216 protein-coding genes and 2 pseudogenes (1 of these 218 running past the window's edge) are annotated in these 230,686 nt (G+C 44.4%); 126 read left to right on the top strand and 92 right to left on the bottom strand.

From position 1 onward, the window contains the following. Positions 1–35 carry the 5' portion of an AMP-binding protein gene (locus tag AB4503_RS03235; protein WP_017068215.1) on the bottom strand. It extends 1,654 nt beyond the left edge of the window, so the window shows 35 of its 1,689 coding nt (coding positions 1–35); its start codon is at positions 33–35; its stop codon lies off the left edge, out of view. Positions 36–128: 93 nt separating this feature from the next. Further along, the gene (locus tag AB4503_RS03230; protein ID WP_372113601.1) at positions 129–872 is read right to left on the bottom strand and encodes a helix-turn-helix domain-containing protein; all 744 of its coding nucleotides are present in this window, start codon (positions 870–872) and stop codon (positions 129–131) included. 193 nt (positions 873–1,065) lie between these two features. Between AB4503_RS03230 and AB4503_RS03225 the strand changes: the two genes are divergently transcribed. The 14 genes and pseudogenes from AB4503_RS03225 (at position 1,066) to AB4503_RS03160 (ending at position 13,674) form a co-directional block, all read left to right on the top strand. Further along, complete coding sequence (locus tag AB4503_RS03225; protein ID WP_017063299.1) at positions 1,066–1,254, top strand: Flp family type IVb pilin; 189 nt, start codon at positions 1,066–1,068, stop codon at positions 1,252–1,254. Between the two features lie 162 nt (positions 1,255–1,416). Then, positions 1,417–1,947 (top strand): prepilin peptidase, encoded by a 531-nt coding sequence (locus AB4503_RS03220; protein ID WP_017063301.1) that lies wholly within the window; start codon positions 1,417–1,419, stop codon positions 1,945–1,947. 34 nt (positions 1,948–1,981) lie between these two features. After that, complete coding sequence (locus AB4503_RS03215; protein WP_136979391.1) at positions 1,982–3,331, top strand: AAA family ATPase; 1,350 nt, start codon at positions 1,982–1,984, stop codon at positions 3,329–3,331. Then, complete coding sequence (gene cpaB / locus AB4503_RS03210; RefSeq protein WP_017063303.1) at positions 3,324–4,073, top strand: Flp pilus assembly protein CpaB; 750 nt, start codon at positions 3,324–3,326, stop codon at positions 4,071–4,073. Before AB4503_RS03215 ends, cpaB begins: the two co-directional genes overlap by 8 nt. An 8-nt stretch (positions 4,074–4,081) precedes the next feature. Then, entirely contained in the window at positions 4,082–5,539 is a 1,458-nt protein-coding gene (locus AB4503_RS03205; RefSeq protein WP_372113599.1) for a type II and III secretion system protein family protein, read from the top strand. Further along, positions 5,529–5,798 (top strand): hypothetical protein, encoded by a 270-nt coding sequence (locus tag AB4503_RS03200; RefSeq protein ID WP_017063305.1) that lies wholly within the window; start codon positions 5,529–5,531, stop codon positions 5,796–5,798. Before AB4503_RS03205 ends, AB4503_RS03200 begins: the two co-directional genes overlap by 11 nt. Positions 5,799–5,812: 14 nt before the next feature. Then, positions 5,813–7,078, top strand: a complete 1,266-nt coding sequence (locus tag AB4503_RS03195; RefSeq protein ID WP_017070364.1) for a Tad domain-containing protein — start codon at positions 5,813–5,815, stop codon at positions 7,076–7,078. A gap of 2 nt (positions 7,079–7,080) precedes the next feature. Next, on the top strand, positions 7,081–7,509 hold the full coding sequence (locus AB4503_RS03190) for a TadE/TadG family type IV pilus assembly protein (RefSeq protein WP_017063307.1): 429 nt from the start codon (positions 7,081–7,083) through the stop codon (positions 7,507–7,509). After that, complete coding sequence (locus AB4503_RS03185) at positions 7,509–8,009, top strand: TadE/TadG family type IV pilus assembly protein (protein ID WP_136979395.1); 501 nt, start codon at positions 7,509–7,511, stop codon at positions 8,007–8,009. The genes AB4503_RS03190 and AB4503_RS03185 overlap by 1 nt, the downstream gene beginning before the upstream one ends. 1 nt (position 8,010) lies before the next feature. Then, the gene (locus AB4503_RS03180; protein WP_136979397.1) at positions 8,011–9,225 is read left to right on the top strand and encodes an AAA family ATPase; all 1,215 of its coding nucleotides are present in this window, start codon (positions 8,011–8,013) and stop codon (positions 9,223–9,225) included. Positions 9,226–9,399: 174 nt separating this feature from the next. Continuing rightward, positions 9,400–10,710, top strand: a pseudogene (locus AB4503_RS03175) (CpaF family protein); the annotation flags it as partial. Positions 10,711–10,720: 10 nt separating this feature from the next. Continuing rightward, a complete protein-coding gene (locus tag AB4503_RS03170; RefSeq protein WP_372113597.1) occupies positions 10,721–11,686 on the top strand; it encodes a type II secretion system F family protein in 966 nt (321 codons plus the stop codon). Between the two features lie 3 nt (positions 11,687–11,689). Next, a complete protein-coding gene (locus AB4503_RS03165) occupies positions 11,690–12,661 on the top strand; it encodes a type II secretion system F family protein (RefSeq protein ID WP_017063312.1) in 972 nt (323 codons plus the stop codon). Beyond that, positions 12,658–13,674: a lipopolysaccharide assembly protein LapB gene (locus AB4503_RS03160; protein ID WP_017063313.1), complete on the top strand. Its 1,017-nt coding sequence runs from the start codon at positions 12,658–12,660 to the stop codon at positions 13,672–13,674. Before AB4503_RS03165 ends, AB4503_RS03160 begins: the two co-directional genes overlap by 4 nt. A gap of 113 nt (positions 13,675–13,787) precedes the next feature. On the opposite strand, the gene chrA is transcribed toward AB4503_RS03160, so the two are convergent. Beyond that, positions 13,788–14,933, bottom strand: coding sequence for a chromate efflux transporter (gene chrA / locus AB4503_RS03155; RefSeq protein WP_371720865.1), 1,146 nt, complete (start codon positions 14,931–14,933; stop codon positions 13,788–13,790). A gap of 101 nt (positions 14,934–15,034) precedes the next feature. On the opposite strand from chrA, the gene AB4503_RS03150 reads away from it, so the two are divergent. Next, positions 15,035–15,967, top strand: a complete 933-nt coding sequence (locus tag AB4503_RS03150) for a LysR family transcriptional regulator (protein ID WP_136978113.1) — start codon at positions 15,035–15,037, stop codon at positions 15,965–15,967. Positions 15,968–16,006: 39 nt separating this feature from the next. On the opposite strand, the gene AB4503_RS03145 is transcribed toward AB4503_RS03150, so the two are convergent. From AB4503_RS03145 to ebgR, 9 genes are all read right to left on the bottom strand, one after another. Then, positions 16,007–17,116: a phosphatase PAP2 family protein gene (locus tag AB4503_RS03145; RefSeq protein WP_017063316.1), complete on the bottom strand. Its 1,110-nt coding sequence runs from the start codon at positions 17,114–17,116 to the stop codon at positions 16,007–16,009. Between the two features lie 322 nt (positions 17,117–17,438). Beyond that, complete coding sequence (locus tag AB4503_RS03140) at positions 17,439–18,779, bottom strand: MATE family efflux transporter (RefSeq protein ID WP_017060807.1); 1,341 nt, start codon at positions 18,777–18,779, stop codon at positions 17,439–17,441. A 392-nt stretch (positions 18,780–19,171) separates the two neighbouring features. Beyond that, the gene (gene ygjK, locus AB4503_RS03135) at positions 19,172–21,547 is read right to left on the bottom strand and encodes an alpha-glucosidase (protein WP_372113594.1); all 2,376 of its coding nucleotides are present in this window, start codon (positions 21,545–21,547) and stop codon (positions 19,172–19,174) included. A 15-nt stretch (positions 21,548–21,562) separates the two neighbouring features. Continuing rightward, the gene (gene ygjJ, locus AB4503_RS03130; protein ID WP_372113592.1) at positions 21,563–22,627 is read right to left on the bottom strand and encodes a protein YgjJ; all 1,065 of its coding nucleotides are present in this window, start codon (positions 22,625–22,627) and stop codon (positions 21,563–21,565) included. A gap of 406 nt (positions 22,628–23,033) precedes the next feature. Further along, positions 23,034–24,467: an amino acid permease gene (locus AB4503_RS03125; RefSeq protein ID WP_017069519.1), complete on the bottom strand. Its 1,434-nt coding sequence runs from the start codon at positions 24,465–24,467 to the stop codon at positions 23,034–23,036. A 558-nt stretch (positions 24,468–25,025) separates the two neighbouring features. Then, positions 25,026–26,450 carry an amino acid permease gene (locus tag AB4503_RS03120; protein WP_372113591.1) on the bottom strand — a complete coding sequence of 475 codons (1,425 nt, stop codon included), beginning with the start codon at positions 26,448–26,450 and terminating at the stop codon, positions 25,026–25,028. Between the two features lie 143 nt (positions 26,451–26,593). Continuing rightward, positions 26,594–27,046, bottom strand: coding sequence for a beta-galactosidase subunit beta (locus AB4503_RS03115; protein ID WP_017066026.1), 453 nt, complete (start codon positions 27,044–27,046; stop codon positions 26,594–26,596). A 3-nt stretch (positions 27,047–27,049) separates the two neighbouring features. Beyond that, entirely contained in the window at positions 27,050–30,181 is a 3,132-nt protein-coding gene (gene ebgA / locus AB4503_RS03110) for a beta-galactosidase subunit alpha (protein ID WP_372113590.1), read from the bottom strand. 324 nt (positions 30,182–30,505) lie between these two features. Continuing rightward, entirely contained in the window at positions 30,506–31,489 is a 984-nt protein-coding gene (gene ebgR, locus AB4503_RS03105; protein WP_017069515.1) for a transcriptional regulator EbgR, read from the bottom strand. Between the two features lie 393 nt (positions 31,490–31,882). On the opposite strand from ebgR, the gene galE reads away from it, so the two are divergent. From galE to galM, 4 genes are all read left to right on the top strand, one after another. Continuing rightward, on the top strand, positions 31,883–32,893 hold the full coding sequence (gene galE, locus AB4503_RS03100) for a UDP-glucose 4-epimerase GalE (RefSeq protein ID WP_372113588.1): 1,011 nt from the start codon (positions 31,883–31,885) through the stop codon (positions 32,891–32,893). Positions 32,894–33,121: 228 nt separating this feature from the next. Continuing rightward, entirely contained in the window at positions 33,122–34,174 is a 1,053-nt protein-coding gene (locus AB4503_RS03095; protein ID WP_052878877.1) for a UDP-glucose--hexose-1-phosphate uridylyltransferase, read from the top strand. A 194-nt stretch (positions 34,175–34,368) separates the two neighbouring features. Further along, the gene (gene galK / locus AB4503_RS03090; protein WP_017060799.1) at positions 34,369–35,529 is read left to right on the top strand and encodes a galactokinase; all 1,161 of its coding nucleotides are present in this window, start codon (positions 34,369–34,371) and stop codon (positions 35,527–35,529) included. A gap of 111 nt (positions 35,530–35,640) precedes the next feature. After that, complete coding sequence (gene galM / locus AB4503_RS03085) at positions 35,641–36,720, top strand: galactose-1-epimerase (protein WP_372113587.1); 1,080 nt, start codon at positions 35,641–35,643, stop codon at positions 36,718–36,720. Between the two features lie 219 nt (positions 36,721–36,939). Here the strand turns inward: galM and AB4503_RS03080 are convergent, their stop codons facing one another. Then, complete coding sequence (locus AB4503_RS03080; RefSeq protein WP_372099648.1) at positions 36,940–37,938, bottom strand: substrate-binding domain-containing protein; 999 nt, start codon at positions 37,936–37,938, stop codon at positions 36,940–36,942. A 197-nt stretch (positions 37,939–38,135) separates the two neighbouring features. Here AB4503_RS03080 and AB4503_RS03075 point away from each other — a divergent pair, with 197 nt between their 5' ends. Beyond that, on the top strand, positions 38,136–38,468 hold the full coding sequence (locus AB4503_RS03075; protein WP_017060796.1) for a tRNA-binding protein: 333 nt from the start codon (positions 38,136–38,138) through the stop codon (positions 38,466–38,468). Positions 38,469–38,514: 46 nt separating this feature from the next. Here the strand turns inward: AB4503_RS03075 and AB4503_RS03070 are convergent, their stop codons facing one another. After that, a complete protein-coding gene (locus AB4503_RS03070) occupies positions 38,515–39,069 on the bottom strand; it encodes a gamma-glutamylcyclotransferase family protein (protein WP_004734419.1) in 555 nt (184 codons plus the stop codon). A gap of 308 nt (positions 39,070–39,377) precedes the next feature. On the opposite strand from AB4503_RS03070, the gene AB4503_RS03065 reads away from it, so the two are divergent. After that, on the top strand, positions 39,378–40,562 hold the full coding sequence (locus AB4503_RS03065; protein ID WP_372113584.1) for an NnrS family protein: 1,185 nt from the start codon (positions 39,378–39,380) through the stop codon (positions 40,560–40,562). A gap of 67 nt (positions 40,563–40,629) precedes the next feature. On the opposite strand, the gene AB4503_RS03060 is transcribed toward AB4503_RS03065, so the two are convergent. Then, the gene (locus AB4503_RS03060; protein ID WP_372113583.1) at positions 40,630–41,637 is read right to left on the bottom strand and encodes an adenosine deaminase; all 1,008 of its coding nucleotides are present in this window, start codon (positions 41,635–41,637) and stop codon (positions 40,630–40,632) included. Between the two features lie 354 nt (positions 41,638–41,991). Between AB4503_RS03060 and AB4503_RS03055 the strand changes: the two genes are divergently transcribed. Continuing rightward, positions 41,992–42,309 (top strand): DUF3622 domain-containing protein, encoded by a 318-nt coding sequence (locus tag AB4503_RS03055; RefSeq protein ID WP_017069509.1) that lies wholly within the window; start codon positions 41,992–41,994, stop codon positions 42,307–42,309. 202 nt (positions 42,310–42,511) lie between these two features. Here the strand turns inward: AB4503_RS03055 and AB4503_RS03050 are convergent, their stop codons facing one another. After that, positions 42,512–43,558, bottom strand: coding sequence for a succinylglutamate desuccinylase/aspartoacylase family protein (locus AB4503_RS03050; RefSeq protein WP_017060792.1), 1,047 nt, complete (start codon positions 43,556–43,558; stop codon positions 42,512–42,514). 271 nt (positions 43,559–43,829) lie between these two features. Between AB4503_RS03050 and AB4503_RS03045 the strand changes: the two genes are divergently transcribed. Continuing rightward, on the top strand, positions 43,830–44,369 hold the full coding sequence (locus AB4503_RS03045) for a DUF3332 family protein (protein ID WP_048605541.1): 540 nt from the start codon (positions 43,830–43,832) through the stop codon (positions 44,367–44,369). Positions 44,370–44,507: 138 nt separating this feature from the next. Here the strand turns inward: AB4503_RS03045 and AB4503_RS03040 are convergent, their stop codons facing one another. After that, on the bottom strand, positions 44,508–45,980 hold the full coding sequence (locus AB4503_RS03040; protein ID WP_372113581.1) for an aminoacyl-histidine dipeptidase: 1,473 nt from the start codon (positions 45,978–45,980) through the stop codon (positions 44,508–44,510). Positions 45,981–47,043: 1,063 nt separating this feature from the next. Between AB4503_RS03040 and AB4503_RS03035 the strand changes: the two genes are divergently transcribed. The 14 genes from AB4503_RS03035 to pgpA all read left to right on the top strand — a co-directional run bounded on the left by AB4503_RS03035 (position 47,044) and on the right by pgpA (position 59,835). Then, positions 47,044–48,333: an NCS2 family permease gene (locus tag AB4503_RS03035; protein ID WP_017060789.1), complete on the top strand. Its 1,290-nt coding sequence runs from the start codon at positions 47,044–47,046 to the stop codon at positions 48,331–48,333. Between the two features lie 84 nt (positions 48,334–48,417). Next, complete coding sequence (tet(34), locus tag AB4503_RS03030) at positions 48,418–48,882, top strand: oxytetracycline resistance phosphoribosyltransferase domain-containing protein Tet(34) (protein ID WP_009847475.1); 465 nt, start codon at positions 48,418–48,420, stop codon at positions 48,880–48,882. 89 nt (positions 48,883–48,971) lie between these two features. After that, positions 48,972–50,225: an esterase FrsA gene (gene frsA, locus AB4503_RS03025; protein WP_017060788.1), complete on the top strand. Its 1,254-nt coding sequence runs from the start codon at positions 48,972–48,974 to the stop codon at positions 50,223–50,225. 144 nt (positions 50,226–50,369) lie between these two features. Next, positions 50,370–50,759 (top strand): sigma factor-binding protein Crl, encoded by a 390-nt coding sequence (crl, locus tag AB4503_RS03020; RefSeq protein ID WP_017060787.1) that lies wholly within the window; start codon positions 50,370–50,372, stop codon positions 50,757–50,759. 76 nt (positions 50,760–50,835) lie between these two features. Continuing rightward, positions 50,836–52,020 carry a glutamate 5-kinase gene (gene proB / locus AB4503_RS03015; RefSeq protein WP_012604650.1) on the top strand — a complete coding sequence of 395 codons (1,185 nt, stop codon included), beginning with the start codon at positions 50,836–50,838 and terminating at the stop codon, positions 52,018–52,020. 66 nt (positions 52,021–52,086) lie between these two features. Further along, the gene (locus tag AB4503_RS03010) at positions 52,087–53,337 is read left to right on the top strand and encodes a glutamate-5-semialdehyde dehydrogenase (RefSeq protein WP_372113579.1); all 1,251 of its coding nucleotides are present in this window, start codon (positions 52,087–52,089) and stop codon (positions 53,335–53,337) included. Positions 53,338–53,493: 156 nt separating this feature from the next. Beyond that, entirely contained in the window at positions 53,494–53,943 is a 450-nt protein-coding gene (nrdR, locus tag AB4503_RS03005; RefSeq protein WP_004734394.1) for a transcriptional regulator NrdR, read from the top strand. Positions 53,944–53,983: 40 nt separating this feature from the next. Continuing rightward, entirely contained in the window at positions 53,984–55,063 is a 1,080-nt protein-coding gene (gene ribD, locus AB4503_RS03000) for a bifunctional diaminohydroxyphosphoribosylaminopyrimidine deaminase/5-amino-6-(5-phosphoribosylamino)uracil reductase RibD (RefSeq protein ID WP_017060785.1), read from the top strand. A gap of 69 nt (positions 55,064–55,132) precedes the next feature. Next, a complete protein-coding gene (locus AB4503_RS02995) occupies positions 55,133–55,789 on the top strand; it encodes a riboflavin synthase (RefSeq protein WP_010436361.1) in 657 nt (218 codons plus the stop codon). A 108-nt stretch (positions 55,790–55,897) separates the two neighbouring features. Then, positions 55,898–57,007: a bifunctional 3,4-dihydroxy-2-butanone-4-phosphate synthase/GTP cyclohydrolase II gene (ribBA, locus tag AB4503_RS02990; RefSeq protein ID WP_372113577.1), complete on the top strand. Its 1,110-nt coding sequence runs from the start codon at positions 55,898–55,900 to the stop codon at positions 57,005–57,007. 295 nt (positions 57,008–57,302) lie between these two features. Continuing rightward, positions 57,303–57,773 (top strand): 6,7-dimethyl-8-ribityllumazine synthase, encoded by a 471-nt coding sequence (gene ribE / locus AB4503_RS02985; protein WP_004741508.1) that lies wholly within the window; start codon positions 57,303–57,305, stop codon positions 57,771–57,773. Continuing rightward, positions 57,773–58,240: a transcription antitermination factor NusB gene (gene nusB, locus AB4503_RS02980; protein ID WP_004734399.1), complete on the top strand. Its 468-nt coding sequence runs from the start codon at positions 57,773–57,775 to the stop codon at positions 58,238–58,240. Before ribE ends, nusB begins: the two co-directional genes overlap by 1 nt. A gap of 114 nt (positions 58,241–58,354) precedes the next feature. Next, a complete protein-coding gene (thiL, locus tag AB4503_RS02975) occupies positions 58,355–59,329 on the top strand; it encodes a thiamine-phosphate kinase (protein ID WP_372113614.1) in 975 nt (324 codons plus the stop codon). After that, positions 59,329–59,835: a phosphatidylglycerophosphatase A gene (gene pgpA, locus AB4503_RS02970; protein ID WP_017060782.1), complete on the top strand. Its 507-nt coding sequence runs from the start codon at positions 59,329–59,331 to the stop codon at positions 59,833–59,835. The genes thiL and pgpA overlap by 1 nt, the downstream gene beginning before the upstream one ends. Before the next feature lie 119 nt (positions 59,836–59,954). Here the strand turns inward: pgpA and dxs are convergent, their stop codons facing one another. Genes dxs through xseB form a run of 3 tightly spaced genes read right to left on the bottom strand, consistent with a single transcriptional unit; the run spans position 59,955 to position 63,007 of the window. After that, complete coding sequence (gene dxs, locus AB4503_RS02965) at positions 59,955–61,838, bottom strand: 1-deoxy-D-xylulose-5-phosphate synthase (protein ID WP_372113575.1); 1,884 nt, start codon at positions 61,836–61,838, stop codon at positions 59,955–59,957. A gap of 21 nt (positions 61,839–61,859) precedes the next feature. Then, positions 61,860–62,744, bottom strand: a complete 885-nt coding sequence (ispA, locus tag AB4503_RS02960; protein WP_048612246.1) for a (2E,6E)-farnesyl diphosphate synthase — start codon at positions 62,742–62,744, stop codon at positions 61,860–61,862. 20 nt (positions 62,745–62,764) lie between these two features. Further along, positions 62,765–63,007, bottom strand: coding sequence for an exodeoxyribonuclease VII small subunit (xseB, locus tag AB4503_RS02955; protein WP_372113573.1), 243 nt, complete (start codon positions 63,005–63,007; stop codon positions 62,765–62,767). 298 nt (positions 63,008–63,305) lie between these two features. On the opposite strand from xseB, the gene pomA reads away from it, so the two are divergent. From pomA to rlmM, 7 genes are all read left to right on the top strand, one after another. After that, complete coding sequence (pomA, locus tag AB4503_RS02950; RefSeq protein WP_017060778.1) at positions 63,306–64,070, top strand: flagellar motor protein PomA; 765 nt, start codon at positions 63,306–63,308, stop codon at positions 64,068–64,070. Between the two features lie 12 nt (positions 64,071–64,082). Beyond that, positions 64,083–65,030: a flagellar motor protein MotB gene (locus AB4503_RS02945; RefSeq protein WP_017060777.1), complete on the top strand. Its 948-nt coding sequence runs from the start codon at positions 64,083–64,085 to the stop codon at positions 65,028–65,030. A 318-nt stretch (positions 65,031–65,348) separates the two neighbouring features. Next, positions 65,349–66,797, top strand: coding sequence for a tRNA uracil 4-sulfurtransferase ThiI (gene thiI, locus AB4503_RS02940; RefSeq protein WP_372113571.1), 1,449 nt, complete (start codon positions 65,349–65,351; stop codon positions 66,795–66,797). A gap of 671 nt (positions 66,798–67,468) precedes the next feature. Beyond that, positions 67,469–68,377, top strand: coding sequence for a transcriptional regulator GcvA (locus AB4503_RS02935; protein WP_012604639.1), 909 nt, complete (start codon positions 67,469–67,471; stop codon positions 68,375–68,377). Then, a complete protein-coding gene (locus AB4503_RS02930; RefSeq protein ID WP_372113569.1) occupies positions 68,370–68,993 on the top strand; it encodes an alpha/beta fold hydrolase in 624 nt (207 codons plus the stop codon). Before AB4503_RS02935 ends, AB4503_RS02930 begins: the two co-directional genes overlap by 8 nt. Then, complete coding sequence (locus AB4503_RS02925) at positions 68,983–69,381, top strand: DUF423 domain-containing protein (protein ID WP_372113567.1); 399 nt, start codon at positions 68,983–68,985, stop codon at positions 69,379–69,381. Before AB4503_RS02930 ends, AB4503_RS02925 begins: the two co-directional genes overlap by 11 nt. Continuing rightward, positions 69,378–70,469: a 23S rRNA (cytidine(2498)-2'-O)-methyltransferase RlmM gene (rlmM, locus tag AB4503_RS02920; protein ID WP_017070491.1), complete on the top strand. Its 1,092-nt coding sequence runs from the start codon at positions 69,378–69,380 to the stop codon at positions 70,467–70,469. The genes AB4503_RS02925 and rlmM overlap by 4 nt, the downstream gene beginning before the upstream one ends. Before the next feature lie 80 nt (positions 70,470–70,549). Here the strand turns inward: rlmM and xni are convergent, their stop codons facing one another. The 5 genes from xni to queF form a co-directional block, all read right to left on the bottom strand. Further along, entirely contained in the window at positions 70,550–71,323 is a 774-nt protein-coding gene (xni, locus tag AB4503_RS02915) for a flap endonuclease Xni (protein ID WP_102331961.1), read from the bottom strand. Positions 71,324–71,468: 145 nt separating this feature from the next. Further along, positions 71,469–72,833 carry a nucleotide 5'-monophosphate nucleosidase PpnN gene (gene ppnN, locus AB4503_RS02910; RefSeq protein ID WP_010436397.1) on the bottom strand — a complete coding sequence of 455 codons (1,365 nt, stop codon included), beginning with the start codon at positions 72,831–72,833 and terminating at the stop codon, positions 71,469–71,471. Positions 72,834–73,145: 312 nt separating this feature from the next. Beyond that, positions 73,146–74,711 (bottom strand): GGDEF domain-containing protein, encoded by a 1,566-nt coding sequence (locus tag AB4503_RS02905; protein ID WP_016767599.1) that lies wholly within the window; start codon positions 74,709–74,711, stop codon positions 73,146–73,148. 118 nt (positions 74,712–74,829) lie between these two features. Beyond that, on the bottom strand, positions 74,830–77,088 hold the full coding sequence (locus tag AB4503_RS02900) for a lipopolysaccharide assembly protein LapB (RefSeq protein ID WP_010436402.1): 2,259 nt from the start codon (positions 77,086–77,088) through the stop codon (positions 74,830–74,832). A 58-nt stretch (positions 77,089–77,146) separates the two neighbouring features. Beyond that, positions 77,147–77,992 (bottom strand): NADPH-dependent 7-cyano-7-deazaguanine reductase QueF, encoded by an 846-nt coding sequence (gene queF / locus AB4503_RS02895; RefSeq protein WP_017060768.1) that lies wholly within the window; start codon positions 77,990–77,992, stop codon positions 77,147–77,149. Positions 77,993–78,123: 131 nt separating this feature from the next. Here queF and syd point away from each other — a divergent pair, with 131 nt between their 5' ends. Together syd and AB4503_RS02885 are read left to right on the top strand one after the other, a co-directional pair. After that, positions 78,124–78,669 carry a SecY-interacting protein gene (syd, locus tag AB4503_RS02890; RefSeq protein ID WP_017063346.1) on the top strand — a complete coding sequence of 182 codons (546 nt, stop codon included), beginning with the start codon at positions 78,124–78,126 and terminating at the stop codon, positions 78,667–78,669. A 4-nt stretch (positions 78,670–78,673) separates the two neighbouring features. Further along, the gene (locus tag AB4503_RS02885; RefSeq protein WP_017060766.1) at positions 78,674–79,450 is read left to right on the top strand and encodes a Zn-ribbon-containing protein; all 777 of its coding nucleotides are present in this window, start codon (positions 78,674–78,676) and stop codon (positions 79,448–79,450) included. Positions 79,451–79,570: 120 nt separating this feature from the next. Here the strand turns inward: AB4503_RS02885 and AB4503_RS02880 are convergent, their stop codons facing one another. From AB4503_RS02880 to metN, 3 genes are all read right to left on the bottom strand, one after another. Beyond that, positions 79,571–80,380, bottom strand: coding sequence for a MetQ/NlpA family lipoprotein (locus AB4503_RS02880; RefSeq protein WP_017060765.1), 810 nt, complete (start codon positions 80,378–80,380; stop codon positions 79,571–79,573). Between the two features lie 66 nt (positions 80,381–80,446). Beyond that, on the bottom strand, positions 80,447–81,130 hold the full coding sequence (locus tag AB4503_RS02875) for a methionine ABC transporter permease (protein ID WP_017060764.1): 684 nt from the start codon (positions 81,128–81,130) through the stop codon (positions 80,447–80,449). Next, a complete protein-coding gene (gene metN, locus AB4503_RS02870; protein ID WP_017060763.1) occupies positions 81,120–82,154 on the bottom strand; it encodes a methionine ABC transporter ATP-binding protein MetN in 1,035 nt (344 codons plus the stop codon). The genes AB4503_RS02875 and metN overlap by 11 nt, the downstream gene beginning before the upstream one ends. Positions 82,155–82,361: 207 nt before the next feature. Here metN and gmhB point away from each other — a divergent pair, with 207 nt between their 5' ends. The 5 genes from gmhB (at position 82,362) to treC (ending at position 87,893) form a co-directional block, all read left to right on the top strand. Beyond that, on the top strand, positions 82,362–82,946 hold the full coding sequence (gmhB, locus tag AB4503_RS02865) for a D-glycero-beta-D-manno-heptose 1,7-bisphosphate 7-phosphatase (RefSeq protein ID WP_017060762.1): 585 nt from the start codon (positions 82,362–82,364) through the stop codon (positions 82,944–82,946). 112 nt (positions 82,947–83,058) lie between these two features. Beyond that, positions 83,059–83,400 (top strand): MliC family protein, encoded by a 342-nt coding sequence (locus AB4503_RS02860; RefSeq protein ID WP_017060761.1) that lies wholly within the window; start codon positions 83,059–83,061, stop codon positions 83,398–83,400. A 91-nt stretch (positions 83,401–83,491) separates the two neighbouring features. Then, positions 83,492–84,436, top strand: coding sequence for a trehalose operon repressor TreR (gene treR, locus AB4503_RS02855; protein WP_372113566.1), 945 nt, complete (start codon positions 83,492–83,494; stop codon positions 84,434–84,436). A gap of 205 nt (positions 84,437–84,641) precedes the next feature. After that, entirely contained in the window at positions 84,642–86,066 is a 1,425-nt protein-coding gene (gene treB / locus AB4503_RS02850) for a PTS trehalose transporter subunit IIBC (RefSeq protein WP_102319954.1), read from the top strand. Between the two features lie 141 nt (positions 86,067–86,207). After that, positions 86,208–87,893, top strand: coding sequence for an alpha,alpha-phosphotrehalase (gene treC, locus AB4503_RS02845; RefSeq protein WP_372113565.1), 1,686 nt, complete (start codon positions 86,208–86,210; stop codon positions 87,891–87,893). A 101-nt stretch (positions 87,894–87,994) separates the two neighbouring features. Here the strand turns inward: treC and AB4503_RS02840 are convergent, their stop codons facing one another. Together AB4503_RS02840 and AB4503_RS02835 are read right to left on the bottom strand one after the other, a co-directional pair. After that, on the bottom strand, positions 87,995–88,180 hold the full coding sequence (locus tag AB4503_RS02840; RefSeq protein WP_372057892.1) for a hypothetical protein: 186 nt from the start codon (positions 88,178–88,180) through the stop codon (positions 87,995–87,997). Further along, positions 88,165–89,076: a hypothetical protein gene (locus tag AB4503_RS02835; protein WP_372057891.1), complete on the bottom strand. Its 912-nt coding sequence runs from the start codon at positions 89,074–89,076 to the stop codon at positions 88,165–88,167. The genes AB4503_RS02840 and AB4503_RS02835 overlap by 16 nt, the downstream gene beginning before the upstream one ends. Positions 89,077–89,398: 322 nt before the next feature. Between AB4503_RS02835 and AB4503_RS02830 the strand changes: the two genes are divergently transcribed. Then, positions 89,399–89,938: a prepilin-type N-terminal cleavage/methylation domain-containing protein gene (locus AB4503_RS02830; RefSeq protein ID WP_372106407.1), complete on the top strand. Its 540-nt coding sequence runs from the start codon at positions 89,399–89,401 to the stop codon at positions 89,936–89,938. Between the two features lie 49 nt (positions 89,939–89,987). Here the strand turns inward: AB4503_RS02830 and AB4503_RS02825 are convergent, their stop codons facing one another. Then, the gene (locus AB4503_RS02825; RefSeq protein ID WP_102507655.1) at positions 89,988–91,517 is read right to left on the bottom strand and encodes a winged helix-turn-helix domain-containing protein; all 1,530 of its coding nucleotides are present in this window, start codon (positions 91,515–91,517) and stop codon (positions 89,988–89,990) included. A 69-nt stretch (positions 91,518–91,586) separates the two neighbouring features. Then, positions 91,587–92,186: a YitT family protein gene (locus AB4503_RS02820; RefSeq protein ID WP_146441296.1), complete on the bottom strand. Its 600-nt coding sequence runs from the start codon at positions 92,184–92,186 to the stop codon at positions 91,587–91,589. A gap of 347 nt (positions 92,187–92,533) precedes the next feature. On the opposite strand from AB4503_RS02820, the gene glyA reads away from it, so the two are divergent. Beyond that, positions 92,534–93,784 (top strand): serine hydroxymethyltransferase, encoded by a 1,251-nt coding sequence (gene glyA / locus AB4503_RS02815; RefSeq protein ID WP_372113562.1) that lies wholly within the window; start codon positions 92,534–92,536, stop codon positions 93,782–93,784. 334 nt (positions 93,785–94,118) lie between these two features. Here the strand turns inward: glyA and AB4503_RS02810 are convergent, their stop codons facing one another. The 6 genes and pseudogenes from AB4503_RS02810 to tsaA form a co-directional block, all read right to left on the bottom strand. Further along, the gene (locus tag AB4503_RS02810; RefSeq protein ID WP_017063350.1) at positions 94,119–94,445 is read right to left on the bottom strand and encodes a hypothetical protein; all 327 of its coding nucleotides are present in this window, start codon (positions 94,443–94,445) and stop codon (positions 94,119–94,121) included. 232 nt (positions 94,446–94,677) lie between these two features. After that, positions 94,678–94,869, bottom strand: a complete 192-nt coding sequence (locus tag AB4503_RS02805; protein ID WP_029235125.1) for a DUF4250 domain-containing protein — start codon at positions 94,867–94,869, stop codon at positions 94,678–94,680. Position 94,870: 1 nt separating this feature from the next. Further along, entirely contained in the window at positions 94,871–95,074 is a 204-nt protein-coding gene (locus AB4503_RS02800) for a YaeP family protein (protein WP_008222923.1), read from the bottom strand. Positions 95,075–95,241: 167 nt separating this feature from the next. Beyond that, positions 95,242–95,920 (bottom strand): annotated as a pseudogene (locus tag AB4503_RS02795) (tellurite resistance TerB family protein). Between the two features lie 190 nt (positions 95,921–96,110). Further along, the gene (locus tag AB4503_RS02790) at positions 96,111–97,826 is read right to left on the bottom strand and encodes a proline--tRNA ligase (protein WP_102428248.1); all 1,716 of its coding nucleotides are present in this window, start codon (positions 97,824–97,826) and stop codon (positions 96,111–96,113) included. A gap of 101 nt (positions 97,827–97,927) precedes the next feature. Continuing rightward, a complete protein-coding gene (tsaA, locus tag AB4503_RS02785; RefSeq protein WP_372113559.1) occupies positions 97,928–98,623 on the bottom strand; it encodes a tRNA (N6-threonylcarbamoyladenosine(37)-N6)-methyltransferase TrmO in 696 nt (231 codons plus the stop codon). Positions 98,624–98,747: 124 nt separating this feature from the next. On the opposite strand from tsaA, the gene AB4503_RS02780 reads away from it, so the two are divergent. The 3 genes from AB4503_RS02780 (at position 98,748) to AB4503_RS02770 (ending at position 101,109) form a co-directional block, all read left to right on the top strand. After that, positions 98,748–99,008: a type B 50S ribosomal protein L31 gene (locus tag AB4503_RS02780; protein WP_136982694.1), complete on the top strand. Its 261-nt coding sequence runs from the start codon at positions 98,748–98,750 to the stop codon at positions 99,006–99,008. 1 nt (position 99,009) lies between these two features. Beyond that, positions 99,010–99,135, top strand: a complete 126-nt coding sequence (ykgO, locus tag AB4503_RS02775; RefSeq protein WP_083190210.1) for a type B 50S ribosomal protein L36 — start codon at positions 99,010–99,012, stop codon at positions 99,133–99,135. A 387-nt stretch (positions 99,136–99,522) separates the two neighbouring features. Beyond that, a complete protein-coding gene (locus tag AB4503_RS02770; protein ID WP_017069391.1) occupies positions 99,523–101,109 on the top strand; it encodes an AbgT family transporter in 1,587 nt (528 codons plus the stop codon). 112 nt (positions 101,110–101,221) lie between these two features. Here AB4503_RS02770 and AB4503_RS02765 read toward each other — a convergent pair whose 3' ends face one another. Both AB4503_RS02765 and AB4503_RS02760 read right to left on the bottom strand, forming a co-directional pair. Beyond that, entirely contained in the window at positions 101,222–101,665 is a 444-nt protein-coding gene (locus AB4503_RS02765) for a YaiI/YqxD family protein (protein WP_017063355.1), read from the bottom strand. A 54-nt stretch (positions 101,666–101,719) separates the two neighbouring features. Then, positions 101,720–102,007: a hypothetical protein gene (locus tag AB4503_RS02760; RefSeq protein WP_017069390.1), complete on the bottom strand. Its 288-nt coding sequence runs from the start codon at positions 102,005–102,007 to the stop codon at positions 101,720–101,722. Between the two features lie 768 nt (positions 102,008–102,775). On the opposite strand from AB4503_RS02760, the gene AB4503_RS02755 reads away from it, so the two are divergent. After that, positions 102,776–103,294 carry a GNAT family N-acetyltransferase gene (locus AB4503_RS02755; protein WP_017060749.1) on the top strand — a complete coding sequence of 173 codons (519 nt, stop codon included), beginning with the start codon at positions 102,776–102,778 and terminating at the stop codon, positions 103,292–103,294. On the opposite strand, the gene AB4503_RS02750 is transcribed toward AB4503_RS02755, so the two are convergent. Next, positions 103,260–103,568, bottom strand: coding sequence for a DUF3301 domain-containing protein (locus tag AB4503_RS02750; RefSeq protein WP_017060748.1), 309 nt, complete (start codon positions 103,566–103,568; stop codon positions 103,260–103,262). The genes AB4503_RS02755 and AB4503_RS02750 overlap by 35 nt on opposite strands. An 84-nt stretch (positions 103,569–103,652) precedes the next feature. Continuing rightward, a complete protein-coding gene (locus tag AB4503_RS02745) occupies positions 103,653–104,693 on the bottom strand; it encodes a DUF3549 family protein (RefSeq protein ID WP_372113556.1) in 1,041 nt (346 codons plus the stop codon). A gap of 87 nt (positions 104,694–104,780) precedes the next feature. On the opposite strand from AB4503_RS02745, the gene AB4503_RS02740 reads away from it, so the two are divergent. Beyond that, the gene (locus tag AB4503_RS02740) at positions 104,781–105,095 is read left to right on the top strand and encodes a YqcC family protein (RefSeq protein ID WP_017063358.1); all 315 of its coding nucleotides are present in this window, start codon (positions 104,781–104,783) and stop codon (positions 105,093–105,095) included. After that, positions 105,086–105,844 carry a tRNA pseudouridine(65) synthase TruC gene (gene truC, locus AB4503_RS02735; RefSeq protein ID WP_372113554.1) on the top strand — a complete coding sequence of 253 codons (759 nt, stop codon included), beginning with the start codon at positions 105,086–105,088 and terminating at the stop codon, positions 105,842–105,844. Before AB4503_RS02740 ends, truC begins: the two co-directional genes overlap by 10 nt. A 104-nt stretch (positions 105,845–105,948) precedes the next feature. Here truC and AB4503_RS02730 read toward each other — a convergent pair whose 3' ends face one another. The 3 genes from AB4503_RS02730 to map all read right to left on the bottom strand — a co-directional run bounded on the left by AB4503_RS02730 (position 105,949) and on the right by map (position 110,152). Beyond that, positions 105,949–106,332: a DUF3461 family protein gene (locus AB4503_RS02730; protein ID WP_004738577.1), complete on the bottom strand. Its 384-nt coding sequence runs from the start codon at positions 106,330–106,332 to the stop codon at positions 105,949–105,951. 181 nt (positions 106,333–106,513) lie between these two features. After that, complete coding sequence (glnD, locus tag AB4503_RS02725) at positions 106,514–109,135, bottom strand: bifunctional uridylyltransferase/uridylyl-removing protein GlnD (RefSeq protein ID WP_017060744.1); 2,622 nt, start codon at positions 109,133–109,135, stop codon at positions 106,514–106,516. Positions 109,136–109,273: 138 nt separating this feature from the next. After that, complete coding sequence (gene map, locus AB4503_RS02720; RefSeq protein WP_017060743.1) at positions 109,274–110,152, bottom strand: type I methionyl aminopeptidase; 879 nt, start codon at positions 110,150–110,152, stop codon at positions 109,274–109,276. Between the two features lie 457 nt (positions 110,153–110,609). Between map and rpsB the strand changes: the two genes are divergently transcribed. From rpsB to AB4503_RS02615, 21 genes are all read left to right on the top strand, one after another. Further along, positions 110,610–111,341, top strand: a complete 732-nt coding sequence (gene rpsB, locus AB4503_RS02715; RefSeq protein ID WP_032546326.1) for a 30S ribosomal protein S2 — start codon at positions 110,610–110,612, stop codon at positions 111,339–111,341. A gap of 141 nt (positions 111,342–111,482) precedes the next feature. Beyond that, the gene (gene tsf / locus AB4503_RS02710) at positions 111,483–112,328 is read left to right on the top strand and encodes a translation elongation factor Ts (RefSeq protein WP_017063361.1); all 846 of its coding nucleotides are present in this window, start codon (positions 111,483–111,485) and stop codon (positions 112,326–112,328) included. 161 nt (positions 112,329–112,489) lie between these two features. Then, positions 112,490–113,221: a UMP kinase gene (pyrH, locus tag AB4503_RS02705; RefSeq protein WP_017060742.1), complete on the top strand. Its 732-nt coding sequence runs from the start codon at positions 112,490–112,492 to the stop codon at positions 113,219–113,221. 98 nt (positions 113,222–113,319) lie between these two features. After that, the gene (gene frr / locus AB4503_RS02700; RefSeq protein WP_017060741.1) at positions 113,320–113,877 is read left to right on the top strand and encodes a ribosome recycling factor; all 558 of its coding nucleotides are present in this window, start codon (positions 113,320–113,322) and stop codon (positions 113,875–113,877) included. Positions 113,878–113,975: 98 nt separating this feature from the next. After that, a complete protein-coding gene (locus AB4503_RS02695) occupies positions 113,976–114,728 on the top strand; it encodes an isoprenyl transferase (protein WP_017066400.1) in 753 nt (250 codons plus the stop codon). 15 nt (positions 114,729–114,743) lie between these two features. Then, a complete protein-coding gene (locus AB4503_RS02690) occupies positions 114,744–115,586 on the top strand; it encodes a phosphatidate cytidylyltransferase (protein ID WP_372113552.1) in 843 nt (280 codons plus the stop codon). 51 nt (positions 115,587–115,637) lie between these two features. Further along, positions 115,638–116,846: a 1-deoxy-D-xylulose-5-phosphate reductoisomerase gene (gene ispC / locus AB4503_RS02685; protein ID WP_372058920.1), complete on the top strand. Its 1,209-nt coding sequence runs from the start codon at positions 115,638–115,640 to the stop codon at positions 116,844–116,846. Further along, positions 116,843–118,201: a sigma E protease regulator RseP gene (gene rseP / locus AB4503_RS02680; RefSeq protein ID WP_017060736.1), complete on the top strand. Its 1,359-nt coding sequence runs from the start codon at positions 116,843–116,845 to the stop codon at positions 118,199–118,201. Before ispC ends, rseP begins: the two co-directional genes overlap by 4 nt. Before the next feature lie 48 nt (positions 118,202–118,249). Beyond that, positions 118,250–120,655 (top strand): outer membrane protein assembly factor BamA, encoded by a 2,406-nt coding sequence (gene bamA, locus AB4503_RS02675; protein ID WP_017069384.1) that lies wholly within the window; start codon positions 118,250–118,252, stop codon positions 120,653–120,655. Between the two features lie 27 nt (positions 120,656–120,682). Next, positions 120,683–121,183 carry an OmpH family outer membrane protein gene (locus AB4503_RS02670; RefSeq protein WP_017056311.1) on the top strand — a complete coding sequence of 167 codons (501 nt, stop codon included), beginning with the start codon at positions 120,683–120,685 and terminating at the stop codon, positions 121,181–121,183. Between the two features lie 5 nt (positions 121,184–121,188). After that, complete coding sequence (gene lpxD / locus AB4503_RS02665; protein ID WP_017063368.1) at positions 121,189–122,220, top strand: UDP-3-O-(3-hydroxymyristoyl)glucosamine N-acyltransferase; 1,032 nt, start codon at positions 121,189–121,191, stop codon at positions 122,218–122,220. A 93-nt stretch (positions 122,221–122,313) separates the two neighbouring features. Continuing rightward, positions 122,314–122,766: a 3-hydroxyacyl-ACP dehydratase FabZ gene (gene fabZ, locus AB4503_RS02660; RefSeq protein ID WP_009847408.1), complete on the top strand. Its 453-nt coding sequence runs from the start codon at positions 122,314–122,316 to the stop codon at positions 122,764–122,766. A gap of 1 nt (position 122,767) precedes the next feature. Next, positions 122,768–123,556 (top strand): acyl-ACP--UDP-N-acetylglucosamine O-acyltransferase, encoded by a 789-nt coding sequence (gene lpxA / locus AB4503_RS02655; RefSeq protein WP_050644950.1) that lies wholly within the window; start codon positions 122,768–122,770, stop codon positions 123,554–123,556. Between the two features lie 129 nt (positions 123,557–123,685). Then, the gene (gene lpxB, locus AB4503_RS02650; RefSeq protein WP_372113549.1) at positions 123,686–124,882 is read left to right on the top strand and encodes a lipid-A-disaccharide synthase; all 1,197 of its coding nucleotides are present in this window, start codon (positions 123,686–123,688) and stop codon (positions 124,880–124,882) included. 33 nt (positions 124,883–124,915) lie between these two features. Continuing rightward, a complete protein-coding gene (rnhB, locus tag AB4503_RS02645) occupies positions 124,916–125,536 on the top strand; it encodes a ribonuclease HII (protein ID WP_017063371.1) in 621 nt (206 codons plus the stop codon). Positions 125,537–125,649: 113 nt separating this feature from the next. Further along, entirely contained in the window at positions 125,650–129,129 is a 3,480-nt protein-coding gene (gene dnaE / locus AB4503_RS02640) for a DNA polymerase III subunit alpha (protein WP_017063372.1), read from the top strand. A 45-nt stretch (positions 129,130–129,174) separates the two neighbouring features. Then, positions 129,175–130,134 (top strand): acetyl-CoA carboxylase carboxyl transferase subunit alpha, encoded by a 960-nt coding sequence (gene accA, locus AB4503_RS02635; RefSeq protein ID WP_017060731.1) that lies wholly within the window; start codon positions 129,175–129,177, stop codon positions 130,132–130,134. 124 nt (positions 130,135–130,258) lie between these two features. Continuing rightward, a complete protein-coding gene (tilS, locus tag AB4503_RS02630) occupies positions 130,259–131,593 on the top strand; it encodes a tRNA lysidine(34) synthetase TilS (protein WP_372113547.1) in 1,335 nt (444 codons plus the stop codon). Positions 131,594–131,639: 46 nt separating this feature from the next. Beyond that, the gene (locus AB4503_RS02625) at positions 131,640–131,963 is read left to right on the top strand and encodes a cytochrome c (protein ID WP_170791809.1); all 324 of its coding nucleotides are present in this window, start codon (positions 131,640–131,642) and stop codon (positions 131,961–131,963) included. Between the two features lie 130 nt (positions 131,964–132,093). Continuing rightward, on the top strand, positions 132,094–132,432 hold the full coding sequence (glnB, locus tag AB4503_RS02620) for a nitrogen regulatory protein P-II (protein ID WP_017063373.1): 339 nt from the start codon (positions 132,094–132,096) through the stop codon (positions 132,430–132,432). Positions 132,433–132,493: 61 nt separating this feature from the next. Then, positions 132,494–133,336, top strand: a complete 843-nt coding sequence (locus AB4503_RS02615) for an endonuclease/exonuclease/phosphatase family protein (protein WP_017060728.1) — start codon at positions 132,494–132,496, stop codon at positions 133,334–133,336. A gap of 106 nt (positions 133,337–133,442) precedes the next feature. Here AB4503_RS02615 and AB4503_RS02610 read toward each other — a convergent pair whose 3' ends face one another. The 3 genes from AB4503_RS02610 to gloB all read right to left on the bottom strand — a co-directional run bounded on the left by AB4503_RS02610 (position 133,443) and on the right by gloB (position 136,529). Continuing rightward, positions 133,443–134,129, bottom strand: a complete 687-nt coding sequence (locus AB4503_RS02610) for a YIP1 family protein (protein WP_017060727.1) — start codon at positions 134,127–134,129, stop codon at positions 133,443–133,445. Then, positions 134,126–135,700, bottom strand: coding sequence for a LysM peptidoglycan-binding domain-containing protein (locus AB4503_RS02605; RefSeq protein WP_017063374.1), 1,575 nt, complete (start codon positions 135,698–135,700; stop codon positions 134,126–134,128). The genes AB4503_RS02610 and AB4503_RS02605 overlap by 4 nt, the downstream gene beginning before the upstream one ends. A gap of 70 nt (positions 135,701–135,770) precedes the next feature. Beyond that, a complete protein-coding gene (gene gloB / locus AB4503_RS02600; RefSeq protein ID WP_372113545.1) occupies positions 135,771–136,529 on the bottom strand; it encodes a hydroxyacylglutathione hydrolase in 759 nt (252 codons plus the stop codon). A 53-nt stretch (positions 136,530–136,582) separates the two neighbouring features. On the opposite strand from gloB, the gene AB4503_RS02595 reads away from it, so the two are divergent. Then, positions 136,583–137,365 carry a class I SAM-dependent methyltransferase gene (locus tag AB4503_RS02595; RefSeq protein ID WP_017060724.1) on the top strand — a complete coding sequence of 261 codons (783 nt, stop codon included), beginning with the start codon at positions 136,583–136,585 and terminating at the stop codon, positions 137,363–137,365. A 98-nt stretch (positions 137,366–137,463) separates the two neighbouring features. Here AB4503_RS02595 and rnhA read toward each other — a convergent pair whose 3' ends face one another. Beyond that, a complete protein-coding gene (gene rnhA / locus AB4503_RS02590) occupies positions 137,464–137,928 on the bottom strand; it encodes a ribonuclease HI (RefSeq protein WP_372113544.1) in 465 nt (154 codons plus the stop codon). A gap of 56 nt (positions 137,929–137,984) precedes the next feature. On the opposite strand from rnhA, the gene dnaQ reads away from it, so the two are divergent. Together dnaQ and AB4503_RS02580 are read left to right on the top strand one after the other, a co-directional pair. After that, positions 137,985–138,752, top strand: coding sequence for a DNA polymerase III subunit epsilon (gene dnaQ / locus AB4503_RS02585; protein ID WP_372113543.1), 768 nt, complete (start codon positions 137,985–137,987; stop codon positions 138,750–138,752). A gap of 9 nt (positions 138,753–138,761) precedes the next feature. Further along, the gene (locus AB4503_RS02580; RefSeq protein ID WP_372113541.1) at positions 138,762–140,009 is read left to right on the top strand and encodes a TIGR03503 family protein; all 1,248 of its coding nucleotides are present in this window, start codon (positions 138,762–138,764) and stop codon (positions 140,007–140,009) included. A 128-nt stretch (positions 140,010–140,137) separates the two neighbouring features. On the opposite strand, the gene fadE is transcribed toward AB4503_RS02580, so the two are convergent. Beyond that, on the bottom strand, positions 140,138–142,603 hold the full coding sequence (gene fadE / locus AB4503_RS02575) for an acyl-CoA dehydrogenase FadE (protein WP_029235127.1): 2,466 nt from the start codon (positions 142,601–142,603) through the stop codon (positions 140,138–140,140). Between the two features lie 329 nt (positions 142,604–142,932). Here fadE and lpcA point away from each other — a divergent pair, with 329 nt between their 5' ends. Both lpcA and AB4503_RS02565 read left to right on the top strand, forming a co-directional pair. Next, complete coding sequence (gene lpcA, locus AB4503_RS02570; RefSeq protein WP_017063379.1) at positions 142,933–143,508, top strand: D-sedoheptulose 7-phosphate isomerase; 576 nt, start codon at positions 142,933–142,935, stop codon at positions 143,506–143,508. Positions 143,509–143,575: 67 nt separating this feature from the next. Then, complete coding sequence (locus AB4503_RS02565; protein WP_372112394.1) at positions 143,576–144,421, top strand: class II glutamine amidotransferase; 846 nt, start codon at positions 143,576–143,578, stop codon at positions 144,419–144,421. A gap of 107 nt (positions 144,422–144,528) precedes the next feature. Here the strand turns inward: AB4503_RS02565 and purN are convergent, their stop codons facing one another. Both purN and purM read right to left on the bottom strand, forming a co-directional pair. Then, positions 144,529–145,203, bottom strand: coding sequence for a phosphoribosylglycinamide formyltransferase (purN, locus tag AB4503_RS02560; protein WP_372113540.1), 675 nt, complete (start codon positions 145,201–145,203; stop codon positions 144,529–144,531). Positions 145,204–145,335: 132 nt separating this feature from the next. Further along, entirely contained in the window at positions 145,336–146,376 is a 1,041-nt protein-coding gene (purM, locus tag AB4503_RS02555; protein ID WP_008222945.1) for a phosphoribosylformylglycinamidine cyclo-ligase, read from the bottom strand. Between the two features lie 169 nt (positions 146,377–146,545). On the opposite strand from purM, the gene upp reads away from it, so the two are divergent. Then, positions 146,546–147,172, top strand: coding sequence for a uracil phosphoribosyltransferase (upp, locus tag AB4503_RS02550; RefSeq protein WP_017060716.1), 627 nt, complete (start codon positions 146,546–146,548; stop codon positions 147,170–147,172). A 141-nt stretch (positions 147,173–147,313) separates the two neighbouring features. Here the strand turns inward: upp and AB4503_RS02545 are convergent, their stop codons facing one another. After that, complete coding sequence (locus AB4503_RS02545; protein ID WP_065583985.1) at positions 147,314–148,552, bottom strand: uracil-xanthine permease family protein; 1,239 nt, start codon at positions 148,550–148,552, stop codon at positions 147,314–147,316. A gap of 277 nt (positions 148,553–148,829) precedes the next feature. Between AB4503_RS02545 and AB4503_RS02540 the strand changes: the two genes are divergently transcribed. Then, positions 148,830–150,089, top strand: coding sequence for a DUF2066 domain-containing protein (locus AB4503_RS02540; protein ID WP_017060714.1), 1,260 nt, complete (start codon positions 148,830–148,832; stop codon positions 150,087–150,089). A 110-nt stretch (positions 150,090–150,199) separates the two neighbouring features. Here the strand turns inward: AB4503_RS02540 and AB4503_RS02535 are convergent, their stop codons facing one another. The 4 genes from AB4503_RS02535 to AB4503_RS02520 all read right to left on the bottom strand — a co-directional run bounded on the left by AB4503_RS02535 (position 150,200) and on the right by AB4503_RS02520 (position 153,161). Beyond that, complete coding sequence (locus AB4503_RS02535; RefSeq protein WP_017060713.1) at positions 150,200–150,637, bottom strand: DUF2069 domain-containing protein; 438 nt, start codon at positions 150,635–150,637, stop codon at positions 150,200–150,202. Then, positions 150,634–151,227 carry an NAD(P)H:quinone oxidoreductase gene (gene wrbA / locus AB4503_RS02530; protein ID WP_017060712.1) on the bottom strand — a complete coding sequence of 198 codons (594 nt, stop codon included), beginning with the start codon at positions 151,225–151,227 and terminating at the stop codon, positions 150,634–150,636. The genes AB4503_RS02535 and wrbA overlap by 4 nt, the downstream gene beginning before the upstream one ends. A 6-nt stretch (positions 151,228–151,233) precedes the next feature. Continuing rightward, complete coding sequence (gene arsC / locus AB4503_RS02525) at positions 151,234–151,584, bottom strand: arsenate reductase (glutaredoxin) (protein WP_017060711.1); 351 nt, start codon at positions 151,582–151,584, stop codon at positions 151,234–151,236. 122 nt (positions 151,585–151,706) lie between these two features. Further along, on the bottom strand, positions 151,707–153,161 hold the full coding sequence (locus AB4503_RS02520) for a M48 family metallopeptidase (protein ID WP_017060710.1): 1,455 nt from the start codon (positions 153,159–153,161) through the stop codon (positions 151,707–151,709). A 178-nt stretch (positions 153,162–153,339) separates the two neighbouring features. Here AB4503_RS02520 and AB4503_RS02515 point away from each other — a divergent pair, with 178 nt between their 5' ends. Beyond that, positions 153,340–153,579: a sulfurtransferase TusA family protein gene (locus AB4503_RS02515; RefSeq protein WP_029235389.1), complete on the top strand. Its 240-nt coding sequence runs from the start codon at positions 153,340–153,342 to the stop codon at positions 153,577–153,579. After that, positions 153,572–154,648 carry an AI-2E family transporter gene (locus tag AB4503_RS02510; protein WP_017063383.1) on the top strand — a complete coding sequence of 359 codons (1,077 nt, stop codon included), beginning with the start codon at positions 153,572–153,574 and terminating at the stop codon, positions 154,646–154,648. The genes AB4503_RS02515 and AB4503_RS02510 overlap by 8 nt, the downstream gene beginning before the upstream one ends. Before the next feature lie 148 nt (positions 154,649–154,796). Here AB4503_RS02510 and bcp read toward each other — a convergent pair whose 3' ends face one another. Together bcp and AB4503_RS02500 are read right to left on the bottom strand one after the other, a co-directional pair. Next, a complete protein-coding gene (gene bcp, locus AB4503_RS02505) occupies positions 154,797–155,267 on the bottom strand; it encodes a thioredoxin-dependent thiol peroxidase (protein ID WP_017060706.1) in 471 nt (156 codons plus the stop codon). A gap of 12 nt (positions 155,268–155,279) precedes the next feature. Further along, positions 155,280–155,822 (bottom strand): glycine cleavage system protein R, encoded by a 543-nt coding sequence (locus AB4503_RS02500; protein ID WP_017060705.1) that lies wholly within the window; start codon positions 155,820–155,822, stop codon positions 155,280–155,282. 374 nt (positions 155,823–156,196) lie between these two features. On the opposite strand from AB4503_RS02500, the gene dapA reads away from it, so the two are divergent. Continuing rightward, positions 156,197–157,075: a 4-hydroxy-tetrahydrodipicolinate synthase gene (dapA, locus tag AB4503_RS02495; protein WP_017060704.1), complete on the top strand. Its 879-nt coding sequence runs from the start codon at positions 156,197–156,199 to the stop codon at positions 157,073–157,075. A 48-nt stretch (positions 157,076–157,123) separates the two neighbouring features. Continuing rightward, on the top strand, positions 157,124–158,170 hold the full coding sequence (gene bamC, locus AB4503_RS02490) for an outer membrane protein assembly factor BamC (protein WP_372113538.1): 1,047 nt from the start codon (positions 157,124–157,126) through the stop codon (positions 158,168–158,170). Between the two features lie 161 nt (positions 158,171–158,331). Here the strand turns inward: bamC and AB4503_RS02485 are convergent, their stop codons facing one another. The 4 genes from AB4503_RS02485 to AB4503_RS02470 form a co-directional block, all read right to left on the bottom strand. Next, positions 158,332–158,541: a DUF2897 family protein gene (locus AB4503_RS02485; RefSeq protein ID WP_372113536.1), complete on the bottom strand. Its 210-nt coding sequence runs from the start codon at positions 158,539–158,541 to the stop codon at positions 158,332–158,334. An 8-nt stretch (positions 158,542–158,549) separates the two neighbouring features. After that, the gene (locus tag AB4503_RS02480) at positions 158,550–159,224 is read right to left on the bottom strand and encodes a M15 family metallopeptidase (protein WP_017063385.1); all 675 of its coding nucleotides are present in this window, start codon (positions 159,222–159,224) and stop codon (positions 158,550–158,552) included. 45 nt (positions 159,225–159,269) lie between these two features. Next, the gene (gene dapE, locus AB4503_RS02475; protein WP_017060700.1) at positions 159,270–160,406 is read right to left on the bottom strand and encodes a succinyl-diaminopimelate desuccinylase; all 1,137 of its coding nucleotides are present in this window, start codon (positions 160,404–160,406) and stop codon (positions 159,270–159,272) included. 98 nt (positions 160,407–160,504) lie between these two features. Beyond that, a complete protein-coding gene (locus AB4503_RS02470) occupies positions 160,505–160,852 on the bottom strand; it encodes an ArsC family reductase (protein ID WP_017060699.1) in 348 nt (115 codons plus the stop codon). A 205-nt stretch (positions 160,853–161,057) separates the two neighbouring features. Here AB4503_RS02470 and AB4503_RS02465 point away from each other — a divergent pair, with 205 nt between their 5' ends. Continuing rightward, positions 161,058–161,345 (top strand): helix-turn-helix domain-containing protein, encoded by a 288-nt coding sequence (locus AB4503_RS02465; RefSeq protein ID WP_004734273.1) that lies wholly within the window; start codon positions 161,058–161,060, stop codon positions 161,343–161,345. A 91-nt stretch (positions 161,346–161,436) separates the two neighbouring features. Here AB4503_RS02465 and AB4503_RS02460 read toward each other — a convergent pair whose 3' ends face one another. Together AB4503_RS02460 and AB4503_RS02455 are read right to left on the bottom strand one after the other, a co-directional pair. Further along, positions 161,437–161,769, bottom strand: coding sequence for a DUF4156 domain-containing protein (locus tag AB4503_RS02460; RefSeq protein ID WP_065585044.1), 333 nt, complete (start codon positions 161,767–161,769; stop codon positions 161,437–161,439). Between the two features lie 12 nt (positions 161,770–161,781). Beyond that, positions 161,782–162,126 (bottom strand): DUF2956 domain-containing protein, encoded by a 345-nt coding sequence (locus AB4503_RS02455; protein ID WP_372113534.1) that lies wholly within the window; start codon positions 162,124–162,126, stop codon positions 161,782–161,784. A gap of 109 nt (positions 162,127–162,235) precedes the next feature. Here AB4503_RS02455 and AB4503_RS02450 point away from each other — a divergent pair, with 109 nt between their 5' ends. From AB4503_RS02450 to AB4503_RS02435, 4 genes are all read left to right on the top strand, one after another. Continuing rightward, on the top strand, positions 162,236–162,697 hold the full coding sequence (locus tag AB4503_RS02450) for a DUF2919 domain-containing protein (protein WP_017060696.1): 462 nt from the start codon (positions 162,236–162,238) through the stop codon (positions 162,695–162,697). 65 nt (positions 162,698–162,762) lie between these two features. Further along, complete coding sequence (locus AB4503_RS02445) at positions 162,763–163,686, top strand: Dyp-type peroxidase (protein ID WP_137001211.1); 924 nt, start codon at positions 162,763–162,765, stop codon at positions 163,684–163,686. Positions 163,687–163,807: 121 nt separating this feature from the next. Next, positions 163,808–164,941 (top strand): flagellin, encoded by a 1,134-nt coding sequence (locus AB4503_RS02440; protein WP_372113532.1) that lies wholly within the window; start codon positions 163,808–163,810, stop codon positions 164,939–164,941. A 297-nt stretch (positions 164,942–165,238) separates the two neighbouring features. Then, entirely contained in the window at positions 165,239–166,372 is a 1,134-nt protein-coding gene (locus AB4503_RS02435) for a flagellin (RefSeq protein WP_372056246.1), read from the top strand. 485 nt (positions 166,373–166,857) lie between these two features. Here AB4503_RS02435 and crr read toward each other — a convergent pair whose 3' ends face one another. The 5 genes from crr to cysZ form a co-directional block, all read right to left on the bottom strand. After that, the gene (gene crr, locus AB4503_RS02430; RefSeq protein ID WP_004737851.1) at positions 166,858–167,367 is read right to left on the bottom strand and encodes a PTS glucose transporter subunit IIA; all 510 of its coding nucleotides are present in this window, start codon (positions 167,365–167,367) and stop codon (positions 166,858–166,860) included. Positions 167,368–167,473: 106 nt separating this feature from the next. After that, positions 167,474–169,198 carry a phosphoenolpyruvate-protein phosphotransferase PtsI gene (gene ptsI, locus AB4503_RS02425; protein WP_048660880.1) on the bottom strand — a complete coding sequence of 575 codons (1,725 nt, stop codon included), beginning with the start codon at positions 169,196–169,198 and terminating at the stop codon, positions 167,474–167,476. Between the two features lie 136 nt (positions 169,199–169,334). After that, positions 169,335–169,592 (bottom strand): HPr family phosphocarrier protein, encoded by a 258-nt coding sequence (locus AB4503_RS02420; RefSeq protein ID WP_004734263.1) that lies wholly within the window; start codon positions 169,590–169,592, stop codon positions 169,335–169,337. 302 nt (positions 169,593–169,894) lie between these two features. Beyond that, a complete protein-coding gene (gene cysK, locus AB4503_RS02415) occupies positions 169,895–170,863 on the bottom strand; it encodes a cysteine synthase A (RefSeq protein WP_017061934.1) in 969 nt (322 codons plus the stop codon). 237 nt (positions 170,864–171,100) lie between these two features. Further along, positions 171,101–171,859 carry a sulfate transporter CysZ gene (gene cysZ / locus AB4503_RS02410; RefSeq protein ID WP_029235129.1) on the bottom strand — a complete coding sequence of 253 codons (759 nt, stop codon included), beginning with the start codon at positions 171,857–171,859 and terminating at the stop codon, positions 171,101–171,103. 229 nt (positions 171,860–172,088) lie between these two features. Between cysZ and zipA the strand changes: the two genes are divergently transcribed. From zipA to cueR, 5 genes are all read left to right on the top strand, one after another. Beyond that, entirely contained in the window at positions 172,089–173,132 is a 1,044-nt protein-coding gene (zipA, locus tag AB4503_RS02405; protein ID WP_017061932.1) for a cell division protein ZipA, read from the top strand. 92 nt (positions 173,133–173,224) lie between these two features. Continuing rightward, positions 173,225–175,237: an NAD-dependent DNA ligase LigA gene (ligA, locus tag AB4503_RS02400; protein WP_371724307.1), complete on the top strand. Its 2,013-nt coding sequence runs from the start codon at positions 173,225–173,227 to the stop codon at positions 175,235–175,237. Between the two features lie 525 nt (positions 175,238–175,762). Beyond that, the gene (locus tag AB4503_RS02395; RefSeq protein WP_372113529.1) at positions 175,763–176,905 is read left to right on the top strand and encodes a porin; all 1,143 of its coding nucleotides are present in this window, start codon (positions 175,763–175,765) and stop codon (positions 176,903–176,905) included. A gap of 98 nt (positions 176,906–177,003) precedes the next feature. Beyond that, complete coding sequence (locus tag AB4503_RS02390; RefSeq protein WP_372113527.1) at positions 177,004–177,807, top strand: DUF2057 domain-containing protein; 804 nt, start codon at positions 177,004–177,006, stop codon at positions 177,805–177,807. 93 nt (positions 177,808–177,900) lie between these two features. Then, the gene (cueR, locus tag AB4503_RS02385) at positions 177,901–178,293 is read left to right on the top strand and encodes a Cu(I)-responsive transcriptional regulator (protein WP_017061928.1); all 393 of its coding nucleotides are present in this window, start codon (positions 177,901–177,903) and stop codon (positions 178,291–178,293) included. Positions 178,294–178,357: 64 nt separating this feature from the next. Here the strand turns inward: cueR and AB4503_RS02380 are convergent, their stop codons facing one another. From AB4503_RS02380 to AB4503_RS02355, 6 genes are all read right to left on the bottom strand, one after another. Then, positions 178,358–178,537, bottom strand: a complete 180-nt coding sequence (locus AB4503_RS02380) for a hypothetical protein (RefSeq protein ID WP_017061927.1) — start codon at positions 178,535–178,537, stop codon at positions 178,358–178,360. A 319-nt stretch (positions 178,538–178,856) separates the two neighbouring features. Next, positions 178,857–179,306, bottom strand: coding sequence for an NfeD family protein (locus tag AB4503_RS02375; RefSeq protein WP_372113525.1), 450 nt, complete (start codon positions 179,304–179,306; stop codon positions 178,857–178,859). A gap of 3 nt (positions 179,307–179,309) precedes the next feature. Continuing rightward, complete coding sequence (locus AB4503_RS02370; RefSeq protein ID WP_017063395.1) at positions 179,310–180,239, bottom strand: SPFH domain-containing protein; 930 nt, start codon at positions 180,237–180,239, stop codon at positions 179,310–179,312. Between the two features lie 197 nt (positions 180,240–180,436). Further along, a complete protein-coding gene (locus AB4503_RS02365) occupies positions 180,437–181,291 on the bottom strand; it encodes a co-chaperone YbbN (RefSeq protein WP_372113523.1) in 855 nt (284 codons plus the stop codon). Between the two features lie 396 nt (positions 181,292–181,687). After that, complete coding sequence (locus tag AB4503_RS02360; RefSeq protein WP_017061923.1) at positions 181,688–182,515, bottom strand: SDR family oxidoreductase; 828 nt, start codon at positions 182,513–182,515, stop codon at positions 181,688–181,690. A gap of 43 nt (positions 182,516–182,558) precedes the next feature. Beyond that, the gene (locus AB4503_RS02355; RefSeq protein WP_017061922.1) at positions 182,559–183,473 is read right to left on the bottom strand and encodes a TIGR01777 family oxidoreductase; all 915 of its coding nucleotides are present in this window, start codon (positions 183,471–183,473) and stop codon (positions 182,559–182,561) included. 289 nt (positions 183,474–183,762) lie between these two features. Between AB4503_RS02355 and AB4503_RS02350 the strand changes: the two genes are divergently transcribed. The 5 genes from AB4503_RS02350 to yfcE are packed head-to-tail and all read left to right on the top strand — an operon-like array spanning position 183,763 to position 186,625. Next, positions 183,763–184,497, top strand: a complete 735-nt coding sequence (locus AB4503_RS02350; protein ID WP_017072437.1) for a DUF1538 domain-containing protein — start codon at positions 183,763–183,765, stop codon at positions 184,495–184,497. Further along, on the top strand, positions 184,494–185,288 hold the full coding sequence (locus tag AB4503_RS02345) for a DUF1538 domain-containing protein (protein WP_017062208.1): 795 nt from the start codon (positions 184,494–184,496) through the stop codon (positions 185,286–185,288). The genes AB4503_RS02350 and AB4503_RS02345 overlap by 4 nt, the downstream gene beginning before the upstream one ends. Continuing rightward, the gene (locus AB4503_RS02340; protein WP_017062207.1) at positions 185,278–185,628 is read left to right on the top strand and encodes a P-II family nitrogen regulator; all 351 of its coding nucleotides are present in this window, start codon (positions 185,278–185,280) and stop codon (positions 185,626–185,628) included. Before AB4503_RS02345 ends, AB4503_RS02340 begins: the two co-directional genes overlap by 11 nt. Then, positions 185,625–186,032, top strand: a complete 408-nt coding sequence (locus AB4503_RS02335) for a CBS domain-containing protein (protein ID WP_065583824.1) — start codon at positions 185,625–185,627, stop codon at positions 186,030–186,032. The genes AB4503_RS02340 and AB4503_RS02335 overlap by 4 nt, the downstream gene beginning before the upstream one ends. A gap of 47 nt (positions 186,033–186,079) precedes the next feature. Further along, complete coding sequence (gene yfcE / locus AB4503_RS02330) at positions 186,080–186,625, top strand: phosphodiesterase (RefSeq protein WP_372113520.1); 546 nt, start codon at positions 186,080–186,082, stop codon at positions 186,623–186,625. A gap of 24 nt (positions 186,626–186,649) precedes the next feature. On the opposite strand, the gene AB4503_RS02325 is transcribed toward yfcE, so the two are convergent. From AB4503_RS02325 to AB4503_RS02315, 3 genes are all read right to left on the bottom strand, one after another. Then, entirely contained in the window at positions 186,650–186,970 is a 321-nt protein-coding gene (locus AB4503_RS02325; RefSeq protein ID WP_017062204.1) for a SelT/SelW/SelH family protein, read from the bottom strand. Between the two features lie 135 nt (positions 186,971–187,105). Then, on the bottom strand, positions 187,106–187,621 hold the full coding sequence (locus tag AB4503_RS02320; RefSeq protein ID WP_372113518.1) for a regulatory protein ToxS: 516 nt from the start codon (positions 187,619–187,621) through the stop codon (positions 187,106–187,108). 1 nt (position 187,622) lies between these two features. Beyond that, positions 187,623–188,531, bottom strand: coding sequence for a transcriptional regulator (locus AB4503_RS02315; RefSeq protein WP_010436705.1), 909 nt, complete (start codon positions 188,529–188,531; stop codon positions 187,623–187,625). A 271-nt stretch (positions 188,532–188,802) separates the two neighbouring features. Between AB4503_RS02315 and htpG the strand changes: the two genes are divergently transcribed. The 3 genes from htpG to hemH all read left to right on the top strand — a co-directional run bounded on the left by htpG (position 188,803) and on the right by hemH (position 192,979). Further along, the gene (htpG, locus tag AB4503_RS02310) at positions 188,803–190,707 is read left to right on the top strand and encodes a molecular chaperone HtpG (protein WP_372113516.1); all 1,905 of its coding nucleotides are present in this window, start codon (positions 188,803–188,805) and stop codon (positions 190,705–190,707) included. 387 nt (positions 190,708–191,094) lie between these two features. Then, positions 191,095–191,739, top strand: a complete 645-nt coding sequence (adk, locus tag AB4503_RS02305; protein ID WP_017062200.1) for an adenylate kinase — start codon at positions 191,095–191,097, stop codon at positions 191,737–191,739. Positions 191,740–192,016: 277 nt separating this feature from the next. Next, positions 192,017–192,979 carry a ferrochelatase gene (gene hemH, locus AB4503_RS02300; protein ID WP_017063404.1) on the top strand — a complete coding sequence of 321 codons (963 nt, stop codon included), beginning with the start codon at positions 192,017–192,019 and terminating at the stop codon, positions 192,977–192,979. A gap of 123 nt (positions 192,980–193,102) precedes the next feature. On the opposite strand, the gene AB4503_RS02295 is transcribed toward hemH, so the two are convergent. Further along, positions 193,103–194,500 carry a peptide MFS transporter gene (locus tag AB4503_RS02295; RefSeq protein ID WP_017062198.1) on the bottom strand — a complete coding sequence of 466 codons (1,398 nt, stop codon included), beginning with the start codon at positions 194,498–194,500 and terminating at the stop codon, positions 193,103–193,105. 501 nt (positions 194,501–195,001) lie between these two features. Here AB4503_RS02295 and rfaH point away from each other — a divergent pair. After that, positions 195,002–195,508: a transcription/translation regulatory transformer protein RfaH gene (gene rfaH, locus AB4503_RS02290; RefSeq protein WP_017062197.1), complete on the top strand. Its 507-nt coding sequence runs from the start codon at positions 195,002–195,004 to the stop codon at positions 195,506–195,508. Positions 195,509–195,586: 78 nt separating this feature from the next. Here the strand turns inward: rfaH and asnB are convergent, their stop codons facing one another. From asnB to nagA, 4 genes are all read right to left on the bottom strand, one after another. Then, positions 195,587–197,257, bottom strand: a complete 1,671-nt coding sequence (gene asnB / locus AB4503_RS02285) for an asparagine synthase B (protein WP_017066007.1) — start codon at positions 197,255–197,257, stop codon at positions 195,587–195,589. A 235-nt stretch (positions 197,258–197,492) separates the two neighbouring features. Then, a complete protein-coding gene (locus AB4503_RS02280; RefSeq protein WP_017062195.1) occupies positions 197,493–199,079 on the bottom strand; it encodes a cation:proton antiporter family protein in 1,587 nt (528 codons plus the stop codon). 83 nt (positions 199,080–199,162) lie between these two features. Beyond that, positions 199,163–200,377 carry an ROK family protein gene (locus AB4503_RS02275; protein WP_017062194.1) on the bottom strand — a complete coding sequence of 405 codons (1,215 nt, stop codon included), beginning with the start codon at positions 200,375–200,377 and terminating at the stop codon, positions 199,163–199,165. A 2-nt stretch (positions 200,378–200,379) separates the two neighbouring features. Next, positions 200,380–201,516, bottom strand: a complete 1,137-nt coding sequence (gene nagA / locus AB4503_RS02270) for an N-acetylglucosamine-6-phosphate deacetylase (RefSeq protein ID WP_017062193.1) — start codon at positions 201,514–201,516, stop codon at positions 200,380–200,382. Between the two features lie 475 nt (positions 201,517–201,991). Here nagA and nagE point away from each other — a divergent pair, with 475 nt between their 5' ends. Both nagE and glnS read left to right on the top strand, forming a co-directional pair. Beyond that, positions 201,992–203,542, top strand: a complete 1,551-nt coding sequence (gene nagE / locus AB4503_RS02265; RefSeq protein ID WP_032545860.1) for an N-acetylglucosamine-specific PTS transporter subunit IIBC — start codon at positions 201,992–201,994, stop codon at positions 203,540–203,542. Positions 203,543–203,841: 299 nt separating this feature from the next. After that, positions 203,842–205,509: a glutamine--tRNA ligase gene (gene glnS / locus AB4503_RS02260; protein ID WP_065583828.1), complete on the top strand. Its 1,668-nt coding sequence runs from the start codon at positions 203,842–203,844 to the stop codon at positions 205,507–205,509. 162 nt (positions 205,510–205,671) lie between these two features. On the opposite strand, the gene fcrX is transcribed toward glnS, so the two are convergent. Further along, entirely contained in the window at positions 205,672–206,118 is a 447-nt protein-coding gene (fcrX, locus tag AB4503_RS02255) for a ferric iron uptake transcriptional regulator FcrX (protein ID WP_017061956.1), read from the bottom strand. A gap of 207 nt (positions 206,119–206,325) precedes the next feature. On the opposite strand from fcrX, the gene AB4503_RS02250 reads away from it, so the two are divergent. Beyond that, positions 206,326–206,832, top strand: a complete 507-nt coding sequence (locus AB4503_RS02250) for a DUF4442 domain-containing protein (RefSeq protein WP_017061955.1) — start codon at positions 206,326–206,328, stop codon at positions 206,830–206,832. Positions 206,833–206,928: 96 nt separating this feature from the next. Here the strand turns inward: AB4503_RS02250 and fldA are convergent, their stop codons facing one another. The 3 genes from fldA to AB4503_RS02235 form a co-directional block, all read right to left on the bottom strand. Beyond that, entirely contained in the window at positions 206,929–207,462 is a 534-nt protein-coding gene (fldA, locus tag AB4503_RS02245; RefSeq protein ID WP_010436745.1) for a flavodoxin FldA, read from the bottom strand. A gap of 58 nt (positions 207,463–207,520) precedes the next feature. Then, positions 207,521–207,739: a DUF2788 domain-containing protein gene (locus tag AB4503_RS02240; protein ID WP_004737900.1), complete on the bottom strand. Its 219-nt coding sequence runs from the start codon at positions 207,737–207,739 to the stop codon at positions 207,521–207,523. Between the two features lie 108 nt (positions 207,740–207,847). Then, complete coding sequence (locus AB4503_RS02235) at positions 207,848–208,609, bottom strand: alpha/beta fold hydrolase (protein ID WP_017061954.1); 762 nt, start codon at positions 208,607–208,609, stop codon at positions 207,848–207,850. A gap of 93 nt (positions 208,610–208,702) precedes the next feature. Here AB4503_RS02235 and seqA point away from each other — a divergent pair, with 93 nt between their 5' ends. Both seqA and pgm read left to right on the top strand, forming a co-directional pair. Continuing rightward, the gene (gene seqA / locus AB4503_RS02230) at positions 208,703–209,242 is read left to right on the top strand and encodes a replication initiation negative regulator SeqA (protein WP_017061953.1); all 540 of its coding nucleotides are present in this window, start codon (positions 208,703–208,705) and stop codon (positions 209,240–209,242) included. A gap of 92 nt (positions 209,243–209,334) precedes the next feature. Beyond that, on the top strand, positions 209,335–210,981 hold the full coding sequence (gene pgm / locus AB4503_RS02225; protein WP_372113513.1) for a phosphoglucomutase (alpha-D-glucose-1,6-bisphosphate-dependent): 1,647 nt from the start codon (positions 209,335–209,337) through the stop codon (positions 210,979–210,981). Positions 210,982–211,100: 119 nt separating this feature from the next. Here the strand turns inward: pgm and AB4503_RS02220 are convergent, their stop codons facing one another. Continuing rightward, on the bottom strand, positions 211,101–211,859 hold the full coding sequence (locus tag AB4503_RS02220; RefSeq protein ID WP_372113612.1) for a DUF1853 family protein: 759 nt from the start codon (positions 211,857–211,859) through the stop codon (positions 211,101–211,103). 115 nt (positions 211,860–211,974) lie between these two features. On the opposite strand from AB4503_RS02220, the gene AB4503_RS02215 reads away from it, so the two are divergent. After that, the gene (locus AB4503_RS02215) at positions 211,975–212,733 is read left to right on the top strand and encodes a Nif3-like dinuclear metal center hexameric protein (RefSeq protein WP_372113511.1); all 759 of its coding nucleotides are present in this window, start codon (positions 211,975–211,977) and stop codon (positions 212,731–212,733) included. Positions 212,734–212,981: 248 nt separating this feature from the next. On the opposite strand, the gene AB4503_RS02210 is transcribed toward AB4503_RS02215, so the two are convergent. Beyond that, the gene (locus tag AB4503_RS02210) at positions 212,982–214,271 is read right to left on the bottom strand and encodes a citrate synthase (protein ID WP_017061949.1); all 1,290 of its coding nucleotides are present in this window, start codon (positions 214,269–214,271) and stop codon (positions 212,982–212,984) included. 416 nt (positions 214,272–214,687) lie between these two features. Between AB4503_RS02210 and sdhC the strand changes: the two genes are divergently transcribed. The 8 genes from sdhC (at position 214,688) to sucD (ending at position 224,303) form a co-directional block, all read left to right on the top strand. Beyond that, positions 214,688–215,080 carry a succinate dehydrogenase cytochrome b556 subunit gene (sdhC, locus tag AB4503_RS02205; protein WP_017061948.1) on the top strand — a complete coding sequence of 131 codons (393 nt, stop codon included), beginning with the start codon at positions 214,688–214,690 and terminating at the stop codon, positions 215,078–215,080. Beyond that, positions 215,074–215,421 (top strand): succinate dehydrogenase, hydrophobic membrane anchor protein, encoded by a 348-nt coding sequence (gene sdhD / locus AB4503_RS02200; protein ID WP_010436768.1) that lies wholly within the window; start codon positions 215,074–215,076, stop codon positions 215,419–215,421. The genes sdhC and sdhD overlap by 7 nt, the downstream gene beginning before the upstream one ends. Then, positions 215,422–217,188: a succinate dehydrogenase flavoprotein subunit gene (gene sdhA / locus AB4503_RS02195; RefSeq protein ID WP_017061947.1), complete on the top strand. Its 1,767-nt coding sequence runs from the start codon at positions 215,422–215,424 to the stop codon at positions 217,186–217,188. Positions 217,189–217,200: 12 nt separating this feature from the next. Continuing rightward, the gene (locus AB4503_RS02190) at positions 217,201–217,914 is read left to right on the top strand and encodes a succinate dehydrogenase iron-sulfur subunit (RefSeq protein ID WP_010436773.1); all 714 of its coding nucleotides are present in this window, start codon (positions 217,201–217,203) and stop codon (positions 217,912–217,914) included. A gap of 97 nt (positions 217,915–218,011) precedes the next feature. After that, on the top strand, positions 218,012–220,828 hold the full coding sequence (gene sucA, locus AB4503_RS02185; RefSeq protein WP_017061946.1) for a 2-oxoglutarate dehydrogenase E1 component: 2,817 nt from the start codon (positions 218,012–218,014) through the stop codon (positions 220,826–220,828). Positions 220,829–220,849: 21 nt separating this feature from the next. Continuing rightward, positions 220,850–222,058: a 2-oxoglutarate dehydrogenase complex dihydrolipoyllysine-residue succinyltransferase gene (gene odhB / locus AB4503_RS02180; protein WP_017056410.1), complete on the top strand. Its 1,209-nt coding sequence runs from the start codon at positions 220,850–220,852 to the stop codon at positions 222,056–222,058. A 206-nt stretch (positions 222,059–222,264) separates the two neighbouring features. Further along, a complete protein-coding gene (sucC, locus tag AB4503_RS02175) occupies positions 222,265–223,431 on the top strand; it encodes an ADP-forming succinate--CoA ligase subunit beta (protein ID WP_010436793.1) in 1,167 nt (388 codons plus the stop codon). Continuing rightward, positions 223,431–224,303 carry a succinate--CoA ligase subunit alpha gene (gene sucD, locus AB4503_RS02170; RefSeq protein WP_017061945.1) on the top strand — a complete coding sequence of 291 codons (873 nt, stop codon included), beginning with the start codon at positions 223,431–223,433 and terminating at the stop codon, positions 224,301–224,303. Before sucC ends, sucD begins: the two co-directional genes overlap by 1 nt. Before the next feature lie 114 nt (positions 224,304–224,417). On the opposite strand, the gene znuB is transcribed toward sucD, so the two are convergent. Both znuB and znuC read right to left on the bottom strand, forming a co-directional pair. Further along, complete coding sequence (gene znuB, locus AB4503_RS02165) at positions 224,418–225,203, bottom strand: zinc ABC transporter permease subunit ZnuB (RefSeq protein ID WP_017061944.1); 786 nt, start codon at positions 225,201–225,203, stop codon at positions 224,418–224,420. Beyond that, positions 225,203–225,982 carry a zinc ABC transporter ATP-binding protein ZnuC gene (gene znuC, locus AB4503_RS02160; RefSeq protein ID WP_372113509.1) on the bottom strand — a complete coding sequence of 260 codons (780 nt, stop codon included), beginning with the start codon at positions 225,980–225,982 and terminating at the stop codon, positions 225,203–225,205. Before znuC ends, znuB begins: the two co-directional genes overlap by 1 nt. An 83-nt stretch (positions 225,983–226,065) precedes the next feature. Between znuC and znuA the strand changes: the two genes are divergently transcribed. Together znuA and AB4503_RS02150 are read left to right on the top strand one after the other, a co-directional pair. Further along, positions 226,066–226,956 (top strand): zinc ABC transporter substrate-binding protein ZnuA, encoded by an 891-nt coding sequence (gene znuA, locus AB4503_RS02155; protein ID WP_017067380.1) that lies wholly within the window; start codon positions 226,066–226,068, stop codon positions 226,954–226,956. Positions 226,957–227,225: 269 nt separating this feature from the next. After that, positions 227,226–230,588 (top strand): helix-turn-helix domain-containing protein, encoded by a 3,363-nt coding sequence (locus AB4503_RS02150; RefSeq protein WP_372113610.1) that lies wholly within the window; start codon positions 227,226–227,228, stop codon positions 230,586–230,588. Positions 230,589–230,686: the final 98 nt, after the last annotated feature.

Raw genomic sequence — 230,686 nt, 5'->3', positions numbered from 1 at the left:
GCTTGTTCTTGGCTAAACTCGTTAGGCTGAATCATTGTCTAACTCCATGTTTTTCGCTAAGTTATTTTTGGTTATTTTTGTTAAAATCATGTTAAATGTACCATGATTTTTTCTTTTAGGGAGTAAAATTAGCGTTTTCTGTTATCTGTGCAGGCACGTCTATAGCTTGCAGGGGTTACGCCCGTCCTTTTCTTAAAAATTCTTGAAAAATACGACACATCCTTGTAGCCACATTGATAAGAAATTACAGCTATTTTTGATTCGGTATCGGCTTCGATTAACTTCTTGGCTAACAGGATTCGTTTATCGCACACAAAGTCTCTAAAGCTTACTCCAAAGTGTAGATGAAACTTCTTAGAAAAGTAGGTTGCTGAGCAGTGACATTTTTCAGCTATGTCTGTTTCTCTTATTTCCTTGTTAATGTTATCCATAACAAAGTTAACAACTTCAGAAGTAAACTGTTTTGTCGGTTCTTGGTTATTGTTATTCATGTCTCGATCGAGGTCGAAATGTGCTTCAAAGATGTGTTGGGTTTTATGCTTTAGTTCTTCGAATGAACTGGTCAGATGATGACTGATTGTTTCAATTACGAAGAATACATTCTTATGATTTCGAACGTTATTAGGTATCTGATCTGTACAAATAATAACAATTCGCTTGTTCAAGTTTTCACAAATAGATAGTGCCATTTTAAGTAGTTGAAGTTCATCCGTTTTATTCAATATAAAAAATACTAACCTTACATCTAAGTGGCTGATTATAGATATGTCCTGTTTATGGTTTTTTATGAGAAAGTAACGACTTATTTTATTGATGATGATTGAATTAAAGTCGCTATCTATATCTGACAGTAAAGGTGTAATTATATTCATAGTTATTAAACCGGTATCATACTTAAATAAGCAGTAAGAGAAGTATTGATGAATGTGTTTATTTAAATAGATTAGAAGTGCGACAAAAAAGTGCAAGTAAATGGCAAGAAAATCCTAACCGAATATATGGTTCGGCTCTAGATTTAGTTTACAGGTAAATAAAACCTGATACGTAAATCAAGGAGAGATTCTTATGAGTAACTTATTGAAAAACATTAAAGAATTCATGAATGATGAAGAAGGTCTGACGGTCATAGAATATGTGATCGGTGCTGCTATGCTCGTTTTAGGATTGACAACTATATTTAGTGGAATAGGTAGTGCGTTATCAACGAAACTAAGCGCGATTGTTGGTGCGATTAGTACGACGACAGCACCATAGAAACTATGAATATTAAGAGAATAAAAAAGCAGAAAGGACTAACCATTGTCGAATACATTATCGGTGCGGCTTTGCTTGTTTTTCTCGCTTGGGCAATATTCTCTGGTATAGCTGTATCCTTGTTCAGTAAATTTCAATTAATTGTGTCAGGTATATGAATGAATGATAAGTGAATCTCTAGTTTTTTGGGTGCTATTGGTTGTGGTATCAGTATTTGATGTGAAAGAAAATCGAATACCGAATAAGGTTCTGATTTTATTTGTATTGTTGTACTTTATTATTGCGATTAATAGTGGATTAACTTGGGGTTCACTTGGCACTTCTTTGGTTGGGGCGGCTGTTTTTTTCTCTTCGGGACTTATTTTATATTTCTTGAGAGCAATGTCTGCTGGCGATGTGAAATTTTTGGGGGTGATAGGGCTATATGTTGGATGGGGTAACCTACTCGATATTACTTATTATATTATCATTTCCGCGGGAATAATTGCTGTGTTTTACTTACTTTATAACCGTGCGAACAGCGAGTCTCTAACGGTAAAAGGTTATTTTGAAGAGAAACTAATGTTAGTTAGTGGAATGTCAACCAGCACAAAAACTGTGTCAACGGTTCATTCTAGGTATTCAAATAAGGTGACGATGCCTTTCGCACCTTCAGTTGTTATAGGCTTAGCGATGTATAGCTATTTTACGTAATTTAAATTGAAATTCGATGTGTTGGAGAGAACATATGGATATTAGAGGGATACCGTCCCCGAGTAATTTAAAGCCTCAAATATCAGCTCCTTTGGTTCCGACTTCCATTGAATCGCTTGGTATACCTGAAGTTGTGATTGAAAACTTATTACTTAAACACTTATCCGCTTACCCTAAGTCTGATGTGTTGGAGCTTTCTAACCATTTGTGTGTGGTTACCCATATTGTTGAGAATGGACTTGCGGTACTTAGAAAGAAATCATTCATTGAAGTCTTTCAACCAACTTCAGCTTTATCTTTAGACTCCTCTTCACACAGTCATGTTCGCTACTCCTTATCAGAAAAGGGCATAGAAGAAGCAGATCTCGCTTTTACTCGAGATGCTTATTTAGGCCCGGTTCCCGTTTCACTTGCTCAATACAGTGACATTGTAAAACAACAAGACTTGCGAGCGGAATTGGTGACCAGACCACATGTTGAAGCGGCTCTTAGTGATGTTTACGGCGTAGACAAAATGATCTCCGTGCTAGGCCCGGCAATTAACTCGGGACGAGCTCTGCTTTTGTATGGGCATGCCGGTACAGGTAAAACATTTGTTGCGACACGCATAGTTAATGCATTACACACTTCAGTTTTTATCCCTTATGCAGTCTATGCCTTCGGTAACATTATTAAGGTTTTCTCTACGCAACACCATAAACCGCTTGATCGCAACGGCAGTGAAACATTGGTTTCTCTTAAGGATCAGTACGACAAGCGTTGGCTCAATTGTGAGAGACCGAATATTCAGGTGGGCGGAGAGCTAACCATGGATATGCTTGAAGTTAATCATTCAGAGAACAGCCGAGTGTGGTTGGCACCGTTACAAATGATGGCGAATAACGGAATTCTGGTGATTGATGACCTCGGGCGTCAGCCAATGCCAGTCGATAACCTGCTCAATCGATGGATTGTTCCAATGGAATATTACTTCGATCATCTTTCGTTGCCGAATGGTCAGCAAGTGACAATGCCATTTGTGTTGACCCTCGCTTTCTCTACTAACTTAAATCCGGAGAAGATCAGTGATCCGGCATTTTTGCGTCGCTTGGGTTATAAAATCGAATTCAAGCCTCTTAATCTGCGTGACTATGAATCCTTGTGGATGAATGTTGTGGCAGAGAAAGAGCTAGAACTTCAAAGCGGTTTCTTTGAGCGCTTATCTCAAATGCACACGCTTTACAAAGTGCCTCTTTTCCCTTGCTTACCTAAAGATCTCGCTGGTATTAGCAAAGATATCCTTTCATTTGAGCAGCTCCCGCCCGTTATTACTTTCGATATTCTTTCCATGGCATGGGAAGTCTACTTTACCTCTGATGGACACGAGGAAGAAAATAATGAATAAGAGTCAGGTATTCCTATTGTTTTTACTGTCCGTAGTATTCGGCTTAGCGGCTGTATTTTTTGCTAAGCAATGGATGGACAACCAAGTTCAACCGACGATAGAAGTCGAAGAAGTTGAACGTCACCCGGTTGTAGTGGCCTCTCAAGAAATTGAAGCTGGAACCATAATTGAAGAGCAGTATTTAACGACGAAGTTGATGGAAGTTGATTGGATCAATGAAAACAACTATTCGGATAAATCTGAGCTGATTGGTCAGGTTGTCGCTAATACCATTTATGCCGGAGAGGTGCTTCACAAGCTGCGTTTCACCGTTCCTGGTGAAGGCTCCACACTTGCGGCTTTGATTCCTGAAAATAAACGAGCGGTAACAATTCGAGTCGATGACGTTATCGGTGTAGCTGGGTTTCTATTACCCGGGAACAAGGTCGATATTCTCAATACCGTTTCCTACGGTAAAAACTCTGCGGCCACTCGAACTGTGTTGAAAGACATTAAAGTGCTCGCGGTAGACCAGACCGCCAGAACCAAAGAAAACAGCCCCATTATTGTTCGTGCGGTAACACTTGAGGTGACCCCCAAAGATGCAGAAAAGCTTCTGACGGCTAAGAGCAAAGGCAGTATTCAGCTTACCTTAAGAAATCCTCATGAAGTTGAGAAGAAAGTCGTTCGTCGATACGTGCCTAGACCAAGCGTGACCATTATCAAGGGTACGGAAACATCCAGTGTGCGCGTCAAGGATTGAGGTGAGATATGAGAATAATATTAGCGTGTGTTTTGAGCCTGCTTTGTTTTTCGAACGTAAGTTTTGCTGCATTGCAAACCGGAAAAACAGTCACGGTTCCGCATCATAAATCGACGCATGTCGTGTTATCAGGTAAAGCGAGCAAGGTTTCACTTGGCGACCCTGATGTTTTGGACATCGTGATTTTGAAATCTAACGAAGTGTTTTTGATTGGTAACAAGTTAGGTGCAACCAACTTGATGGCTTGGGATTCTCGAGGCCAGTTGATTGAGTCTATTAATATCGAGGTGACTCATGATCTTAATAGCCTGAAATCCAAGCTGTATGAGTTTCTTCCTGACGAGACTATCGAGGTACATAGCGCTCAGAATCGCTTGCTGTTGAGTGGGCAAATCAGTAATCAACAGAAGATGAATGTCGCTATGAGAATTGCTGAAACCTACGCCGCAGGGCAGGCTGCAGATGATTCTAAAGAGAGTGGTAGTGAGCAAGCTGCTGCAACTGGTGTTATCAACTTAATGTCTATCGGTGGCGCCCAACAGGTGATGTTAGAGGTAACTGTCGCCGAGGTTCAGCGGAGTTTAGTGAGAAAGTTCGATGCTAATTTCCACTTCTTCCAAACCAGTGGTTCCAACTTTTCGTGGGGAGCTTCATCTGTTCCTGCTGGTGTACTGGGTGCAACACCAATCTTCGATATTCCTACCTCAACTGATTACGGGATTCTAGGGTCTTTCATCGATAGTAATACCTTATTTACCTTTGCATTGGATGTCGCCAAGCAAAATGGTGTCGCGAAGGTATTAGCAGAGCCGAATTTAACTGCATTGAGTGGCTCTAAGGCCGAGTTTCTAGCGGGTGGTGAATTTCCAATTCCAGTTCCGGATGATGATGGGATTACCATTGAATACAAAGAATACGGGGTAGGGCTGAAATTTATACCGACCGTACTCAGTGATAAAAAGATCAACCTGAACTTAGCGGTTGATGTAAGTGAAATTGCGAACAGCAGTTCATTGACTATCGACCCCGGCTCGACCAACGCGACTTACTTTATTCCACCAATTACACGTCGAAGCGCCTCTTCTACGCTTGAGCTTGCAGATGGACAAACCATCGGTATTGCAGGGCTACTGAGCGAGAACGTGCGTGATATCAGCAACAAAATGCCGGGTATTGGTGATGTGCCGATCCTAGGCCAGCTTTTCAATAGTCAAGAATACGTATCGGGAGAAACAGAGCTTGTCATTCTTGTTACTCCTCGACTCGCTAAACCAGTGGACAGAAGTCAAGTCACACTACCAACTGATGCCTTTGTTGCCCCTAATGACCTGGAATATTACTTGTTAGGTAAAAGCGCTTACATTGCTGAGCCTTCTGACTCTGAAGACAAGAATAATTCAAGTTCCGCTAAAGACATCGCGCCAACTGATGGTGGTAGCGAAGGTTCATTTGGTCATGATTTATAAGGAGATAGATATGATTAGAACAATGATGGTCTTTCTCGCACTGGTATTAGTCGGTTGTGCGAATGACGCGCCTTTGGGGCAGTCGGTTGCTAAGCTGAAAATGGAGCAAACGTACAACCCGAATGCAACTCAAGAGAACTTGCAGGTTTTACCTGATGGTACCGGGGAGCGCATGCAGGCTGGTTACGACAGTTACGTGGGTAAAGGCGATGAAGATCTTTCAGAGAGCAATAGTCAGGTCTTACAGAGCTTTAATTAGTTTGGAGGTACTTTATGTTGTATCAAGTATCAAGAAAACCTAAAAAACAGGGCGGATTGGTTGTCATATTTGTGACTATAGCGTTGCTTGTCTTCCTTGCTGTGTCAGCGTTAGCCGTGGATATCAACCATATGCTAGTGAATAAAACGCGCTTACAGAATGCGGTTGACTCAGCGGCGTTAGCGGCAGCGACTATTTTGGATAACAGTAAAGATCAAACCGCGGTATCTGCAGAAGTTACATCAACATTGAATGCTATGGCGGGGGCTTCTGGTAATCATGAATTTGATTTCTCAACTGCAGTGGTTAGCGTTGAATACTCTAACGACCCTCAAAGCTTTGCGGGGACCCCTACGTTTGGTGCTGATGATGATGTATATGTTCGAGTTAATGTCAGCTCATTAGATATGGATGAATTCTTTATTCAGATGTTTGGTTTAGCAAAAAGCGTATCGGCAACAGCGGTCGCAGGACCAAGCTCAGGACTGCAAGTTGTGAATAATATTGTACCCATTGGAGTGTGTACTGGTGACGGGACTTCAGATAACGATATTAACGAAGATGGTTATGATGATGCTACCGGTGAGGCAATTACCAATGTCTTTGGTTATGAGGTAGGTACAGTTCATGCTCTAAAAGTGGGCGATAAAAAACTGTCTCAAATGGGAAATGGTAATTATCACCTACTGGACTTTGGATCTGGAGGTAGCACGGTAAAAGAAGCCTTGGCTGGTTACTATGATTACTCTGTCGCTATTGGCGATAGTGTTACTACCAAGCCTGGGGGAACGGTTGGGCCTACAGCTGATGGTTTAAATACTCGTTTTGGTGATTATGGTGGCGGCTTATCAAGTTCAGATTACCCATCTGATTATGTAACGACTGAGCCCAGTTCTGAAATTAAGATAGACAGTAAAACGGGTGATATTGATTTTGATGGCTCTTATACCTATTCCCAATATGAGGCTGACACCAACGCATGTATAGCAAGTATGGGCTCTGGTTGTGTGTCTGGTGGTACAGCATGGCGACGTATTCTTCCTATTCCTATGGTCGATTGCTCAGGTAAAAGTGGTGGAGTAACCAGTTTTACCGTTCAGAAAATAGGGTGCTTCTTCTTATTACAAAAGGCGCCAACTAACAATTCCGGTACTCCTGCAGTATTTGGTGAATTCATACATTCTTGTAGTGTTGCTGGCGGTTCTGGTGGGGCTGAGTCATCAACTGAAGGTCCTTACAAAATTGTTTTGTATAAAGACCCAGATGGAGGAGGCTCTTAGTTATGGATAACAACTTTAAAAAACAACAGGGCCTCGCTGCAATTGAAATGTTGATTGCGACACCAGTATTACTGTTTTTCTTGGTGTTGGTTCTTGAACTGGGAAACATCCTAATTCACTACAATGTCATCTCAAAATCGGTTCAAAACGGAGCTCGTTATGCTGTAAGTGAGGTGTATGGAACAAAGGGTGGGACATTAGCTCCTACTGCGGAAATTCAAAATATTGTGGTTTACGGTAAGAACACTGTAGGTACGGCGATACTTTCTAGCCTTGCAACTTCTGATGTAGTTGTCACTCCTCCTTCAGCAGACAGTTATGTGAGAGTAACGGTTAATTACGACTATGTTCCTCACTTTTTATCGATTCCATTTTCATCTGAAAGCTTATCTGTTCCCTTAAGTGTGTCGTCTGTTATGAGGGTTTTCTGATGAAACCAATCAACAAGCACAACGGCTTAGCCATTATCGAGTTTACGATAGTTTCTTGGTTGGTTTTCTTGCTGATTTTTCTGATTTTGGCTTTGGGGGCTTATGTATTCTCACTCCAGATTGTTAACGAGGCGACGAGAAAAGCGGCAAGGCTAGCGACCGTTTGTTACGTCTTAGACCGCGATAACATTGCGGGGATTGTTGTAGAAGACATTCCACTACTGGGGTTTAGCGATAGCAACTTGGAGGTGGCGTATTTGGATGCTGCTGGCTCTGAAATTGCCTCTGATTTCGAAACCAATTTTAGTGCGATTAAGTTTGTACGAGCAAGAGCGACAGGCTATGGCATTCAGCTGATCAGCAACCTCAGCTTTTTAGGGACAAATGGGTTTCTTGCGGCACCTGCGTTTGAGACGATTTTGCCCGCTGAGAATTTAGGTGTAATCAAAGCCAATACAAATACTAGGACAAGATGTCCGGAACAAATACAGGGTGGGTAATATGGGCGAAGCAATTGATATTTTACCGAATGAAGACGATGCGATTCGCCTTAAAACCAACTTGAATGTATGGCTTATCTATAGCAATGAAAACTTTCATGCTCATATGAGGCAGCAATTGAAACGTTGTCGAAATATTCATATCGACTCTTTTTCATTATTAGGCATGACCGAAGAATATGTGAGAAGCATAGATACTCCCGACCTTATCTTTGTCGAAGCGAGTGGTGGTTGGGCTCAGAAAATGGTCGATCTGCAAAGCTATAATCTGCAGTTGGAAGAGCATGATTTATCTTTGGTTGTATTCGGTGATGAGAATGACAATGGATCATTAAAAATAGCGCTAAGACTGGGTGCTTCTGATTTCCTATCTCATGACATTTCTATTTCTGGTCTCTTACCGTTACTCAAGAAAACCGCAGCGGAAAAAATTGAAAACTCTAGCTACGGGGAGGTGTTCCTGTTTATTAACACCAAAGGTGGAATGGGGGCGACAACCTTAGCGCTAAACACGGCCGTTGAAATAGCAAGTTACCATCCGAATGAGGTGCTTTTACTTGATATAGACCTTCAATTTGGAGTTATTCCTGAATATTTGAATATCACCCCCGCCTACAGTATTTCTGATGCTATCGACAGCTCAAATGACCTGGACGAGATGTCTTTGGGAAGCTTAGTGAACAAGCATGCTTCAGGATTACACGTTCTAAGCTTCAAACATGAAAATAATGCGGATGATTATGAACATGCTCAAAAGATTGGGAGATTGTTGCCCGTATTACGTCGCTTCTATCGCTACATTGTTATCGATTTCTCTCGAGGGTTAGATCATATCTTCGCATCGGCTATCTCCCCTGCGACTAAGGTGTTACTCGTTACTCAACAAACCTTAGTGTCGGTCAAAAACAGTAACCGTTTAGTCAGAACTCTGAAATTTGAGTACGGGTTACAACAAGACGCAATCGAGATCATCGTGAATCGTTATGAGAAACGACAAACCATTAAGTTATCAGACATAGAACAAACCGTTGGGAAGCATGATATCCATTTAATGCCTAACGATTTTAAGGTCGCATTGGAGAGTGCCAATTTAGGTCAGCCATTGGTTGAGTCAAAAAAGAAGAGTTCGATTACACGCTCGATCATCGATTTGTCTCATATCCTTTCTCCTCCAGAGCAAGAAGAGAAAAGTTGGCTCAAAAAGATATTTTCATAGGTTGTTTGTTCTAAGCATAGATGAGGGATCGTTATGTTCTTTAAACGAAAAAATATAAATCCGGAGTTTGAAAAAAAAGTAGAACAGTTTTCGCAACAAGAGAGCGAGAATATTGCTGCCTTTCCTCAAGGAGCCGTTAGTGATTCTGTTGTTCTTAAAGGGCTAGATGCCAGCGAAGAACAAGAAAAATCGGTTAATGAAGCAAAAAAAGTCTTAGAACAAGAGTTATCAATTAAGCATTATTTTCATAAACAGCTCTTAGAGACACTTGACCTTGGTCTGCTTTCAAGCCTTGATAAAGAGCGCGCTAAAGTTGACCTTCATGAAGCGATTGTTCAGCTAATGGCAGACGATCAAAGCCATGCTCTGAGTGCGGAAGGCCGGAAAAGAGTGATCAAACAAATCGAAGATGAAGTGTTTGGTTTGGGGCCTTTAGAGCCATTGCTAGCCGATAAAACCGTATCTGATATTTTGGTTAATGGGCCTAAAAATGTGTTCGTTGAGCGAGGTGGTAAGTTAGAAAAGACCCCTTATACGTTTTTGGATGACCGACATCTTAGAAACATCATTGACCGTATTGTTAGCCAAGTGGGACGTCGAATTGATGAAGCCTCTCCTATGGTGGATGCACGATTGGCCGATGGCTCTCGGGTAAATGCAATTATCCCACCTCTTGCCTTAGATGGCCCATCGGTATCCATACGACGCTTTGCGGTAGACAGCCTAACTATGGACAACTTGCTGGAATATAAGTCAGCCTCTCCGCAAATGGCGAAATTTGTCGAAGCGGCCGTTAAAGGTGAGCTCAATATATTAATTTCAGGCGGTACGGGGTCAGGGAAAACCACGACGCTTAATATCTTTTCTGGTTTCATCCCACGAGATCAACGAATCATCACAATAGAAGATTCCGCAGAGCTTCAACTCCAGCAACCCCACGTTATTCGTCTTGAAACTCGTCCGGCAAACCTTGAAGGAAAAGGTGAGATAAGTCAGCGAGAGCTAGTGAAAAACACGTTACGTATGCGACCTGACCGTATCGTTGTCGGGGAGGTGCGTGGTAGTGAAGCGGTCGATATGTTGGCTGCGATGAATACCGGGCATGACGGTTCCCTTGCAACCATTCACGCCAACACCCCTCGTGATGCACTAAGCCGTGTAGAGAACATGTTTTCGATGGCGGGCTGGAACATTTCTACCAAAAATCTCAGAGCGCAGATTGCTTCTGCTATCCATCTAGTAGTTCAGATGGAAAGGCAAGAAGATGGTAAGCGCCGTATGGTTAGTATCCAAGAGATCAATGGTATGGAAGGAGAGGTCATCACTATGTCTGAGATCTTCCACTTTCAGCGTCAAGGCATCGATGAGCATGGCAATATTTTAGGTTATTACACCGCAACCGGTGTAGTGCCTCAGTCTCATGACCAATTGGTTAAGCGTGGTCTTGATCTACCTTTTGAGCTCTTTACTGAATCACATAGCTGAGGAACGGATTATGGATAACGTAACTGTCTCGCTGGTCCTATTGTTTGTTGCGGTGTTGTTTATTTCGCAAGCCTTGTTATTGCCAGCAGCCGGGAAAAAAGCCAAACACAAAGAGTTATCTCGCCGTCTAAAAGAGACACAAAGAAATATTGATGAAGAGAGCTTGTCGCTCTTAAAAGAGCACTACAACAAAGAGCTATCACCGCTCGACCGAAAATTAATTGTGATTCCTTTCTTTGCCGACCTAAAACGTATGCTGGAATTAGCGGGTCTCCACCTTACGTTAAGTCGCTTTTTGTTCATCGTATTTTTGTGCGGAACCTTATTGGCTTTAATGGCTTTAGTGTTTAATCAAGTGTGGTTCATTTGTGTAGCCGCTTTCGTCTTCGCTTGGGTTGTCGCTTATCTGTTTGTCCAAAATAGAGTGACATACAGGATGGCTCGATTCGAAGAGCAGCTGCCAGAGGCTCTGGATATTATTCGAAGAGCCTTACAAGCGGGGCAGCCATTGGTTCAGTCTTTCAATGAGGTGGGTGAAGAGATGCCTGAGCCGATCGGTGTTGAGTTTAAGAACACCTATAACCTGCTTAATTATGGCTACGACTTGAGGCTCGCGATCATGCAAATGACAGAGCGAGCACCGACCGTTTCGATGTTGGCTTTCTCAAGTGCCGTCATGTTGCAGAAAGAGACAGGGGGGAGCCTCTCTGAGAATCTGCAAAAAGTATCTGAGGTATTAAGAGCCCGCTTTAAACTCGAAAGAAAGATCAAAACCCTCTCAGCTGAGAGTCGCCTTTCTGCTTGGATACTGACCCTTTCTCCGTTTGCCCTGTTTTTCGGTCTTAAATTCGTAAACCCTGAATACATTGAGCCTTTGTACAGTGACCCTAGAGGAATATCGATGGTCAGTATTGGAGTGATCTTGTTGGCGATTGGGGCATTGTGGATAAGAAAAATAATAAATATCGAGATATAAATTATGGAATTCTTTGATTTAGAAGTATGGAAACAAGCACTCTCTGAGTTCGGGATCAGCAGTCAAACCTTACTCTACGGGATGATTTTGCTGACCACGATGTTACTTACCCTCACTCTTGGTTTTCTTTTTGTTGGCGCTCGTTCACCGTTGGATAAAAAGTTAAAACAGATTTCTGGAGGTAGCCAAACGGGCAGCCGGAAGTCTTATGATTTTACGAATACCTTGGAGTCGTTAACGCCATTTATTGGGCGAGGGAACAAAAAGGACAACGAAAGCTATTCAGAAAAGCTCATGCACGCTGGATACCATGAAAAAAGTGCGCTTTCAGTCTTTTATTCCATCAAAGTGCTTTCCGCTCTTATCGGGTTTGTCTGTGCGTTCGTGGTGTTTTATCTGGCGATTGGTGACAGTTATAACAACTTATTGATTGTGACTTGTATCTTTGTCGGCACGTTTTTACCCAACTTTGTATTGAGTAAAATGCAAAAAGAGAGACAGAGAAAAATTAGAAATGGGGTACCTGACGCGCTCGACCTTTTGGTGGTTTGTACTGAATCAGGCCTTGGCTTTAATGCGGCGCTGGGACGAGTTGCTAATGAGTTATACATCTCACAGCCCGAACTTGCCGATGAGCTGGATACGGTTTTTGCCAAAATTCAGGCGGGTGTCACGATGCCAGATGCTTTGAGTCAACTTGTCGAACGGACTGGCCTTCATGAATTAGACGGGCTCGTCTCTTTGCTCTCACATGCCTCCAGAATGGGGGGGAGCTTAGCGCAAACGTTACGAGACTATACCGAAGATTTTCGAGATAAGCGCCAACAAGCTGCGGAAGAGATTGCAGCAAAAATACCAACTAAAATGTTGTTTCCTATGTTGTTATTTATTTGGCCGTGTTTTTTTATTGTTGCCCTAGGACCTGGGATGATGATTGTTATGGACGCATTAAGTGCGCCAGGAGTTGGTTTATGATGCTAATGAACAGAATGGTTTTACTTTTGCTGCCGCTATTAGTTTTAGGGTGTGCTTCTTCTGATGAGCCAACCAATCAGTTTGATGCTGAGTTGTATTCGGGGAAGCCCATTGACACCTTAACCAGTGACGATCCTCCGGTTAGTGAAAAAGAAGCGATCATGCGTGGTGATGTGGCGCTGAGAGATAACAATATCGATCTAGCGCTTTATGAGTACATCCGATCTCTGTCTTTCCCTGAGCAAGAGTTTCACGATAAAACGCTGTTTACGATTGGCCGAATTCACTCATCGAGAGGCAACTACGCGCTCGCTGAAAAAGCCTATCTGGCGGCACTAGATTTTAATCCGGCGCATACTGAAGTGTTGGAGCAACTTGGGGTTCTATATACCAAGCAGCGCCGCACCGATGAAGGACGAAGTTATTTTTTTAAAGCGATTAATGCCGATCAAGTTCGCTTGAAAAGCAGTGAAACGACTAAAAATTACCAAGCGTTAAGCCAAAGTGAAGTTGCTGGCTTGAAGGTGGATAGCATGTCGCCAGCACTCGCTTATATGGGAATTGGGGTATTGGAGGATGTTGAAGGTAAGCATCAAATAGCTCAAGAGTATTTTAAAAAGTCGCTCACTATCGATAAAACCTCAGTAAAAGCCTTGTTGAACATGGGCTACTCCCATTACATGTATGGCAACTACAAAGAAGCGTATCAATACACTCGTTCGGCGTTAGAGATTGAGCCTAACAATGAGAAAGCTCAGAATAACCTTGCCCTTATTTACTTAGCTTCCGGCGATGTGAAAAAGGCGATCAACGTTTTTATGCGTCATATGGATGCTCCCGAAGCGTTGAATAATGTCGGGTATTTTTTAATTCTCCAAGGTCGACCTGATGAAGCGATTCCTTATCTTCAACAAGCGATCGATAAAAAGCCGTCTTACTACAAAATTGCTAATGAGAACCTAAATAGAGCGTTGGCAGAGGTAAGGGAAATGAAAGCCAGCACCCCGATATAACGCCCTATCAAGTTAAGTCATTCTAAATAAGATAGCCCCTGATGAGTTTCCTGATCAGGGGCTATTATTTGTAACTCAGTTTAGTATCTAAAGTTGGGTATCTAAGTGCTTAATTATAAATAGTTAAGCATCGCACCAGCGGCGATAAAGGTACCCACTAAACCTACAATCGGCATCTTAATTGTTTTCAATAACCACACACCAACAATGATCAGAGCGAAGTCTATGCCGCTGCTTACTGCGCTTGTGAAGATCGGTTGATATAGCGCTGCCAACAATAAACCGACAACCGCCGCATTCACACCAGTAAGAGCGCCTGCCACCAAAGGTTTGCTTGCAATCGCCTGCCAGTTTTTCAATATACCGAGTAGCAATAAGAAGCCCGGTAAGAACACAGCAATCGTTGCGAGTAGTGCGCCTGTGATCGGTGCCGATGGCATCAATACATAACCTAAGTAAGTCGCAAGTGTAAACATAGGCCCTGGTACTGCCTGTGCTGCTGCATAACCTGTTAGGAAGGCATCTTGAGACAGTTGGTCACCAATACCATTTTGTAGCAACGGAAGTACCACGTGGCCGCCACCGAATACTAAGCTACCTGCTTGGTAGAACAGGCCAAACACTTCAATACCTTGAGAGTAAGCACTGAATAGAGGCAGACCAACCAGCAAAGCAACAAAAATCACCAGAGGCGTTACCGATATTTTTTGCGTTGAAGGTATCGTTTTGAGCTCTTGAGACGTCAAGAACTTACTGCCAACCATTGCTGCAAATAGAAGCACTAAAACTTGAGGCCAGATGCCTGGAATCAGTAGTAGTACAATCGCGGTAATCACACATAAGGCGGTCGCTATCTTCGATTGGCAAAAGTTCTTGTACATACCAAAGGTTGCATCAGCTACAACCACTACCGCTAATAACTTAAGCCCGTGAATGATTGAATTGAAAAGTGGATCTTCCAATAGCTGGTTGCTGACTAGCGCCAATATCAGCATCAGAATCACAGATGGGGAAGTGAAGCCGACAAATGCAGCAATAGCACCTGTTAATCCACCTTTCTTGTAGCCGACCGCAAAGCCAACCTGACTTGAACCTGGGCCCGGTAGAAATTGACTAAGAGCGACAATCTGCCCGTACTCTTCGTCGGACAACCAGTTCAGTTTCTCAACAAAGGTTTTACGGAAGTAGCCAATGTGTGCTGCTGGTCCACCAAAGCTAATCCAGCCAAGCCAGAAAAAGGTTTTAAAAATTGAAAGCATGATCGATTCCAGATAAATGTTTAGCGTAATTTAGGTGGAGTTGAACTATGATTCAAATTAATTGTTTTAATTATAACTATGAATAAAATGGGTTAGTTGACATGGCTGATTTTAATTGGAAAGGGATCGACCTTAACTTGTTGATTGCACTGCAGGCTTTGTATAAAACGAATAGCGTGAGTAAGGCTGCTGAGCGTTGTTATGTAAGCCAATCTGCGATGAGCCATAGCTTACAAAGGCTACGAAAGTTGTTTGATGACCCTTTGTTTGAGCGTGTAGGTAGCAAGATGGAGGCGACCGACCGAGCCATTGAACTATCGAGCACAGTGGACGCGCTACTGAATACCATCCAGTCTGAAGTTCTGTTATCTAAACGTTTTGAGACCGAGAGTTTCAAAGGGAGCTGGAAAATAGGGTTGACGGATTACGCAGAGCAGATGTTTGGCCCAATGATATTCGATTTGATCAAAGAAGCTTCACCAAACTCTCAAGTCGCATTTTTTAATGTTAATCGAGGCAACTATCAGCAAGTATTTGAAGAGGCAAAGCTGGATATCTCGATAGGTAGTTTTGGAGAGGTGCCTAAGCTGTTTGGTATTGATCAACTCTACACCGAGCAGCATGTTTGCTTACTTGATAGCTCAGTGCTTGGTGTTGAACTGCCGATGTCGCTAGAGACATTTGTGTCTGTCGAGCATGCATTAGTTTCCCCCAATGGTTCTCTAAAAACGGGTGTAGATATTAAATTAGCGGAACTCGGTTATACGAGAAAAGTGGCGATTGCATCGAGTAATTTTTTGACGGTAAAACGACTGATAAGTGGCAGGAAGTTGCTGTGTATCGTGCCTAAGTTGGTCGCCCGAACTGACCCTAATGTGGAGAGCTCGCTGATAGCCGTTGCCCCGCCGATAGAGGTTCCTGATTTTGACATTCAACTTGTTTACCGCAAGGGAAAGCAACTCGATGATAAAAGTATCCACCTGAGAAAAACCATTAGTCAGGCTGTTGAAGAAGTAACGGGTCGAAGAGATTAACTCGTTATCCGATGTGATAAAGGGTGGGACATATCTAGTTTATGGAGCTTTGATTGGTGGTGTCCGTCTTCGCAACCAGTAACCAATAGCGTGCCAAAGAGCGACGACTAATATCGCCCCTAAGTATCCGTCGATTGCATAGTGCCAAGCCAAGTGAACGGAGCCGATCTGGACAATAAAAGCATAACCCCACGCCAAATATCCCAGCTTTTTGTTCAACCTAAATGCTGTCATTGCCATTAACACTGCGATAGTGACATGCAAACTAGGCATCGCAGATATTCCCGTTCCTCGGCCTCTTATGCCAGTAACATAGCTATCCCAAAGCATATCCTGCGCGGATAGCATCCAAAGTGGGAATAGATTCGCTTGCTTTAACTGGAGGTCTTGCGCTTGTAGACGTTCCATTAACCTAAGATAGAGATCTTGTTCATAGAAGTGGTGAAAGTAGGCGGGTCCCGCAGACGACAACAGCGTCGCTATGACGTTACCTAGGAGAAACCAAGATATCAAAAAGGTCAGGATAAACTGATTACGAAGTTGGTCATCTTTTCGATAGATGATGAAAAAAAGTAACATTCCCCACATCAGAAAAAACCATAAGTTGTATAAGAAGTTCATCACCAAAGTTGAAGCTGCATTTGGCAGGAAGAAGTGTGTGAGTTCCCATGGAGATACGCCAAAGTGCAACCACTTATCTAAGTGGTAAAAAGCGAGGTCTAAAGTGTAAGGATTGAAGTGCGGGATGAGTGATTTGATAAACGTGTAACTCGAAAATGAGATGTTCAAAGCGAGCATTAACAAGACAAAGTAAATGGGTTTCGAGATAGGAAATAGCAGTGATTTCACTTTTTTGATGAATCGTATAGTCGGTTTTTTTTCTCTCTTAAACAGTAAATAACAGTAATAATACGTTGCCCAGATAATAAAAGTGACATAGCAAATGGTAATTAAGACATCGATATAACTATAGATGTCATACTTCATATTATTTGGGACAAATAGGTTGATGGTTAAGGTGAGCGGAGCAATGAATGCCACGTACCATAAAATCAGTTTGTTTCTTCTAAATTCATGGAGTAGGGAAGCTAGCAAGGTTGATTGTTCTTTTCGAGGCGCGGGCTTGGCGGTGGTCGTTTCTGAATCCATATAGCCCCTCCTCAAGATTTCCAATCATGATTAAAGGTTAGTTCATCTGAGCTGTTTTTCTACTCTGGGCTTGGTCTCTGCGACAAAAATAAATGAAATAATTCCTTCCATTTTTCACAACCCGACTATACTTAATTTACGACTCAAGGCAGTCGTAAAGAATAGGCTTTTTGATTTACCTAAGTAAAAAAATTGGTTATATCCTCATGATATAGCTTAAAAATCTACCAGGCTAAACGGACTTAGTTGGTCTTAAAAGCGCTAGCTCCCCCTAGCGCTTTTTTCTTTTGGTCGAGATAAATTTCGACGTATCAACAACAACCTAAAAAGAGAATCGAGTCCATTTCTTAGCTCGCCAGCGATAGGCCATGATGATTCCACGGAACCACTCGTCCATCGCGATTGCCATCCAAGCACCCAATACGCCATAACCCCAATGCACGCCAAGCAAATAGCTCATGGCAACCCCAATGCCCCACATGCTGAGAATGCCCATTTTGATCGGGAATTTAATGTCGCCAGCAGCCTTTAGACAAGAGATAAAGATAAGGTTAAATACTCGTCCAGCTTCAAGAATGATGGAACCTGCAATCAGTGCCGCCGTTAGCGCAATGATCTCTGGATCTTGCGTGAACAGATCGAGAATTTCGAAACGGAACACATACACCATGCAGGTGATCGCGGTCGACGCGATAAAGCCAACCACAAAGTAACGTTGCACGCGCTTGGTAATCTCGTCGATCCAACCCTTACCAATGTAATAGCCTGTTTGGATTTGGCTGCCTTGACCAATTGCCAGTGCAAACGCAAAAGAGAGGCGAGCGATGTTTTGTGCGTAAGTAAACGCAGCCAGTGAAGACGTACCCATCTGCACTACAAAGAAGGTAATGCTGATCTGAGCCATGTTATAAGAGAGCACTTCTCCAGCGTTCATCGAGCCGATCTTCATGATTTTTTGATAGATGGCTTTCGGCACAGATTTAAACTGCTTCACTGGTAGATAAATCCCTTTGCTTCTGACCACACCAATCAAGATCAACATTCCGATTACTTGGCTAATGACGGTCGCGGTCGCAACCCCTTGCACGCCGTATACAGGCAAACCAAAAGGTTGATATAAGGCACAGTAGTTACCGAATACGTTGATGACACCTGCAATCATATTGATCACCATCGGTGACTTTGAATAGCCATGACTGCGCAAAATAGTGGTGAGAACCACACCTATGGTTACATTGAAGGTGAGAGCACCACTGATGAACAGGTATTCTTGCGCGTACTGTTCGACTTGAGGTTCGAGTTGATAAAGCGGGATAAAATATTCAGCAACAAGAACGGCAATCACACTCAGTAGCACACCGGCAATAATGGCCAGAATGATACTTGCTACACCCACGTGAGCGCTCTCTTGAGTGCGGGAAGCACCATTGTATTGCGCGATTAGAATACCCGTACCACTGCTGACCATGGTCGAGACAATGATCAGGAAAAAGGATATCTGAGAAATAACACCAACGGCAGACACGGCTTTGTCCGAGTATCCCGATAACATGAATACATCACTGGTGTTGAGTGCGGTTCTTAAAAGAACTTCGATAAAAATTGGCCAGGTGAGCGCAACGATTCCCATACGTTTGTTTAGGGTGGAATCAGCATTAGGCATTTAGGTTTTCTCAAAAAAGGGGTAGGCGACACTATAGTTTAGCTACTATTTAGTAAACGACTATCAAATTAATGTCCGGAAGACTAATAAGGATAAATAAAATTCGAATAAGTCTTCAGAATTCAATATTTCAGTGAGGGTGATGAAATTTTTGAATGGGATTTCATAGCAAGAGCACTCTTTGCTTTTTGTGAGTAAAAGCTTGCCTGTGTTAGCTGAGTACAACGAACAGAGTAAAAGGATCATAGTAGGCCAAATAGTCTAAATACTTTTTTTTTAGATTATTTGCTTCAGGTATAAAAAAGGCACTCAGCGAGAAACTGAGTGCCAAAGTCTGAAATTTATGAGGTTAGATTTTCATTGAATTTCAGAAGACAGGTATAGGTTTTGATTTACTCTGCGTCAGTAAAGAAATCGTTGTAAAGCATGTACAGGTGAGCCGCACTCCAAGAGAAGTTTGGTGCGCCTTGTTGTTCACCATTTAGTGGGTTGTAGTTCTCACGGATAGGACCGTCTTGAACTAACCCATCTGCATGGTCAAAGAACGCGCCTGCCATTTCAATCGCATCATCACGGTAGCCGTAGCTGTCCATGCCTTTAAGGCCGAAGTAGAACTGGTCTACCCATACACGTCCACGCCAGTAAATATCTGGGCCAAATGCTGGGCTAGAAAGCGCTGCCGTACCCAGCGGAACGTAGGTGTTGAACTCTGAGGTATCTTTCATCACAGAAACAACCGCATCAGCGTGATCTTGCGTTGCTGCGCCATTGAACAGTGGTGACCACCCTTCAGGGCCTTTACCACGTTCTACAATCGGTTTACCTGCACAGCCATTGGCTAGTGGTTTGTCTTCAATGCGAATGTCGTAGAAGAAGTTAGTGCCTTCGTCGAACATACAAGTGTTGATGTAGTTCGATAGGTGTTCTGCTTTTTCACGGAACTCTTTTGCTTCTGCGTCTTTACCTAGAATGTCAGCCATTTCTGCTAGGTACTTGTTATCGCTGTACATGTAGCTTGCTTGGTCGACAGATTCTTGCAGTAGCGAGTAGCCTAGCAGTGTGCCGTCTTCAGCGCGGTTTTGAGCGAACTCAACATCCCAATCGCTGCGCTTACCACCGTTTGCAACGTATGCGTCTAGCTGGTCTTTATCAATGAAGCCAAATGCGGCTGCATCGTCACGGCCTGATTCCCAAGATGCAGCCGTTTGTGCGGGGCTCTCGATGTAATCGTAGTTGCCTTCTGCTACCACTTTATCCAGTGCTGCTTGTCCTACGACTGTTTCGTGCTTATCGCCACGAACCACGGTGAAGTACATTTCACCTTCAGGTGTGTTGTGTGCTTTGTCGCGAGCAGCGCCATACTCTGGAACGCCATTGCCGTTGTTGTCACGGTTGCGTAGCCACCAGTCGTGGTATGCCACTAACTTTGGATACATCTCTTCTAGCCAAGCTTCATCGCTGGTGGTCTTATAAACTTCCATTACCGCCCATGCTGCTAGGCTCGGTTTGGTGTTACGCTCATTCCAGTTACCGCCGTCGCCGCCACGTTCTGGGCTTAGGTTGTAAGCGAGTAGATCTGGCACGTAGCCCTCATCCCAAGGGCGAACGGCATCGTCGGCTTGGATTTGGTAAGCGAACATTGCACGGATGTTATCTTTCGCTACGTCTGGGTTGAAGTGAGCCATTGCGTAGGCTTGTTTCCATGTGTCCCACGGCCAAGTTTGGTTGCCCGAGAACCAACGCGCCGTTACTGATGGTGTTACAGAGTCAAACTCCATCGCACCTGCAGCGCCGCGCCAGTTACCGTTTAGGGTTTCCATCGCCTTAACCGCAACACGCTCTTGTTCTGGTGTTGCGTTCGGGTTGGTTAAACCCATCTCAAGATAGCCTTCCCAACGCTCTGCTGATGCAGCTAAGAAATCGGTAGGGTTTGCCATGATCTTTTTGATTTCGGGCTGTTCTGCTTGCGCTTCTTCTGCCGTGAGAACATGCGAGTAAGTCGTGTAGATGGTGGTCGATGCTTCAATGTTTGCGGTTGAAGTAAACGCTAAACCATCCACTGTGGTTTGTGTTGGAATCGACTTGTGAACTTGGTATTCAGATTCACCAGAAGTCAGTAGATCCCACGTTGAACGCACCTTACCGAAAGTCACCTTCAAGCCATCGTCAGTTGCGACGATTTGACGGTCATACTCAGGGTAAGTCTCAGCGATTGTTTTGTCGGTTTGTGCCACGCCTTCTTTGGCGTGCGTCTTTTCTAGTAGTTCACCATCCCACACCAATTCAACCGGTGAGTCGGTAGTGATTTTGGTTTCTAGCAGAGAGGTGCGGTTTGAAGCAAAACGCAGCGTCATTTCTACTGTCACATCGTCAGATTTTAGCGTCTGAACCAATGCGCCCGGTAGGCTGTATGCTTCCATCGTGAACGCGACTTTTTTGCCGTCTTTGAACACGCTTAGGCGATCAAAGTTATCAGCCATGAAGTTGATGTACTCTTCGGTAAGCAGCGCTGTACCCGGGAAGCCGCCCATGCCTTCAGCCGTGTCTGGCAACAAGTGACCGTGCCATGCACCTAGGTCGAAGAAGGGGTTAAAACGTTGGTGGTCATCGAAGTCGTAGTCACGCATGTATTCTGGTGAACCAGTGCGGTCGATAACGTTCTTAAATTGGTTCGCTTGAAGCTCTTCAGAGCCTGTATTTGTAGCGCAACCAGTAACAACAAGTGCTGCACCGATAGCGAGAGCTGCGAATGATTTATTCAGTTTCATGATCAATTCCTGTTATTACCAGTAGAAGTATTGCATTGCGAACACCTGAGCGTCGCCGATTTCAGTGTCGCTGCCTACGCCAAAGCGGCTATCGAAAGCAGTCGCAAACGCGCCGTTGCCGTATTCATACCAAACGCCAGCATTGATGTAAGAGGTGATTTCTTTGTCGCCATTGTCACCGTCAAAGTTTGCGTAGTTGTAGGCTGCAGATAGGTAAACGCCTTGTGCCGCTTCGTACCATGCACTGGTTTGAATACCAGACTCGCTACCGAAAGACTCTTGGTTGCCTTTATCTGTATCGTGCCAAACACGAGTGGCGAAGTTTTTGTACTCAGCACCCAATAGCAATAGTTCACCACCATCGTTGTTACGAACTTCACCACCACCCATTAGGGTTAAGTCGTCGGTCAGATCGTATTGAAGGTAACCATTGACCATGGCGTTCTTATCTTTCCATTGGTCTGCGAAGCTGTCGTATTTACCGAAGTGAACAAGAGCATCGTCTTCCGAGAAGTCAGACTCTGGCGCGAAAGAAACGCTGTAGCGAAGCTTGCCTTCTAGGTTTTGAATCTTCACACCAAGGTGCACGTCTCGCGTGTTTGAGATCGCGTAGCCGTATTCAACCGTAGGGTCACCCCACCATTGAACGTCATCTAATGAAGAGTCCATACGACCAATCATGAATTCTGTTTTGTGATCTGTGCGGTAGCCAGCGTAAAAGCGGTTGAAACCACCTTCAAAACCGCCCCAGCCGTGGCCCGTTGCCCAAGCATTGCCTTCGTCATCGGCTTGTACTGTCCAGCCCTCCATATAAGCAAGACCAAACCAATTACCGTGCTCGATAGCCAAGCCAGCTTCAATGTAAGTACCGTCTGCGTAGCGGCCTTTATCATCACCTTCGAGTGCCACGTGACCACCAAGGCCAAGCTCACCATAAAAGTTAAATAGGGTTTCAGTTTCTGTCTGAGGAGGCTGAGTATCACTGTGGTTTGCTGCGGACTCTTCCGCGTGGGCAGTGGTACTTAAGGCAGCAAGAATACAGCTTGTAATAAGAGTGTTTTTAGTAAAACTACTTTTCATTTTAATCACTTCTGTGTCGGGGTTATAAATGAAGGTTCGCAAGTAGTTCTGACTTCTAATGTGGGGTGCTCTTCAAGGCGTATTGGTCAGGTTACTTACGATCGCAAAACCAATATTAATGATAATTTTGATGTTTAAAATTAATTAAGTTTAAAAGTGTGATCTATTTTTAGTAAATATTTACTTTGTTTTTATTTTGACTTTCAGTTGAATTTGCAGAGGTATGGCTAGGGTTGTAAGTATTCGGGAAGTGAATTGTTTGATGGGTGGTTAGATTGTTGGTTCGAATGTTTTGATTCTTGAATGGCTTTGATTTAATCGAGATGGTTAGTGGAAATGTACCGACAAATAAAAAGGCACTCACCAAATGTGAGTGCCTGAAGTTTAAGTCAGAGTGCAGGGTAAACTAAGCGTTCGCCGGTTCAGGTTTTGCTTCTAGTTTTTTCTCTTCTGGAGATAAGCTTTTTTCATATTTTCCGTACTTCCACCACGCGTAGCCAAGGAAGATAACAATCCCGCCCACGTTGTAGAAGATGATGGTCATGATGTCAGCACCTGTTGGGAAGGTTGACGCAAAGAAGCCAACAGTGAAAATGCCGATCAGAATCGAGACCACGGTAATGCCTGTCATACGTGAGCCCATTCTGAAATCACGAGGTAAGTGATCCAACTTCAAACGTAAATTAAGGTACGCGATCATGATGAATAGCGGTGGCAACATCGATGCTGCAGCTGTCATGTTGATAATGGTACTCATCAGATCTTGAACCGTATCGGACGCCAGTGTCGGAATGAACATCAGTGGAATCACAATCAAGAACTGAATCCAAGCCGCACGCTCTGGAACGCCTTGTTTGTTTAGAGCGACCGTTTTCTCACCGAAGATACCTTTAGGGATTTCAGAGAAGAAAATCTTAACCGGTGTTGCTGTCCACATCAGTAGAGAGCCCAGCATCGCCGTGAATGAAACCACGCCCACAAAGCGATTCATCAAAATTTCAGACAGGCCAAAGTGTCTTGCTAGCCCTTCAAATACCTGAACTGAGCCGCCTGTGAATTTAAGCTCTTCACGCGAAACAAACACGTTTGCTAACACAGATCCTACCGAGTAAAGCGCACCGATGAAGATACCGGCAATGATGATGACTTTAACGAAAGACTTGTGACCGCCTTTGATGTCGTTAACGTAAACCGCGACCGATTCTGCACCGCCTGCCGCCATGAAGATCCAAGTGATTACGCCAAGGAATGCCCAGTTGAAGCTTGGTGTCATGGCTTCAATGGTGATTGGGTCAGCTGGCTCGATACCGCCTACCAAAGCACCGCCAGATAGCAAGATGTAAGACATCGTTAGCAGCAGCATCAGTGATGATGTTAGTGAGGTGATAGGGCCCAGTAATTTCGCACCGTTATTCGAGATATGAGTCGCGACCGCAAACAAAATAGTACTTAGAATTGCGGTGGTCATTGGCGTGAATATGTACTCAAAACCTAAGAACGCATACGACGCGTAAGCGATGATTCTAGGGAGCAGAGAGGTGAAGAAGAACAGGTTAACAAACCAGTAGGTGTAAGCTGAAATAAACGCCCAGCGGCCGCCTAGAGAGCTTTTAACCCAAGAGTAAACACCCGCTTCAGAGTCTTTATTCAGTGACACAAACTCTGCAACGATCAAACAAAATGGCACAAAGTAAAAGATGGTTGCTAGAAAGAACATCGGAGCCGAGGAAAGGCCGATCTCGATGTTGTTATTAATGATGTTATTGAAGCTGTATACCGCCGCGAAGGTCATAGACAGTAGGGCAAATTTGCCTATCGTACTGCGTTTATTTTCGGACATGATGTTCTCCGGTGAATCACGTTGATGATCGTTATAACTTGGTCCTAGAGAGGGAGGCTCTAGGCCGCACTTTTATTGTTATGTTGGTTTGGCAAACACCCGCTTTGTTTTGTCAGGGTTGGCTCATTGTTGTTTTTATAGATTTACGATCGGACTTCTTTGGGATTTTTTCTTTGGTATTTTAGTAAACTTATTACCAAAACAAAGAGTTAAAGATTAAGAAGTTCATTGAAGAGATTGCTTGTTTCATGAGCGACGATTTATAAGGCGTGTAGGGGCTTTTTTGTCGCTTTCTTTATATGAATCAGTTTGTCTCTTCAGCAAGAAGATTAAAGATTAAGCGGCGGGAAGTTAATCGAAATTGATCAAATATGTGACCTTGAGTAAATAAATTTAGTTAATGTTTTACCTTGGTTTTTATTTGAGTTTTATTACCTATTAATTGGTGTTTTTCGTGAACTGAAACCTTGACGGAACGCCGTTTTTATTTTAATTATCTGATTTAAAACAAAAAAAGCGCCAATTAAGGCGCTTTTAACTAGATGTATAGATTCTGGATTACGACTGCTTAGCCGTTTCTAGCTTTGCTTCTTTACCTGCTTGCTTCTTTTCAAAGCGAGAGATCCACCACCATGCGATACCAGAGAATACAGCGGTCATAAATACGTTGACGAAGAACGCTTGCATTAGGTCTACACCCGTCGGGAATGCTGATGCCGTCATACTTACAACAAAGATACCGATAAGTACTGACACAACAGACATACCTTGAACTCGAGTACCCATGCGGAAGTCACGTGGTGTATCGTCATGCTTCAAGCGGAATACAAAGTAGGCCACCATGATGAAGATTGGCGGTAGCATTGCGGTACCTGCTGTTAGATTGATTGCTGTATTCATCATGTCTTGTACAGATTCAGAGCCGAAGCCGTTCACCACAAGCATCACGAATACAAACGCGAACTGCCACCAAGCTGCACGTACTGGCACGCCGTGTTCGTTAAGCTCTGTTGTCTTCTCGCCGTAAACACCTTTAGGGATTTCAGAGAAGTGAATTTTTACTGGAGCTGCTGTCCACATCATCATCGAACCGAACATAGCAACGAATAGGATAATACCGACGAAGCGACCCGTTAGAGATTGTGAAATGTCGAAGTAGTTCGCCATACCTGTGAAGATTTCAACCATGCCGCCAGCGTAGGTCAGTTCATCACGAGCAACGAATACGTTTACTAGAAGAGAGCCCACTGCGTACATTGCGCCGATTGCGATACCTGCACCAATGATAACCTTGATGAAAGACTTGTGACCGCCCTTAACATCGTTTAGGTAAGCGGCTGCGGTTTCTGCACCACCGGCTGCTTGGAAGATCCAACACATGATACCTAGCGTTGCCCAGTTGATGGTCGGTGTCATTGCTTCAAGCGTGATTGGTTCTACTGGCTCATGGTTGCCGCCCAGTGCCATTAGTGCACCGATAACGTAGATTGCAAACAGAGCGAATACACCGTAGGCCACGATCTCGGCAATCTTACCTAGCCAGCTCGCGCCTTTGGTTGAGATGTGAGTTGCTGCAGCAAACAGAGCAATCGAGATAGCCGATGTGACGACTGGCGAGAAGGCGTATTCATAGCCCAACATCGCGTAAGACGCATAGGCGATTACGTTTGGTAGCAGGGATACAAACCAGAAAAGGTTTACGAACCAGTATAGGAAGGAACCTAGGTAGGCTGCTTTTGAGCCTAGTGGTTTTTTTAGCCAGTCATACATGCCTGACTCAGAATTTTTATTTGCTGATACGAATTCAGCAATGATGAACACGAACGGAATGAAGTAAATAAGGGTCGCGAGCAAAAAGATAGGGGCTGAACTCAATCCCAATTCGATGTTGTTGTTTACAATGTTGCGAACGTTAAATACCGCTGCAAATGTCATGGAGAGTAGGGCAAATTTGCCTAACTTACCGCGTACAGATTCAGACATAGTGTCCTCCGAGGAATCACGTAATTATAGTCGTTATTTCTCAATGCTTCCTTGTAGGGAGGAAGCATTGAGGCTTTGTTTAGTATGTATCGAGCCTTGAACGGCAAGGCTCGATACATACTGTGAATAGATAGCATTATTGTTTATTTATTGAGGAAGTAACCGTCTTCAATGGTCACTTTCAGTACCACTTTTCGAACTCGGTTATCACCGTGGAAACGGTAAGCCTGATTGTTGTCAAAGATCGCCACTTGGCCTTCAGCTAGCTCACGAGTTTCACCGTTCCCCATTAGGTGTTCGCGGTCGGTTTCATCGCTATAAGCTTGGATCTGCTCTAGCTCTGATTTCGCTGCGAATTCAACCGTTTCACGGCCTTCTAGGTAGTAGTGCACGTCGAAGTAACGACGATTACCGGTGAAGTTTTCTGTGTTACGAGCCACACCGTCTTCAATCATGTAAGCCAGTGAATCACCAATTGAATACATCACGCCATCTTTGATGTTTCCGATGTTTTCAATCGCTTCTACACACCGTTGCCATTTACGACCATCGCGGTAGACGACTTTAAATTGTTCTAAGTTCTCTAAAACGATCATCGCTTATGCCTCGTTCAGTTGTGGTTGAGCTTTTGGTGCATTCACCGTAAAAAACTCATCGCCAAAGTTGTGATTGATTAGGTGCTGCGCATCGCAATCGCCTGCTTGGAATGGAATCAGAGTTAAACCGTAGCGGAACTCGTCCATGTAAACGCGGTAAGAATCGAGCACTTCGCTGCCCCAAGAGTTAGAGCCTAAGCCCATCACTTGGTGATCTAGGTTTAACGTGATGTAACCGCTTTTCTCTAGCTCAATGGTGTGTTGTGCTTGGTGCAGGTTTTGGTTGGTGTAGAACCATGCGCTGAAGTTGATTTCTTGCTGTGGTTTTACTGCAATACCATTACCCGCGCGGCTTGAAAGCGCAGCCCAACGAACGTGTTGGCGGTTGCCGTTGTTCTGTGGGAACGGGTAGTTCTCGAACATGTCTGCAACGGTTGATTGGTACACATCAATCATGTTGGCTTGCTTGCTGTCTTGGTAGTTCTCTTCAGGGCCGCGTCCGTAATATTGGACTTGGTCGAAGTCGCTGTTGATGCCCATATCAAAACCAATCACAGGAATTACATGAGGGTACTCACCGTAACGTTCGCCGCTTAGCTCAACGTTCAATTGGCCTTCAGCATTAACTTGGTAGCGATATTCACAACGCATGCCGAAATCGAATACTGGTGGAGCAATGATGCTGGTGGTGGTGATCTCTACCTTGCCATTTACCTGTTCAACGTTAACGCATTCAAGGTCAATGCTACGGAAGTGCTCCTGCATAATTTGCAAGTGTGCAGGCTCCCAGTAACCATCGTGCTCTTGTTTATGGTTATCGATCATTGGCTTGAAGAAGTTCAGCTTAGGCTCCGACTTAATCAGTTCTTCGCCATTCACTAACCATGACGTCAGCTTGCCATTCACTTTCGAGAAATTCAGAGCGAAGTTGTGGCCTTTGATTACATAAGCGAGGCGAGACTCTTCAACATTCAGTGCCGTTGCATTGTTGTTGGTGAAGGCGTCAAGCTGTGCAGTGTTCTCTTTCACTTGGAACTGGTAAACCGCGATATCGTGGTTCGCTTCGCTGTATGAAGTACGAGAATCTTTGCGAACAGTAAAGTTCACAAACACTTCACGCTCATCAAGCTCTGGCAAGTTAAGTGTCAGTTCGCGGCTAGAGTTTTCAGCCAGCTCTTCAACCTTAATATGTTGTACAGCAATGGTTTCACCTTCAGCGCGGATTTCCGCAGTGATGGTGTAGTCATCGATGTTTGAGAACCAAAGTTTGTTATCGACAGTGAAGGTGCCCGTTTGTGCATCGAAATCGCGAAGCTTCACTGGGGCAATCACTTGTTTGTACTCTTTCAAGCCTGGGCCTGGTGTTTGGTCTGGGTAGATCAAACCGTCCATGCAGAAGTTGTAGTTGTTCGGGTAGTCACCGTAGTCACCACCGTACTTGTAGAACTCTGTACCTGCTTCATCACGCGCTAGAATGCCGTGATCACACCATTCCCAAACGTAGTGACCTTGAATGGCATCGTGCTTGTAGAATACGTTTTGGTATTCGGTTAAACCGCCCGGGCCGTTACCCATCGCGTGTGCGTATTCGCAGATGATGCGTGGTTTTTCGTGTGGGAATTCACCGAAGGCATTCATCAGTTGAGCACGTGAGTACATGGTTGAAATGATGTCTACTACTTCAGCATCACGGTCTTCTTCGTAGTGGACCAGACGCGTGTCATCAATTGCTTTTGCTGCATCGTACATAGAACGGATGTTGCAGCCGTAGCCAGATTCGTTACCTAGCGACCACATGATGATAGAAGGGTGGTTCTTTTGAGCGTGGATATGACGTTCGATACGCTCAACAAACACCGCTTCCCATGCAGCATCGTTAGTGATGCGGCTTAGGTCGCCAACGTTAGCAAAACCGTGTGTTTCAACATCGGTTTCGCCCATCACGAATAGACCGTAGATGTCACACAGTTCGTAGAAGCGTGGGTCGTTCGGATAGTGCGCTGTACGTACTGAGTTGATGTTGTGTTGCTTCATCAGTACCAAGTCTTTCTCTACGCGATCCATGCCAACAGCGCGACCTTTCAGGTGGTCGTTGTCGTGGCGGTTTACACCGTGCAGCATCACGTACTTGTTGTTGATGTAGAACAGACCATCACGCACTTTAATATCGCGGAAACCAACGCGTTGTGGAATCACTTCCAGCACCTTGCCGTCAGCGTCTTTCAGCGTCAGTAGCAGTTGGTACAGGTAAGGGTTTTCAGCGTTCCATTGAACTGGGTTAACCACATCAATAGAGAATTGAGTATCTACATTGCCACCAGTCTTATGATTAGGGACGGCTAAGCTATCTACTGAGCCTTGTGAGATAACTTGGCCGCCATCAAGCAATGCGTACTCAAGGGTTGCGTTTGTTGCTGCTGCTAGGTTTTCTAGCTCCACTTTGCACGACAGGGTAGCGCTTTGGTAAGCGTCGTCGAAGTCAGTGCGAACGGTAACGTCTTGAACGTGCAGTTGTTCTTTACCTACTAGGTAAACATCACGGAAGATACCGCCCGTCCACCACATGTCTTGGTCTTCAATGTAGGTTGAGTCGGCCCATTGCATCACGCGAATAGAAAGTAGGTTGTTGCCTGCTTTTACCTGGCTAGAGATATCGAACTCAGCGGTTAGGCGGCTGCCTTTGCTGAAGCCCACGTACTCGCCGTTTACGTAAACTTCGAAGTAAGTTTCAACGCCATCAAATTTGATGATGGTTTGTTTCTCGTCCCAGCTTTCGCCTAGGAAGAAAGAGCGTTGGTATGCGCCGGTTGGGTTGTCTGATGGTACGAAAGGCACATCAATTGGGAATGGGAAACCTTCATCTGTGTATTGAAGATCGCCGTGGCCTTCCATTTGCCACATGTTTGGAACCGTAATGTGGCCCCAGTCTTTCATTTCTTGAGAGTAGAACTCTTCAGGAACTAATAGTGGATTGGTGAAATAGCTGAAATTCCATTGGCCACTTAGTAGTTGGAAGTGGCTGCTTAGTTCACGTTGAAATGTTTTAGCGGTTTTTTCTGATGCGTATGAGAAGAAGTAAGCACGTGGTGCCATACGGTTCTCATGTAAGTTCAGGAAGTTTTCCCAGTTGTTCACGTTGCCTCTCTCTCGGTCTGAATGCAGTTTGCTGACCGACGTTCTTATGCGTAATTGGGTCGTAGTGAATACGAGTATTTTTGGATTGAGGTAATTATTAGTAAAAGTTTTACTAAATGAAAATGGTGAAAACGTTTTACTTTAACTTCATCACGTTTTTTATGGTCTTTTTACGGTGCTGTGTGATCCACTTAAAAGAATGCTATTGGCTGATTTATGTAGCAGATTAAAGAGGGGGATACGTGGAGATTGATGTATGTGACGGGCACAAAAAAGGCCACCTTCAACAAAGGTAGCCTTTATTTATCTACTTGATATATTTAATTATTTTGTTGTATCGCGCAGCTTGAGTTTGCTTGGTACATAGACACGTAGTGGGATGGTTCGGCCGTCGCGTACTTTCTCAATCAGCAGATTAACGCCTTGAATTCCCATCAATTCAGAGTGAATACGAACAGTTGATAAAGATGGGAAGGTAAATTTAGCTGTTGGGATGTCGTTTACACTGATCAGCGCAATATCTTCAGGAATGTTTAATCCGTGCTCATGAACTGCTCGTAAAACGCCAATTGCGATGGAATCTGACGCAATAAACATGGCTTTAGGGTAGTCGCCCGTCGCGAGCATCTGTTTTGCAAGCTTGTAACCTGATGAGCTAGAGAAGTCACCACGGTAGATGTCTTGCTCACTGACAACATTTTTGAGGCCACCATATTCAGCAAAGGCGACTTCACGAATATCAGGGGTGTTGACGTCGTCTTGGCCACCAATAAAGCCGATGCGCTCATAGCCTTGGTTGATAAAGAAGTTGGTGATCTCTTTGCTGATCAAAGCCAGGTCGATATCGACAGAGTCATAAGGTTCTGAGTGATCGGTAAAATCGACATAACAGATATTATCGCTCAGCTTCTTAGCTTGCTCGATAACCTCTGGTGTCATTCTTCCCACCAGCAAAACACCTGTGATTGGCGCTGAATTAATTTGTATTTTACTTTCATAACAGTTGGTTAGCTTAACTTCCATCTTTTCACATTGGGTTTCAATCCCGTGGCGAATCGATAGGTAGTAAGGGTCGTTAACCTCTGCTTCTTGCTTGTAGTTATACAGTGCTAGAAAGTGATGGTTTTGTTTTTTACTGCTAACGGTTTTTCGTGAGCTGCTGGTTTTGTATTCCAACTTCTCTGCAATTTCAAAGATACGCCTTTTGGTCTCTTCCTTGACGCTTAATGTTGGATCTTCATTGAGAACCCTTGAAACTGTAGCCAATGATACATTCGCTTCAGTCGCGATATCTTTTAACGTTGCCATACTCACTTCCTGTTATTGGAACATTGCGCTGCTTTGAAATTGGTATTTAGTAAAAAAGCAATGCACCTCTTTATTCTACAGACCTATTGTAATCAAACTGGACGTCATTGCATTAACTTTTAGTAAAATAAATGCTCAACTCATCTGTGATGTCTCAAATCTAACTATTTATAATTATCTTATTAAAATTCAATGAATTAGAGGTTAACAGCTATGCGTTCTCTCTATGTCATGATCAGTTCCAATGATGAAACTTAGTGTAAACGTTTACACTTCGTGGTTTTGATCACAGAATTATAGTCAAAATGGCTGCTACTATTTCTGACATACGGTGTTACTGAGCTGAATATCAGTTCGAGTTAGCCCACGAATGACGACAAAGAGAGGTTGATTGTGAAAGTACTGGTTACGGGCGGCATGGGTTACATCGGAAGTCATACATGCATTCAAATGATACAGGCAGGTATGGAGCCGATCATTGTTGATAACCTTTGCAACAGCAAAGAGCTAGTGCTGAAACGAATCGAATCGTTAACTGGCAAGCGACCAACGTTTTATCTTGGCGACATTCGTGACCAATCTTTTCTAGATGGCGTGTTTTCAGAAAACGATATCCAAGCGGTGATTCACTTTGCTGGCCTGAAAGCGGTAGGGGAGTCGGTGGCTAAGCCTTTGGAGTACTACGATAACAACGTTAATGGTTCACTAGTGTTAGCTCGAAGCATGAAGAAAGCGGGCGTGAAAAGCATCGTATTTAGTTCTTCGGCTACCGTTTACGGCGATCCAGAAGTAGTGCCGATTACTGAAACTTCACCAACTGGCGCGACAACTAACCCTTATGGTCGCAGCAAATATATGGTGGAAGAGTGCTTGAGCGATCTGTTCAACGCTGAAAACGACTGGAGCGTGACTTTACTGCGCTACTTTAACCCTGTTGGTGCACACCCATCAGGCACCATGGGAGAAGACCCACAAGGCATTCCAAACAACCTAATGCCGTTCATCGCACAGGTTGCTGTAGGCCGTAGAGAGAAGCTTTCTATCTTTGGAAACGATTACCCAACACCGGATGGAACTGGTGTTAGAGACTACATCCACGTAATGGATTTGGCTGATGGCCACGTAGCAGCATTAAAAGCCGTGGGCGAGAAAGCGGGCTTACACATTTACAACCTAGGTACGGGCAAAGGCTCAAGTGTACTCGAGATGGTTGAAGCCTTCGCACAAGTATCGGGCAAACCGGTTCCTTATGAACTTTGCCCACGCCGCGCAGGTGACATTGCCGAATGTTGGGCAAGTACTGAAAAAGCAGAGCGCGAGCTTGGCTGGAAGGCGACGCGTAGCGTGATGGAGATGACTGCGGATACATGGAATTGGCAGTCGAATAACCCACAAGGTTACTAAAGAACTTTTAAGCTATTGAAAAAATAGAGATTCCAGATATCTCGTGCCTTTATTCTGGAATGACGGATGAGCATAAGGCTATGAAGTGGTGGCCTTTGCACAAATAGCACAACGAGATTACACGTCATTCCCTACAGCGAGGCACGAGCGTGATAGGGAATCTCCTTGTAGAAGAATTATTCATCTTGGTGAATTGACCAAGACACAAAATTTGAGAGCAATCTAAACATGTCAAAAGTTGAATTTAACCCAGTAGACCACCCGCATCGTCGTTATAACCCATTAACGGGTCAGTGGATCTTAGTATCACCGCACCGAGCAAAACGTCCTTGGAGTGGCCAAGATGAAAAACCATCGACTGCGCAGCTTCCTGCGTATGAGAAAGAGTGTTTCTTGTGCCCAACCAATACGCGTATCTCGGGCGACGAAAACCCAGATTACGACGGCACTTATGTATTCAGTAATGACTTCGCGGCCTTGATGCCCGATTCGCCTGACGCTCCAGAGTCTGATAACCCTCTATTCAAGACTCAAGGTGTTCGCGGGTTGAGCCGCGTGATCTGTTTTTCTCCGGACCACAGCAAAACGCTGCCAGAGTTACCAGTAAACAAGATTCGCGGTGTTATCGACACATGGAATGAACAGATTGAAGAGCTAGGTAAAGACTACCTATGGGTTCAAGCGTTTGAAAACAAAGGCGAGACCATGGGCTGTTCTCAGCCTCATCCGCACGGTCAGATATGGGCAAACAGCTTTTTGCCCAACGAGATTGAACGCAAAGAGAAATTGTTAAAAGAGTACTTCGAACAACAAGGTTCGAATCTTTTAGTGGATTACGTTGAAGCTGAAATGAAAGACGGCTCTCGCACTGTGGTTGAAACTGAACATTGGATTGCGGTGGTGCCTTACTGGGCGGCGTGGCCATTTGAAACCATGTTGCTACCAAAAACGCACATTCGCCGTATGAGCGAACTGACTGACGAGCAGCGTGATGATTTAGCGCTTGCGATTAAGAAGCTGACCAGTCGTTACGACAACTTATTCCAATGCTCATTCCCTTACTCAATGGGCTGGCACTATGCGCCGTTCTTCGAAGAAGGTACTGACATCGACCATTGGCAGCTACATGCGTTGTTCTACCCGCCACTGTTGCGCAGTGCTTCGGTTCGTAAATTCATGGTCGGCTACGAAATGTTGGCTGAGTCTCAGCGTGATTTAACCGCAGAACAAGCGGCGCAGCGTCTTCGTGATTTGAGTGACGTTCACTATAAAGAGCAGTAATACGTTGCTTCGTAGATAACAAGCGAGATTCCTGATATCTCGTCCCTCGATTCTGGAATGACGGCAGGTGAAAGGCTGATGTTGTCATTCCCTACCGTGAGAGACGAATGAGATAGGGAATCTAAAAGAATTAAAGTGGTGCCGTGAAGGGGCCATAACCAATTGAACAAAGAGTTTAACCAGAGAGTTTACTTATGTCTGACCTAATCCAAAACGTGAAAGCATCTTTTGAGCAAGTCCTTGGTTACCAAGCGACTCATATTATCCAAGCACCAGGTCGTGTGAACCTGATCGGCGAGCACACTGACTACAACGATGGTTTTGTTCTACCGTGTGCCATTAACTACCAAACGGTAGTCGCCGCGGCTAAGCGTGACGACAACATTGTTCGCGTAGTATCAGTGGACTACGGTAATGCAGTCGATGAGTTCGATTTAACTCAAGAGATCACATTCCAACAAGACAAGATGTGGGCGAACTACATTCGTGGTGTGGTGAAGTGCTTAAAAGGTCGCGGCTTTGAATTTACAGGTGCAGACATCTCTGTAACGGGCAACGTGCCTCAAGGTGCAGGTTTAAGTTCTTCTGCGGCACTGGAAGTGGTGATTGGTCAAACATTCAAGGTGCTTTATAACCTAGAGATCAGCCAAGCCGAAGTGGCGCTAAATGGTCAGCAGGCCGAAAACGAATTTGTGGGCTGTAACTGCGGCATCATGGACCAAATGATCTCTGCAGAAGGTCGTGCAAACCACGCGATGCTATTGGATTGTCGTAGCCTAGAGACTCAAGCAGTTTCTATGCCAGAAGATATGGCTGTGGTTATCATCAACTCAAACAAGAAACGCGGCTTAGTCGACAGCGAATACAACACACGTCGTGAACAGTGTGAAGAAGCGGCGCGCATCTTTGGTGTTCCGGCACTTCGTGATGTGACCATTGAGCAGTTCAAAGCGAAAGAGTCTGAGTTAGATGAAATGGTCGCGAAACGTGCTCGTCACGTGATTACTGAAAATGACCGTACTGTTGAAGCGGCTCAAGCTCTGCGCACTCATGATATGAAACGCATGGGTGAGTTGATGGCTGAATCGCATGCATCAATGCGTGATGATTTTGAAATCACGGTGAAAGAGATTGATGCGCTGGTTGATATGGTCAAAGAAGTGATCGGTGAACAAGGTGGCGTGCGTATGACTGGCGGTGGTTTCGGTGGTTGTATTGTGGCATTGGTTCCACCTGCATTGGTTGATGAAATCAAAACAACCGTTGAACAGAAATATCAAGCGGCGACGGGGCTAAAAGAATCTATTTATGTGTGCCAAGCGAAAGACGGAGCAGGCTTAGTTGAAGTAATCTAACGGCTTCGAGATTTAATATAGAGCTTACCAAGTAAAAAGATCATGGTAGGCCAAATGCTAAAGCCTTTACTTCAGGTAGAGGCTTTTTACTGGCACTAGAAGGAATTTAGAATGACACAAGAGCAAAACCTGCATCAATCCATGGCGCAGACTCCAGCCTATGATGGCCAACCCGCTCAGTTAGTGACGCTATCAAATACGCATGGCATTCAAGTGACATTCATGGATATTGGTGCAACATGGTTGAGCTGTATCCTGCCAGTAAAGGGAAACAAAAGAGAAGTGTTGTTGGGTGTTAACTCAATGGAGAACTTCGATAAACAAGCCAGCTATATGGGCACAACCGTTGGCCGTTATGCTAACCGCATTGCTAATGGTCGTTTCAAAATTGATGGTCAGAATTACAAGCTGGAAACCAACCAAGCGGGCAATACCTTACATGGTGGCCCGAACGGATTTGATAAACGCCGTTGGAATATTGCCGAGCAAACCGAAACGTCAGTGGTGTTTACTCTTGAGTCTGCTGATGGCGACCAAGGATTTCCGGGGAATTTGAATGTGTCGGTGCGTTATGACATCACCGAAGACAATCGAGTTTCCATTAATTACTCTGCAACCACAGACAAGCCGACTGTAGTCAACCTAACGAATCATGCGTACTTCAATCTACTTGGCGCTGAAGCTGGACACGACTGTTTGTCACACATTGTCAGTATCAATGCTAATCAGTTCTTACCGACCAATTCGGTGGGTATTCCGTTAGGTAACCTTAAATCAGTGAAATCGACCAGCTTTGACTTCAATCAGCCTATGATGATCTCAGAGCGTTTGTTGGGCGATGAACAGCAGAAAGCAGCAAAGGGTTACGACCACTCTTTCTTATTGGCTGATGGCTGCAAACGCACTCAATGCGCCGCGACCGTAACCTCACCGGATGCGCTCGTCACACTAAAAGTATTTTCAACCAAACCTGCGATGCAGCTATACACCGGAAACTGGCTTGGTGGCACACCAAACCGAAGTGGTGGCAGCTATGAAGACTACGCTGGTTTGGCGCTAGAAACCCAGTTCTTACCTGACTCTCCTAACCACCCAGAGTGGAAGCAGGACAGTTGTATTCTCAAGCCTGAACAAGAATATAACTACAGTACCTGTTACCAGTTTGAATTTTCGGGGGATTCTTCAAACTAGTACGCTCTAGCTCAAAGCGGTTACGTCAATATCTTTTGTTTGTGAATAGGACGATGTGAATTATCGCGTTGTTCTTGGGGGATGAGCAAAAGTGGCGCTCAACAAGAGTGCGGTTTATTAAGCGCGATTGTTGAGTATCTGAGTAAGGTAGGAAAGCCCTAACAGAAGCGATTCTGTTAGGGCTTTTTTTTGTTTATTGCTTGATGAGTCGACCAGAACCTAGACTTTCTCTACCGAATTACGGCGTACCAGAGTTGGAGAGAACATCATTGGTTCAGTTGAGGTGTTTTCACCTTTGGCTAAGTGCAACGCGAGTCGTGTCGCTTTCTCTGCCATCATCTGAATCGGGTAGCGAATAGTGGTGAGCTTTGGATGAACATAGCGGGCAATCAAACCATCATCGAAACCGATGATCGACATTTTGTCTGGCGCTTGAATACCGTTTTCATCAAGGACAGACAAAGCACCAGCTGCCATGTAATCGTTGTACGCCACAATGCCTGTGATCGGCAGAGACTTGGTTAATAGGTTAGTCATGGCGTATTCACCCCCTTCACTGGTCGGCGCTGAGTACTCAATATAGCTGTCAGATAACGCTATTTTGTAATCCGAGAGTGCTGACAAGTAACCTTGTACACGCTCATCGGCATCTTCAATGCTATGCGATGAGGCGATACAGGCAATGTTCTTATGGCCATGGCGGATCAGATATTCCGTCGCAAGATACGCACCTTTTTTGTTGTCTAAGAAAATACAGTGGTTGGCAATCTCAGCAATATAACGGTTGATCAGTACTAAGCCTTTGACCTCTTTTGCATAGGCAATCAGTTCTTCGTCGGTGAGGCCTTTAGAGTGGATCACCAGGGCGTCACAACGGCTGTTAATCAGCAATTCAATCGCTTGTCTCTCTTCTTCACGATCGTGCGAGCCATTACCGACAAGGATATGTTTTCCGTTCTCACGAGCGACATTGTCGACAGCCTTAACCAGCGTGCCAAAAAAGGGATCGGAGATGTCACCGACCAATACACCAACAGTGTTCGTGCTTTGGCTTACCAGCGCTCGAGCATTGGCATTCGGTCGATAGCCAAGTTTAGACATCGCTTTAGTTACAGACTCTACCGAGCTTGCACTCGCCTTGGGAGACTTGTTGATCACTCGAGATACGGTTGCAACAGAAACACCAGCTTCCTTTGCTACATCTTTAATTGTTGCCATTTTTAACCTCTATACATTGCTTCATCTATTTAACACCGACAATGATAGTAAGGCAACGAAACTCTCATTTTACTTCCAGTAATGAGATCTTTACCGCTTGTAATTATTAGGCTTAATGCTAGTGTAAACATTTACATTTTACTTGATTTTAGTAAATGATTTAATGGGTGAAAATAAACCAATATAGGAAGTGAGAAATGGATACTGTCTCTTATGGTGACTTTGCTAAGTTAGAAATGCGTGTGGGTAAGATCATTGAGGTTGTGCGTCATGAAAACGCCGACAAGCTTTACATAGTGCAAGTGGATGTTGGTGACAAGACACTGCAAACGGTGACCAGCCTAGTCCCTTACTACACAGAAGAAGAGTTGATGGGTAAGCAGGTTGTTGTTTTGTGCAATCTAGCGAAGGCGAAGATGAGAGGCCACACTTCTGAGTGCATGTTGCTTTGTGCAGAAACGGAAGATGAATCTGAAAGTGTATTGCTAACACCTGAACGTGCGATGCCAGCAGGTATTCGTGTCGTTTAAGCTCACTTTAGGTTGGTGAGTCAATGTGTTCACCAACCTAAATTAACTAGCTGCGTACAGTTAGTATCAAGCCATCAATCACACTGTGATGGTGATCGGAAACCCCAGCAAGGTTGCCGTATTTAGGCTGGTGGCGATCATTTTCTAATGGGTGATGCCAACCTTGTGTGTGTTGAACAAAGTGCGCCGCAAAGCTTTCAGACACTTCTAAACATCCTGCTAATACCGTATCGACATAGGTTTGAACGATAGGGCTGTTTTCGCAAGGTGCTTGAATCTCGTCTTTGATGTAAACCCAGATCGATTGATCCTGTTTAAACTCATTTTGGCTTTCTATCTGAGAGGCCTTTAATTCGATTCGGTGATAACCACGCTCACGGCGATCAAACTCAGTCAGCGCAATATCATCCACTTCAAGTAAAACTCCATTCACTTGTCCCTCACCGAGATTTACGATCAAAGGTGACAACACATAGCTGTCATCGATCTTACTCCAGTGACGAACTAGGCCATGCACTATCGCAGGAATCGCTTGTCCTGTTTGACCTGTGAGTTGACGAGAAGAGGAGTTGATCAAGCTACCATAACCAAAAATATACATCGCGTTCCCTGTCTGTTCTTTTGTATTTGAGACTAGTCTTACTATATGTTTGGCTTCATCAAATGTCAGTAGTTTTTTATTTTACACACTCATGAGTCTAAATGACTTTTGTGGGGTGTGTTTTATTGACACTTTTTTGAAGCCTAAAGACTCCTTGTTGCTTGTTTTTATTGGCTTTATATCTTTGGCGCGTTTCATGCATTACGTTAGGAAATATTGCAGTGATGATTACTGCATCATGAATTTGACTATGAAATAGCAATTCCCAGAAGCCACTCTTGGCTTGTTATCTGAAATGAGGAACGAGTTTGTTAAATATCACAGATAAAAGTGTAGAAGATGCGATTCCTGCATATCTTCGATTAGGTTTTAGACCTTTCTTCTTTTTAGGCAGTCTCCATGCTGTGATCGCGATTGTAGCTTGGGTCATCATGTTCCAAAACGGCCAGCCAGAAATGCTAAAAGTACCGGCGCTTTGGTGGCACGTACATGAAATGCTGTTTGGCTTTGCCATGGCGATTGTGGTCGGTTTTGTGTTAACTGCGGTGCAAACGTGGACGGGCGTCAATGGAACCAAACACTATCGATTAGCTGGACTGGTTGGTTTGTGGTTGGCACCTCGTATTCTGTTTTGGACCCCCGCACCGTTATGGCTGATCTCATCTGTTGAGGCGTTGTTCTTAATCTTCGCCGCTTACGAAATTGGTTTCCGAGTTGTTAAATCGAAAGGCTGGAAGAATCTATTCTTTGTGCCGCTGTTTATATTGGCTATCGTGGCGAACTTTGCGAGCTACGCGACCATTAAGGGAATGCCTCCGTTTCCATCGTCAGCGGTATGGCAAGCGATGTTGTGGTGGTTTACGTTGTTGCTGTCTGTAATGGGCGGACGAGTGATTCCATTCTTTACTGCTCGTCGTTTCGACTTTGAGAAAGCGCAGCCATTGGTGTGGTTGGAATGGCTTGCGAATCTGCCTTTGATAGGACTGTTTGTTCTAAGCTTCTTCCCACTCACCTTTGCTCAAGTAGGTAATGAGCTAATGGTGTTTGCTGGCGTGACACAGTTGGTGCGCTTTATCCGCTGGAAGCCTTGGACAACACTATCAGAACCCTTGGTGTGGTCGCTGCATGCGGCTTACCTATGTATCCCTCTCAGCTTGCTGTTACGCGGTTTGCTAGATAACCCGTTCGCGAGCCATAACATGCTGCACCTGTTTGCGATTGGCGGTTTGAGTGGGTTAATTCTGGCGATGATCACGCGCGTGACAATGGGACATACTGGCCGTGCTATCTATAAAGGGCCAAGTATGGCTTTGGCGTTCTCGGCTATATTTATCGCGGCACTCGTTCGTAGTTTAGGTGTGACATTCTTCCCGGCGTATTTATTTGAGATGGTCAATATCAGCGCGGGTTTATGGACGTTAGCGTTCAGTCTATTTATCTGGAAATTTGGGATGATGCTGTTAACGCCAAGAGTGGATGGTCACCCGGGCTAAGCCAATTAGTTATCTATTGATATAGATAGGGAAGCTCAGAGCTTCCCTTTTTGATCTTGATAACTCATTAAGTATTCGCAGCAAGATATTGACGTACCTGTGTGATGAGATCTTCCTTGGCGTGAGGCGAGATGAAACTGGCTTCGATGGCATTAATACTGAATTGTGCTAATTCGTTTTTGGTCACTGGGTGAGCATTGGCGACGGCGAGGAAGTTATCATTCATATAGCCGCCGAAGTAAGCCGGATCATCGGAATTGATGGTGACGCACAGCCCTTTTCTCAGCAACTCGACGATGTTGTGCTCTTGCATGGTCTCAAACACCTTGAGCTTGGTATTCGACAGCGGGCAGACGGTCAGTGGTGTACGTTTTGCTATTAGCTGTTCCATCAACTCTTCATCTTCTACACAGCGAACGCCATGATCAATTCGGGTAATGCCTAGCAAGCTCAGTGCGTCGCTAATATTTTGTGCTGGGCCTTCTTCTCCGGCGTGCGCGACAGTCAGAAAGCCTTGGTTGATCGCTTCTTGGAATACATGTTTAAACTTCTCTGGTGGATTGCCCTGTTCTGATGAATCTAACCCAACGGCAATGATCTTATCTTTATAAGGAAGGGCTTGTTTGAGTGTTTCAAAAGCGCTGTCTTCATCGAGATGACGCAGAAAGCACATGATCAGTTGGCTGCTGATACCAAGCTCTTGCTCCACTTGATTCAAAGCTCGAGTAATCCCGCCAACGATGACTTCAAAGTCAATGCCGCGTTCAGTGTGAGTCTGAGGGTCGAAGAAGATCTCAGTATGAACCACATTATCTTGCTGACACTTCAACAGATAAGCCCACGTCAGGTCGTAGAAATCTTGTTCATGAATCAGTACGTTTGCACCTTGGTAATAGATATCGAGAAAGGATTGAAGATTGTGGAACTGGTACGCGTCTCGAACTTGGTCTGGGGTCTCAAAGGGAATCGACAGGTTATTACGCTTGGCGAGTTGGAACATCAGCTCTGGCTCTAATGTGCCTTCTATATGTAAGTGCAGCTCAACTTTGGGTAAATTTTTGATGAAGCTATCCATAGCAACTCCTTAGCTATTTTAATTATGAGCGGAGTAGGTGAGACAGTAGAGTCTATAAACCTGAGCAAGCAGGTATCTCTTTCATTTATCTCTGTTTGAGCATAGTTCATTTCATTGTTATCGATAAAATAGGATAGAAGTTGATGGTGAACCGAGAGTTATGAACCGATTGAAATTAGGCGCAAACGATTTGCAGCATTGGAGTGTGATCCGCTGCAAATATTTGCAGCAATATTCATTGATTTGTGCTCTAATACCGCGCTTACCAAGGGATGGTGTTAAAAGATGCTCACTTAGATGGAGTTATCAAAGTTGACCGATCCCTTAATGATCTCCCTTAGGAAAAAATAGAACATGTCTAAGAACAAAAAATTTGATATCCGCCTTACAGAAAAACGCAACGGTTGGTGTGCAGAGATTACTCGTCAAGTAACGTCTCGCAGCACTACAGTATCTAAGCGTGAGTCTGGTTTCGAAACTGAAGCTCTAGCACAAGAGTGGGCAGAGAAAGAGCTAGCATCTTTCATCGCTAACCAAGCTGAACGTAACGAGCGTAAATCAGAGCAACGTAAAGAGCGTGACGAACTACGTCACACTAAAGAGCTTAAAGCTGAGCAAGCACGTGAAGCGCGCGCTAAAGCTCGTGCAGAAGAGCAACAAGACGCTGAATAATTCAGTGCATGACTAATTTATAGATCCCTTAATTTTAAGATAAGGGATTTGTGAAAAAAAAGCCCCGATACAACTTTTTTCTTTCGAGTTAAAAGTGTTTTGGGGCTTTTTAGTTTGTGGAGTTCTGTTTTATTGTGTTTAAGAGCTCGGTTTGGCTTCTCGCTTTTAACGTCGAGCTCTTAAACTGTTAAGCATTGTCTGATCAGTTATTCAGTGCAGTTAGCCAATCGTCTTCTGCCACTTCTTCAATGTAGCTTTCTACTGATTGTCCTACTTCTTCATCGTCTTGCTTGAAGTAAGCGATGTGGAACACAGCATCACCTTCGTTGACCAAAGGCAGAGTTTGCTGACCAATCACGATACCGCCTTTGGTTGTGATCACTTGGCCTTCTTGGTGACCCAATGGAGAGCTGATGTAAGCAAGGGTTTGTCCTGCTTCAACCTGTTCGCCAAGTCTTACCATGTTACGCAAAATACCGTCTGATTCAGCGCGGATCCAGCTGGTGGATTTACTCAATACTGGCTCTGGTAACTTCTTACGGTTAGGGCGCAGCATGCCGATTTCTTTCATCACTTGATGCACGCCAAGGTAACCCGCACGAATCGCGAGGTGATCAAAGCGCAGCGCTTCACCACCTTCGTAAGTTAATACAGGAATACCCAGTTTTTCCGCTTCGCTACGCAGTGAACCGTCGCGCAGTGGAGAATCAATAATCACGGGTGTTGCGAACGCTTTTGCGATGCGCAGTGTCTCAGGGTTCGATAGGTTTGCACGAATCTGTGGCAGATTGGTACGGTGAATCGCGCCCGTGTGTAGATCCAGAATGTAATCACAGTGCTTTGCCACGTTCTCGAAGAAAGTGTAAGCGATACGTGATGTTAACGATCCTTTCTCACTGCCAGGGAAGCAACGGTTTAGGTCACGACGGTCTGGTAGGTAACGAGATTTATGGATAAAGCCAAATACGTTAACGATAGGCACAACAATTAATGTCCCTTTCAGTTTCTTTGGATCAATCGCATTGGTCAGTTGTCGTGCAATCTCAACACCGTTTAGCTCATCGCCGTGGATAGCCGCATTTACCATCAGTGTTGGGCCTGCTTGGCGACCGTGAATAATTTCAATCGGGATCGAAAGTGGAGAATGCGTGTAAAGCTGAGCCGCTTGCAGTTCAATCTCCATTCGCTGTCCTGGCTGAACAGTATAACCAAGTAATTCGAATGGTTGATTAGGTTTTAGTCTTGCCATTTAGGTTGTTCTCAACATGGTGATAATTCGTTAACACGGAATGTATCAATCGTTGATTTTTAGTACGAATCAATCGCCTTACGGTGACGACAAAACTTTTTTATGGAGGGGTTTCTTAATTGGTTTCTGTTTTTGATTTAGCTAGTTAGAAGGGGGATAGAATTGTGAATTTCCTGACAATACATTGATTTAACGCTGATATTTATTGTTCGGTTGGTTGGTATTATCCACCGCCATTTTTTGGCGGCCAAATTCAAATATCGAGATCAAAATGAAAAAAACAATTTCAAAAGTTGTAGCACTAGCGGTGGTATCTGTTGCTTTATCTGGCTGTGTTGGTAGCAACGCAGTAACGGGTTACCTAATGAAGTTCAACATCAAGGCTGTTGATAACCGTTACGCTCGTGGTGGTTTGAACATGCTACTTGCACCTGCATACGGTCTAACAGTTGCTGCCGATTACCTAGTATTCAACTCACTAGAGTTCTGGACTGGTAGCAACCCACTAACAGGTGCTCCGCACATCTTTGATACTAAGACTGATACTTACCTAGACATCAACCACCAACTTGATCCGTCTCTAACGGAAGCGCCAGTGGGTCCTATCACGAGTGCAGATGTGATCGAAAAAGGTCAAATGCAGCAGATTGATGAAAACACGATCCAAATGGACATTACTTACCAGTCTGGTGAGCGTGCGACGTTAATCGGTGTTCGTGATGGCGAGATGGTGACGTACTTCATCGATGGCGAAGTTGTGGCACAAACTTCAATTGATGAGCTAGAAAGCTACGCGGCTTCACGCGCTTAATTGTTTATTTAGTCACAAGTAGTAGCTACAAAGATTAGATACAAAAACAGGTACTCATTGAGTACCTGTTTTATTTTGTCTCAGATAAACGGTGTTTACTGTAAAACACCATTTACTGAACAAACATAGCTTATCGAATTAAGCTTTTTTTGGGATCGCTTCAAGCAATGCAACCATTTGGTTCCAGAATAGCTCAACGGTGTCGATCTTCACTTTCTCATCAGGAGAGTGCGGAAACTTGATGGTTGGGCCGAAAGAAACCATATCCATGTTCGGGTAAGGTTCTTTGAATAGACCACACTCAAGACCAGCATGGATAACCATGATGTTTGGCTTGTGACCGTAGATACCTTCGTACATGTCACGGAAGATATGCATGATTTCTGAATCTGCGTCTGGTTTCCAACCTGGGTAAGCACCAGAGAACGCGATGTTAGCGCCTGCTAGTTCAGCAACAGAGTGAAGCATGCTTTCTACTTGGCTACGACCTGAATCGATAAGAGAGCGGATCAGGCAAAGTACTGTGATTGAGTTCTCTTCTGTTGTGATAACACCTACGTTTAGAGACGTTTCCACAACACCTTCAATCTCGTCACTCATACGAATCACGCCGTTTGGACATGCGTTAAGTGCCGCGATAAAGCGAGCTTGGTCTGCTGACGCAAGTGCGCCCATTTCTACAGAAGCTTCTTCATTGAAAGTCACGATGCTGTCTTCTACTTTACCTAGCTCTGTTGAAAGCAGCTCAGTGTAGTAGTTGTATAGTGAAGCCAGTTTTTCTTGGTTTGCCGCAGGAACAGCAACCGTTACGAAACCTTCACGAGGGATCGCGTTACGAAGGCTACCACCTTTGAATTCGACGATGCGAAGGTCTAGCTCTTTTGCGTGACCCGCTAGGAAGCGAGCAAGCAGTTTGTTTGCGTTTGCACGACCTGTGTGGATGTCACAACCAGAGTGACCGCCTTTTAGGCCTTTTAGCGTTAGCTTACGTGTTACGAAGTCAGCTGGAATCGCATTACGAGCAATTTCAAATGTCATTGCGCCGTCGATACCGCCAGCACAACCCATGTACACTTCGCCTTCTTGCTCTGAATCGGTGTTAAGAAGGATATCGCCTTCTAACCAACCCGCTTCAAGACCGAAAGCACCAGTCATGCCTGCTTCTTCATCTACTGTTAGTAGAACTTCGATAGGGCCGTGCTGGATTTCGTTTGAAGCAAGAACCGCTAGGCAAGAAGCCATGCCCATGCCGTTATCAGCGCCAAGCGTTGTGCCTTTAGCTGTAACCCACTCACCATCAATGTATGGTTGAATTGGATCTTTAGCAAAGTCATGAACTGTGTCTTCGTTCTTTTGTGGAACCATATCGATGTGAGCTTGTAGCACTACACCTTTTTTGTTTTCCATACCCGCCGTTGCTGGCTTTTTGATGAATACGTTACCCGTTGGGTCACGACGTACATCTAGGCCTTGCTCTGTTGCCCAAGCAATAATGTATTGAGCAAGCTCTTCTTCATGCTTAGAAGGGTGTGGGATTGAGCAAATCTTATCGAAGAACTGCCAGATAGGGGCAGGGGATAATTTACTGATCTCAGAATGGAATTCAGACACGGATGACTCCTTTTTTATTTAATAACCATATATTTAGGTTTTGCATGGGGAAAAACCTAGAACAAAAATCTAAAATATGGGTCTGTTTTGATGGCAACAGCATACCACTTGAGCGTTTTGACGAGTAGCGGTTCTAAACCTCAAATAGCTCAAATTTTGAAAGCGATCTTGTCCATCTGATCACAGCTAAGCGCCTTGATGCTTATAAATGGAGCAGGCAAACGTTTGTTTAATTCTATTTTGTAATTTTATTACAAGATAAGTTTGCAAAATAACCGTAAATGGCCAAAAATGTGACGTATAGCAAAAAATACTTGTAATCTTTTTTCTTTAGGGTATATTAATAACCAACTTCTGAGATGAAGAGTAAATGCTCAAAGGATGAGTCCGTTTTATCGCCTCCAAGGAACCGAGAAATCAAATTCGTTTTTTATTGATTTATTAAGGTGATAGTTATGAAAGGTTTACCATCTGCAATGTTCTGGATTAACAGCTCTGTTTACACTAGCAACTTTGCATACCCTACAAGCTTTGGTTACTAATACCGTAAGCATGTAACTCGAACAGTTTTGTTCACCCCTATATATTGGAATTCTTTTACAGCCCTTTTGGTTGACAGATTCTACCGCCACTCAGTTTTGAGTGGCGTTTTTTTTGCCTGCTACTTTTCCAAACCGCTTTCGCTTGTCACTTTCCTTGCTGTTCTGCGTGGTTGTTTTTTAAACGCCGAAATATCAATTTGCGCCTTATTACTGATCCTGTTGAAAAATACATAACTATTGTGAGTTTGAATTCAGAATTTACTGGCTAGATTATCAATGAAAATAACCGATGGTAGAAAAAACAACCAACTAGTTTTAGTGAGTCTATTGTTGTTAATTGTTTGTTTTTAATGGTTATTTATCGATGATATCTTCATTTTTAATCGCTTTGTTTCATACGGCATTCTGATAAATATCGATTAGAGCCTTAATTCTATCTGGAATTTGTTATTTGATAACTTTATAATCCACAGCCAATCGATTACGCAACCGTTTACTTTTTACCCTTATAGGATTCGATAATGTTCGAAAAGCTATTCAAACTCAGTGAAAATGGCACCAATGTGCGCACTGAAATCATCGCAGGTCTAACAACCTTCCTAACAATGGCTTACATCATTTTTGTAAACCCAATGATTCTAGCTGATGCTGGTATGGACCATGGCGCTGTATTTGTAGCAACCTGTTTAGCGGCTGCTATTGGCTGTTTCATCATGGGCTTTGTTGCTAACTACCCAATTGCTCAAGCTCCAGGCATGGGTTTGAACGCATTCTTTACCTACGCTGTTGTAATGGGTATGGGTTATACGTGGCAAGTTGCTCTGGCAGCGGTTTTCGTATCAGGCGTAATCTTCATCTTCTTAAGCATCTTTAAGATCCGTGAATGGATTATCAACTCGATCCCTATGTCTCTGCGTGTTGGTATCTCTGCAGGTATCGGTCTTTTCCTAGCGTTTATTGCGCTTAGCAATGCAGGCATCGTTGTTTCTAACCCAGCAACTAAAGTCTCACTGGGCGACATTACCGCGATTGCTCCTATCCTAGGCTCACTTGGTTTCTTCCTAACGATTGCTCTTGTTCACCGTGGCGTGAAAGGGGCAGTAATGATTGCGATTCTAGCTATCACAGCTCTTGGCATTGTTATTGGTGACGTTCAATACGGCGGCATCATGTCTACACCACCAAGCCTTGCTCCTACATTCATGCAGCTTGATTTCTCTGCTGTATTTGAAATCGGTATGATTTCAGTGGTATTCGCGTTCTTGTTCGTCGATTTGTTCGATACAGCGGGTACTCTGGTTGGTGTTGCAACGAAAGCAAACCTAATCAAAGAAGACGGCAAACTACCTCGCTTGAACAAAGCACTGCTTGCTGACTCTACAGCAACATCTATTGGTGCACTGCTAGGTACATCAAATACTACTTCTTATGTTGAGAGTGTTGCGGGTGTTGCTGAAGGCGGCCGTACCGGTCTAACGGCTGTTGTTGTTGGTATCTTATTCCTACTGGCTCTTTTCTTCTCGCCACTTGCAGGTATGATTCCGGCTTACGCAACATCAGGTGCACTTTTCTATGTAGCAATTCTGATGATGTCTGGCCTAGTTGGCATTGATTGGCGTGATCTTACGGAAGCAGCACCAGTCGTGGTAACATGTCTGCTTATGCCGCTGACGTACTCTATCGCTGAGGGTATCTCACTAGGTTTCATCGCTTACGCTGCAATTAAGCTGCTAAGTGGTAAAGGTCGCGACGTTTCACCTGCTGTGTGGGTAATGTCGGCTATCTTTATTCTTAAATACATTTTCGCTTAATCGTCTAGATTTCTGCTTAATCGCTGAAGAGGCTATGTTTGAAATAGCCTCTAATAACATGACAAAATTATTAGGTTTTATACTATGAGCAACAAATTCGTTATCACTTGGGACAACATGCAGACTTACTGCCGTCAACTTGCTGAAAAGCAAATGCCAGCAGAGCAGTGGAAAGGCATCTGGGCAGTAAGCCGTGGTGGTTTGGTTCCTGGTGCAATCTTGGCTCGTGAGCTAGGTATTCGTCACGTAGATACGATTTGTATTTCTAGCTACGACCACGATCACCAACGTGATATGACAGTAGTTAAAGCACCTGAAGGTGACGGCGAAGGCTTCCTAATCGTTGAAGACTTGGTTGATAGTGGTGACACTGCACGTAAGCTTCGCGAAATGTACCCTAAAGCGAAACTGATCGCTGTATGTGCAAAACCATCTGGCGCTGATTTGCTAGACGAGTACATTGTTGATATCGCTCAAGACACATGGATTGAGCAACCTTGGGATACTAGCCTAAGCTACGTAGAACCAGTAAATCGCAAGTCAAAATAAGCGTAAACTTAGTTTTTTGAGAAATGACCCTTTATAGGGTCATTTTTTTTTATATTATTAGTGACAACCATTTCTTATTAAGTATCCCAATGTCTGAACCAGAAGAAACGAGCTCGAACCTTTCGGAAACTTTGTTTGTAAAGCACAAGCAAGCGAAAGAGACCTCAATGTTGACACAATACATGCCAAGCTCTGAAGCGCTATTGGATGAGAAACGTGAACAGCAAAACTCATCATGGTATCGAAACCTAAGACGTCTTCAGTGGGTATGGCAAGGCGTTAATCCAATAGAGCAGGAAGCGGTATTGGCTCGCATCGCGTCATCAGATAACTCTCGTACAACCGATGAGTGGCTTGATACGGTCATGGGTTACCGAAGTGGTAACTGGGCATACGAATGGACCAAGCTGGGTATGCAGCATCAAAATCGTTCTAATGAGAAGAATGGTGAAGAGATGGCTGAAGAGCTATTTTCCGCATCGTTGTGCTTCAGTATTGCGGGTTACCCACACCTCAAGAACGACAACTTGGCAGCTCAGGCTCAAGTGTTGGCCAACGCAGCGTATTCTGAAGCGATCAAGCACACTAAGTTGATCGTCAAGCAGATTGATATTCCATACCAAAACAAGAAGATCAAAGCGAACTTGCATCTAACCAAGACAGATAAACCACAACCGGTTGTGATTGTCAGCGCGGGTCTAGATAGCTTGCAAACCGATATGTGGCGCCTGTTTAGGGATTATTTAGCACCTAAGAACATTGCTATGTTAACGGTAGACATGCCATCAATAGGGCACAGTGCACATTGGCCGTTAACAGAAGACTCATCTTGTCTTCACCAAGCAGTGCTGAATGAATTGCCTAACATCCCATGGGTCGATCACCACAAAGTCGGCTTGTTTGGTTTCCGCTTCGGTGGCAATGCGATGGTGAGATTATCTTTCCTCGAGCAACATAAGATTAAAGCGTGTATTTCTTTAGGCGCGCCAATTCACGATATCTTTGTTCATGCAGACAAACTTAAGCAGATGCCTAAAATGCATCTAGATGTGTTGGCTTCGCGCCTTGGTAAAGGGGCGGTCGATATCAATAGCCTTTCTGGGCAGTTGATGGCGTGGTCACTCAAGGTACAAGGTTTGCTGTCAAACAGTAAAACCAGTGTTCCTATCTTGGCATTGGCTCTGGAAGGCGACCCGGTTTCACCGCCAATGGATAATCAACTGGTTGCTATTTACAGTGATTACGGAAAAGCGAAGAAAATCAAAGCTAAGTCAATTACACAAGGTTATGAGCAATCCCTCGAATTGGCGATAAAGTGGCTTGAGGATGAATTATTTAGATGACATTTCTCCTAAATTAGTTAAGCATGAAAAATGTACAAACTAAGTACCTGATACTCAGAGGTCATTTATAAAATCCAAATGCGTAGTTTCTACGTATAACAGTCTGAGTAACGTCATTCTTAACATTGAAAATGGAGATTCAATATGTCAGAAGTGACACAACAACCTACGCATTACCGCTTGTTGAATGTTTTAAAGGCGATCGGGCCTTACTTAAGGGAACCGCAATCAGAAGAAGGCCACTATATCTTTGATTGCTTGTCTGTATGTGTGAACGATAAAAAATCACCAGAAGAACGCGAGTTCTGGGGCTGGTGGCTGGAATTGGATAAGTCGGAAGAGGGATATTCGGCGAAGTACAATATCGGCAAGTACAACATCGATGGTAACTGGGATTCTTTGCCGTTACCTAAAAAGGCGGTCGCTGAGGTCTCTCGAACTCAAGAAGCCTTCCACAAAAAACTGGTTGATGAACTTCAAAGTAAGTTTGAAATCAGTATCCAATTAGACGAAGAGTCTGTCGAATTCGTCTAATTTTAAAGGTTACTCTTCTCTATAAAGTAAAAAGGTGCGATTTCGCACCTTTTCTGCTTGTGAATTCCCCTTTTGATTGCTAAAACATCACCTCTTATTTGTTTTATCCATAAAAGACTTCATGACAACAAATCATCAAAGCGGGACAACAACACAGCGTAAAACTGTCGTTGTTAAACTGGGTACCAGTGTCTTAACTGGTGGAACATTGGCATTAGACCGCGCTCATATGGTTGAGCTGGTTCGTCAATGTGCTGAATTAAAAAAACAAGGCCACTCTGTGGTTATGGTTTCGTCTGGTGCAATTGCAGCAGGACGTGAGCACCTTGGTTACCCCGCACTTCCCAACTCAATGGCGAGCAAACAGTTGCTTGCGGCAGTTGGGCAAAGTCAGTTGATTCAAGTTTGGGAGTCTTTGTTTGCTATCTATGGCCTTAAGATTGGCCAGATGCTACTGACTCGTGCTGATCTCGATGATCGCGAGCGTTTTCTTAATGCACGTGACACGATCAACGCACTGGTTGAGCACGATATTATTCCGGTAGTAAACGAAAACGACGCAGTAGCAACCAACGAAATTAAAGTGGGCGACAATGATAACTTGTCGGCCTTAGTGGGTATTTTGTGCGGTGCTGATAAGCTTTTGCTACTAACAGACCAAAAAGGCCTGTTTACGGCTGACCCTCGTAAAGATCCAAATGCTGAGCTCATCAAAGAAGTGAAAACCATTGATGACACGCTGCGTAAGATCGCAGGTGGCAGCGGTACTACGTTGGGTACTGGCGGCATGGCGACAAAACTGCAGGCGGCTGACATTGCTCGTCGCGCAGGCATCGAAGTGATTATTGCTGCGGGCAGTGCTGAAAATGTGGTGTTTGATTCACTGAGTGATAACCCACAAGGCACACGTTTCTTGCCTTTAGCGGAAGCGCTTGAAAACCGTAAACGCTGGATTTTAGCGGGCCCTGCTTCAGCAGGTGACATCGTGGTTGACGACGGCGCAGTAAACGCAGTCAACACCAAAGGCAGCAGCTTGTTGGCGAAAGGGGTTGTTCGAGTTAAAGGCGAATTCTCTCGTGGTGAAGTTACCCAAGTCACAGACAGCAAAGGCAAAGTAATTGCGCGTGGTATCGCCAGTTATTCAAGCCAAGACCTAGCAAAAATTGCAGGCAAGCACAGTAAAGATATTGGCGACATCCTTGGATACGATTATGGGTCAGAAGTCATTCACCGTGACGACCTAGTTGTAATCCAAGAGTAGCTCGTGATGATAAGGTGAATCACCTTTTTGCATCCAAAGACAGACAGAATTTAGGGAGAGTTAAACGTGGATTTAACTAACATGGGTATCGCAGCAAAAGACGCTGCTTTCCACCTAGCGACCGCATCTACGGCGCAAAAGAATAAAGCATTGGCGATTATCGCTGATGAGCTAGAAGCAAACGCAACAACGATTTTAGAAGCGAACGCGAAAGACATCGAACTGGGTCGTGAAGCGGGTTTAACTGACGCACTGCTCGATCGTCTACTTCTTAACGAAGAGCGCTTAACCGGTATCGCTAACGATGTTCGTAACGTGATTAGCCTGAATGACCCAGTTGGCAGCGAAATTGACAGCAAAGTACTAGAAAACGGTATGTCACTGTCTCGTCGTCGTGTACCGCTTGGTGTAGTTGGCGTTATTTATGAAGCTCGTCCGAACGTAACCATCGATATTGCGGCACTGTGTCTTAAAACAGGTAACGCAAGCATTCTACGTGGTGGTAAAGAGACGTTTTTCTCGAACATGGAACTGGTTAAGGTTATCCAGTCTGCATTAGAGAAAGCGGAGCTTCCAGCCGCTTCTGTTCAGTACATCGAGAAGCCTGATCGTGAACTCGTTTCTCAACTGCTTAAACTGGATGACTACGTGGATATGATCATTCCTCGTGGCGGAGCTGGCTTACACAAGATGTGTAAAGAGAACAGCACCATTCCAGTTATCATCGGCGGCTTTGGTATCAGCCATATCTTCGTTGATGAAAGCGCTGATCTTGATAAATCTGTCGATGTGGTCGAAAACTCTAAAGTTCAGCGCCCATCAGCGTGTAACTCATTAGATACATTGCTAGTGCATGAAGCGGTTGCTGAAGCTTTCCTAATTAAGCTGAAACAGCGTTTAGCCGGCAAGGTAACCTTAGTTGCTGATACCAGTGCAAAATCGCTGCTAGCGGGTTTTGAAGACCAACGTGATGCGGTTGAAGGCGACTTTGACACTGAATGGCTAAGCTACACGTTGGGCGTGAAAGTCGTTGCGGATCTGGCAGAAGCGATTGACCACATGCGTGTACACAACGCGAGTCACTCAGATGCGATCATGACCAATAGCCTAGAGAGCTCAGAGCGTTTCATTAACTCTGTTGGTTCTGCAGCGGTTTATGTGAATGCATCAACACGTTTCACTGATGGCGCACAGTTTGGTTTAGGCGCTGAAGTAGCCGTGTCTACTCAGAAATTGCATGCTCGCGGCCCAATGGGCTTAGAAGAGTTAACAAGCTACAAATGGGTAGGTAAAGCGAACTATTTAGTCCGCGGTTAACGCTGGTCGTTAATTTTACTCCTCAGCTCATTTTTGAAATGGCGATCGAGTAGCAATAATCAATGAATCACCACACAAAAGGGCCTTAATTGGCCCTTTTTCTTTCCTAACGTTTGGCAATTCCGTTACACTGATATTCAATTATTTGGAGGTGATATGCATTGTCCTTTTTGTTCAGAGAACGACACTAAAGTAATCGATTCAAGACTGGTAGCCGATGGCCATCAGGTTCGTCGTCGCCGTCAATGCCTTGCATGTAGTGAACGTTTTACTACGTTCGAATCGGCAGAACTTGTGATGCCTAAGGTCATAAAGTCGAATGGAAACCGCGAACCATTTAATGAAGACAAAATGGTGGGTGGTGTACAGCGCGCCCTAGAAAAACGCCCAGTGAGTGCTGATGCGATTGAACTTGCGATCAGTACGATTAAGTCACAACTCCGTGCAACTGGTGAGCGTGAAGTACCAAGCGAGATGATTGGTAATCTTGTGATGGGCCAATTGAAAGAATTGGATAAAGTGGCGTACATTCGTTTTGCCTCTGTTTACCGCAGCTTTGAAGACATCCGAGAGTTTGGCGAAGAAATCGCTAAATTAGAGGATTAACTCCTCAATCATGTCAAACTTTACTCCCCTAGATTTTCAAATGATGTCGCGTGCTATTCAGTTAGCAAAACGCGGCATTTACACTACTGCGCCAAACCCTAATGTGGGTTGTGTCATTGTACAAACCGACGGTCAGATCGTTGGTGAAGGTTTTCATGCCAAAGCTGGCGAACCTCATGCTGAAGTACATGCCATGCGAATGGCAGGCGACAAAGCAAAAGGTGCGACGGCTTATGTCACGCTAGAGCCTTGTTCTCATTACGGTCGAACGCCGCCTTGTGCTGAAGGTTTGATTAAGGCTCAAGTAGCCAAAGTGATTTGTGCCATGCAGGACCCAAACCCAAAAGTCGCAGGTCGTGGTATCAAAATGCTACGCGATGCGGGTATTGAGGTTGAAATCGGTTTGCTAGAGCAAGACGCTCTCGACTTGAACCCTGCATTTATCAAGCGTATGCAAACTGGCATGCCATTCGTTCAGTTAAAGATGGCCGCTAGCCTTGATGGGCAAACGGCATTGGAAAATGGCCAAAGCCAGTGGATCACATCGCCAGAAGCACGTCGTGATGTTCAGAACTACCGAGCAAAATCAGGCGCTGTGTTGTCAACTAGCCAGACGGTGATTGAAGACAACGCGTCGTTGAATGTTCGTTGGGCAGAGTTGCCAAGCAGTATCAAAGGTCATTACGCTGAAGACGAGCTGCGTCAGCCGATTCGCGTGATTCTTGATCGTCAAAACCAACTGCGTCCTGAACTCAAGTTATTCCAGACTCCAACATCGGTGTTGAGAGTTGCCGAAGCATCTGCTGATATTGAAGTCGCAACCACAGATGCAGGTCAGCTCGATTTGCACGATCTGATGCGTCAATTACCTGCCAATCATATCGACCATATTTGGGTCGAAGCGGGCGCAACATTGGCAAAAAGCTTGATTGAAGAGCAGCTGGTGGATGAGCTAATCCTTTATTTAGCACCTAAACTTATGGGCAGTGACGGACGAGGTTTGATGGGTGCATTAGGGCTCACTTCAATGTCTGACGTTATTGACCTAGAAATTAAAGATGTTCGACAGGTTGGTGTGGATATTCGCATCGTTGCGAAACCCGTATTTCGAAACAGATAGTAACGAAACCACAGTGGAAATAGTTACTCCAACTACATACGTGTCGTTGACAACAAAAAGAGTTTTAAAATGTTTACAGGAATTGTAGAAGCCGTAGGTACATTGAGTGCAATCACTCCCCGCGGAGAAGACATCACCGTAACGGTTAATGTTGGTAAGCTTGATATGGCTGACGTTAAGTTAGGCGACAGTATCGCTACCAATGGTGTGTGTTTGACAGTTGTTGAATATAACGACCACAGCTACAGTGCAGATCTTTCGCTTGAGACCCTGAAAAAAACGGGTTTTGTCGATTACCAAGCGGGCGATAAAGTTAACCTTGAGAAAGCAATGTTACCAACCACGCGTTTCGGTGGACATATAGTGTCTGGTCACGTTGATGGCGTGGGTGAGATTGTTGAACGTAACCAAGTTGGCCGTGCGATTGAATTCTGGGTAGAAATGCCAGCAGAAATCTCAAAATACGTGGCTCAAAAAGGCTCAGTAACAGTTGATGGCATTAGCCTGACTGTGAACGATTTACGTAAGAACGCATTCAAGCTGACTATCGTTCCTCATACTTCTTCAGAAACCACCATCGACCAATTCAATGTCGGTCGTAAAGTGAATCTAGAAGTTGATGTATTAGCACGTTACATGGAGCGTTTACTGCAAGGTCAGCAACAAGAATCTGAGCCTGAATCTCGATTAACGATGGAATTCTTACAGCAGAATGGTTTTGCCTAACCGTTGATACAAAGTGCGTTAAGCGAGACTTTGTAAAGCGAAGCAATATCATCAGGTTTAAATAGTGTCGGTTCTAGGAAGCAGAACCATTTCAAAGGATATAGAACAATGCCAATTAGTACTCCTCAAGAAATTATTGAAGACATTCGCCTAGGAAAAATGGTTATCCTGATGGATGATGAAGATCGCGAAAATGAAGGCGATCTGATCATGGCAGCAGAACATGTGACGCCAGAAGCGATTAACTTCATGGCGATGTACGGCCGTGGCTTAATTTGTCTAACGTTGACCAAAGAGCGTTCAAACCGTATGGGTCTAGCGCCTATGGTTCAAGATAATAATGCTCAATACACAACCAACTTTACGGTTTCGATTGAAGCTGCTGAGGGTGTAACTACGGGGATTTCTGCATCAGATCGCGCCGTTACCGTTAAAGCGGCTGTGGCAAAAGATGCGAAAGCCGCTGACCTTGTTCAACCCGGGCATATCTTCCCACTGACAGCTCAAGAAGGTGGTGTATTAACTCGCGCTGGCCATACTGAAGCAGGTTGTGATTTAGCACGTCTTGCAGGCTGCGAGCCAGCATCGGTTATCGTTGAGATCCTTAACGACGACGGTACTATGGCTCGTCGCCCTGACCTTGAAGTGTTTGCTGAAAAACACGACATCAAGCTAGGTACGATTGCTGACTTGATTGAATACCGCAACAACACAGAAACAACGATTGAGCGTGTAGCACAATGCCATTTACCAACAGAGTTTGGTGATTTCGAGCTGGTGACTTACCGCGATACAATTGATAACCAGATCCACTACGCGATGCAAAAAGGCGACCTATCTGAAGGTGCTCCTTTGGTACGTGTTCACCTGCATGACACGTTCACCGATCTGCTTCATTCAGACCGTGGTACTGAACGCAGCTGGTCGCTAGATAAAGCGATGAAGCGTATTGGCGACGAAGGCGGTGTGTTGGTTATTCTTGGCAACGAAGAGTCGTCTGATTCTTTGATTCACAAAGTGAAGACATTCGAAGCGCAAGACAAGAACGAGCAGCCAACTATGGCGAAGAAGCAGGGTACCTCGCGTCGTGTTGGTGTCGGTTCTCAGATTCTTCAAGACCTAGGCGTGCACGATATGCGTCTGCTTTCTTCAAGCACTAAGCGTTACCACGCATTGGGTGGTTTTGGCCTTAACGTTGTTGAGTACGTTTGCGAATAAACCATGCGTTAGCAAGCAGACGTTTCTCCGTTTGTAGCAACATAATTTACCGATGATTTCAGTGGCTCTTTTGGTGATAAATCTTGCCAAAAGAGCAAAGTAGCCAAGTCCGACTCAAAACGTGTTCAACACACAAACTTGGTTACTCGCTGTTCCTATATGCTTGGGATCAGCGCTGCATTATCATCTTTACATTGCCGGTGTCTGTTCTTCTAAATTACCATTAGATATTGCTCACAGTTTTGTGCTAGAATCCGGCGATTCTCACTTGATGAAAATAGTTAAAGGAAGGCTTATGAAAGTGATCGAGGGTGGCTTCCCAGCGCCAAATGCAAAAATTGCTATCGTTATTGCTCGTTTCAACAGTTTTATTAACGAAAGTTTACTTTCTGGTGCAATCGATACTTTAAAGCGTCATGGACAAGTAAGCGAAGACAACATCACTGTTGTTCGTTGCCCTGGTGCAGTAGAACTTCCACTTGTAGCGCAGCGCGTTGCAAAAACAGGTAAGTTCGATGCGATTGTATCTCTTGGTACAGTAATTCGTGGCGGTACACCTCACTTTGACTATGTTTGTAGTGAATGTAATAAAGGTTTGGCACAAGTGTCTCTGGAATATTCTCTTCCAGTAGCGTTTGGTGTTCTTACTGTTGATACGATCGATCAAGCTATTGAACGCGCAGGAACCAAGGCTGGTAATAAGGGTGCAGAAGCAGCACTTAGCGCACTTGAGATGATCAATGTTCTTTCTGAAATCGATTCCTAATGGGGGCCAGTGTGAAACCAGCCGCACGTCGTAACGCACGTCAATTTGCTCTACAAGCAATTTATTCTTGGCAAATTACTAAAGAAAATATTGCTACCGTTGAAGAACAGTTCTTATCTGGTGGTAAGTACGATGAAGAAGAGCATCATGCTGCAGAGCCTGCTCTTGCTATGCCAGAAACAGACGTTGCATACTTCCGCGACCTACTAACTGGTGTTGCTCTTAGCCACATGGAACTTGATAGCAAGCTTCGTCCATTCGTATCTCGCCCTATGCAAGATCTGGATCTGATGGAACTAGCGCTTCTACGTTTAGCTATGTACGAGATGACTCGTCGCGAAGATGTACCATACAAAGTGGTTATCAACGAAGCTATCGAGCTTGCAAAAGTATTTGCAGCAGAAGACAGCCATAAGTTTGTTAACGGTGTGCTTGATAAAGCTGCACCGCACGTTCGTAAGAAATAAGACGTTCGTATATTGAATCTAAAGGTCAGCTTTTATGCTGGCCTTTTTTGTAACTAAATTTCTGTAATATCCATGATTACGGCGATTTTTATGAGACTAAAGATAGGGCATGTGATGTCTGGCGAATTTAACCTGATTGAAAAATATTTTGTAAATCGACAACCACAACGTAAAGACGTTCTTCTAGCTGCTGGCGATGATTGTGCTTTGGTCAAAGCGCCGGGCAATGTTGAGATAGCGATCAGCACGGACACCTTAGTGGTTGGTACCCATTTCTTAGCTGAGGCGAATCCGGCTTGGGTGGCACACAAAGCGTTGGCTTCCAATATCAGTGACCTTGCTGCAATGGGCGCGACGCCTGCTTGGGTGTCTTTTGCTTTAACCATGCCTGAAATCGATGAAGCATGGCTTGCTCCCTTCTGTGACTCCTTTTTTAAACTCGCAGACTACTTTGGTATTCAGTTAATTGGTGGCGACACAACCAAAGGTCCACTAAGCCTGACACTGACGGTACAGGGCTTTGTTCCTGAAGGACGAGCGCTGCGCAGAGATGGCGCGAAAGTGGGCGACTGGATTTACGTAACAGGTAATCTAGGTGACAGCAAAGCTGGCTTAGAAGTGTTACTTAACCCTGAGCAGAACAGAGCGAAGCCCTATGCTGCTGAGCTTGAAGAGAGACATTATGTGAGCGCCCCACGAGTGTTAGCGGGTCAGGCTCTAGTGAACCTTGCTTCATCTGCGATTGATATCTCTGATGGCGTTATTGCTGATTTAAAACATATCCTTAAGCGTTCTCAAGTTGGCGCGAGTATTGATGTAAGCACGCTGCCTATCTCTCCAGAGTTACGTCAGTTCGCTCCTGATATCACTTCAGCTCAGCAGTATGCGCTAACGAGTGGTGAAGAGTACGAACTGTGCTTTACTGTACCAGAAGAGAATAAAGGGTCGCTGGAAAGTGCTTTGTCACACACTGGTACAAAAGTCACCTGCATTGGCCAGATAAGACCTGTAGAATATTTTGAATTACACAATAATGGTGAACCACTAAGCTGGAACTTAACTGGTTACGATCACTTTAAGGTTAATTGATGACAAACCCACTTTCTCTTATTTCTCTTAAAAATCCTTGGCATTTCTTAGCAACGGGTTTTGGCAGTGGCTTATCGCCTATTATTCCCGGCACAATGGGCACGCTTGCGTCAATTCCGTTGTACCTATTGTTGGTTCAGCTACCGTTTCCTGCTTACGTTGCCGTGGTGGTGGTAAGCTGCATTATTGGTATTAAGATCTGCCAAGTAACGTCTGATGATATGGGCGTGCATGACCACGGTTCTATCGTTTGGGATGAGTTTGCGGGCTTTTGGATCACCATGAGCTTAGTGCCTATGCTGAATATCCCTGCCGATGACTGGAAATGGCTTCTGACTGGTTTTGTGCTTTTCCGCTTCTTTGACATGGTAAAACCTTGGCCGATTGGTTGGCTAGATGCGCGAATTCACGGCGGCTTGGGTATCATGATTGACGATATTGTAGCGGGTATTATGGCGGCTATTTCGTTGTATGCCGTGGCACATTTCGCAGGTTGGTTAGTGTGAGTTAACTGAAGGGCTAAGGTTTAGTTGGCGATACACCAAACTAATTAGCAGATACTAAAAAGGTTGACCCTAGGGCCAACCTTTTTTGTTTGCGGAGCTTACGAGCTTACGTATTAAGGCTACTTAGCAAGATAGTCAGAGATAGACTTCTCAATGCCTTGCGCGTCCAAACCAAGCTCTTCGTGCAGTTCACCTTGCGTACCTTGAGCAATGAACTTGTCTGGCAGGCCAAGGTTCAATACTGGCATCAGCAGTTTCTCTTGCATCAAGAATTCAATCACACCTGCGCCCGCACCACCTGCAATCGCATTCTCTTCGATAGTTACCAGTACATCGTGGTCAGCAGCAAGTTGTTTGATCAGAGCTTCATCGAGTGGTTTCACAAAGCGCATATCTGCAACTGTCGCATCGATGACGTCAGCGGCTTGAAGTGCACTCTCAAGGAAAGTACCGAAGCTTAGGATAGCGACCTTCGAGCCATCTTTTGCTTTTTCGCTTTCGCGAACGATACGACCTTTACCAATCTCAAGATCGGTAAACTCACTTTGAATCTCAGTACCCATGCCATTACCGCGAGGGTAACGAACGGCACTTGGACCCGTGTGCTGGTGACCGGTGTAAAGCATTTGGCGACATTCGTTCTCGTCGCTTGGTGCCATGATCACCATGTTTGGAATACAACGCATAAAGCTTAAGTCGAACGCACCTTGGTGTGTTTGACCATCGGCACCGACGAGACCTGCACGGTCAATAGCGAACATAACCGGTAGATCCATGATTGCCACATCGTGGATCAGTTGATCGTAGCCACGTTGTAGGAAAGTCGAGTAGATAGCCACAATTGGCTTATCACCGGCAATCGCCATACCGGTTGCTAGCGTCACAGCGTGTTGCTCAGCAATTGCTACATCAAAGTACTGTTCTGGATACTCTTTCGAGAAACGCACCATACCAGAACCTTCACGCATTGCAGGCGTGATCGCCATTAGCTTAGGATCTTGAGCGGCCATATCACACAGGAAGTCGCCAAAAATCTTAGAGAAAGTTGGTTTAGAGCTGGTGCTCTTAGGCAGACTTGAGTGTGCTGGATCGAATTTCGGTACGCCATGGTAGCCAATTGGATCTTTCTCAGCTGGCTCGTAGCCTTTACCTTTCTTCGTCATGATATGCAGGAACTGAGGACCTTTTAGATCTCTCATGTTCTTCAGCGTTTTAATCAGCTCATTGACATCGTGACCATCAATTGGACCAATGTAGTTAAAGCCTAACTCTTCAAACATGGTGCCAGGGACAACCATGCCTTTTAAATGTTCTTCTGTACGACGAACGAGCTCTTTAATTGGCGGAACGCCTGATAGCACTTTCTTGCCACCCTCACGAATTGACGTGTAAAGACTGCCAGAAAGAACTTGAGCGAGGTGGTTGTTTAGAGCACCGACGTTTTCAGAGATCGACATCTCGTTATCGTTAAGGATAACCAGCATGTCATTGTGAATATCGCCCGCGTGGTTCATGGCTTCAAATGCCATACCTGCGGTAATCGCGCCATCACCAATCACACTCACGACTTTACGGTTCTTGCCTTCTTTCTTCGAACTGATAGCCATACCAAGTGCAGCACTGATCGATGTTGAAGAGTGACCAACAGAAAGGGTGTCGTATTCGCTCTCTTGACGCCATGGGAATGGGTGCAGTCCATCTTTTTGACGGATAGTCGACAAGCGGTCGCGACGACCTGTAAGAATTTTGTGCGGGTATGCTTGGTGACCAACATCCCAAACCAACTGGTCAAAAGGCGTGTTGTACACATAGTGCAGAGCAACTGTCAGCTCTACTGTACCTAAGCCTGACGCTAAGTGACCACTTGACTGGCTCACTGAGTTAAGAAGATAGGTACGTAATTCATCACAAAGCTGTGTCAGCGTCTCTTTTGGAAGTAGACGCAAATCCTCTGGCTTATCAGCCAAAGCAAGAGTTGGGTACTTTGATATATCAAGAGTCATAGGTAATGCGCGCTTATTGTCTTAGTTCTTGCGCTCGATGACGTATCGGGCGAACTCTTCGAGTAACTGGGTATTGTATGGGATTGCAGCCAAAGCTTGAAGCGCTTCCTGTAGCAGAGTTTGCGCTTTTTCTTGAGCGCCCTCTAAACCTAGCAAAGAAGGGTAGGTGCTTTTGTTCAATTCTTGGTCAGAACCCTGTGGCTTACCCAAAGTTTCAGTATCGCCAGTGATATCTAAAATATCATCTTGAACCTGGAATGCTAATCCTATGGCATCGGCGTACTTGTCTAATTGAGGCATCACTTCAAACGCTTTTTCACCAGCAGCGAGAGCACCTAAACGAATCGCACATTTCATTAGCGCGCCCGTTTTATTGCGGTGAACTTCTTCTAACTCTTCTAGCGTAACAGAGCGGTTTTCAGCTTCAATATCAAGTGCTTGTCCAATACACATACCTTGTGCACCAGAGGCTTCAGCTAGGCGTTGAATCATTCGAACGCGATTGCTTTCACCGTCAGCACTTAATGTACCTTCCGCAAGTATAGTAAACGCGAGAGTTTGTAGTGCATCGCCCGTTAAAATTGCCGTTGCTTCATCGTATTTGATGTGACAAGTCTGATGGCCACGACGCAGTTCATCGTCGTCCATTGCTGGAAGGTCGTCATGAATCAGAGAATAGGCATGAATACATTCGATTGCAGATGCTGGAGTGTCGAGTTCTTCAGCGGTGCAGCCGAGCATTTCCCCTGTAATGTAGACAAGAAATGGACGTGCGCGTTTACCGCCTAAAAGTAACCCATAACGCATCGCGTTGATCAGGTTCTGATTTTGGTGTGGCAGGCGATCAAGCCAAAGGTTCAGTTGCTCGTTATTACGTGCTTGATAAGACAATAAAGTCTCGATCATAGGGGATCTCATACAATTCGTTATTCTGGTTGTGGGTTAAAGTCACTAAGTTCTGCGTTTTCATCATTTTGCAGTAGGATGCTAACACGCTGTTCAGCATCGTTTAGTTTGCTTTGACCGGCACGAGCGAGGGAGACGCCTCGTTCGAACTTTTTCAGCGCATCATCTAAAGCTAGATCACCATTTTCTAGTTGATCAACCAAGCCATCAAGCTCTTCGATTGCTGCTTCAAAGCTCATATTTTCAGGTTTCTTAGTAGCCATAATAAATCTGCGTTTGGAAAGATGAACGAACGTTACCCTAGGCCGCTGAGATGGTCAAATGTAACCAAGAAATTTTGCTAGAAAGTTCGTTTTTAAGGGGCTTGAACGCACTTTGCTTGAATAACCTTAGCTTTATCGAGTTTATGCGCTACGTATAAGAGCAAAGTAAGCCAATAGTTGGGATTCAAAAACGAAAAGTGTGATACTTAGGCCAAGAATTTACTAAAAGATCTTATAGTCTTGCCGATACAAAGATTATCGTCGACATAGAGCTACAAAAAAGCATGAGGAGTGCTCAGTGGATTTAGCAACCCTAATAGGTTTGATTGGTGGATTTGCCTTTGTAATTATGGCAATGATCCTAGGTGGAAGCCTCGGGATGTTCTATGACACGACATCCATTTTGATCGTAGTTGGGGGCTCAACCTTTGTTGTTCTAATGAAGTTCACCATGGGACAGTTCTTTGGTGCGACTAAAATCGCAGGCAAAGCTTTTATGTTTAAAGCGGATGAGCCTGAAGATCTTATTGCGAAAGTTGTAGAGATGGCTGATGCGGCTCGTAAAGGTGGTTTTTTAGCACTGGAAGAGATGGAAATTAACAACAGTTTCATGCAAAAGGGCATCGATCTTTTGGTGGATGGCCATGATGGAGATGTAGTTCGTGCTGCACTGCAAAAAGACATCGCATTAACCACAGAGCGTCATGAGCAGGGCGCGAAGGTGTTCTCTGCATTTGGTGATGTAGCACCCGCGATGGGTATGATTGGTACCTTGGTTGGCTTGGTTGCCATGCTTTCTAACATGGATGATCCAAAAGCGATCGGCCCTGCGATGGCGGTGGCACTTTTAACCACCCTATATGGTGCGATTCTTTCGAATATGGTGTTCTTCCCAATTGCCGACAAGCTTGCGCTGCGTCGTGACCAAGAGACACTTAACCGCCGTCTGGTTATGGATGGTGTGCTGGCGATTCAAGATGGTCAGAACCCACGAGTTATTGATGGTTACCTGAAGAGCTACCTAAACGAAGGTAAGCGTACGATTGATGGTGAACCTGCGTAAGAGGAGTTGAAGATGGATGAAGAAAATCCATGTAAATGTCCTCCTCCGGGATTGCCTCAATGGATGGGGACATTTGCTGACTTGATGTCACTGCTGATGTGTTTCTTCGTACTGCTGCTCTCATTCTCTGAGATGGACGTACTGAAGTTCAAACAGATCGCTGGCTCGATGAAATTTGCGTTTGGTGTACAAAACCGCTTGGAAGTGAAAGACATTCCTAAAGGCACCAGCATCATTGCACAAGAGTTTCGACCTGGTCGTCCAGAGCCGACACCGATTGATGTGATCATGCAGCAGACGATTGATATTACGCAGCAAACGCTTGAGTTTCATGAAGGTGAATCTGAGCGTGCTGGCGGTACCATGCGTGATCAAGGCAAGATGACCGGAGGCAAGTCGCCAGAGGTTTCGACTCACGACAATCAAAACTCTGAGTCAGACCAACAGCAACAACAAGCTGAAGCTCAATCGCAAGAGATGGAAACCTTGATGGAAAGCATCAAGAAGGCGTTGGAGCGAGAGATAGACCAAGGCGCGATTGAAGTTGAAAACCTTGGCCAGCAGATTGTGATTCGAATTCGTGAGAAGGGTGCATTCCCATCGGGTTCTGCTTTCCTACAGCCTAAGTTCCGACCTTTGGTGAGACAGGTTGCTGAGTTGGTGAAAGATGTTCCGGGTATCGTTCGAATCTCAGGGCACACCGATAATCAACGTCTTGATTCCGAGCTTTATCGATCTAATTGGGACTTGTCATCACAGCGAGCAGTGTCTGTTGCTCAAGAGATGGAAAAGGTGCGTGGTTTCTCTCATCAACGCTTGAGAGTACGCGGCATGGCGGATACCGAGCCAGTCGAGCCGAACGATACTGAATGGCAACGTAGCCTCAACCGCCGCGTTGAAATCAGCATCATGCAGGGCGAGCCGCTTTACAGTGACGAAGTGCCTGTTATTAATGAATAGCCGATACGTGTACACACGGTAACATGCAGATAGCATCGAAAGCCCAACCTTATAATGAGGTTGGGCTTTTTGTTTGCTGGTCTTCAATGGTTCTCTCTGCGGCATTTATGTCGTTTCGAAACCTGCTACTGTTAATAACAAGCGGTTTAATGATGGTGTTACAGCAAGCACTCTTTTCCTTGCTTCACTTTCTCATGTATAATTCGCGCCCTTAGATTTAGATATGATCTATTCTTGCTTCAAGTGCTGTGTAAATTCTCTAATTTACTTGGCGATGAGCGTTTTCAAAATTTTGAACATTAATGTTGTGAAAGTACTATGAAATTTATTGTTAAGCCCCATCCGGAAATTTTTGTAAAAAGTGAATCGGTGCGTAAGCGCTTCACAAGGATTCTAGAGTGCAACATTCGTAACGTTATTCAACGTCGCTGTGAAAGTGTTGCGGTATTCAACCGTCGCGATCATATTGAAGTGACGTCTGAGAGTGACCAGTACTACGCAGAAGTGTTAGAGGCTCTGACTCACACTCCAGGTATTCACCACTCTCTTGAAGTTCAACAGTCTGAATTCAAAGACTTGCACGATATTTACGAGCAAGTACTAGAACGCAGCCGTGCTGACATTGAAGGCAAGACTTTCTCTGTACGTGCTAAGCGTCGTGGTAAGCATGACTTTACCTCTATTGAACTTGAGCGCTACGTAGGCGGCGGTCTAAACCAAGCAGTTGAGTCAGCGAAAGTTCGACTTAAGAACCCTGATGTAACCGTTAAGGTTGAAGTGGCTAACGACAAGCTAAACCAAGTTCTAGCTCGTCACAAAGGCCTCGGTGGCTTCCCTCTTGGTACTCAAGAAGATCTACTGAGCTTGATCTCTGGCGGCTTTGATTCTGGTGTTTCAAGCTACCTGCACATCAAACGCGGCTCTAAGGTTCACTACTGTTTCTTCAACCTTGGTGGCCCAGCGCACGAGATTGGTGTTAAACAAGTGGCTCACTACCTATGGAATAAATACGGCTCATCTGCAAAGGTGAAGTTCATTTCTGTAGACTTTGAACCTGTGGTTGCTGAAATCCTTGAGAACGTAGAAGACGGCCAAATGGGCGTTGTTCTTAAGCGTATGTTCATGCGTGCTGCTGGTATGGTTGCAGACAAGTTCAAGATCGAAGCGTTGGTTACTGGTGAAGCACTAGGTCAGGTATCAAGCCAAACGCTAACTAACCTGCGTCACATCGACAACGTGACAGATACTTTGATTCTTCGTCCGCTTATCAACTGGGATAAAGAAGACATCATCGACCTTTCTCGTATCATCGGTACTGAAGACTTCGCTAAGGTAATGCCTGAGTACTGTGGTGTTATTTCTAAGAAGCCAACAGTGAAAGCGAAGAAAGGCAAACTGGAAGCAGAAGAAGCTAAGTTTAACTTTGAAGTGCTGGATCAAGTGATCGAGAACGCTCGTGTTATGGATATCCGTGACATCGAGAAAGAGAGCCAAGAGCAAGCGCCTGAAGTTGAACAAGTTCAAGCTGTTGCTGAGCACGCTATCGTTCTTGATATCCGTAGCCCAGAAGAAGAAGACGAAAGCCCATTAGAGATCGAGGGTGTTGAAATTAAACACATCCCATTCTTCAAGCTTTCGACTCAGTTTGGCGACCTAGACCAAGCGAAAGAGTACTTGCTGTACTGTGACCGTGGTGTAATGAGCCGTCTACAGGCACTTTACCTACAAGAGCAGGGCTTCCATAACGTTAAGGTTTACCGCCCATAGTGGTGTGTTGACCAAGCGTTAATCATTTTGCAAAGCCGTTTACTGAAAAGTAAGCGGCTTTTTTATTTTCTATTGTGAATGATTTACAGTAGTCAGACAGAGGCGTGAGTTTGGGCGTGCTATCGTCATGCTCAGCTTTGAAATTTTTGGTTGATAGAAAGAGTGTGTTCTAAACGGGTTTATAAGTACCGAAGAAGTGTGAGTATCTTGAAGTATTCTGTTACTTTTTAGTGCAACTCAATGGTGCTATTTGTATGTGTTCAGTTGATTATTTGAGTGGGTGTCTGATTCTGTGATTGGCGATGAAAAATAATAAAGATTAATTAGCACAGCTATTGATAAACTTGTTGTTACATTTCTTTGCACATAAAAAAACACCGCCCATAAGGCGGTGTAAACAAATTTGACAGACAGGTCAAAATAAATACAGGAAGTACATGCCTCGTTTCAGTATAAACTGCAACAAAACATTTGGTAGAACTCTACCCAACTCGAAAAGAACGAGTTTGCAAACACAACATCGCAGGAGCTAAGCCAATTGATTCTAGAGAGAATCAAGCCGTTCAGGCTAGCTGCTGCGGGATGAAATATAGAATTTCTCTGGCTGCTAGGCAATGGACAAATTATAATGTTTCAGATAAAAAAAACTAATGCTTATTTAGAGAGTAACTATGTCTCGTCGATTACCCCCATTAAACTCGCTAAGAGTGTTTGAAGCTGCAGCTCGACACTTGAGTTTTACGCGTGCTGCAGAAGAGTTGTTTGTTACTCAAGCGGCAGTCAGTCATCAGATCAAAGCGCTTGAAGAATTCTTATCTTTGAAGCTGTTTCGCCGAAGAAACCGCTCTTTGCTGCTAACTGAAGAAGGTCAAAGCTACTTCTTAGATATCAAAGATATTTTCACATCACTAGCAGAAGCGACAGACAAAGTGCTGGAGCGAAGTGAGAAGGGCGCATTGACCATCAGTTTACCGCCGAGTTTTGCTATTCAATGGTTGGTACCAAGGCTCGCTGACTTTAATCAGCAAGAGCCTGATATTGATGTAAGAATCAAAGCCGTTGATATGGATGAAGGCTCGCTGACCGATGACGTAGACGTAGCTATTTATTATGGTCGAGGCAATTGGTCGGGGCTTAGAGCCGATAAGCTTTACCAAGAATACTTGATCCCTCTTTGCTCACCTTCCGTGCTGCTAGGAGTAAAACCATTAGAATCTCTCAGTGATTTAGCATGTCATACGCTATTGCATGATACTTCTCGAAAGGATTGGAAACAGTTCGCTAAGCAAAATGGCATCGATGGGGTAAACGTTAATCACGGCCCTATCTTCAGTCACTCAACCATGGTGCTGCAGGCAGCGGCTCACGGCCAGGGCATTGCTCTGGGTAACAACGTTTTGGCGCAGCCTGAAATCGAAGCGGGTCGTTTGATTGCGCCTTTTGATGAAGTGTTGGTGAGTAAGAACGCCTTCTATGTGGTTTGTCATGAGAAACAAGCCGACATGGGTCGTATTGCTACCTTCCGCGACTGGATGCTAGCGAAAGCGCAAAGTGAACAAGAGGACTTACTCGATGAATAACGTCATCATTGATGGTGAAGACAATCCCATCACCTTTATCTTTGCCCATGGTGCTGGCGCAGGCATGGAGCATGAGTTCATGCAGTCGGTAGCCAAAGGGTTAGCCTTTAAAGGGATACGAGTGATTCGTTTCAACTTCCCTTACATGATTAAACGTGCTGAAGATGGTAAGCGTCGTCCACCTGACAGAGCGCCTAAGCTACTTGAAGCCTATCAAGAGATTATTGAGCAGGTTGATGCCGATAAGCTTGTGATTGGTGGTAAGTCGATGGGAGGGCGTATGGCGAGCCATTTGTCTGAACTTGATAAGGTGGCCGCAATGGCGTGTTTAGGCTTTCCTTTCCACCCTCCGGGTAAACCAGAGAATTACAAAGGTGAGCATCTTGCCTCTTTGCAAAAGCCGTGTCTGATTCTTCAAGGCGAGCGCGATACCTTTGGTAAGCGTGAAGAGTTTGTCGATTTCGACCTATCGGATTCTATTCAAGTCGAGTTTATTCCCGATGGCGATCACAGCTTAAAGCCGCGCAAGAGCTCTGGCTACACAGAACAGCAGAACATCGCATTAACGGTTGAGAAGCTTTCTGCATTTATTAAAGAGGTGCTCAATGAGAAGTAAGTATTTACTCATGTTTGCTGGCATCTCTGGCGCGATTGCGGTAATGCTTGGTGCGTTCGCTGCACATGGGTTAAAGGCGATTCTACCTGAGTATCTTCTGGGCGTATTCGAGACAGGGGTTCAGTATCAGTTTATCCATACGTTAGCGATATTAGCGTGCGGCGCTCTGCTACAGATGAAACTTGGCGCTAAATCACAAAAATATTTTTTCATTGCGGCAATTTGCTTTATCATCGGCATCCTTTGTTTTAGTGGTAGCCTGTATGCGCTAGCACTGACAGGAATAAAATGGTTTGGCCCAATAACTCCGTTTGGTGGTCTACTATTTATCATTGGTTGGGGAGTCTTCTCCTTCGCTGCTTTGAATATAAAAGAGGTAACTCAGTGAAACACGTACTACTTTATTGTCGCTCTGGTTTTGAAAAAGAATGTGCTGGCGAAATTCAAGACAAGGCAACACAACTGGAAGTGTTTGGTTTTCCTCGCCTAAAGAACAATACAGGTTTTGTATTGTTTGAATGTTACCAAGCAGGTGAAGCGGACAAGTTGATCAAAGAGATCGATTTCCAATCACTGATCTTTGCTCGTCAAATGTTGGCAGTGGCTGTTGAAATTAAAGACCTGCCAACCGATGACCGTATTTCTCCAATTCTTGAGGCGCTTTCTGAGAAAGAAGGTTTCCCTCGTTGTGGTGATATCCGTATTGAAACGCCAGATACTAACGAAGCAAAAGAGCTTTTGAAGTTCTGCCGTAAATTTACCGTGCCGATGCGTCAAGCGATGCGTGGTAAAGGCCTGATGACAGCGAAAGATAACGCTAAGAAGCCTGTGCTTCATTTATGCTTCATCGCTCCGGGCCACTGTTTTGTTGGTTACTCTTACCCAACGAACAACTCCCAGTTCTTTATGGGTATCCCTCGTCTGAAGTTCCCATCAGATGCGCCAAGCCGTTCTACATTGAAGCTAGAAGAAGCATTCCACGTATTCATCCCTCGTGATGAGTGGGACGAGCGTTTGGCTCCAGGTATGTGGGGTGTTGATTTAGGTGCATGTCCAGGTGGTTGGACTTACCAATTGGTTAAGCGCTCGATGTTCGTTCACTGTGTTGATAACGGCATGATGGCAGACAGCCTAATGGAAACAGGTCAAATTAAGCACCACATGGTGGATGGCTTTAAGTTTGAACCAGACCGTAAGAACGTAACTTGGATTATCTGTGACATGGTTGAGAAGCCAGCTCGTGTTGCTCACCTTATGGGTGAGTGGATCATCAAAGGCTGGGCGAAAGAAGCACTGTTCAACCTTAAACTGCCTATGAAAGGCCGTTACGATGAAGTACTGCAAGATATCGAGAACCTAAAAGTGTTCCTGATTGAGAACAAAGTGAAGTTCAAGATGCAGGCTAAGCACCTTTACCACGATCGCGAAGAGATCACGGTCCACATTCAGGCGCTTTCAAACATCTCACCGCACTAATATTTACGTTAGTGTGTCAGTGATAAAAAATGCTCCTTTAAGGGGCATTTTTTGTATCAATATTATCGAGTCACAGCGACTTAAGCGTTTGCTTCGTAACGAATATCTTGCAGGTTGAACCCTAAATCAATATCGGTTTTGAGTGCCGATACTTGCTTACATACACGAGCGGATTCGATGTGTTCGTCGAACTTCTTACGATATTTTTTCGGCAGATCTTCTGCTTGATAGGCCGCTTCGATATCTGGGAAAGTGGTTAAGATTTCTTTTGCAGCTTTTGGTCCTATACCTGGAATCCCCGGTACTTGGCTAGAGCTCACACCGGTTAAGCCCCAGTAATCTGCAAGTTGCTCTGGTTTTACGCCGAACTCAGCTTCGATAAAGGGCTTATCTAACCAGCGATGTTGGAAGTAATCGCGGATCTGTAGTGTAGGTGATAACAGTTGGCAGTAACCTTTATCGGTAGAGATTATCGTAACTTTTTCACCATGGTCAGCCACTTTTTTTGCGAGTGTTGCTACTAAGTCATCAGCTTCATCGCCATCAGATAAAAGCGAATCAATACCTAATTCCCACCAAGCTTGTTGGATAGCATCGAGGCCTTTCAGTAATGGCTCAGGCATTGGCTTTCGGTTTTGTTTATAGGCAGGAAGGACTTCTGCACGCCAGCCCCGATCTTGTAAGTGGTGATCGAATACCGCGATGATGTGAGTTGGTTTAGACTCCGCAAGAATCTTATTAAGAGTACGAGTCGTGGTAGTGATGGTTCTTGCTATATCGGTTGGATCCGGCTGAACTGAGTGAACGCGTCGGATTAGGTTCAAGGCATCGATAATAACAAGATGGATAGACATAAGTTTCCACTAAATAGGCAATAAATAAGGGGCTGCTAGCCCCTTATAGTAACGTATCACTTGGTGAGTTGAAACGCTGGTGACGTAAACGTCATGACTTGTTTAGCTTTATGCTTACGGCTTTGTTATCAGTCAGATATTATCATCAGCTGCTTGGCGCAATTTTATAACAAGGAACGTAGTCGGTACCACCCGGCAGTTTCATTCGATCTTGTTCAACAAAATCATTTAGCAGTTGATCCATCTTAGTCATCAACTCTTTGTCGCCATCAATGAGGAATGGCCCATGCTTCTCAATCTCCAGAATACCTTCGGCTTTGACGTTACCTGCCACAATACCTGAGAACGCTTTACGTAAATTCGCAGCAAGGCTCTCTGTTTTCTGATCCATGTGCAGATCGAGTGCCGCCATAGATTCGTGAGTAGGGTCGAAGGGGAGTTGGAACTCAGGCTCAATATGCAGTGACCAGTTGTAGCTGTAAGCATCGCCTGTTTCTTTACGGTGAGAGCGTACATCTGGCATTGCTTGCTTCATAATTTTCGCAGCACGTGCTGGGTCATCAATCACGATTTCATAGTGCTTTTGCGCTTCTTCACCCAATGTTTCACCAATGAACTTATCAATTGAACGGAAGTAAGCCTCGCTCTCTTTAGAGCCAGTTAGAACGATAGGCATCGGTTGGTCTGCGTTGTTTGGGTGCATCATGATACCTAGGATGTACAGCAGTTCTTCGGCGGTTCCTGGGCCTCCAGGGAAGATTATGATGCCATGTGCCATACGAACAAACGCTTCAAGACGTTTCTCGATATCGGGCATGATCACCAGTTCGTTCACTATCGGGTTTGGCGGCTCAGCCGCAATGATTGATGGTTCAGTTAACCCTAAATAACGATGTTCAGTATAGCGCTGCTTAGCGTGACCAATAGCCGCACCTTTCATTGGCCCTTCCATCGCACCTGGTCCACAACCCGTACAGATGTTGAGTTCACGTAGGCCAAGTTCATTACCGACTTCGCGAGTATATTGGTATTCAGTGGCATTAATTGAGTGACCACCCCAGCACACGATCAGGTTCGGCTCAATGCCGGGTGTGAGTGCTCCTGCGTTTCTCAAAATACCAAACACAAGATTGGTGATGTGAGTTGCGTTGGTGAGGTTAAGCCTTTGGTTATCGGCCAAGTGCATGTTGACGTAGACAATGTCACGCAGCACTGAGAATAGATGTTCTTGAATACCCTTGATGATTTCACCGTCGACAAAGGCATGCTCTGGTGGGTTGCTTAGTTCGAGCTTGATACCACGCTCACGACGCACCACTTCAACATCAAATGACTGATACTTGTCGAGCAATTCTTTGGAGTTGTCGGTATGGCTACCCGAGTTCAGTACCGCTAACGTACAGTTACGATACAGTTGGTACAGATCACTAGATGCGGTTTTTTTAAGACGCTCAACTTCAAGTTGAGAGAGTAAATCCATGCTACCGGCAGGGCTGATATGAGTGATCATAGTGCCTCCTTGTTGAGAAGAGCAGAGGCGACTTTTGAAGTGACCCTCTGGCTCGAGAGTGAGAAGCAAACGTTGAAAGTGTTTGGTTAAAGGTGAGAAGAGTTAACCAGACGAAACGGTTACGACAGCGTTGCTTTATGGATTGTATGGAATTGCTTAAGGGCTAATATCGAGTTGCTTAAGATCTTATAAACAGCATGACTTGTCAAGAATGCTTGTTAAGCGAATGTTAATCATAAGCTTAGCAAACATTGAGGGAATTGGTATGTGATAAGTATTTGAAAAAAAGAAATAAATTAAATCAGGCCTAGTTTAATTCCAAACCAATTGGTTAGTACCACGTTGTTTGGCTTTGTTTAGCGTTTTATTGAGTCGCTCTAGTACTTCTTCAGGTGTATCTGACTCTTTGAATTGAGTACTTGCTGCACACAAAGTAATCGTGATTTGTTGATCACGGAACTTAAAGGGTAAACGGCTGACTTGAGTCTGGATGTTTTGAATTACCTGGTGGCAATATTCATCCGTTTGCTCTGGTAATAACAAGATAAATTCCTCACCAGAAAAACGAGCCACACTATCGGTAGCGCCGGTCTCTTTGGTGATGGTTCTTGCGATAATTTTGAGTGCTTTGTCACCCGCTGTATAACCAAAACTATCATTGATGGCTTTGAAATTGTCGATGTCGAGCAGTACAACACGCAGTGAGTGTTGCGCGCGAATCCAACGGCGGTATTCAAGTTCTAAGCGATCGGTAAAGGCGGTACGATTGTAGACCTTGGTGAGCGGGTCAAGCAACATACGCTGAGCCTGATCTTCTAAACGCTTTCGATAGTCTTGAGTCACTTCATAGAGCGAGTCTAACTGAGTTTTCCCGTAATTCATTCTCTCTATCAGAGCTTGTTCTTTTTGCTCTGCATGATTCAATCTTTCAGAAAGAGAGGCGATTTCACTAAGCAAAGGATTAATCGTCTGCTTTAAGTTATCAATGTCCGTTGCTTTATCTACAGAACTCTGGCTCTTGATGACAAGCTCATTTAGCTCAGAGTTCAGGCCTTGGCGATGCTTAAAGTAGCTTTGGCTTTGGTCTGCATTTTGATCTGCGGTTTTGATGCTAGACGCGAGTGAAGAATTAAGCTGGTCAATAAACTGTTCAGACTTTTTACGCTCTAGATTGGTGCCCTCTATGACTAGTTTGAGAATTTGAAGCGTCAGCTCAAGGAGGTTTTGTGTAGAAACACCAAGCAGCAGTTTGGCTCGAATATCGGTAAGTAGCTCACCCGATTCACCCTCAAAATCGAGTTCGGTGATCAGATGTTGTAATTCGTTTGATAAGTCGGCAAGGAGTTCTTGTTCAGGCGATTGCGCAGCGTCGGCAAAATGAGTACGAGAGTTGTTCGCCATGATCTTTATGGCACGCTCGTAAATACCGAGGAGTTTCATGGCGTGGTCGACTTTCTGACTGCCATTGCATTCGGAGAAGCTAAGTAAGTTTCGTAGATCACGTTTCAACGGTGCTGGTAGGCCAGTTATGCGTTGTAGCGTTTCTCCACTGTGCTTAATGCTATCATCCAGATATCCGTTCTGTTTATCCATAGCCAACGTCTTCTGCTTGAGCATTCTTTCTATGACTGCCAATTTAGGGATCATCGAGCTGATGTCTTTTTGCTTTTCTAGCTCTTCCCTAAGGGCAATGAGGTTTTCATCTAAATAACTGTTACTACCAACGCACGCATCACTTAAAGATGTGACGATGCGCTTAAGAACTTTTTGCTCTCTAATAAATTTGAACGAGGTGTCTCTTTGCGTCAAGCGAACTTGCTCCAACTGAAATTTCAGTTGGTGGAGTTGCGCCTGAATGTCTTTTTCAAGAATGCCCATAGATGTATTAATTAGCGCCGCGTAGATCGATCACGATCATTTAGATGAAATTCCGTTGCATCGATAATAACAAAACTAAAAATAAGGTCACGACTTGCAAGTCTTAACCGCTCGCAATTCAGTCATCTTTTAGCATTTTTTTGATGTTGTCCTCATTCTGGTACGACGATTGTATTTTTATTAACCCTTGATTAATGGCATGTTTACAAGCTTCTCGTATGTTACCAGTTGCAAGGCTTGCCGCTGGTGCGTTATCGATAGCTTTGAGGTATACCCATTGGCTAGTGCGTTCTTTCAAGCTGATTTCACGCGCTAGGTTGGTCGACATCAACAATACATCTAATAGCTCTTGGTCATTAATCGCGGTGTAAGCTCGTGGTAAAAACGGGTAGTCAGCGATGCCCATTCGAATCGTTCGGTTGATATTACGTTCTGGCTCGAAGTCATTTACCCACGATTGAATCTTTAGGAACATCGCTTCTGGTGATGAATCACGATCTGAATTTGGCTCTATATAAAGCAAGTTCGCATCTGAGAAATGATAGACGCGAGCTGGGCCTTCCAGTTTTGATTTTAAGAAATCACCGAAAGCATCTTCGAGCTCTAAGCCCGCTTTATAACCATTTTGCGTATACATGTTGCGCAGGAAAGGTAAGTCAATCATAACGAAGCGTAAGCGGTCGTTTAATGGTTCATAAATCAACTCCCCAAGCTGCCATTGCTCGAAGGTTTGGCTGGTTTGCTCTAACGAATTTGAGAGCTTAGCATTGAGCATTCTTAGGTTCGGAAGCTTTGAACGTGAGTGTGTAAAAAGATCAGTACGCAGCGAATCCACTTCTTTAGCTAAGGTTTGGATGAGGTAGCCTCTGCGTAGTACAAAGAAGAATAGGACGATGCTGAACAGAAATAGGGCGAAGGATATCTTTTGGAATTTACGATGCTCTAACTTATACCTTTCTAATTCTTGCGCTTGACCAGCGTAGTGCAAAGTTTGTTCAGCAAACTCTTTCTGCTGACGGAATGCATCCTCACCTACACGATTGAGTTTTTGCTGCTCTAAAGAAACTAAACTGTTGTACTGCTTGAGATTCGCTAATGCTTGTTGAGGACGACCTGCTTGTTCATAGCCTAAGGACAGTAAGTAATACGAACGCTGTGACAGGTGCATATTTTCTATCTGACGTGAAATCTCAAGTGCACGTGTCGCATGCTTGATTACGTCATCGCTCTCTTGTAGATGATAAGCTAACCCTGCCGACAGCAGCGCAGCGCGGCCTTCCAGTTTTGGAATATCTGTGTACTCCAACAGCTCAAGAGCGCGTGTTAGGTATTGTTCTGCAAGAGGGTAGTTATAAAGGCGTAAGTAGGTAGCTGATAAACTCAGACGAATATCAATGACTTGTTGGATATCTCGGTCGGTGCTTTCATGGTCCAAAACGTTGAAGAAATGCACTAACGCAAGGTTATATTTTCCTTGAAAGAAGTATACATCACCCATTTTTTTAAGCACTTGTGCCAAAACAGGTGAGTTTTCAAAGTTATCATAGAAATCAGCAGCTTGAGATAAGTGCTCGAGAGCTTTATCTAACACTTGGCGTTCAAAGAAAAGCTGAGCAAGCAGGCGGTTTACTTTTGCTAAGCGTGAGCTCAGATTACCTTCTACGGATTTCCAGTAGCCATACAACAACTCAGATAGTGCGTGGTTGTACTCTTTATGGGTTAGATAAAATTCACCGACCGCGATGTGGTAGTCGATAGTCACTTTTTCTGAGTAACGCTGATCGAGGTAGGTTTTCGCTTCTTGGTAGAACTTCTCGGCTTCATCGACCTTATTGTCATAAGAGGCAATATCAGCTTTCAGCATGATCAAACGATAGGTAATACCTTCTGTTAAACGCAAGGTTTTATTCACCGATTCTAGGTTTGCTTCGATACTCGCCAGCTCTGTTTTTGCTTTGGCTGATTTCCTGTCACTCAGCCAAAGTAAGCGTACTTTTAGGATCTCAAGATCCAGTTTTAGGTACTCAAGCTTATAGGTTTTCGCAAGCTCAAATGCTTTGTCGATATGTTGAATCGCAATATGAATATTACCAAGGTTGTATTCTGCTTTCGCTAATATCTTGTAGGCATCAATACTGCTGTTTGGGGTTCTGATCGAAGAGTCTGTCTCTTCGCGAGAAATAGCCGATGGGCTTTTCTCGCTTTGGTCTGAAAGGATACGTAGCGTTAGGTAGCTGTTCGCCATTTGTTTTGCTTGGCTCGGCTCTATCTCAACCAAGTTATTGGCTTCATTAAGCAGCGCCGAAGAATAAACCGACGCATTAACCGATGTGCTTAAGCTTAAAATAAATAGGCTAAAAACGTATAACCAACGCATTTCAATATCCCTTTAAAGATTGGGTAGGTTCAAATAAGTGTGGGTGGTTCCAGCCTAATTACTGGCGGGCCATACGCTTATTGTGGCTTGGTCTATCTTGCTCTGTTGAACGGTATGGATTGATATCCAAGCCACCACGACGCGTGTAACGTGCAAATACGGTGAGTTTCGATGGTGCGCAGTATTTCATGATATCCGTAAAGATACGTTCAACACATTGTTCGTGGAACTCGTTGTGTTCACGGAAAGAAACTAAATAGCGCAGCAGTGCTTCACGGTCAATTTGCTTACCTGAATATGCGATCTCAACGCTGCCCCAATCGGGTTGATTGGTGATCAAACAGTTCGACTTCAATAGGTGGCTGTGCAGTGTTTCTTCAACGTCTTGTTCGCCAGCAGCGCCTTCAAGCAGCGACGCTTCAAAGTCGTAGCTAGTGATTTGGATGTCTTGGTTGTCGATACAGTCACCTTCCATCGTCACGATAGGTTGGTTAGTGTAGTCGGTTACTGAGTTTACATTCACAATCACCGTTTCGCCTGCACATGCCGACAAATCTTGGGTCAGGCGCTCGGTTACTTGATCCCAGTTTTCAAATTGAGTCTGGTTGTAGCTGTTCAGGTACAGCTTGAAAGATTTTGATTCAATTAAATTTGGGCTGGTTGCTGGGATGAAAACTTCACCGACAGCCACTTGTGGTAGACCATTGGTGTTTAGCCACGAAAGCTCGTACATCGTCCAAATATCATGACCAACAAAAGGCAGCTCGCCGTTTAGCGCAAGATCATCGCGATTAAGGCTACGAGGCACTGGTTGCAATAAACTTGCATCGTATTGGTTAGAGTACTCAGTTTTTTGGCCAAGGGTTAAACCCGCTAGCTCTTTTGCGTCAGAATATTTGCTCATACTTTCGTTTCAAATTCGATTAGAATGGGGTCGATTTTACTGAATCCCCCTTACCCTGTCATTAAGTCATCGCTTAATCGGCGCGGAAAGGGCTCGGATTCTATTTATTATTTTGTGTTTAGGAGATTTTCATGACTCAACGTGCTCAAGACGCACTACTTTCTTTTAGTCAGCGATACGTTGACGCGTGGAAGCAGAAACACCAAAGCTTACCTCGTAATGAGGAGTTGGTGGACATCGTATCGCCATGCGTAGAAGAAAAGAGTGGCGATGCCGTGTTGTGGAAGCACTATCCACGTGAGCAATTCGCGGATTTCACCAACGTTGAAACCGGTATTGAGTTGACTCTGCATGAAGACATCAAAACTTTTTACGGCGCACAATTCAGCGCAGATATGAACGCAACTTTCGATGGTAACGAATTGACTCTGTTACAGATTTGGAGTGATGAAGACTTCGAATGCCTACAAGAAAACATTTTGGGTCACCTAGTAACTCAGCGTCGCTTGAAGCTAAAACCAACGGTTTTCATTGCCGCGACCGATGCTGAGCTGGATGTTATCTCTATCTGTAACCTAACGGGTAACGTGATTTTGGAGCGCTTAGGTACCAAAAATCGTGATGTGCTCGCCGAGACATTGGCAGAATTTTTAGAAAAGCTACAACCAGCGGTATAAATAGATGTACGTACTAGAACTTCAATTTGAGTGTTTTGATAACACAACGGTAAGCGCTGTCGACAAGGCGGTTAATGGCTTAATGGATGCACTTCGTTATAACGGACAAGTGTTAGGTCGTGAGTTCCCAATCGTGATGGGCGATGGTGAATTCTATGTTCGCGTTGTGTGCCCGGAGCAAGATAGCTTGCACCCGCGTAATCACTCAGACTTTGTGAAAGTGTGTTTTGATCGCTTGTCTAACGCGAGCCTACTAGCGCCTAAAATGCGTTTGCTCGGTCGAGATCTGAACTCAGAAGAAGTGGCAGAAGATGAAACACCAAGCTGGCAGGTGTTATACACGACATTCGTGCACACCTGTTCACCGCTGCGTAGTGGCGATAGCTTGCTACCAATCCCTTTGTATCGCAATCCACCTACCTTCAATGGCGACCATAAAGCCGTGTTGAAATGGCAGACCGAATGGCAAGCCTGTGATGAAGTACAAATGGGTGGTGGTTGTCGCGCGGAACATGCAACGCTAACCGAGATCAGTGACACGAAGAGTGTGCTGTTTAAACGCGGTTGGGGTCTAAGAGGGCGCATTGAGTATCTGACTAAGGTTCCAACCTACTACTACTTATACCGTGTCGGTGGGATCAGCCTGAAAGATGAAAAAGAGCGCAAATGCCCGCAATGTGGTGGTGAATGGCTGCTAGATGCGCCTATCCACGATATTTTCTATTTCAAGTGTGATGACTGCCGATTGGTGTCAAACATCTCTTGGGATCACCTGAAGTAATCGACTTTGTTTCGCTTAAATCTGAGATGCTTTACTTTCTAGCAAATCTTTATCATTAAAAAAGGGGCTGACGTTATGTCAGCCCCTTCGGGTATCTATACAGTGCTGTCGTTTAGTTGATTACCAACCTTTAACGACGCCACCTTGGAAGATGTCAGAAGCTGCGTTGTACACTTCTTCAGTTTGGTAAGCTTTAACGAAGTTTTGTACGTTTTCAGCGTTTAGGTTGTCTTCACGAGAAACGATTAGGTTTACGTAAGGAGAATCTTTGTCTTCAACGAATACGCCATCTTTTTGTGGAGTCAGGTTGATAGAGCTCGCGTAAGTTGTGTTGATGATAGATAGAGCAACATCATCAAGAGAACGTGGCAGTTGAGCTGCGTCTAGTTCAACAATCGTTAGGTTCTTAGGGTTACCCACGATGTCGCGAACTGTAGCTAGAAGACCTGCGCCTTCACGAAGTTCAAGAAGACCTTGTTGCTCAAGAAGAAGTAGAGAGCGACCTAGGTTTGTAGGGTCGTTTGGTACAGCAATACGAGCACCGTCTTGGATTTCGTCTACCGATTTCACTTCTTTAGAGTAACCCGCAATTGGGTAAACAAACGTGTTACCAGCGATAGTTAGCTTGTAGCCACGGTCAGCCACTTGCTGATCTAGGTACGGTGCGTGTTGGAATGCGTTGATGTCGATAGAACCATCATCTAGAGCTGCGTTTGGTGTTACGTAATCCGTGAAAGTAACCAGTTCAACGTCTAGGCCGTATTTCTCTTTCGCTACTTTAGCTGCCACTTCAGCAACTTGCGCTTCTGCACCTGCCATTACGCCAACTTTTACTTTAGAAGTATCCACTTCTTTATCGCCACAACCTGCTAGAACTAGCGCTGAAGCTGCTGCTGCGATAGTTAGTAAACCTTTAAGGTTAAATTTCATAATAATCTCCTTTTAATAAATCTATTTAATTAGGTTCAGACGACTCTACTCTTTATGTGTGAGTCTTTATCTGTGGTCAACACGGCGAACTAATGAATCACCGATTGATTGAATAATTTGTACCAGCACAATCAACATCACTACTGTCACAGCCATGATGGTCACATCGTAGCGGTGGAATCCGTAACGAATCGCGACATCACCTAGGCCACCTCCGCCTACAGTACCGGCCATTGCTGAGTAGCTCACCAGAGTCACTAGCGTAATCGTTACTGAGTTGATGATAGTCGGTAGTGCTTCTGGAAGCAGAACCTTATTGATGATTTGTGTTGGTGTTGCGCCCATTGATTGGGCCGCTTCCACTAGACCTGTTGGTACTTCAAGTAGTGCACTTTCGATAAGTCGAGCCACGAATGGGATAGCGCCAATCGTCAGTGGAACAATCGCTGCTGTTGTACCGATGAAGGTACCAATCAGCATCTTAGTCAGTGGAATAATCGCAACCATCAAAACTAAGAAAGGTACTGAACGACCCACGTTCACAATCGCACCTAGAATCTTGTTTACTTTGGTGTTCTCTAACAGGCCACCTTTTTTAGTCGTATGCAGAATCACGCCTAGTGGGATACCGACCGCGAAGCCAACAATGCCTGCAACAGCAACCATGTAAAGCGTTTCGCCTGTTGCGCCTAATAGAAGGTTACCGTTAAGGCTGATCCAGTCAGCAATCTCGTTGAAACTAAAGGACATAACCAAGCACCTCTACTTTTACATTGTTGTCGCGTAGGAATTGGATAGCAGCATTATCATCTGCTTCATTACCGAACAGTTCAGCGACCATCATGCCGAACTTCACGCCACCGGCGTAATCAAGGTCAGAACTTAAGATGCTGACATCGATATTGAATTTACGTGCGATTTGCGTCATTAGCGGAGCATCAACCGTTGCACCAGTAAACTCAAGACGCACCAGCGGGTAGCTGCTGTTTACGCGAGTCTCTTGCAAACGTGCTTGGTAATCTTCAGGGATCGTCAGATCCAACGTTGAGCGAATAAACTGATGCGCTAGCTCTGTCTTCGGATGAGCAAAGATGTCACCGACTGTACCTTTCTCTACCAATTCACCGCCGCCAATGATCGCAACCTCGTGACAAATGCTTTTAACCACATCCATCTCGTGTGTAATAAGCAGGATAGTGATGTTCAGCTTGCGGTTGATTTCACGCAGCAGCTCAAGGATAGATTGAGTTGTTGCTGGATCCAATGCGCTGGTGGCTTCATCACATAGCAGTACTTTCGGGTCAGAGGCCAGTGCGCGAGCAATCGCCACACGCTGCTTTTGACCACCACTTAGGTTTGCCGGGTAGGTGTCACGCTTATCAGCAAGGCCAACCAGTTCAAGTAACTCGCTGACTTTCGCTTCAATAATCGCTTTATCTTTACCAGCAAGTTCTAGAGGCAGTGCTACATTGTTAAATACAGTACGAGAAGACAGCAGGTTGAAGTGTTGGAATATCATGCCGATGTTACGGCGCGCTTCGCTAAGTTCTGATTTGCTGAGTTTTGTTAGGTCGATACCGTCAACAATCACTTCACCAGAGGTCGGAGCTTCCAACATATTTACACAACGGATCAGGGTACTTTTGCCTGCACCAGAAGAGCCGATGACTCCAAAGATTTGACCTTGAGGAATGTGGAGGTTGATATCAATTAAGGCATTGATTTCTTTAGTGCCTTGATAAAAAACCTTGTTGACTTGATTCACTTTAATCATAGAGAAACCCGTGCAGGTAGAACAGAATAATATGTCGATAGCTCGCTCGATTTACAGACGATGCTATGGTGTTCTATGATCTAAGTCAATAGATATTTTTACGTCTAGACGGCTAAACGTCGATTGTATGGCTAAGCTAGAAACAAATCGTTAACGAACGCAAAACTAAATAGATAGTGATGAAGCAAATAAAGCGTGTAATAATTAATGATTAATAGAGAGTTGATAGAGAACAAAATTTTGTCTAAACCTGCTGTTTTTTTAGATCGTGATGGAGTGATTAACGTTGATCACGGCTACGTACATGATGAGCATGACTTTGAATACATCGATGGTGTGTTTGAAGCGGCGAAAGCGTTTAAAGATATGGGTTATTTATTGGTGCTAGTGACCAACCAATCTGGTATTGCTCGCGGCATGTTTAGTGAAGACCGTTTTCTTTCTTTAACGCAGTGGATGGATTGGAACTTTGTTGATAATGGTGTCGAGCTCGATGGCATTTATTACTGTCCTCACCACGCTGAGCACGGTATTGGTGACTACAAGCAAGATTGTGAATGTCGTAAGCCAAAGCCAGGCATGTTCATTTCTGCTCGTGACTTTCTGAAGATTGATATGGCTAACTCGGTCATGATCGGCGATAAAGCGGAAGACATGATGGCTGCAGAAGCTGCAGGTGTTGGTACTAAAGTCTTGGTAAGAACGGGTAAACCCATCACTGAAAAAGGTGAAGCGTTGGCTAGCGTGGTACTTGATAGCATTAAAGACGTACCCGCTTTCTTAAAAGGCTAAACGTTTTATTTATCACTAAGGTATGGACCTATCATTAGGCACTTACATTAGGTTTGTTCGAACCTGTGAATAGGCTAAGTGTCGTTGACTATATAAAGATGAGGAACGAAGTATGAAAGCTATGTTGGTAGCATCTCTATGTACAGTAGCATTGGTTGGGTGCTCTAAATCAGCAGCCCCTGAGACTGATAGCGCAACATCGAATGATCAATTCGCGACTTATCAATGTGAGTCTGACGTCTCGTTTGATGTGTCTTACCTTGATAATGAAAAAGCGGTACTACGCTTGCCTGATAATGAATACCGCCTGACTCAAGTTCCAGCGGGCTCAGGAACCAAATACATCTTAGATGATGGCACTTCAGAGATGATTAACAGCATCACTTTGCGCACGAAAGGTGACAATGCGCGTCTAGAACTTGGTCGCGTAGTCTATCGAAATTGCCAAAAGTAAGTCATAGTAAGAACTGCTAGTATTTACAAACAGTTAAGTGAGGGAATCTACCCTCACTTTTTCTTCTCTTCCCTTTAACGTTAGACTTTTTATGAGCAAAAAACTCACTATTCTTGATATTGCAAAGCTGTCCGGTGTTGGTAAGTCAACCGTATCACGCGTTCTGACCAATGATCCAAAAGTGAAACCTGAAACCCGTGAAAGGGTAGAAAGAGTAATTCAAGAATCTGGGTACACGCCTTCAAAGTCTGCGCAATCGATGCGCGGTGGCAGCCAAAAAGTCATCGGCGTGATTATCTCTCGTTTGGACTCTCCCTCTGAAAACAAAGCCGTTAGCACGATGCTGGCCGAGTTGTATCGAGCGGATTACGATGTCGTGATCATGGAAAGCCAACTTGATAGAGATAAAGCCAATGAGCACCTGCAAGTTCTAAAGCGTCGTAACGTTGATGGCATTATTGTATTTGGTTTTACTGACTGCGATATTCCGGCAATCGAAGCTTGGGAACACAAAGCGGTGGTGATTGCTCTGGATACCGAGAACGTGACGTCGATTAACTATGATAACCAACAGGTGATCAATAGTGCGTTGGTGCATTTATTGGATCAAGGGATCTCTGACGTTGGCTTTATCGGGGTTGATCCTAGTGATAAATCAACCGGTGAACTGCGTCTTAAGGCTTATCTCGATTGGTGTGAAAACACAGGTTCAGTGGCAAACTATCGTACTGGTCAACTTCATCACGAAAGTGCTTATCAGCTGGTGGATGAGGTGTTAACTCCCGCGACTCAAGCGATCGTTTGTGCCAGTGATACGCTGGCTCTTGGTGTAATCAAGCGTCTGCAAGAACTACAACGTGAAGATGTGGTCGTCACTGGCGTTGGTGGTAATGATCTTCTCTCTTTCTTATTCCCACGAGTATTTAGCATTGATCCTGGTTACCAATCTGCAGGTAAGTTGGCTGCTAATCTATTGATCTCTCAGCTTTTAGGCAATTCAGAGATCTCTCATCATACGCAATCTCCTATTCTATAATCCACTCAATTAAGCGAAATTGAACGGCTTAGATTAAAATTAGAGTGTGATCTCTTTCAATTAATGGGATTGTTCCCATTTTAATTTATCATTCATACGGGCATTATAATAACCGTAATTGGGAATGTTCCCATAAATCTAAGTCTGAGTGATTATAGCTTGCATGGTTTAGATGAGTAATTGAATGAAACCAGGGTGGGGTAGTATGAGTAAGATAGCGAAGCAAGACGTTGCGCGTCTTATCGAGTTAGTCGGTGGTAAAGAAAACATTGCGAGTGTCAGCCACTGTCTGACTCGACTGCGTTTTGTATTGAACGATACAGAGCAGGCCAACAAAGCTGAACTCGAAAAACTGAAGCTAGTAAAAGGCTGTTTTACTAATGCAGGCCAATTCCAAGTTGTGATTGGCACTGAAGTTGATGAAGTGTACGCACTTCTGATTGAACAGACAGGTAAAGAGGCATCATCAAAAGATGAGGCGAAGCTGGCTGCTCGTCAAAACATGAACTTCCTTGAGCGTGGTATCTCCCATTTAGCCGAAATTTTCGTACCACTGCTGCCTGCCATCATTACAGGTGGTTTGATTCTTGGTTTCCGTAATGTGATTGGCGACATTCGCATGTTCGACGGCAAAACCCTCGTTGAAATCAGTCAATTCTGGGCAACCGTTCACTCTTTCTTATGGTTGATCGGCGAAGCTATTTTCTTCTTCCTACCGGTTGGCGTGTGTTGGGCTACGGTTAAGAAGCTTGGCGGAACCCCTATTTTGGGTATCACGCTCGGTGTGACCTTAGTTTCACCACAACTCATGAACGCATACATGATAGGTAAATCGGTACCTGAGGTATGGGATTTTGGGCTGTTCGTGATTGAGAAGGTCGGTTATCAGGCTCAGGTGATCCCAGCGATGTTAGCGGGTGTGGCCTTGGCGTTCATTGAAACCAATCTTAAGCGTATCGTCCCTGCTTACTTGTACCTAGTGGTTGTGCCATTTGTATCGATTATTTTGTCTGTGATTCTAGCGCACGCTTTCATTGGCCCATTCGGTCGTATGTTAGGCGATGGTGTGGCATTCGCGGCTAAAGCTGCAATGACAGGTGATTTTGCGATTCTTGGTTCAGTGGTTTTTGGTTTCCTATACGCACCTTTGGTTATCACGGGTATTCACCACACAACCAATGCCGTCGACCTACAACTGATGCAAGACTTAGGCGGCACACCAATCTGGCCTTTGATTGCGCTATCAAATATTGCACAAGCTTCAGCGGTTGTTGGCATCATCATCTTAAGCAAACGCGAAGGCGAACGAGATATCTCGGTTCCAGCTGCAATCTCTGCTTACTTAGGTGTAACAGAGCCAGCGATGTACGGCATCAACCTTAAATACAAATTCCCAATGCTGAGCGCAATGATCGGCAGTGCCGCTGCGGCTGCTATCTGTGGTAGTGCAGGAGTGATGGCGAATGGTATCGGTGTTGGTGGCTTGCCAGGCATCCTATCGATTCAACCGCAATATTGGTCCGTTTACTTAATTGCGATGCTGGTGGCGATTGTACTACCCGTCACGTTAACACTGTTCTTCTATAAACGAGCACAGATGAAAGGCGAACTAGAAACCGCCAACGCGTAATGCATTTAATAAGCGATGACTCCAAAGTGAGCCATCGCTTTTTCTCTTAGTTATAGCTTTTTCTTTTAGTTATAACGGCTATTCGACCATGATTCACATGGTGATTTTTATTTTATATTTTCTGGTAAGTGAGTGTTAGAGATGGCGATGACTGAACATGATGAAAGCTGGTGGAAAACCGCAACCATCTATCAAATCTACCCAAAGAGCTTCTGCGACAGTGGCAGTAAAGGTACTGGCGACATCAAAGGGATCATTTCGAAACTGGATTACCTCAAACATTTGAGTGTCGATGCGATTTGGCTAACCCCGGTTTACGCATCTCCTATGATCGATAATGGTTACGATATCTCAGACTACTACGCGATTAATCCTCAATTCGGCACCATGGAAGACTTCGACTTATTGCTGTCTGAAGCGCACCAACGTGGTATCCGTATCGTGATGGATATCGTGGTAAACCACACCTCGACAGAGCATGCATGGTTTCAATCTGCTTTGGGCGACAAAAACAGCTCTTACCGCGATTACTATATTTGGAAAGATCCCGTAGATGGTCAAGCACCAACTAACTGGCAGTCTAAGTTCGGTGGTAATGCGTGGGAACTAGATGAGGCGACTGGGCAATACTTCCTACACTTATTCGCCAAAGAACAGGCTGACCTCAACTGGGAGAACCCGGTTGTACGTGAAGAAGTGAAAGACGTTATCAGCTTTTGGGCAGAAAAGGGCGTTGATGGTTTCCGCTTGGATGTGATCAACCTGATTTCGAAGCAGCAAGACTTTCCTAATGATGATATCGGTGATGGCCGTCGTTTCTATACCGATGGTCCACGTGTACACGAATACCTGAAAGAGATCAGCGAAGCCGTATTTCAGAAGTACGGCAGCGTGACCGTAGGCGAGATGTCTTCAACCACGTTGGAACACTGCCAGCAATACTCAAACGTTGATAACAGTGAGCTATCGATGGTGTTTAACTTCCACCACCTTAAGGTCGATTACACCAATGGTGAGAAGTGGACCAATGCGCCGTTTGATTTCTTACAGCTCAAATCGATCTTTAACCACTGGCAAACGGGATTGAATGGCAAAGGGTGGGGCGCACTATTCTGGTGTAACCACGATCAACCGCGAGTGGTGAGTCGCTTAGGTGATGATCAGCAATATCGTGTTGAATCGGCCAAGATGTTGGCTGCGTCTGTACATATGATGCAAGGTACGCCGTATATCTATCAAGGTGAAGAGATTGGCATGACCAACCCTGGCTATACCGATATCAGCCAGTATCGTGATGTAGAGAGCACCAATATGTATGACATCATGGTGAACCGTGATGGTGTAGCGCATCAAGATATGATGGCGATTCTGGCGCAGAAATCACGTGATAATTCTCGTACTCCAATGCAATGGAATAGCGAAGCGCATGCAGGCTTCTCACAAGCTCAGCCGTGGCTAGATGTTGCGAATAACTACACTGAGATCAACGCTGAGCAAGCGCTAGAAGATAAAGACTCTGTTTTTTACTTCTACAAGAGCTTGATTGAGTTACGTAAAGAAGTGCCAGTGATTACTCATGGTAGCTACAAAGATTTATTGCCTGAGCACCCATCGGTATTTGCGTATTCTCGTGAGACGGATAGTCAGACTTTGTTGTGTATTAACAACTACTATGGTGAAGAGGCGGAATGCGTTTTACCGGAACGTTTTGATATGAGTAAGGCGAAGAGTTTGTTGTCTAACTATCAAGAAGCGAACACTTCAGCAGCATCACATCATCAAGTCTTACGTCCTTACGAGACTCGTATTCTCTTGATTGAAGGTTAACCTTGTTTCATTTTAAGAAGCCTGATTCTTACTCCCCTTAAAGGATTAGGCTTTTACAAAGGCTTTGGAGTGCTCCCCAAAGCCTTTTTTTCGATGCCCTGTTAGTGCTTAGTGAGCATTTCGATCTCTTCGTGTGAAAGAGGAACAAGGGTTGGCACTGACTGTGGTGTGACAGCGACATTCAGTTCATCGAGAAGCATTGTCAGTTTGTCCATCGGCCATTGTTGAAGCTGAGCTTTAATCTCTTCGTAGGCGTCATCCCTTTCTTCTCTCACTGCTTTGTCCATTTCAAGTCCTGCAAAGTTAACGTTGTTTGCTCAAGACCACTGATTTCACTGTGTCGCACATAGCCAAATACGGGATGATAAATCGTCGTGATATTTTCATTGATGAGTGTACTACTCGACGGTTGCTCATCATTGTTGCATTCTAGAGTCAGTATTGATTGGTATTCGAGTAAGCCTACTTCTATTTGTTGATTATTAATTTTCTCAAATATTTTACCGTTTTCTATTCTTTTCTGTTCTCTTTTCCAATTCAAAGAACAGCGACTGATCACCATTTTAGGATCAACATCATACTGTTCGACTAATCGGTATGCATCTTCATCGCTGATGTCGAGTCCGTTAATATTATGTTCCCAAAATGAAGAACTTATTTGTTGATCTTTATATGTATTAGCCGATGTAGGAAATTCCATGCTATCAAAAATATGGATTAAAGAAGGCGCTTTATTAAAGAAGTCAATCAGACTTAAAGAAGCCTCTTCATTAATTCGATATAGCTGACCATCTTTTTCATACAAAAAATCTGTATCTTCATTACTTCCTATCGAGTTCTTAATTATTCTCACATAAAAGCTATCTACACCAATATTGGAAAGGTTATTAATGATTGCTGTCAATTGATCTGTCTCCTTTTGAGGGAGAGTGTCTAAAACGTCGATGAGTTCAATCGCATTTTTAGGAATGTATTTAATGTAAAAAACCTCTGAAGAGCCCCCATCAAGACGATTTATTTTCTCTTCATAGTTTAGCCACTGTTCATTTTTTGGAGAAAATTGGGATTTATTAAAGTCCAGATCTGAGCCGATTTGTTTTTCTGGTATAGAGGGTGATGAGCTATTACAGCCTGATAGAAATAGCGATGATAAAATAGATAATAAAGTTAATTTGTTCTTCATGATTTTAATCCGGTAAAAATGCTGAGGTGTTTATGTTGTCAACAAGTTTGAAGATTAGCGTTTGATAAGCCAAATAATGAGAGATAACAAAGATTAACGAATCTTATTTTTATGTTTAATCTTCTGTTTTTAAAGGTTTTTTTTGTTATTTTATTTCATTTTTATTGGTATTCTAGCGTAGCAGTCTTATTCATTAATAGATTAACTTAAGTGACCTAAGTGTTTTGTTCGTATTTGTTTTACTTTGTTGTTTTATTTATTTAATCCAATTCGTTAACTTCTCGTCTACCAAAATGGTAATAAATAAAAGAAGGATAACTAAATGCGTAATAATAGTGGCTATAGCTTAATTGAATTGGTGATCGTTATTGTGGTGATCGGTATTTTATCGGTGGCAGCGATACCTAAATTTATGAATATTCAAAATGAAGCGAGAGAAGCTCGACTCTATAGTATAAGAGGTGCTTTAGAATCGGGTATCAATATGGCTCATGGAATGATGATGTTAGAAGGGAAAGAACACTATCGTTATGTTTCAAATAAAATTGAGGGTCAAACTTCAGATGGTTATGGTGTAATTCCGTTACAGAACTTGCCATTTAAAGGGTGTGAGATCGATGGAAGAAAAAGTTGTGCATTTATTTATGGTTACCCTGATGCCGACGAAAATAATCTATCCATTGTCCTAAAAGGCATTCTCGGTTCGTCTTCATTGTGGAAGGTACACCGAACGGAAAATGAAAGAGGTACTGCTTATATTACGCCACTGAATCAAAATGAATTTAAACAGTGTTCAGTTCGATATCAGGTCCCTCTTTCTCAAGAAGAAGATTATCAGATCGATGTTTTGCCTTGTGCTTAATTGATTGACATAAGATTGAATAAAACCATGATCAAATAAGTTCATGGTTTTATTTTTGTTTCTGCATCTTGATCATGGTTTGGCAATAGGCTTCAATCATATTGCGCCAATCATAAGTCATCGTTTTATTCGAAAATTTGCTCTTCAACTGATTCCAAGGTGATAAGCAAGTTTCTACTGATTCTGGTTGAGCAAGTCGTTTAAATAGCGCTTTTGATGGGACTGTATGGGATAGTGAAACGATGGATTGTAGGTAGTTTTTCATAAAGAGATCTTCTCGGCCGCTTTTATAAGAAATATCGGAAACGAGAAGGTAAATTAAGGCATTATCAATCCTTGAACCACCTACTGGAGTGCGTAGAAAATCAAAAGCGTTTTCTAGGTTTCCTGCTTTCAGGTTAATTAGGCCTAACCATATGCCTAGTTCGTCAGGAAGCGGAGTGAAACGCGTATACAGTTGGCTAATAGCCTTTTCCAACGTCTCTTTATTGGTTTCAAACAATGTGTTGTGTCGAGCAAAATAGAGGGCTTTAAATTCATCATTTGGAATGAATGAACCTTCGTCAATATCACGGTCATACTGCTTAAATACAGACAAATTATCTAGTTGCCAATCGTATTCAATCGGAATGGGAAGTGCAAAAAAACGAGCGATGTCTTGCTGTAGAGGCAAAAGGGAAAGGCTCAAGCTGTTGAGATTGATAACGTAGGTTTTTTTGAACACTTCCTTATCAGATGTAGAAAAGAGCAGCTTAGCTTCGGCATGAACAGTGGAAGGTGTTTCGAGATCTTTTAAGCGAATGTTGAGTTTGTACTCACTTGATATGCTCTCTTTTGCTCCGGGCCAATAGGGACTGTCATCGATTGTCGTCACGAAGTAACTCGGAATGTCTTGATTGACCAAATCGGTATATGGATATTCAATTTGTTGCTCAAGAATCAAAGCTTTAATGATTTTCCTATGCTGTTTTGATTGAGGGCCCGTAGCATCAATACGATGCAGAAGAAGCTCTCTCATTTGGATGGTTTGTTGTTTGCGATATTGCTCGATTAGATTGCTTGTTTTTGTAACATAAAGATAAGACGAAACAAAAAATGCCATAGAAAGGAACACGATCAAGTAATGTAAGGGCTTTATGTTGGTCAGTTTGGCACTCAACGCAAGACGTATTGTGGGCGGTGTTTCTCGGGAGGGAGCATGGTCATCTTCCTCAAGAGTGATTAGCTTTACTTGGCTGTCGCAAAGGTAATAGCCTTTACGGGGGTAAGTCACCAGTATTTTTGTTGCATCTTCATGGATTAAATATTTTTGAAGGAGCGCACGGAAGGTCGATATTCTGTTAGTCAGTACATTTTTAGAAATGTAGTCGCTATGCCAGATCTCTTGAATGATCGCGTTAGAAGAAAGCGGTTCACCGACATGAGTAAGCAAAAACTCGAGCAGTTCAATGGTTCTTGGTTCTAAATCGATTATCTCATCGTTATACTGTAAGTGCTTTTTCTGCGGATTATAGATCATTCCCCCGATTTTAATTAGGCCGCCAACCTCTTTTGCTTCTTCAAGAATATTTCGCATCATGTAGGAACATCATTATTAATTATTTGCCTGTATTATATAGCATTTTTCTTAAACGGAGTATGCGTGTTGTCACCTGTAGTGGATTTTATATCGGTGTGGCTTATGATTCATCGCCAGTACTAAATTCAGTGCCAAAGCTCCTAAAATGGAAAGTAAGATTGTTGTAGGAGTGACAAAAAGAAAGGAAGTGAATAGGATTATCGCGTCAATCGCCATTTGTGATTTTCCGACGGAAATACCAAATTTATCTTGGATGAATAAACACAGGACGTTGAACCCGCCAAGACTCGAATGATGTCTAAATAGGATCAGCATGCCTAAGCCCATTAACAAGCCGCCAGCTACCGCACAGTAAATTTCATTATGAACGTCTAACGAAATCACCAAGTATAAATGATCGGCAAATACAGACACTAAAGCGCCAGAAATGGCACTGCTTATCGCAAAGTGACGGCCAAATCGTTTCCATGCTAATAGGTAGAATGGGCAGTTGGCAATAAAGTACAAAATACCAAAGGTTACTGGTGTAAATTGACTCAAAAGCAGTGCCAAGCCAGTCGTACCACCAGTAATCAGGTTTGCTGACTGTAAAAAGAAGACGCCTAACGCCACTAAAAACGTGCCAGTGAGAATCGCTACCCAATCTTCTTTACGTGAGTGTTTTTCCATCGTTTTTATAATTACCTAACCAATAAAGGCGTGCATAGTAGAGAAAAACCTTAGCTTTCGGTAGCTGGAGGGGCAAAATTAAGGTAAACCTATGTAATCTGCGTTTTACAGGGTGTAAAGCGTAAAATTGACAGTAAGCGCCATCTTTGGTTGGATAAGCCAAATAACCATGATGAATCTTATTTGTGATTATGAAAAAACTGCATGATAAAATTGCAATTAGCTCTTTATGACCTAGATCAAATTATGTAGAATGCGTCACATCAAAACGGTGACGGAAACGTTTGCTTTCGGTCGTTGTGTGGTTTTTTTGAAACTTTCAGTACAATCTGAGTCAGGAGATACAGATGCTTAAGCGTGACATGAACATTGCTGATTACGATGCGGATCTATTCGCAGCTATCCAAGAAGAAACTCTTCGTCAGGAAGAGCATATCGAACTTATCGCTTCAGAAAACTACACAAGCCCACGTGTAATGGAAGCTCAAGGTTCTCAGCTAACAAACAAATACGCTGAAGGCTACCCAGGCAAGCGTTACTACGGTGGTTGTGAGTACGTAGACAAAGTTGAAACTCTAGCAATTGAACGTGCATGTGAACTATTTGGTGCAGAGTACGCAAACGTACAGCCTCACTCAGGTTCTCAAGCAAATAACGCTGTATACATGGCACTACTAAATGCAGGCGATACGGTTCTAGGTATGAGCCTAGCACACGGTGGTCACCTAACTCACGGTTCTCCAGTAAACTTCTCTGGTAAGCTTTACAACATCATCCCTTACGGTATCGATGAAGCGGGTCAAATCGATTACGAAGAGATGGAAAAGCTGGCTATCGAGAACAAGCCTAAGATGATCATCGGTGGTTTCTCTGCTTACTCTCAAATCTGTGATTGGAAGCGCATGCGTGAAATCGCTGACAAAGTAGGTGCTTACCTGTTCGTAGATATGGCTCACGTAGCAGGTCTAATCGCTGCAGGCGTTTACCCGAACCCAGTGCCACACGCTCACGTAGTAACTACAACGACGCACAAAACGCTTGCGGGTCCTCGTGGTGGTCTAATCCTTTCTAACGAAGGCGAAGATCTTTACAAGAAGCTGAACTCAGCAGTATTCCCAGGTGGCCAAGGTGGTCCTCTAATGCACGTTATCGCTGGTAAAGCAGTAGCGTTCAAAGAAGCTCTAGAGCCAGAATTCAAAGAATACCAAGCTCGCGTAGTTGCTAACGCAAAAGCAATGGTTGCTGAATTCCTAGCACGCGGTTACAACATCGTTTCAGGTTCTACAGAGAACCACCTGTTCCTAGTTGACCTAATCGACAAGGACATCACAGGTAAAGAGGCTGATGCAGCACTAGGTGCAGCGAACATCACTGTGAACAAGAACTCAGTACCAAATGATCCACGTAGCCCGTTTGTTACTTCAGGTATCCGTATCGGTTCTCCTTCTATCACTCGTCGCGGTTTCTCAGAAGCAGACGCGAAAGAGCTAACAGGTTGGATCTGTGACATCCTAGATAATATGGGCGATGAGTCTGTTATCGAAGCGACTAAAGCAAAAGTACTAAATATCTGTAAGCGTCTACCGGTTTACGCTTAATTTTTCTTCGTAGTAATTTGAACTTCGTTGTCGAGCATGCTCACTTACATCCGTAAGCTCCGCGTGCTCTCCTAGAATTTCAAACGACTACTTTGAAAAATACTTTTAAAGGGGCTCATTGAGTCTCTTTTGTTTTAGGGAAAGGTGCTGAAAACTCCGCGCCTGTTCCTTGAACTTAAGCTATTTGATTGAAAGTACGATTTGAAGGGCTCCTTGTTAGGGGCCTTTTTGGTATCTGTCGGTATGGAGTTGGGTTATCTGAGAATGCAGAAAGGCGGTACTAAAAAGGGCTGATGTTTGCACATCAACCCTTTGTGGTTTTCTTATGTTGGTTCTACTTTCTGATACTAAGCAGGGTGCCAGACTTACACTTGAATGAGTAATAATGGCGGCTCTCGTTGAATTTTCCTAAGCCTTCGCCGTCACAGTAGTCGATATTGATGTCACGCATCACTTCTAGTGTGTCTTCGCTTTTCAGAGCGAATTTAGAGCCATCAGAGCAGACAATACGCACTCTTTCATCATGGCTTACTGAGTAAATATCGACTTCGGTGTTACACAGCTCAAAAGAGGCTTCACGAAAGTTGTCTTGCTGTGTATTTGAAGCGCAACCTGCAGTCAGTGTTGCTGCGAAAACTGCCAAAAGTCCGAGTCTTTTCATTGTTAATCCTTCGCTATCATCAGATTGATTGATGAGTTTTATATGCTATTTCAGGTAGCCTATACAACAACACGCTTTGGTTCAAGGAGCGCTCGTTGACTCTAAGATATAAAAGTATAGATGTAGACAGATAATTTATAATTGGCTAACTGCATGTTTATCCAATACGTATCACCAATAAAAAAGACCAACACTGAGGTTGGCCTTTCAAAATCAAGCTTGTTTTAAATGACTATCGAAACTGTTTGGCTTCTGGAAGGAATTCAAAACCAGCAGACGCAAGTTTAGCGATCAATGCTGCTTTGTCGATCTCGTAGAAGTTGACCACTCGATCTATATCACCGCCGAAGTCGTCACGTAGCTTCATGTTGACGATGCTCATCAACATTACAGGATCCATTTTTTCAAAATTAGCGAGGTTCATATTAGTCCTCGAAATCTGAGATCAGCAGGTTTGCAGCGGCAAAGGCTGCACGCTCACGCGCTTCTTTAGGAAGAGATTCGTCTGCAGCAAGGTCATTCAATGTTTTTACCGCGCAGGTGATCGCTTTCGGGATATAGCCTTGGTCGCCACTGCCAATTTGAGAATACAGTTCACGCACCAAATCACAACAATCGTATACTTTCATTTTTATACCTAACCAAATGATAACTGATCTCAATATACACATAGAGATAAGCAAAAACAAAGTGGATCTGATTAAGTTCAGAGTTAGTTTGTTCTTGCTCAATATCTCATTCTGTTGATGCTCAACGTATCACTTGCTAGCTTGCCAATTAGCCGGATATTGACCGCTTAACCAGATATTTGCTGTTCAAGTTGATAAGTCACTTCATCAGCAAGGTTGAGTTGTTTGGCTAACTCTTTGAGGTACGCCTTTTCCATGAAATTCTGTTCGTCGGCCACAATCAAAGAGGCTAAGTAGATCTCACTCGCCTGTTGAGGTGACGTTGCCAGTTGAGCGATTTCGCTTGGGTCGAGTGGCTTATGCAGTTCTTCAGAGACCAATTTAGTCAGTTGATAATCAGCGCCCATATTCTCGACGACTTGCTCTATCTTAGCCATCTCTTCTTCATCAACATGGCCATCAGCTTTAGACGCGGCAATCATCGATCGTAGAATCAGCACGCTGTGGTTTGCATCATTTTCATCAAACTGAGCCTGTTCGGCGTTAGGTGTCTGGCCTTGTTTGGACTGGTAGTCGTTGTAGACTTTATAAGCCAAAGCGCCCAGTGCTGCTGCGCCGCCAATCCCAGCCGCTTTCTTACCCATTTTCTTAGTCTTCTTAGAGCCCATTAACGCACCTAACAGTCCTCCGCCAACTGCGCCTGCACCGAAGGCTCCGAGTGTACTTTTACTGCTACTCTTGCTATTGCTGCCTTGAGAAAGGCGAAGACCCTTGTGAAAGTTGCTGAGTACCTTGTTTTACGAGATCTGATTTAAGTGCTCGGTTCAGTAAGCTTTTGATATCCATCGATACCTCCAATGGTGAGCATGTCCAAAAAGTTGATGACACCAATATACGGATTTAAAGATGAACAGGGGATTAACTTACGTTATTTACTCTACTGATAAATAGAAGGGAGTTTGAAGCGAAATGACAGGCACAAAAAAGGCCACCTAACGGCAGCCTTTCAATGTTTATCTAGTCAGTAATCGGATTACTAAGCTAGTTGAGCCTTAAGGTGCTCGATAACCGTGTCCATTGCGATAGCTTCTTTATCACCAGTACGACGGTTTTTGTATTCGAAGTTACCTTCGTCCATGCTGCGATCGCCGATAACGATAGTGTGAGGGATACCCACAAGCTCGATATCTTTAAACATAACACCAGGGCGCTCTTTACGGTCATCGAATAAAACTTCGATACCCATAGCTGTTAATTCAGCGTATAGCTTCTCAGCTGCTTCTTTAACGCGCTCAGATTTGTGCATGTTCATTGGTACGATAGCAACTTGGAACGGCGCTAGTGCGTCTGGCCAAGTGATACCGAATTTATCGTGGTTTTGCTCGATAGCAGATGCAACAACACGTGAAACACCGATACCGTAACAACCCATCTCTAGGATTACGCTCTTACCATCAGGACCAAGCACGTTACAGTTCATTGCTTTAGAGTAAGTATTACCCAGTTGGAAGATGTGACCCACTTCGATACCACGCTTAAGCTGGATAGTACCTTTACCACATGGGCTAAGGTCACCTTCAACTACGTTACGTAGGTCTTCAACTTGAGCAAGCTCAACGTCACGACCCCAGTTGATGCCGAAGTAGTGCTTACCGTCTACGTTTGCACCAGCGCCGAAGTCACTCATTACAGCAACTGAGCGGTCAACGATGAATGGTAGCTCTAGGCCAACAGGTCCAAGTGAACCAGGACCTGCACCAACAAGTGCGCGGATTTCTTCTTCAGAAGCCATCTCTAGCGGAGAAGCAACCTGTGGAAGGTTCTCTGCTTTCACTTCGTTCAGTTCGTGGTCACCACGGATGATTAGCGCGATGATATCAGCGTCTACTTCATCAGAAGCTTTAACGAATAGAGTCTTAACTGTCTTCTCGATTGCTAGACCGTGTTGCTCTACCAATTCTGCGATAGTTTTCGCATTTGGTGTATCAACCAGTTCCATCTCTTGAGTTGGTGCTGCTGCATCTTCAGTAGGAGCAAGTGCTTCTGCTTTTTCGATGTTTGCTGCGTAATCTGACTCAGTTGAGAATGCGATTAGGTCTTCGCCGCTTTCAGCAAGAACGTGGAACTCTTGAGAGCCGCTGCCGCCGATTGCGCCAGAGTCTGCCAATACTGGACGGTATTCAAGGCCCATACGGTCGAATGCTTTACAGTAAGCATCGTGCATCGCTTGGTAAGACTTTTCTAAGCCTTCTTTGTCGATATCAAAGCTGTACGCATCCATCATAGAGAATTCACGTGCACGCATTACGCCAAAACGAGGGCGGCGCTCATCACGGAATTTAGTCTGGATTTGGTACAGATTTAGAGGTAGCTGTTTGTAAGAGCTGATCTCGTTACGTACTAGACTCGTTACCACTTCTTCAGCTGTTGGGCTAAGAACAAATGGACGAGAGTGACGGTCTGTGAAACGAAGTAGCTCAGGCCCCATCTTTTCAGAACGGCCAGTCTCTTCCCAAAGCTCAAACGGTTGAACTACGGGCATCAAGATTTCAACGGCACCTGCATTATCGATCTCTTGGCGAACGATATTTTCGACTTTACGCAGTACACGTAGACCAGTAGGTAGCCAAGTATATAAACCTGAAGCTAGCTTACGGATCATACCTGCACGTAGCATCAGCTGGTGGCTGATAACTTCTGCGTCGTTTGGAGTCTCTTTCAGAGTAGAAAGAAGGTAGTTACTGGTACGCATTCTATGGTATCCGTTTCATCATTGATAAAAGAAAACTTGCTGTCGTTCGTAACCACAGCAAATCTGATATAGCCGCATATAATATCAGCCTATTTGGGATCTCAAAAGCGTTCAATGTCAGTTACATTGATGAAAAGCGTTTCAACCACGAATTTCACGTTAAGATTGAACAAATTTACCGCATATTCCTTGTTGTCAGGCTTACCTTTCTTATAGGCAGGGCGAGGATCTTGGCCTAATACTTCTTTGATCACCTGAATGATATGGCGCGCTTGTGGATGGCTTGCGAGCTTACTTTGCGCTTGCTGCGAAAAGTTAACGTCGAGCACTTCTGGTTCATCGGCGGCAAACCCTCCCAATGCATCCGGAATCGAATCTGAATAGGGGATATAAGGCTTGATGTCGATGATCGGTGTACCGTCTACTAAGTCGACGCTGCCGAGATCCAACCAAGTCTGTCCTTTCTCTTGAGACACACCTTTTAGTTCAACCGCAGACATGCCAATTCCATTTGGTCTGAATGTGGCACGTGACGCGAATACACCAATACGTTCATTGCCGCCAAGGCGAGGTGGCCTCACAGTTGGTTTCCAGCCTGCTTCAAGGTTCTTGTCGAACAGAAATAGTAACCAAACATGGCTAAATTGCTCTATATGACGAACAGACTCAAGGCAGTTTGCTGCATCAACCAATCTGACTCTTGAGGTGGATGTGGGTACCAACCTGGGCTGCCTTGGCACAGCGAACTTCTCTTTATAAGGAGACTCAATAAAGCCAACAGGTTCAATTGTGTACATAGTTGGGTGTTCTCTGATTACGATTAAGACGGAAAAATATCATAAAAGCGCTTGTTTTTCTTTTGATAACAATTGTCACTTGTAGTGTTATAACATATCAAGTTGGTTATTTAAGGGGAATACAATGAAACCGAATATCCATCCAGATTACCGTCCCGTGGTTTTTCATGACACCAGTGTCGATGAGTACTTCTTAATCGGCTCAACGCTAAAAACAGACCGTACTATCGAATGGGAAGTCGGCAATACTTGCCCTTACTTCACGATTGAGGTGTCGCCAAAGTCGCATCCTTTCTATACGGGCAAACAACGAGTGCTACATAAAGAGGGACGCGTTGCGAACTTCACTCGTCGTTTTGGTCAATTAGGTAAGGGAGCGAAATAGAATGAAAGTTGTGAAATCACTTAAAAGCGCGAAAAGCCGCCATCCTGATTGCCAGATAGTAAAGCGCAGAGGTCGTCATTATGTTATCTGCAAAACCAATCCGAGATTCAAAGCGGTTCAGAATTAGTCAGTCAAATTGATGTGACGCGAGTGTAAAAACGAGGGGAAAGTCAAACTTCATTCATTTGTCTGTTTTTCTTTTCCCTCGAGAAGAACCTGACAGGATATTGTGTATTAACTTATCGTATGGTGTGTTTTATTTTCAAGTAAATCAATGGGTTATACTATCACTTATATTTGTAGTGAATGTGTAATTGTGAATTATAAATCTAGATTTTGTATTTAATGTAGATTTATTTGCTAATTAATTGTTCAAATAGAGTTAAAAATCGTCGTTTTCTACACATTTTGTAACATTTTGAATTTCTAATTGATAATTTTGTCGCGTACCCTTCGCTGGCAATTTGAACATTTTTGTCACAATTGCATAGGAATCACTACAAGGAGGGAACTGATGAGTTCATCAGCTTCAATAAAAAACAACTCGCCAAAGAAACCTATTTTTACCCGTTTTCTCGATGGTGTTGAATATTTGGGGAACCTATTACCCCACCCGATCACTCTTTTCGCAATCTTCTGTGTCGCTATTCTAGTTACTTCAGGTATCGCTGGATATTTTGAAGTCTCTGTTATGGACCCTCGTCCAGAAGGTGCTCCAGGTCGTGCTGCTGACGGCATGATCTACGTTGTAAGCTTACTTAATGCTGAAGGCTTACAGCTCATTGTTACTAATCTAGTGACAAACTTTGTTGGCTTTGCGCCATTAGGTACCGTGCTTGTTGCAATGCTAGGTGTAGCGATTGCTGAGCACTCAGGTCTATTATCTGCGGCGATGCGTGGCATGGTAATGGGCGCATCTAAGCGCATGGTTACGGTAACCGTAGTTTTCGCAGGTATTATCTCTAACACGGCTTCAGAGCTTGGCTATGTAGTACTTATCCCGCTTGCAGCAATGCTTTTCCACTCTTTGGGTCGTCACCCATTAGCAGGTCTAGCGGCAGCATTTGCTGGTGTATCTGGTGGTTACTCTGCAAACCTTCTAATCGGTACGGTTGACCCGCTGCTTTCTGGTATTACTACAACAGCAGCACAAATGATTGACCCGACTTACAACGTTGGTCCTGAATCAAACTGGTACTTCATGTTTGTTTCTACTTTCTTCATCGCGATTACAGGTGCATTTGTAACTGAGAAGATTGTTGAACCAAAACTGGGTAAATACAACGACGAAGAAGCGTCTGAAGATTTATCAAATGATTCAATGGGCAAGCTAACAGACGTTGAGAAGAAAGGCCTTAAGTTTGCGGGTATCGCAGTGCTAGCGGTTTCAGCGCTTCTTGCTTGGACGATTGTTCCAGCTGATGGTGTTCTACGTTCAGCAGCAGGTACGGTTTCAGGTTCTCCATTCCTGAAAAGTATCGTAGCGTTCATCTTCGTATTCTTCGCAGTTCCTGGTTTTGTTTACGGTAAAGTTACCGGCACAATGAAAACAGACCGTGATGTAATCAATGCAATGTCTAAGTCTATGTCTTCAATGGGCATGTACATCGTACTTGTGTTCTTCGCTGCTCAGTTTGTTGCTTTCTTCAAGTGGACTAACTTCGGTCAAGTATTCGCAGTTGCAGGTGCTACTTTCCTACAGGATATCGGCCTAACGGGTCCAATGTTGTTCTTCGCATTCATCCTAATGTGTGGCTTCATTAACCTGATGATCGGTTCGGCTTCTGCTCAGTGGGCAGTAACAGCGCCAATCTTCGTTCCAATGCTAATGTTAGTAGGTTACGCACCTGAAACGATTCAAGCGGCTTACCGTATCGGTGATTCAACAACCAACATCATTACGCCAATGATGAGCTACTTTGGTCTTATCCTAGCTGTAGCGACGCGTTACATGAAGAACCTAGGTATCGGTACTCTGATTGCAACTATGCTTCCATACTCAATCGTATTCTTGGTTGGTTGGAGCTTAATGTTCTACGTTTGGGTATTCGTATTTGGCCTACCAGTAGGTCCAGGTGCTGCAACGTACTACACGCCTTAGTTGTAGAGTAGGGGAAACCTTCTTCTAATTGATATTAAAAAAACCTGCATTGTTTGCAGGTTTTTTGATTTTTTATGGAGAGATAGAACTAGGTTAAGCTCGGATGAGCCAGCTAGCGTTTGGCTAGAATTCTATCTAAGTGGTTGGCAAACTCACGACGGTCGGTTTGAGAAAGGGCACTTGGTCCACCCGTTTGGATGCCACTTGAGCGCATGGTATCCATAAAGTCACGAATGTTCAGACGCGCTTTAATGGTCTCTTTGGTGTAAAGCTCACCACGAGAGCTGAGTGCTTGCCCACCTTTAGTGATCACTTCGTCAGCCAGAGGGATATCGGATGTAATCACAAGATCGCCGGGTTCAGTGCGCTTTACGATTTCATCATCAGCAATATCAAACCCGCTTGGCACTTGAATTGAGTGAATGTTATTGCGTTTAGGAACGGGAACCAGATGGTTTGCCACAAAGGTACATTCAACCCCTGTGCGCTCAGCTGCGCGTACGATTGTTTCTCGGATAACCTTTGGACAAGCGTCCGCATCAACCCATATCTTCATAGTGTTCTATTTCTCTGTTAGCTTATTTATCGGTCAACTTATTGCTCAGTTGCCTTATTGATCAGTTAGTTTAGCTTCAAGCATGGCAACGCGAGCAGTGAGTTCAAGGATTTGCTTTTCCAGTTGGCTAACACGATCAAGTGCTGGCTCTTCTTGTGTCGCGACTTCAACTTTAGGAACACGATTTGCGCTTTTCCAGCTCTTGATGGTCGTGATTAAAGCGGGCATCGGAACGGATGTGCTCATACGAGCCTTAACTAAAGCAACTGTCGGCTCTTTCCCTTGCGCTTGCAGTCCTTCAAGCACTGATTTCAACTCTTCAGAAACATCTTTTGTCAGCATGTTGATCTCCATTTTTAGTCTTTAGTCATTTTACTCGCTCTGGTGAATGATAGCGAATCATAAAACCGCCCATGGCTTGTGAGAGATCTCTTACAAAGGTTGTGAGATAACACGAATACATCGCTAGAGAGATTGATGCTCACATGGTTAAGGTGTTGAATTTTAATTGTTTTATATAATTAACAACTTTCTTGAATTCAAAATGTGATGCAAATCTATTGTCCGAAATCCTAAATCGCGTAAATTAAACCTTGTCGGAAGGATTCTGACACGGAACAGGAAAGCACCAAGGATTTGGTTATCTTCAGGATGAAGATTTGGTTACTTAGGATTGAGTGATCAAGCATGGAGCGTAAGGACATTGTAGGGATACAGTCAGTTAACAGGAAGTTAGCTGCAACGGAATGACAATGGACACCTTTAGGATTAAAGGGTTGGATTAGCATCAGGACGATGTAAAGGACACCGCTCACGGAACAAGTGATGTGCGCTAACTAGGATTGTTAGCTTTCAGGATGATTGGACACCGCTAGGACGGCGAAGTAAAGGAAAGAGCTGAAGGATTACAGCCACTATTATGGATGATGCATGGAGCATTAATTAGTAGCCGGACTGCTGCGAGTAAGACCCTAGCCCTGACACTTCGGTGTCGGGGCTTTTCTTTTCCTAAGGCTTTTTCTCTATCTAGGGGCTCTCTTTAATTCAGGAGCTTTTATCTAAGCACGCGACATCTGCTTTTCTGCTAATGGTCAACACAAGGAGTGTTTTATGACGATAGCAACCTCAAGAACGCTGTTGGTACCTTATACCGAGCAGTTAGAACATGACTTTATCAAGTTGAATTGCTGCCCCATCAATCGTGCTGAAATGAACGGGCCGCATTCTATTGCCTCTGCAAAACACCTATTTCAAGAAATACTGAACGACAACGTTGGTTTTTGCCGAGCCATTATCCACAACCAAACCCGCGAATACCTCGGGCATTTGTTTGTTTCGTCTGAAGAAGGGAAGCATGAACTGGGATTTATTCTGGACAAGGAGTTTTGGAATCAAGGCCTTGCTAGTGAAGTGCTAAAACCTTTCTTTAGTTTGGTTTGTTTTGAAGAACACCTAACGAATGTTGTCGCGACCGTTAATGTTGGTCATAACCCATCAATTAAGTTACTTGAAAAGTTAGGCTTTGCATTTAAAGAGACCAAACAAGATCAGTTTGGCCCTTATCATGAATATAGTTATACCGCGTATTGCGACGTTACATTCTATGAGGCTGTAGCTCAAACCGCATAGAACGGAAGCCCACCATGGTCAGTTTCCCTTGGTACAGGTCATCACCTAACGCTGAAAACTCAAATTGATACACGGTGTGCCAGCGCCAAATGGTGGTGAGCTCATGGCGCATCTTAAGTTTATGACCACTAAAGGCAACACTTAATAGCTGTAAGTCGAGCTCTTTACATTTTCTCGCAATGGCAGCTTTCGCAAGCTCGGATTGCCTGCGCTGTTGCCAAAACAGAAAGCAAAAGAAGCACAGCATCAAAATAGCCAATAAGTTATCTATCATTTAATCCATACTTCCTTTTATCTCTCTATTCCGTTCGTGATTTGAGCTTTTTGTTATGAGCTACTGAGCTGTTCTGTCTGGTATCTATTGCGACTTAGCCGCTTGTTGTAATTCTACAAGTGCATTGGCGAGTTCTGGTGATGGGTTCGAGTTCAATAATGGTAAAAATACCATTCTCAGTGTCGGAATCATCACTAAATCTGCAAATAACTGATTGAACAAGTTTTGGTTGCCCGTTTGTGCGAGACGCAGCAAGAACTGCTCAGCAATAGTTGGATCTTGTAGGGCACTCCAACTTCGACCAGCTAAACCAATTAATACTTCTTGATGACTTAAACGTGGGCTAGCCAAAACTTGGGTAATCACAGCATTCGTTATATTTTGCTCTGCACCTGAAAGGGCACGAACTAATGCTGAAAGTAAAAACAGATCCGGTTCTTTACTTGAGATTTCATTCTCTGCCATCTCTTGCAAGCGTTGAGCTAGCTTGTCATTGATTTGCGTATGCTCAAGCGCTCCTAGTGTTGCATAAAGAGGCTCTGATGGCAGTTTATGAAGAGCCTTACGAATAGTGACACCGTTTTGCTGGCTGCCTAAGCGAGCACACATATCTGTGATACCCTGCAAGCCAACCGTTTTCCAGTTGTCCCAACCGAGTTCACCTGTGAAGTAGTGTTGAGCGTGTTCGTAGTATTGGCTCGTTGCAAGGTCTAAACCTGCTCTTACTTGGCTATGGAACACGGCCATTTTGTCTTCTGAAGGCTTGAAGGTATATGGGTTGTTTGACAGCTTTTGTTGTTGCTCTTCGCTGATCTCACCGTTCAAACGTGTGCCCATCGCTTCGATAACAAACTTAAGGAAATTGCCGACATCACCTTGATGTAATAGGCCTCTTTCGTCCAGTTTGAATTTTAGGAACCAGATCCAAGGTTGCTTGTGTTCGTTCCAGTAACTAATCGCTAAGTGAGCTTGTTTCTGAAGTGGAAATGGGTACGGCTGTTTCCCTTGCTCAACATCAGAGAATAAGGTGTTGTCGATCTTCTGAATACGGCGACCTAGGTCGTAGATATCGTACTGGCAACCGCTATTCTTTAGTAACTGAGTGAGCGTGTGAATCGTTTCCATAGTAATAAAGCTCCTAACTTTCTTTCCTAAATAGATGGTACTCTATGCCCCAATTTCAAGGTCACTAGATAAATAACTTGGTGAAAAATGACAGCAGCCACAAAGTTACCTCTTTTACTTCAACAATTAGAAGAACAAATGCGCCAATGTTCGCTATGGAGCACGCTTCCGCCTTCGGATGAAGCTCTGGCGAGCGTTGAACCTTTCGGGATTGATTCGTTACAACCGGAAGAGTGGTTGCAGTGGATCTTTATCGTTAAGATCAACGCAATGATGGATGCCCAAATGAGCCTACCGAAAGGCTTTGCTATCCATCCTTATTTTGGTGAAGTGTGGAAAAATGAGGCAGACAAAGTCGAACTGCTAGTGACAATTCAGAGCATTGATGAGGTATGTGCGTAATGTTAGAGATCATTTATCAAGATGAGTACTTTGTCGCGGTGAATAAGCCCGCTGGCATGCTAGTGCATCGTTCATGGTTGGATAAACACGAAACGCAATTTGTTATGCAGACATTGCGCGATCAAATTGGTCAGCATGTATTTCCATTACACCGCTTAGACAGACCGACATCGGGTGTGTTGGTGTTTGCGTTGTCGAGTGAGGTTGCTTCACAGGTGATGCCAATGTTCGCTAATCATGAGATGCAAAAAACCTATCATGCGATTGTCCGTGGTTGGATAGAAGAGGGCGATACGCTCGATTATGCACTTAAGGTTGAGCTGGATAAGATCGCAGATAAGTTCGCGAAAGAAGACAAAGAAGCGCAAGAGGCAGTGACAGTCTATGAACCGCTAGCAAAAGTAGAAGTGCCATATTCAACAGGACGCTTTCCTACGAGCCGCTACTGCTTGGTTGAGATGATGCCAAAGACAGGTCGCAAACATCAGCTGCGTCGTCACATGGCTCATCTAAGACATCCGATTGTCGGTGATACTTCACATGGTGATGGTAAGCACAATCGACTGTTCCGTGATGATTTAGATTCGCATCGTTTGTTGTTGCACGCTTCTGAGCTTCGCTTTATCCATCCTTTCACAAAAGAAGAGTTGGTGATGAAGGCCAACCTTGATGAAACTTGGCTAAGGTTGTTTGAAACCTTTGAGTGGGATACTAACTTAATCGATGCGCAAGCACGGTCGTCTAAATAAAAGTTCGATAAAACAAAGGGCTGATAGTGATATCAGCCCTTTTTACTGTCTGTATAATCGAAGCAGAACAACTAACGATGGTCATTAGTTGCCTAGTCTCGGGATCATTTTAGTTTTTCTAGATCCGCTTCGATCTCAGCGATCTTACTAGACACAACCTTCTCCAAATGGCGTAGGTCGGTCAGGATCTTCTGTTTTACATCCATCTCAGTGGTTGGCGTAGGTTTGGTGATCTTATTAAGCTCATCAATCACAAGCGTGAGGTTGCGGTTAATCTCAGTCACTTCTTTGTATTGATTATTGCCACCGCTAACAAGCACACTTTTTACTTGTCGTGGGTACTTAAACTTAACGCTTTTCGCGAACAGCTCGCCTTTCTGCTTACGAAAATAAATCTTCAGGATATCTTTGTGTGCTTCTTGGCGAAGGGAGTAACGTTCAATCTGTTTAGGCTCGTGGATACCTAAGCCAGTGAGGTTTGGATACATAAGCGACCTCTAGTTTATGAATGTAATACTTTTATGTAATTGACTTAATCAATGTAGCAGCCTAACGACGAGCTAGATAGTTGATATCTGTGAATTGATTGTAAGTTGTGGGCAAGATCGCTCTCTATCTTTGCCCACACTTATTTGGTTATTAAACCTGTTTTTAGACTGAATTCGCTTTCTAAGGTGCGAGTTCAGAAACGTGCTCGGTTAATCGTTCTCTTAGTGCCTGTTCTTGTTCTTCAGACAGCCTTCCTCCCGCTTCACTGGTCAGAATAAACAGATCCTCTGCTCGCTCACCTATGGTGGTGATTTTGGCACCGTGCAAGTTGATGTCTAGCTCCGCAAAGGTTGCACCGACTTGAGCCAATAACCCCGGCGTATCAAGAGCTCTTAACTCCATCAAGGTACGTTTCTTGCTCTTGGTTGGTAGGAACTCAACTAAGGTTTTGACCTTAAAGTGTTGCAAGTTACGTGGCGTGCGACGCGTCTTAATCTTAGTCGGGCGGCCATCAGTCAATACATGAGTCAGATGTTTAGCAACGGCTTTGTGTCTTGCTTCATCAATCGCTTCGCCGTGCTGGTCTAGTACGATAAAGGTATCCAAAACATGACCATCTTTGCTAACCATGACCTGCGCGTCATGAACGTTAAAGTTACGTCTGTCGAGTTCGGCAACCACGGTCGCAAACAGTGCTGCTTGGTCTTTACAATAAACGAACACTTCTGTGCCACCGCGCGTCGCTTTCTTACTGATCAGCACTAACGGTTGGCTTGGGTCTTCTAGGCGAAGTAAGTGCTCACAGTGCCAAGCGATTTGTTTATGTGTGTGACGCAAGAAATAATCGGCCTTAAAGCGTTGCCACAACACTTCAATCTCACGAGCGGTGAAGCCTTCTTTACGCAGCAGTGCTGATGCCATTTGTTGGTTGTGACGAATACGGTCTCTGACATCGACAGGGTTTTCCAAGCCGCGGCGCAGTGCTCGCTGCGTTGAGTGGAACAGCTCAGCTAACAGGGTTCGTTTCCAACTGTTCCATAGCTCAGGGTTAGTCGCACAGATATCGGCAACGGTTAAACAAACCAGTAGCTCGAGTGATTCTTCATCACGCACTTTTTTGGCGAATTCGGTGATCACATCTGGGTCGTAGATATCACGACGTTGAGCCGTTACTGACATCAATAGGTGATTTTGTACCAACCACGCGACTTGTTTGGCTTCAGGCTTCGATAGCCCGTGTTCAATACAGAAAGAGTAAGCCTCAACCGCACCTATCTCAGAGTGGTCTCCGCCGCGGCCTTTGCCGATGTCATGGAAGATAGCGGCAAGGATCAGCAACTCTTTCTTCTGTACTCGAGGATAGACTTCACAGCAGATAGGGTGCTTATCGTGGTTTTCGATTTGACCAAAGCGGTTGATGTGCTTGAGCAGGCGGATACTGTGCTCATCCACGGTGTAAACATGGAATAGGTCAAACTGCATCTGACCAACGATCTGGCTCCACTGCGGTAAGTACGCAGAGAGCACGCCCAATTTGTGCATTAAGCTAAAGGCTTTGTGCAGGGCATTAGGGTGGCGAACTAGATCCATGAACTTGTCACGAGCTTCAGGAATGGTATGCAGGAATCGGTTCAATCGACGGCGTGCCGTACGCAGTTGTCGCAATGTTGGTGGACTTACCCCTTCGATAGTCGAGTCATTGGCGATATGGATGAACATATCGAGAATGGTTTCTGGTCTTGCTTGGAATAGGGCAGGCTTGCGCGCTTCGATCAACGAACCTCGACGTTGGAAATCACTATCGAGAATTTCAGCGTCTTGGGTTTGACCTCCATTGATGATCGCTTGATCGAACAGCTTAAGCAGCATCTTATTCAGTTCAGCAACACGACGAAGGGTTCGGTAGAACTCTTTCATCATCATCTCAACACCACGGTTTCCTTCACCCGTATAACCCAGATGTTCAGCGACTTGAGCTTGATGCGCGAACGTTAAACGGTTGTCGTAACGGCGCAGTTCAATATGCAATGCAAAGCGAACACGCCATAAAAAATCTTGGCACTCAACGAGCTCACGATATTCAGCATCGGTCAGAAAGCCGTATTTGCTCATCTCTAACAAAGAGGTCGCGCCGAAGTGGCGACGCGCAACCCAGCTCAGGGTATGGATGTCTCTGAGCCCTCCCGGAGTCGATTTGATGTCCGGTTCTAAATTATAGGTGGTGTCGTGGTAGCGAGCATGACGCTCTCTCTGTTCTTGAATCTTGGCTTTGTAAAACGTCTCACTTGGCCAAAATGAATCGGAATGAATCTTCAGTTTTAGTTCTTGGAAAGTGTCTTCACTACCACATAACAATCGCGACTCTTGTAGGTTGGTCGCGACGGTTAAATCATCGGTGCCGATATCGAGACACTCAGTAATAGTTCGCACAGCATGGCCAACTTCGAGCTTTAAATCCCAAAGTAGAGTAATGAATTGACTGACCTTTTCACCAAGAGCTGGTGGTAGTGTTTTTTGCGAGACAATGAGAATATCAATGTCAGACAAAGGATGCAGTTCGCCACGACCATAACCACCCACTGCGACAAGTGAAATATGAGGCAGTTTGTTGAATCCGAAATTTTCCCACAAACGATTGAGAAGTAAATCCATGTATTCGGAGCGCAGTAGAACCAAATCGGTGACGGGATGGTGGTTCAGAAATTCATTTTTTTGATACTGCGTGAAGATCTCGAGCTGATTTTTTAATTCGCAGATTTCAATTTGTTCGTCATTGAACGTAAGAGGGCATTGATAAGGCATAGTCTGCTATCCGTGCAAGCAAATGAGAATAGTAAACAATTTAACAGAAGCTGATGGAAAATCGAAATTGAGTGGATAAAAAATATCCTCGACAATGCGAGGATATTTTTAAAAGGTTGATGCGCTCAGTTCGGTGAACTAAGCGTTCTTCATGATACGTGGGATTGTATCATCGCTGCGCAGTGTTAGTACTTCACAACCAGTATCAGTTACAACCAGAGTGTGCTCCCATTGAGCCGAGTTCTTGCTGTCTGCTGTGTATACTGTCCAGCTATCTTCGTCATCAAGACGACAGCCAAACTTACCCGCGTTGATCATTGGCTCGATAGTGAAGCACATGCCTGCTTTTAGCACGGTGCGATCGCTGTTCTTGTAGTGAACTACTTGTGGATCTTCGTGGAATTCAGAACCAATGCCGTGACCACAGTAATCTTTAACAATAGAGAACTTAGCGCGTGGGTTGTTCTTGTTGTTTGTTTTGATGTACTTCTCGATAGCAGTACCGATTTGACCAAGTTGAACACCTGGCTTAACTTGGCGCATGCCTTCGTAAAGTGCTTCTTGAGCAACCATGCACAGACGCTTGTTTGCAGGTGAAACCTCACCCACTAGGAACATCTTAGAGGTGTCACCGTGGTAGCCTTGAGGGCGAGTACTAAGATCGGCATTTGCGTCATCAGGGATGATAACTGTGATATCAACGTTCAGAATGTCGCCATCTTTGAGTACCGCAGGTTTGAATTGACCTGTGCTACCCGTCTCGTCTTGTGACGCGGGAATGCCGTGACACACAATATGATTGATAGACGTACAGATAGACTTAGGGAAACCGTGGTAATCGAGTGGCGCAGAGTATGCACCTCTTTCTAGAGCGTACTCATGACAAAGCGTATTGAGCTCTTCCGTCGTGGTACCCACTTGGATGTGAGGTTCGATCATCTCAATAATGTCAGCGGCCAGCTTGCCGGCGACGCGCATTTTTTCAATTTCTTCAGCAGTTTTAATTTTTACAGCCATTGCATATCTCTTAATTTGGTAGCACCTAAGTGTGCATATTGGGGCTATTCTATCAGTGCAGCAATTTAGCGCAACATTACCATGTCCGTACAATACTGGAGGATACTGTTAACGTGATTAAATAATGTTCGGTTAACAGATGCAGAACCTGCTTGATATAGACACTATTTTATAGAGAAAATTTACCTTTAGAGATCAGTATAGCAGTCGCCATTTTTAGAATTTTTTCTAGCCATAGATAGACAAAATATGGTATAAAGCGCGCCGGACATCAGGACTGTTTTCTCCAATTGGCGAAACAAGCTTTATGTCCACTAACTTATTTCTTTAAATCACACACATTCCGACACATGTTCCGGGGTGCCTCAACAACACAGATAACGGCTGAAAAGTGGTTAGTTGTTAGGGGTCGGATTCATGGGGGATGTGGAGGCCTAACCCCATAGAGGATTTTAAAATGGCAACTGTATCAATGCGCGATATGCTTAAAGCTGGTGTTCACTTCGGTCACCAAACTCGTTACTGGAACCCAAAAATGAAGCCATTCATCTTTGGTGCTCGTAACAAAGTACATATCATCAACCTAGAAAAAACTGTACCAATGTTCAACGAAGCTCTAGCAGAAATCGCTAAAGTTGGTGAGAAGAAAGGTAAAGTTCTTTTCGTTGGTACTAAGCGCGCTGCATCTGAAGCTGTTAAAGAAGCTGCTGTAAACAGCAACCAGTTCTACGTTAACAACCGCTGGTTAGGCGGTATGCTAACGAACTACAAAACTGTTCGTCAGTCTATCAAGCGTCTGAAAGAACTTGAAGCGCAAGCTCAAGACGGTACTTTCGACAAGCTAACTAAGAAAGAAGCTCTAATGCGCACTCGTGAAATGGAGAAGCTAGAGAAGTCTCTTGGTGGTATCAAGAACATGGGCGGCCTACCAGACGCTCTATTCGTAATCGATGCTGATCACGAACACATCGCAGTTAAAGAAGCAAACAACCTAGGTATCCCAGTTTACGCTGTAGTTGATACTAACTCTAACCCAGACGGCGTTGACTTCGTTATCCCAGGTAACGACGATGCAATCCGTGCAGTACAGCTTTACCTAAACGCTGCTGCAGACGCGGTTAAAGAAGGTCGTAACAAAGACGTTGCTGCTGTAGCTGCTGAAAAAGATGGTTTTGTAGAAGCTGAATAATAGCGGCTCTGAATCACGCTTGGCTTAGCTAATATAGATTTTGAAATCTTTATTAAATGTAAGCTAAGTTATAGTTAGATTGGGGGCCTCATTTTGGCCCCTGATTTTTACCTTATTTTCGAATCAACCGAGGAATAGAGAATGGCAACTGTAACTGCTGCTCTAGTTAAAGAACTTCGCGAGCGCACTGGCGCTGGCATGATGGAATGTAAGAAAGCGCTTGTAGAAGCAAACGCTGACATCGAACTAGCAATTGAAAACATGCGTAAATCTGGCGCAGCGAAAGCAGCTAAGAAAGCTGGTAACGTTGCTGCTGAAGGCGCAATCATCATCAAAGAAGAGAACGGTGTAGCTGTTCTTCTTGAAGTTAACTGCCAAACTGACTTCGTAGCAAAAGATGCTAGCTTCACTGCGTTTGCAGAAGAAGTTGCAGCTGCAGCAGTAGCTTCTAAAGCTTCTGTAGAAGAGCTACAAGCACAGTTCGAAGAAACTCGCGTTGCTCTAGTTGCTAAAATCGGCGAAAACATCAACATCCGTCGCGTAGCTTACGTTGAAGGTGCTGCACTAGCTTCTTACCGTCACGGTGAGAAAATCGGTGTTGTTGTAGCTGGTGAAGGCGAAGCTGAAACTCTTAAGCACGTTGCTATGCACGTTGCTGCTTCTCGTCCTGAGTTTGTTAACCCAGAAGACGTACCTGCAGACGTAGTTGCTAAAGAGAAAGAAGTTCAAGTTGAAATCGCTATGAACGAAGGCAAGCCTCAAGAGATCGCTGAGAAAATGGTTATCGGCCGTATGAAGAAATTCACGGGCGAAATCTCTCTAACTGGTCAAGCTTTCATCATGGAACCTAAGAAAACTGTTGGCGAAATCCTTAAAGAAAAAGGCGCTGCAGTATCTAACTTCGTACGTCTAGAAGTTGGTGAAGGTATCGAGAAAGCTGCTGAAATGAGCTTCGCTGACGAAGTTGCAGCGGTACAAAAAGGTTAATCCTTAGCGTATTGTTTGAAAAAAGACCGTGGCAAATGCTGCGGTCTTTTTATGAATAGTGAACTATTTTTGAAGGCAACGTTAGTGGTTATGAATGCAAACTGACTTACTCAGTTTTTATCCATGACTGTTAATCATCAACTCTTTGGAAGGTAAACTCCATGACTACGAACCCTAAACCAGTGTATCAACGTATTCTGTTAAAACTTAGCGGTGAAGCGCTACAAGGCGAAGAAGGTTTTGGTATTGACCCAACGATCCTTGATCGTATGGCTCAAGAAGTAAAAGAATTGGTTGAACTAGGCGTTCAAGTTGGTGTTGTTATCGGTGGCGGTAACTTGTTCCGTGGTGCTGGTCTTGCTGAAGCTGGCATGAACCGCGTTGTTGGTGACCACATGGGTATGCTTGCAACGGTAATGAACGGCCTTGCAATGCGTGACGCTCTTCACCGTGCTTACGTAAACGCACGTGTAATGTCTGCAATCCCTCTTAAAGGTGTGTGTGACGACTACAACTGGGCAGATGCAATCAGCCAACTACGTCAAGGTCGCGTTGTGATCTTCTCTGCTGGTACGGGTAACCCATTCTTCACTACGGATTCTGCTGCATGTCTACGTGGTATCGAAATCGAAGCTGACGTAGTTCTAAAAGCGACAAAAGTAGATGGTGTATTTACTTCTGACCCTGTAGCAAACCCAGACGCAGAGTTGTATGATACGTTGTCTTACAACACGGTTCTTGATAAAGAACTTAAAGTAATGGACTTGGCTGCATTTACGCTAGCACGTGATCACAAAATGCCAATCCGTGTATTTAACATGAATAAACCAGGCGCACTACGTCGCGTGGTTATGGGTGAAACTGAAGGTACATTAATCAGCGATGCTGACTAATTTTTCGGGCTTACTGAGGTGTTGTACCTTGGTAAGCTTATCCTTATCACTCCAAATAAAAAGCTTTCTTGAAGAAAGAACATAATCAAGGTGAAATTGTGATTAACGAAATCAAAAAAGACGCTCAAGAGCGCATGGTAAAAAGTGTTGATGCACTAAAAAACAGCCTGCAAAAGATTCGTACAGGCCGTGCGCACCCGAGCCTACTTTCTGGTCTTACTGTTGAGTACTACGGTGCTCCAACGCCTTTGACTCAAGTAGCTAACGTTATCGCTGAAGATGCACGTACACTAGCTATTACAGTGTTTGATAAAACGCTGACTCCTCTAGTTGAAAAAGCAATCCTGACATCTGATCTAGGCCTAAACCCTATGTCTGCGGGTACAGTTATCCGTGTTCCACTTCCACCGCTAACGGAAGAGCGTCGTAAAGACCTAGTTAAAATCGTTCGTGGCGAAGCTGAAGGTGGCCGTGTTGCTATCCGTAACATCCGTCGTGACGCGAATGGCGATCTAAAAGCACTTCTTAAAGATAAAGAAATCTCTGAAGATGAAGATCGTAAAGCACAAGACGAAATTCAAAAGCTAACTGACGCTGCGGTTAAGAACGTAGACGAAGTTCTAGCTGTTAAAGAAAAAGAGTTGATGGAAGTTTAATTTTCCATATTCTTTTCTTTCCGGAAAAACGCTGTACTCACGGTGCAGCGTTTTTTTATGCTACTCTGTTCGACTATTAGAATTTGATTCACTCTTTTATGCATAATTCTCAAGCGTTCACAGACTCTCTTCCTAAACACATTGCTATCATTATGGATGGTAATGGTCGCTGGGCAAAAGCTCAGGGCAAGCCTCGCGTCTTTGGCCATAAAAACGGTGTTCAAGCCGTTCGTAAAACTATCTCTTCTGCAGCCAGACTTGGCATTAAAGCCGTTACTCTTTTTGCATTTAGTAGCGAAAACTGGCGTCGTCCTGAAGAAGAAGTCGGTATCTTGATGGAACTGTTTATTTCAGTGCTGTCGAGTGAAGTTAAAAAGCTTCATAAAAATAATCTACAACTTCGTGTTATTGGTGATAAAAGTCGTTTCAATGATCGACTACAAAAGAAGATAGAAGAAGCGGAAGCTTTGACTAGCACCAATACGGGTATGGTTATTAATATTGCAGCTAACTACGGCGGTAAGTGGGATATTCAGCAAGCAATGACCTCTATTGCTCAACAGGTAAAGTCTGGTGATATTAATGTAGATGACATTGATGAAGCTATGATTACACAGCACCTGACAATGGCAGATATTCCTGAAGTCGATCTACTTATCCGTACCAGTGGCGAATGCCGCATTAGTAATTTTATGCTTTGGCAGTTGGCTTACGCCGAAATGTATTTCACTGAACAATTCTGGCCAGACTTTAATGAAGACAGCTTAGTAGAAGCTGTGACTTGGTTTGTTAACCGTGAGCGTCGTTTTGGATGCACCGGTGAGCAAGTTAAAGCTCTGATGGACAGTTAATAAGGATTTTTTGGTTTGAAACAACGAATTATTACGGCGTTGATTTTAGCTCCCCTAGTTATTCTAGGTATTTTCGAGTTATCACTTCCTACATTTATTCTTTCACTAGCGGTAATCTCGCTATTGGGTTTTTGGGAGTGGACTCAGTTTGTTGAAAGCAAATCACGTTATGTAGCGTTGATTCCAACGGTTGTGGTAAGTGCTGCAAGTTTTGCTTTTATCCCTTTTGATGCATTTAGCCTTAATAACTTGTCTACTGCTCACTACGCCATTCTAACGATTGGCTCGATTTGGTGGGTAATCGCGAGTGGCATGGCGGTGACTTATCCTAAGTCTATGCCTGCATGGAAAGACTCTTCTCTTCTTCGTCACGCCTTTGGTGTGCTGACTCTGCTGCCATTCTTCTGGAGTGTGGTTATCCTGCGTGCTAACGGTATCGATGTTGATCCTTACCACGGTGCTAAACTGGTGATGTTTGTTTGCTTGCTTGTTTGGGCTGCAGATAGCGGCGCATACTTTTCAGGAAAGAGTTTTGGTAAGCGTAAAATGGCACCAGCGGTAAGCCCTAATAAGACGATTGAAGGTCTTATCGGTGGCATTATTACTGCGGTGATCGTGGCTTGGATCTTTGCTGACTTGTTTGACATCCAATTCACAAGCCCACTTCACATGATTGTTATTACCCTTGTGACCGTTGTTATTTCTGTTCTAGGTGACCTTGTTGAAAGCATGTTTAAGCGTGTTTCTGGGGTGAAAGACAGCAGTAATCTGATTCCTGGTCATGGTGGTATACTAGATAGAATAGATAGCTTAACGGCTGCAATCCCTGTCTTTGCTCTGCTTTATTTAGCATTCTAATAAAAAAGGGCAGTGATTCTGCCCTTTATTACATTTCTACGGTCATATGTGATGCGAAATCTAACTATCCTTGGCGCTACCGGCTCAATTGGTGCAAGTACACTAAAAGTCGTTGAGCAAAACCCAGATCTCTATTCAGTGGTTGCACTGGCTGCAGGCTCGAATGTTGAAAAGATGCTGGCGTTAGTTGAAAAGTGGCAACCAAGCTATGTTGCTATGGCTTGCTCTGATGCAGCGTCTCAACTGACTGAAGTGTTGTCCGTGAGTTACCCTAACGTAAAAGTACTTTCAGGCACTGAAGGCATGTGTCAGGTTGCTTCTTTAGAGGAAGTGGATACGGTAATGGCTGCGATTGTTGGTGCGGCAGGTTTACTTCCTACTATGTCTGCGGTTAAGGCTGGTAAGCGTATCTTGCTTGCTAATAAAGAAGCCTTGGTAATGTCTGGGCAGTTGTTTATTGATGCGGTAGCAAAGTACGGTGCAGAACTACTTCCAGTCGATAGTGAACATAATGCTATCTTTCAATGTTTACCTCAAAGCGTACAAACTAACCTAGGTCGTTGTGATTTAGAAGAGAACGGTATCAACCATATTCTTTTGACTGGTTCGGGTGGTCCTTTCCGTTATACCGATGTGGCTGAACTCGAATCAGTGACTCCTGAACGCGCAATTGCACACCCTAACTGGTCTATGGGTCCTAAGATCTCGGTCGATTCAGCGACTATGATGAATAAGGGCTTAGAGTACATTGAGGCGAAATGGTTATTTAATGCCTCGCAAGAGCAGTTAAAAGTGATTATTCATCCTCAGTCTGTGATTCATTCTATGGTCCAGTACAAGGATGGCTCTGTACTTGCTCAAATGGGCGAACCGGATATGGCGACGCCAATCGCTTTGACGATGTCTTACCCTAATCGTACCGAGGCGGGTGTTAAGCCTTTAGACTTTACTAAAGTGGGTGAGCTTACCTTCTTAGAACCAGATTTCAGTCGTTACCCGTGTTTGAGGTTAGCGATTGAAGCGTGCTACTTAGGTCAGCATGCGACAACAGCCATTAATGCAGCAAACGAGATCGCGGTCGATGCTTTCTTGAACAATCAGGTGAAGTTTACCGATATTGCTGTCATTAACGAACACGTTATGAGCAAAGTATGTGAACAACATAACTCTGAGGGCTTAGATAGCTTGGAAAGCCTTCTCGAGCTCGATAATATGTCTCGTCAAATAGCCATTCAATTTATTAAAGAGCAGCTAACATGAGTGGAATTCTGTGGAACTTCGCATCTTTTATCGTAGCGCTTGGCATTCTGGTTGCTGTTCATGAGTTTGGACACTTCTGGGTCGCTCGTCGTTGTGGTGTGAAAGTTGAAAAATTCTCGATTGGTTTTGGTAAATCAATCTGGAGTAAAGTGGGCCGTGATGGTACTGAATACAGCTTATCAGTGATTCCACTGGGCGGCTACGTTAAGATGCTCGATGGTCGTGTTGACGATCTTTCTGAAGATCAACAGCAATACGCTTTCGACAAGAAGCCGCTTTGGAAACGAACGGCGATTGTGGGTGCAGGCCCTGCATTCAACTTTATCTTTGCGGTGTTCGCGTATTGGTTAGTATTTTTGATTGGCGTACCCGCGGTTAAGCCCGTGATTGGTGAAGTCACTCCACAATCTATTGCTGCACAAGCCGGAATTGAAACTGGAATGGAACTTAAATCTATTTCAGGAATCAAAACCGCAGATTGGGAATCAGTCAATATGGGGTTGATATCGCACATTGGTGATCAATCCATGACAGTGACGGTTGCTTCTCAAGACGACATCGGCTTTGAGCAACAAATGACATTGGATATTTCAGACTGGTCGTTCAACCCAGAAACTGAATCTGCAATGACAACGCTGGGCTTTAGACCGTATTCTCCAGAGATATCGACCGTACTGGCTCAAATCATTGATGATGGCGCTGCATACGATGCAGGTCTTGAAGCTGGCGATAAAATTGTTGAGATTAACGGGCAACCTATTGAACAGTGGCAGTCGGTTGTTGAGTTAATTCGTGCTAATCCAATGACATCATTGGACTTGGTCGTATTGCGAAATGGTGCCGAGCAGTCATTGGTTATGACGCCAAAAAGCCGCGAGCTTTCTGATGGTTCGACAATCGGCTATGCAGGTATTGCTCCGGAAGTCGCAGAATGGCCAGAAGATTATCGCTTTGAGTTACAATTTGGTGTAATTGAGTCTGTAGGAAAAGCATTTGATAAAACAGGTCAAATCATTGGATTGACACTGACAATGCTTAAGAAGCTCATCGTTGGTGATGTTGGCTTAAACAACTTGAGTGGCCCTATTTCAATCGCTAAAGGTGCAGGTACAACCGCCGATTATGGTCTGGTTTACTTCTTGGGCTTTTTGGCTCTGATTAGTGTTAACTTAGGGATTATTAATTTGGTTCCGCTGCCTATGCTTGATGGCGGACATTTGCTGTTTTTCGCTATTGAGGCCGTTACTCGTAAACCGGTACCTGAGAAAGTTCAGGAAATGGGATACAGAGTGGGAGGGGCAATCCTCTTCTCATTGATGGCTCTGGCAATATTTAACGATTTTACTCGTCTGTGAATGGTTTCTCACAGGCATTGGTAGTAGCAAGGAATAATTAGAATAAGTATGGCGATTAAGCAAATTCTGTTCGCAAGTCTATTGGCCACTAGTGTGGCTGCGAACGGAGCACAAAACTTTGTAGTTCAAGATATCAAGATCGAAGGTTTACAGCGTGTAGCACTTGGTGCAGCTCTACTGAAAATGCCAGTACGTATTGGCGATGAAGTGGATGAAAGCGATGTGTCTGAGATCATTCGTGCATTGTATGCTTCGGGCAACTTTGAGGACGTTAAAGTACTTCGTGATGAAGGTGTATTGATTGTTCAAGTTCAAGAACGACCGACCATCGCAAGCATCTCATTCTCTGGTAATAAAGCGATTAAAGAAGAACAGCTTCAGCAGAACCTAGATGCGTCTGGTGTTCGTGAAGGTGAAGCCCTTGACCGTACTACGCTGAGTAACATTGAAAAAGGCCTTGAAGATTTTTACTACAGTGTTGGTAAGTACAACGCGACAGTAAAAGCGGTTGTGACACCTCTGCCACGTAACCGTTCTGACCTTAAGTTTGTGTTTACTGAGGGCGTATCCGCTAAGATTCAGCAAATCAACTTTATCGGTAATGAAGTCTTCTCTGACTCTGAACTGCTTAGTCGTTTCAATCTGAATGTTGATGTTGCATGGTGGAATTTCCTTGCGGATGAAAAATACCAAAAGCAAGTATTAGCCGGTGATATCGAAGCGCTGAAATCTTACTACCTTGACCGTGGTTACCTTAAGTTTAAGGTTGACTCTACGCAGGTGGCGATCTCTCCAGACAAAAAAGGTGTTTACATCACGCTTGGCCTCGATGAAGGCGAAGCCTACACCGTTAAAGATGTCTCTTTCCGTGGTGAATTAATCGGTCGTGAGGCTGACTTCGAAGCGTTAGTGCCATTCGAAGACGGCGATACGTACAACGGTTCTTCGGTAACGTCTTTGGAAGAGAACGTAAAACGAATTCTTGGTGAATCTGGCTACGCGTACCCACAAGTTCGCACGATTCCTGAATTTGACGATGAGACCAAAGAAGTGTCGTTGGTTATCAATGTAGAAGCGGGCAGCCGTATCTATGTTCGTGATATTCGATTCACGGGTAACAACTCAACGAAAGACGAAGTACTGCGTCGTGAAATGCGTCAAATGGAAGGCAGCTGGCTTAACTCTAAGTCCATTGATACCGGTAAGAGCCGTCTTAACCGTTTAGGTTTCTTTGAAACGGTTGATGTACAAACAGTGCGTGTTCCTGGCAGTGAAGACCAAGTTGATTTGGTTTACAACGTTAAGGAAGCGAACTCAGGCAGTATCAACTTTGGTGTCGGCTACGGTACTGAATCTGGTGTGAGTTTCCAAGTTGGCCTGCAACAAGACAACTTTGCGGGCTCTGGTAACCGTGTTGGCGTAAGTGCCATGATGAACGATTACCAAAAAAACGTGAGCTTAGACTACCGTGACCCATACTGGAACCTGGATGGTGTGAGCTTAGGCGGTAAGATCTTCTACAACGAATTTGAAGCCTCTGAAGCGGGCATCGTCGACTATACCAACCAAAGTTATGGTACGAGCTTAACCTGGGGTTTCCCTATGGATGAGCTGAACCGCATTGAGTTCGGTGTTGGCTATACGCACAACAAGATCGGTAACGTACCGACTTATATCCAGGTTGAACAGTTTGCGAGAAGTATCGACCAATACGGTGATGAGCACATCTTAACCGATGACTTCGATATCAATATTTCATGGACGCGTAACAATTTGAACCGTGGTTTCTTCCCAACTGAGGGTAACCACCAACGTGCTTTCGCTAAAATGACGGTACCAGGCTCTGATGCTCAGTACTTCAAAATGCAGTACGATGTAAAACATTACATCCCGCTGACCAAAAAGCATGAGTTCACACTATTGATGCGCGGCCGATTAGGCTATGGTAATGGTTATGGTCAAACAGATGGTAACGATAACTTGTTCCCATTCTACGAGAACTACTACGCAGGTGGTTTTACAACCCTACGTGGTTTTGGCTCTAACTCAGCTGGCCCGAAAGCCGTTTACGGCAGCAGCACAGGTAATAACCCAACCTATGATACCGCTACTGATGATTCAGTGGGTGGTAACGCGGTTGCCTTAGCAAGCTTAGAGTTAATTGTACCAACGCCGTTTGCTTCTGATGAAGCGCGCAGCCAAATTCGTACCAGTGTCTTCTTCGATATGGCAAGTGTATGGGATACCGAGTTCGTAGACCGTGGCGCACCTAACAGTGGCGGCCAGTACTACTACGATTACTCTGATCCAACAAATTACCGTTCATCTTATGGTGCAGCCCTTCAATGGATGTCACCGATGGGCCCACTGGTTTTCTCTCTAGCGAAACCAATTAAAGTTTACGAAGGTGATGATGAGGAATTCTTCACATTCACCATTGGTAGAACTTTCTAATATTTAAAGGACAATATTTTGAAAAATATGATTAAAGCAGCAGGTTTAGGCCTTGTAGTTCTTAGCTCTTCTTTCTTTGCAACAGCTGCTGAAGCTGCGCAAAAAGTGGGTTATGTAAACACTGCACAAGTATTCCAGGCTCTACCTCAGCGTGAAGTTGTTCTTCAAAAAATGCAGGAAGAGTTCAAAGACAAAGCAGCTGAGCTACAGAGCATTCAAGCTGAAGCTAAAACGAAGATTGAAAAGCTTAAGCGTGATGGCGAGCTACTAGGTCCTGACGAAGTTGAGAAGCTACGTATCGAAGTAGGCCAACTAGACAGCAAGTACAAAATCAAAGCTCAAGCACTAGAAAAAGCAAGCCAACGTCGTGAAGCACAAGAGAAGCAGAAGCTATTCAAAGTGATTCAAGATGCTGTAACGAAAGTTGCAGAGAAAGAAGGCTACGACATGATCGTTGATATTCAAGCTCTGCAATACGGCAAGCCAGAATACAACATCTCTGAGAAAGTAATTAAAGCACTGAAATAAGTTTTATGAAGAATCTGACTTTAGCCGAATTGGCAACGATTACCGGGGGAGAGCTACACGGAGATGGTACAATTACCGTTTCAGCAGTCGCTCCGATGGATAAAGCGCAAGAAGGTAACATTACGTTCCTTTCTAACGTGAAGTACAGCAAGCACCTAGGTGACTGTAAAGCGTCCGCTATTATGGTTAAAGAGAGTGAGCGTCAACTGTGCAAGACTAACGTGATTGTGGTTAATGACCCTTATGTTGCTTTTGCTAAAGTTGCTCAAGCGCTTGATACTACTCCTGCTCCCGCAGCGGCTATTGCTGATTCTGCTTCAATCTCTAGCGAAGCAACCATTGGACAAAATGTGTCTATTGGCGCGAACGCTGTGATTGAGTCTGGTGTAGTACTTAGTGATGATGTGATCATCGGTGCTGGTTGCTTTATTGGTAAAAATGCAAAAATTGGCGCAGGCACTAAGCTGTGGGCTAACGTAAGTGTTTACCATGAAGTTGTGATTGGTGAAGGATGTCTGATCCAATCAAGTACTGTTATTGGCTCTGATGGCTTTGGCTATGCGAACGAGAAAGGTGAGTGGGTTAAGATCCCGCAAGTGGGTTCTGTTCGCATTGGTAACCGCGTAGAAATCGGCGCGTGTACTACCATTGACCGTGGTGCATTAGATGACACAATCATTGAAGATAACGTTATCTTAGATAACCAACTTCAAATTGCTCACAATGTTCACATCGGATATGGTTCTGCTCTTGCGGGTGGTACTATCATCGCAGGCAGCACGACGATAGGTAAGTACTGTATTATTGGTGGCGGCAGTGTGATTAATGGTCACATTGAAATCGTTGATGGCGTTACAATCACCGGTATGGGGATGGTAATGCGCAGCATCACTGAGAAAGGCATGTACTCTTCAGGTATTCCTTTACAGCCAAATAAAGATTGGCGTAAAACAGCAACGCGTGTTCATCGAATTGATGAAATGAACAAGCGTTTGAAAACCGTTGAAAAACTTATCGAGAAGAGCGCGGAATCATAATTCCAGCATTTCTAATAAAAGGCTCGCGTACAGCGAGTCTTTTTCGTTTATAATCCTTCTAATTAAATAAAGAATATATATAGGAATACGACTTTGACTACTGAACAGACAACGATGAACATTACTGAAATTCAGGAACTATTACCTCATCGCTACCCATTCTTAATGGTTGATCGTGTGACTAGCTTTGAAAAAGAAAAAACACTGACCGCAATTAAGAATGTCTCTGTTAACGAACCTCAGTTCACAGGCCACTTCCCTCAGCTTCCTGTATTTCCAGGCGTGTTGATCTTAGAGGCAATGGCACAAGCAACAGGCCTTCTAGCATTCAAATCTTTCGGTGCGCCTTCTGGCAACGAGTTGTACTACTTTGCTAGCGTAGATAAAGCTAAATTCCGTAAGCCAGTAGTACCAGGTGACCAACTGGTTATCGAAGTTGAATTCTTAAAAGAACGTCGTGGCATCGCATCGTTTAATGGTGTTGCTAAGGTTGACGGCGTAGTTGTATGTTCAGCTGAACTTAAATGTGCTCGTAGAGAGTTTTAATATGATTCATGAAACAGCGAAAATTCACCCGGCAGCAGTAATCGAAGGTGATGTAACTATCGGTGCTAACGTGACGGTTGGGCCTTTCACTTACATTGCTGGTAACGTGACAATTGGTGACGACACTGAAGTGATGTCGCACGTTGTGATCAAAGGTCACACAACCATTGGCAAAGAAAACCGTATCTTCCCACACGCTGTTATTGGTGAAGAAAACCAAGACAAGAAATACGGCGGCGAAGACACAACAGTTGTGATCGGTGATCGCAACGTAATTCGTGAAGCGGTTCAAATCCATCGTGGTACGGTTCAAGACAAAGCAACCACAGTGATTGGTGATGACAACTTACTTTGTGTTAATGCTCACGTAGCGCACGATGTTATTGTTGGTAACCACACTCACATTGGTAACAACGCTATTCTTGGCGGTCACGTAACGGTTGGCGACTACGCTGGTGTTATGGCACTTTCTGCGATTCACCCATTCTGCTCAATTGGTGCTTACGCATACATTGGTGGCTGTTCTGCAGTTGTTCAAGATGTACTGCCGTACGTGCTTGCACAGGGTAACCACGCGGCTCCATTCGGCCTTAACCTAGTAGGCTTGAAGCGTAACGGATTTGAGAAACCTGAAATTCGTGCACTACAGAAAGCGTACAAAGAGTTATACCGTTCAGGTAAAACACTTGAAGAAGCGAAAGCGGCTTTAGTTGAAATGGCGAAAGAGTTTACTTCGGTGGCTCCTATGCTAGAAATGCTAGAGAACTCTGAGCGCGGTATTATTCGTTAATACTGGATGTGGTTGTGTACCAATCCGCGTAAGTATGACAATAATTACTTAATCAGATTGGTATAACAAAAAGATCGCTAATCATTAGGCGATCTTTTTTGTTTTAGGCAAGAAGGGAATTGGAAAACTATGGCACAGCAAGAAACAGCAACCAACAGCACGGACTTTGTTTCGAATGAACCACTGCGCGTAGGTATCGTTGTCGGAGAACTCTCTGGTGACACGCTTGGCGAAGGTTTTATCAAAGCAATCAAATCGCAGTACCCGAACGCTGAATTCGTGGGTATTGGCGGACCAAAAATGAAGGCGCTTGGTTGTGAGTCTCTTTTCGAGATGGAAGAGCTGGCTGTCATGGGCTTAGTTGAAGTACTTGGCCGTTTGCCTCGCTTATTAAAAGTGAAAGCAGAGCTGGTAAAGTATTTCACTCAAAACCCGCCAGATGTGTTTGTGGGTATCGATGCGCCCGATTTCAACCTAAGGCTTGAGTTAGACCTTAAGAACGCTGGCATCAAAACGGTGCATTACGTGAGCCCTTCAGTGTGGGCTTGGCGTCCCAAACGTATCTTTAAAATCGACAAAGCAACTGACTTGGTATTGGCTTTCTTGCCGTTCGAAAAAGCGTTCTACGATAAATATAACGTTGCCTGTGAGTTTGTTGGTCACACGTTGGCAGACGCGATTCCTTTAGAGCCAAGTAAACAAGATGCTCGAGAGCTGTTAGGTCTTGATCAAGACAAGCAGTGGTTAGCCGTACTGCCGGGCAGTCGTGGCGGTGAGATGGGTTTGATTGCTCAGCCATTTATCGAAACTTGCCAGCGTATTAAGCAGAAGTATCCGGATATCAACTTTGTTGTTGCGCTCGTTAACGAGCAACGTAAAAAGCAGTTTACTGAAATCTGGCAATCGACCGCACCTGAGCTTGAATTCACGTTAGTCGAAGATACGGCAACCAACGTGATTACCGCCGCTGATTCTGTGCTTTTGGCTTCAGGTACCGTGGCTCTCGAATGTATGTTGCTTAAACGCCCTATGGTGGTTGGTTACAAAGTAAATAAGCTGACGGGTTACATTGTTAAGAAGTTGGCGATCACTGAGTTTGTGTCACTGCCGAATATTTTGGCCGGTGAAGAGATCGTGAAAGAGCATATTCTTGAAGAGTGTCACCCAGACTTTTTGTTCCCGTCTGTCGATAAAATGCTATCAGCCGATAACAGTGCCTTGATCGAACGCTTTACCGAGATGCATCACTGGATCCGTAAAGGCGCAGACAAACAAGCCGCTAACGCAGTATTGAAATTGATTGACCGACCTTTTGTTGAAGCATAAAGCGCTTACTTACAGAATATTAAGAGATTAGTTATGGCAGTAAAAGAGAAAAAAGAGCTTCCTCCATTTGAATACCCGCAAGGCTACCAGCTGTTTGCTGGCGTGGATGAAGTAGGACGTGGCCCTTTGGTTGGCGACGTGGTGACTGCTGCGGTTATCCTCGATCCAAACAACCCAATTGAAGGCTTGAACGACTCAAAGAAATTATCTGAGAAAAAGCGTCTTGCGCTGCTTCCAGAAATCAAAGAGAAAGCTTTAGCGTGGTCTGTCGGTCGTTGCTCTCCACAAGAAATTGATGAGTTGAATATTCTGCAAGCGACGATGGTAGCTATGCAGCGAGCTATCGCAGGTTTGAGCGTTCAACCTGATATGGCGTTGATAGATGGAAACCGTGTCCCAGAACTGCCGATGGATGGTCTTGCGATTGTGAAGGGTGACTTGCGAGTGGCTGAAATCAGTGCGGCGTCTATTATCGCAAAAGTCGTTCGTGACCAAGAGATGGAAGATCTTGATAAACTTCATCCAGAGTTTGGTTTTGCTAAGCATAAAGGTTACCCGACCAAAGCGCATTTCGAAGCGATTGAAAAACATGGTGTAACCGAGCATTACCGAAAGAGCTTTAAGCCAGTAAAACGTATTCTTGGCATAGACTAGAGCTTTACGTTAACTAGAGCTTAGCATCGAATAAAGTTGCTAACTTGTATTAGAAAAAAATAGAATACACACAGTTGTAATCCTAGGCTCAAACCTAGAACTCAGGAAAAATAATGTCAGATCCAAAATTTGTTCACCTACGCGTACACAGTGACTTTTCGATGGTGGATGGCCTATCCAAGGTGCCACCATTAGTTAAAAAAGTCGCTGAAATGGGTATGCCTGCTCTAGCATTGACCGACTTTACCAACCTGTGTGGTTTGGTGAAGTTTTACGGTACTGCCCATGGGTGTGGGGTTAAACCTATTATTGGTGCTGACTTCTTGATGCAGTCTCCGGAATTCGGTGACGAGTTGACCAAGCTCACCGTTATCGCAACGGACAATAAAGGTTATAACAACCTAACGTTACTCATCTCAAAAGCCTACCTTCGTGGTCATGTTCAGCATCAGCCTGTTATTGATAAAGAGTGGCTAATTGAGAATGCAGAAGGCCTGATCATTCTATCGGGTGCGAAGGAAGGTGAGATCGGTAAAGCGTTACTGAAAGGTAACCGTGAACTGGTTGCAAGCAATGTCAAGTTTTACAAAACATACTTCCCTGATCGTTTTTACCTTGAGCTGATTCGTACCGGACGTCCGGATGAAGAGTCTTACCTGCACTTTGCGTTGGAACTGGCTGAGCAGGAAGACTTGCCTGTTGTTGCAACCAACGAAGTAGTATTCCTAACTGAAGACCTGTTTGATGCCCATGAAATCCGCGTGGCAATTCATGATGGTTTCACTATGGTCGATCCTCGTCGTCCTAAAAATTACAGCGCGCAACAGTATCTTCGTAGCGAAGAAGAGATGTGCGAGTTGTTCTCCGATATCCCTGAAGCACTTGAGAACAGTGTTGAGATTGCTAAGCGTTGTAATGTAACGGTTCGTCTGGGCGAGTACTTCCTGCCTAACTTCCCAACGGAAGGTTTGGCGATTGAAGACTTCTTGATCAAGAAATCTGAAGAAGGCCTTGAGCGACGTCTAGCGTTCCTATTCCCAGATGAAAAAGTGCGTGCTGAGCGCAGACCGGAATACGATGAGCGACTCAAGATTGAGCTCGAAGTTGTTAACAACATGGGTTTCCCAGGTTACTTCTTGATCGTAATGGAGTTCATCCAGTGGTCAAAAGACAACGATGTGCCAGTAGGTCCTGGCCGTGGTTCTGGTGCCGGCTCTCTAGTCGCTTACGCCTTGGATATCACCGATCTCGATCCACTTGAATACGATCTACTTTTCGAACGTTTCTTGAACCCAGAACGTGTATCCATGCCCGATTTCGATATCGACTTCTGTATGGATAAGCGTGACCAAGTTATTGATCACGTGGCTGAAATGTACGGTCGTGATGCCGTTTCTCAGATCATCACCTTTGGTACCATGGCGGCAAAAGCGGTAATCCGCGATGTAGGCCGTGTATTGGGCCACCCGTTTGGTTTCGTCGATCGAATTTCAAAGCTTGTACCGCCAGACCCGGGTATGACGCTAGAGAAAGCATTCCTTGCTGAACCTGCATTGCCAGAGCTTTACGATGGCGATGAAGAAGTTCGTGAGCTGATTGATAAGTGTCGCATCCTTGAAGGTTGTACGCGAAATGCCGGTAAGCACGCAGGTGGTGTTGTTATCTCACCCACCACGATCACCGATTTTGCGCCAATCTATGCCGATGCAGAAGGTAACTTCCCAGTAACGCAATTCGATAAGAATGACGTTGAAACCGCCGGTTTGGTTAAGTTCGACTTCTTGGGTCTACGTACTCTGACCATCATCGATTGGGCGTTAGGCCTTGTAAACCCTCGCCTGAAGAAAGAAGGCAAAGAGCCGGTTCGTATCGAGTCGATTCCTCTTGATGACCAAGCGTCATTTAACCTATTACAAAATTCTGAAACCACCGCGGTATTCCAGCTGGAATCGCGTGGTATGAAAGACCTGATCAAACGTCTACAACCGGACTGTTTTGAAGATATTATCGCATTGGTAGCCTTGTTCCGTCCGGGTCCTCTGCAATCAGGCATGGTAGATAACTTTATCGACCGTAAGCACGGCCGAGAAGCGGTTTCATACCCAGATGAAACGTGGCAACACGAATCGCTGAAAGAGACGCTAGAACCTACGTACGGCATCATCCTGTATCAAGAGCAGGTAATGCAAATCGCACAGATCCTTGCTGGCTATACGCTTGGTGGAGCGGATATGTTGCGTCGTGCGATGGGTAAGAAAAAGCCAGAAGAGATGGCAAAGCAGCGTGGTACCTTTAAAGAGGGTGCTGAAGCCAATGGTGTTGATGGCGAGCTGGCCATGAAGATCTTTGACTTGGTAGAGAAATTTGCGGGCTACGGCTTTAACAAATCTCACTCCGCAGCATATGCACTGGTTTCTTATCAAACGCTATGGCTGAAAACGCACTACCCAGCGGAATTTATGGCTGCGGTAATGACGGCAGATATGGATAACACCGAGAAGGTTATTGGCCTTGTTGATGAATGTTTCCGTATGAAGCTCAAGCTTTTACCACCAGATATCAACTCGGGTCTGTACCGCTTTAACGTGGATGAAGATGGCGCGATTGTTTATGGCATCGGTGCGATCAAAGGGGTCGGTGAAGGCCCTATTGAAGCGATCATTGAAGCGCGAAATAAAGGCGGTTACTTTAAAGACTTATTCGACTTCTGTGCACGCCTTGATCTGAAGAAGGTCAACAAACGTGTTATCGAAAAGTTGATTCTATCCGGAGCCTTAGATAGATTAGGTCCTCACCGAGCGGCAATGATGGCATCTTTGAAAGATGCGGTGAAGGCGGCGAGTCAACATCATCATGCCGAGTCTTTTGGTCAATCTGATATGTTTGGCGTGTTGACCGACGCTCCGGAAGAGGTTGAACACAAGTATACCCAAGTGCCTAAATGGCCTGAGAAGGTTTGGCTTGAAGGTGAACGTGAAACGCTTGGTTTGTATTTAACGGGTCACCCGGTTAACGCTTACATCAAAGAGTTAGCGAAATACACTAGCTGTCGTTTGAAAGATGCCACGCCAACGCGTCGTGACCAATCACTAACAATTGCAGGCTTGGTGATTGCTGCGAGAGTGATGACGACGAAGCGCGGCACGCGAATTGGTTTGATGACACTTGATGACCGTTCGGGCCGAATGGAAGTGATGTTGTTCTCGGATGCGCTCGATCGCTACGCAGAATTGCTCGAAAAAGACAAAATTGTGGTCGTTTCCGGACAGGTCAGCTTTGATGATTTCAATGGCGGGCTTAAAATGTCCGCGCGCGAGGTCATGGACTTAGGAAGCGCCCGTGAGAAATATGCTCGTGGGGTGTCGATATCTATCGACCAATCCCAAATTAACGGTCAATTTTTTGAACGCTTTAGTCAAATCTTAGAACCTTATAGAGCCGGAACGGTCCCAGTCAATGTATACTACCAGCGTGCCGACGCTAGAGCGCGGTTAACATTGGGCACAGAATGGCGCGTGACGCCAAGTGATACATTACTAGACGAATTAAAACAGCTGCTTGGAAATAGCCAAGTAGAACTCGAATTTAACTAAAATTTAGCTTCGCGAATGCGGAGCTGAATCAACAAGGATTCATAGATGAGCCTGAACTTTCTAGAATTTGAAAAGCCTATCGCTGAACTTGAAGCAAAAATCGAAGCGCTACGTGACGTTTCGCGTCACGGTGGTGATACAGCGGTAGATCTAGACAAAGAAATCGAACAACTAGAGAAAAAAAGCTTAGAGCTTAAACAGAAAATCTTTAGTGACTTAGGTGCATGGCAGGTAGCTCAACTTGCTCGTCACCCTCAACGTCCTTACACCAAAGATTACCTGGAGCATGCATTCACAGAGTTTGAAGAGATGGCGGGCGATCGCGCTTACGCTGACGACAAAGCTATTGTGGGTGGTATGGCTCGTCTAAATGGCCGTCCTGTTATGGTTATTGGTCACCAGAAAGGTCGTGAGACTAAAGAGAAAGTGATCCGTAACTTTGGTATGCCAAAGCCAGAAGGTTACCGTAAGGCGCTACGTCTAATGGAAACTGCTGAGCGTTTCAACATGCCTATTATTACTTTCATCGACACAGCGGGCGCATACCCAGGTGTTGGTGCTGAAGAGCGTGGTCAATCTGAAGCTATCGCTAAAAACCTAAAAGTGATGGCTGGCCTTTCAGTTCCTGTTATCTGTAACGTTGTGGGTGAAGGCGGTTCTGGTGGTGCACTAGCGATTGGTGTTGGTGACTACGTGAACATGCTTCAGTACTCTACGTACTCAGTAATCTCTCCAGAAGGTTGTGCTTCAATCTTATGGCGCGATTCAGATAAAGCACCACAAGCAGCTGAAGCGATGGGCCTGATTGCTCCTCGTCTTAAAGAGCTTGAGCTTATCGACGAAATCATTCCTGAGCCTCTAGGTGGCGCGCACCGCGACCCTGCACAAACCGCTCAAAACATGAAAGACATGTTAGTTAAACAGCTAGAAGAGCTAGAGCAGTTTGATAACGAAACGCTGCTTGAGCGTCGTTACCAGCGTCTAATGAGCTACGGCTACTGCTGATAACTTGCCTTAGCGATAAGGCTAGCTATACGAACAAATGATGAAAGGGTTGGACTCAGTGCCAACCCTTTTTTATTATTAAAACATTATCCCTTAACACACGATCTCTTGGTTTATTAGCCTCATGACACACTTAATTGATACCTTCACATCTGTACTTGATCAAAGCGCGCTTAAGCCTTGTCGGTTGATCGTCGCTTTCAGTGGTGGTGTCGATTCACGAGTGTTGTTGGAGTTGGCTGCCCAATTCGCTAAGTCCCATCACATCGATTGCTGTGCGGTACATGTTCACCACGGCTTAAGCAACAATGCTGATTATTGGGCAGAGCAGTGCAAAACATGGTGTGATGCTTTGTCGGTATCCTTGTTCATTGAACGAGTCTCGCTAGATATTAGCCGTGGAGAAAGCGTTGAAAAGCTGGCTCGAGACGCGCGATACCAAGCCCTTAAAAAGCATATTAGACAAGGTGATGTGTTAGTGACAGGCCAGCACATCGATGACCAAGTCGAGACCTTCTTGTTAGCTCTTAAGCGTGGCAGTGGTCCGAAAGGGCTCTCTTCAATGGCGAAAGTGATGCCATTTTCAGGTGCTCATATCGTTCGCCCACTGCTGTCGGTGACGAGAACGGATATTGAAGGGGCGGCGCGCGATATGGCTTTAACTTGGGTAGAAGATGAGAGTAATCAAGACGTTCGCTTTGACCGTAATTTTATTCGTCATCAAGTCACTCCGACACTGACCGAGCGTTGGCCTAGTTTTCGAGAATCGGTCAGTCGTAGTGCTCAGCTATGTGCAGAGCAAGAGTTACTGTTGGATGAGTTGTTAGAATCTCACTTACAACAAGCTTTGACTGAGAAGCACAGCTTAAGTATTGAGGTATTATCTCAGCACTCTGATTTACTGCGTGCACGCTTATTAAGAATGTGGCTGAGCCGCTGTAATCAACCGATGCCGAGCCAAAAGCAGCTCAAACTTATATGGGATGAGGTGGCATGTGCTCAGGCAGACGCCAACCCTAAGCTGGTGTTGAATGAGGTTGAGGTTAGACGTTTTAATCATCAGCTCTATGTCGTAAAAGAGACCAAAGACTTGTCGAACTGGCAAAGTGATATCTCGATGGAAGAGAGCTTAGTTTTGCCTGACGGTTTAGGGGAACTACACTTAACTTCAGCGGCGAGTGATGGTGTATCTAACCACTGTGATGCGCAACATTTTAGTCTCAACACAACGAGAGGAACACTGCGAGTGATATTTAACCCTGAGGGATTGTCAGCACACCCTGTTGGGCGCGGTCATAGCAGGAAGCTTAAGAAGTTGTTTCAAGAGTACCAAGTACCCAGTTGGTTAAGACGCAGAACGCCGATATTAATGGATGGCGATCGAGTGATCGCTGTTTTAGGCTTATTCGTAGATAAAAACTACGAAGGTCAAGATTGTGAAGCGCTTTGGAGCAAGTAGAAAAAGTTTATGTCACAATTCACCGTCACTTTAATAAAAATAATTAATGGAATATGCAATGAAGAAAATTACACTAGGATTAGTTCTTGGATTTGGACTATTGAGTGGTAACGCTCTGGCGGCTGATGTTGCTGCGGGTCAAGCTAAAGCAGCAATCTGTGCGGCATGTCATGGTGCAGACGGTATCGCAGTGATCCCTGGCTATCCAAACCTTAAAGGTCAAAACGAGCAATACATCGCTTCATCAATTAAGGCCTATAAGAATGGCCAGCGCACCGGCGGTTTGGCCGCTGTAATGCAGGCTCAAGCTTCAATGCTGAGTGATGAAGACATCGCGAATCTAGCCGCTTACTACGCAAGCCTTAAGTAAAACCTTCTCAAAGCGCTGATTAAACAAGATGATAAATTTCGAGCCAGAGCTTTAAAGCTCTGGCTTTTTTCATTGAATGTTTACTATAGCTAACCGATAATGAGCCATTCGCACAGTTTAAGGGATGAACATGAAAAAGATTGAAGCCATTATCAAGCCATTCAAACTTGATGATGTACGTGAAGCACTTGCAGAAGTGGGTATTACGGGTATGACAGTATCTGAAGTTAAAGGCTTTGGACGTCAAAAAGGTCATACTGAGCTATACCGCGGCGCAGAGTACATGGTCGACTTTTTACCTAAAGTGAAACTAGAAATCGTTGTGACCGACGAAGTGGCTGACCAATGTGTTGATACCATCATTGAGACGGCTCAAACAGGTAAAATTGGTGACGGTAAGATCTTCATTACTGAAGTTGAACGTGTGGTACGTATTCGTACTGGCGAAGAAGACGAAGACGCCGTATAAAAAAACTATTACCCTAAAAGGAGCGTTTATCGCTCCTTTTTCATCTCTGGTAGGGTGCTGTATGTTTAAGAAAACCATCATTGTTATCACGTTATTGATAACGCTTGCTGTCGTTAGTTTTCATTTTATCTTCGTGATCCCGAATAAACCCAACCTGATCATTTCCTCTCAAAGTACCAGTAACGACATCTACAGTTGCTACCAAAACTCTGCACCGAAAGCGATTGATGTGTCTGATGGCTTAGACATTACGGTGTGGAATATCTACAAGCAAAACCGAAATAATTGGCAGAGTGAGTTAAATAAGCTGTCGGCAGGTAGCGATTTAGTCTTGCTGCAAGAAGCTAGTATGACAGAAGGACTTCGCCAATGGGTAATGAGCGGACAGTGGGGAAGCACACGTGTTAATGCGTTTGAGGCCTTTGAGCAAAGTGCTGGGGTACTCAACCTAGCAACCCATTTACCGATTGAAGCGTGTGCTTATACTCATGAAGAACCTTGGCTTCAACTGCCTAAATCGGCGCTTTGGTCGCGTTACCAACTAAACAATGGCGAAGAGCTGGCTGTGATTAATATCCACGCTGTGAACTTTACCTTTGGTACGGAAGATTACGAGGCTCAGCTCAAGAGCTTAACTGACAATCTGCAAAAGTATCGTGGGCCGGTTATTTTTGCTGGGGACTTTAATAGCTGGAGTGAAGCTCGCTTTGCTGTATTGAAAGATGCGTTGGAGAAGGTTGGTTTGACGGAAGTTGCCTTTGAGCCAGATAACAGAACTCAGTTCATTACAGGACTGGTGCTCGACCATGTGTTCTATCGAGGGCTAGAGGTAGAAAAAGCAAAAGCGCCCATTACGGACGCTTCTGATCATAACCCTATGCGAGTGACCTTTAAGGCTAAATAGTGATTAGCTATTAGTCATTGGAACTTAACCATTCGCACGGTGGTTACCTTGGGGAATCTAACGGAACAATAGGCTAGAGAGTCTTCGCTAGCCTTATCTCTTCTACTTAAAAGATTAAAATGTAGAGCGCCCAGATTAGGTAGTAGCCAACCCATGGTAAGCCTGAAATCACAAGCGCTTGCCCGCGTTCAAACTCAGTCCACGTTAATACCGCAGCATAACCTAGCACGATGTACCATGGCAGAAGCAGTGGTAATGAGCTAGCAAACTGTGACCAATCATTAGTTAGCGGTAACTTGATCAAGCCATTTAAGCTGTTCAAGTCGGCAGCGTAGTTCATCACATGTCCATGCTTGAGTATCAGGCTTGCGTAGCTTGCTACATCACCTAAAACAGCTGGGAATATAACAACCGATGCCGCTGCAAACCATCGCCAAAAGCTGTGCTGATGTTGGCTTGGCTTGGTTGCTAGGTTAAACCAGAATGCCAATAGAACGATGGTTAATGTTCGGCCAAATACGTCGCTGATGATTTCACTTGCGAGTAAGGTATTGCTGTCAAGTAACGCCAATTGGTCAGGGTTCGTTTGAGCCAGTTGCTGCGAGAGCTCTGCACTTAACCATGCAAAATCTACATTCGAAAAATAAGCACCCCAAAACAAAAATGGGCTGAGCATTAATACGACGTAGGGTTGCCATCCCCAAGCACTTCGTTGATAAAGCGCTAAGAAACAAGCTGTTGGCGAACGGAATATATCCAACAGCATGACGAGTGGGTTACTTGACGGGTTCATACACTTACCTTAGTTACATCAACATACAGCTTCAGTTTTTGTCCTGGCTGTAGGTATTTTTTGTTCTGCAAAGTGTTCCATTTTACAACATCTGTACTTTTTACTTTGAACTTTGATGCAATACCGCTGACTGTGTCACCTGATCTTACGTTATAAAAGATCGTACGGATGATGGCGCCGTCTGAGCCGTTCTTCCAAATGACCAGTTCTTGACCAACTCTAAGCGTGTCGCGTGGTCCCATGCCATTCCACTTAGCCAGTGATTGATGAGAGACCTTATTTGCGCGTGCAATCGTCCATAGGCTGTCACCACTTCTTACAGTATGGCTGAGCTTATATTGACCACGACTCTTCGACTGTGTGCTTGCTAGGCGGTTTGAGGCGCTTAGGGCGTATGTCTTGTCGTCTTTGGTGGATGTTGGGATAAGTAAGTGCTGGCCAATACGAATATTGTTGTTGCTCAAACCGTTTGCAGAGCGGATCACTTTGCTGGTGGTGTTATATTTGCTTGCCAGTACGCTAATGCTGTCACCAGATTGAACCTTGTAACGCACCAACTTCATGCCTTTGCCTTTATTGGCAGCGACTTCTTTGTTGAATTTCTCAACTGAATCTAAAGGAAGTAATAGTTGTTGGTGTTTCTCTGGTGCCGTTGCCCATTGGTTGTAAGCCGGGTTGTAACCTTGAAGTTCTTTGACAGGAATGCCTGCGTAGTTCGCAGCAATGGCTAAATCAAGCTGTTCTTCAGGGTTAACCAGAGTCAGCACTGGCTTATTCGGGATCGCCGGAATATCGATGCCATACTTTTCTTGGTTGGCAATGACATCTGCTAGAGCAAGCAGTTTAGGTACATAGCTGCTGGTCTCTTTTGGTAAGTCCAAAGAGAAAAAGTCGATTGGCTTGCCAAGCTTCTTGTTCTTGCGGATTGCGCTGTTTACTCGACCACCACCACTGTTATAGGCAGCAATCGCATGATTCCAGTCGCCATCGAAACGTCGGTTAAGATCTGAGAGGAAGTCCAATGCGGCGTCGGTAGAGGCGGCAACATCGCGGCGGCCGTCATACCAAAAGTTCTGTTCAAGCCCGTAGTCTTTGCCAGTGCCTGAAATGAATTGCCATAGACCAGCAGCACTGCCATGAGAGTAGGCAAACGCATCGAAAGAGCTTTCTACAACGGGTAGTAGTGCCAATTCTAGTGGTAAGCCTTTTTCTTCAATCTTAGTCGTGATCAGATACAAGAAAGGTTCAGCACGCTTTGATACTGTTTTTAGATGACTCGGGTGCTTGAGATACCAAGTTCGGTAGTAGTCGACCTTCTTTTGGTCTGGCACTTCCATTTCAAGTTGCATCGCAATGCGTTTCCAAACATCTTCTTGTGTTTGTGGAGTAACGACAGGTGCTTCAACTTTTTGATCTTCTTTGGCTGTTGCTTCTGATGAAACGTTCGCTTGAGAAACTTCTTTAGTAGGAGATGTGTTGGTTTGCTCGGAAGCTTGGTCTGGATTCTCTGACTGAGTTAATTGGCAACCAGAAAGTAGTAATACCAAAGCCCAGCTGTACTTAACTCGCATGTTACAGCCTTTTTAATTAACGGCCGATGATAATACTTGCCACCCCCTATGAGTGACAAGTCTGTATTTGTTAAAATTCGTTCTTCCACGCACGTAAAGCGGTGAATACTGATAGAGGATCGGTCTGCTCTGTACGATTAGACACTGATTTCACTACACTTGGTTCGGTGTAACGCAAGAAAGGGTTCACAAACTTCTCTTGTCTCAAATTTGTGGGGATGGTCGACTTATTTTGAGCTCGTAGTCGGTTCACTTGGTCGCGATATTGCTGCAAATGTTGGTTATCAGGCTCAACCGCTAATGCAAAAGCGATATTGGCTGCAGTGTACTCATGTGCACAATACACTTCGGTTTCTTGAGGAAGCGCCGTGATCTTATTCAGCGCATCGAACATCTGTTGTGGTGTGCCTTCCATGATTCGGCCACAGCCTGCTGAGAACAATACATCACCACAAAATAGTTTGGCATCACCCACATAACCAATATGGCCAGCTGTGTGTCCACTGAGTCCTAACACGAGGAACACTTCACCAAACAGCTCTAACTGGTCACCATCATCAACTGGATGCGTTAATGTTGGGATAGGTTCATTTCTAGGGCCAACAACATCGACGCCGGGAAATTGTCTTACCAGCTCTGGAACGCCGCCAATGTGATCGTGGTGGTGGTGTGTAATCAAGATTGCATCTAAAGTTAGCTCATGGTTCGCTAAGTACTCTAATACTGGAGTCGCATCACCAGGGTCGACGACAGCACAACGGCGATCGCTATTTTGAATCAGCCAGATGTAATTGTCGTTAAATGCAGGTATGCTTTTGATATGTAACATTATTGGTTCTCCAGTCACTTTTAGTGCGACAGAATAAGTGAGACAGATTATTGATGAAGCCAGCACGTAGCAGAAAGAAGTTTGAACGTCCTTACACTTGGGCGCAATTGCACAATGGGGACTGGTTGAGAGAATCTATTCAAACTCGACTCGATGAGTGGTGCCCAAAGCTATTTGGTTACCATATGCTCAAGCTCGGTGGCCTCAGTAGTGAGATTTCTAGCTGCACATGCAACATTCAACATCAAGTAAACCTAGATATCCAGAACCCATTACATAATGTGATAGCGGATGGCTATAATTTACCCTTTTTGGAGAAAAGCTTTGATGTTGTAGTGTTGAGTCATCAGTTAGATTATAGCAATGACCCGCATCGATTATTGAGAGAAGTCGATCGAGTGATGATGGACGATGGCTATATCATTATCACCGGCTTCAACCCAATCAGTGTCACTGGGCTTGCCAGTTTGATGCCTTGGCGAAAGAACAGCTTACCCTGGAGTGGGCGTATGTACACGCCAAGTCGAATTAAAGACTGGTTAGGTGTACTTAACTATGAAGTAATTCATTGTGACACCTACGCGCTGTTTCCGATGAGTAAGTATCAAGCGATGTGGACGTGGTTGGAGAACAGCTTAGGTGGTTGTGCATCCTTCGCCGGAAGCCAATACTTTATTGTTGCTCGTAAGCGTACTTACCCGCTAAAACCCATCAAACCACATTGGCACCTTAAGCGACGTTTCTCGCCTGTTGGGGCAAGTTTTAGAACCAATACGCGCCGTACAATGGATTCAGCCAAAGCGTCATATCCGCTAAAAACAGAAAAAGCCGATTAGTTGTCGGCTTTTCATCTATCAATTCGATTGAGAAATTGTCAATTAGTTTAAGAAATTATAAATCGCTTTCTGAAATGTGCGTCTAATTAAAAAGACGATTAGCTTGGTTGATAGCCCGTATCTTCTAGAGTCGGATTCTCCGCTGCATTTCGCGCTAAATCATCACACATTTCGTTTTCTCTGTGTCCGGCGTGTCCTTTTACCCAGCGCCAATCAACGTTATGGCGAGCGGTTTCTTTATCGAGCCTTTGCCACAGATCGGCATTTTTAACCGGTTTCTTGTCGGCTGTTTTCCAGTCACGCTTTTTCCAGTTATGAATCCACTGTGTGATGCCTTGACGCACGTATTGGCTATCTGTGGTCACAATCACAGAGCAAGGTTCTTTGAGGGTTTGCAGAGCCACGACAGCGGCGAGCATTTCCATACGGTTATTGGTTGTTAGCGTGAAACCTTCTGCTAGCGTCTTCTCGACTTTTTTGTAGCGAAGTACGATGCCATAGCCGCCGGGACCAGGGTTGCCTAAACAAGAACCATCAGTGAAAATTTCAACTTGTTTCGTCATGATTTGATACTATTACCTCAAGCACATTATCGGCATAGTCTGACACAGTTATCCTTATGAATACCAGTAGCACTCCAGAACAAAGCACGAACGAAAAAAACAGTTCGAACGAAAATAAGCGCATTGTTGTACTCGATACCGAAACCACCGGTATGAATACAGAAGGTGGCCCTCACTATATGGGTCACCGCATCGTTGAAATTGGTGCAGTAGAGATCATCAACCGTAGGCTGACCGGGCGTCATTTCCACGTCTACATCAAGCCCGATCGTGCGATTCAAGAAGAGGCGATTGGCGTTCACGGTATTACCGATGAATTCTTGATTGATAAGCCTGAATACCAAGACATTCATAAAGAGTTTCTCGACTTTATCAAAGGTGCGGAGCTGGTGGCTCATAACGCGCCCTTCGATACGGGCTTCATGGACTATGAGTTTGAGAAGCTCAACCCAGCGATAGGTAAAACGGATGACTACTGTAAAGTTACCGATACCTTGGCAATGGCGAAGAAGATATTCCCAGGTAAAAGAAACAACCTAGATATCTTATGTGACCGTTACGGTATCGATAACTCGCACCGCACTCTCCACGGCGCATTGCTCGATGCGGAGATCCTAGCCGACGTCTACTTATTGATGACGGGTGGTCAAACTTCGCTGCAATTTAACGCTGGTCAACAGGAAGGTGAAGCCGAAAGCATACGAAGAGTAGAAAGTGGTCGAAAATCCCTAAAGGTTTTACGAGCTACGGCCGATGAAGTAAAAGCGCATCAAAGTCGTTTAGATCTCGTCGAGAAAAGCGGAAGCTGCCTCTGGCGTCAGTAGGGAGAAAGTATGTTAAGGGTATTGGCTACCGGTTGCTTATTACTGTTAAGTTTTGGCTTACATGCAGCAACAGAATCCGTTATGAGTTTATTGGATAACCGTTTTAGAGTTGATCCCAGTATTGAACAAGTCACCTTTGTGATTTATCGAGCCGATAACTCTAAACCTGTCGTTTTGGTTCGCCCTGATGGCAAGAAATACTACTCTTGGCGCAATGCTGATAATGTCCGTTGGTACGAAGAATCGTCCATGGACATTATCTCTATCGACAATCCGATGCCCGGCCCTTGGCAAGCGATAGGTAAAGTTTCCCCTAAGAACAATATCAAGCTGCTGTCTCATCTTGTTTTGGATGCTAATGAGTTCCCAGATAAGTTGTATCAAACAGAGCGCATCAAATTTACCGCTCGACTGACTTCTGATGGCAAGCCGCTGGTGCTGCGCGATTTTCTCGATCGCGTGAAGCTTAAGGTTACCTTTACTAAGTTTGTTGAAAACGAAGAGTCTTTGGTGAGAGAAGCGCGCCCGGTGCCGGTTGTGATGGGCGAGTTTGCCGATGATGGCGCTGATCTTGATGAAAAGGCCGGAGATGGTGTGTTCACTGTCTCTTTGCCAATTGATATCGAGCCCGGTAAATACCGAGCGCGTATTACCTCTGGTAATGGCGTGTTCCTGCGAGCGCAAGAGCAAGAAGTCTTGGTTTACCCAACACCGATCACTAGCACCTTCATTCAATCACGAAAAGAGGGTTTACCTCATACTATTGTGGTGTCTGGTGAACAGGGGATGATCGCACCGAGCTCGTTAGCGGTTCATGTTGAGCACAAGGCTCCTGATGAATATGTGATGTACAAGCAGGGGCAAGCTGAAGTCGACGCAATGAAAGTCACTTTAGAGGTGCCTTATAATGGCGATTTAGGAATTTATAATTGGTCAGGGATGGTTTATGCCACTGATGCTTCAAGTCAGCGCCCGCTGATTTTTCCAATTACCGAGCAGTCGTACAGCGTTGTTGAAGATATCGACTTAGCAGAGTCACGACGTCTTCAAGAAGAAGCTCTTGCTGAACAGAAGCGTATCGCAACAGAGTTGATGATCCTTCAAAAACGTGAAGATGACAGACAGCGCAGTATGATCATTATTGCGGTGGGTAATGTGGTCGCTATTCTATTGGGCTTATTGATTTGGTTTGTGGTTCGTAAGGTCAAGGCGAAGAAAAAAGCGTTACCTGAGATGCAGCTCAAGGCGCCCAAGTAACTCGCTTAGATGATTAGATTGTCTAGAGAGAATAAGCCGCTAGATAAAGCATTGGAATTTGTGGCAACGAAATCATGAACAAAAAAACGGGACTCATAGGAGTCCCGTTTTTGTTTCTTTTTCTGGCCTTAAGCGACGTTATCAATCGATTGGTCTGGGTACTGAGACTTTGCTGCAAGCTCCTCTGGTGAGAAGTCATCCACGTTAATCGTGTACAGTCTATGTTCCTCAGCGCTAATCAGAAGATTTGCTTCGTCTTGCGTTAAGATACCTTTCTCAAGTCCCAACTGAGCAACAAGATCAAGTCGTAAGAAGGCACGTTTTTGATGTGTCTCTTTGCAGACTTTGTCGAACAGAGGTTCAGCTTGAAGAATCACTTCTAGCGCTTTTTCAATCTTACCTACTGGGTTGTATTCCGTCGCTTCTAGGTATTGGCCGCGACCTATACGAGAGCGTGTTTCGCTTGGTGTTTGTAGAATGTGCGCAACTTTGCTATCGAGCTTGTCGTTTGGAGCACGACGGATACGACCAAATGGCATTAGCACAACACGAAGCAGACGACCAATCACAGGGTTAGGGAAGTTCGCTAAGAATTCATCAATCGCCACTTCAGTCTGACGTAAGCTATCTTGCATCCCCCAATGTACTAACGGTAGATCTTCAGCGTGGCTGCCTTCACTTTCAAAGCGCTTCAACGTTGCTGAACCGAGGTAAAGTTGACTTAAGATATCACCCAGTCTTGCTGATAAACGTTCTCTACGCTTCAGTGATCCGCCTAGAACTGCCATTGAAATATCAGACAGTAGCGCTAGGTTTGCACTGTAGCGGTTTAGCTGTTGGTAGTAACGCTGTGTCTGTTTATCTGTTTTATTTGAAGGTGTTGGCGCATCAGAACCACGACCATCGGTTAAACCAAACCACAAGCTGCGGACTAGGTTGCTCATCGTAAAGCTAACGTGCCCTGCTAACGCTGAATCAAACTTATCAAGCGCATCGCTGCTTTCAGAATAAGCCGCTTCCATTTCGTTCAGTACGTAAGGGTGACAGCGAATCGCACCTTGACCATAGATGATCATTGAACGAGTCAGGATGTTTGCGCCTTCAACCGTAATCGCGATAGGCGAGCCTTGGTAGCCACGAGCTAGGAAGTTCGATGGGCCTAAACAAATGCCTTTACCACCGACGATATCCATCGCATCAATGATGCTGCGCTGGCCACGGTGAGTACAGTGGTACTTAACGATTGCAGAGATAACCGAAGGCTTTTCACCAAGGTCGATGCCCGCAACGGTTAGGTTACTTGCAGCGTCCATTACATAAGCGTTACCTGCAAGGCGTGCAAGTGGCTCTTCAACCCCTTCCATGCGGCCAATAGGCTGTTTGAACTGACGGCGGATACGAGCGTAAGCGCCAGTTGCAAGCGCGGCAGACTTGATGCCACCAGTTGAATTTGAAGGCAGTGTGATACCACGACCAACCGACAGGCACTCAACCAGCATACGCCAGCCTTGACCGGCCATTTTCTGACCGCCAATGATGAAATCGATAGGCACGAAGATATCGTCGCCTTGCGTCGGGCCATTTTGGAAAGGTACGTTTAGTGGGAAGTGGCGGTTGCCAATCTCTACGCCTTTTAAATCCGTTGGGATAAGCGCACAAGTGATACCAAGATCTTTTTGATCACCAAGCAGGCCATCTGGGTCACGAAGTTTAAAAGCTAAGCCTAATACCGTCGCGACAGGCGCGAGAGTGATGTAACGCTTGTTCCAAGTTAGGCGCATGCCGAGTACTTCTTCGCCTTGCCAGTCGCCTTTACAAACCACACCGTAATCTGGAATAGAGCCAGCGTCTGAGCCAGCTTCTGGGCTAGTTAGTGCGAAACAAGGGATCTCTTTACCTTCCGCTAGGCGAGGCAGGTAGTGGTTTCTTTGTTCTTCTGTACCGTAGTGTTGTAAAAGCTCACCAGGGCCTAATGAGTTAGGTACGCCAACCGTCGATGACAATACACTAGAAACGCCTGTTAGCTTCTGTAGAACCAAAGATTGAGCGTAAGCTGAGAACTCTAAGCCGCCGTATTTTTTCTTGATGATCATGGCGAAGAATTTATGGTCTTTCAGGTATTGCCATACTTCTGGTGGCAAATCAGCAAGCTCATGAGTGACTTGGTAATCATTGACCATTTCACACACGATATTTACTGGACCATCTAAAAACGCTTGCTCAGCTTCAGAGAGTTTCGGGTCAGCAATGTTCTGAAGTTTCTTCCATTCAGGTTTGCCTTTGAACAGCTCTGCTTCCCACCATACTGTGCCGGCTTCTAGTGCTTCTTTTTCTGTCTGAGACATCGCCGGTAGAACTTTCTTAAATAAAGAGAGTGCTTTTTGGCTGATCAGTGTCTGACGAATGGTCGGTACAGCAAAGATCGCAACGGCTAATAGATAGCAAAGCCAGCCGGTAACAGCCACGCCGCCAAGCAGTGTTAATGCTACCATTGCGCCGGTTAATACAACTAATGCACGTACCAGACTAACTCTATGGTAAAGACAGACGCCTAAGATGGCGGTCATGCCGAGTAGGGAGAGCAATATGTTCATGATCGATTTCCTTTTCAGAGATCACTTATTGTTATTAAGTTTTAGGTAAGAGGTCTAACCAGTCAAGTGTAAACAAAATATTAAATATTTGTAAAACTCCAAGGTGAGTAAAAAGTGATCTCAATAGAGTTAAAGTTCTAATTATGAGAGGTTGGTGGCGAATATTTGGACGGATTTACAACGACAAGTTAATTAAGGTGGCAATCTTTGGGCTTAAGTGTCGACACTATTTCATGTTTGTGGGTAAACTCAGCTATAAAGAGGGGAAAACCCTCAGTTCTCATTTCACGCACTTTAAGCTGCGTCAAAAAAAATAAGAGATAAGTCTTATGTACCAAGACCTAATCAAAAGTGAATTAAACGAAGCTGCTGACGTTCTGAATAAGTTCCTGAGTGATGACCATAACATCGCTCAAATTGAAGCGGCGGCAAAACTGATTGCTGACTCATTCAAGCAAGAGGGCAAAGTGCTTTCTTGTGGCAACGGTGGTTCACACTGTGATGCAATGCACTTCGCGGAAGAGCTTACAGGCCGATACCGTGAAAACCGTCCAGGTTACGCTGGCATTGCGATTTCAGATCCAAGCCACCTGTCTTGCGTGAGTAATGATTTTGGCTACGACCACGTATTTTCTCGTTATGTAGAAGCGGTAGGTCGTAAAGGTGATGTGTTGTTCGGTCTGTCGACTTCAGGTAACTCTGCCAATATTCTAAAAGCGATTGAAGCGGCTCAAGCGAAAGGCATGAAGACGATTGCATTGACGGGTAAAGATGGCGGTAAAATGGCGGGTTGTGCGGATATCGAAATCCGAGTACCACACTTTGGCTACGCAGATCGCATCCAAGAGATTCACATTAAGATCATCCACATTGTGATTCAGCTTGTCGAAAAAGAGATGGAATAATAGTTTTACAGACATTTGGAGCCCAGCTTTTTGGCTCCATTGGTTTTAATAGGGAGTAGATTAAACCATGTGTGAATTGCTCGGTATGAGCGCGAATGTGCCAACTGATATTTGTTTTAGCTTTACTGGTCTTATGCAGCGTGGAGGCAACACTGGCCCGCATCGTGATGGCTGGGGTATTACCTTTTATGAGGGAAAGGGTTTTCGTACCTTCAAAGATCCGAATCCGAGCTGTGAATCTAAGATCGCTGAGTTGGTTCAAAACTACCCAATTAAAAGCCAAGCTGTTGTCAGTCATATCCGTCAAGCCAACCGTGGTGGCGTTAATCTAGAAAATACACACCCTTTTACCCGTGAGCTTTGGGGGCGATATTGGACCTTTGCTCACAATGGTCAATTATCAGATTACGATGATCTGGTGAGTGGGCGTTTTAGACCTGTCGGCGAAACGGACAGTGAGCTCTCTTTTTGTTGGCTACTGAAACAACTAGAAGAGCGTTTTCCTGAACCACCTCAAGACATGGAAGGCATGTTTCGTTTCGTGGCTGAGTGTTGTGACAAGCTACGCGAGAAAGGCGTATTTAACATGTTATTGAGTGATGGTGAGTATGTGATGACTTACTGTACTAACCATTTGTACTGGATAACCAGACGCGCACCTTTTGGTAATGCGAGCCTGATTGATGAAGATGTTGAGATAAACTTCCAAGAAGAGACTACGCCAAATGATGTGGTGACGGTGGTAGCAACTCAACCTCTTACGGACAATGAAGAGTGGTTTAGAATGAAGCCGGGCGAATATGCGCTGTTTCATTTTGGTGAGCTGATTGGCAATAACCATCAAGCGTTGGAAGATGTCGCTTATGCGCCGAAGAAGGTAGCAAGCCAAGCGCCAACTGAACCATTGAGCTGAGCTAAGTGTCTCGAATAGTATTATTTGAACCCTATAAAAAAGGCTGCTTACTGAACTAATGAATCAGTGAGCGGCCTTTTTTTGGATTTGATTTAGTTTCTGAAGAATTACTCTTCTGCGTAACCGTGTTTACCTAATGCCTTACCGTCTAACACAGCTTGCCCGTTTAGCATTGATAAACGATCTTCGGCGAACCATTTACAGACCATAGGGTAAATGCAGTGTTCTTGGGTAAGCACTCGGCTTGCCAGCATATCAGCATCATCACCTTCAAATACCGGTACCTTAGCCTGTAAGATCACAGGGCCCCCATCAAGTTCTTCGGTCACAAAGTGGACACTAGTACCGTGCTCTTTATCTTGTGCATCAATGGCACGCTGGTGGGTGTGTAGGCCTGGGTATTTCGGCAACAGAGAAGGGTGGATGTTGACCATTTTCCCTGCATAGTGACGAACAAACTCTGAACTCAGGATTCGCATGTAGCCAGCGAGTACGATTAAATCGGGTTGGTATGCATCAATCTGAATCATCAATTCATGGTCAAACTCTTCACGTGAACCAAAGTCTTTTGGATTCACTGAATGAGCGTCAACACCTGCGGTTTTCGCTCGTTCTAATCCAAAAGCCTCTGCTTTGTTTGAGAAGACAGCTTTAACCGATGCATCAATCATATCGCTATCGCAGGCATCTAAAATAGCCTGTAAGTTACTTCCGCTTCCTGAAACTAACACAACGATGTTTTTCTGAGAGTGACTGGTTTTATTTGAGTGATTGTTTTTCATAGAGTGGGTCATACGATTGATTAACTGAATTGTTTACAATGTACCTACATAAACTAAGGTTTTCTGCGGGCTAAATAGCAAAATGAGGACCATTAGGTCCTCATTGATTAACTAAGTAAGTGAGCGTATCACTTATTTAATTTCAACTTGCTCTTCGCCAGCTTCAGCGTTTGCGATCTCACCGATAACCCAAGCGTTTTCGCCTTCAGCTTTCAGTAGTTCAACAGCAGCGTCTGCTTGATCTTTAGGTAGAGCAACAACTAGGCCTACACCACAGTTGAAAGTGCGGTACATTTCGAATGTCTCCACGTTACCTTTCTCTTGTAGCCAGTTGAAGATAGCAGGCCATTCCCAGCTCTTGCCATCAATGACTGCTTTAGTACCTTCAGGAAGTACGCGTGGGATGTTTTCCCAGAAACCACCACCTGTGATGTGTGAGATAGCATGAATGTCATGCTCTGCAATCATCTTAAGTGCTGATTTGATGTAAATCTTAGTTGGTTCTAGTAGGTGCTCACCGATAGTGCGACCTTCTAGTTCTTCACTCTTATCAGCACCAGAAACTTCTAGGACTTTACGAATTAAAGAGTAACCGTTTGAGTGTGGACCACTTGAGCCAACAGCGATAAGTGCGTCGCCTGCTGCTACTTTAGTGCCGTCAATGATGTCCGCTTTTTCTACAACACCAACACAGAAGCCAGCTACATCGTAGTCGTCGCCTTCGTACATGCCTGGCATTTCAGCAGTTTCACCACCGATTAGTGCACAGCCAGCTTGAACACAGCCTTCAGCAATACCAGAAACAACGTCTGCTGCTGTATCTACATCTAGCTTACCTGTTGCGTAGTAGTCTAGGAAGAATAGCGGTTCACCACCTTGAACGATTAAGTCGTTCACACACATTGCCACTAGGTCGATACCAATGGTGTCGTGTTTTTTCAGATCCAAAGCAAGGCGAAGTTTAGTACCAACACCATCAGTACCTGAAACAAGTACCGGCTCTTTGTATTTCGTTGGAAGTTCACATAGGGCGCCAAAGCCACCAATACCGCCCATTACTTCAGGGCGACGAGTGCGTTTAACAGCACCTTTGATACGGTCTACTAGTGCATTACCTGCGTCGATATCAACACCAGCGTCTTTGTAGCTTAGAGAAGAAGTATTACCACTCACGGGATAGTCCTCGAACTTAAGTTGGATGTGAAAACGGCGCTATTCTAACAGGGCTTGAATATGAAGAGCAAACGTTTGCGCGGTTTTTTTTATTAGAATAAAGATTCTGAAATAACCCTAGAGTTCGTGTATAATCTACAGGTTTGTTTAAATATTGCCGGAGTTGGAAATGAAAGTTGTTGAAGTGAAACACCCGCTAGTAAAACATAAAATTGGCCTGATGCGTGAAGGTGAGATTAGCACTAAGCGTTTTCGTGAGCTAGCGACAGAAGTGGGTAGCCTTCTAACATACGAAGCGACATCAGACTTTGAAACTGAGCGTGTGACGATTAACGGTTGGAACGGTCCAGTAGAAGTTGACCAAATTAAAGGTAAAAAAGTAACGGTAGTGCCAATCCTACGTGCTGGTCTAGGCATGATGGACGGCGTTCTTGAGCACATCCCAAGTGCACGTATCAGCGTTGTTGGTATCTACCGTGACGAAGAAACACTTGAGCCAGTACCATACTTCAACAAGCTTGCATCTAACATCGATGAGCGTATTGCTCTAGTGGTAGACCCAATGCTTGCGACAGGTGGTTCTATGATCGCGACTATCGACCTGATGAAAGAGAAAGGTTGTAAGCACTTTAAGATTCTTGTGCTTGTTGCTGCTCCTGAAGGTATCGCTGCTCTAGAAAAAGCGCACCCAGATGTTGAGCTTTACACGGCTGCAATCGATGAGAAGCTAAACGACAAGGGCTACATTGTTCCTGGTCTTGGCGATGCTGGCGATAAGATCTTCGGTACTAAGTAATTCGGTTTCAGCTTAAGTGACTCTAAACAGTTCCTTAACTCGCTGAATTAACCGTATTAATAAAAAGGGAGAGCATTCGATGCTCTCCCTTTTTTGATCTTGTTAGGTTGTGATTCTTTGGAATCTAGCCTTACCGACTCATTAATCGATTTGAGCTTTATCTACCACAGTGTTGTCACCTAGCTCTTCTGGAAGTACTAGGTTAAGTAGAATCGCAACGATACCGCACAAGCTTACGCCCTGTAGGCTAAAGTCACCGATACCAAAGGCCATGCCGCCAATACCAAAGACTAAAGTAATGCCCACAATCACAAGGTTACGTGATTTGTGTAGGTCAACATTGTTTTTGATTAGCGTGTTAAGACCCACTGTTGCGATAGAGCCAAACAGTAGAATCATGATTCCGCCCATTACAGGAACCGGAATCGTTTGAAGTAGTGCGCCTAGCTTGCCAACCAATGCAAGAACGATGGCTGTGACTGCAGCCCAAGTCATGATCACAGGGTTGAATGCTTTGGTAAGCATTACTGCGCCTGTTACTTCACTGTACGTAGTGTTTGGCGGCGCGCCCAGCATTGAAGCGGCAATTGTTGCCACACCGTCGCCAGTAATAGTGCGGTGTAAACCTGGTTTTTTAAGGTAGTCTTTACCGGTCACGTTAGATATCGCAAGCATATCACCTACGTGTTCAACGGCAGGTGCAATCGCGACAAATACCATAAAAAAGATAGCGTTGATGTTGAACTCAGGTGCAGTGAAGTTCGGTAGTGCCAACCAAGACGCTTGAGCCACTGGTGTGAAGTCTACCGCGCCGTATACCAAGCTAGTGATGTAACCCGCAACAATACCACCAAAGATAGGCAGCAGTTTTAGGAAGCCTTTCGAGAATACACTGATGACAATCGTTACTAGCAGTGAAATCGAAGAGATCCACAGTGCTGCGTCTGCATCAACGAGCTGAACTGCGCCGTCGCCAGTCTTACCAAGCGCCATGTTTACCGCAACAGGCGCAAGACCTAAACCGATAACCATGATTACAGGGCCAACCACGACGGGTGGAAGTAGCTTATGAATGAAGCCAACGCCTCTTACTTTAATCAATGCACCCATCAATACATACACAACACCTGCCGCCATTAGGCCACCCATGGTTGCGCCAACGCCCCATGTTTGAATACCAAACATGATAGGCGCGATGAAAGCAAAAGAAGATGCTAAGAAGATTGGCACTGAACGGCGTGTAATAAGTTGGAATAAAAGGGTACCGATACCTGCGCCAAACAGTGCAACGTTGGGATCGAGTCCAGTCAGTAGCGGCACTAATACAAGCGCACCAAATGCTACAAACAGCATTTGCGCACCTTGCAGAGCATTTTTCATGTTATGTCCTTAAAATGGTCGTTATATGAAAAGCGAAAAATAAAATTCGCGGGATTCTATCACTTAGCAATCGATTGCTACACCAAATAGATCAAATTTATTTATCTTAATGATGTTTTATATCCATCTAAGCCCTAGAAATTCAGTTTATAAGTGAGCGATTTATCATGGCCAGGTGAAATTTTGTGGTTATTAAACACAGTGGGCGCTATCGACCTTGCCCCTCAATCCATAGTTGCTTATCATCTAGGCACAAGATTTGAATATTAGGATCAGTATGCGCTACATAGCATTGTTGTTGATGGGACTATTAGCCTCTCCGAGTTATGCCTTAACTCAAGTAGATATTTTTAGTGCTGAAGTTGCGATTAACGCTGAAGACAAACAGCCAGAACAAGTGGCAAGAAATACAGGTATGGAGCAGGTATTGATACGTGCGACTGGCCAAACTGATGTCGCTTCGAATGAGACGATTCAAAAGGCGATGCGCAAGAGTTCGCAGTACATGTCTCAAATGAGTTTTGGCGAAAGCAATGACCAATCAACATTGCGTATGCGTTTTAACGGTGCTCAAATCCGTTCTCTGTTGACTCAAGCACAGTTACCTTACTGGCCTGACACGCGTTCAAACATCCTTGTTTGGCTGGTGGAAGAGGACAACTACGACAAGAACATCGTATGGGAACACTCTAACTCACAGTTAGCAGCTAGCTTACAAGCGAACGCAAAAGAGCGTGGCTTGCCTCTAACGCTGCCTGTGGGTGACTTTGACGATATTACGGGTATTGCGACTTCTGATTTATGGGGTAGCTTTGTTACGCCAATCAGTAAAGCGAGTCAGCGTTATCCTGTTGATGCTGTGTTGGTGATAAAGGCTCAATCTTCAGGCCTACGTTGGGCTCTATACGATCAAAAGCCAAGTCAATTGACGAGTGCACCAACATCGCCTGTAAGTGGTTCACTATCGGGTAACAGCGACACGACTTCTAAGAAGTTAGTTGACCAAATCAGTAACTACTACGCAGGCAAAAGTGCTGTGACGGTAGCGAGTGAGTCATCAGAATCGATTTTAACGCAGTTTATTAGCCTGAATAATGCTCAAGACTTCTTCCAGTTAGAGAACGCACTTAAGCGTCTAAACTCGGTGGCAAGCCTAGATATTCTGAAGATTCAGAACAACGAAGTCACTTTCCGAATTCACTTATTGTCGACTCAACAAGAGTTTGAGCAAGAAGTAGCAAGTATTCGCCAAGTTGCGAAGGTTGAAGAATCTTACATTGAGCCTGAAGTGAGCCCTGAATTTGAAACTCAAGACAACACAATGTCTGTAGGTGATGATTCAACAGACGCTGCTGAAGTCGTTGGTGACGAAACTGACTCAGGCGTACAAGTGATTAAGGGCAACGAGGTATCTGAGGATGCTGAGCTAACGAATACGCCTGACGCAACGTTAGAGGATTCTAGTACAGAAGATCTAACCATCACTGCGCCAGTACATGCTAAGCCAAGCTTGGTATACGAGTGGGTTCGCTCATAATTGTCAGCTGACATGACTGATTGAAATGAAAACTTGAAAAAAGCCCTGCAAGAGCAATCTCGCAGGGCTTTTTGTTTGTAAGCGGTCAGTTTAAAAGCATGGGCTCAATATTATTGCTCGAACTTAGCTTTTTCTCTCTTTTCTACTTCAGAAAGACGCTTCAACTTGATGCCTAACTCTTTGGCTCTAAAGCGAGTAAATAAGATATTGCCCGCGAAACCTAGAGTCGTCAGAAGCAGTTCTACAGCCGCTAATAAACGTTCACCATCGTCTACATACAAGATAGTTAATGCGTGTAGGAAATAGAGCATCAAGACGAAATTTGCCCATGCGTGCGTATAAGGTTTTCCTGCTAAAATGCCCGGTAATGGCAATAACAGCGGGATAGCCCAAGCAATCGCCAGTGTGACATTACTGAGATGAGGGTGCGGTGAAAGCGTCATCTGCCAAGCCACCACCCAGAATAAAAGCGACAAGTTGCCCGCTAAAGCAAGGTAGCGAAATAGCTTGGTTTTGGGAGACATAGCCTTCTCTGGCATATACATCATTGAGAAATTCCCTTCTGATTTATTGCGATGCGCGCTAGGCGTTTACCTAGGTTTTGCGCCAACTCAATCTCTTCTTTGCTAAGTGAAGCGCTCTCTCCAGTACTGCTTGCACCATAAGGCGTACCACCAGTTTGAGTGGTGTGCAGCGCCGGTTCTGAGTAGGGGATGCCCACGACTAACATGCCGTGATGAAGCAGGGGCAACATCATGCTTTGTTGTGTTGTCTCTTGACCACCATGCAATGATGAAGAAGAGGTAAATACACAACCTGGCTTATCGATGAGATCACCATTGATCCACATTGATGTCGTGCTATCCCAAAAGTGCTTCATTGGCCCGGCCATGTTACCAAACCAAACCGGACTGCCTAGCGCCAAACCATCACAAGATCGAAGTTCTTGTAACGAGGCAATAGGATCGGTTGGTTGATAACGCGAATCAGGCTGCTCTTCTACTGTGTACACGTCGTTCACCGTCCTTAGCATAGCTTCGCAGTTCGGGATGGATTCAACCCCTCGTGCAATCTGCCTTGCTAGAGCTTGTGTGTTGCCGTGGCGACTGTAATAAAGAACAAGAATGTTAATGCTCATATTGGATTACAGAATCTCTAGCACTTGCTCTGGTGGACGACCAATTTTTGCTTTGTTGTTCGCAACAACAACAGGGCGTTCAAATAGTTTTGGATTTGTCGCCATCGCGGCGAAAAGATCTTCATCAGTAACTGAAGCATCGCCAAGGTTTGCTTCTTTGTAGTCCGCTTCTTTGGTGCGCATCATGTCGCGAACACTGTCAAAACCAAGCTGAGTGAACAGTACTTTCAGCTGTTCAACTGTTAACGGAGTCTCCAGGTATTTGATGACCTCTGGCTGTACGCCGTTTTCCTGAAGCACTTCTAGAGTTTGACGGCTCTTTGAGCAGCGTGGGTTATGATAAATCACGACAGACATGGTTCTTCCTCATTATTATTTTTGATTTAGTTGTTTAGCTGAAGCCACCAGGGGTGACTTCTTTTTTGTGTAACGTTGAGCTTTCTTTTTATTCTGGTAACGAGCTGTTACCAGTAAACACTCTATTGTAGCGACAAGAAGCGCTCTCGTTGAATCATTAGCTGATCAATTCGAGCGTCGTAGCGTGCTTGTTTTAGGCTTCCTAATTCTGCGATTTGGCTTGCTTGCGTGTAGTACTGAATCGCTTTGTTCCAGTTGGCTTGCAGTGCCAAAATTTCTGCACGAGCAGCCAGTTCTTCGTCGCTATTACCAAGGCTCGTATTTACTTTTGAAAGTAAGTGCCAGCCATTGGTGTCATTCGGGTTATCGTGCGTGTAACGCTGCAATACGCGAACCGCTTCTTGAAGATCTTCATTTTCAATCAGTGCGTTGGCGTAGTTAATGGTCAGAACCGGGTTGTTTGGTTGACGAACCAGTGCCGATTTAAGTTCTTTAATCGCAATCTCAGGCTGCTTCTTCTCGATGTGCAGATCCGAAATAGCATCTAGATAAAACAGGTTGGTTGGATCGCTGTTAATCAGCTTGTTCAGGATGGGCTCTGCTTTGTCTAATTTTTTAGAGTCTAGGTAAACCAGTGCTTGGCCATATTCTAATGACGGAACCAAAGCTTTAGGGGCTTTCTTTAGCTGACGCTCAAACCAATCAAGAGCAGCATCATTATTAATGCCAGCATAGCGCGCAACAATGCGGGCTCTTGCTAGGTGGTAGTCCAGAGAGGGAGCCAGTTTCAGTGGCGGGTAACTACGAGCACGAGCACGTGAATCGGTAATTCGGTCTTCTGGTAATGGGTGAGTCAGTAGCATTGGCGGTGGTGTGCTCGCATAGCGATATTCATCAGCTAAACGGCCAAAGAAACGTGGCATCGCATTCACATCAAACCCAGCTTTTGCTAGCGTGTTGATACCAAAGCGGTCGGCTTCTTTTTCATTACTACGGGTGTAGTTGATTTGGCTTTGCATATTACCCGCAGTCGTTGCCGTTAGGGCTGCAATGCCGGCTTCAGGAGCTGCAATTGCCAGTAATACAGAGGCTGCTAGCGCTGCAATGGTTGCTGGAGAGCGGCGCGCTTGGTCTTCCATACTACGCGCTAAGTGACGTTGGGTTACGTGCGCGATTTCGTGCGCTAATACAGAAGCTAATTCACTTTCAGATTGTGCATGCAGGAATAGACCTGAGTGCAAAGCAACATAACCACCAAAGAAAGCAAAGGCGTTGATGTTGCGGTCACGGATCATAAAGAACTGGAAAGGTGTCTTTACATCATTTGCGTTCGCGACCAGACGATGGCCAAGAGTATCAATATATAGATTTAGAACTGGGTCGTTTACGATAGGCTGGCTACTTCTGATGATGCGCATGTAGGCATCACCATAGATAAGCTCTTGGTCGATAGTGAGTGTGCCGCCAGCAGCGGTACCGATATCTGGTAGCTCCAAACTATTGGTATTCGCCATAGTTGGGGTGCTTAATGTAGCTGCGATGCATAAGCAAGCAATTGAGCGAGCGCGTTTAAACATATTAGTCAGTAATACTCCGTTTCTTCTGACAGTAAGACAAGTGCAATGGAAATTGGTTCTTTATCTGATTTAACCTTTGCCAAGTGCGTGCGCTATCATGAAGGAAGATGAATGAATGATGGCGCGTTTTCAAAAACAGATTACAATACGACCCTTATAATAAGCATCGAGCTCAAGAATGACACCTAATATTCTAGATTTACGCCAAGAGCGCTGTCCAATGGCGCTATTATTAGCCAAGCGTCACAGTGTAAAGTTAGAAGTAGGGCAGTCATTGTCAATTTATGTCTCTGATAACAGCTCGATGAAAGATATTGTTACTTATTTGTCTAAGCAAGCCTATGACGTCGTCACTGAGGTTTGCTCTAATTACCATCATCTCCTCGTCACTAAAAAGGAATTGCAGTCAGATGCTTGAAATGGTCAATCGTTGGTATAAACGACGTTTCTCTGATCCCCATGCTGTCAGTTTGGTTGCCATCATTCTCTTCGGCTTTATTACGATCTACTTCTTTGGTCACCTAATTGCGCCACTCTTGGTTGCAATTGTGTTGGCTTATTTGCTTGAGTGGCCTGTTACCCAACTTCAAAGACTCGGTGTTCCAAGAACGCCTTCGGTGATGTTGGTGATCATGATGTTCTTTAGCGTGATGCTACTTGCGATCTTTGGCTTGGTACCAACCATTTGGCAACAAGTGGGCAATCTAATTAATGATATCCCAAGCATGTATGGCAGCTTGCAAAACTTCATTGCGACGATTCCTGAACGCTATCCAGAATTAGCTAACCTGCAGATCGTTGAGTCCATTATGTCTAACGCCAAGAACAAAGCGTTAGGTTTTGGTGAAAGTGTTGTCAAAGGTTCTCTTGCTTCTCTTGTGAGCTTAGCGACCTTAGCGGTTTACTTGATTCTTGTACCACTGCTTATTTTCTTCTTGTTAAAAGACAAAGAAGAGATGATCAGAATGGCGAGCGGTGTACTTCCTCGAAATCGTCGTTTAGCGACCAAAGTATGGGAAGAGATGAACCAGCAAATCTCGAACTACATTCGCGGTAAAGTCTTAGAGATTTTAATTGTTGGTGGTGTCAGCTACGTAACCTTTGCGATTCTGGATCTGCGTTATTCAGTCTTGTTGGCTGTCGCGGTTGGCTTCTCGGTACTGATCCCTTATATCGGCGCGGCAGCTGTGACTGTTCCTGTGGCGATTGTAGGCCTGTTCCAGTGGGGATTAGAGCCTCAGTTTTACTGGTTGCTTCTCGCTTACGGTATTATCCAAGCGCTAGATGGTAACGTGCTCGTTCCTGTTCTTTTCTCTGAAGCGGTGAACCTGCACCCAGTGGCCATTATTGTTGCCGTGTTAGTGTTTGGTGGACTGTGGGGATTCTGGGGTGTGTTCTTTGCTATCCCGTTGGCAACGTTAGTTAAGGCGGTTTGGAATGCCTTACCGAGTCACGCATTAGACGATGACCCCGAACATCAAAAGTAATTGATCTTGTTATAGAAAAAGGCCGAACATCCATGATGTTCGGCCTTTTTGCTCTTAGCTTAATAATTAGCTTAATAATTAGCTTAATGAGTGTTGCTATTGCCTTAGAGAGTGATGAATCTAAGTCATTAACTCACTCAAATCGCCCTTAAGCTTCTTGATTGAAGTAATCTAGAACCACTTCGTGGTGAGTCTTAGTCTTGAACTTGTTGAAGACATGTTCAATCTGACCTTCTTCATCAATTAGGAAGCTAATACGGTGCAGACCGTCGTAGATTTTACCCATGAATTTTTTCTCGCCCCAAACGCCAAACTGTTCAGCAACGCTGTGGTCTTCATCAGATAGCAGGGTGAAGTTTAGAGATTTCTTCTCAACGAAGTTTGGTAGACGTTTTACTGGGTCAACACTCACACCTAGAACAACCACGTTTAGGTCATCAAGCTGTGTTTTGATATCACGCAGGCCTTCCGCTTGCACAATACAACCTGGAGTCATTGCTTTAGGGTAAAAATAGAAAAGTACTTTTTTACCTTTGAAGTCACCAAGAGATACGATATTGCCATCTTGATCTGGAAGAGAAAAAGCAGGTGCTGGAACACCAGCCGTTAGCGTATTCATGACATTTCCTTTTTAAAGACTGTTTTTGATAAAGTTGAGCGAGCCTTGGACTGATAGGCTCTGACACAGCGAATCGAATTCTTCTTGTAGCTGCATCAAATTACATTCTGATTGCACAGAAGCGGTAATAGAGATATGGAATTGGTCGTTGTCGAGTTGAACCTTAGATTTATTGATGGTTCGTGCACTTAACGAATCGAGGCCGATGTTTCGGTCTGCGAAGAACTGGGTAAACTGCTCAGTAAGTCCGATTTTATCGTCTGACTCAACGAACACCTCTACTGTGTAAGAGTTCTCAATAACATCATGAGTTGAGGTTCGCTTCATAATCGTAATCAAGTCGTGCTCTTGTCCAAGCAAGGGCAAGGTGGTTTCAACGCGGGTAATGTTGTTTGCCTTTCCAGACAGCAGCATGATAAGCGTAAATTCTTCGCCAAACAGGGCGATACGGCTATCAATAATGTTACAGCCTGATTGGGTGACTAAATGAACCACTTGGTTGCATACACCTGGGCGATCAGTGCCCACAGCTGTGATTACTAGATGTTGAGTCATAAAATCACGTCTCTTTATATTCCATTGATTCATGCATGTTAGCACAGTTAGCTCGTGGAATAAGCGTGCGTGCGGGGCTTTTTATGTGCGACCTTGCTTCGAACATGCAACCAATGATAAGAATATCGAGCGCGTTAAAAAATGAGATAGAGCGATGAGAGCACAGCTTACTTGTTACTGACATCCAGTGATGTGCTATCCGCTAGATTGAGTGCAGGTTACCCAAATTCTAGGTAGAACGCCGTTAGAAGTCGTTTTACCTCAAACATACGACAATATTTAATGCAGATGTTGCCGGTAAGCCACTTTAATGTCTTGTGTTTATTGATTGGCTTACAGTAACATGCAAAAAGAATAAATTAAGGGAGATAGACATGTTTTCAGGAAGTATCGTTGCGCTAGTTACGCCATTTAATACAGATGGTGAAGTGGATTTCGACAGCCTTAAAAAGTTAGTTGAGCACCATATTGCTGCAGGTAGTGATGGTCTGGTTGCGGTTGGCACAACAGGTGAGTCTTCAACACTCACTATTGAAGAGCATGTCAAAGTCGTCAACAAGATCGTTGAATTTGCTGATGGTCGTATTCCCGTTATCGCTGGTACAGGTGCAAATGCAACTCATGAATCTGTTCTATTCAGCCGTTTGTTGAATGGTTCTGGTATTGCTGGTTGCCTGAGCGTAACGCCTTACTACAACAAACCGACTCAAGAAGGTTTGTACCAACACTACAAAGCGATTGCTGAAGTCAGTGACGTTCCACAAATTCTATACAATGTTCCAGGTCGTACTGCGGTAGACTTGTTGCCAGAAACGGTTGCTCGTCTTGCTGAGATCGAAAACATCGTTGCACTGAAAGATGCGACGGGTGATCTCGACAGAATTGCAATTCACCGTGAACTTTGTGGCGAAGACTTTATCTTACTAAGTGGTGATGACTTAACAGGCCTAGAATTTGTTAAGCGTGGTGGCGATGGCGTGATCTCTGTAACGAACAATGTTGCAGCCGCTGATATGGCAACCATGTTCAAGCTAGCAAAAGAAGGTAAGTTTGAAGAAGCGGAAGCGATCAATGAGCGTTTGATGCCTCTACATAAGAATTTGTTCGTTGAGTCTAACCCTATTCCCGTAAAATGGGCGGTTCATAAAATGGGTCTGATTGCTGAAGGTGGCTTACGTCTACCGCTGACTGAACTGTCAGAGCCAGCTCAACCTGTTGTTGCTCAAGCAATGACTGAAGCGTGCATTTACTAAAACGTATGAAGTGATGCCGAAGCGAACCTTCGGCATTTAGGAGTATAAATGAAGTATTCTCACCAGCTAGTGATTGGGTCACTGGCTGTTTTCGTTCTTACAGCATGTTCTGGCAACCCGACTCAACGTCGCCAAGCCAAAGATGATTTCGAATACTTAGAAACACCTGAGTTTTCACAATGGCAATTGCCTGTAGATGCTCAGCCTCAGTTCTACCCAAATTTTGACATCCCAAGCGGTGAATTCAGTGGTGGTACTGGTCGTGAAGTGGATATTCGTCCACCGCAACAGGTTCTTGAACTGATCCCGGGTGCTCGTGCTGAGCGTCAAAACGGTGAAGTGACACTATGGCTTCTTCGCGCAGAAGAGGCAGACCGCGTGTGGCAAACGGCTGCAGATATGCTGGCTCAACGTGGTATTGGTATTCGTGAGCAATCAGAGAATGAGATTGAGACCGATTGGGTAACTTGGGTTTCTGAAGATGAAGACGTAGAGATTGGTAGTCGTTACTCTATCTCTCGCTTCCAAGCAAACAACCGTCATGGCTTCAAGATTAATCTGATTGATTGGCGTGAAGGTACTGAAGAGAAAACAGTAACGGCAACCAATAAAGAGCGTTACAACGCGTTCCTGACCAACCTAGTTATGGCTAAGTACGATGAAAACCTTCGTGCTGAAGCGGCGCTGAAAGCGCAAGAGTTGGTGAAGCGTATTCCAATTTCAATGGGTGCTGACCGTAGTGGTTTCCCTGTGATTATTGCTCGTACGCCATACAATGTATTCTGGCAGCGTCTGCCTAACTTGTTGCCTGAAATGGGCTTTGAGCTTGAAGAACGCAATCAATCTCAGGGTACGGTGAAGGCGAAGTACGCAGCACCAGATGATGAGTTCTGGGAAGAAATTGGCCTACAGCCTATCGACTTAGCGCCAGGCACTTACAACTTCCTATTTGGTGACCTTGGCAACCGTACGTCAATCAACGTAACGGATGCATCAGGTAAGCCAGTAGAAGAAGAGCTGCTTAAGTCTATGGTTCCGGTATTAGCGCATATTGCTGACCAAACCAAAGATGACAAAGAAGCGAAAGCTGAGTAGTCATTCAAGCCGTCACAAGCTGAGTTAAATCAGCCTTGTGATTAGCAAAAGCAAATAAAAAAGAGGACACACTGTGTCCTCTTTTTTATTGTATTCGTTGTCATCAGGCTACATTGGTCAATCAAAATTGGTCAATCAAGCTGATTAGCCAAAGCAAAAGGCTATGCGTCTTTATTGTCTTTGGATTCTTCTTTTTCAGCTTTCCCTTGGTTAAGTTTATCCGAGCGATTGAGCTTATCTAAATCTCGCTCAGTTTTACCACGCCCCGTCAGATCCATATTGGCTGTCTGTTTGAGCGCTGCGATGTTACCCACAACAACGCTAACTACGATGATGATGATAACCCAAGGGTTTGTAAGCCACTCCAACATAAGCGCTCCTAATGACTGATATTCGCTACGAAGCGTGCATAGATCTCGTCTAGCTGCTCCATAATAATCTCATACCCTAATACTGGCTTAGATTGGAGTTGCTTGCCAAGTAAAGTCGGAGATAACTGTGATAAACACGACTCCGATACTTTGCGATGGCTGATATGCCATGGTTCGATCGCCACGCCACCCAAATCTTGGCTGTAAGGAAAGAAGAAACCAAATTGTGCAGCATGAACTGATAGCCATTGGTAAAACGATTGCTGGTGGCCAGTAAGGTATTCCCATGGTTCTAATTGCAGATGTATGCCTTCAGGTAAGTGGTTACGAGCAAAGACATCGAAGTCACAACCCCAATGATGACGACTCGCGCCGGGAAGCGCAGACCATCTCAGGATAGCCGATAGCTTTTGTTGTTCGGTCAGTTTTGAAGCATCAAGAGGTTGGCTTTCTGAATCTAATATCGGAGCTTCGCCAGAAAACTTACGGTTCCAAATCAGAGATTGCCTTTCATAGTCGCGAAAGCCGCTGGCAATCTCCATTTTAAAACCAGCGAGCTGAGCAGCTTCAATCAAATTATTCAGGTCATTCTTAACCTCACTGTGGACCAAGAAGGTCTTGGTGCCGATCAGGCTAGGCTCTAGATGAGAATCTGATTGTCCGGTAAGCTGCTCTGGTGTCATAACGAGTCTCTCAATAATTGGATGCTATGAATCGCTGATGAAAGACTATTTAGCGAATAGGTTCACTAATGTTCTTTCGTACATGTCAGTTAGCTTTTCTAAATCGGCTACCTTCACGCATTCGTTAACCTTGTGAATCGTTGCATTCACAGGGCCTAGTTCAACCACTTGTCCGCCCATACGTGCAATAAAGCGACCATCAGATGTACCGCCAGTCGTTAGCAGTGCTGGTTTCACATCATTGACGTGACCCACTGCATCAACAATAGCATCAAGCAGTGAACCTGCGTCTGTTAAGAACGGGTCGCCATTGAATGTCCATCTTAAGTCGTATTCGAAATCATACTTGTCGAGTGTCGTTGTGATGCGCTCAACGATGATGTCGTTGCTTAACTCTGTACTAAAGCGTAGGTTAAACTGAACATTAAACTCACCAGGGATCACGTTTGAAGCACCAGTACCCGCACTCACATTTGGAATTTGGAAACTGGTTGGCGGGAAGTAATCATTACCTTTATCCCACTCAGTTGTTGCTAGCTCATTAATAGCAAGCAGAGAGCTGTGTACTGGGTTGTTTGCTAGGTGAGGGTAGGCAACATGACCTTGTGTGCCTTTAATCGTTAGGTCGCCAGTGATAGAGCCACGACGGCCGTTCTTCACGACATCACCCACGAACTCAGTGCTCGATGGTTCACCAACGATACACATATCGATGTTTTCACCGCGCGCCATTAATGCTTCAACAACACGTACAGTACCGTTGATGAAAGGACCTTCCTCATCTGAAGTGATCAGGAAACCAATTGAGCCTGTGTGGTCTGGGTGTTTGGCAATGAACTGCTCGACGGCAACAATCATTGAAGCCAGAGAGCCTTTCATATCAGCAGCGCCACGGCCATGTAGGAAACCGTCTACGATAGTCGGTTCGAATGGTTTAGTGTTCCACTGTTCGATTGGGCCTGCAGGTACCACATCAGTGTGACCAGCAAAAGCAAACAGAGGCGCTTCAGTACCACGACGAGCCCAGAAGTTGGTCGTATCTTCAAATACCATCACTTCGATTTCAAAACCGAGTGCTTTTAAGCGTTCAATCATCAGGTCTTGGCAGCCTGCATCTTCTGGTGTTACCGATTGACGGCTGATTAGGTCTTTTGCCAGAGCCAAAGTTGGGCTATCTGTCATCCTTGAATTCCTTGTTTAAATAAAACGTCTAGTCATTAATTTTTAGAAGCTGATTCAATGATCAACGTCCAGTTGTCTGTCTATGTAAATACAACGATCTAAGCAAAAATAGCCGCGTATTGGTCGGCTTTAAATCCGATGTGAAGCTTACCTTCAACTTTTAAGATTGGGCGCTTGATCATGGCAGGTTGTTCAACTAGCAAAGTCACCGCTTTTTCTTCTGTTAGGGTGTCTTTCTGTTCTTGAGAAAGTTGGCGATAAGTCGTACCACGTTTGTTTAGCACAAGCTCCCAACCTAGCTCAGAGCAGAAGCTTGTTACTAGCTCTTCTGTGATGCCTTGTTTGCGATAATCGTGAAATTCGAACTCGATACCTTCAGCTTCGAGCCATTTCTTTGCTTTTTTAATGGTGTCGCAATTTGGGATACCAAACATGGTGATAGTCATTATTCTTCCTTTGAGTGATTTTATTTCATTGTTATGAGTTGAATCCTATCAGGAAGCAGCAACTCAGACAAAATAGAGTGATGAATATTTCATAGAGTGAAAAAAAAGCGTAAGAAAATGTCACTATTGGAGACTTATTGATCAGCCTCAACATGTTGTCAGCGAAAAAAGAAATAATTGAGCTGCACATATATAGGAGGTGTCAATGGAGTTGAGTCCTGTTTTTGCAAGGCGGCTATATTTAGCATTGTTAGTGGAAAGCCTTGATAGGCCAAATGTGCCTAAACTCATCGAAAAAACGGGGTGGCCTCGTCGTACTATTCAAGATGTACTCAAGGCGTTACCGGGGATCGGTATCGAACTTATGTTTGTTCAAGATGGGCGACGTCATAATGATGGCTATTACCAGTTATCCGACTGGGGGCCATTTGACAGTCAATGGGTTATCCAGCGTAAAGGCGATATAGCAACAAGCCTTGGATTTAGTGCATAAGCCAGCGAAAGCTGGCTTTCTTTTTTTAGAATAGAAATAGTAGGGAGCATCTCGCTAATATGAGTTGTGAGCTACCCCATTACGTTTCTATTTACTTACACAGATAGGCAGTTCCCAGCATAGTCACGGATGTGGAAAAATCTTGGGGAAGTGTGAATATCACGGTATCTGCGCCTAGCTCAATCGTATTCGACTTGAGTTGATTCATGGCGCCTTGAATCAATGTGTCATTTGGGTAAAACAGGTAGTTGTACCAATGGCCTTCGCTGCCTGTGACTTCCCCTTTATACTGACATTTATCGATATTAATCACGCCATGGTAATCCATTTGCACGTTGGCAGCTTCGCTATGAGGCGTTGATGTCGGTGTCGTGCAACCGAGTAACACGCTACTCATAGCCAAAGCGATTAATTCCTTTTTCATACGCTTATCCTGTTATTTCATCAAATAAATCGCGAAGCCTATCCAGCTAGCGAACAATAATAACCACGGCAATTTACTGGCGTGATTTGATGTTGTTTCAACACTTGTTTCGATCGTGTCTTCTTGGTGTTGATTAGCTTGTTGAGTCTGTTTTTCTTTCTGTACGCGCTTCTTCGCTTTATCGGCTTGGCGGCTGCGTTCTTTTTGCTGTTTCTTGTACAGTGCGATGCCTTTCTCGATACCCTGAGCAATCAGTTTAGTTTGTTCTTTGGTTTGAGCTGGCTTTTGAGTCGCTTTGGCTATCTTCAGTGCTTCCTGTTGAGATTCAACAGAGGGCGTATTAGTTTTGTTTTTCATACTGAGTTCGACAATTAAAACGGATTGGCTACTAAGATAACGCAAAGCTAGTTAAGTATGAATGATTTGCGTTAAAGTGTTGGTTTGAAAATAAGTGAAAGTGAGATTTGTGCGGTACTCCATAGAACAATACGACAAGCACGGCTTTTTGAAAGCTCCAATCTTGCTCTGGCTAGGTTGGTTGTTTCTTGCGAAAGCCTTGGTCGTTTTCATTGTTGCAGGCGCAAGCCGAGAATCGGGAACCGATATTCTTGAGATAATCTACCCAGACCATCAGATGTTTTATGTCGGGATCGCGTTGAGTGTGCCTAGTTTGCTGCTGATGTGGTTATTTGGGCTAAGATCGCCAGATAGAAAGCGCCTTAACAAAGTCGTGTCATGGGGACGTTGGGTTACCATGATGGCTATCTTGGCACAGGGCTCCCATACGATTTATTTAATCTATTTGGATAACGGATGGTTCCGTTGGTCAAATGGCATCACCCTATTGTTGCTGCTGTGGTTAGCGCTTTATCTAACCAATAGCCATGCTGCAAGGGATTGCTTTAAAGTGGTTGAGCTCGAAGACTGATTCTCATCAAAACATTTGTCCCATTCACAATTATACTTAGAAGCTAAAACTGGAAGGAATAATCTATGCTTAATGTTTCAAATGAGCAGCCTAACGTTCAAAGTGCTATTTTGCCTGAAGCTGGGCCTTTCGCGCTTTACGTTCAACTTAAAGTGAACGCTAATACTGCTAATGTACTAGCAGAAATTCAAAAGCTTCCGACTCTAATCGACGAACTAAACCAAACTCAGCCTGATGCGAACTTAACGGCATCGGTTGCGTTCTCAAAAGCTTTTTGGGATAGGTTCGAGCAAGCAGCGCCCGCTGATTTGATCGACTTCCCTGTGCTGGGTGAAGGTGATATCACAGCACCGAGCACACTGTCTGACGTTCTGATTCACTGTCATTCAAACCGACATGATCTGCACTTCTTTATCTTGCGTAAATTGCTATCTGAAGTAGCAGCTGATGTTGAAGTGGTTGATGAAACTTATGGTTATCGCTTCCTAGACTCTCGTGACATGACAGACTTTGTTGATGGCACTGAAAACCCGAAAGACGCACAACGTGCTGAAGTCGCTATTGTGCCTGAGGGTGAATTCGCTGGTGGTAGTTATGTAATGGTGCAGCGTTTTGTGCATAACCTGCCAGCTTGGAATCGTTTGAATGTATCGGCACAAGAGAAAGTGATTGGCCGAACTAAACCTGATTCAATTGAGTTAGATGATGTTCCTGCGGCGTCTCACGTTGGCCGTGTGGATATCAAAGAAGAAGGCAAGGGGCTTAAGATTGTTCGCCACAGTCTACCTTACGGTACTGCTACGGGCGACCACGGCTTATTGTTCATTGCTTACTGTAACGTTCGTCATAACTTCGATGCGATGTTAGAGAGCATGTACGGCGTAACTGATGGCAAAACAGACCAACTGCTTCGCTTTACTAAAGCGGTGACTGGCGCGTATTACTTTGCTCCTTCAACTGAGATGTTGAGTGCATTAACGATTAAGTAAGTCGTCTCAAAAAGAATAAACAAAGGGAGCCTCAGGGCTCCTTTTTTATTAAAGCTTTATATGAATTGGTCGATATAAGAGCAATCGTGAGTTTTATTCCTCTTTTTGTAAGCGAAGGTCTATGGCTATAACTGTCAATACGAATGTCTCGGCGTTAGTAGCTCAGAGAAACCTCTCTAACGCTAATAACATGCTGAACCAATCTTTGGAGCGCTTAGCTTCAGGGAGCCGTATTAATAGTGCAAAAGACGATGCGGCTGGCTTACAGATCTCAAATCGATTAGAAGCACAGATGAGTGGCATTGATGTTGCTGTTCGAAATGCTAACGACGGTATCTCCATTATGCAGACTGCAGAAGGGGCGATGAATGAAACCACTAATATCATGCAGCGCATGCGAGACTTATCCCTACAAGCGAGTAACGGCTCGAATAGTTCATCGGAACGAATCGCTATTCAAGAAGAAGTCACCGCGTTAAATGACGAGCTGAATCGAATTGCCGAAACCACTTCATTCGGTGGTAAAAAACTCCTTAACGGCAGTTTTGGGCACACCTCGTTTCAAATCGGCGGCAGTTCGGGCGAAGCTGTGCAGATTGGTTTGAAAAGCATGCGTACTGATGACATCAACATGGGCGGCTTTAGCTACGTTGCTAATGGCATGGCCAGTGATTCATGGGAAGTGAAATCAAACCAGAATGATATGACGATGTCGTTTACCGATCGTTTTGGTCAGCCACAAGAGATCAGCATCAACGCGAAAGCGGGCGATGATATCGAAGAGTTGGCGACTTACATTAATGGTCAAACGGATCTCTTATCGGCTTCTGTTAATGATGACGGACAACTTCAGATTTATATGTCAGGTGAAGATACCGCGGGTACCATCTCTTTTTCAGGTTCATTAGCCAGTGAGCTTTCGATGTCAGCGGGCTATTACGAGTCAGTTAATGACATCAATGTAACGGATGTGGGTGGTGCTCAGCGCGCCGTCTCTATTTTGGATACGGCGATGAAGTATGTCGATAGCCATCGCTCTGAATTAGGGGCAATGCAAAACCGCTTTGATCATGCCATTAACAATCTTGAAAACGTTCATGAGAATTTGGCGACATCAAACAGTCGAATCAAAGATACCGACTACGCCAAAGAAACCACTCAAATGCTCAAGCAACAAATACTGCAGCAAGTGAGCACAACGATACTCGCTCAAGCCAAGCAAGCGCCGAATCTAGCTTTAACGTTATTAGGTTAATGAATTACCTACAATCTTATAAAAGCATTTCAGCTTGGCCGGTGCTTTTTGGCGAATAAAAATACAATTTCTCACTCGACTGACTTCCCGGCAACTTTAGCGATTTTCTCATCTTTTTTCGATAATTTTACGACCAGTCACGCTTTCTTCTGTTTTACCGCTATTTCTTTAAATTTGTTGTTTTTTTCCTAAAGGTTTCGCCAATCACGCCGTTATTAAAAGTAACTTAGAGATAACTACTTGGTTTTCCGAGACGTCGGAAACCGCTATACCGGAAAATCAATTGGAGAAGTCACCATGGCAGTGAATGTAAATACAAACGTTTCAGCGATGACAGCGCAACGTTACCTAAACAACGCAAACAGCGCACAACAAACATCAATGGAGCGTCTAGCTTCAGGCTCAAAAATCAACAGCGCAAAAGATGACGCTGCTGGCCTACAAATCTCGAACCGTTTGAACGTTCAAAGTCGTGGCCTTGATGTTGCTGTACGTAACGCGAACGACGGTATCTCAATTGCACAAACTGCTGAAGGTGCAATGAACGAGACGACTAACATCCTGCAACGTATGCGTGATTTGTCTCTACAATCTTCAAACGGCTCAAACTCAAAATCTGAGCGTGTAGCGATTCAAGAAGAAGTAACAGCACTGAACGACGAACTGAACCGTATCGCGGAAACGACGTCTTTTGGTGGTAACAAGCTACTTAACGGTACTCACGGTACTAAATCATTCCAAATCGGTGCGGATAACGGTGAAGCGGTAATGCTTCAACTGAAAGACATGCGCTCTGATAACGCTCAGATGGGTGGTAAGAGCTACCAAACTGAGAACGCTAAAGACAAAGACTGGAACGTACAAGCGGGCTCTAACGACCTAAAATTGTCGTTCACTGACAACTTTGGTCAAGCACAAGAAATCGACATCAGCGCAAAAGCGGGTGACGACATCGAAGAGCTAGCGACTTATATCAACGGTCAGCAAGATTCTGTTAAAGCGTCTGTGACTGAAGACGGCAAGCTACAAATGTTCACTGGTAACAACAAAGTGAGCGGCGACGTGTCTTTCTCTGGTGGTCTTGCTGGTGAGCTAGGCATTCAAGCGGGTAAAGACGTAACCGTTGATACTATCGACGTAACGTCTGTTGGCGGCGCACAAGAGTCTGTAGCAGTAATCGATGCAGCACTTAAGTACGTAGACAGCCACCGTGCGGAGTTAGGTGCTTTCCAAAACCGTTTTGACCACGCTATCAGCAACTTAGACAACATTAACGAGAACGTTAATGCATCTAAGAGCCGTATTAAAGATACCGACTTCGCGAAAGAAACGACTCAGATGACTAAGTCTCAGATCCTTTCTCAAGCTTCAAGCTCGATTCTTGCTCAAGCGAAGCAAGCACCGAACTCGGCACTTAGCCTACTAGGTTAATCGATTGAAAAGCCACGTTGACCAATAGTGTTGACGTTAGGCTTCCACAAATTAGCTCGTGGTGAGAGATGAGCGCTAAACAGACCCAGCTTCGGCTGGGTTTTTTATTGCCTGAAATTTGGAGAAGAGAGGGGAGTTGTGGTGTTGGTAGTTGATTGGAAAGCGAGATTCCCTATCACGTTCGTGCCTCACTGTAGGGAATGACGGGAGTTGGGTATTGGTGACTCTATAGCTAACTGTATAGAAGAGGTCGGTTTGAGTAACAATCACTCAGGCTTAAACCATAGTGTTTAATCGTCATCGCAGAATCGAACCTAGCGAGATGTCAGGGATCTCTGTTCGTGAGAGGCCCAAAGAAGAAGGGGATTTGTAGTTGTTAGGTATAAGGCCAAAGCGGCTGGTAATCTGGCATTAGAACTATATAGCAGGCACAAAAAACGCCACCCTTAGGTAGCGTTTTAATTAAAGCAGATAAGTAATCGAGATTACTTAGTTACTTTAAGAACTGGAGTTTCGCCAACAGTTACAGAACCAGAAAGCTTGTTCAGCTCTTTGATTTCGTCCATGTTAGAGATAACAACTGGAGTAAGCGTAGATTTTGCTTTCTCTTCTAGAAGCGCTAGGTCGAAAGTGATGATAGTGTCACCAGCTTTAACAGATTGACCTTCTTCAGCTACACGAGTGAAGCCTTCGCCTTTAAGTTCAACAGTATCGATACCGAAGTGAACGAAAAGCTCAACACCGTCGTCAGACTCGATAGAGAATGCGTGGTTAGTTTCGAAGATCTTACCGATAGTACCGTTAACTGGAGCTACCATTTTGTCGCCAGCTGGTTTGATCGCGATGCCGTCACCAACGATTTTTTCAGCGAAAACTACATCTGGCACATCTTCGATGTTTACGATTTCACCAGAAAGAGGTGCGATGATTTCGATTGCACCAGCATCAGCGCTGTCATCAGATACAAGCTTTTTCAGTTTGTCAAACAGACCCATTGTGTCATGCTCCTAACGTTTAGTTTTATTCTGTAGAATATACTATACCAATCTAACAAATTAGACGACTATTTTTAGCCGTCTAACGTTATTAAGCGATTGGCGATTACTGAGTTTTCTCAGCGATGAACTTTTCTACGCAAGCTTCAATTTCAGCAGCTGTTGGTAGAGATAGTGCTTCGTCAGCCATAGCTTTAACTTCAGCGAAGTTAGAGTTACGGATTACTTTCTTAACTTTAGGGATAGAGATACCGCTCATAGAGAACTCATCTAGACCCATACCAAGAAGAAGTAGCGTTGCACGCTCATCACCAGCAAGCTCACCACACATACCAGTCCACTTACCTTCAGCGTGTGATGCGTCGATCACTTGCTTGATTACTGTAAGAACAGCAGGAGATAGTGGGTTGTATAGGTGAGAAATCATTTCGTTACCACGGTCTACCGCAAGAGTGTATTGCGTTAGGTCGTTAGTACCGATAGAGAAGAAAGATACTTCTTTCGCTAGGTGGTGTGCGATTGCAGCAGCTGCTGGAGTCTCAACCATTACGCCGATTTCGATTTCTTCATCGAAAGCTAGGCCTTCAGCGCGAAGTTCAACTTTGTACTCTTCGATTGCTTTTTTCAGTTCACGGATCTCTTCAACAGAAATGATCATTGGGAACATGATACGTAGTTTACCGTGTGCAGATGCACGTAAGATGCCACGTAGTTGGTCACGTAGGATTTCACGACGATCCAAGCTGATACGTACTGCACGCCAGCCTAGGAACGGGTTCATCTCTTGTGGAAGGTCCATGTATGGTAGGTCTTTGTCGCCACCGATATCCATAGTACGGATAATCACTGACTCGCCTTCCATTGCTTCTGCTACTTCTTTGTAAGCAACGTATTGCTCTTCTTCAGTAGGAAGCGCGTCACGGTCCATAAATAGGAATTCAGTACGGTACAGACCAACGCCTTCACCGCCGTTACGCAGGATACCGTCACAGTCTTTTACTGTACCGATGTTGCCACAAACTTCTACACGGTGACCGTCTAGAGTTTCAGCGTGTAAATCTTTTAGTTTTGCTAGTTCAGCCGCTTCTGCTTCGAAATCTGCTTTGATTTTCTTAGCTTCTGCTAGTTCAGCTTCAGAAGGGTTGATGATGATCTTGTTGTTCATCGCGTCTAGCACAAGCATGTCGCCGTTCTTAACTTGCTTAGTGATATCGTTAGTACCAACGATAGCTGGAAGCTCAAGAGAACGTGCCATGATTGAAGTATGAGATGTACGACCGCCGATGTCACAAGCGAAACCAAGAACGTAGTCTAGGTTGATTTGTGCAGTTTCAGATGGCGTTAGGTCGTAAGCTACTAGGATAACTTCTTCATTGATATCTGCTAGAGATACAATGTTGATGCCTAGAGCATTTTTAACGAAACGAGTACCGATATCACGGATATCAGTTGCACGTTCTTTTAGGTACTCATCATCAAGAGACTCTAGTGCAACAGCTTGCTCTTCGATCACAGTGTGGATCGCGTTGTCTGCGTGCATCTTGTCTTTCTTGATGAGTGCTAAAATCTCTTCTTCTAGCTCTTCATCTTCAAGCAGCATGATGTGGCCTTCAAAGATTGCTTCTTTTTCTTCGCCAAAAGTTTCAAGTGCTTTTTGCTTAACAACTTCAAGTTGTTGAGAAGATTTGTTACGAGCGTCAAAGAAACGCTGTACTTCTGCTTCAACTTGGTCGTCAGAGATAGATTGAGTGTTTAGGACAATTTCATCTTCTTGAAGTAGTAGTGCTTTACCGAAAGCAATACCAGGAGATGCTAGGATGCCTGAAATCATAGCCTTACCTTAGTTGTTCAACTGTAAACGGGAGAGTGTGTGACTTTAAGTCGTCGACTAATGTCGCGCTTATTCCTATCTATTTCGAACAAAGCCACTTTGCTATGCAAAATGGCTTTGAAAGAAGGAGACCGTATTAGTGTAGTTGATCCATAAGAGCAACTAGGTGGTCTACTGCTTGCTGAGCTTGAGGACCTTCAGCTGAAATAGTAACGTTAGTACCTTTTACTAGGCCTAAAGTTTGTAGTTTGAACAGGCTTTTCGCGCTAGCGCTTTTGCCGTTAGAAGTCACTGTGATGTCAGCGTCGAAAGATTTTGCTTCTTTAACGAACTGTGCAGCTGGACGAGTGTGAAGACCGTTTTCTGCTGTGATTTCTACTTGCTTCTCGTACATTTTATATACCCCAATTAATTTATTTTTTGTAAGTTTGTAACCAGATTAGCTTAACTGCTTTAGCCCAAATGCGCTAGAGGCTAGTACGCCATGTTCGTGTTAGAACTTAGACTGGTTATAAATTTTTATCCAGCCATGGTCGTCTTTTGCTGAGTACTCATGACTTTCAGAATTTGTTTATTGCTTCTTTTATTTTGAAGCGAAAAATAAAACAGACCTGATATTACCAAAGGTGGGGCAGGGATCAACAAAAAAGCCCCTAAACGGGGCTTTTTTGGACGAAAAATTGATTTGACCACATATTATTGTTGGTTCTCTTTTTCCGTAAAGATGCCAGCAAATAGGGCTGTGCTTAGGTAACGCTCACCAGAGCTTGGTAGTACAGTAACGATAGTTTTTCCTGCAAATTCAGGTAGTTCGGCGATTCTATTTGCTGCTACAACTGCCGCGCCAGATGAGATGCCTGCAAGAATACCTTCTTCTTTCATTAGGCGTTGAGCCATCTCAATCGCTTCTTCAGAAGTTACCGATTCAACACGGTCAATAATCTCTAAATCTAGGTTTCCAGGGATGAAACCTGCACCGATACCTTGAATTTTGTGTGGAGCTGGTTTGATTTCTTCACCTGCAAGTGCCTGTGCAATCACTGGAGACTCAGCCGGCTCAACCGCGACTGAAGTAATCGCTTTGCCTTTTTCACCTTTAATGTAACGACTCGTACCAGTGATAGTACCGCCCGTACCAACACCCGCTACAAACACGTCGATTTCGCCGTCTGTTGCTTCCCAAATTTCAGGACCAGTCGTCTGCTCGTGAATCTGTGGGTTAGCAGGGTTGTTGAACTGTTGAAGTAGTAGGTATTTGTCTGGGTCTGAAGCAACAATCTCTTCTGCTTTAGCAATCGCGCCGTTCATGCCTTTTGGTGCTTCAGTTAGCACAAGGTTTGCGCCAAGCGCTTTAAGCAGCTTACGACGTTCTAGGCTCATTGATTCAGGCATAGTTAGCGTTAGTTTGTAACCGCGTGCTGCTGCTACGAATGCAAGTGCAACACCTGTGTTACCACTGGTAGGTTCAACAAGCTCGATACCTGGCTTAAGCGTACCTGCTTTTTCTGCTTCCCAGATCATATTAGAACCGATACGGCACTTAACACTGAAGCTTGGGTTACGAGCTTCGATCTTAGCTAGGACGTTACCTTTGCTTACTTTGTTAAGGCGGACTAGAGGTGTGTTACCAATCGTTAGGGTGTTGTCTTCGTAGATCTTGCTCATGCGATATTCCTTCATTTAATGACAGAACTAAACGTAGTATATCAATCACTTTACCGTCTAGTGTCTTACGATGTTTATTCAGCTTGAATTTAGATTAAACAAGTTGAAAAAAAGGTAAAAGGATTAAAAAGTTATATCATATAGATATGTAGCAGAATTCACGCCTATCTTTATTGAAATCAGAACTTCAAAAAGATAGGCGAAACTAGGAAGTATAGGCGGGGTAATAGACGAGAATTATAGACGAGAACGCAGAGCTTGGTCTTTAAACTCAGCAACCCACATTGCCGTCGCGCCGCAAACGGCAACGGGCATTACGATCAGGTTTAGAATTGGAATTGTGGTGAACACAGAAACAAGCGCGCCAAAGCTGTAGCTCTTGCCTTGTTTTTGTTTCAAATTGTTTCTCATGTCATCAAATTTGATTTTATGGTTATCGAACGGGTAGTCGGCGTATTGAATCGCTAACATCCATGCTGTGAAAATGAACCATAAAAACGGAGCAACGGTTTGCCCTAGTGCTGGAATTAACAAAAGTAGGAATAAACCGATCGCTTTTGGCAGAATGTAGACAAGCTTGCGCCATTCTCTCGCTAATATACGTGGGGTATCTTTGAGGACATCAAGTAAACCATCGTCATTAACTTTTTTACCGCTCAACAACTCTTCAACTTTTTCCGCGAGTAAACCGTTGAACGGTGCGGCAATGAAGTTAGCGAGCGTGCTAAAGAAATATGAGAATGTGGCCAAGACGGTTAACACAAGTAATGGCCATAAAATGTATGACAACCACGACAAGAAACTTGGCAATGCACCAATCCAACCTTCAATCCAAGTGTTTAGGTTGGAGAAGATATAAAACAAGGCACCACCAACGAGTAACACGTTCGCGATAAGTGGCATTAGTACAAACTTACGAATGCTCGGTGATAAAGCGATTTTTATTCCGAAAATAAAATAGCCAAAGCCGGAGCGGGGAACAGATTCAATAGTCATATTTAAATTAGGTCACATGTGAATTTGGTTAAATAGCAAACATGTCTAGTGTACTCGACCGAAATTAAGAAAAAAAGCGTGGTGAAAATCACACCATGTAAGGAACTAATTGTATTAAGTTGTTCTAAAACAGTGGCTACTTTTGATAGAGTAGTGAGATTAGCCAAATTAACCCAACTTAGTGACAGTGTGTTTATAGCTAGTTGACTAAGAAAGCTGAGAGCGAAAAATGCAGGAATTGCGATTTGTACTCATTATTGTTGGCGCATTAGCTATCGCCGCATTATTGTTCCATGGTCTATGGACGAGTAAAAAAGAAGGGAAAGCAAAGTTTGGAGATAAGCCGCTCGGTAAGCTTGATAACGACAGCTTAGATGAAGCAGAAACTATTCCAAACCGTTCATTCGCCCCAGAAGATGATTTTGAGATAATCCGAAAAGAACGTAAAGAGCCGGATTTTGCTGTTTCACCCTCTGATACTGATCCGCTGATCGACTCAGATCCGCTAACAGCGCCACAAGCGAAAGAAGCTTACGAAGATGATATCGAATTAAATGATCTTCCTTCTTTCAGCGTAGAAGACCCAATTAAGGTTGAAAGTGAACCTGAAGTGATTGAGGAAGAGAAGGACGTTGAGCCTGAAGTTCCAAGCTTTGAGTTGACTGACGAGCAAAAAGAAAACCATGCCGGCTTTAAAGTGCAGTACGGTTCGTTTGAAGAGCCTTCTGAAACAGTTGATGAGCCAGTCGTTCCAAACGAAACGCTTACTCAAAGAGAGCCCGTTGTTGCGAAAGAAGTCGTGACTCCGCAAAGTGCGACTGTTGAAGAAGCAAAACCAGATGAAGAACTTGGTTTAGAAGTGATCGTTCTTAATGTTCACTGTGCTGGAGAGATCCCATTCGTTGGGACTGAACTTTTCCGCAGCATGGAGAACAACGGTTTAACTTATGGTGAGATGTCTATTTACCACTGCTTTGCACAATCTACAGATGCACCAAAGGTTATTTTCAGCGTTGCAAACATGATGCAGCCAGGAACGCTAGAACATGATGATCCTGCTGACTTCACGACTAAAGGTATTTCGTTCTTTATGACGTTGCCTTGTTATGGTCAAGCTGATCAAAACTTCAATGTGATGCTGAGTGCGGCGCAGAAAATTGCTGACGATATGGGCGGAAACGTGTTGGATGAGTCACGCAACTTAATGACACCAAACCGTTTATCTGACTACCGCAAGCAAATCAGAGACTTTATGACGGCATCGAATGCCTAGCCGTATTGTTTAGCCTTGTAAATAATCTATATTTATAGAAAAGGGCTCCTAAGGGAGCCCTTTTTGATATTTCAATCACGATAGAGAATGATATGAAAGAATCGATTCAAGTTACCTTAGAGCAGTTAAGAGAAACTCTGCATTATCACGCCGTTCGTTATTACGTAGAAGATAGCCCTGAGATCCCTGATGTCGAGTACGATCGATTAATGCAGCAATTGCTAAAGATCGAAGAAGAGAACCCGGAACTAGTGACGGTAGATTCTCCGAGCCAACGTGTTGGTGGTCAGCCTCTCGATGGTTTCACTCAAGTGACTCATGAGATCCCAATGCTTTCTCTGGACAATGCTTTCTCTGATGAAGATTTGGATGCGTTCAATAAGCGAATGTCTGATAGAGCGCCAACCGCTAACCTCAAGACTTTCTGTTGTGAACCTAAGCTTGATGGCCTTGCCGTTAGCCTACTCTATGTGAATGGTACTTTAGTTCAGGCTGCGACACGTGGTGACGGTGCGACGGGTGAAAACATCACTGAAAACGTGCGTACGATCAGCTCTATCCCACTTAAGTTACAAGGTGAAGGCTGGCCGCAGCGTATTGAAGTTCGTGGCGAAGTGTTTATGCCAAAAGCGGGTTTCGATAAGTTGAATGAGATGGCGTTGAAGAAAGGCGAGAAAGTATTTGTTAACCCACGTAATGCCGCCGCAGGTAGCCTGCGTCAGCTTGATTCTCGTATTACTGCGAAACGTCCGCTAGCTTTCTACGCATACAGTGTCGGTGTTGTACAAGGCGCTGAGCTATCAAATAGTCACTACCAACGCTTTTTACAGCTTAAAGGTTGGGGCTTACCTATGTGCCCCGAGACTAAGCAACTGAGCTCTCTCGAAGACGTGAAAGCCTATTACCAAGATATTATGACTCGTCGTGATGCTCTGGCTTACGAGATTGATGGCGTTGTTATCAAAGTCGACGATATCGCGGCTCAAGAAGTACTTGGCTTTGTTGCACGAGCGCCACGTTGGGCAATTGCTTATAAGTTCCCAGCTCAAGAAGAGATTACACTGCTCAATGACGTTGAATTTCAGGTGGGCCGTACTGGCGCTATTACGCCGGTTGCTAAACTTGAACCTATCTTCGTTGGTGGCGTGACGGTCAGCAATGCCACTTTACACAATGCCGATGAGATTGCGCGTTTAGGCGTGAAGGTAGGCGACAGCGTTATTATTCGCCGTGCAGGTGACGTTATTCCACAAATAGTGGCTGTTGTACTAGATCGTCGCCCTGAAACGGCTAGAGACATTGTTTTCCCTGATGCTTGCCCAGTATGTAGTTCTGCGGTTGAGCGTGTAGAAGGTGAAGCTGTAGCGCGTTGTACTGGCGGTTTAGTCTGTCAGGCGCAGCGTAAAGAAGCACTTAAACACTTTGTTTCTAGAAAGGCGCTAGACGTTGATGGACTGGGCGTGAAAGTTATTGAGCAGCTTGTGGACCGTGAAATGGTCGAAACACCTGCTGATTTATTTAAGCTAAGTGCTGGCGTGATTACTGTTCTTGACCGAATGGGGCCTAAATCGGCACAGAACGTCGTGAGTGCGTTGAATAAAGCTAAAGACACGACGTTAGCGCGTTTCCTCTATTCACTCGGTATTCGTGAAGTCGGTGAGGCGACAGCGATGAACTTAGCGCAACACTTTAAGACGTTGGAACTGGTTCAAGCAGCTACTCATGAACAATTAGTTGAAGTGTCAGATATTGGTGACATCGTTGCTAGCCATATCACCAGCTTCTTCTCACAAGAGAAAAACAGAGCGGTCGTCGATCAGCTGATAGAGCTAGGTGTGAATTGGCCAATCATCAAAGAAGCTGCCGATGACCAAGAGCTACCATTAGAAGGTAAAGTCGTTGTGTTAACAGGCTCATTGTCGCAATTAGGTCGAAGTGAAGCTAAAGCTGCGTTACAAGCATTAGGTGCGAAAGTGACGGGTAGCGTATCGAAGAAAACGGACATCTTGTTTGCCGGTGAAGCTGCGGGTTCTAAATTAACTAAAGCACAAGATTTAGGTATCGAAATAAGAACAGAAGAAGATCTAATAGCCCTTATTTCGTAAGTAAATACAGATAAAAAAAGCTCAAAGGCACTCCTTTCAAGGGAGTGCCTTTTTTGTTTCTGATATAAAAATGAGGGCTTTTTAATTGTTGAGAATTTTGTTCCTATACGAACTCTAAAATCAGGACAGTGACGCTGCTCAACATTAATGAAATACCATTCTAGTTGTATCAAAAATGCGAGTCATATCTATTTTTACAAAGTGATAATTGCCTCAAGTTGTTGAATTTATTGGTATTGATTTTGTTTTGGTGAGGATTTTTCTATTTATCGATCTGGATCACTAAGTACCTATTAAATTTGCACCAACTCATATTTTTTTAGATGAAAATTAAGTTCTCATTGATCTTTTTGAGGGCGAAGTTAGTCTTAATGCCATGGATGCACATGATGTGTATAACCAGAAAGGAAATAGAGAATTCAGAGTTTAGGGTTCTCAAACAAGAAAAGGTATTTCTCTCTACGGCGGCCAACTTTAGGCGGGGAATATTCAAACAGCTATATCCATTTTTAGGAGTTTTATTCCATGGAAAACAAAATTTTCAAACGTACTCTACTAGGTGCATCCGTTGCACTTTTATCGACAGGCGTAATGGCGAAAGAAGTTGGTATCAACTCTGATTTCAACGTTGACGTATACGGTGTTGCAGCTATCTCTCTAGTTAACTACAACACAACTGACAACAACGACTCTAGTACTGGTTACGCTGTAGAGAATGAATCTCGTATCGGCTTCCGTGCTCATAAAGAGATGTTTGATGACGTATTAATCACAATGCAGATTGAATCTGGCTACGTAGATAGCACAGACTGGGGTCATGGCGGCGTTTCAGGCGGTGTGCTTGGTTTCCGTGATACGTTCGTTGGTGCTTCTGGCTCTTGGGGTAACCTGCGTGTGGGTCGTGTTCTTACTCCACTATACGAAATCGTCGACTGGCCATTCTCTAACCCTGGTCTAGGTTCTGTATTCGATTGGGGCGGCATCAACGGTCACTACGATCGTCAATCTAACCAAGTTCGTTACGATTCAGCTAAATTTGGCGGTTTCTCTTTTGCAGCTTCTGTTGGTCGTGATGATAACGACAACGGTGGTGGCGCAGCGACTCGTGATGCAAACTTCGTTGGCGCAAGTGCTAAATACAGCTTTGAGAAAATCACATTCATGGGTGCGGTTGAATCTGGTACTCGTGTAGTTGCGGCAACTCAGGATGAATGGGCAATTGCTAACACAACAGGTATTAAAGATGCAGACGACAACGCTGTAAACGTAGGTGATACTTATCTTAAGACTAAAGGTGAGGCTGGGTACGATGATGACACATTCGCATACATCGTTGGTTTCGAAGCTAGCCTACCAGCAGGTTTCGGTTTTGCTGCAGCATATAAAGGCGAAGAGCTAGATAACGGTCTCCGTAAAGTAACTCAAGATTCTTACTCGGTTATTGGCCAATACTGGAATGGTCCAATCGGTTTCAAACTAGGTTACGCAGCTAACCTTGAGTCTGAAACAAATGGTGCTAAAGATGCTAACTCAGACAGCAACACTATTTCTGGTCAGCTAATGGCTGTTCATAACGGTTTCGTACCTTACCTACGTGTAGCGGGTCGTACTGTTGGTGACGCTGATACAGATATCGTAACTCGCGTTGGTCTTGAATACGGTTTCTAAGCTAGAATCTTTAGCTTAAACAGTTAGATAAAAATCAAAACGCTGGTAAATTTTGTTTGCCAGCGTTTTTCCATAGTGAACATAAGGAATTAGTCATAATGAATAAAGTTAGTGTAGTTGTATTATCATTATTTTTGGGAGCTTGTAGTTCACTCGATTCACAAAGTAATTTTGCAGACTCAGTTGCTGATGTTCAGCCTAAAGGTGGTTACATTAAAGTAACTGGGCAATCTTATGTAGCGGAAAGTAAAGCGAATGTCGGGGCAGACATCCTGAAATCGTCACTCTACTTTATATACAACAAAGAAATAACGCAGAATTCGGCTCCAGAATCTTCCATTACCATGGATGTAAGCTATTTCCAGAGCTATAAAGAATACGAAACCGTTAGCTTTTTTGGTAAGACGATAGACCTTGAAGAGAGACAACTTCCAAGAGAGAGCTGCAGCGAACACTGCACAAAGACTCAGTATATTAAATTTCCATTGAGCGAAGCTGACATCCAGCAAGCAAGAAAAAAGAATTTAGAATTTACACTTGATGGACAAAACTCAGTGATGAGTACAACTTTCATTGTGCCGAAAGCGTATATCGACACAATTTATAACGGTGCAAATAATCATACGGCTATCGCTGTTGCTCCGGTTGCGGTACCTGTTGCGGCTGTAGTTGCTGAAGAACCAAAAGCGTCTCAAGCTCAAGAGATGGTTAATTACTGGTATGGTCAAGCGACAAAAGAAGAGCAAGCTGCTGTGACTGATTGGGCATTCAAGAATCGTAAAAACGCTACCCCAACATCACTAGAAGGCTCAAAAGAAATCGAAATGGTTTCATATTGGTTCAATAAGCTAAACAGCGAAGAAAAATCTCAAACTATGATTTGGCTATTAGAGCAAGAGTAGGCTTCTAACGTAAGTCTCTAGCTATGTTTTTCAACCGCAGTATTGTATAACAGCAGTACTGCGGTTTTTCATTTTAGGCTTACAGGTAAGATTGTGAATATTGGTGAAGTAGCGAAGCGTGTTGGTACAACAGCGAAATCCATTCGTTTTTACGAAAGTAAAGGCATGATGAGCCCACCGCACCGATCAGAAAATGGTTACAGGCAATATGGCGAGATTCATATCGAACAGTTAGAGTTCGTTTTGAGAGCTAAAATGGTTGGTTTCACTCTCGATGAGTGTAAGTCACTGGTTGAGTTGGCAATGAATCCCAACAGACAAAGCTACGAAGTAAAGAAGAAGGCTACTCAGAAGTTAGATGAAATAGAGTTGAAGCTTGCGGAGTTAAACAAGATGAAGGTGCAGCTACAATCTTGGGTACATGACTGCCCTGGAGATACTTCAACGGAATGTCCTATCTTGAATAATCTATCTGGCCGCAGTTAGGTTATTCCAGTTCTAAATAATCGTCAGGCAGCAATTTCATTACTAGCCTGACTTTAATCACCTATCACAGCACCTTTCCGCCGTAATGTTTACAGATCAACAGTGGTACATGAGTGACTGCGTTACCATCTGAACACTTAACGATAGGCCCCATGTTTCCGTTACCAGGAGACTGACTGCTCGCTAGAGCGCTTCCAAATGACAAGCTGAAAATAGCCGTTAGAATTATTAAAAAATGTCTCATACAAACTCCATTAGGTTTATCTCTAATTGAGATAATTGAAAGTATGGACAAGGAAAAGAAAATTTCAAAAATTGGACGGACTTAACATTTTTAATAATTATAAATAAGCGAGAGTAAGGTTAACTATTCATATATATATTGGGTAAGAAATCTGGCTTTCTTATACCTTTTTAGCTCAATCAAACTTTTTAGCTTTACGAAATAAGAACTTATTTTTTTTTCAATTCAATCTATCGCAATGATAATTCGAATATTATTAAGGTTCAAAAATAGAAAAAGCCTGCATTTATTGAAAATGCAGGCTTCATATAGCTCTTGTTTATAAAGGTTCTATTATTAGAACGATTCCGTCTAAATCGACAATCTTAATTTCGGTTCCAGATGGAATATCTTGACTGGCCTTTGCTGACCAAGAAGAGTCACCGAACTTAATTCGACAGCTACCTTTCTTTACGTCTTCACTTAAAATAACGGTTTGACCTACCAATTGCTTTTCTCTTTGGTTTAACTCTCGCCCTGCATCCGATTGCTTGTCATTCGAGAGTTGTCTTCTCCACCACAACCAAGTGGTAATAAGAGAGAAGCTAGCAAAGGACAGCCATTGCATCTGCCAACCAATTGGTAATGCTCCTAATAGGGCACCGACCAGCATGGCAGATATGCCTATCCATAAAAAGTAACCAGCGGTTCCAATTAGCTCAAGCGCTAACAATGCTAGACCAAACGCTAACCAATGCCAGTGGTTTACTTGTTCTAGTAATTCGACCATAAGTTAGTCCTTACTACCTTTGTCATTCTTATGTGCAAACATCTCCGCGATACCCGCTACAGAACCCATAAGGCCAGTTGCTTCGAGTGGTAGCATGATGATCTTGCCGTTTTCAGCTTGGCCTATAGATTTCAATGCGTCGGTGTAACCTTGTGCAATGAAGTAATTGACCGCTTGCATGTCACCTTGAGCAATTGCCGTTGATACCATTTCTGTCGCTTTAGCTTCTGCTTCTGCGGCACGCTCACGGGCTTCTGCTTGCAATATTGCCGCTTGCTTCTCACCTTCTGCTTTCAGGATCTCTGATTGCTTGTGGCCTTCTGCTTTCAAGATCTCAGCTTGTCGTACACCTTCTGCTTCTAAGATATCAGCACGTTTATTACGCTCGGCTTTCATCTGGGCATTCATCGCAGCAGTAAGGTCTGCTGGTGGCTGTACGTCTTTAATTTCGATACGGGTGACTTTTACGCCCCAAGGGTTTGTCGCTTCATCAACGATGTTCAGTAGCTTGGTATTGATCATGTCACGCTGACTCAGCATCTCATCCAGTTCCATCGAGCCAAGCACAGTACGGATATTGGTGAGGGTTAAGTTACGGATCGCATGTTCAAGGTCATTCACTTCATAAGCTGCCTTAGGCGCGTCGATAACTTGAACAAAACAAACCGCATCGATAACCACATTTGCATTATCTTTGGAGATGACTTCTTGTGCTGGGATGTCGAGAACACGCTCCATCATGCTGATGCGCTGTCCAACTTTATCAATAAATGGAATGATTAAGTTAAGACCCGGTTTAAGGGTGTGTGTGTATCGCCCGAAGCGTTCAACGGTCCAGTTGTTGCCTTGTGGAACGGTTTTTACGCCAGCGAAGATAAATAACAGTGCGACGGCAGTAAAGACGCCGATAGTAATCAAGGTATCAATAGGCATACAAAATCCTTTGCAAGTTTGAGTTTTTGATAGTTCAGTATTGATACTGGCTCATATTTAAATTCTGAGCAAATTTATAAACGAGAAATGGGCCATAAATCATTGATTTTATGGCCCATTTTACATTCTATTATGCGATAAACTAATTGATTGAATTGTCAATTTTCGATGTTTAATCTACGGCTTTTTAGGTTTAACTAGTAAAGCAGAGAGTACAGTTGTCGACGGTACTTACTGGCAACTGGGTTACCTTGTCCAAGCGCACTCAAGATGTCCATGAACTCTTTCTTCATGTCACCATCGAGAGCATTAAGATCTTTGGCTAGGAAAGACCATAATAGATCCATAGCTTCTTCACTGCGGTTCACTTGGTGATATTGCAATGCTAATTCAGATGCTGTTTTAGCGTCGATCGGATTTTGCTGAAGAGCGGCTTCTAATGCTTGTATTTCAGGGCTGTCTGCTGCTTGTTTATGAAGTTCAAGCTTTGCAACTAAGCCTTTGTAGTAGTTGTCTTGGTACTCAAGAGGGATAGTTGCTAGCTGAGTTTCAGCAAGGTCAAATTGTTGTGTTTCTAACAAACACTCTGCGATCGCCAGTTTTACTTCACCTTTATTCGTCAGCTCTGCTGGAAGTTGCTGCATTGCTGCTAGTGCCTGTGTGTGCTCGCCAGCTTGCATTTGCTCAAGAGCCTGACGCAAAGCAAGTTCATCTTGGCTAGGAAGGTGTTTGCTGAGCATATCGACAATAGCTTCTATGCTTTGAGGGCCACCGAGCCCATCGACTGGCTGACCATTAACAAACAGTGCAATAGTGGGCAGTGCTTGAACACCAAACTGGCTAGCAATAGCTTGCTCTTGTTCGCAATTGAGCAGGGCTAAGGTGAAGGCACCGTTGTATTGCTGAGTTAAAGTTTGCAGTTCAGGAATGACTTGGGCGCTCTCTTGGCTCATTGGTGCCCAAAAATGGATGAGTACAGGGGTCTGCATCGAACCTTCTAATACTTGACGAAAGTTCTGCTCATTAAGTTCAACAATATGCGGAGATTGCATTTACGTTCCTTGAGGTTTGTTTTGTGGATACGTTGCAAATATGGGGGGATTAGTCGGTAACTTCAAGATCTAACTCGGTTATCTCGGATAAAAAGAACCAAAAATAGAAAAACGCTATGCTTCGATGTTGATAGAGTTGTTATCTCAACATGGAAGGCATAGCGTTATCATCGAGGTAGTCAGTGAGGCGTTGCGTGAGATACTCAAAACAGAATAAACAACGTAATCGCCAGACCCACACCTACCCAATTAAGGCGGTTTAAAGTCATGAGATTTCCAGAGTAGAACCATCAATTGGGAATAACTGATGGGATAGGATAATCATGACATCTTATTGTTACGGAAAAATTACATCGTTACATTAAAGTTTGCGACTCTGCATTCAAAGTTAGTAATTTATGCAGCTTTTCTCAAAATAGGGTCTAGCAGGCGACTCGGTAGAATCCTTTTCAATACCGCGAACACTTTAGTCGGGGTCGTAACTCGGTATCTTAGCTTGGGTTTGTCGGCGGTGAGAGCATGGAATACCGGCTCAATACAACTTTCTGGAGGCAGGACAAAAGCGTTATTCGATGATTCTTTTTCGAGTCGATCTTTTTGTTGTTGGTAAGCGTCTTGGTGGGCGCTGCCAGAAATGTTGATCCATTTATTGAACGCTTTCAAGGCATTGGTTCTAAATTGAGTCTCAATTGGCCCTGGTTGTAGTAATGAGATCTGTATACCGCTGCCATGCAGTTCTAATCGTAAGGTATCTGTCCAACCCTCAATCGCGAATTTAGAAGCATTATAAGCACCACGATACTTCATGGCTGCAAAACCTAATACGGAACTGTTTTGTACGATTCGACCTTCGCCACGCTCGCGCATGTGCGGAAGGATCTGACAGACGAGATGATGCCAACCAAAGAAGTTGGTTTCGAATTGTTCTCTGAGTCCTTGGGTCGGTAAGTCTTCTAGTGCCCCTGCTTGACCGTAAGCACCGTTATTGAATAATCCATACAATCCATTAGGTGCGAGATCAATAGCAAGCTTGGCGCCATGCTCAATACTTTCTTGGTTGGAAAGATCTAATTGAATACAGGTGAGGCCTTCATCTTGAAGGCGTTGAACATCTTGTGGATCACGACAAGATGCAATGACATGAAAACCACGCTTTTGAAGTGCATGAGCACATGTATAGCCAATACCTGTTGAGCAACCGGTAATCAGAATCGACTTGTTCACACTTAATCCTTTATTAGAGTCTCTATCGCTCTAGGGTAAAGAATTAGTCTTGATGTTGTAACAAGTTTTTTAGTGCTGGCTCGATTCTTGAGTAACTAAAGATGAATCCCATCTCAGTGAGTTTCTTCGGCTTGGAGCGAATGCTGTCAAATAGCAAACAAGATGATTCCCCCATGAGAATCGACATTGCCCATTTCGGCGTGAATAAGAAATGCGGTCGGCCTAATTGTTTCGCTAACGTGCTGCTGAACAGTTTGTTGGTCACAGGGTGAGGGGCACACATATTGAATTCCCCTTGAGCGTGAGGGATAGACAACAAGTGATTGATGGCTCTCACCATATCGAGAATGTGAATCCATGGCATGTACTGGTCACCTGAACCTAGTGGACCACCGACGCCGAGTTTATAAGGCAATAGCATCTTCTTGAGTGCGCCGCCATTCTCGCCAAGTACAACCCCTGTTCGCAGTAGTATCACGCGTGTGCTTTCTGATTGTGCTCTCTTGGCTATTTCTTCCCAGTGGGCACAGACTTTATGAGGAAAGCTTTCATCTTCTACTTGCAGTGACTCGTCAAATGGGTGCTGCTGTTGATCGCCATAGTAGCCGACGGCTGAACCGCTAATAAAAGCGTGTGGCGGGTTGTTACTGGCATGAATTAATTCGACCAGCTTTTCAGTGATGTGCCAGCGACTGTTACAGATCCTCTCTTTTTGCTCTGTACTCCAACGCTTATCGGCAATCGGTTCACCCGCGAGGTTGACCACCACATCAAAGTCATTGAGATCACTGAGCTCATCAAGGGATTGAATGTAATGAAGGTTGTTCTGGTTGAGGTGATTTAGGTTTTGCTTCGCATTTTCAGGACTCCGCGTCAGCAATGTCACGTCGTCAGTGTTCCAACTCTTGACCAATTCAGAGCCAATAAATCCAGTACCACCCGTTAACAATATCTTCATACCAATCTCCCTATTAAACATAATTATAGACATGGCTTGTTTTTAGTCGCCAATCAATACGAAAAAATCACTATAACGATCATAAGGTTTCAATCGTGTGATGCCCAAATTACGCCTTTTCCAATTTACAAAGGAGTGAAATTAAATTCATCAAGTCAGGATGTGTACCGTCATCACACTTATGCACTTTACTCGGATATGTTACCAACTGCGTAATATTTGTCACATAAGCAATGATAAGGATTTGCCATGATTATTATTAATTCATAATCGGCGACAAGGAATTGCGATGACGGCGGTGCTTGCTTTGTTTCGATCCATGTTAGGTAGCCTGAGGGATCTATTGCCAATCGTGGCGGTAATCGCTTTCTTCCAGCTTGCTGTCTTACAAGAGCCACTTCCTCATCTTTTATCTATTCTGACTGGCTTAGTGCTCGTCGTTTTTGGACTCACTTTCTTTATCTTTGGCCTTGAAATGGGGTTGTTTCCAATTGGCGAATCGATGGCTCAAGCATTTGCCAGAAAGGGGAGTGTGTTCTGGTTATTGATCTTCGCTTTTTGTTTGGGTTTTGGTACCACCATAGCCGAGCCAGCGTTAACCGCAGTCGCTGCCGAAGCTGCAGAAGTGGCAGCTGAGGGAGGTGTAATCCCCAATACGTTAGATGAAATGGAGCAGTATGCCAATGGCCTGCGCTTTACTGTGGCACTGTCAGTCGGTATCGCTATTTTACTCGGTGTGCTGAGAATCTTAAAAGGTTGGCCAATCCAGTACATGATCATCGGTGGATATATTGGAGTGGTCGTGCTCACTGCATTTGCTCCGGAAAACATCATTGGAATTGCGTATGACTCTGGTGGAGTAACGACATCGACGATCACCGTCCCATTAGTAACTGCGTTAGGGGTGGGTTTAGCCTCGGCAATTAAAGGGCGTAATCCGATGATAGATGGTTTTGGGTTGATCGCGTTTGCTTCGTTGCTGCCGATGATGTTTGTCATGGTGTACGGGATGGTGGTGACATGATCAGTGTTCAACAATTTATCGACACCTTTCTCGGCACTGTGATGGATGTGATCCCGATTGCGATCATCATCTTCGGTTTTCAGTTGGCGGTATTACGAAAGCCAGTCAATAACCTAGCCAAAGTGCTGATCGGTTTCTTCTACGTCATTCTTGGCTTATCACTCTTTTTGATGGGATTGGAACTCGCGTTATTCCCTCTAGGGGAGACGATGGCAATGCAACTCACCGAGCCAAGTTTTTTGACTGAGTTTAAGATCAGTTCTGGTCTTGCTTTGGCTTGGTTTGATTATTACTGGGTCTATCTTTTCGCGTTTTGTATTGGTTTCAGCACCACGATAGCCGAGCCCTCTTTGATTGCTGTAGCGATTAAGGCGAACCAAGTTTCCGGTGGCAGTATCAGCGTCAATGGGCTGAGGATCGCCGTGGCATTGGGCGTTGCTATCGGTATCTCACTGGGCAGCTACCGTATCGTTGCGGGTGACCCGATCCACTACTACATCATTTTTGGTTATGTCGTCGTGGTCATTCAAACCTTTTACGCCCCAAAACTCATTATTCCATTGGCCTACGATTCGGGTGGCGTCACTACATCAACGGTGACAGTCCCTTTAGTGACGGCGCTCGGGCTTGGACTCGCTTCAACCGTACCAGGAAGAAACCCTGTTATTGATGGCTTTGGGTTGATCGCCTTTGCCAGCTTATTTCCCATCATTTCAGTGATGGGCTATGCCCAAATAACACAATGGTTAAACCGTTTACACACCTCTAAGGAGAGCAAAGATGCGCTTTAAACTTATCTTAGCGTTTGTAGAAGAGAGCAAGACCGACACTGTGCTCGATGCCGCGCGTGATGCGGGCGCGACTGGAGCAACGGTGATTAACAACGCCAGAGGGCAAGGCTTAAACCAAAAAACCACCTTCTTTGGCCTAACGCTAGAGGTACAAAAAGATGTGTTGCTGTTTGTGGTTGAGGAACACTTAGCGAGGCATATTCTTGAAACTATTGGCGAAGTCGGTGAGTTTGACCAGGAGTCAGGACAAGGTATAGCGGTGCAGATCGATATCGAAGATGCAGTCGGGGTAGCGCATCAAGTCGAGACATTAACTAAGGTTGTGGAGGATGAGTTATGAGTACCAGTGAAAAAATCCGAGTAGGTGATGTCATGGCCAATACGTACGTGATTATCGATGGGCTAACAACTGTGTTAGAAGCGATAGAGATGGCTAAGAAGCACAAAGTGAAAGCCATCATTGTCGATAAACGCCACGAGGATGACGAGTACGGGATCGTGTTGATGAATGATATAGCAAAGAAAGTGTTGGCTAAAAATCGATCTCCGAAGCGAACTAATGTTTATGAGATCATGACCAAGCCAGCGCTAAGCGTGTCTGCTGAGATGAACGTAAAGTATTGCGCTCGCTTGTTTGAACGCTTTGGTATCAGTCGTGCGCCAGTAATTCGTGATAACAAGATAGTCGGTATGGTTAGTTACAATAATATCGTGATCAACGGTATGGCGAGAGATGACGTGTAGCATTTAGATACGTACAATAGGCTCATAAATTTTATGGAGAAGTACGTGTGAAATTATTTTTTGCTTCAGACCTACACGGTTCGCTGCCAGCAACAGAAAAGGTATTAGAACTCTACCAAGCGTCTGGTGCGCAATATTTAGTTCTATTGGGTGACATTCTGAATCATGGACCAAGAAACCCGATCCCAGAAGGGTATAACCCGCCGGCGGTTGCAGATAAGTTGAATGCGTTTTCTCAAGAGATCATTGCCGTTCGTGGTAACTGCGATAGCGAAGTGGATCAGATGTTGTTGTCTTTTCCAATGATGATGGATTACTCGTGGGTGCTATTAGAATCAGGCCAGCGTATCTTCCTAACGCATGGCCATTTGTACAACACCAATAAACGCTCTGCGTTGAAGGCGGGCGATATCATTGCACACGGTCATACCCATATTCCTGTCGCCGAATACCAAGATGACATCTTTATCTTTAACCCTAGCTCGGTGACATTCCCACGAGAGGGACACGCGGCAAGCTATGGCATCTATGAAAACAATACCTTCAAAGTCATTAGCCTTGAAGGTGATGTTCTCGTGAGTGGTCAGCTTTAAATCATTGGATCGGCTGTGAAAGGCTTATTTTGAGTCCACGTGGCCGAGATCTCTGTCTGGAGCAATGATGTTTCGTACTCTTTGCTTCAGAACTTTCGCCTCTGGAAAACCGTCATCTGCTTTTCTTTCCCAAATCTGCACACCATTACAAAAGATTTCGAACCTGCCTCCTGTGTCTGGGTGTAAGCTCACTTGTTCAATTTCTTCGCTGAAGGTATGCAGTAGCTCTTGGCATAACCAACTAGAGCGAAGCATCCAATTGCATTGACGGCAATAGTGTATCGCGATTGTGGCTTTTGTTGCTGTCTCTTTCGCTGGCGCCAGATTAGGTTGTTCCGTTTTCATGGTTAATCCTTAAAATGCTACATCCGTAATTTGATACCAACGGCTAACAAAAAAGGGGCTTCATGCCCCTTTTTTCTATTGGTTTACCGTTTCATGGTATTCAGCTATTCATAAACAGTAAATAGCGATCCAATCTTAGTTTGAAAACAATACGGTAGAACCATGATTTAAGCTAGTCAGTAGCAGTGCCTTCGGGTTAACAATATCAATTCGACGGCTCTGTTCTGCATCCATCTTGATAACCTGAGTGATTAGGTTTAGCTGCTCTTCAGAGAAATCTTGGCGCTGGGCCGAAGTCACATCCTTAAACTCAGTAGGAGAGACAAGTAAGTAGTTGTCATTGATATCCCATTGACCCGTCTCTGAAATGTTGATCACATTCGCCGGTGCAGTTTGTGTGCTATATAGCCTAACTATCGACATTCTTAAGTAAGTGCCATTAGGTAAGTATTTTGCGTTGGAAGATAGTTCAACCTTACGAAGTGGGCCAATCGAGTCAGCTTGTTTGTTGTCAGTGATAAGAGTCACCATTTTTGACTGCCACTCGTGCTGAGTAAGTAGTCGCTCGACTTTTGCATCACTTCCCCAATACAACCAACCACTTAGGAATGCAGAAAGGACCAGTAAAATAATGGATACTTTTAATTTCATATTACTGATTACCTTTACATATGTCGTTTAAATCCGCCTGGTTAGCGTAAATTCTAAGGGTTACATTTTCACTCGAATATTCTTGAGGGTGAATATAGTTAAGAGCAAGATTATTGGTTTGACCGCCTGTCGCAATCACTTCAGCTGGCTTTAGCATTCCTGTGTGATTGGTATTGTAATGCAACACACATTTTTCTATGGCTGGTAGCCAACTGGATAGATCAGGGTGATTGATTGGTGATTGTACTTTCACGCCGTCAACCTCAGCTAACGTGCGAAACTCTGATTCTGCAGGATTAGTAAACGTCAAAACCAGAATAGGCATGATGAAAGCTGCAAGCAGTAACGAAAACGTTAGCCATTTATTGTTGTTGGTCGAAGCTAAAACGGGCGTTATGGTTGGCTCGACCTCAACTTTTGTCTCTTGAATTTTCGTGATTGGTGTTAGTTCTATGGTTTCAGATGCGATATCTTCGGTCGTCGTAGTATGTGCAAATGTCAAGATTGGTTCGACGTCATTTTCTGCAATTTCAGTCATCATTGACTGGTCACTTGATGAAAGTGGTGCAGAACGCTCAACAGTGGCAATAAATTGGTAACCCCGTTTTGGAACGGTCTTAACGAACTCTGGAGATTTGGTCGAGTCTTTCAGCATCTTTCTCAGTGTCGATACTGCTTGCGTTAAGCTTGAGTCATCGACCTCAAAGCCTTGGTCTCGCCAAACATATTCGTGCAATTCATTGCGAGTGATAACTTCATTGGGCCTTTCTGACAGCATTAGGAGAATGCGGCTTTCATTGCTACCAAGACGTACGACTTCGCCGTCGCTCATTTGGTCAACAAGTGAATTGCTATTTGGATCGAATACGAACCGCTGTGCGAGAATAAACTTTGTGCCGATATTGCTCATTGAATTCTTCTATTTTTGGATGATTTTGGGTGCGAAATAGACAAATTAGAGGTGAAGTTCGTCTGATTCTTCACCAAATTATGGCTTCTTTTATGTTCTTTTATATTTATCAGGCTCAAGGATAATAAAAACAGATCAAAAAAACAGTGTTTTTATGATTTTTGACCTTGAATTTACAATTGTCATCCTCATGTTAATGAACATATGAGAGGTATTCAATATAACGCCCCTGTATTTGTTCAACATAAAGTATAGATGTTTTGGAGTAAAAATGAGCGAAACGGCAACGCAAAATAAAGAGACTCGTGGCTTTCAATCTGAAGTAAAACAGCTACTTCATCTGATGATTCACTCACTGTATTCAAACAAAGAAATTTTCCTACGAGAGTTGATTTCTAACGCATCTGACGCGGCTGACAAGCTTCGTTTTCAAGCGCTATCGAATGGTGACCTCTACCAAGGTGACGCGGATCTAGGTGTTAAACTGTCGTTTAATGCGGAAGCAAATACTTTAACGATTTCTGACAACGGTATCGGCATGAGCCGCGACAACGTTATTGAGCATTTAGGTACGATTGCTAAGTCAGGCACTGCAGACTTTTTCTCAAAGTTGTCTGAAGATCAGAGCAAAGACTCTCAGCTGATCGGTCAATTTGGTGTTGGTTTTTATTCTGCATTTATCGTGGCAGACGCAGTAACTGTTCGCACTCGTGCAGCGGGCCTAGCGAGCAATGAAGCCGTTCAATGGCACTCTGCAGGTGAAGGTGATTACACCATTGAAGACATCACTAAAGAGTCTCGCGGTACCGACATCATTCTTCATATGCGTGAAGACGGCAAAGAGTTCTTAAATGAATGGCGTTTGCGTGAAGTGATCGGTAAATACTCTGACCACATCGGTATCCCGGTTTCTATCTTCACAGCCGTGAAAGATGACGAAGGTAAAGACACCGAAGAGAAACATTGGGAACAGATCAATAAGGCGCAAGCGCTTTGGACTCGTAATAAATCTGATATCGAGAAAGAAGAGTACCAAGAGTTTTACAAGCACGTATCTCACGACTTTGCTGATCCACTAACCTGGAGCCACAACAAGGTTGAAGGTAAGAACGATTACACAAGCCTGCTTTACATCCCAGCGAAAGCACCTTGGGACATGATGAACCGTGACCACAAGAGTGGCTTGAAACTTTACGTGCAGCGTGTATTCATCATGGATGACGCAGAGCAGTTCATGCCATCTTACATGCGTTTCGTTCGTGGCTTGATTGACTCAAACGATCTGCCATTGAACGTGTCTCGTGAAATCCTGCAAGACAACAAGGTAACTCAGTCTCTTCGTGGCGCATGTACCAAGCGTGTACTGACTATGCTTGAGCGCATGGCGAAGAATGACAATGATAAGTACCTAGAGTTTTGGAAAGAGTTCGGCCTAGTATTGAAAGAAGGCCCGGCTGAAGATATGGCGAACAAAGAGAAGATCGCTGGTCTACTTCGTTTCTCGTCAACGGAAGTGGATTCTGCTGAACAAACCATCAGCCTAGAATCTTACGTTGAGCGCATGAAAGAAGGCCAAGATAAGATTTACTACCTGACAGCAGATAGCTACGCTGCCGCTAAGAACAGCCCACACTTGGAGCAGTTCAAAGCTAAAGGTATTGAAGTGGTTCTAATGTACGATCGTATTGATGAGTACGTAATGAACTACCTGACTGACTTCGACGGTAAACAGTTCCAATCGATCACTAAAGCAGGCTTAGACCTAAGCAAGTTTGAAGGTGAAGAAGAGAAAGAGAAGCAAAAAGAGACAGAAGAAGAGTTCAAATCTGTTGTAGAGCGCACTCAATCTTACCTAGGTGGTCGTGTTAAAGAAGTTCGTACGACCTTCAAGCTAGCAACAACACCTGCGGTTGTTGTGACTGACGACTTCGAAATGGGCACGCAAATGGCGAAGCTTCTTGAAGCTGCGGGTCAAGCGGCACCGGAAGTGAAGTACATCTTCGAGATTAACCCTGAGCACGCACTGGTTAAACAAATGGCTGACGAAGCAGACGAGCAAGCGTTTGGTCGTTGGGTTGAGTTGCTACTTGGTCAAGCGATGCTGGCTGAAAAGGGCTCAATGGAAGATCCGTCACAATTCTTGGGTGCAATCAACGAGCTACTAACAAAGCGTTAGTCTTTCGACTTTAGGTTAAGCCAACAATTACAATAAAAAGCTCGCAAATGCGGGCTTTTTTTATGAACGTCGTTGAAAATTGACCTAACGTGGTCAACGTCACCGTTATCGTCACAACAAATGTTGTCGATGCATTCTTTAGTCGTAAATTCAGCCAAATTGAATATTAATGTGATAGAATGCTCGACCTAATCAGCTGGGGCTAAGAAGCGACTATTCCAGTTGTATGATTTTTAAACGTTATACCGAAACTTACCGTTTTGCTTCTGTTCACAGTTTTGCTTAGCCTCAATGGTTACTTAACGCTTTCTGTTCATCCTAAAAATGAGCAAGAATGGAGGGATAGTGAGCTTCGGTATAAATCATAATTTTATAAGAGGATTAAACATGCGCATCATTCTTCTAGGTGCTCCTGGCGCGGGTAAAGGTACTCAAGCTAACTTCATCATGAACAAATTTGGTATCCCTCAAATTTCAACTGGTGACATGCTACGTGCTGCTATCAAAGCGGGTACTGAGCTTGGTAAGCAAGCAAAATCAGTAATCGACGCTGGTCAGCTAGTTTCTGATGAAATTATCCTTGGTCTTATCAAAGAGCGTATCGCTCAAGATGACTGTGAGAAAGGTTTCCTACTAGACGGTTTCCCACGCACAATCCCACAAGCTGATGGCCTAAAAGAAATGGGCATCGCTGTTGATTACGTTGTTGAATTTGACGTAGCTGACGATGTGATTGTTGAGCGTATGGCTGGTCGTCGTGCTCACCTTCCTTCTGGTCGTACATACCACACTGTGTACAATCCGCCTAAAGAAGAAGGTAAAGATGACGTAACGGGTGAAGACCTAGTGGTACGTGATGACGACAAAGAAGAAACAGTTCGTGCACGTCTAGGTGTATACCACGATCAAACAGCTCCGCTAATCTCTTACTACGGTAAAGAAGCTGAAGCAGGCAACACTCAGTACCTTAAGTTTGATGGTACTAAGCAAGTTGCTGAAGTTAGTGCAGAACTTGAGAAAGCACTAGCATAATTGGCTAACAGCCAGTTTTAGAATTTGATATATTGGAAGCGACCTTAAGGGTCGCTTTTTTTGTTTCAATTTTTAGTACGATACCAATCTAGATAATTTGATTGCACATGATTCAGAACGGTTCAGACCCGATGGCAGTGGCTAGCAATTGAGAGTGGATGTTGTGTATCTCATATGAAGAGTGATTATTCAGACTTTCATTGAGGCGCAATGATCTTAAACTTATGCAGATTAGTATATTACTTTCCAGAAAATCACATATTGGTCTCAGGTATCTATGGAAAATAATAAAAAGCAGGGTGTTTTACTGGTGAACTTAGGAACTCCAGATTCGGCGACCCCCGCTGGCGTTCGTCGATTTTTGAGTGAATTCTTACACGACAAGCGAGTTGTAAACCTAACGCGTTGGCTTTGGTGTCCTATATTACATGGGGTGATTTTACCGATTCGCTCGCCTAAAGTTGCTAAGCTGTATCAGTCTGTCTGGATGGATGAAGGCTCACCACTGCTTGTGTACTCTCAAAGACAAGCTGAAAAGCTCCAGAAGAAGCTAGAGATGCCTGTTGCACTGGGTATGACCTATGGCAACCCAAGCCTAAAGACTGGTGTTGAGCAACTGATGGAGCAGGGCGTTGAGGACATCATCGTACTGCCTTTATATCCGCAGTACTCTGGTACAACCACAGCGGCGGTTTCTGATGGTTTAACCAAAGCCTTTAAGCAGATGCCAGTTATCCCGAGCTATCGCTTTATTCGCGACTACTACGCGCACCCAAGCTATGCCAAAGCATTGGCTGAAAGCGTCCGCAGTCATTGGGATAAAAATGGCAGAGCCGATCATTTAGTGTGTTCTTTCCACGGTATTCCGAAGCGACTGGCTGATGAAGGCGATATCTACCCTCAGCATTGTGAAGCGACAACAAAGCTGCTTGCGGCAGAGTTAGGTTTGTCAGCGGACGATATCACAATGACATACCAATCGCGATTTGGTCGAGAAGAGTGGTTGAAGCCATACACTGACGAGACACTTGAATCACTGCCGAGTAAAGGCATCAAGAAGATCGACATTATGGCACCTGCCTTTTCGGTTGACTGTTTGGAAACGTTGGAAGAGATTTCAGACCAGTGTAAAGAGACTTTCATTGACGCTGGTGGTTCGGACTTTAGCTACATTATGTGTCTGAACGACAGAGATTCGCACATCGATATGATGGCAGAGTTAGTGGCGCTGTATCGCTAACAGATGCTGAGCCTTGATTATGACTTATCGTTAGCATTAAGGCGCATAATACAAATAACAAAAGGGCTGCTCATTGAGCAGCCCTTTTTGATCAGGATATTTCGTTTTGAAACAGCTTGAGAGTTAAGCCGCAGATGTCTCTGTTGCTTGCTTAGCTTTAGGCTCTGCTTCAAGCGTCATGTTGGTTTCTACGCCGTGCATCCATGACACAAGCTTACCAGCACAAAGCAGCAGTAATATGCCACTCACCGTTGCTGTGATAGCAATACCACTGAAGATTGACATAGCACCAAGCTCACCAACGTGAGAACCAACCAGGCCTGCCACGTAGTTTGCCACCGCATTGAAGCCAAACCATGCACCCATCATCAATGATGCTAGGCGAAGCGGAGCTAACTTAGTGACCAACGACAGGCCAATAGGAGATAGACAAAGCTCACCAAGGGTATGGAAGAAGAAAGCGCCGACTAGCCATAGCATTGATGTTTTCACTGTTAGGTCACCGCCTTGCTCCATTACCGCGCCCATCATGCACACAAAGCCCAGTGCTAAGAAGAACAATGCCATTGCAAACTTCACAGGAGAGTTGGGTTCACGCTTACCCAGTTTCACCCAGAACGCAGCAATGATTGGAGCAAGTGTAATGATGAAGAATGGGTTCAAAGATTGGAACCACGCAGCAGGAACTTCAAAGCCACCAATCATACGGTCAGTATATTGTTGAGTGTAGATGTTCATTAGGCCGCCAGCTTGTTCAAAGCCCGCCCAGAATACAATCACGAACAGACCCATGATAAGAATCACTTTTAGTCTGTCGAACTCTTCTTTGGTCAGTGGCGCTTTTTCTTTAGATTTGTTCAGTGCTTTCGCTCTTGCAGCAGCAGGTACAGAACCGATGTTGCCTAACCAAGACTGAGCCATTGTCACTTGCATGATCAAGCTAATAACCATACCAATACCAGCGGCTAGGAAACCTGCTTTCCAACCGAATGAATCGACAGCAGCACCTGAAATTAAGCCACCAAGCAGCGCACCTAAGTTGATGCCCATGTAGAAAATGGTGAAAGCACCGTCACGGCGGTTATCGCCTTCTTGGTACAGATCGCCAACCATGGTTGAGATGTTCGGCTTAAACATACCGTTACCACTGATTAGCAGTGCTAAACCAAGGTACAGAGCGTTCACTTGGTCTAAACCGATGAAGCCGTTAGGTAGAGCCAGTGTAAATTGGCCAAGTGCCATTAATACACCGCCAATCAGAATTGATTTACGCTGACCTAGGTAGTTATCGGCAATCCAGCCACCAATTAATGGTGTGATGTAGACTAAACCGGTGTAAATACCGTAGAGATCGAGTGCGTCTTTCGTTGACCAACCCAGTCCACCGTTGAGGGTAGTGTCAGTCAAAAATAAGACAAGGATGGCGCGCATCGCATAGTAAGAGAAACGTTCCCATAGCTCTGTGCTAAAAAGTAGAAATAGGCCTCTAGGGTGGCCAAAGATGTTGTGGTTGCTTGGCATAAGTTTTACTAATTTTAGGTATTAAAAGATTTTATAGTCATTCATGTATACACAGTGGGATAAAAGTCTGCAATAGACGTATTTTATGGTTGCGACAACTTGGTTTAGCTAAGGTATTGATATTAATCATCTTTACTTTTAATGTTGCCCATTTTAAGTGTGCTGCAAACTAATTTTCCAGATTTGAGCTGGTTGGTTAATAACCTTTATTAAAGTCGTGTTGAATAAAAATCTTTAGATGCATTGCTCTGGTGTATCATTTTGAGTTTAAAGGGAGTGGTGTGCTCATTAGGTGGGGTATACATATGCTTACAACAATGAGTCTTTTGATCTCTAAATGATCTCTGTACAATGCTTAACCACTCCGACACCTATAACTTTTTGTTGATAAATTGGTCTGCTACGCATTATTTTTCGTTAGCAACGATTCATTTTATTAATGGCGATTCAACCGTTTTAGGCATGTGGTAAAATATCTAAAAATATAAAATGGCTAGTTAAATGAAACGTTGGTATTTGCTTTACTGTAAGCGTGGTGATCAAAAACGCGCTCAGCAGCACTTAGAGAATCAGGGGGTAGAGTGCTTTTACCCTCAAATAGAAGTCAAAAAGGTGGTGAGAGGGAAAGAAAAGCAGGTCAAAGAACCGCTGTTTCCGTCTTACATCTTTGTTCGCTTCGATTATGAGCAAGGTCCTAGCTTCACGACCGTTCGTTCAACACGTGGCGTTGTGGACTTTATTAAGTTCGGTTCACTGCCGCACGAGGTCCAAGGAGACTTGGTGTTTGAACTTAAAGAGTTTGAGAAGTGCTGCAGTAACGAAGTGGAAGATTGTTGTGTTGAGTTTGAATCTGGACAGGTAGTTAAGATTCAGAGTGGCCAATTTGCTGGGGTTGAAGCTATTTTCGATCAGAAAGACGGTGAGGCTCGATCGATTATGCTGGTGAAAATGATCAGCCAAGTCGTTCCAATCAGTATTGAGAACGAAGCACTACAAGCTCGCGCATAACTGCAGTAATAAAAATAGGCTTAAAACAAAAGGCGCATAATGCGCCTTTTTTAGTCTTTAGGATTTGTTCAAAACGCTCTAAGCGTTGTAAGCATCGTTGTGAACGGCTTGTACTGCACGGCCTGATGGGTCGACACAGTTTTTGAATGACTCATCCCACTCAATCGCTTTCGCTGATGAACAAGCAACTGAAGGACCACCAGGTACACACTCTGCCGCAGATTCTAGAGGGAATAGCTCCTCAAAGATTTCACGGTAAACATAACCTTCTTTGGTTGTTGGCGTGTTGTAAGGGAAACGGAACTTAGCAGCTTCCATTTGTTGATCCGTTACTTTTGCTTCAGCCGTTGCTTTCAATGTATCAATCCAATCGTAGCCAACACCATCAGAGAACTGCTCTTTTTGACGCCATGCGATTGAATCTGGTAGGTAGTCTTCAAAACACTCACGCAGGATGTGTTTCTCCATCTTACCGTTACCGCACATCTTATCTTCAGGGTTCAGACGCATTGCGACATCGATGAACTCTTTATCCAAGAATGGTACACGGCCTTCAACACCCCATGCCGCTAGCGATTTGTTTGCACGAGCACAGTCGAACATGCTTAGAGCAAGCAGTTTACGTACTGTCTCTTCGTGGAACTCTTTCGCGTTTGGCGCTTTATGGAAGTACAGGTAACCACCAAAGATTTCATCAGCACCTTCACCTGAAAGTACCATCTTGATGCCCATCGCTTTGATCTTACGAGCCAGCAAGTACATTGGCGTTGATGCACGAATCGTCGTTACATCGTAAGTTTCGATATGGTAGATAACGTCACGGATTGCGTCTAGGCCTTCCTGAATAGTGTAAGTCATCTCATGGTGCACAGTTCCGATCTTGTCCGCAACTTCACGAGCAGCGATAAGGTCTGGTGCGCCTTCAAGACCAACAGCGAACGAGTGCAGTTGTGGCCACCAAGCTTCAGATTGCTCATCATCTTCGATACGCATTGCCGCAAAGCGTTTTGCAACTGCTGAAGTAATTGATGAATCCAGGCCACCAGATAGAAGTACACCGTAAGGAACGTCAGTCATTAGTTGACGTTTAACGGCTGCTTCTAGCGCTTCAGTCAGTTCTTCTTTGCTTGTGCTGTTGCCTTGTACCGCAGCGTACTCGTTCCAATCGCGGATGTAGTAGCGTTGAGGTTCAGCATCTTTCGAAGAGTAGAAGCTACCTGGAGGGAATTCACTGATCGTCTTACATACTTCAACCAATGCTTTCATCTCTGAAGCCACGTAGTAGTTGCCGTGCTCATCGTAACCTTGGTAAAGCGGGATGATACCAATATGGTCGCGGCCCACTAGGTACTCGTCTTTCTCTTCGTCGTATAAAACGAATGCGAAAATACCGTTAAGCTCTTCTAGAAGGTCTGCACCCATCTCTTGGTATAGCGCTAGGATAACTTCACAGTCAGAATCAGTCTGGAACTGGTACTTATCTTCATAGCGTGCACGAAGTTCTTTGTGGTTATAAATTTCACCGTTTACTGCAAGAATGTGCTTTTTGTCTTGACTGTATAGTGGTTGAGCACCACTGTTCAAGCCAACAATAGCAAGACGTTCATGAGCAAGGATTGCTTTTTCACCAGCATAGATACCAGACCAGTCTGGACCACGGTGACGAAGCTTCTTAGACATTTCTAAAGCAATAGGGCGAAGTGCTGCGGCATCACTTTTAATGTCGAGAATGCCAAATACTGAACACATAGAACTTCCTTTTAAATAATTTCCAAATCAACTGCATTCAATTTGCCATTCTGGCTAAAAAAAGCAACCGGATGTGAGCAAAAAAATAATATAAAGGGTGTTCTGTTAGAAATTATCTAATTTTTATGTGCTTTTGGTGTGTGATGTTTAATTGCGGTTGGTTTTTTAAACAAAAACCTCTCAAAAGTGCGATAAATAGGCAGTTTTGAGAGGTTTAGTTGAACACTGTCTAATACTAGATTTTATTGATATTTGGATTTAACTGTTCGCAAACGTGGCGAGCAAAACCACTACCAGCCTCGCTGTAAATGTTAAATGCCGCATCAACGCCATTCTCTTTCAGTGTTTCGAGTTGATCGGGATATTCAGCAATAGCCGCAATTTGGCCTTTAAAGTTACGTGACTTTAATTGTTCTAAAGCGGTTTGATTACCTTGGTGGTGAGGCATTGCCAAAATCACCAGCTTTACGTTTGCTGTATCTAGAATTCGCTCCCAGAAATCTGGGTCAGTCGCGTCGCCAGAAATCACGTTTCTGCCTTGGCTTCTGTGGTTGTGCGCGGCTTCTTCACGCACTTCTACACCTAGGCTGACCTTGCCATAGCGAGTACGTAATTCGTCATAAGCACCGGTACCAATTCGGCCCATACCTAGAATAAGCACTTGGGCACGACCAGGGTCAATTCGCTTATCACGTCGGTGAAGCTTTTCTGACGCATGCTCTTTTAGCCATTTACCTGACTGCTGATAAAGCTTATGACCAGCTCGGTTTAAAGGAGCAGCGATTAGAAAAGACAGTGAAACTGCAATGGCAACGGCAACTAAGATATCACCCGACATCCAACCCATCTTGAAGGCGAGACCACCAACGATGAGGCCAAACTCGCTATAGTTAAACAGTGATAGCGAGGCAAGTAGAGACGTTCGAACACGGAACTTGAAGCGGTTGAGTACCAAGAAGTAGAGAACACCTTTCACTGGCAGCATCAGCAAGAACAAGATTGCGAGCATAAAGCCTTGAATGGTTGGTTGCTCTGACAGACCAATATTCAAGAAGAAACAGACAAGGAAAAGTTCTTTAAGGTTAAACAGCGACTTTGATAATTCTGAGGCTTTTGGGTGACCAGCAAGTAACATACCTAGAACAAGAGCCCCCAAGTCTGGTTTCACACCAACCAAATGGAATAAACCAGCACCGACGACTAATGCGAAGAAGATGCCGGAAAGAACCAGCATCTCACCGTGACCAACCCAATCGAGCACTTTGTAGAACAGTGGGCGTAATAAGGGTAGGGCAAACAGAGCAATTGCATACCACTCAGGTATTTTGCCCGTAGAAGCCGTTAAGAATACTACGGCGAAGATATCCTGCATGACCAAGATACCAATCGCTAACGTTCCGTAGGTCGCATTCATTTCGCCTTTCTCTTGCAGAGTCTTAACCGCAAATACAGTACTAGAGAATGAAAGAGCAAAACCGAGCAGAACGATCTGTTCTACCGACATGGCAGCTAGCGATGAAATACCTAAGAACTTAAAGCCAAACAGGGCGACGGCGAAAAACAGAGTGGACAAAAGGTTGTGGATTGTCGCGCCAGCCCAGATCTCTTTAGAGAGTAGGGTTTTGATATCGAGCTTTAAGCCGATAGTAAATAGAAGCAGCGTGACACCAAGGTCAGCTAAAGTAATGATGGTGTCATTGGTTTCAAAGCCAAAGGCAAAAAGCCCAAAGCCTGCAACCAAAAAACCAACTAATGGGGGAAGGTGACACTTTAAAGCAATAAATCCTGCGATAAACGCAGTGGATATTAATATAAGTTCCATAACTTGTTGTTGTAGTTCCCTAGCTTAAAAAAACGGGCCGTGTTTATACAAACACGGCCCGCGGAAAATCAGAATTGTTTTCTCTAGTCTTCGAGAAGCTTCTGCAGTAACACGCCGTTAAGCATGGCGCGCTTAATCATAGCAAAAGCTCCCATCGTAGGATGTTTATCGATTTGTGATGCTACAATAGGCAGGCCGCTATGGAAAGTCGTTAACGACTGATTCTCTACATTGCGCTTAATTGCAGGAAAAACAATCTCTTGTGCCTTGGTAATATCACCAGCAATGATAACTTTTTGAGGGTTAAATAAGTTAATCGTCATCGCGATAGCCTTACCTAACTGGTTTCCTACTCGAACTAAGCTTTGCTTGGCTAGCTCATCACCATTAATCGCGTGGTCACAAACGTCTTGAATCGTAATATGCTCAAGCTCTGTTAAAGAAGACTCATAGCCTTGTTTAATCAGCTTCTGCACGCGTTCAACGATAGCTGGGTTTGCCGCTACTGTTTCAAGACAGCCGAAGTTACCACATTGGCATTGCTCGCCTAGCGGATCAATTTGGATATGACCAATTTCACCCACATTACGGTTATGACCTAGGAAAACCTGACCATTAACGATAATACCTGCACCTGTACCACGGTGAACACTGACCAAAATAGAATCTTGGCTATCTTTACTTGCACCGAAGTAGTGCTCAGCAAGCGCCATTCCACGAACATCGTTACCAACAAAACAAGCAACATGGAATGTATCGCGAATAATGTCGCTTAATGCGAGGTTATCGATGTCGGTATTCGGCATGTACTCAACAACACCGGTCGTTGGGTTAACCAAGCCTGGAAGCGTGACACCAATAGCAATCAGTTGATCGATCTTTGGTTGATGCTCAGCAATGAAAGCTTTGAGGTTATTGACCAAGCCTTGGGTAAGGTCTGATTGGTCTGAATAATTCAGGTCTTGCTGTTGGAAAGCCAATTCACGACCACCAAGGTCATGCAGGCTTATTTGAATGTAGTCTCGACCCAAACGCACAGCAACAGAATGAAAAGGCTCTACTTCTGTGGTTAGGGAGATAGCGCGTCTACCGCCAGTAGACGCTTGCTGCGCAACCTCTTTAATTAGGCCGCGCTCTAAAAGTTGGCGGGTAATTTTTGTAACACTTGCCGGTGCGAGTTGGCTTACATCAGCCACTTGTATACGACTGATAGGCCCCTGTTGGTCTATAAGTCGGTATACCGCCGCACTGTTTAGTTGTTTAACTAAGTCTACGTTACCTATTTGTCCGCCATTCATACTTAATTGTGCTCGTATTGTCCGTTAACAACAGTCGCTTTAACGTTAAAGTCTCGGTCAAATACAGCTAGGTTTGCAACCATGCCTTTTTTGATTCGACCTAGCTTGCTTTCTACACCGATAGCCGTAGCTGGGTATAGCGTAGCCATGCGAAGAGCTTCGTCTAAAGCGATACCAGCGTGCTCAACTGTATTCTGAACTGCTTCAATCATAGTCAGAGCTGAGCCGCCCAGTGTGCCGTTTTCATCAACACACTTACCATCACGGTAATATACTTTCTTACCGACAAAAATAAAGTATTCCATGTCAGCACCTGCAGGAGCTGTGGCATCCGTCACTAATACCAACTTTTCTCCCTTGATTTTATGCGCAATTCTGATGTTTGCGTAATCAACGTGGAAGCCGTCGGCAATAATGCCAGCGTAAACCTCAGGAGTATCGTAAATCGCGCCAACAACGCCAGGCTCACGACCAACCATCGGCGTCATTGCATTGAACAGGTGAGTGGCGAACGTGATACCAGATTCGAAACCTTGACGCGCTTCTGCGTAAGTTGCGTTGGTGTGGCCGATAGAAACGACAACGCCAGCTTTGTGCAGGCGTTCGATGTGTTCAGGGTCGTTAAGCTCTGGAGCCAATGTTACTTTTGCAACAAGGTCACGGTTCTCACAGATAAGCTCAATCATTTCGTTGTCAGATTTACGAATGTGATCGACGCTATGGATGCCTTTTTTCGCAACGTTTAGGTAAGGGCCTTCAAGGTGCAGACCTAAAGATTGGTTTTGGTACTGGTTATGGTATTCACGAGCTGCCGTAATAACCGCACGCATATCTTCGTCTGAAGAGGTGATAAGCGTTGGTAGGAAGCTAGTACAGCCAGATTTCAGGTTTGCTTTGTGCATGATCTGCATGGTTTCTGCAGTGATCTCATCGTTAAGCATTACACCGCCACAACCATTCAGTTGTAGGTCAATGAAACCTGGGCTTAGGTTTGCTCCGTCTAGGTCGCGAAGCTCGATTCCTTCTGGCAATTCAGAGATAGGACAGACTTTTTTGATCAGTTCGTTTTCGATTACAACAGCATGATCGGTTAGAACATCACTACCAGTGTAAATTTTACAGTTACTTAGCGCGTACATAGTCAGCTAATCCTTATTTCGTGAGATCTTTTAAATTCGTTCGTTACCTAAATGCGGACTTAGTTTGCGAGCATCATTTACGTAACGATTTATCTTTTATGGGCAAACGGCTTCAAAATGATAAGCGATTTAAGTTGTTGAAAAACATATGAACAATTGATTTTTATTATACATTTAGGTCCATCAATAATGATTATTTACGGTGCTCTATAAGCCCGGAGTTACCATCTTTTTGCCTAATGATTAGATTTGGATTTTATCCATAAATGTTCATTTTTTTGAATGATAAAATAAGTTTTATGATCTCGCTAGCAAAAACCTCTGGATTTGGTAAAAACTGGTGATTAGGATCACAAATGGTAAGGTTTTAATTTGCGGAGCAAAATTAATTGAATACACTGAATAGGACTAAATTGAGCGACTAAAATAAGTTTCTCAAACGAATTCTAAAAAATCCTATAGGGGGAAACAACTGGTGAATATTCTAGGATATGCGCAGAAGCTTGGTAAGGCGTTAATGCTACCAATCGCAACGCTTCCGATTGCGGCATTGCTGCTACGTCTGGGTCAACCAGACTTACTCGATATCGCATTCATGGCATCTGCTGGTAACGCAATCTTCAGTCAACTACCATTATTGTTTGGTTTGGGTATAGCTATTGGTCTTTCTAAAGACGGTAACGGCGCAGCAGGTCTTGCTGGTGCAGTTGCTTACTTTGTTCTGACAGCAACCGCAACAAACATCGATGCTAGTGTAAATATGTCATTCTTCGGCGGTATCTTTGCAGGTATCATCGCAGGTCACTCTTACAATGCATTCCACGCGACTCGTCTTCCAGAGTGGCTAGCATTCTTCTCTGGCAAACGTCTAGTTCCTATTATGGCTGGTCTATTTGCTCTAGTTGCTGGCGCAATCTTTGGTGTTGTATGGCCTGCTGTTCAATCTGGTCTAGATGCACTTGCTCACGCAGTTTCAACGTCTGGCGCTATCGGTCAATTTGTTTACGGTACTCTTAACCGTGCACTTATCCCAGTAGGTCTACACCATGTACTGAACTCGTACTTCTGGTTCGGTATGGGCTCTTGTCAAGAGATCGTAGTTGCTGCAGAAGGCTTCTCTCAACTTTGTGTTGACCCTGCACTAGCTAAAACTTTAGTTGTTGGTCAAGAGTACACATTTGAATTTGCTAACTCAGTTAACCCAGAAATTGTTGCAACTGTTAAAGAAGTAACTGAAACAGTTAAATCTGGCGACCTACACCGTTTCTTCGGCGGCGATAAAGGCGCTGGCGTATTCATGAACGGTTTCTTCCCAGTAATGATGTTCGGTCTACCAGGTGCTGCACTTGCAATGTACCTAGCTGCTCCTGCTGAAAAACGTAGCCAAGTTGGTGGCGCACTATTCTCAGTTGCATTCTGTTCATTCCTAACAGGTATCACAGAGCCGCTAGAATTCATGTTCGTATTCCTAGCTCCTGCTCTATACGCAATGCACGCTGTATTTACAGGTTTGTCTCTAGTAGTTGCTAACATGTTTGGTACTCTGCACGGTTTCGGTTTCTCTGCTGGTCTTATCGACTTCGTATTGAACTGGGGTCTAGCAACTAAACCATTCGTACTACTACTAATCGGTCTTGGCTTCGGTGCTCTATACTTCTTCACTTTCTCTTTCGCAATCCGCGCTTTCAACTTGAAATCGCCAGGTCGTGAAGATGATGACGAAGCTGTTGCAGCTCCTGCTGGTGAAGCACCAAAGGGCGACCTTGCACGTCAATACCTTAAAGCTCTAGGTGGTCACGACAACCTAACTTCAATCGACGCTTGTATCACTCGTCTACGTCTAACTCTTAAAGACCGCTCTGTTGCAGATGAAGTTGTTCTTAAGAAACTTGGTGCTAAAGGTGTGGTTAAACTAGGTGAAAACAACCTACAGGTTATCCTAGGCCCACTAGCTGAAATCGTAGCTGGCGAAATGAAAGCTATTGGTGCAGGCGAAGACCTATCTGATGTAAAACTTCCACAGTAAGGGAAGTACTTAATTAAGACGTAAAGTTACTCTTAAGTAAGTGTCAAATTGAAAGCCTCCCACACGGGAGGCTTTTTTGTGCCTGCAGTTTAAGACCAGCGAACACGGTTCGTTCTATTCTTCATCGAATAGCAGAAATAATCGCAATTAACGGACGGTTCTTATTGTGCAAAGGCTAAGAATTGTGGATGATTAGCAACAATGATCTTTCTATCTTTGACTGGCGCTATAAGCGACCGTTTTCTTGGGGACGAAAGATAACTTTCTCTGACAATACTAAATACATAGAGGTGCTATAGATGAGTGAAGCTGAGGCTCGTCCATCGAATTTCATTCGCCAAATTATTGATAAAGATTTAGCGGATGGTACACACAGTAGCGTGCATACTCGTTTCCCGCCGGAGCCAAATGGCTACCTGCACATTGGTCACGCTAAATCTATTTGCTTGAACTTTGGTATTGCTCAGGACTACCAGGGACAATGTAATCTTCGTTTCGATGATACAAACCCTGAAAAAGAAGACGTTGAATACGTTGAGTCAATTAAGAATGATGTAAGCTGGTTAGGCTTCGAATGGTCTGGTGATATTTGCTACTCATCAAACTACTTCGATACGCTTTACGCTTATGCTGTGGAATTAATTAATAAAGGCTTAGCGTATGTTGACGAGCTAAGTCCTGATCAAATCCGTGAGTACCGTGGCACGCTAAAAGAGCCAGGTAAAGCGAGCCCATACCGTGACCGCAGCCCAGAAGAGAACCTAGCGTTGTTTGAAAAAATGCGTGACGGTGGCTTCGAAGAAGGTAAAGCGTGTCTACGTGCTAAGATCGACATGAGCTCTTCGTTCATGGTTATGCGCGATCCTGTTATCTACCGTGTTCGTTTTGCTCACCACCATCAAACGGCTGACAAGTGGTGCATTTACCCAATGTACGACTTTACTCACTGTATCTCTGATGCGCTGGAAGGTATTACGCACTCTATCTGTACGCTTGAATTCCAAGATAACCGTCGTTTGTACGATTGGGTTCTAGATAACATCACGATTGACTGCCAACCTCGTCAGTACGAGTTTAGCCGCCTGAATCTTGAATATACAGTGATGTCTAAGCGTAAGCTGAACCAACTTGTGGTTGAAAACCTAGTTCAAGGTTGGGATGACCCACGCATGCCTACTATTTCTGGCCTACGTCGTCGTGGTTTTACTTCAAGCTCGATTCGTGAATTCTGTAAGCGTATTGGTGTAACTAAGCAAGAGAACATGATTGAGTTCGGTTCACTTGAATCTTGCATCCGTGATGATCTGAACGAAAATGCACCTCGTGCAATGGCTGTTCTGGATCCAGTTAAGATCGTTATCGAAAACTACGAAGCAGATACAGTAGAAACGTTAACGGTTGCAAATCACCCAAACAAGCCAGAAATGGGCACTCGTGAAGTACCATTTACACGTGAAGTTTGGATTGAGCGTGATGACTTCCGTGAAGAAGCAAACAAAAAGTACAAGCGTTTGGTTCTAGGTAAAGAAGTTCGCCTGCGTGGTGCTTACGTGATCAAAGCTGAACGTATCGAAAAAGATGCAGAAGGCAACATTACGACTATCTTCTGTTCTTACGACAATGAAACATTGGGTAAGAACCCTGCAGATGGCCGCAAAGTGAAAGGCGTTATCCACTGGGTATCTGCTGATAAAGCACTGCCTGCTGAGATTCGTTTGTACGATCGTCTATTCACAGTGCCAAACCCAGCCGCTGCTGATGACTTCGCTGCAACGCTAAACCCTGAATCACTTGTTACGCTAAATGGTTTTGTTGAACCTAGCTTAGCAGAAGGTGTGGCAGAGCAAGCGTACCAGTTTGAACGTACAGGTTACTTCTGTGTGGATTCGAAAGACTCTAAAGCAGCTGCACTAGTCTTCAACCGCACGGTTGGTCTACGTGACACATGGGGTAAAACTGAAGCTTAATCGCTAAAGTGATTCGCTTTCGATAAGCACCCTAATAAAAAACCGGCTTAGAGCCGGTTTTTTGTATCTGAATAAAGTCGTCAATTATAGAATAAGTTGCGATTAATCGTCTTATGTAGTGACCATATAAAAAACGCCGGCCTAAGCCAGCGTTCTGTATTACTACTTCGCTTTATGCGCGTCTGGATTGCCTTTGCAATCTCCGTTAATGCTTTTGCCGTACAAGTACAAACTGTGGTTTGTTAGTTGCACGTTGTAACGCTGAGCAATCTCTTTCTGTCTTTCTTCGATGATGTCATCAGAGAATTCGATCACTTCGCCACAATCTAAACATACAAGGTGGTCGTGGTGGTGCTGTGTAGAAAGTTCAAATACAGACTTGCCGCCTTCGAAGTGGTGACGAGTTACAATGCCAGCGTCATCGAATTGGTTAAGTACTCGATAAACGGTTGCAAGACCGATTTCTTCACCTAGGTCGATCAGCTTCTTATATAAATCTTCAGCACTAATATGTTGGCAGTCTGGCTGTTGTAATACTTCTAAAATTTTGAGCCGTGGAAGGGTCACTTTAAGACCTGCATCTTTTAGCGCTTGATTATTGTCTGACATATACTTTCCTGTTGATGATCTGCAGCAATTAACAGAATTCAATATTAATACCATTATAGTTTAGTCAGGCATAACAATAAACCACGAACTTCAAAGGGTTACTTACTGACATCACAATCTGTTTTGTAAATTGGAAGTATCTCACTTATAGTGGAGGTACGACCAGTCAAGGTGACGGTGTTTCTGATATGAACATGGAATGTTGTTATGAATAAGCAACTCGCAAAAATATATAAACCCAACATTGTAAAATTTGCTCTTAATATTTGGCCTCCCTTTTGGGGAGCGGGTATTCGAATAGCCCACATTAGCACTGACTTTAGGGTTGTTAAGACAGTACTTAAGCTACGCTGGTGGAATAAGAACGCCAATCGTACTCAATATGGCGGCAGTATCTTTTCTCTTACCGATCCCGTTTACTCATTGATGTTAATGGGAATTTTAGGTGAACGATATTACGTTTGGGATAAAGAAGCGAGCATTAACTTCATCAAGCCGGGGCAATCGGACTTGTATGCAGATTTTGAGATAAGGCAAGGGCAGCTTGACGATATCTATCGTCAGACGCAACTCGGTGAAAAGTGTTTCCCCGAATTTATTATTCACGTGAAAGATAAGCAGGGTAATGTGGTTTCAGAAATTCAACGCACCCTCTATGTAAGAAAGAAGCCGCAATTTAGAGATGATGATGAAGCATTAGAGGCTGAGTGCTAATTAATAGATTTTAAATAGCAAAAAACCTCCTATAAGGAGGTTTTTTCATATCTACATAATGGTTATTAACTGTAACAATTAACAACCACTAGAGAATTAGTCTTCTAGCTCTGCTAGGCACATCTCTTCGTGGATTTGTTTAACCCAGTTAGATACGCGCTCATCAGTTAGCTCAGGTTGACGGTCTTCATCGATACATAGACCAACGAATTGGCTGTCATCGCCTTCAACTAAACCTTTCGATGCTTCGAATTCGTAGCCTTCAGTTGATGTGTGACCTAGGATAGTACCGCCTTTCGCTTCAACGATGTCACGGATAGTACCCATAGCATCACAGAAGTATTCTGCGTAATCTTCTTGGTCGCCACAACCAAAGATAGCAACAAGCTTAGTTGAGAAATCAATAGCTTCTAGCTCTGGGAAAAAGTCATCCCAATCACATTGTGCTTCGCCGTAGTACCACGTAGGGATACCAAGCAGCAGTAGATCGAAGTTATCGATATCTTCTTTGCTGCTTTTTGCAATGTCTTGAACGTGAACGAGCTGTTTGCTCAATTGCTTTTGAATCATCTTAGCAACAGCTTCAGTGTTACCTGTATCGCTACCAAAGAAGAGACCTACACTTGCCATAGAATCATTACCTTTCATTTTGTCTGTTGTCGGTGTAATAAAGTTCGGAAGAGAATCGTTAGATCCCAGTTCCTTCCCAGCTTAGTTGGATTATCCCTTTGGCGATAAAACCCGCACAGCCAAGGAAAAGTACTAACCATACGATGCGACGACCAAATGGAGGAACATTTCCCTGCTTGAGAACGTCCTTAATTGCCATACCGATTAAAAAGAAAATCGCGGCAAACAGGAGATCTAAACCAACAGATTCGATGATGTTCATGTAGTCGTAAAGCATGGGAACCTTATATACCAATTTTGCTTGGGCGCACTATATCACTGTTGTGAGATAAAGTTAATCTGCAGTAATTACACAGCTCTCATTTATCTGCACGAAAAAGCGCAGTTAAGCGATGAATTTTCTAATTGCTCTAAGTACTTCTGCTGGTTTTTCAGCATGCAGCCAGTGACCTGTGTTGGCAATGACATGCGCTTTTGCGTTAGAAAATTGCTGCTGAACGGCTGCTTGATGTTCTGCGGTGAGGTAATCTGAATCCCCACCTTTAATGAGCAAGGTTTTGACCGAGGTTTTCTCGATCGGTTCCCAACCAATAATATGTGGGTAGTTGCTCAATAACGAAGCAACATTGAAGCGCCATTCCATGATGCCTTGCTCTGTTTTGAACAAAGATTTGGTTAAAAACTGGCGAACGCCATCGATCTCGATATGTTTTGCGAGAACCTTGAGTGCATCTGAGCGTGAAGTCGGCTCTTCTTCTATCACGGCTTGCAGGCCTGCGAATACGTTGTCGTGGCGACTCTGAGTGTACGCGACCGGAGCCATATCCAAGACAATCAATTTATGCAGCGCAAGATGTTGTGTCAGTGCCATCGCTACTTTGCCACCCATCGAGTGACCAATCACAGTGACGTCTTCTGACTTAAGATCATGCAGCAGTTGAGCCACGTCTTGTGCCATCGCTTGATAGTTATGAGTGTCACTATGGAAGGATTGACCGTGGTTGCGGAGATCGATACTAAGTACCTGATGATCGGCTTTTAGATCCCTAGCGAGCAAGCCAAGGTTGTCCAGATTACCGAATAATCCATGGATCAAAACAATGGTGTGACCCTCACCTTCAATTTTATAGTTGAGCTGTACTGACATTTTTATCTTATTCATGGTGGGTTTGACGTAGAGTATCCGCGCGGATCTCGCTATAATCCCCCAGAGTTTAAACATTGAGATTGTGAAAAGCGAATGAAAACAATTGAGGTTGATGAGGACCTATACCGTTTTATTGCGGGTCAGACAGAACGTATTGGCGAAAGCGCTTCAGATATTCTGCGCCGCTTGTTACAGGTTGATAGCCAAGGCATGGCTCCGATCGAAGAGATCGTTGAGCCAAAAGGTATCGTTGTTAGCAAAGAGGTAGGCTTTACTCCAGAGAAGTTCGATGGCGTTAAAGAAATGCGCTCACTACTAATATCAGATGAGTTTGCATCACTAAAGAAAGCCATTGATCGTTTCATGCTTGTGTTATCAACACTGCATAAAATCGACCCTTTAAGCTTTTCAGAAGCAACTCAAGTAAAAGGCCGTAAGCGCGTTTACTTTGCAGATAACGAAGCGACGTTGCTAGCAAACGGCAACACGACTAAGCCTAAAGCTATTCCACAAAGTCCTTTTTGGGTTATTACTAATAACAATACAAGCCGAAAAAGACAGATGGTTGAGCAGCTTATGAGCCGCATGAATTTCCAAGCAGAATTGATAGAAAAAGTAACAGGTTCAATTTAACGAAATCTGATTTAAACCTCATAATATCCATGGATAAGAAGATATTATGAGGTTTTTTTGTTTTAAAATTTTATATATAAGGATGTCGAAAAATGGCTATGCACCCTCGTGCTGGGCAGAAAGCTCAGCAGGAAGATCTTCATAATATCCCGGCTTTAGTTGCTAACTATTTCTTACAGCAACCGGATGCTACGAACCCAGATCATAAAGTACTTTTCGGTACTTCAGGTCACCGCGGTACAGCAGACAAATCAACATTTAACGAAAACCACATTCTAGCAATTGCACAAGCGGTTGCTGAAGTTCGTGCCGAGCAAGGTACAACTGGCCCTCTTTTCTTAGGTAAAGATACTCACGCTCTATCTGAGCCTGCGTTCTCTACGGTTATCGAAGTGCTTGTAGCGAACGGTGTTGAAGTTATTATTCAAGAAAACAACGGCTTTACTCCAACACCTGGTATCTCGCACGCGATTCTTACGCACAACCTAGTGAATGACAAAAAAGCCGACGGCATTGTTATCACGCCTTCACATAACCCACCTCAAGACGGCGGTATTAAATACAACCCGACACACGGTGGCCCAGCTGAAGCTGAACTGACTCAAGCGATTGAAGACCGTGCGAACGTGATCATTGCTGAGCAAATGCAAGGTGTTAAGCGTACGCCTATCGCACAGGCTAAACAGTCTGAGCTAGTAAAAGAAGTTGACCTAGTCGCGCCATACGTCGCTGATTTGGTTAACGTCGTGGATATGGAAGCGATCCAGAAAGCAAACATCAAGATTGGTGTTGATCCACTGGGTGGCAGCGGTATTGATTACTGGCGTCAAATTGGTAAAGCGTACAATCTAGATCTTACTCTGGTAAGTGAAGCGGTTGACCCTTCATTCCAATTCATGTCTCTAGATAAAGATGGCGTAGTTCGTATGGACTGTTCTTCTCCATACGCAATGGCAGGCTTACTGGCGCTTAAAGACGAGTACGCTCTAGCATTTGGTAACGACCCAGATTACGATCGCCACGGTATCGTGACACCTAAAGGTTTGATGAATCCAAACCACTTCTTAGCGGTTTGTATTGATTACCTATACCGTAACCGTGAAGGTTGGAGTAAAGACGTTGCTGTTGGTAAGACACTAGTATCAAGTGCATTAATCGATCGCGTAGTTTCTGACTTAGGTCGCGAACTTTGTGAAGTGCCAGTTGGTTTCAAATGGTTCGTTGATGGCTTATACAACGGCCAGTTTGGTTTTGGTGGCGAAGAGAGCGCAGGTGCTTCTTTCCTACGTAAAGACGGTACGCCTTGGTCAACAGATAAAGACGGCCTGATTCTTTGCTTGCTTGCGGCTGAGATCACAGCAGTGACAGGTAAGAACCCACAAAAATACTACGAAGAACTTGCCGCTAAACACGGTGAATCTAAGTACAACCGTATTCAAGCGGTAGCAAATGGTGCACAGAAAGACGTGCTGAAGAAACTATCTCCAGAGATGGTTTCTGCTGAGACGTTGGCTGGCGATGCGATTACTGCTCGTTTAACGCATGCTCCTGGTAATGGCGCTGCGATTGGTGGCCTTAAAGTGACAACTGAGAACGGTTGGTTCGCTGCTCGTCCATCAGGCACTGAAGACATCTACAAGATCTACTGTGAAAGCTTTAAAGGTGAAGAGCACCTAAAAGCAATCGAAGCAGAAGCTCAAGAGATTGTTAACCAAGTATTTGCCGCTGCAGGTCTATAATCGAATCTCGATTACTAGAGTTGCTACGTAAATAGAAGAAGGGTTGATGTGAAAGCATCAGCCCTTTTTTATTTGTCTGTGAGTAAGTGGCTAGACTAAGTCAGTTCATGACGAATGGATTAGCCGTGTGGCCAGCTTTGCGGCATCACAAACCAGAATTGACCAGACTTGGTTTGCCCATGAACGAAGCGATCACCAAATTCGGCGATGGGTTCACCGCTGAAATCATCCGTTCCAGCGGCCCATTGCTCTTTGCTTAGAGGATAGAGTGTTTCGGTGATCTGGTGAGCCTGATTTTGATAGCACCAAAATCCGTTTACTTGGCTTGGGTTAATGTTGTATCCCAAACACTCCGTAGGTACGTTTTGTTCTAGAAATGGGTTGGTATAGAGGCGACCTTGCATCAAAAGGTGTTTTGAGTCGACATCGATATCTGGATACTGATCAATAAAAGCGCTTGAAGAGGACATACCAAGTTGATGGCAGAGCATCCTATCGAGCTTCTTGTCCAATTGGTCGTGAGAATTGGGACCAAACCATGTTTGCTCATGAAGTAGGTAGAACTTAATTGCCACTTCCCAGTGTTCTAATTTTTGCCTGCTCGTGTCTTCCAGGATAAAGTCGATTGCGCCAAGTGTTCGTCCCTCAACATTAATCTGAATCTCATCGTGCTTGATTGAATAATTATCCGAAGTCATGATGACTTGTTCACATAAGTGTTGGTAGAGGAAGCCTAATCTAGGGTTTCCATCATAAGTATGCGACTCGTCGAGTGCTTGGTGGTTTGAGAATACACTGAGATCAGAAATGGGCGGCTTGATTTCTAGTAGCGGTGGTGAGCTAATCACCCATTGATAAAAGCGTTGCAGTTCAGTCATCGGTTCCTCGTAAACTTCAGGCATCTGTTCTCTAGAAACAGAGTGGAAGGGCTTTCGACATTCTACCCGTAAATTGATATAACGACGTTATTATAAAGGTAAGCTGGAAATAAAAATGAATAACTTACAATTAGAAAAGCTACTTAACGAAAAACTGCAGCCACAGCAGATTAAAGATTACTGTCCGAATGGCCTTCAAGTTGAAGGCGCGACAGAAGTGAAGCGAATCGTTACTGGTGTAACAGCTTCTCAAGCCTTGATTGATAAAGCGGTAGAACTGAACGCAGACGCTTTGTTGGTTCATCACGGTTTCTTTTGGAAAGGTGAGTCAGAGGCAATTCGTGGCATGAAGGGCAAACGCATTCGCACTCTGATAAAGAATGACATTAACCTTTTGGGTTATCACTTACCTCTCGATATCCATCCTGAACTTGGTAACAACGCCAAACTCGCTGAACTGCTTGATATTGAAGTAGAAGGTGGCTTGGAAGGGCACCCACAATCGGTTGCTATGTTTGGTAGATTAAAGACACCGATGACCGGTGCTGAGTTTGCGGCAAAAATCGATCAAGCTCTAAATCGTAAACCACTGCATATCGCTCCAGAAAACCAAGACAAAATGATAACGACCGTCGGTTGGTGTACTGGTGGTGGTCAAGACTACATTGAGCTAGCGGCTTCTCAAGGCATTGATGCTTTTATTTCTGGTGAAATTTCTGAGCGCACTACTTACTCAGCACGCGAGCAAGACATTCATTATTTTGCTGCTGGCCACCACGCGACTGAGCGATACGGTGTAAAAGCGTTAGGTGAATGGTTAGCGGAAGAACATGGCTTGGATGTTGAGTTTATTGATATCGATAACCCAGTTTAAGAGCAGATGCGAGATAAGGGGTACGAGTCGAGTGTATGCGTCGTTCTCTAGAATTGAGCAGGTAACCTGTATAGTTTATCTGCTCGCTTAAGGAGATCCCCAACTCATTCGTCCCTCGTTCTTGGGGATGACGATATTATTTTATTCGTTCACTTCGCATTCTTGAGGATGACGGGGTTGAGAGCGTACAAAAGAAAAGGGGTTGATGTTCTCACATCAACCCCTTTTAACATTATGATTTATAGCAACTATTCACGTTCGTGAAGTGCTTTAAAGTCACGTTGTTCTTCACCAGTATATAGCTGACGAGGACGACCGATACGGTTCGTCGGATCGCTGTGCATTTCGTTCCAGTGAGCAATCCAACCGATGGTACGAGACATCGCGAAGATTACTGTAAACATAGATACTGGAATACCGATTGCTTTCAGAATGATACCTGAGTAGAAATCTACGTTCGGGTATAGCTTCTTAGAAACAAAGTACTCATCAGAAAGAGCGATACGCTCAAGTTCCATCGCTACGTCTAGTAGTGGATCTTGGATGTTTAGCTCTTTAAGCACTTCGTGACACGCTTCGCGCATTACTGTTGCACGTGGGTCGTAGTTCTTGTAAACACGGTGACCGAAGCCCATCAAACGGAATGGGTCATCTTTGTCTTTTGCTTTCGCAACGTATTCTTCAATGTTATCTACGCTACCGATCTCTTCAAGCATGCGCAGACAAGCTTCGTTTGCACCGCCGTGAGCTGGGCCCCAAAGTGATGCGATACCTGCTGCGATACACGCAAACGGGTTAGCACCAGATGAACCAGCAAGACGCACTGTAGACGTAGAAGCGTTCTGTTCGTGGTCAGCATGTAGAGTGAAAATCTTATCCATTGCACGAGCAACGATAGGGTTCACTTCATACTCTTCACATGGGTTTGCAAACATCATGTGTAAGAAGTTTTCTGCGTAGCCTAGGTCGTTACGTGGGTAGATAAACGGCTGACCGATTGAATATTTGTAACACATTGCAGCCAGTGTTGGCATTTTTGAAATCAGGCGGTATGCCGCAATTTCACGGTGTGTATCGTTGTTGACATCAAGTGAGTCGTGGTAGAACGCCGCTAGAGCGCCTACAACACCACACATTACAGCCATAGGGTGAGCGTCACGACGGAAGCCGTGGAAGAAACTAGCGATTTGCTCGTGCACCATAGTGTGACGTGTCACGGTAGTCTTGAACTTTTCGTACTCAGCTCGAGATGGGGCTTCACCGTAAAGAAGTATGTAACATACTTCTAAGTAATCAGCGTTATTGGCAAGTTGGTCGATTGGATAACCACGATGTAAAAGAATGCCTTTTCCACCGTCAATAAAAGTGATTTGAGACTCACAGGATGCAGTGGCAAGAAAACCAGGGTCAAAAGTGAAAAAACCATTAGAACCTAGTGTACGAACATCGATCACTGGAGTACCAAGTACACCTTCTGTAATCGGCAGCTCGATTGGCGCTTGACCTTCAATGTGAAGGGTAGCTTTCTTATCCGCCATAACAATCTCCTTTGTTTATTATTAATCCGTCCAGGATGTTTATGTGCCATTTTTTTACTGGTCTTACGTGGGAAAGTCAATTTTTCTACAGCTTTGTGTGCACTTGTTAGTGTTTTTTACATTAAATTCGTTAAAAATCTGGTCTGTGTAGCATTATTTGTTACATCAATTGTATTAGAATGTTGCCAGCCGTATAGTGGCGCTGAAAAGTTTGGTTAAAACCTTATAAATGCAAGGCTAAGAAGAAATGTGAGGTGTCTTTCTTAATCGAGCAGTTAACAATTATTTTACAATTATCTAAGGCTCAACTTCAGTTATTTGTTAAGTTAATGTTAAATTTTGAAGGTTTGCAATCAAATTTTGTCCATAACAATATCATAAGGTTATTTAATGACCATAATGCTCAATGGAGCTGAGTGAGCAAGCCCGTGAAAGAAAGAAAGACAAGACCTGTTAATTTAGATTTACAGACCATCCACTTTCCAATCACAGCAATAGCTTCCATCCTACACCGTGTGTCTGGGGTGATAACTTTTGTCGCGATTGGAATTTTGCTTTGGTTACTATCCATTTCCCTCTCATCCCCAGTAGGCTTTGCCGAAGCTAGCGACATTGTCGATGGTTTCTTCGTGAAGTTTATTCTGTGGGGCATTTTAACCGCTTTGGCTTACCACATTGCTGGTGGTATTCGTCACCTTCTTATGGACCTTGGTCACTTTGAAGAGCTGGAATCTGGCGCGAAGAGCGCTAAGGTTGCATTTGCAGCAACAGCGGTATTGTCTCTACTAGCGGGGATCTTAGTATGGTAAACAACGTTTCTACTTTTGGTCGTAATGGTGTCCACGATTATCTATTGATTCGTGCTACTGCCATCATTATGACGCTTTACACTATCTACCTAGTTAGCTTTTGTGCTTTCTCTGGTGATATCTCTTACGCATCTTGGACGCAATTCTTTGGTGGAACCTTCACTAAAGTCTTCACCATGTTAGCGCTTACTTCTGTTTTGGTTCACGCGTGGATCGGCCTATGGCAAGTACTAACTGACTACATCAAATGCGCAAAACTGCGTGTTGGTCTTCAAGTCGGTGTTGTTGCAGTTCTTCTTGGATATTTCTTCTCTGGTCTGTTTATTTTGTGGGGTGCGTAAGTGACTATTCCTGTTCGTGAGTTTGATGCCGTAGTGATCGGCGCTGGTGGTGCAGGTATGCGTGCCGCACTGCAAATTTCTGAGCAAGGCCTTTCTTGTGCATTGCTTTCTAAAGTTTTCCCTACTCGTTCTCATACGGTTTCAGCGCAAGGCGGCATCACTGTTGCTCTTGGTAACGCGCATGAAGACCATTGGGAACAACATATGTATGACACAGTAAAAGGTTCTGATTACATCGGTGACCAAGACGCTATCGAATACATGTGTAAAAACGGTCCTGAGTCGGTAATCGAACTCGAAAAAATGGGCCTGCCTTTCTCTCGTTTTGAGAACGGTACTATTTACCAGCGTCCTTTCGGTGGTCAATCTAAAAACTTTGGTGGTGAGCAAGCGGCTCGTACCGCAGCTGCAGCCGACCGTACTGGTCACGCACTGCTTCATACGCTTTACCAACAAAACATTAAACACAAAACGACGGTTTTCTCTGAGTGGTATGCACTGGATCTTGTTAAAAACGAAGATGGTGCAATTTTAGGTACTACCGCGCTTTGTATGGAAACGGGCGAGGTTTGCTACTTCAAAGCGAAGGCAACAATCCTTGCGACTGGTGGTGCTGGTCGTATCTACGCATCAACAACCAATGCACACATTAACACTGGTGACGGTGTTGGTATGGCGATTCGTGCTGGCGTTCCTATGCAAGACATCGAAATGTGGCAGTTCCACCCGACGGGTATCGCTGGTGCAGGTGTATTGGTAACGGAAGGTTGTCGTGGTGAAGGTGGTTACCTTCTCAATAAAGACGGCGAACGCTTCATGGAACGTTACGCACCAAACGCTAAAGACTTAGCGGGTCGTGATGTTGTTGCTCGTTCAATGATGGTTGAAATTCGTGAAGGTCGCGGTTGCGATGGCCCTTGGGGTCCACACATCAAGCTTAAGCTTGATCATCTAGGTAAAGAGACACTTGAATCTCGTCTTCCTGGTGTATGTGAACTTTCTCGTACCTTTGCTCACGTTGATCCAGTGAAAGAGCCAATCCCAGTAATCCCGACATGTCACTACATGATGGGTGGTGTTCCAACACAAGTTTCTGGTCAAGCTATTAAGCAAACCGAAGACGGCAACGATGTTGAAATCCAAGGTCTCTTTGCTTGTGGTGAAATCGCATCAGTATCAGTACATGGTGCCAACCGTCTAGGTGGTAACTCACTGCTTGATTTAGTGGTATTTGGTCGTGCGACAGGTCTACACCTAGGTGAGACACTGAAGAAGCAAGACGAAGCGAAACCTGCAACTGAAGCTGACATTGAGCGTTCACTAGAGCGTTACAACCGTTGGGAAAACAGCACAGACGGCGAAGATCCAGCGCAAATCCGTAAAGATCTTCAGCAATGTATGCAGAACAACTTCTCAGTATTCCGTGAAGGCAAAGCAATGGCTGAAGGCCTAGAAGAGCTAAAAGCGATTCGCGAGCGTCTGAAAAATGCACACCTATCTGATAAGTCTACAGAGTTCAACACTCAACGTATCGAGTGTCTAGAGCTTGAAAACTTGATGGAAACGGCATTCGCAACGGCTGTTGCTGCAAATTTCCGTACAGAGAGCCGTGGCGCACACGCTCGATTCGATTTCCCTGACCGTGATGATGAGCAATGGCTATGCCACTCACTTTACAACCCAGAGTCAGAGAGCATGACTAAGCGTGGTGTAAACATGGAACCTATCCATCGTGAAGCGTTCCCACCAAAAGCACGTACGTACTAAGGAGATATGACCATGAAACTGAATTTCTCTTTATATCGTTACAATCCAGATGTCGACCAGAAACCTTATATGAAGGAATACACTCTAGAAGTGGATGAAGGTTCAGACATGATGCTTTTGGATGCGCTTATTCTGTTGAAAGAGCAAGATCCAACAATCTCATTCCGTCGCTCATGCCGTGAAGGTGTATGTGGCTCGGATGGTTTGAACATGAACGGTAAAAATGGCCTAGCGTGTATCACGCCATTGTCTGCGCTTTCGGGCCAAGACAAGATTGTGATTCGCCCACTGCCTGGCTTACCCGTTGTTCGTGACCTGATTGTAGACATGACTCAGTTCTACGATAACTACGAAAAAGTGAAGCCATTCTTAGTGTCTGATGGCAATGTGCCACCGGCTCGTGAAAACTTACAAAGCCCTGATGAGCGTGCTCATTTAGATGGATTGTACGAATGTATCATGTGTGCATGTTGTACAACGTCATGCCCATCATTCTGGTGGAACCCTGACAAATTCATCGGACCAGCAGGCCTGCTTGCAGCGTACCGTTGGCTAATTGATAGCCGAGATACAGCGACAGACGAACGTTTGTCCGATCTTGATGATGCATTTAGCGTTTTTCGTTGCCATGGCATCATGAATTGTGTAAGTGTTTGTCCTAAGGGATTAAATCCGACGAAAGCTATTGGTCACATCAAGACCATGCTAGTGAATCGTTCGGTTTAAGTTATATAAAAATTGCCGCCCTAGAAGTTTTGGGGCGGCCTTTTAATAGCTCGGCATAGACCGCAGCAAACGTGAAAACTACTGGTTAAGGGAAAATATGCACAACGGCGTGATGAAGGCATGGCTCGAGTCTTCACACTTGGCTGGCGCCAATGCAACGTACGTAGAAGAACTCTATGAACTGTATCTAAGTGACCCAGATTCGGTAAGTGACGAATGGAGAAGTGTTTTTGAAGAACTGCCTGTGCAAGCTTCAGAGACAGTGGAACAACCACACTCTCGTGTTCGTGAATACTTCCGTCGACTCGCTCAAGAAACAAAGCATTACAGTGTCCAAGTTAGTGATCCAGATGTCGATGCGAAACAAGTAAAGGTTCTGCAACTTATTAATGCCTATCGATTCCGAGGGCATCAAGCAGCAAATCTAGACCCCCTAGGTTTATGGAAAAGAGCGACAGTTGATGAACTGGACCCTTCTTTCCACACTCTTACCGAAGATGACCTCAATGAGACGTTCAACGTCGGCTCTTACGCCATTGGCCAAGAGACGATGGTGCTTAAAGATCTCTACAAATCTCTAAAGCAAACGTATTGTGGCTCTATTGGTGCTGAATACATGCACATGACAAATACAGAGCAAAAGCGTTGGATCCAACAACGTTTAGAGTCTGTATCTGGTCAACCCTCTTTCAACAAAGAAGAAAAGCAAGCTTTCCTAGAAGAGCTAACTGCTGCTGAAGGTCTTGAGCGCTATCTTGGTGCGAAATTCCCAGGCGCAAAACGCTTCTCGTTGGAAGGTGGTGATGCTCTTATCCCAATGACGAAAGAAATTATTCGTCATGCTGGCGGACAAGGCATGCGTGAAGTTGTTGTTGGTATGGCTCACCGTGGTCGTCTAAACATGTTGGTCAACGTGCTTGGTAAAAAGCCACAAGACCTGTTTGACGAGTTTGCGGGCAAGCACGATGACACGTGGGGTACTGGTGATGTGAAATACCACCAAGGCTTCTCTGCGGACTTCGCAACGCCAGGCGGCAACGTTCACTTAGCACTAGCATTTAACCCATCTCACTTAGAAATCGTAAACCCGGTAGTTATCGGTTCAGTACGTGCACGTCAAGATCGCCTTGGTGATAATGATGGTAGCCGTGTACTTCCAATTACTATCCACGGTGACTCAGCTATCGCTGGTCAGGGTGTAGTACAAGAGACGTTTAACATGTCTCAAGCTCGTGGTTTCTGTGTAGGTGGTACGGTTCGTATCGTTGTAAACAACCAAGTTGGTTTTACAACGTCTAACCCTCGCGATACACGCTCTACGATGTACTGTACCGATATCGCGAAGATGGTTCAGGCTCCGATTTTCCACGTTAACTCTGATGATCCAGAAGCGGTTGCGTTTGTTGCGCGTCTTGCATTGGATTACCGTAATACGTTTAAGCGTGATGTTGTTATTGATTTGGTTTGTTACCGTCGCCACGGTCACAATGAAGCCGATGAGCCGAATGCAACACAGCCTTTGATGTACCAAAAAATCAAGAAGCACCCAACACCACGTAAGCTTTACGCTGACGTGCTAATGGAGCGCGGTGAGTTTGGTATTGATACAGCAACTCAGCTAGTTAACGAATATCGTGATGCACTTGATCACGGTGAAGTTGTGGTTAAAGAGTGGCGTCCAATGGCACTTCACTCAGTAGACTGGTCTCCTTACCTAGGTCACGACTGGAACATCGAGTGGGATAACAAGATTGATATCGAGCGCCTGAAAGAGCTTGGTACCAAACTTTGTCAATACCCGGACAGCCACAAGCTGCAAAGCCGAGTAAATAAACTGTACAACGATCGTACTGCCATGGTGAATGGTGAGAAACAAGTCGATTGGGGTATGGCTGAAACTCTGGCATACGCAACACTTGTTGACGACGGTAAGCGTATTCGTATCTCAGGCCAAGATTCAGGTCGTGGTACGTTCTTCCACCGTCACTCAGTACTGCACAATCAATCAGATGCAAGCACGTATGTTCCTCTTGCGAACATTCATGATAAACAAGGGCCATTCCAAGTGTTTGACTCTGTGTTATCTGAAGAAGCGGTACTCGCATTTGAGTATGGTTACGCGACAGCAGAGCCAAGCGGTCTAACCCTTTGGGAAGCTCAATTTGGTGACTTCGCAAACGGTGCACAAGTTGTTATCGACCAATTCATTTCATCAGGTGAGCAAAAGTGGGCACGTCTATGTGGTCTAACTATGCTGCTTCCTCACGGTTATGAAGGCCAAGGCCCGGAGCACTCTTCTGCACGTCTTGAGCGTTACCTTCAGTTATGTGCTGAACAAAACATGCAGGTTGTTGTTCCTTCAACACCAGCTCAGGTTTACCACATGATTCGCCGTCAGGTTGTTCGACCAATGCGTCGTCCACTGATTGTAATGTCACCTAAGTCATTGCTTCGTCACCCTCTGTGTACTTCTTCTCTTGAAGATTTGGCAGAAGGCACGTTCCAACCAGCTATCGCAGAAATTGATGATCTGGCTCCTGAGAACGTAAAACGCGTCGTGTTCTGTTCAGGTAAGGTTTACTTTGACCTGCTTGACCAAAGACGTAAGAACGAGCAAGACGATGTCGCTATTGTACGTATTGAGCAACTTTACCCGTTCCCTTATGAGGACGTGAGAGCTGCCATCGCACAGTACACAAATGTAGTCGATTACGTTTGGTGTCAAGAAGAGCCACAAAACCAAGGTGCTTGGTACAGTAGCCAACATAATTTCCGAGCTGCTATCCCAGTAGGTGCTGATATTCAATACGCAGGTCGTCCTGCATCAGCATCACCAGCTGTTGGCTATATGTCAGTACACTTGAAACAACAAAAAGCGTTAGTTGACGACGCTTTGACCCTACTTAAGAACTAGAAGTAAAAGGAAAATACGCACATGACAATTGAAATTCTGGTTCCAGATTTACCTGAATCTGTGGCTGATGCAACAGTTGCTACTTGGCACAAAAAACCGGGCGAAGCGGTTGCACGTGATGAAGTCATTGTAGATATCGAAACAGATAAAGTAGTTCTAGAAGTACCGGCTCCTGAAGCGGGTGTTCTGGAAGCTATCATCGAAGAAGAGGGTGCTACGGTACTTTCTAAGCAGCTTTTGGCTAAAATCAAGCCGGGTGCTGTCGCTGGTGAACCAACGAAAGACACCACTGAAGATACAGAAGCATCTCCTGATAAGCGCCATAAAGCTGCGCTAACAGAAGAGAACAACGACGCACTAAGCCCAGCTGTTCGTCGCCTGCTTGCTGAGCACAACCTACAACCAGCTGACGTTAAAGGCACTGGTGTTGGTGGTCGCATTACTCGTGAAGACATCGACGCACACCTAGCAGCAGCGAAAGCGGCTCCGGCAGCAGCATCTGCACCAGCAGTTGAAGCGCCAGCAGCGGCTCGCAGCCAAAAACGCGTGCCTATGACTCGCCTGCGTAAGACAGTTGCAAACCGTCTTCTAGAAGCGAAAAACAGCACAGCAATGCTGACTACTTTCAACGAAGTGAACATGAAGCCAATCATGGACCTTCGTAAGCAGTACAAAGACCAATTCGAGAAACGTCACGATACGCGTCTTGGCTTCATGTCTTTCTACGTGAAAGCAGTAACAGAAGCACTGAAGCGTTTCCCAGAAGTGAACGCTTCTATTGATGGTACAGATATCGTTTACCACAACTACTTCGACATCAGCATGGCGGTATCTACGCCACGTGGTCTAGTGACTCCAGTACTCAAAGACTGTGACACACTAGGTTTCGCTGATATCGAAAAAGGCATCAAAGAGCTAGCAATCAAAGGTCGTGACGGCAAGCTAACGGTTGATGAACTGATGGGCGGCAACTTCACTATCACAAACGGTGGTGTATTTGGTTCTCTAATGTCTACGCCAATCATCAACCCGCCTCAAGCGGCAATTTTGGGTATGCACAAAATCCAAGACCGTCCAATGGCTGTTGATGGCAAGGTAGAGATTCTACCAATGATGTACCTAGCGCTTTCTTACGACCACCGTCTAATCGATGGCCGTGAATCAGTTGGCTTCCTAGTGACCATCAAAGAGCTTCTAGAAGATCCTGCACGTCTGCTATTAGACGTTTAGTATCGCTAAAACGTCTAGTTAACCCCGTTAGCTAGACGTAAAAAGTTTCAAAGGCTAGGCTGCTCAACGTCTGGCCTTCAATTGAACTGTAAAGCCATTAGAAAATGGACAGCAGTTGTTTTGAGAAGACCCTACAGACGTAACACAGGAAACTGTGTCGTTATGGAAATAATAATCCCTTAAGGGAAAATAAACGGAATATCAAAATGAATTTGCATGAATACCAAGCCAAACAGCTGTTTGCAGAATTCGGTTTGCCTGTACCAGAAGGTTTCGCATGTGATACTGCACAAGAAGCTTTCGAAGCTGCAGGTCGTATCAGTACAGCCAAGAAAGTCGTTAAGTGTCAAGTACACGCTGGTGGCCGCGGTAAAGCGGGCGGCGTAGAGCTACATGACACCAAAGAAGGCGTTAAAGAGTTTGCACAAAAGTGGCTAGGTAAAAACCTAGTGACTTACCAAACAGACGCTAATGGTCAGCCTGTAACTAAGATCCTAGTTGAAGAAGCATCAAACATTGCTAACGAACTTTACCTAGGTGCTGTTGTTGACCGCGCAACGCGTAAAATTGTATTCATGGCGTCAACTGAAGGCGGTGTGGACATTGAGAAAATCGCTGAAGAAACTCCAGAGTTGATTCACCAATCTGCGATCGATCCTCTAGTGGGCCCTCAAGCTTACCAAGGCCGTGAACTGGCGTTCAAACTTGGTCTAGTTGGCGATCAAATCAAACAGTTCGTTAAGATCTTCATGGGTCTTGGCCAAATGTTCTCTCAGTACGACCTAGCTCTACTAGAAATCAACCCGCTTGTAATTACTGGCGAAGGCAACCTGCTTTGTCTAGACGGCAAGATCAACATCGACTCAAACGCGATGTACCGTCAGCCTAAACTACGTGAAATGCACGATCCATCTCAAGAAGATGAGCGCGAAGCACACGCAGCACAGTGGGAACTGAACTACGTAGCACTAGATGGTAACGTTGGCTGTATGGTTAACGGTGCAGGCCTTGCGATGGGTACGATGGATATCGTAAACCTACACGGTGGCAAGCCAGCAAACTTCCTTGATGTAGGCGGCGGCGCGACAAAAGAACGTGTAGCTGAAGCATTCAAGATCATCCTTTCTGATGACAATGTTAAAGCAGTTCTCGTAAACATTTTCGGTGGCATCGTTCGTTGTGACATGATCGCTGAAGGTATTATCGGTGCAGTTAAAGAAGTCGGCGTAACAGTTCCTGTAGTTGTTCGTCTAGAAGGTACAAACGCAGACCTAGGTCGCGAAGTACTTGCTAATTCTGATGTTGATATCATTGCAGCTGAATCTCTAACAGATGCTGCTCAGAAAGTTGTTGCTGCTGCGGAGGCTAAATAATGTCTGTATTAATTAACAAAGACACTAAAGTAATCTGTCAGGGTTTCACTGGCGGTCAAGGTACATTCCACTCAGACCAAGCTATCGCATACGGTACGCAAATGGTTGGTGGTGTTTCACCTGGTAAAGGTGGTCAAACTCACCTAGGCCTTCCAGTATTCAACACAGTACGTGAAGCGGTAGAAGTAACTGGCGCAACAGCAACAGTTATCTACGTACCAGCTCCTTTCTGTAAAGATGCAATCCTAGAAGCGATTGATGCAGGTATCGAACTGATCGTAACGATCACTGAAGGTATCCCTACAACAGATATGATCGACGTTAAAGTGAAGCTAGAAGAAACTGGCGTTCGCATGATCGGTCCTAACTGTCCAGGTCTTATCACTCCAGACGAGTGTAAGATTGGTATCATGCCTGGTCACATCCACAAGAAGGGTAAAGTAGGTATAGTATCTCGCAGCGGTACTCTGACATACGAAGCAGTTAAGCAAACAACAGATGAAGGCTTTGGTCAGTCTACATGTGTTGGTATCGGTGGTGACCCTATCCCAGGTTCAAACTTCATTGATATCTTGAAACTTTTCCAAGAAGACCCAGAAACTGAAGCAATCGTAATGATTGGTGAAATCGGTGGTACTGCGGAAGAAGAAGCGGCTGATTTCATCAAAGCAAACGTAACTAAGCCAGTTGTATCTTACATCGCTGGTGTTACTGCTCCTCCGGGCAAACGTATGGGCCACGCAGGCGCAATCATCTCTGGCGGTAAAGGTACTGCTGAAGATAAATTCGCAGCACTAGAAGCAGCAGGCGTTAAGACTGTTAAGTCTCTTGCTGACATCGGTAAAGGCCTACGTGAAATCACGGGTTGGTAATCAGCTGGCTTTTATCGATTGAGATAGAAGTTAATTGAAACGATATTAAAAAGGCTTGGTCACTGACCAAGCCTTTTTTTATGTTTTCGAGATACGAGATCGTACTGCTAAGTGCTAAGCTCGACTTCTAACCATTTGAGATAGCATAAACATTGCTGCCGCACTGATAACCACAGACGGGCCAGCAGGCGTATCATAGAACCAAGACAAGCTTAATCCACCGAATACAGCGATAGAGCCAATAATTGATGCAAGGAAGGCCATCTGCTCAGGTGTGCTCGAGAACTTCCTTGCCGTTGCTGCAGGAATAATCAGTAGCGATGTCATGATTAACGCACCAACAAACTTCATACCGACAGCAATCACGATACCGACCAATAGCATCAGAATCAGACGCATTAAATCAATGTTGATGCCATCAACCGCCGCGAGATCTTCGTTAACCGTCGTTGATAGTAGTGGTCGCCAAAAGATAGCAAGTACTAATCCAATCACAGCAGCACCCGCATAGATGAACACTAAATCCGTTGGAGATACTGCCAGCAAGTCACCAAATAGGTAGCTCATTAGGTCAACACGAACGTTATCTAAGAAACTGACAGCAACCAAACCAAGTGATAGCGCACTGTGCGCCAAAATACCGAGTAGGGTATCGGTCGCGACCAGCTTTTGTTTTTGTAAAGTCACTAGCAACACGGCCAGCATCAAACAACAAATCAGCAGCGCGAAATACAAGTTAATGTTGAACAGAAAGCCAAGTGCTAAGCCCATCAAAGAAGCGTGAGCAAGCGTGTCACCAAAGTAAGCCATCTTACGCCACACCACGAATGAACCTAGTGGGCCTGCAATTAGTGCAATACCCAAACCCGCCAAAATAGAGGGAAGAAGAAACTCAAGCATTAGTGGTGTCCGTGTTTATGGTTTGAACATTCATGCACGTCGCCTTGGACAGGCTGGCCTGCGAGATCATGATGGTGATGTTCGTGTTGGTGATGATAAAACGCTAGCGTCTCTTGGGTCGCGGTGCCAAAGAGCGCAATATACGAAGGATGGTGTTTGATGTCTGCAGGTGCGCCTGAGCAACAGATGTGGTGGTGTAAACAGATAACATCGTCTGTTTTTGCCATCACTAAATGCAGATCGTGTGAAACCATAAATACGGCACAACCAAAGCGGTGGCGAATGGTGTCAATCAAGTCATACAGGTCTATTTGCCCTTGAACGTCGACGCCTTGAGCCGGTTCATCGAGAACCAGTAGATCTGGTCTTCTTAGCAATGAACGAGCAATGAGCACACGTTGGTTTTCTCCGCCAGATAGCTGGTGCATGTTACTCTTCTGCAGATGTTCAGCACCAACAAGCTTCAATGCTTCAAGGATCTCTTGCTGACTGAAATTGCCAGTGAGTTTTAGAAAACGCTCTACGTTGAGCGGTAGGGAATCATTGAGCTTTAATTTTTGTGGTACATAGCCAATTTTCAGTTTTTTAGCTTTTGTTATTGTGCCTGAAAATTTGGTCTGTAAACCCAGTACCACTTTTACTAATGTCGACTTTCCTGCACCGTTTGGCCCAATCAGGGTGGTGATTCTGCCGCGCTCTAAATTTAGAGAGATGTTGTCTAGAACTTTTCGACCGTCAAATTCGACGCTCACAGAATCTAGTTGGATTAAGTTATCCATGAATAGAACTCATTTGCAATTCGCTAATGTTATAATGTAACATTTACCTCAAGCCTAAGCTACTTTTCTATTATCGAGGGATTATGTCACGTTCATCTTTTATACTTGCTACTTTGCTTTTAGCGCCAAGTGTCGCAAGTGCCAATACTATTCTAACAAGCTTTAAACCAATTCAAATGATTGTGACAGAATTAACGCAAGGCGTTAGTGAGCCGGATGTGTTGATGAACAGCAATGCTTCGCCGCATGATTATGCGCTTAAGCCATCGGATGTCAAAAAAGTTCATAGTGCCGATATGGTCATCTGGTTCGGCCCTGACCTAGAAGCCTTTCTGACTAAGGTGATTGGTTCAAAAGAAAATGTTATCAAGATCAGTGATATTCCCGGAATCAACTTGCGAGAGTTCGGACACGAAGAGCATGACCACGATGCACATGAAGGGCACCACCACGGTAGCCATGACCCGCATTTTTGGTTAGGTATCGAGCAAGTTGAAGTAGCTGCAAAATACATCTCAGCTAAGTTGATTGAATCTGATCCAGACAACGCAATGGCGTACCAAGAGAATCTCGATTCATTCCTGATTGCATTGAAAGAGAAGCAACAGTCTATTCGAGAGCAACTTGCACCCGTGAAAGACAAAGGTTACTACGTTTTTCATGACGCGTATGGTTACTTTGAGCAAGAGTTTGAGCTAAATAACTTAGGTCACTTTACGGTGAGCCCAGAGCGTAAGCCGGGTGCAAAAAGCCTGATCGCTATTAAGAAAACGATAGTACGTGAAAACGTTCAATGTGTGTTTTCTGAGCCTCAATTCACTCCTGCTGTGATTGAATCAGTGACGCGCGGAAGTAACGCAAAACAAGGTCAGCTTGACCCTATCGGTTCAACAGTTGAAGTGAAGAGTGGAAGCTATTTCGATTTTCTTCAGCAACTTACAGATAGCTATACAAGTTGCTTAGACGAGAAGTAAGTCATAAACGAGTATTCTTTACTCTACTTTGCTCTCGTTAATTTATGAATCATGCCGCTTTTTGCGGCATTTTCGTGACCGCTAAGATAAAACCTCCTAACAAATAACAAACCTCCTTTCTCCTTTTCTAATTTCCGCTAAAATGGAAAGATAATAATAAGCACAAAAAAACTCAGTTTTTGGTTTAGCAACGATAAGACGTTGTGGTACCCAAAATTTCATGTGTTGTTGCTGTTCAGGATTAAGAGTTGTATCGAATTATCTTCAAAATGTTCATGTTAATGAGCATTTCATTTAGCGTTCTAGCGGTAAATACCTCGCCCTCCGTTTTCTATCCTTTGCCCGCTCAAGCGCAAGGGAATTTCCTTGCGGCTAAAAACTTGTATTTAGGTGCCGGAGGTGGGCTCTGGGTTCATGATGTGCATGGAAAAGTACTCTTTTACGATGGTCGAACTCTATTCCCTCGCAAGGGAAGCTTACTGCAATTTTCTTCGGAAAGAGTCGCCTTTCTGAACGATGAGTTTTGGACATTTTTCGACAATGAGGTCTATCGACATAACCCTGGAATTGGCAACGAATTGGCGTTTAGCCTAAGTCCCGGCGCTGAAATAGCGAATATCGGTGCATCAGGCGATTATATTTGGGTTACTGACGGCAGTAATTTCTATACCTACAACACTCAATCTTTAGAATTCAACACCTACTCTCTACTTAAACTGTACCGATACAATAACAGCAGTGACATTGCGATTAACGACGCTGAGTGGGTACTATCAAAGTGGGTGCTAGCGACCAGTTCTGGCGTTTACCTTTCAGAGAATCAAGAGTTTACCCATGTCACCGCATCAGACAAAAACCATATTGAGACGGTTTATTTTTCGAATGCTCGACGTGAGTTAGTGATCGGTACTTTAAATGGTGCTGTGATTGTTGATCTCGCGAACCCAGACAAAGAGACCATCGTTAAAGGGTCGCATGTTCTCTCGTTGGCCGAAACTTCGGACCAGTATTGGATTGGTACAGAGCACGGCCTTATTAGCTACAACTTTATTACGGGACAAATTACTCGATTCGAACAAGCCGCTAGTCAAGACTTCTCGTTACCGGGTGAGAAAATATATTCGTTGATAAACGATCATGCTGGTGGTATGTGGGTTGCGACAAACAACGGTATCCGATACTTCTCACTGTTCAGCAAAACCTTCTCGAGAACACCCCTAACTGGAATGGGCATGCATTCGAGTAGTGTGGTGATCAATAAAGTACTGCCTGTCAGTGACCAGTTATCTTGGGTCGCGTCTTCAATGGGGCTCTACTTGGTTGATTCTGAAAGTGAAGAGAACCCAATTCGTGTTTACTCTAACCCTGTTAATGATTTTGAGATCTTTGGCTCTTCCATTTGGTTGGCGACCGAACAAGGTATCATCAGTCTAAATACGGAAACACTACAACCCGAAGCCCTTGATTTACCAAGGCCAATTGAGGGAGTGCGTGTTGAAAACCTTGCGCTTCAAGCCGATAACGTTCTTTGGATGACCTCTGGGCAAAACCTCTATTCGTTATCTATCGAAACCATGAAACTGACGAGTTATGGCACTGACTGGTTAGTCGACAAGTTCTTGCCTGCGAAGATCACCGCTCTCAATGTAGGCTTGCTAGGTCGCATCTATATAGGAACGGATCATGGCTTCTACTCGTTCATTGATAAACGAATTAGCTTTAGTCGTTCCAGCGAACGGTTTGGCAAAGTCGTCGATATTGAAAAAGCGAAGGATGGAGCGCAGTGGTTTGCGAGCAGTTATGGCGTGTATCGAATCCCGGATGACAGCTCTATTATTCAAGAAATCACTCTTGTTGAAGACAATATTAGCCCCAACTGCCTGATCAGCGATGACAATGGTGTTTGGTTAGGCTCTTCGAAAGGCATCAGTTATTACGGATTGGATGGGCAACTGCATAAACACATAGGTTCGCCATTTGGTTTGATCACCAATGAACTGGCGGCAGGAGCGTGTGCTCTTTTTTACAGTCAAGATAGCCAACCTTCGAGGCTTGTTTTCGGCTCAAAGTATGGTGTAGTCAGCGCGTTATCTAACGAGTTACTGGTATCAACTACACCTCATAGCCGTGCCTTGTTGAGTAAGATAAGTGTCGACCAACAAACGGTATCACTTGGCGGGAAAACGGCAGAGCTGGATGAGATTCCTTATGGTTCATCGATGGGGTTTAAGCTAGGTATCTTACCAGCAACGTTCGCACCTGCGATGGAATACCGACTGAGCGACGATGAACCTTGGAGTGAGTTTGAAGGGGGCTTGTTAACGCTCGATCATCTTCTTCCTGGGGATTACACACTTGAAGTGAAGCCGGTTAAGGACTCCCATTATCGCTTTGTGTCAACCAATCAAAGCTTTTCGATTGCAGAACCTTGGTATCTGACCAATTGGGCTGCAGCAAGCTCTCTTATATTACTGATTGGCGTTGTGACTATCTTAGTCTTTTGGCGTTCGCGTTATGTCACTTTCGCCAACCGGCACTTAAAAGCGCAAGTTGCACTGAAGACAGACCAATTGAGGCACCAAAGCCGGATATTACTCGCCACTAATCAACAGCTTAAAAAGCAGCTATCCGTGAAGAATGCGCTTGTGTCTCACACTGCCAATGAACTCTCTTCTGAAGTGAATCATATTGCTGCGATGCTCCCGAATTGGAATGACGAGCTCGGGAAGTCGCCGATTCTAACCTTGAAAAATGGCTTAGCTCAATTGAGTAATACGCCTCAAGGAGAAGGGCAAGTTTGTTACGATATAATTTTAATCTTAGAGGTGGTACTCAAAGCTTGGCAGGATGACTTAACCAAAGCCGGTATTGAACTGGATATTAAAGTCGAAACAAAACAACGATATGTCTCGTTGCTGTATTTTAATCTCGATATTATCTTCAATAGCTTGGTTGCGAGCATCATCAAGAGAAACTTTAAGTCGCAGAGTATGGTGGTTCTGGTTGAAGAGGTTAAGGAGCATCTTGTTGTGACCATTCGAGATCATGGGATGCCTTTCCCTAAACTGGCATCAAGCATGGGTGACAATACCGGAAAGTCGACCGACCTTAACATCGAAAAGCTGCCGCTATTGATGAATCAGAGCGGTGGTGAGCTTAATGCCTTGGTTTCGGAGTCTCAAAATAAGGTTCAGCTTTCGTGGCCAATTGAGTATCAAGTACTCGACAATCTTGAAGCCAGCACAATTGAACAGATTGAAACCATTAAGCTTGCCGCCTCAACACCAGATCAACAAAAACTGACAGCGGAACAAGAGTGGAAGAACAGAGTGTCGCAGCTTGTGAGTGAAAACTACGCTGATGCCGAGTTCAGTACTGCAACTGCCGCTAAGTATTTGTTTATGTCTGAGAGAAGCTTACAGAGACGCTTTAAATCGGCTTACAACAAGACCTTCAAAGAGCACTTGAATGAAGTACGTCTAGAGCATGCGTGTGAGCGCTTACTCGCTGGAGAGAAGATCTCTGATGTGGCGTTTGATTCGGGGTTCAATGACCCTTCCTATTTCAGTCAAAGGTTTAAGCACCACTTTGGCATGTCACCATCTAAGTTTGCTGAAAACAACGAAGAGTAGCACGCAGCGGATACTCAGCTAGAACATAAATAAAGATACTTTAGCCTCGACATTCGTGTTGGGGCTTTCTTATGCTTCTACGAGATACGAGATACGAG

The organism is Vibrio sp. 10N.222.55.B11, assembly GCF_041473705.1.
In the GTDB taxonomy this organism is placed as follows: Bacteria; Pseudomonadota; Gammaproteobacteria; order Enterobacterales; family Vibrionaceae; genus Vibrio; species Vibrio crassostreae_C.
The sequence above is the reverse complement of the archived record's forward strand: the minus strand, read 5'-3'. Positions and strand labels throughout refer to the sequence as shown.

Bases quoted from the DNA above. Each gene is read 5' to 3' on its own strand.
- sdhD (WP_010436768.1), top strand. From the start codon at position 215,074: ATGGTAAACAACGTTTCTACTTTTGGTCGTAATGGTGTCCACGATTAT.
- AB4503_RS02565 (WP_372112394.1), top strand. From the start codon at position 143,576: ATGTGTGAATTGCTCGGTATGAGCGCGAATGTGCCAACTGATATTTGT.
- AB4503_RS02750 (WP_017060748.1), bottom strand. From the start codon at position 103,568: ATGATAGATAACTTATTGGCTATTTTGATGCTGTGCTTCTTTTGCTTT.
- ygjJ (WP_372113592.1), bottom strand. From the start codon at position 22,627: ATGAAAAGTAGTTTTACTAAAAACACTCTTATTACAAGCTGTATTCTT.
- cpaB (WP_017063303.1), top strand. From the start codon at position 3,324: ATGAATAAGAGTCAGGTATTCCTATTGTTTTTACTGTCCGTAGTATTC.
- AB4503_RS02220 (WP_372113612.1), bottom strand. From the start codon at position 211,859: ATGACTGAACTGCAACGCTTTTATCAATGGGTGATTAGCTCACCACCG.
- AB4503_RS03230 (WP_372113601.1), bottom strand. From the start codon at position 872: ATGAATATAATTACACCTTTACTGTCAGATATAGATAGCGACTTTAAT.
- AB4503_RS03045 (WP_048605541.1), top strand. From the start codon at position 43,830: ATGAAAAAAACAATTTCAAAAGTTGTAGCACTAGCGGTGGTATCTGTT.
- AB4503_RS02390 (WP_372113527.1), top strand. From the start codon at position 177,004: ATGAATAAAGTTAGTGTAGTTGTATTATCATTATTTTTGGGAGCTTGT.
- AB4503_RS03185 (WP_136979395.1), top strand. From the start codon at position 7,509: ATGAAACCAATCAACAAGCACAACGGCTTAGCCATTATCGAGTTTACG.
- rnhB (WP_017063371.1), top strand. From the start codon at position 124,916: ATGGCAGTAAAAGAGAAAAAAGAGCTTCCTCCATTTGAATACCCGCAA.
- pyrH (WP_017060742.1), top strand. From the start codon at position 112,490: ATGACTACGAACCCTAAACCAGTGTATCAACGTATTCTGTTAAAACTT.
- znuC (WP_372113509.1), bottom strand. From the start codon at position 225,982: ATGGATAACTTAATCCAACTAGATTCTGTGAGCGTCGAATTTGACGGT.
- syd (WP_017063346.1), top strand. From the start codon at position 78,124: ATGACTCAACGTGCTCAAGACGCACTACTTTCTTTTAGTCAGCGATAC.
- bamA (WP_017069384.1), top strand. From the start codon at position 118,250: ATGGCGATTAAGCAAATTCTGTTCGCAAGTCTATTGGCCACTAGTGTG.
- AB4503_RS03225 (WP_017063299.1), top strand. From the start codon at position 1,066: ATGAGTAACTTATTGAAAAACATTAAAGAATTCATGAATGATGAAGAA.
- fadE (WP_029235127.1), bottom strand. From the start codon at position 142,603: ATGAACATATTGCTCTCCCTACTCGGCATGACCGCCATCTTAGGCGTC.
- AB4503_RS03205 (WP_372113599.1), top strand. From the start codon at position 4,082: ATGAGAATAATATTAGCGTGTGTTTTGAGCCTGCTTTGTTTTTCGAAC.
- tsaA (WP_372113559.1), bottom strand. From the start codon at position 98,623: ATGTACACAATTGAACCTGTTGGCTTTATTGAGTCTCCTTATAAAGAG.
- map (WP_017060743.1), bottom strand. From the start codon at position 110,152: ATGGCTGTAAAAATTAAAACTGCTGAAGAAATTGAAAAAATGCGCGTC.
- AB4503_RS03195 (WP_017070364.1), top strand. From the start codon at position 5,813: ATGTTGTATCAAGTATCAAGAAAACCTAAAAAACAGGGCGGATTGGTT.
- AB4503_RS02800 (WP_008222923.1), bottom strand. From the start codon at position 95,074: ATGAAAGTATACGATTGTTGTGATTTGGTGCGTGAACTGTATTCTCAA.
- AB4503_RS02860 (WP_017060761.1), top strand. From the start codon at position 83,059: ATGAAAGCTATGTTGGTAGCATCTCTATGTACAGTAGCATTGGTTGGG.
- dapE (WP_017060700.1), bottom strand. From the start codon at position 160,406: ATGACAGATAGCCCAACTTTGGCTCTGGCAAAAGACCTAATCAGCCGT.
- frsA (WP_017060788.1), top strand. From the start codon at position 48,972: ATGTCTGAACCAGAAGAAACGAGCTCGAACCTTTCGGAAACTTTGTTT.
- AB4503_RS02250 (WP_017061955.1), top strand. From the start codon at position 206,326: ATGAATAAGCAACTCGCAAAAATATATAAACCCAACATTGTAAAATTT.
- AB4503_RS03055 (WP_017069509.1), top strand. From the start codon at position 41,992: ATGTCTAAGAACAAAAAATTTGATATCCGCCTTACAGAAAAACGCAAC.
- AB4503_RS02535 (WP_017060713.1), bottom strand. From the start codon at position 150,637: ATGATGTATATGCCAGAGAAGGCTATGTCTCCCAAAACCAAGCTATTT.
- AB4503_RS02765 (WP_017063355.1), bottom strand. From the start codon at position 101,665: ATGAAGATATGGGTTGATGCGGACGCTTGTCCAAAGGTTATCCGAGAA.
- AB4503_RS02460 (WP_065585044.1), bottom strand. From the start codon at position 161,769: ATGAAAAAGGAATTAATCGCTTTGGCTATGAGTAGCGTGTTACTCGGT.
- AB4503_RS02470 (WP_017060699.1), bottom strand. From the start codon at position 160,852: ATGACTATCACCATGTTTGGTATCCCAAATTGCGACACCATTAAAAAA.
- dnaE (WP_017063372.1), top strand. From the start codon at position 125,650: ATGTCAGATCCAAAATTTGTTCACCTACGCGTACACAGTGACTTTTCG.
- AB4503_RS02510 (WP_017063383.1), top strand. From the start codon at position 153,572: ATGCTTGAAATGGTCAATCGTTGGTATAAACGACGTTTCTCTGATCCC.
- AB4503_RS03145 (WP_017063316.1), bottom strand. From the start codon at position 17,116: ATGGATTCAGAAACGACCACCGCCAAGCCCGCGCCTCGAAAAGAACAA.
- AB4503_RS02465 (WP_004734273.1), top strand. From the start codon at position 161,058: ATGGAGTTGAGTCCTGTTTTTGCAAGGCGGCTATATTTAGCATTGTTA.
- cysZ (WP_029235129.1), bottom strand. From the start codon at position 171,859: ATGACTATTGAATCTGTTCCCCGCTCCGGCTTTGGCTATTTTATTTTC.
- AB4503_RS03170 (WP_372113597.1), top strand. From the start codon at position 10,721: ATGGATAACGTAACTGTCTCGCTGGTCCTATTGTTTGTTGCGGTGTTG.
- AB4503_RS02810 (WP_017063350.1), bottom strand. From the start codon at position 94,445: ATGAAAAGACTCGGACTTTTGGCAGTTTTCGCAGCAACACTGACTGCA.
- AB4503_RS02695 (WP_017066400.1), top strand. From the start codon at position 113,976: ATGCATAATTCTCAAGCGTTCACAGACTCTCTTCCTAAACACATTGCT.
- tilS (WP_372113547.1), top strand. From the start codon at position 130,259: ATGACACACTTAATTGATACCTTCACATCTGTACTTGATCAAAGCGCG.
- galM (WP_372113587.1), top strand. From the start codon at position 35,641: ATGACACAAGAGCAAAACCTGCATCAATCCATGGCGCAGACTCCAGCC.
- AB4503_RS02380 (WP_017061927.1), bottom strand. From the start codon at position 178,537: ATGAGACATTTTTTAATAATTCTAACGGCTATTTTCAGCTTGTCATTT.
- ykgO (WP_083190210.1), top strand. From the start codon at position 99,010: ATGAAAGTTGTGAAATCACTTAAAAGCGCGAAAAGCCGCCATCCTGAT.
- AB4503_RS03075 (WP_017060796.1), top strand. From the start codon at position 38,136: ATGGATACTGTCTCTTATGGTGACTTTGCTAAGTTAGAAATGCGTGTG.
- treB (WP_102319954.1), top strand. From the start codon at position 84,642: ATGAGTAAGATAGCGAAGCAAGACGTTGCGCGTCTTATCGAGTTAGTC.
- AB4503_RS02905 (WP_016767599.1), bottom strand. From the start codon at position 74,711: ATGGGCATTCTTGAAAAAGACATTCAGGCGCAACTCCACCAACTGAAA.
- ribD (WP_017060785.1), top strand. From the start codon at position 53,984: ATGATGTCGCGTGCTATTCAGTTAGCAAAACGCGGCATTTACACTACT.
- AB4503_RS02835 (WP_372057891.1), bottom strand. From the start codon at position 89,076: ATGAAGAACAAATTAACTTTATTATCTATTTTATCATCGCTATTTCTA.
- AB4503_RS02365 (WP_372113523.1), bottom strand. From the start codon at position 181,291: ATGCAATCTCCGCATATTGTTGAACTTAATGAGCAGAACTTTCGTCAA.
- AB4503_RS02215 (WP_372113511.1), top strand. From the start codon at position 211,975: ATGAATAACTTACAATTAGAAAAGCTACTTAACGAAAAACTGCAGCCA.
- AB4503_RS02520 (WP_017060710.1), bottom strand. From the start codon at position 153,161: ATGTTTAAACGCGCTCGCTCAATTGCTTGCTTATGCATCGCAGCTACA.
- lpcA (WP_017063379.1), top strand. From the start codon at position 142,933: ATGTACCAAGACCTAATCAAAAGTGAATTAAACGAAGCTGCTGACGTT.
- AB4503_RS02760 (WP_017069390.1), bottom strand. From the start codon at position 102,007: ATGCTGACAAAAGATGTTTCTGAAGAGTTGAAATCAGTGCTTGAAGGA.
- ribE (WP_004741508.1), top strand. From the start codon at position 57,303: ATGAAAGTGATCGAGGGTGGCTTCCCAGCGCCAAATGCAAAAATTGCT.
- treC (WP_372113565.1), top strand. From the start codon at position 86,208: ATGGCGATGACTGAACATGATGAAAGCTGGTGGAAAACCGCAACCATC.
- arsC (WP_017060711.1), bottom strand. From the start codon at position 151,584: ATGTCTGTCGTGATTTATCATAACCCACGCTGCTCAAAGAGCCGTCAA.
- AB4503_RS02350 (WP_017072437.1), top strand. From the start codon at position 183,763: ATGACGGCGGTGCTTGCTTTGTTTCGATCCATGTTAGGTAGCCTGAGG.
- sucD (WP_017061945.1), top strand. From the start codon at position 223,431: ATGTCTGTATTAATTAACAAAGACACTAAAGTAATCTGTCAGGGTTTC.
- upp (WP_017060716.1), top strand. From the start codon at position 146,546: ATGAAAGTTGTTGAAGTGAAACACCCGCTAGTAAAACATAAAATTGGC.
- truC (WP_372113554.1), top strand. From the start codon at position 105,086: ATGTGCGTAATGTTAGAGATCATTTATCAAGATGAGTACTTTGTCGCG.
- ribBA (WP_372113577.1), top strand. From the start codon at position 55,898: ATGCCAATTAGTACTCCTCAAGAAATTATTGAAGACATTCGCCTAGGA.
- AB4503_RS03160 (WP_017063313.1), top strand. From the start codon at position 12,658: ATGATGCTAATGAACAGAATGGTTTTACTTTTGCTGCCGCTATTAGTT.
- AB4503_RS03120 (WP_372113591.1), bottom strand. From the start codon at position 26,450: ATGTCTGAATCTGTACGCGGTAAGTTAGGCAAATTTGCCCTACTCTCC.
- galK (WP_017060799.1), top strand. From the start codon at position 34,369: ATGTCTGACCTAATCCAAAACGTGAAAGCATCTTTTGAGCAAGTCCTT.
- AB4503_RS02995 (WP_010436361.1), top strand. From the start codon at position 55,133: ATGTTTACAGGAATTGTAGAAGCCGTAGGTACATTGAGTGCAATCACT.
- AB4503_RS02625 (WP_170791809.1), top strand. From the start codon at position 131,640: ATGGAATATGCAATGAAGAAAATTACACTAGGATTAGTTCTTGGATTT.
- rnhA (WP_372113544.1), bottom strand. From the start codon at position 137,928: ATGACGAAACAAGTTGAAATTTTCACTGATGGTTCTTGTTTAGGCAAC.
- AB4503_RS02275 (WP_017062194.1), bottom strand. From the start codon at position 200,377: ATGAATGGCGGACAAATAGGTAACGTAGACTTAGTTAAACAACTAAAC.
- AB4503_RS02595 (WP_017060724.1), top strand. From the start codon at position 136,583: ATGAAGCCAGCACGTAGCAGAAAGAAGTTTGAACGTCCTTACACTTGG.
- AB4503_RS02740 (WP_017063358.1), top strand. From the start codon at position 104,781: ATGACAGCAGCCACAAAGTTACCTCTTTTACTTCAACAATTAGAAGAA.
- AB4503_RS02190 (WP_010436773.1), top strand. From the start codon at position 217,201: ATGAAACTGAATTTCTCTTTATATCGTTACAATCCAGATGTCGACCAG.
- AB4503_RS03050 (WP_017060792.1), bottom strand. From the start codon at position 43,558: ATGGCAAGACTAAAACCTAATCAACCATTCGAATTACTTGGTTATACT.
- crr (WP_004737851.1), bottom strand. From the start codon at position 167,367: ATGGGTCTGTTTGACAAACTGAAAAAGCTTGTATCTGATGACAGCGCT.
- glyA (WP_372113562.1), top strand. From the start codon at position 92,534: ATGCTTAAGCGTGACATGAACATTGCTGATTACGATGCGGATCTATTC.
- AB4503_RS03200 (WP_017063305.1), top strand. From the start codon at position 5,529: ATGATTTATAAGGAGATAGATATGATTAGAACAATGATGGTCTTTCTC.
- AB4503_RS02355 (WP_017061922.1), bottom strand. From the start codon at position 183,473: ATGAAGATATTGTTAACGGGTGGTACTGGATTTATTGGCTCTGAATTG.
- AB4503_RS03080 (WP_372099648.1), bottom strand. From the start codon at position 37,938: ATGGCAACAATTAAAGATGTAGCAAAGGAAGCTGGTGTTTCTGTTGCA.
- AB4503_RS02875 (WP_017060764.1), bottom strand. From the start codon at position 81,130: ATGTCCTTTAGTTTCAACGAGATTGCTGACTGGATCAGCCTTAACGGT.
- AB4503_RS02610 (WP_017060727.1), bottom strand. From the start codon at position 134,129: ATGAACCCGTCAAGTAACCCACTCGTCATGCTGTTGGATATATTCCGT.
- AB4503_RS02755 (WP_017060749.1), top strand. From the start codon at position 102,776: ATGACGATAGCAACCTCAAGAACGCTGTTGGTACCTTATACCGAGCAG.
- AB4503_RS02370 (WP_017063395.1), bottom strand. From the start codon at position 180,239: ATGCCTATTGATACCTTGATTACTATCGGCGTCTTTACTGCCGTCGCA.
- lpxD (WP_017063368.1), top strand. From the start codon at position 121,189: ATGAAGAATCTGACTTTAGCCGAATTGGCAACGATTACCGGGGGAGAG.
- AB4503_RS02445 (WP_137001211.1), top strand. From the start codon at position 162,763: ATGCTTAATGTTTCAAATGAGCAGCCTAACGTTCAAAGTGCTATTTTG.
- AB4503_RS02730 (WP_004738577.1), bottom strand. From the start codon at position 106,332: ATGTATCCAAACCTCACTGGCTTAGGTATCCACGAGCCTAAACAGATT.
- lpxA (WP_050644950.1), top strand. From the start codon at position 122,768: ATGATTCATGAAACAGCGAAAATTCACCCGGCAGCAGTAATCGAAGGT.
- AB4503_RS02830 (WP_372106407.1), top strand. From the start codon at position 89,399: ATGCGTAATAATAGTGGCTATAGCTTAATTGAATTGGTGATCGTTATT.
- sucA (WP_017061946.1), top strand. From the start codon at position 218,012: ATGCACAACGGCGTGATGAAGGCATGGCTCGAGTCTTCACACTTGGCT.
- AB4503_RS02540 (WP_017060714.1), top strand. From the start codon at position 148,830: ATGCGCTACATAGCATTGTTGTTGATGGGACTATTAGCCTCTCCGAGT.
- AB4503_RS02395 (WP_372113529.1), top strand. From the start codon at position 175,763: ATGGAAAACAAAATTTTCAAACGTACTCTACTAGGTGCATCCGTTGCA.
- AB4503_RS03180 (WP_136979397.1), top strand. From the start codon at position 8,011: ATGGGCGAAGCAATTGATATTTTACCGAATGAAGACGATGCGATTCGC.
- AB4503_RS03220 (WP_017063301.1), top strand. From the start codon at position 1,417: ATGATAAGTGAATCTCTAGTTTTTTGGGTGCTATTGGTTGTGGTATCA.
- AB4503_RS02825 (WP_102507655.1), bottom strand. From the start codon at position 91,517: ATGATGCGAAATATTCTTGAAGAAGCAAAAGAGGTTGGCGGCCTAATT.
- AB4503_RS03165 (WP_017063312.1), top strand. From the start codon at position 11,690: ATGGAATTCTTTGATTTAGAAGTATGGAAACAAGCACTCTCTGAGTTC.
- znuB (WP_017061944.1), bottom strand. From the start codon at position 225,203: ATGCTTGAGTTTCTTCTTCCCTCTATTTTGGCGGGTTTGGGTATTGCA.
- dapA (WP_017060704.1), top strand. From the start codon at position 156,197: ATGTTTTCAGGAAGTATCGTTGCGCTAGTTACGCCATTTAATACAGAT.
- AB4503_RS02500 (WP_017060705.1), bottom strand. From the start codon at position 155,822: ATGACTCAACATCTAGTAATCACAGCTGTGGGCACTGATCGCCCAGGT.
- AB4503_RS03140 (WP_017060807.1), bottom strand. From the start codon at position 18,779: ATGCCTAATGCTGATTCCACCCTAAACAAACGTATGGGAATCGTTGCG.
- AB4503_RS03035 (WP_017060789.1), top strand. From the start codon at position 47,044: ATGTTCGAAAAGCTATTCAAACTCAGTGAAAATGGCACCAATGTGCGC.
- gmhB (WP_017060762.1), top strand. From the start codon at position 82,362: ATGATTAATAGAGAGTTGATAGAGAACAAAATTTTGTCTAAACCTGCT.
- AB4503_RS02240 (WP_004737900.1), bottom strand. From the start codon at position 207,739: ATGCTTTACGACTACATGAACATCATCGAATCTGTTGGTTTAGATCTC.
- ispC (WP_372058920.1), top strand. From the start codon at position 115,638: ATGCGAAATCTAACTATCCTTGGCGCTACCGGCTCAATTGGTGCAAGT.
- ebgR (WP_017069515.1), bottom strand. From the start codon at position 31,489: ATGGCAACGTTAAAAGATATCGCGACTGAAGCGAATGTATCATTGGCT.
- ligA (WP_371724307.1), top strand. From the start codon at position 173,225: ATGAAAGAATCGATTCAAGTTACCTTAGAGCAGTTAAGAGAAACTCTG.
- AB4503_RS02295 (WP_017062198.1), bottom strand. From the start codon at position 194,500: ATGCCAAGCAACCACAACATCTTTGGCCACCCTAGAGGCCTATTTCTA.
- AB4503_RS02770 (WP_017069391.1), top strand. From the start codon at position 99,523: ATGAGTTCATCAGCTTCAATAAAAAACAACTCGCCAAAGAAACCTATT.
- AB4503_RS02455 (WP_372113534.1), bottom strand. From the start codon at position 162,126: ATGAAAAACAAAACTAATACGCCCTCTGTTGAATCTCAACAGGAAGCA.
- AB4503_RS02235 (WP_017061954.1), bottom strand. From the start codon at position 208,609: ATGTCAGTACAGCTCAACTATAAAATTGAAGGTGAGGGTCACACCATT.
- cysK (WP_017061934.1), bottom strand. From the start codon at position 170,863: ATGAGCAAGATCTACGAAGACAACACCCTAACGATTGGTAACACACCT.
- odhB (WP_017056410.1), top strand. From the start codon at position 220,850: ATGACAATTGAAATTCTGGTTCCAGATTTACCTGAATCTGTGGCTGAT.
- AB4503_RS02485 (WP_372113536.1), bottom strand. From the start codon at position 158,541: ATGTTGGAGTGGCTTACAAACCCTTGGGTTATCATCATCATCGTAGTT.
- AB4503_RS03070 (WP_004734419.1), bottom strand. From the start codon at position 39,069: ATGTATATTTTTGGTTATGGTAGCTTGATCAACTCCTCTTCTCGTCAA.
- AB4503_RS02745 (WP_372113556.1), bottom strand. From the start codon at position 104,693: ATGGAAACGATTCACACGCTCACTCAGTTACTAAAGAATAGCGGTTGC.
- AB4503_RS02615 (WP_017060728.1), top strand. From the start codon at position 132,494: ATGTTTAAGAAAACCATCATTGTTATCACGTTATTGATAACGCTTGCT.
- glnD (WP_017060744.1), bottom strand. From the start codon at position 109,135: ATGCCTTATCAATGCCCTCTTACGTTCAATGACGAACAAATTGAAATC.
- AB4503_RS02420 (WP_004734263.1), bottom strand. From the start codon at position 169,592: ATGTACGAGAAGCAAGTAGAAATCACAGCAGAAAACGGTCTTCACACT.
- pgm (WP_372113513.1), top strand. From the start codon at position 209,335: ATGGCTATGCACCCTCGTGCTGGGCAGAAAGCTCAGCAGGAAGATCTT.
- AB4503_RS02790 (WP_102428248.1), bottom strand. From the start codon at position 97,826: ATGCGTACCAGTAACTACCTTCTTTCTACTCTGAAAGAGACTCCAAAC.
- AB4503_RS03190 (WP_017063307.1), top strand. From the start codon at position 7,081: ATGGATAACAACTTTAAAAAACAACAGGGCCTCGCTGCAATTGAAATG.
- tsf (WP_017063361.1), top strand. From the start codon at position 111,483: ATGGCAACTGTAACTGCTGCTCTAGTTAAAGAACTTCGCGAGCGCACT.
- thiI (WP_372113571.1), top strand. From the start codon at position 65,349: ATGAAATTTATTGTTAAGCCCCATCCGGAAATTTTTGTAAAAAGTGAA.
- AB4503_RS02515 (WP_029235389.1), top strand. From the start codon at position 153,340: ATGACACCTAATATTCTAGATTTACGCCAAGAGCGCTGTCCAATGGCG.
- xseB (WP_372113573.1), bottom strand. From the start codon at position 63,007: ATGGCTACTAAGAAACCTGAAAATATGAGCTTTGAAGCAGCAATCGAA.
- crl (WP_017060787.1), top strand. From the start codon at position 50,370: ATGTCAGAAGTGACACAACAACCTACGCATTACCGCTTGTTGAATGTT.
- sucC (WP_010436793.1), top strand. From the start codon at position 222,265: ATGAATTTGCATGAATACCAAGCCAAACAGCTGTTTGCAGAATTCGGT.
- AB4503_RS02945 (WP_017060777.1), top strand. From the start codon at position 64,083: ATGGATGAAGAAAATCCATGTAAATGTCCTCCTCCGGGATTGCCTCAA.
- seqA (WP_017061953.1), top strand. From the start codon at position 208,703: ATGAAAACAATTGAGGTTGATGAGGACCTATACCGTTTTATTGCGGGT.
- AB4503_RS03095 (WP_052878877.1), top strand. From the start codon at position 33,122: ATGTCAAAAGTTGAATTTAACCCAGTAGACCACCCGCATCGTCGTTAT.
- AB4503_RS02935 (WP_012604639.1), top strand. From the start codon at position 67,469: ATGTCTCGTCGATTACCCCCATTAAACTCGCTAAGAGTGTTTGAAGCT.
- wrbA (WP_017060712.1), bottom strand. From the start codon at position 151,227: ATGAGCATTAACATTCTTGTTCTTTATTACAGTCGCCACGGCAACACA.
- AB4503_RS02340 (WP_017062207.1), top strand. From the start codon at position 185,278: ATGCGCTTTAAACTTATCTTAGCGTTTGTAGAAGAGAGCAAGACCGAC.
- bamC (WP_372113538.1), top strand. From the start codon at position 157,124: ATGAAGTATTCTCACCAGCTAGTGATTGGGTCACTGGCTGTTTTCGTT.
- AB4503_RS02930 (WP_372113569.1), top strand. From the start codon at position 68,370: ATGAATAACGTCATCATTGATGGTGAAGACAATCCCATCACCTTTATC.
- AB4503_RS02280 (WP_017062195.1), bottom strand. From the start codon at position 199,079: ATGGAACTTATATTAATATCCACTGCGTTTATCGCAGGATTTATTGCT.
- AB4503_RS03115 (WP_017066026.1), bottom strand. From the start codon at position 27,046: ATGATCGTTTTAGAGAACTTAGAACAATTTAAAGTCGTCTACCGCGAT.
- znuA (WP_017067380.1), top strand. From the start codon at position 226,066: ATGTCACGTTCATCTTTTATACTTGCTACTTTGCTTTTAGCGCCAAGT.
- accA (WP_017060731.1), top strand. From the start codon at position 129,175: ATGAGCCTGAACTTTCTAGAATTTGAAAAGCCTATCGCTGAACTTGAA.
- AB4503_RS02670 (WP_017056311.1), top strand. From the start codon at position 120,683: ATGATTAAAGCAGCAGGTTTAGGCCTTGTAGTTCTTAGCTCTTCTTTC.
- AB4503_RS02320 (WP_372113518.1), bottom strand. From the start codon at position 187,621: ATGAAATTAAAAGTATCCATTATTTTACTGGTCCTTTCTGCATTCCTA.
- asnB (WP_017066007.1), bottom strand. From the start codon at position 197,257: ATGTGTTCAGTATTTGGCATTCTCGACATTAAAAGTGATGCCGCAGCA.
- glnS (WP_065583828.1), top strand. From the start codon at position 203,842: ATGAGTGAAGCTGAGGCTCGTCCATCGAATTTCATTCGCCAAATTATT.
- AB4503_RS03060 (WP_372113583.1), bottom strand. From the start codon at position 41,637: ATGGATAGCTTCATCAAAAATTTACCCAAAGTTGAGCTGCACTTACAT.
- AB4503_RS03150 (WP_136978113.1), top strand. From the start codon at position 15,035: ATGGCTGATTTTAATTGGAAAGGGATCGACCTTAACTTGTTGATTGCA.
- AB4503_RS02580 (WP_372113541.1), top strand. From the start codon at position 138,762: ATGTTAAGGGTATTGGCTACCGGTTGCTTATTACTGTTAAGTTTTGGC.
- metN (WP_017060763.1), bottom strand. From the start codon at position 82,154: ATGATTAAAGTGAATCAAGTCAACAAGGTTTTTTATCAAGGCACTAAA.
- AB4503_RS02480 (WP_017063385.1), bottom strand. From the start codon at position 159,224: ATGACACCAGAGCAGCTTACCGGACAATCAGATTCTCATCTAGAGCCT.
- AB4503_RS02605 (WP_017063374.1), bottom strand. From the start codon at position 135,700: ATGCGAGTTAAGTACAGCTGGGCTTTGGTATTACTACTTTCTGGTTGC.
- dnaQ (WP_372113543.1), top strand. From the start codon at position 137,985: ATGAATACCAGTAGCACTCCAGAACAAAGCACGAACGAAAAAAACAGT.
- AB4503_RS02885 (WP_017060766.1), top strand. From the start codon at position 78,674: ATGTACGTACTAGAACTTCAATTTGAGTGTTTTGATAACACAACGGTA.
- AB4503_RS02780 (WP_136982694.1), top strand. From the start codon at position 98,748: ATGAAACCGAATATCCATCCAGATTACCGTCCCGTGGTTTTTCATGAC.
- AB4503_RS02345 (WP_017062208.1), top strand. From the start codon at position 184,494: ATGATCAGTGTTCAACAATTTATCGACACCTTTCTCGGCACTGTGATG.
- queF (WP_017060768.1), bottom strand. From the start codon at position 77,992: ATGAGCAAATATTCTGACGCAAAAGAGCTAGCGGGTTTAACCCTTGGC.
- AB4503_RS02840 (WP_372057892.1), bottom strand. From the start codon at position 88,180: ATGGACAAAGCAGTGAGAGAAGAAAGGGATGACGCCTACGAAGAGATT.
- dxs (WP_372113575.1), bottom strand. From the start codon at position 61,838: ATGACTCTTGATATATCAAAGTACCCAACTCTTGCTTTGGCTGATAAG.
- nusB (WP_004734399.1), top strand. From the start codon at position 57,773: ATGGGGGCCAGTGTGAAACCAGCCGCACGTCGTAACGCACGTCAATTT.
- AB4503_RS03125 (WP_017069519.1), bottom strand. From the start codon at position 24,467: ATGTCCGAAAATAAACGCAGTACGATAGGCAAATTTGCCCTACTGTCT.
- AB4503_RS02150 (WP_372113610.1), top strand. From the start codon at position 227,226: ATGTTCATGTTAATGAGCATTTCATTTAGCGTTCTAGCGGTAAATACC.
- AB4503_RS02440 (WP_372113532.1), top strand. From the start codon at position 163,808: ATGGCTATAACTGTCAATACGAATGTCTCGGCGTTAGTAGCTCAGAGA.
- AB4503_RS02315 (WP_010436705.1), bottom strand. From the start codon at position 188,531: ATGAGCAATATCGGCACAAAGTTTATTCTCGCACAGCGGTTCGTATTC.
- gloB (WP_372113545.1), bottom strand. From the start codon at position 136,529: ATGTTACATATCAAAAGCATACCTGCATTTAACGACAATTACATCTGG.
- AB4503_RS02820 (WP_146441296.1), bottom strand. From the start codon at position 92,186: ATGGAAAAACACTCACGTAAAGAAGATTGGGTAGCGATTCTCACTGGC.
- bcp (WP_017060706.1), bottom strand. From the start codon at position 155,267: ATGAATACGCTAACGGCTGGTGTTCCAGCACCTGCTTTTTCTCTTCCA.
- rseP (WP_017060736.1), top strand. From the start codon at position 116,843: ATGAGTGGAATTCTGTGGAACTTCGCATCTTTTATCGTAGCGCTTGGC.
- htpG (WP_372113516.1), top strand. From the start codon at position 188,803: ATGAGCGAAACGGCAACGCAAAATAAAGAGACTCGTGGCTTTCAATCT.
- glnB (WP_017063373.1), top strand. From the start codon at position 132,094: ATGAAAAAGATTGAAGCCATTATCAAGCCATTCAAACTTGATGATGTA.
- ispA (WP_048612246.1), bottom strand. From the start codon at position 62,744: ATGATCGAGACTTTATTGTCTTATCAAGCACGTAATAACGAGCAACTG.
- purN (WP_372113540.1), bottom strand. From the start codon at position 145,203: ATGAAAAACAATCACTCAAATAAAACCAGTCACTCTCAGAAAAACATC.
- ygjK (WP_372113594.1), bottom strand. From the start codon at position 21,547: ATGAAACTGAATAAATCATTCGCAGCTCTCGCTATCGGTGCAGCACTT.
- ppnN (WP_010436397.1), bottom strand. From the start codon at position 72,833: ATGATCACTCATATCAGCCCTGCCGGTAGCATGGATTTACTCTCTCAA.
- nrdR (WP_004734394.1), top strand. From the start codon at position 53,494: ATGCATTGTCCTTTTTGTTCAGAGAACGACACTAAAGTAATCGATTCA.
- AB4503_RS02900 (WP_010436402.1), bottom strand. From the start codon at position 77,088: ATGCGTTGGTTATACGTTTTTAGCCTATTTATTTTAAGCTTAAGCACA.
- fldA (WP_010436745.1), bottom strand. From the start codon at position 207,462: ATGGCAAGTGTAGGTCTCTTCTTTGGTAGCGATACAGGTAACACTGAA.
- rfaH (WP_017062197.1), top strand. From the start codon at position 195,002: ATGAAACGTTGGTATTTGCTTTACTGTAAGCGTGGTGATCAAAAACGC.
- AB4503_RS02375 (WP_372113525.1), bottom strand. From the start codon at position 179,306: ATGGTCGAATTACTAGAACAAGTAAACCACTGGCATTGGTTAGCGTTT.
- AB4503_RS02325 (WP_017062204.1), bottom strand. From the start codon at position 186,970: ATGAAAACGGAACAACCTAATCTGGCGCCAGCGAAAGAGACAGCAACA.
- xni (WP_102331961.1), bottom strand. From the start codon at position 71,323: ATGTCTATCCATCTTGTTATTATCGATGCCTTGAACCTAATCCGACGC.
- zipA (WP_017061932.1), top strand. From the start codon at position 172,089: ATGCAGGAATTGCGATTTGTACTCATTATTGTTGGCGCATTAGCTATC.
- AB4503_RS03215 (WP_136979391.1), top strand. From the start codon at position 1,982: ATGGATATTAGAGGGATACCGTCCCCGAGTAATTTAAAGCCTCAAATA.
- AB4503_RS02805 (WP_029235125.1), bottom strand. From the start codon at position 94,869: ATGAACCTCGCTAATTTTGAAAAAATGGATCCTGTAATGTTGATGAGC.
- hemH (WP_017063404.1), top strand. From the start codon at position 192,017: ATGGAAAATAATAAAAAGCAGGGTGTTTTACTGGTGAACTTAGGAACT.
- chrA (WP_371720865.1), bottom strand. From the start codon at position 14,933: ATGCTTTCAATTTTTAAAACCTTTTTCTGGCTTGGCTGGATTAGCTTT.
- AB4503_RS02210 (WP_017061949.1), bottom strand. From the start codon at position 214,271: ATGGCGGATAAGAAAGCTACCCTTCACATTGAAGGTCAAGCGCCAATC.
- AB4503_RS02335 (WP_065583824.1), top strand. From the start codon at position 185,625: ATGAGTACCAGTGAAAAAATCCGAGTAGGTGATGTCATGGCCAATACG.
- AB4503_RS02880 (WP_017060765.1), bottom strand. From the start codon at position 80,380: ATGAAATTTAACCTTAAAGGTTTACTAACTATCGCAGCAGCAGCTTCA.
- adk (WP_017062200.1), top strand. From the start codon at position 191,095: ATGCGCATCATTCTTCTAGGTGCTCCTGGCGCGGGTAAAGGTACTCAA.
- pgpA (WP_017060782.1), top strand. From the start codon at position 59,329: ATGACAAACCCACTTTCTCTTATTTCTCTTAAAAATCCTTGGCATTTC.
- AB4503_RS02925 (WP_372113567.1), top strand. From the start codon at position 68,983: ATGAGAAGTAAGTATTTACTCATGTTTGCTGGCATCTCTGGCGCGATT.
- AB4503_RS02545 (WP_065583985.1), bottom strand. From the start codon at position 148,552: ATGAAAAATGCTCTGCAAGGTGCGCAAATGCTGTTTGTAGCATTTGGT.
- AB4503_RS02435 (WP_372056246.1), top strand. From the start codon at position 165,239: ATGGCAGTGAATGTAAATACAAACGTTTCAGCGATGACAGCGCAACGT.
- thiL (WP_372113614.1), top strand. From the start codon at position 58,355: ATGTCTGGCGAATTTAACCTGATTGAAAAATATTTTGTAAATCGACAA.
- nagA (WP_017062193.1), bottom strand. From the start codon at position 201,516: ATGTACGCGCTAAGTAACTGTAAAATTTACACTGGTAGTGATGTTCTA.
- lpxB (WP_372113549.1), top strand. From the start codon at position 123,686: ATGGCACAGCAAGAAACAGCAACCAACAGCACGGACTTTGTTTCGAAT.
- ptsI (WP_048660880.1), bottom strand. From the start codon at position 169,198: ATGATTTCAGGCATCCTAGCATCTCCTGGTATTGCTTTCGGTAAAGCA.
- treR (WP_372113566.1), top strand. From the start codon at position 83,492: ATGAGCAAAAAACTCACTATTCTTGATATTGCAAAGCTGTCCGGTGTT.
- fcrX (WP_017061956.1), bottom strand. From the start codon at position 206,118: ATGTCAGACAATAATCAAGCGCTAAAAGATGCAGGTCTTAAAGTGACC.
- rpsB (WP_032546326.1), top strand. From the start codon at position 110,610: ATGGCAACTGTATCAATGCGCGATATGCTTAAAGCTGGTGTTCACTTC.